The organism is Mycobacterium sp. NGS59 (assembly GCF_059812345.1).
The window spans coordinates 171,726-402,411 of sequence record NZ_JCALCN010000001.1 but is presented as its reverse complement, the minus strand read 5'-3'; the positions used below and the strand labels follow the sequence as shown (position 1 = coordinate 402,411).

Annotated in this window: 179 protein-coding genes and 7 pseudogenes (1 of these 186 running past the window's edge); 63 read left to right on the top strand and 123 right to left on the bottom strand. The window is 66.4% G+C overall.

Annotated features, from left to right (window positions below; genetic code table 11):
• Positions 1-38 precede the first annotated feature (38 nt).
• From pks2 (AC5Y46_RS01700) to AC5Y46_RS01680, 5 genes are all read left to right on the top strand, one after another.
• Positions 39-6,350 (top strand): sulfolipid-1 biosynthesis phthioceranic/hydroxyphthioceranic acid synthase, encoded by a 6,312-nt coding sequence (gene pks2, locus AC5Y46_RS01700; protein WP_499944123.1) that lies wholly within the window; start codon positions 39-41, stop codon positions 6,348-6,350.
• A 569-nt stretch (positions 6,351-6,919) separates the two neighbouring features.
• A complete protein-coding gene (gene pks2 / locus AC5Y46_RS01695) occupies positions 6,920-13,189 on the top strand; it encodes a sulfolipid-1 biosynthesis phthioceranic/hydroxyphthioceranic acid synthase (RefSeq protein ID WP_499944122.1) in 6,270 nt (2,089 codons plus the stop codon).
• A gap of 55 nt (positions 13,190-13,244) precedes the next feature.
• Positions 13,245-14,690: a condensation domain-containing protein gene (locus AC5Y46_RS01690; RefSeq protein WP_499944121.1), complete on the top strand. Its 1,446-nt coding sequence runs from the start codon at positions 13,245-13,247 to the stop codon at positions 14,688-14,690.
• A 533-nt stretch (positions 14,691-15,223) separates the two neighbouring features.
• Positions 15,224-21,517, top strand: a complete 6,294-nt coding sequence (pks2, locus tag AC5Y46_RS01685; RefSeq protein WP_499989860.1) for a sulfolipid-1 biosynthesis phthioceranic/hydroxyphthioceranic acid synthase — start codon at positions 15,224-15,226, stop codon at positions 21,515-21,517.
• Positions 21,518-21,521: 4 nt separating this feature from the next.
• Positions 21,522-22,757: a glycosyltransferase gene (locus AC5Y46_RS01680; protein ID WP_499989859.1), complete on the top strand. Its 1,236-nt coding sequence runs from the start codon at positions 21,522-21,524 to the stop codon at positions 22,755-22,757.
• Here the strand turns inward: AC5Y46_RS01680 and AC5Y46_RS01675 are convergent.
• From AC5Y46_RS01675 to AC5Y46_RS01665, 3 genes and pseudogenes are all read right to left on the bottom strand, one after another.
• Positions 22,754-23,509, bottom strand: a complete 756-nt coding sequence (locus AC5Y46_RS01675) for a glycosyltransferase family protein (RefSeq protein WP_499989858.1) — start codon at positions 23,507-23,509, stop codon at positions 22,754-22,756. The genes AC5Y46_RS01680 and AC5Y46_RS01675 overlap by 4 nt on opposite strands.
• Before the next feature lie 9 nt (positions 23,510-23,518).
• A complete protein-coding gene (locus tag AC5Y46_RS01670; RefSeq protein ID WP_499989857.1) occupies positions 23,519-24,769 on the bottom strand; it encodes a glycosyltransferase in 1,251 nt (416 codons plus the stop codon).
• A gap of 13 nt (positions 24,770-24,782) precedes the next feature.
• Positions 24,783-25,641, bottom strand: a pseudogene (locus tag AC5Y46_RS01665) (phthiotriol/phenolphthiotriol dimycocerosates methyltransferase).
• Between the two features lie 192 nt (positions 25,642-25,833).
• Between AC5Y46_RS01665 and AC5Y46_RS01660 the strand changes: the two are divergent.
• Entirely contained in the window at positions 25,834-29,280 is a 3,447-nt protein-coding gene (locus AC5Y46_RS01660; protein WP_499989856.1) for an MMPL/RND family transporter, read from the top strand.
• Positions 29,281-29,367: 87 nt separating this feature from the next.
• Complete coding sequence (locus AC5Y46_RS01655) at positions 29,368-31,629, top strand: acyltransferase family protein (RefSeq protein ID WP_499989855.1); 2,262 nt, start codon at positions 29,368-29,370, stop codon at positions 31,627-31,629.
• Between the two features lie 24 nt (positions 31,630-31,653).
• On the opposite strand, the gene AC5Y46_RS01650 is transcribed toward AC5Y46_RS01655, so the two are convergent.
• The gene (locus AC5Y46_RS01650) at positions 31,654-33,408 is read right to left on the bottom strand and encodes an AMP-binding protein (protein WP_499989854.1); all 1,755 of its coding nucleotides are present in this window, start codon (positions 33,406-33,408) and stop codon (positions 31,654-31,656) included.
• A 103-nt stretch (positions 33,409-33,511) separates the two neighbouring features.
• On the opposite strand from AC5Y46_RS01650, the gene AC5Y46_RS01645 reads away from it, so the two are divergent.
• Entirely contained in the window at positions 33,512-34,849 is a 1,338-nt protein-coding gene (locus tag AC5Y46_RS01645; RefSeq protein WP_499989853.1) for a hypothetical protein, read from the top strand.
• On the opposite strand, the gene AC5Y46_RS01640 is transcribed toward AC5Y46_RS01645, so the two are convergent.
• Together AC5Y46_RS01640 and AC5Y46_RS01635 are read right to left on the bottom strand one after the other, a co-directional pair.
• Positions 34,846-35,814, bottom strand: coding sequence for a glycosyltransferase family 2 protein (locus AC5Y46_RS01640; RefSeq protein ID WP_499989852.1), 969 nt, complete (start codon positions 35,812-35,814; stop codon positions 34,846-34,848). The two genes, AC5Y46_RS01645 and AC5Y46_RS01640, sit on opposite strands and share 4 nt — an antisense overlap.
• A gap of 36 nt (positions 35,815-35,850) precedes the next feature.
• Positions 35,851-36,606 (bottom strand): GAP family protein, encoded by a 756-nt coding sequence (locus AC5Y46_RS01635; protein WP_499989851.1) that lies wholly within the window; start codon positions 36,604-36,606, stop codon positions 35,851-35,853.
• A gap of 345 nt (positions 36,607-36,951) precedes the next feature.
• On the opposite strand from AC5Y46_RS01635, the gene AC5Y46_RS01630 reads away from it, so the two are divergent.
• The 3 genes from AC5Y46_RS01630 (at position 36,952) to AC5Y46_RS01620 (ending at position 39,729) form a co-directional block, all read left to right on the top strand.
• Entirely contained in the window at positions 36,952-37,980 is a 1,029-nt protein-coding gene (locus AC5Y46_RS01630) for a glycosyltransferase (protein ID WP_499989850.1), read from the top strand.
• 94 nt (positions 37,981-38,074) lie between these two features.
• Positions 38,075-38,926: a class I SAM-dependent methyltransferase gene (locus tag AC5Y46_RS01625; protein ID WP_499989849.1), complete on the top strand. Its 852-nt coding sequence runs from the start codon at positions 38,075-38,077 to the stop codon at positions 38,924-38,926.
• Positions 38,926-39,729, top strand: a complete 804-nt coding sequence (locus AC5Y46_RS01620; RefSeq protein ID WP_499989848.1) for a glycosyltransferase family 2 protein — start codon at positions 38,926-38,928, stop codon at positions 39,727-39,729. The genes AC5Y46_RS01625 and AC5Y46_RS01620 overlap by 1 nt, the downstream gene beginning before the upstream one ends.
• On the opposite strand, the gene AC5Y46_RS01615 is transcribed toward AC5Y46_RS01620, so the two are convergent.
• From AC5Y46_RS01615 to AC5Y46_RS01575, 9 genes are all read right to left on the bottom strand, one after another.
• Positions 39,726-40,460, bottom strand: a complete 735-nt coding sequence (locus tag AC5Y46_RS01615) for an FkbM family methyltransferase (protein ID WP_499989847.1) — start codon at positions 40,458-40,460, stop codon at positions 39,726-39,728. The two genes, AC5Y46_RS01620 and AC5Y46_RS01615, sit on opposite strands and share 4 nt — an antisense overlap.
• On the bottom strand, positions 40,457-41,425 hold the full coding sequence (locus tag AC5Y46_RS01610; RefSeq protein ID WP_499989846.1) for a GDP-L-fucose synthase family protein: 969 nt from the start codon (positions 41,423-41,425) through the stop codon (positions 40,457-40,459). The genes AC5Y46_RS01615 and AC5Y46_RS01610 overlap by 4 nt, the downstream gene beginning before the upstream one ends.
• Complete coding sequence (gene gmd, locus AC5Y46_RS01605) at positions 41,422-42,444, bottom strand: GDP-mannose 4,6-dehydratase (protein ID WP_499989845.1); 1,023 nt, start codon at positions 42,442-42,444, stop codon at positions 41,422-41,424. Before gmd ends, AC5Y46_RS01610 begins: the two co-directional genes overlap by 4 nt.
• Before the next feature lie 297 nt (positions 42,445-42,741).
• Positions 42,742-43,356: a class I SAM-dependent methyltransferase gene (locus AC5Y46_RS01600; protein ID WP_499989844.1), complete on the bottom strand. Its 615-nt coding sequence runs from the start codon at positions 43,354-43,356 to the stop codon at positions 42,742-42,744.
• Between the two features lie 3 nt (positions 43,357-43,359).
• Entirely contained in the window at positions 43,360-44,190 is an 831-nt protein-coding gene (locus tag AC5Y46_RS01595) for a class I SAM-dependent methyltransferase (protein ID WP_499989843.1), read from the bottom strand.
• On the bottom strand, positions 44,187-45,356 hold the full coding sequence (rffA, locus tag AC5Y46_RS01590) for a dTDP-4-amino-4,6-dideoxygalactose transaminase (protein ID WP_499989842.1): 1,170 nt from the start codon (positions 45,354-45,356) through the stop codon (positions 44,187-44,189). The genes AC5Y46_RS01595 and rffA overlap by 4 nt, the downstream gene beginning before the upstream one ends.
• Positions 45,357-45,591: 235 nt before the next feature.
• A complete protein-coding gene (locus AC5Y46_RS01585; protein ID WP_499989841.1) occupies positions 45,592-46,293 on the bottom strand; it encodes a WbqC family protein in 702 nt (233 codons plus the stop codon).
• A gap of 2 nt (positions 46,294-46,295) precedes the next feature.
• Positions 46,296-47,171 carry a methionyl-tRNA formyltransferase gene (locus tag AC5Y46_RS01580; protein WP_499989840.1) on the bottom strand — a complete coding sequence of 292 codons (876 nt, stop codon included), beginning with the start codon at positions 47,169-47,171 and terminating at the stop codon, positions 46,296-46,298.
• 42 nt (positions 47,172-47,213) lie between these two features.
• A complete protein-coding gene (locus AC5Y46_RS01575; RefSeq protein ID WP_499989839.1) occupies positions 47,214-48,155 on the bottom strand; it encodes a glycosyltransferase family 2 protein in 942 nt (313 codons plus the stop codon).
• 631 nt (positions 48,156-48,786) lie between these two features.
• On the opposite strand from AC5Y46_RS01575, the gene AC5Y46_RS01570 reads away from it, so the two are divergent.
• From AC5Y46_RS01570 to AC5Y46_RS01550, 5 genes are all read left to right on the top strand, one after another.
• On the top strand, positions 48,787-49,749 hold the full coding sequence (locus AC5Y46_RS01570) for a glycosyltransferase family 2 protein (protein WP_499989838.1): 963 nt from the start codon (positions 48,787-48,789) through the stop codon (positions 49,747-49,749).
• Between the two features lie 7 nt (positions 49,750-49,756).
• Positions 49,757-50,953 carry an ATP-grasp domain-containing protein gene (locus AC5Y46_RS01565; protein WP_499989837.1) on the top strand — a complete coding sequence of 399 codons (1,197 nt, stop codon included), beginning with the start codon at positions 49,757-49,759 and terminating at the stop codon, positions 50,951-50,953.
• Positions 50,954-50,974: 21 nt separating this feature from the next.
• On the top strand, positions 50,975-52,180 hold the full coding sequence (locus tag AC5Y46_RS01560; protein ID WP_499989836.1) for a DegT/DnrJ/EryC1/StrS family aminotransferase: 1,206 nt from the start codon (positions 50,975-50,977) through the stop codon (positions 52,178-52,180).
• Positions 52,174-52,920 carry a class I SAM-dependent methyltransferase gene (locus tag AC5Y46_RS01555; RefSeq protein ID WP_499989835.1) on the top strand — a complete coding sequence of 249 codons (747 nt, stop codon included), beginning with the start codon at positions 52,174-52,176 and terminating at the stop codon, positions 52,918-52,920. Before AC5Y46_RS01560 ends, AC5Y46_RS01555 begins: the two co-directional genes overlap by 7 nt.
• A 243-nt stretch (positions 52,921-53,163) precedes the next feature.
• Positions 53,164-54,429: a polysaccharide biosynthesis protein gene (locus tag AC5Y46_RS01550; protein WP_499989834.1), complete on the top strand. Its 1,266-nt coding sequence runs from the start codon at positions 53,164-53,166 to the stop codon at positions 54,427-54,429.
• Positions 54,430-54,476: 47 nt separating this feature from the next.
• Here the strand turns inward: AC5Y46_RS01550 and AC5Y46_RS01545 are convergent, their stop codons facing one another.
• Positions 54,477-55,979 carry a glycosyltransferase family 87 protein gene (locus AC5Y46_RS01545; RefSeq protein ID WP_499989833.1) on the bottom strand — a complete coding sequence of 501 codons (1,503 nt, stop codon included), beginning with the start codon at positions 55,977-55,979 and terminating at the stop codon, positions 54,477-54,479.
• Positions 55,980-56,060: 81 nt separating this feature from the next.
• On the opposite strand from AC5Y46_RS01545, the gene AC5Y46_RS01540 reads away from it, so the two are divergent.
• Positions 56,061-58,166, top strand: coding sequence for an acyltransferase family protein (locus tag AC5Y46_RS01540; RefSeq protein ID WP_499989832.1), 2,106 nt, complete (start codon positions 56,061-56,063; stop codon positions 58,164-58,166).
• A 23-nt stretch (positions 58,167-58,189) separates the two neighbouring features.
• Here the strand turns inward: AC5Y46_RS01540 and AC5Y46_RS01535 are convergent, their stop codons facing one another.
• The 4 genes from AC5Y46_RS01535 to AC5Y46_RS01520 form a co-directional block, all read right to left on the bottom strand.
• On the bottom strand, positions 58,190-59,731 hold the full coding sequence (locus AC5Y46_RS01535) for a hypothetical protein (RefSeq protein WP_499989831.1): 1,542 nt from the start codon (positions 59,729-59,731) through the stop codon (positions 58,190-58,192).
• A 141-nt stretch (positions 59,732-59,872) separates the two neighbouring features.
• Positions 59,873-61,345, bottom strand: coding sequence for a glycosyltransferase (locus tag AC5Y46_RS01530; protein ID WP_499989830.1), 1,473 nt, complete (start codon positions 61,343-61,345; stop codon positions 59,873-59,875).
• 24 nt (positions 61,346-61,369) lie between these two features.
• The gene (locus AC5Y46_RS01525) at positions 61,370-62,389 is read right to left on the bottom strand and encodes an NAD-dependent epimerase/dehydratase family protein (RefSeq protein ID WP_499989829.1); all 1,020 of its coding nucleotides are present in this window, start codon (positions 62,387-62,389) and stop codon (positions 61,370-61,372) included.
• The gene (locus AC5Y46_RS01520; protein WP_499989828.1) at positions 62,386-63,642 is read right to left on the bottom strand and encodes a nucleotide sugar dehydrogenase; all 1,257 of its coding nucleotides are present in this window, start codon (positions 63,640-63,642) and stop codon (positions 62,386-62,388) included. Before AC5Y46_RS01520 ends, AC5Y46_RS01525 begins: the two co-directional genes overlap by 4 nt.
• Positions 63,643-63,908: 266 nt before the next feature.
• Here AC5Y46_RS01520 and rfbG point away from each other — a divergent pair, with 266 nt between their 5' ends.
• Together rfbG and AC5Y46_RS01510 are read left to right on the top strand one after the other, a co-directional pair.
• Complete coding sequence (gene rfbG / locus AC5Y46_RS01515; RefSeq protein ID WP_499989827.1) at positions 63,909-64,922, top strand: CDP-glucose 4,6-dehydratase; 1,014 nt, start codon at positions 63,909-63,911, stop codon at positions 64,920-64,922.
• 41 nt (positions 64,923-64,963) lie between these two features.
• The gene (locus AC5Y46_RS01510) at positions 64,964-65,788 is read left to right on the top strand and encodes a phthiotriol/phenolphthiotriol dimycocerosates methyltransferase (RefSeq protein ID WP_499944584.1); all 825 of its coding nucleotides are present in this window, start codon (positions 64,964-64,966) and stop codon (positions 65,786-65,788) included.
• A gap of 87 nt (positions 65,789-65,875) precedes the next feature.
• Here AC5Y46_RS01510 and lipL read toward each other — a convergent pair whose 3' ends face one another.
• The 5 genes and pseudogenes from lipL to mutA all read right to left on the bottom strand — a co-directional run bounded on the left by lipL (position 65,876) and on the right by mutA (position 73,635).
• Complete coding sequence (gene lipL, locus AC5Y46_RS01505) at positions 65,876-67,162, bottom strand: esterase/beta-lactamase LipL (RefSeq protein WP_499989826.1); 1,287 nt, start codon at positions 67,160-67,162, stop codon at positions 65,876-65,878.
• A gap of 53 nt (positions 67,163-67,215) precedes the next feature.
• Positions 67,216-68,216 (bottom strand): annotated as a pseudogene (gene meaB / locus AC5Y46_RS01500) (methylmalonyl Co-A mutase-associated GTPase MeaB).
• Entirely contained in the window at positions 68,217-69,500 is a 1,284-nt protein-coding gene (locus tag AC5Y46_RS01495) for an Rv1490 family membrane protein (RefSeq protein WP_499989825.1), read from the bottom strand.
• A gap of 12 nt (positions 69,501-69,512) precedes the next feature.
• Positions 69,513-71,822, bottom strand: a complete 2,310-nt coding sequence (scpA, locus tag AC5Y46_RS01490; RefSeq protein ID WP_499989824.1) for a methylmalonyl-CoA mutase — start codon at positions 71,820-71,822, stop codon at positions 69,513-69,515.
• Positions 71,776-73,635, bottom strand: a complete 1,860-nt coding sequence (gene mutA, locus AC5Y46_RS01485; protein ID WP_499989823.1) for a methylmalonyl-CoA mutase small subunit — start codon at positions 73,633-73,635, stop codon at positions 71,776-71,778. The genes scpA and mutA overlap by 47 nt, the downstream gene beginning before the upstream one ends.
• A 180-nt stretch (positions 73,636-73,815) precedes the next feature.
• Between mutA and AC5Y46_RS01480 the strand changes: the two genes are divergently transcribed.
• From AC5Y46_RS01480 to AC5Y46_RS01465, 4 genes are all read left to right on the top strand, one after another.
• Entirely contained in the window at positions 73,816-74,571 is a 756-nt protein-coding gene (locus AC5Y46_RS01480) for a TVP38/TMEM64 family protein (RefSeq protein WP_499989822.1), read from the top strand.
• Between the two features lie 32 nt (positions 74,572-74,603).
• Positions 74,604-75,473, top strand: a complete 870-nt coding sequence (locus tag AC5Y46_RS01475; RefSeq protein WP_499989821.1) for a S1 family peptidase — start codon at positions 74,604-74,606, stop codon at positions 75,471-75,473.
• Positions 75,474-75,536: 63 nt separating this feature from the next.
• A complete protein-coding gene (locus AC5Y46_RS01470; RefSeq protein WP_499989820.1) occupies positions 75,537-75,734 on the top strand; it encodes a hypothetical protein in 198 nt (65 codons plus the stop codon).
• On the top strand, positions 75,731-76,114 hold the full coding sequence (locus tag AC5Y46_RS01465; RefSeq protein ID WP_499989819.1) for a type II toxin-antitoxin system death-on-curing family toxin: 384 nt from the start codon (positions 75,731-75,733) through the stop codon (positions 76,112-76,114). Before AC5Y46_RS01470 ends, AC5Y46_RS01465 begins: the two co-directional genes overlap by 4 nt.
• Positions 76,115-76,117: 3 nt before the next feature.
• Here AC5Y46_RS01465 and AC5Y46_RS01460 read toward each other — a convergent pair whose 3' ends face one another.
• Together AC5Y46_RS01460 and AC5Y46_RS01455 are read right to left on the bottom strand one after the other, a co-directional pair.
• Positions 76,118-77,566 carry an ATP-binding protein gene (locus AC5Y46_RS01460; RefSeq protein WP_499989818.1) on the bottom strand — a complete coding sequence of 483 codons (1,449 nt, stop codon included), beginning with the start codon at positions 77,564-77,566 and terminating at the stop codon, positions 76,118-76,120.
• Positions 77,563-78,294: a response regulator transcription factor gene (locus tag AC5Y46_RS01455; protein WP_499989817.1), complete on the bottom strand. Its 732-nt coding sequence runs from the start codon at positions 78,292-78,294 to the stop codon at positions 77,563-77,565. The genes AC5Y46_RS01460 and AC5Y46_RS01455 overlap by 4 nt, the downstream gene beginning before the upstream one ends.
• A gap of 87 nt (positions 78,295-78,381) precedes the next feature.
• On the opposite strand from AC5Y46_RS01455, the gene AC5Y46_RS01450 reads away from it, so the two are divergent.
• Both AC5Y46_RS01450 and AC5Y46_RS01445 read left to right on the top strand, forming a co-directional pair.
• Complete coding sequence (locus AC5Y46_RS01450) at positions 78,382-78,672, top strand: hypothetical protein (protein WP_499989816.1); 291 nt, start codon at positions 78,382-78,384, stop codon at positions 78,670-78,672.
• Positions 78,673-78,744: 72 nt separating this feature from the next.
• A complete protein-coding gene (locus AC5Y46_RS01445; protein ID WP_499989815.1) occupies positions 78,745-79,164 on the top strand; it encodes a hypothetical protein in 420 nt (139 codons plus the stop codon).
• 135 nt (positions 79,165-79,299) lie between these two features.
• Here the strand turns inward: AC5Y46_RS01445 and AC5Y46_RS01440 are convergent, their stop codons facing one another.
• The 3 genes from AC5Y46_RS01440 to AC5Y46_RS01430 are packed head-to-tail and all read right to left on the bottom strand — an operon-like array spanning position 79,300 to position 81,261.
• On the bottom strand, positions 79,300-79,665 hold the full coding sequence (locus tag AC5Y46_RS01440) for a DoxX family protein (RefSeq protein ID WP_499989814.1): 366 nt from the start codon (positions 79,663-79,665) through the stop codon (positions 79,300-79,302).
• 9 nt (positions 79,666-79,674) lie between these two features.
• Positions 79,675-80,805: an SPFH domain-containing protein gene (locus AC5Y46_RS01435; RefSeq protein ID WP_499989813.1), complete on the bottom strand. Its 1,131-nt coding sequence runs from the start codon at positions 80,803-80,805 to the stop codon at positions 79,675-79,677.
• Positions 80,806-80,826: 21 nt separating this feature from the next.
• Positions 80,827-81,261: an NfeD family protein gene (locus AC5Y46_RS01430; protein WP_499944570.1), complete on the bottom strand. Its 435-nt coding sequence runs from the start codon at positions 81,259-81,261 to the stop codon at positions 80,827-80,829.
• A 67-nt stretch (positions 81,262-81,328) separates the two neighbouring features.
• Between AC5Y46_RS01430 and AC5Y46_RS01425 the strand changes: the two genes are divergently transcribed.
• Positions 81,329-82,207, top strand: a complete 879-nt coding sequence (locus AC5Y46_RS01425; RefSeq protein WP_499989812.1) for an Rv1486c family protein — start codon at positions 81,329-81,331, stop codon at positions 82,205-82,207.
• A gap of 230 nt (positions 82,208-82,437) precedes the next feature.
• On the opposite strand, the gene AC5Y46_RS01420 is transcribed toward AC5Y46_RS01425, so the two are convergent.
• Genes AC5Y46_RS01420 through fabG1 form a run of 3 tightly spaced genes read right to left on the bottom strand, consistent with a single transcriptional unit; the run spans position 82,438 to position 85,046 of the window.
• Complete coding sequence (locus AC5Y46_RS01420) at positions 82,438-83,439, bottom strand: ferrochelatase (RefSeq protein ID WP_499989811.1); 1,002 nt, start codon at positions 83,437-83,439, stop codon at positions 82,438-82,440.
• 6 nt (positions 83,440-83,445) lie between these two features.
• On the bottom strand, positions 83,446-84,255 hold the full coding sequence (gene inhA / locus AC5Y46_RS01415) for an NADH-dependent enoyl-ACP reductase InhA (RefSeq protein WP_499944567.1): 810 nt from the start codon (positions 84,253-84,255) through the stop codon (positions 83,446-83,448).
• A 23-nt stretch (positions 84,256-84,278) separates the two neighbouring features.
• The gene (gene fabG1 / locus AC5Y46_RS01410; protein ID WP_499989810.1) at positions 84,279-85,046 is read right to left on the bottom strand and encodes a 3-oxoacyl-ACP reductase FabG1; all 768 of its coding nucleotides are present in this window, start codon (positions 85,044-85,046) and stop codon (positions 84,279-84,281) included.
• A 66-nt stretch (positions 85,047-85,112) separates the two neighbouring features.
• Between fabG1 and AC5Y46_RS01405 the strand changes: the two genes are divergently transcribed.
• On the top strand, positions 85,113-86,630 hold the full coding sequence (locus AC5Y46_RS01405) for a hypothetical protein (protein ID WP_499989809.1): 1,518 nt from the start codon (positions 85,113-85,115) through the stop codon (positions 86,628-86,630).
• Positions 86,631-86,650: 20 nt separating this feature from the next.
• Here AC5Y46_RS01405 and AC5Y46_RS01400 read toward each other — a convergent pair whose 3' ends face one another.
• From AC5Y46_RS01400 to AC5Y46_RS01375, 6 genes are all read right to left on the bottom strand, one after another.
• Positions 86,651-87,658 carry a VWA domain-containing protein gene (locus AC5Y46_RS01400; protein WP_499944564.1) on the bottom strand — a complete coding sequence of 336 codons (1,008 nt, stop codon included), beginning with the start codon at positions 87,656-87,658 and terminating at the stop codon, positions 86,651-86,653.
• A 28-nt stretch (positions 87,659-87,686) separates the two neighbouring features.
• The gene (locus AC5Y46_RS01395; RefSeq protein ID WP_499944610.1) at positions 87,687-88,598 is read right to left on the bottom strand and encodes a DUF58 domain-containing protein; all 912 of its coding nucleotides are present in this window, start codon (positions 88,596-88,598) and stop codon (positions 87,687-87,689) included.
• A gap of 53 nt (positions 88,599-88,651) precedes the next feature.
• Positions 88,652-89,770 carry a chaperone MoxR1 gene (gene moxR1 / locus AC5Y46_RS01390; RefSeq protein ID WP_499944563.1) on the bottom strand — a complete coding sequence of 373 codons (1,119 nt, stop codon included), beginning with the start codon at positions 89,768-89,770 and terminating at the stop codon, positions 88,652-88,654.
• Between the two features lie 150 nt (positions 89,771-89,920).
• Entirely contained in the window at positions 89,921-90,646 is a 726-nt protein-coding gene (gene ripB, locus AC5Y46_RS01385; protein ID WP_499989808.1) for an NlpC/P60 family peptidoglycan endopeptidase RipB, read from the bottom strand.
• Between the two features lie 9 nt (positions 90,647-90,655).
• Positions 90,656-92,080 (bottom strand): NlpC/P60 family peptidoglycan endopeptidase RipA, encoded by a 1,425-nt coding sequence (gene ripA, locus AC5Y46_RS01380; RefSeq protein ID WP_499989807.1) that lies wholly within the window; start codon positions 92,078-92,080, stop codon positions 90,656-90,658.
• Between the two features lie 242 nt (positions 92,081-92,322).
• The gene (locus AC5Y46_RS01375; protein ID WP_499989806.1) at positions 92,323-92,892 is read right to left on the bottom strand and encodes an Rv1476 family membrane protein; all 570 of its coding nucleotides are present in this window, start codon (positions 92,890-92,892) and stop codon (positions 92,323-92,325) included.
• A 237-nt stretch (positions 92,893-93,129) separates the two neighbouring features.
• Between AC5Y46_RS01375 and AC5Y46_RS01370 the strand changes: the two genes are divergently transcribed.
• Together AC5Y46_RS01370 and AC5Y46_RS01365 are read left to right on the top strand one after the other, a co-directional pair.
• Positions 93,130-95,949 carry an aconitate hydratase gene (locus AC5Y46_RS01370; protein WP_499989805.1) on the top strand — a complete coding sequence of 940 codons (2,820 nt, stop codon included), beginning with the start codon at positions 93,130-93,132 and terminating at the stop codon, positions 95,947-95,949.
• 20 nt (positions 95,950-95,969) lie between these two features.
• Positions 95,970-96,548 (top strand): TetR/AcrR family transcriptional regulator, encoded by a 579-nt coding sequence (locus tag AC5Y46_RS01365; protein ID WP_499989804.1) that lies wholly within the window; start codon positions 95,970-95,972, stop codon positions 96,546-96,548.
• A 6-nt stretch (positions 96,549-96,554) separates the two neighbouring features.
• Here the strand turns inward: AC5Y46_RS01365 and AC5Y46_RS01360 are convergent, their stop codons facing one another.
• The 4 genes from AC5Y46_RS01360 to AC5Y46_RS01345 are packed head-to-tail and all read right to left on the bottom strand — an operon-like array spanning position 96,555 to position 99,820.
• Positions 96,555-98,183, bottom strand: a complete 1,629-nt coding sequence (locus AC5Y46_RS01360) for an ABC-F family ATP-binding cassette domain-containing protein (protein ID WP_499989803.1) — start codon at positions 98,181-98,183, stop codon at positions 96,555-96,557.
• Between the two features lie 30 nt (positions 98,184-98,213).
• Positions 98,214-99,053, bottom strand: coding sequence for an enoyl-CoA hydratase (locus AC5Y46_RS01355; RefSeq protein WP_499944609.1), 840 nt, complete (start codon positions 99,051-99,053; stop codon positions 98,214-98,216).
• Positions 99,054-99,063: 10 nt separating this feature from the next.
• Positions 99,064-99,405, bottom strand: a complete 342-nt coding sequence (gene trxA / locus AC5Y46_RS01350; protein ID WP_499989802.1) for a thioredoxin — start codon at positions 99,403-99,405, stop codon at positions 99,064-99,066.
• Between the two features lie 49 nt (positions 99,406-99,454).
• Positions 99,455-99,820, bottom strand: a complete 366-nt coding sequence (locus AC5Y46_RS01345) for a thioredoxin family protein (RefSeq protein WP_499989801.1) — start codon at positions 99,818-99,820, stop codon at positions 99,455-99,457.
• A 174-nt stretch (positions 99,821-99,994) separates the two neighbouring features.
• Between AC5Y46_RS01345 and AC5Y46_RS01340 the strand changes: the two genes are divergently transcribed.
• A complete protein-coding gene (locus AC5Y46_RS01340; protein WP_499944554.1) occupies positions 99,995-101,116 on the top strand; it encodes a PE family protein in 1,122 nt (373 codons plus the stop codon).
• Between the two features lie 101 nt (positions 101,117-101,217).
• A complete protein-coding gene (locus AC5Y46_RS01335; protein ID WP_499989800.1) occupies positions 101,218-103,047 on the top strand; it encodes an acyl-CoA dehydrogenase in 1,830 nt (609 codons plus the stop codon).
• A gap of 2 nt (positions 103,048-103,049) precedes the next feature.
• On the opposite strand, the gene AC5Y46_RS01330 is transcribed toward AC5Y46_RS01335, so the two are convergent.
• The 7 genes and pseudogenes from AC5Y46_RS01330 to AC5Y46_RS01300 all read right to left on the bottom strand — a co-directional run bounded on the left by AC5Y46_RS01330 (position 103,050) and on the right by AC5Y46_RS01300 (position 110,346).
• Positions 103,050-103,418, bottom strand: a complete 369-nt coding sequence (locus AC5Y46_RS01330) for a metal-sulfur cluster assembly factor (RefSeq protein WP_499944551.1) — start codon at positions 103,416-103,418, stop codon at positions 103,050-103,052.
• A pseudogene (sufU, locus tag AC5Y46_RS01325) lies at positions 103,372-103,861 on the bottom strand (Fe-S cluster assembly sulfur transfer protein SufU). The gene AC5Y46_RS01330 and the pseudogene sufU overlap by 47 nt, the downstream one beginning before the upstream one ends.
• A gap of 16 nt (positions 103,862-103,877) precedes the next feature.
• Positions 103,878-105,113, bottom strand: coding sequence for a cysteine desulfurase (locus tag AC5Y46_RS01320; protein ID WP_499989799.1), 1,236 nt, complete (start codon positions 105,111-105,113; stop codon positions 103,878-103,880).
• Position 105,114: 1 nt separating this feature from the next.
• Positions 105,115-105,897 (bottom strand): Fe-S cluster assembly ATPase SufC, encoded by a 783-nt coding sequence (sufC, locus tag AC5Y46_RS01315; RefSeq protein ID WP_499944549.1) that lies wholly within the window; start codon positions 105,895-105,897, stop codon positions 105,115-105,117.
• Entirely contained in the window at positions 105,894-107,048 is a 1,155-nt protein-coding gene (gene sufD, locus AC5Y46_RS01310; RefSeq protein ID WP_499989798.1) for a Fe-S cluster assembly protein SufD, read from the bottom strand. The genes sufC and sufD overlap by 4 nt, the downstream gene beginning before the upstream one ends.
• Positions 107,045-109,603, bottom strand: a complete 2,559-nt coding sequence (gene sufB, locus AC5Y46_RS01305) for a Fe-S cluster assembly protein SufB (RefSeq protein WP_499989797.1) — start codon at positions 109,601-109,603, stop codon at positions 107,045-107,047. The genes sufD and sufB overlap by 4 nt, the downstream gene beginning before the upstream one ends.
• Positions 109,600-110,346, bottom strand: a complete 747-nt coding sequence (locus AC5Y46_RS01300) for a helix-turn-helix transcriptional regulator (protein ID WP_499989796.1) — start codon at positions 110,344-110,346, stop codon at positions 109,600-109,602. Before AC5Y46_RS01300 ends, sufB begins: the two co-directional genes overlap by 4 nt.
• A gap of 158 nt (positions 110,347-110,504) precedes the next feature.
• On the opposite strand from AC5Y46_RS01300, the gene mptB reads away from it, so the two are divergent.
• The 4 genes from mptB (at position 110,505) to AC5Y46_RS01280 (ending at position 115,026) form a co-directional block, all read left to right on the top strand.
• On the top strand, positions 110,505-112,214 hold the full coding sequence (mptB, locus tag AC5Y46_RS01295) for a polyprenol phosphomannose-dependent alpha 1,6 mannosyltransferase MptB (RefSeq protein WP_499944544.1): 1,710 nt from the start codon (positions 110,505-110,507) through the stop codon (positions 112,212-112,214).
• The gene (locus tag AC5Y46_RS01290) at positions 112,211-113,152 is read left to right on the top strand and encodes an ABC transporter ATP-binding protein (RefSeq protein ID WP_499944543.1); all 942 of its coding nucleotides are present in this window, start codon (positions 112,211-112,213) and stop codon (positions 113,150-113,152) included. Before mptB ends, AC5Y46_RS01290 begins: the two co-directional genes overlap by 4 nt.
• Positions 113,149-113,925 (top strand): ABC transporter permease, encoded by a 777-nt coding sequence (locus AC5Y46_RS01285; protein ID WP_499944542.1) that lies wholly within the window; start codon positions 113,149-113,151, stop codon positions 113,923-113,925. Before AC5Y46_RS01290 ends, AC5Y46_RS01285 begins: the two co-directional genes overlap by 4 nt.
• 87 nt (positions 113,926-114,012) lie before the next feature.
• Positions 114,013-115,026, top strand: a complete 1,014-nt coding sequence (locus AC5Y46_RS01280; RefSeq protein WP_499944608.1) for a COX15/CtaA family protein — start codon at positions 114,013-114,015, stop codon at positions 115,024-115,026.
• Between the two features lie 486 nt (positions 115,027-115,512).
• On the opposite strand, the pseudogene AC5Y46_RS01275 reads toward AC5Y46_RS01280, so the two are convergent.
• Positions 115,513-115,692 (bottom strand): annotated as a pseudogene (locus tag AC5Y46_RS01275) (DcsG N-terminal domain-containing protein); the annotation flags it as partial.
• 20 nt (positions 115,693-115,712) lie between these two features.
• Between AC5Y46_RS01275 and AC5Y46_RS01270 the strand changes: the two are divergent.
• Entirely contained in the window at positions 115,713-116,690 is a 978-nt protein-coding gene (locus AC5Y46_RS01270; RefSeq protein WP_499944541.1) for a quinone oxidoreductase family protein, read from the top strand.
• A 73-nt stretch (positions 116,691-116,763) separates the two neighbouring features.
• On the opposite strand, the gene AC5Y46_RS01265 is transcribed toward AC5Y46_RS01270, so the two are convergent.
• Positions 116,764-117,702 carry a heme o synthase gene (locus AC5Y46_RS01265; protein WP_499944540.1) on the bottom strand — a complete coding sequence of 313 codons (939 nt, stop codon included), beginning with the start codon at positions 117,700-117,702 and terminating at the stop codon, positions 116,764-116,766.
• Between the two features lie 243 nt (positions 117,703-117,945).
• On the opposite strand from AC5Y46_RS01265, the gene tkt reads away from it, so the two are divergent.
• From tkt to AC5Y46_RS01230, 7 genes are all read left to right on the top strand, one after another.
• On the top strand, positions 117,946-120,036 hold the full coding sequence (gene tkt, locus AC5Y46_RS01260) for a transketolase (RefSeq protein WP_499944539.1): 2,091 nt from the start codon (positions 117,946-117,948) through the stop codon (positions 120,034-120,036).
• A gap of 16 nt (positions 120,037-120,052) precedes the next feature.
• Entirely contained in the window at positions 120,053-121,171 is a 1,119-nt protein-coding gene (gene tal / locus AC5Y46_RS01255) for a transaldolase (protein ID WP_499944538.1), read from the top strand.
• Complete coding sequence (gene zwf, locus AC5Y46_RS01250) at positions 121,168-122,709, top strand: glucose-6-phosphate dehydrogenase (RefSeq protein WP_499944537.1); 1,542 nt, start codon at positions 121,168-121,170, stop codon at positions 122,707-122,709. Before tal ends, zwf begins: the two co-directional genes overlap by 4 nt.
• Before the next feature lie 52 nt (positions 122,710-122,761).
• Positions 122,762-123,673, top strand: coding sequence for a glucose-6-phosphate dehydrogenase assembly protein OpcA (opcA, locus tag AC5Y46_RS01245; RefSeq protein WP_499944536.1), 912 nt, complete (start codon positions 122,762-122,764; stop codon positions 123,671-123,673).
• Entirely contained in the window at positions 123,670-124,416 is a 747-nt protein-coding gene (gene pgl, locus AC5Y46_RS01240) for a 6-phosphogluconolactonase (protein WP_499944535.1), read from the top strand. Before opcA ends, pgl begins: the two co-directional genes overlap by 4 nt.
• A 25-nt stretch (positions 124,417-124,441) precedes the next feature.
• Entirely contained in the window at positions 124,442-124,840 is a 399-nt protein-coding gene (locus tag AC5Y46_RS01235; RefSeq protein WP_499944534.1) for a plant Invertase/pectin methylesterase inhibitor family protein, read from the top strand.
• A 93-nt stretch (positions 124,841-124,933) separates the two neighbouring features.
• Entirely contained in the window at positions 124,934-125,602 is a 669-nt protein-coding gene (locus AC5Y46_RS01230; protein WP_499944533.1) for a TetR/AcrR family transcriptional regulator, read from the top strand.
• Between the two features lie 40 nt (positions 125,603-125,642).
• On the opposite strand, the gene ppc is transcribed toward AC5Y46_RS01230, so the two are convergent.
• A complete protein-coding gene (gene ppc, locus AC5Y46_RS01225; protein WP_499944532.1) occupies positions 125,643-128,450 on the bottom strand; it encodes a phosphoenolpyruvate carboxylase in 2,808 nt (935 codons plus the stop codon).
• A 117-nt stretch (positions 128,451-128,567) separates the two neighbouring features.
• On the opposite strand from ppc, the gene AC5Y46_RS01220 reads away from it, so the two are divergent.
• On the top strand, positions 128,568-129,656 hold the full coding sequence (locus tag AC5Y46_RS01220) for a S1C family serine protease (RefSeq protein ID WP_499944531.1): 1,089 nt from the start codon (positions 128,568-128,570) through the stop codon (positions 129,654-129,656).
• Positions 129,657-129,703: 47 nt separating this feature from the next.
• Complete coding sequence (secG, locus tag AC5Y46_RS01215) at positions 129,704-129,937, top strand: preprotein translocase subunit SecG (RefSeq protein WP_499944530.1); 234 nt, start codon at positions 129,704-129,706, stop codon at positions 129,935-129,937.
• A 244-nt stretch (positions 129,938-130,181) separates the two neighbouring features.
• Here secG and AC5Y46_RS01210 read toward each other — a convergent pair whose 3' ends face one another.
• The 3 genes and pseudogenes from AC5Y46_RS01210 to AC5Y46_RS01200 all read right to left on the bottom strand — a co-directional run bounded on the left by AC5Y46_RS01210 (position 130,182) and on the right by AC5Y46_RS01200 (position 131,941).
• A complete protein-coding gene (locus AC5Y46_RS01210) occupies positions 130,182-131,039 on the bottom strand; it encodes a putative bifunctional diguanylate cyclase/phosphodiesterase (protein ID WP_499944607.1) in 858 nt (285 codons plus the stop codon).
• Positions 131,022-131,489, bottom strand: a pseudogene (locus AC5Y46_RS01205) (diguanylate cyclase domain-containing protein); the annotation flags it as partial. The gene AC5Y46_RS01210 and the pseudogene AC5Y46_RS01205, both read right to left, overlap by 18 nt.
• Positions 131,417-131,941 (bottom strand): PAS domain S-box protein, encoded by a 525-nt coding sequence (locus AC5Y46_RS01200; RefSeq protein WP_499944606.1) that lies wholly within the window; start codon positions 131,939-131,941, stop codon positions 131,417-131,419. The gene AC5Y46_RS01200 and the pseudogene AC5Y46_RS01205, both read right to left, overlap by 73 nt.
• 282 nt (positions 131,942-132,223) lie before the next feature.
• On the opposite strand from AC5Y46_RS01200, the gene AC5Y46_RS01195 reads away from it, so the two are divergent.
• Positions 132,224-133,717: a hypothetical protein gene (locus tag AC5Y46_RS01195; protein ID WP_499989795.1), complete on the top strand. Its 1,494-nt coding sequence runs from the start codon at positions 132,224-132,226 to the stop codon at positions 133,715-133,717.
• A gap of 31 nt (positions 133,718-133,748) precedes the next feature.
• On the opposite strand, the gene tpiA is transcribed toward AC5Y46_RS01195, so the two are convergent.
• From tpiA to gap, 3 genes are read right to left on the bottom strand one after another with little or no spacing between them, the layout of a single operon-like run.
• Positions 133,749-134,534, bottom strand: coding sequence for a triose-phosphate isomerase (tpiA, locus tag AC5Y46_RS01190; protein WP_499944528.1), 786 nt, complete (start codon positions 134,532-134,534; stop codon positions 133,749-133,751).
• 15 nt (positions 134,535-134,549) lie between these two features.
• The gene (locus tag AC5Y46_RS01185; RefSeq protein WP_499944527.1) at positions 134,550-135,782 is read right to left on the bottom strand and encodes a phosphoglycerate kinase; all 1,233 of its coding nucleotides are present in this window, start codon (positions 135,780-135,782) and stop codon (positions 134,550-134,552) included.
• 2 nt (positions 135,783-135,784) lie between these two features.
• The gene (gene gap, locus AC5Y46_RS01180) at positions 135,785-136,804 is read right to left on the bottom strand and encodes a type I glyceraldehyde-3-phosphate dehydrogenase (RefSeq protein ID WP_499944526.1); all 1,020 of its coding nucleotides are present in this window, start codon (positions 136,802-136,804) and stop codon (positions 135,785-135,787) included.
• Positions 136,805-137,191: 387 nt separating this feature from the next.
• On the opposite strand from gap, the gene AC5Y46_RS01175 reads away from it, so the two are divergent.
• Entirely contained in the window at positions 137,192-137,926 is a 735-nt protein-coding gene (locus AC5Y46_RS01175) for a beta-xylosidase (protein WP_499944525.1), read from the top strand.
• A gap of 247 nt (positions 137,927-138,173) precedes the next feature.
• On the opposite strand, the gene AC5Y46_RS01170 is transcribed toward AC5Y46_RS01175, so the two are convergent.
• From AC5Y46_RS01170 to AC5Y46_RS01155, 4 genes are all read right to left on the bottom strand, one after another.
• Positions 138,174-139,595: a phytoene desaturase family protein gene (locus tag AC5Y46_RS01170; RefSeq protein WP_499944524.1), complete on the bottom strand. Its 1,422-nt coding sequence runs from the start codon at positions 139,593-139,595 to the stop codon at positions 138,174-138,176.
• Positions 139,592-141,340: a DUF3556 domain-containing protein gene (locus tag AC5Y46_RS01165; RefSeq protein WP_499944523.1), complete on the bottom strand. Its 1,749-nt coding sequence runs from the start codon at positions 141,338-141,340 to the stop codon at positions 139,592-139,594. The genes AC5Y46_RS01170 and AC5Y46_RS01165 overlap by 4 nt, the downstream gene beginning before the upstream one ends.
• 112 nt (positions 141,341-141,452) lie before the next feature.
• Positions 141,453-141,872 (bottom strand): hypothetical protein, encoded by a 420-nt coding sequence (locus tag AC5Y46_RS01160; RefSeq protein ID WP_499944522.1) that lies wholly within the window; start codon positions 141,870-141,872, stop codon positions 141,453-141,455.
• Positions 141,873-141,962: 90 nt separating this feature from the next.
• Positions 141,963-143,240 carry a PucR family transcriptional regulator gene (locus AC5Y46_RS01155; RefSeq protein WP_499944521.1) on the bottom strand — a complete coding sequence of 426 codons (1,278 nt, stop codon included), beginning with the start codon at positions 143,238-143,240 and terminating at the stop codon, positions 141,963-141,965.
• Positions 143,241-143,469: 229 nt separating this feature from the next.
• Between AC5Y46_RS01155 and AC5Y46_RS01150 the strand changes: the two genes are divergently transcribed.
• From AC5Y46_RS01150 to AC5Y46_RS01140, 3 genes are read left to right on the top strand one after another with little or no spacing between them, the layout of a single operon-like run.
• Positions 143,470-144,225: a 1-acyl-sn-glycerol-3-phosphate acyltransferase gene (locus AC5Y46_RS01150; protein WP_499944605.1), complete on the top strand. Its 756-nt coding sequence runs from the start codon at positions 143,470-143,472 to the stop codon at positions 144,223-144,225.
• Positions 144,226-144,228: 3 nt separating this feature from the next.
• The gene (gene fadD12 / locus AC5Y46_RS01145) at positions 144,229-145,851 is read left to right on the top strand and encodes an acyl-CoA ligase FadD12 (protein ID WP_499944520.1); all 1,623 of its coding nucleotides are present in this window, start codon (positions 144,229-144,231) and stop codon (positions 145,849-145,851) included.
• The gene (locus AC5Y46_RS01140) at positions 145,848-147,128 is read left to right on the top strand and encodes an alpha/beta hydrolase fold domain-containing protein (RefSeq protein WP_499944519.1); all 1,281 of its coding nucleotides are present in this window, start codon (positions 145,848-145,850) and stop codon (positions 147,126-147,128) included. Before fadD12 ends, AC5Y46_RS01140 begins: the two co-directional genes overlap by 4 nt.
• 8 nt (positions 147,129-147,136) lie before the next feature.
• Here the strand turns inward: AC5Y46_RS01140 and AC5Y46_RS01135 are convergent, their stop codons facing one another.
• The 9 genes and pseudogenes from AC5Y46_RS01135 to AC5Y46_RS01095 all read right to left on the bottom strand — a co-directional run bounded on the left by AC5Y46_RS01135 (position 147,137) and on the right by AC5Y46_RS01095 (position 156,700).
• Positions 147,137-148,519 carry a WS/DGAT/MGAT family O-acyltransferase gene (locus tag AC5Y46_RS01135; RefSeq protein WP_499944518.1) on the bottom strand — a complete coding sequence of 461 codons (1,383 nt, stop codon included), beginning with the start codon at positions 148,517-148,519 and terminating at the stop codon, positions 147,137-147,139.
• Between the two features lie 234 nt (positions 148,520-148,753).
• Entirely contained in the window at positions 148,754-149,731 is a 978-nt protein-coding gene (whiA, locus tag AC5Y46_RS01130) for a DNA-binding protein WhiA (protein ID WP_499944604.1), read from the bottom strand.
• Positions 149,728-150,778 (bottom strand): annotated as a pseudogene (yvcK, locus tag AC5Y46_RS01125) (uridine diphosphate-N-acetylglucosamine-binding protein YvcK). Before yvcK ends, whiA begins: the two are co-directional and overlap by 4 nt.
• 8 nt (positions 150,779-150,786) lie before the next feature.
• Positions 150,787-151,671: an RNase adapter RapZ gene (rapZ, locus tag AC5Y46_RS01120; RefSeq protein ID WP_499944517.1), complete on the bottom strand. Its 885-nt coding sequence runs from the start codon at positions 151,669-151,671 to the stop codon at positions 150,787-150,789.
• Positions 151,668-153,644, bottom strand: coding sequence for an excinuclease ABC subunit UvrC (uvrC, locus tag AC5Y46_RS01115; RefSeq protein WP_499944516.1), 1,977 nt, complete (start codon positions 153,642-153,644; stop codon positions 151,668-151,670). Before uvrC ends, rapZ begins: the two co-directional genes overlap by 4 nt.
• A gap of 61 nt (positions 153,645-153,705) precedes the next feature.
• Entirely contained in the window at positions 153,706-154,179 is a 474-nt protein-coding gene (locus AC5Y46_RS01110; RefSeq protein ID WP_499944603.1) for a PH domain-containing protein, read from the bottom strand.
• Positions 154,179-154,661, bottom strand: a complete 483-nt coding sequence (gene ribH, locus AC5Y46_RS01105) for a 6,7-dimethyl-8-ribityllumazine synthase (protein WP_499944515.1) — start codon at positions 154,659-154,661, stop codon at positions 154,179-154,181. Before ribH ends, AC5Y46_RS01110 begins: the two co-directional genes overlap by 1 nt.
• Positions 154,662-154,733: 72 nt before the next feature.
• Positions 154,734-156,011 (bottom strand): bifunctional 3,4-dihydroxy-2-butanone-4-phosphate synthase/GTP cyclohydrolase II, encoded by a 1,278-nt coding sequence (locus tag AC5Y46_RS01100; RefSeq protein ID WP_499944514.1) that lies wholly within the window; start codon positions 156,009-156,011, stop codon positions 154,734-154,736.
• An 89-nt stretch (positions 156,012-156,100) separates the two neighbouring features.
• Positions 156,101-156,700, bottom strand: a complete 600-nt coding sequence (locus tag AC5Y46_RS01095; RefSeq protein ID WP_499944513.1) for a riboflavin synthase — start codon at positions 156,698-156,700, stop codon at positions 156,101-156,103.
• Positions 156,701-156,784: 84 nt separating this feature from the next.
• Here AC5Y46_RS01095 and AC5Y46_RS01090 point away from each other — a divergent pair, with 84 nt between their 5' ends.
• Positions 156,785-157,492 carry an LppX_LprAFG lipoprotein gene (locus AC5Y46_RS01090; RefSeq protein WP_499944512.1) on the top strand — a complete coding sequence of 236 codons (708 nt, stop codon included), beginning with the start codon at positions 156,785-156,787 and terminating at the stop codon, positions 157,490-157,492.
• Positions 157,493-157,505: 13 nt separating this feature from the next.
• Positions 157,506-159,092: an MFS transporter gene (locus AC5Y46_RS01085; RefSeq protein WP_499944602.1), complete on the top strand. Its 1,587-nt coding sequence runs from the start codon at positions 157,506-157,508 to the stop codon at positions 159,090-159,092.
• Here the strand turns inward: AC5Y46_RS01085 and ribD are convergent.
• The 7 genes from ribD to AC5Y46_RS01050 all read right to left on the bottom strand — a co-directional run bounded on the left by ribD (position 159,073) and on the right by AC5Y46_RS01050 (position 166,557).
• Positions 159,073-160,104 (bottom strand): bifunctional diaminohydroxyphosphoribosylaminopyrimidine deaminase/5-amino-6-(5-phosphoribosylamino)uracil reductase RibD, encoded by a 1,032-nt coding sequence (gene ribD / locus AC5Y46_RS01080; protein ID WP_499944511.1) that lies wholly within the window; start codon positions 160,102-160,104, stop codon positions 159,073-159,075. The genes AC5Y46_RS01085 and ribD overlap by 20 nt on opposite strands.
• The gene (gene rpe, locus AC5Y46_RS01075) at positions 160,101-160,799 is read right to left on the bottom strand and encodes a ribulose-phosphate 3-epimerase (RefSeq protein ID WP_499944510.1); all 699 of its coding nucleotides are present in this window, start codon (positions 160,797-160,799) and stop codon (positions 160,101-160,103) included. The genes ribD and rpe overlap by 4 nt, the downstream gene beginning before the upstream one ends.
• A gap of 1 nt (position 160,800) precedes the next feature.
• Complete coding sequence (locus AC5Y46_RS01070) at positions 160,801-162,225, bottom strand: RsmB/NOP family class I SAM-dependent RNA methyltransferase (RefSeq protein WP_499944509.1); 1,425 nt, start codon at positions 162,223-162,225, stop codon at positions 160,801-160,803.
• Positions 162,222-163,157, bottom strand: a complete 936-nt coding sequence (gene fmt, locus AC5Y46_RS01065) for a methionyl-tRNA formyltransferase (protein ID WP_499944508.1) — start codon at positions 163,155-163,157, stop codon at positions 162,222-162,224. The genes AC5Y46_RS01070 and fmt overlap by 4 nt, the downstream gene beginning before the upstream one ends.
• Before the next feature lie 36 nt (positions 163,158-163,193).
• A complete protein-coding gene (locus AC5Y46_RS01060; protein ID WP_499944601.1) occupies positions 163,194-163,637 on the bottom strand; it encodes a MarR family winged helix-turn-helix transcriptional regulator in 444 nt (147 codons plus the stop codon).
• 142 nt (positions 163,638-163,779) lie between these two features.
• Entirely contained in the window at positions 163,780-165,723 is a 1,944-nt protein-coding gene (locus AC5Y46_RS01055; RefSeq protein WP_499944600.1) for a primosomal protein N', read from the bottom strand.
• Positions 165,724-165,813: 90 nt separating this feature from the next.
• Positions 165,814-166,557: a lysoplasmalogenase gene (locus AC5Y46_RS01050; protein ID WP_499944599.1), complete on the bottom strand. Its 744-nt coding sequence runs from the start codon at positions 166,555-166,557 to the stop codon at positions 165,814-165,816.
• Between AC5Y46_RS01050 and lipI the strand changes: the two genes are divergently transcribed.
• From lipI to AC5Y46_RS01035, 3 genes are all read left to right on the top strand, one after another.
• A complete protein-coding gene (gene lipI / locus AC5Y46_RS01045) occupies positions 166,556-167,512 on the top strand; it encodes an esterase LipI (protein ID WP_499944507.1) in 957 nt (318 codons plus the stop codon). The two genes, AC5Y46_RS01050 and lipI, sit on opposite strands and share 2 nt — an antisense overlap.
• Before the next feature lie 24 nt (positions 167,513-167,536).
• Entirely contained in the window at positions 167,537-168,502 is a 966-nt protein-coding gene (locus AC5Y46_RS01040) for an alpha/beta hydrolase (protein WP_499944506.1), read from the top strand.
• 104 nt (positions 168,503-168,606) lie between these two features.
• The gene (locus tag AC5Y46_RS01035) at positions 168,607-170,091 is read left to right on the top strand and encodes a flavin-containing monooxygenase (protein WP_499944505.1); all 1,485 of its coding nucleotides are present in this window, start codon (positions 168,607-168,609) and stop codon (positions 170,089-170,091) included.
• Between the two features lies 1 nt (position 170,092).
• Here the strand turns inward: AC5Y46_RS01035 and AC5Y46_RS01030 are convergent, their stop codons facing one another.
• The gene (locus AC5Y46_RS01030) at positions 170,093-171,739 is read right to left on the bottom strand and encodes a GMC oxidoreductase (RefSeq protein ID WP_499944504.1); all 1,647 of its coding nucleotides are present in this window, start codon (positions 171,737-171,739) and stop codon (positions 170,093-170,095) included.
• Between the two features lie 182 nt (positions 171,740-171,921).
• On the opposite strand from AC5Y46_RS01030, the gene AC5Y46_RS01025 reads away from it, so the two are divergent.
• Both AC5Y46_RS01025 and AC5Y46_RS01020 read left to right on the top strand, forming a co-directional pair.
• Positions 171,922-173,079, top strand: coding sequence for an alkane 1-monooxygenase (locus tag AC5Y46_RS01025; protein ID WP_499944598.1), 1,158 nt, complete (start codon positions 171,922-171,924; stop codon positions 173,077-173,079).
• Positions 173,031-173,594: a pyridoxamine 5'-phosphate oxidase family protein gene (locus AC5Y46_RS01020; protein WP_499944503.1), complete on the top strand. Its 564-nt coding sequence runs from the start codon at positions 173,031-173,033 to the stop codon at positions 173,592-173,594. Before AC5Y46_RS01025 ends, AC5Y46_RS01020 begins: the two co-directional genes overlap by 49 nt.
• A gap of 77 nt (positions 173,595-173,671) precedes the next feature.
• Here AC5Y46_RS01020 and metK read toward each other — a convergent pair whose 3' ends face one another.
• From metK to AC5Y46_RS00930, 18 genes are all read right to left on the bottom strand, one after another.
• Complete coding sequence (gene metK, locus AC5Y46_RS01015) at positions 173,672-174,883, bottom strand: methionine adenosyltransferase (protein WP_499944502.1); 1,212 nt, start codon at positions 174,881-174,883, stop codon at positions 173,672-173,674.
• A gap of 130 nt (positions 174,884-175,013) precedes the next feature.
• Positions 175,014-176,288 carry a bifunctional phosphopantothenoylcysteine decarboxylase/phosphopantothenate--cysteine ligase CoaBC gene (gene coaBC / locus AC5Y46_RS01010; protein WP_499944501.1) on the bottom strand — a complete coding sequence of 425 codons (1,275 nt, stop codon included), beginning with the start codon at positions 176,286-176,288 and terminating at the stop codon, positions 175,014-175,016.
• A gap of 17 nt (positions 176,289-176,305) precedes the next feature.
• Complete coding sequence (rpoZ, locus tag AC5Y46_RS01005; protein ID WP_499944500.1) at positions 176,306-176,632, bottom strand: DNA-directed RNA polymerase subunit omega; 327 nt, start codon at positions 176,630-176,632, stop codon at positions 176,306-176,308.
• A gap of 69 nt (positions 176,633-176,701) precedes the next feature.
• Complete coding sequence (gmk, locus tag AC5Y46_RS01000) at positions 176,702-177,292, bottom strand: guanylate kinase (protein WP_499944499.1); 591 nt, start codon at positions 177,290-177,292, stop codon at positions 176,702-176,704.
• 82 nt (positions 177,293-177,374) lie between these two features.
• Positions 177,375-177,689, bottom strand: coding sequence for an integration host factor, actinobacterial type (mihF, locus tag AC5Y46_RS00995; RefSeq protein WP_007171927.1), 315 nt, complete (start codon positions 177,687-177,689; stop codon positions 177,375-177,377).
• A gap of 360 nt (positions 177,690-178,049) precedes the next feature.
• Entirely contained in the window at positions 178,050-178,865 is an 816-nt protein-coding gene (pyrF, locus tag AC5Y46_RS00990; protein WP_499944498.1) for an orotidine-5'-phosphate decarboxylase, read from the bottom strand.
• Entirely contained in the window at positions 178,858-182,217 is a 3,360-nt protein-coding gene (gene carB, locus AC5Y46_RS00985) for a carbamoyl-phosphate synthase large subunit (protein WP_499944497.1), read from the bottom strand. The genes pyrF and carB overlap by 8 nt, the downstream gene beginning before the upstream one ends.
• Positions 182,218-182,308: 91 nt before the next feature.
• Complete coding sequence (carA, locus tag AC5Y46_RS00980; protein WP_499944496.1) at positions 182,309-183,427, bottom strand: glutamine-hydrolyzing carbamoyl-phosphate synthase small subunit; 1,119 nt, start codon at positions 183,425-183,427, stop codon at positions 182,309-182,311.
• A complete protein-coding gene (locus AC5Y46_RS00975; RefSeq protein WP_499944495.1) occupies positions 183,420-183,926 on the bottom strand; it encodes a PH-like domain-containing protein in 507 nt (168 codons plus the stop codon). Before AC5Y46_RS00975 ends, carA begins: the two co-directional genes overlap by 8 nt.
• A complete protein-coding gene (locus tag AC5Y46_RS00970) occupies positions 183,923-185,215 on the bottom strand; it encodes a dihydroorotase (RefSeq protein ID WP_499989794.1) in 1,293 nt (430 codons plus the stop codon). The genes AC5Y46_RS00975 and AC5Y46_RS00970 overlap by 4 nt, the downstream gene beginning before the upstream one ends.
• Positions 185,212-186,156: an aspartate carbamoyltransferase catalytic subunit gene (locus AC5Y46_RS00965; RefSeq protein WP_499989793.1), complete on the bottom strand. Its 945-nt coding sequence runs from the start codon at positions 186,154-186,156 to the stop codon at positions 185,212-185,214. Before AC5Y46_RS00965 ends, AC5Y46_RS00970 begins: the two co-directional genes overlap by 4 nt.
• Positions 186,153-186,707 (bottom strand): bifunctional pyr operon transcriptional regulator/uracil phosphoribosyltransferase PyrR, encoded by a 555-nt coding sequence (pyrR, locus tag AC5Y46_RS00960; RefSeq protein WP_499944492.1) that lies wholly within the window; start codon positions 186,705-186,707, stop codon positions 186,153-186,155. The genes AC5Y46_RS00965 and pyrR overlap by 4 nt, the downstream gene beginning before the upstream one ends.
• A 161-nt stretch (positions 186,708-186,868) precedes the next feature.
• Complete coding sequence (locus AC5Y46_RS00955) at positions 186,869-187,297, bottom strand: cellulose-binding domain-containing protein (RefSeq protein WP_499989792.1); 429 nt, start codon at positions 187,295-187,297, stop codon at positions 186,869-186,871.
• Positions 187,298-187,398: 101 nt separating this feature from the next.
• Positions 187,399-189,174, bottom strand: a complete 1,776-nt coding sequence (locus tag AC5Y46_RS00950; protein ID WP_499944490.1) for a PPE family protein — start codon at positions 189,172-189,174, stop codon at positions 187,399-187,401.
• Between the two features lie 364 nt (positions 189,175-189,538).
• Positions 189,539-190,516 (bottom strand): sulfotransferase domain-containing protein, encoded by a 978-nt coding sequence (locus AC5Y46_RS00945; protein WP_499944489.1) that lies wholly within the window; start codon positions 190,514-190,516, stop codon positions 189,539-189,541.
• Between the two features lie 6 nt (positions 190,517-190,522).
• Positions 190,523-191,710 (bottom strand): type III polyketide synthase, encoded by a 1,188-nt coding sequence (locus AC5Y46_RS00940; protein ID WP_499944487.1) that lies wholly within the window; start codon positions 191,708-191,710, stop codon positions 190,523-190,525.
• Positions 191,707-193,179, bottom strand: coding sequence for a fatty acid desaturase (locus AC5Y46_RS00935; protein WP_499944486.1), 1,473 nt, complete (start codon positions 193,177-193,179; stop codon positions 191,707-191,709). Before AC5Y46_RS00935 ends, AC5Y46_RS00940 begins: the two co-directional genes overlap by 4 nt.
• A gap of 209 nt (positions 193,180-193,388) precedes the next feature.
• The gene (locus AC5Y46_RS00930; protein WP_499944485.1) at positions 193,389-194,255 is read right to left on the bottom strand and encodes an LppX_LprAFG lipoprotein; all 867 of its coding nucleotides are present in this window, start codon (positions 194,253-194,255) and stop codon (positions 193,389-193,391) included.
• Between the two features lie 405 nt (positions 194,256-194,660).
• Between AC5Y46_RS00930 and AC5Y46_RS00925 the strand changes: the two genes are divergently transcribed.
• Positions 194,661-195,866, top strand: a complete 1,206-nt coding sequence (locus AC5Y46_RS00925) for a serine hydrolase domain-containing protein (RefSeq protein WP_499944484.1) — start codon at positions 194,661-194,663, stop codon at positions 195,864-195,866.
• Positions 195,867-195,890: 24 nt separating this feature from the next.
• Here the strand turns inward: AC5Y46_RS00925 and AC5Y46_RS00920 are convergent, their stop codons facing one another.
• From AC5Y46_RS00920 to AC5Y46_RS00870, 11 genes and pseudogenes are all read right to left on the bottom strand, one after another.
• Entirely contained in the window at positions 195,891-198,566 is a 2,676-nt protein-coding gene (locus AC5Y46_RS00920) for a fumarate reductase/succinate dehydrogenase flavoprotein subunit (RefSeq protein WP_499989971.1), read from the bottom strand.
• Complete coding sequence (locus tag AC5Y46_RS00915; protein ID WP_499944483.1) at positions 198,566-199,315, bottom strand: ABC transporter ATP-binding protein; 750 nt, start codon at positions 199,313-199,315, stop codon at positions 198,566-198,568. The genes AC5Y46_RS00920 and AC5Y46_RS00915 overlap by 1 nt, the downstream gene beginning before the upstream one ends.
• The gene (locus tag AC5Y46_RS00910) at positions 199,312-200,142 is read right to left on the bottom strand and encodes an ABC transporter permease (protein WP_499944596.1); all 831 of its coding nucleotides are present in this window, start codon (positions 200,140-200,142) and stop codon (positions 199,312-199,314) included. Before AC5Y46_RS00910 ends, AC5Y46_RS00915 begins: the two co-directional genes overlap by 4 nt.
• A 20-nt stretch (positions 200,143-200,162) precedes the next feature.
• Positions 200,163-201,551 carry an ABC transporter substrate-binding protein gene (locus AC5Y46_RS00905; RefSeq protein ID WP_499944482.1) on the bottom strand — a complete coding sequence of 463 codons (1,389 nt, stop codon included), beginning with the start codon at positions 201,549-201,551 and terminating at the stop codon, positions 200,163-200,165.
• A 23-nt stretch (positions 201,552-201,574) separates the two neighbouring features.
• On the bottom strand, positions 201,575-201,805 hold the full coding sequence (locus AC5Y46_RS00900) for a 4Fe-4S dicluster domain-containing protein (protein WP_499944481.1): 231 nt from the start codon (positions 201,803-201,805) through the stop codon (positions 201,575-201,577).
• Positions 201,805-202,539: a GntR family transcriptional regulator gene (locus AC5Y46_RS00895; RefSeq protein WP_499944480.1), complete on the bottom strand. Its 735-nt coding sequence runs from the start codon at positions 202,537-202,539 to the stop codon at positions 201,805-201,807. Before AC5Y46_RS00895 ends, AC5Y46_RS00900 begins: the two co-directional genes overlap by 1 nt.
• A 265-nt stretch (positions 202,540-202,804) precedes the next feature.
• A pseudogene (locus AC5Y46_RS00890) lies at positions 202,805-205,561 on the bottom strand (aminotransferase class I/II-fold pyridoxal phosphate-dependent enzyme); the annotation flags it as partial.
• A gap of 174 nt (positions 205,562-205,735) precedes the next feature.
• The gene (locus tag AC5Y46_RS00885) at positions 205,736-206,152 is read right to left on the bottom strand and encodes an antitermination protein NusB (RefSeq protein WP_499944479.1); all 417 of its coding nucleotides are present in this window, start codon (positions 206,150-206,152) and stop codon (positions 205,736-205,738) included.
• Complete coding sequence (gene nusB, locus AC5Y46_RS00880; RefSeq protein ID WP_499944478.1) at positions 206,149-206,643, bottom strand: transcription antitermination factor NusB; 495 nt, start codon at positions 206,641-206,643, stop codon at positions 206,149-206,151. Before nusB ends, AC5Y46_RS00885 begins: the two co-directional genes overlap by 4 nt.
• 2 nt (positions 206,644-206,645) lie before the next feature.
• Positions 206,646-207,209: an elongation factor P gene (efp, locus tag AC5Y46_RS00875; protein WP_499944477.1), complete on the bottom strand. Its 564-nt coding sequence runs from the start codon at positions 207,207-207,209 to the stop codon at positions 206,646-206,648.
• Between the two features lie 14 nt (positions 207,210-207,223).
• A complete protein-coding gene (locus AC5Y46_RS00870; RefSeq protein WP_499944476.1) occupies positions 207,224-208,342 on the bottom strand; it encodes a M24 family metallopeptidase in 1,119 nt (372 codons plus the stop codon).
• Between the two features lie 33 nt (positions 208,343-208,375).
• On the opposite strand from AC5Y46_RS00870, the gene AC5Y46_RS00865 reads away from it, so the two are divergent.
• Positions 208,376-209,146: a B-4DMT family transporter gene (locus AC5Y46_RS00865; protein WP_499944475.1), complete on the top strand. Its 771-nt coding sequence runs from the start codon at positions 208,376-208,378 to the stop codon at positions 209,144-209,146.
• A 154-nt stretch (positions 209,147-209,300) separates the two neighbouring features.
• Here AC5Y46_RS00865 and aroQ read toward each other — a convergent pair whose 3' ends face one another.
• The 10 genes from aroQ to AC5Y46_RS00815 all read right to left on the bottom strand — a co-directional run bounded on the left by aroQ (position 209,301) and on the right by AC5Y46_RS00815 (position 218,873).
• On the bottom strand, positions 209,301-209,732 hold the full coding sequence (aroQ, locus tag AC5Y46_RS00860; RefSeq protein WP_499944474.1) for a type II 3-dehydroquinate dehydratase: 432 nt from the start codon (positions 209,730-209,732) through the stop codon (positions 209,301-209,303).
• The gene (aroB, locus tag AC5Y46_RS00855) at positions 209,729-210,817 is read right to left on the bottom strand and encodes a 3-dehydroquinate synthase (RefSeq protein WP_499944473.1); all 1,089 of its coding nucleotides are present in this window, start codon (positions 210,815-210,817) and stop codon (positions 209,729-209,731) included. Before aroB ends, aroQ begins: the two co-directional genes overlap by 4 nt.
• Positions 210,814-211,338, bottom strand: a complete 525-nt coding sequence (locus tag AC5Y46_RS00850) for a shikimate kinase (protein WP_499944472.1) — start codon at positions 211,336-211,338, stop codon at positions 210,814-210,816. The genes aroB and AC5Y46_RS00850 overlap by 4 nt, the downstream gene beginning before the upstream one ends.
• Before the next feature lie 6 nt (positions 211,339-211,344).
• Positions 211,345-212,553: a chorismate synthase gene (gene aroC / locus AC5Y46_RS00845; protein WP_499944471.1), complete on the bottom strand. Its 1,209-nt coding sequence runs from the start codon at positions 212,551-212,553 to the stop codon at positions 211,345-211,347.
• 56 nt (positions 212,554-212,609) lie between these two features.
• Complete coding sequence (locus AC5Y46_RS00840; RefSeq protein ID WP_499944470.1) at positions 212,610-213,029, bottom strand: prepilin peptidase; 420 nt, start codon at positions 213,027-213,029, stop codon at positions 212,610-212,612.
• A 125-nt stretch (positions 213,030-213,154) separates the two neighbouring features.
• The gene (locus AC5Y46_RS00835; RefSeq protein WP_499944469.1) at positions 213,155-213,955 is read right to left on the bottom strand and encodes a shikimate dehydrogenase; all 801 of its coding nucleotides are present in this window, start codon (positions 213,953-213,955) and stop codon (positions 213,155-213,157) included.
• A complete protein-coding gene (gene mltG, locus AC5Y46_RS00830) occupies positions 213,939-215,192 on the bottom strand; it encodes an endolytic transglycosylase MltG (RefSeq protein ID WP_499944468.1) in 1,254 nt (417 codons plus the stop codon). The genes AC5Y46_RS00835 and mltG overlap by 17 nt, the downstream gene beginning before the upstream one ends.
• Complete coding sequence (gene ruvX / locus AC5Y46_RS00825) at positions 215,185-215,682, bottom strand: Holliday junction resolvase RuvX (RefSeq protein ID WP_499944467.1); 498 nt, start codon at positions 215,680-215,682, stop codon at positions 215,185-215,187. Before ruvX ends, mltG begins: the two co-directional genes overlap by 8 nt.
• Positions 215,683-218,379 carry an alanine--tRNA ligase gene (alaS, locus tag AC5Y46_RS00820; protein WP_499944466.1) on the bottom strand — a complete coding sequence of 899 codons (2,697 nt, stop codon included), beginning with the start codon at positions 218,377-218,379 and terminating at the stop codon, positions 215,683-215,685.
• A 104-nt stretch (positions 218,380-218,483) separates the two neighbouring features.
• Positions 218,484-218,873, bottom strand: a complete 390-nt coding sequence (locus tag AC5Y46_RS00815) for a secondary thiamine-phosphate synthase enzyme YjbQ (protein ID WP_499944595.1) — start codon at positions 218,871-218,873, stop codon at positions 218,484-218,486.
• A gap of 142 nt (positions 218,874-219,015) precedes the next feature.
• On the opposite strand from AC5Y46_RS00815, the gene AC5Y46_RS00810 reads away from it, so the two are divergent.
• Positions 219,016-219,636: an antibiotic biosynthesis monooxygenase gene (locus AC5Y46_RS00810; protein ID WP_499944465.1), complete on the top strand. Its 621-nt coding sequence runs from the start codon at positions 219,016-219,018 to the stop codon at positions 219,634-219,636.
• Positions 219,637-219,713: 77 nt separating this feature from the next.
• On the opposite strand, the gene AC5Y46_RS00805 is transcribed toward AC5Y46_RS00810, so the two are convergent.
• Positions 219,714-220,049 (bottom strand): YciI family protein, encoded by a 336-nt coding sequence (locus tag AC5Y46_RS00805; RefSeq protein WP_499944464.1) that lies wholly within the window; start codon positions 220,047-220,049, stop codon positions 219,714-219,716.
• Entirely contained in the window at positions 220,046-221,395 is a 1,350-nt protein-coding gene (locus AC5Y46_RS00800) for a replication-associated recombination protein A (RefSeq protein ID WP_499944463.1), read from the bottom strand. Before AC5Y46_RS00800 ends, AC5Y46_RS00805 begins: the two co-directional genes overlap by 4 nt.
• A 133-nt stretch (positions 221,396-221,528) precedes the next feature.
• On the opposite strand from AC5Y46_RS00800, the gene AC5Y46_RS00795 reads away from it, so the two are divergent.
• From AC5Y46_RS00795 to AC5Y46_RS00785, 3 genes are all read left to right on the top strand, one after another.
• The gene (locus AC5Y46_RS00795) at positions 221,529-222,671 is read left to right on the top strand and encodes a DUF2189 domain-containing protein (RefSeq protein ID WP_499944462.1); all 1,143 of its coding nucleotides are present in this window, start codon (positions 221,529-221,531) and stop codon (positions 222,669-222,671) included.
• Between the two features lie 121 nt (positions 222,672-222,792).
• A complete protein-coding gene (locus tag AC5Y46_RS00790) occupies positions 222,793-226,122 on the top strand; it encodes a transglutaminase family protein (RefSeq protein ID WP_499944461.1) in 3,330 nt (1,109 codons plus the stop codon).
• 11 nt (positions 226,123-226,133) lie between these two features.
• The gene (locus AC5Y46_RS00785; RefSeq protein WP_499944460.1) at positions 226,134-228,791 is read left to right on the top strand and encodes a circularly permuted type 2 ATP-grasp protein; all 2,658 of its coding nucleotides are present in this window, start codon (positions 226,134-226,136) and stop codon (positions 228,789-228,791) included.
• A gap of 67 nt (positions 228,792-228,858) precedes the next feature.
• Here AC5Y46_RS00785 and AC5Y46_RS00780 read toward each other — a convergent pair whose 3' ends face one another.
• Both AC5Y46_RS00780 and AC5Y46_RS00775 read right to left on the bottom strand, forming a co-directional pair.
• Positions 228,859-229,887 carry a zinc-binding metallopeptidase family protein gene (locus AC5Y46_RS00780; protein WP_499944459.1) on the bottom strand — a complete coding sequence of 343 codons (1,029 nt, stop codon included), beginning with the start codon at positions 229,885-229,887 and terminating at the stop codon, positions 228,859-228,861.
• Positions 229,880-230,686, bottom strand: the 3' portion of a protein-coding gene (locus AC5Y46_RS00775; RefSeq protein ID WP_499944458.1) for a transglutaminase family protein. Its footprint extends 117 nt past the window's final position; 807 of the gene's 924 nt are visible here — the last part of the coding sequence; the start codon falls outside the window, past its right edge; it ends in the stop codon at positions 229,880-229,882. Before AC5Y46_RS00775 ends, AC5Y46_RS00780 begins: the two co-directional genes overlap by 8 nt.

The window sequence follows — 230,686 nt, the reverse complement described above, 5'->3', positions numbered from 1 at the left end:
GCGGGCTCGACGCGGTGTTGAGGAGTTGAAGAAGAACCGTGGATAAGACGCGCGTGACGCCGGTTGCTGTGATTGGGATGGCATGCCGCCTGCCGGGGGGCATCGATTCACCGACGCAGCTGTGGGAGGCGTTGCTGCGTGGCGAGGATTTCGTCACCGAGGTTCCCCCCGACCGCTGGGACATCGACGAATACTACGACCCCGAGCCTGGTGTGCCGGGACGTTCCCACTGCAAGTGGGGCGCCTTCATGGACAACCTCGGTGACTTCGATCCCGAATTCTTCAACCTTCCGGAAAACGAAGCCGTCGCCATGGACCCCCAGCACCGTTTGCTGCTGGAGACGTCCTGGGAGGCCATGGAGCACGCCGGTCTGACCCCCGCTCAGCTGGCCGATTCGCTGACCGGCGTCTACGTCGGGTTCACGCACGCCGACTACCAATTCGTGCAGGCCGAGACCGGCACCTTGGAAGGCCCCTACGGCAACACCGGGACCAACTCCTGCATGGCCTCTGGACGGGTCTCCTATGCGCTGGGTCTGCGCGGCCCGGCCGTGACCGTGGACACCGCGTGCTCGTCCGGCCTGTTCGCCGCCCACCTGGCCGCCCGCAGCCTCAATGAGGGGGAAACCGACCTGGCGTTCGCCGGCGGCGTCTACGCGATGCTGGAACCGCGCCGGTTCGCCTCGGGTTCGGCCAACGGCATGCTGTCGCGCACCGGCCGCTGCCACGCCTTCGACGTCGAAGCCGACGGCTTCGTCTCCGGCGAGGGCGTGGTCGTGCTGCTGCTCAAGCGCCTGCCGGACGCGCAGCGTGACGGCGACCGGATCTGGGCCGTCATCCGCGGCACCGCCGCCAACCAGGACGGTCACACGGTCAACATCGTGACACCGTCGGCCGACGCGCAGGAAGCCGTCTACCGTGCGGCGCTGACCGCCGGCGACGTGGACCCCGCCACCGTCGGCATGGTCGAAGCGCACGGCACCGGTACGCCCGTCGGCGACCCGTTGGAATATTCCAGCCTGGCCGCGGTCTACGGCATCGAGGAACCTTGCGCCCTCGGCTCGGTGAAGACCAACTTCGGCCACACCCAGTCCACCGCGGGTGCGCTGGGATTGCTGAAGGCGGTTCTGGCGGTACAGCACGGCGTGGTCCCGCAGAACCTGCACTTCAACACGATGCCCGAGCAAATGGCCGAGATCGAGACCAATCTCTTTGTGGCGCAGGATGTTACGCCGTGGCCGTCGCGTCAGGAGGGCACCCCGCGGCGGGCCGCGGTGTCGTCGTACGGCATGTCGGGCACCAATGTGCACGCCATCGTGGAACAAGCACCCGAGCCGGGCGCCACGCAAGCAACCGGCGCGGTCACCGGCCTGGACGGCGTCCTGGTCTTCCCGCTTTCGGCGAGTTCGGAGGACGCACTGCGCGTCACCGCGGCGCGGTTGGCCGACTGGGTGGACGCACAGCAGGACCTGAACATCTCGGATCTGGCCTACACGCTGGCGCGCCGGCGCGGACACCGGTCGGTGCGCACCGCCGTGCTGGCCGGCACCGCCACCGAGCTGCGCGATGCGTTGCGGGAAATCGCCGACGGTGAGGTCCCCTACCCGGCCGCGGTCGGTTCGGACAAGGGACCGGTCTGGGTGTTCTCCGGGCAGGGTTCGCAATGGGCGGAGATGGGCAAGGACCTGCTGGCCAGCGAGCCGGTGTTCGCCACCAAGATCGCCGAGATCGAGCCGCTGATCGCCGCCGAGTCGGGATTCTCGGTGACCGAGGCGATGACCTCGCCGGAGAAGGTGAGCGGCATCGACCGCGTCCAGCCGACCCTGTTCGCCATGCAGGTCGCGCTGGCCGCCGCGATGAAGGAGTACGGGGCGCAACCCGGTGCGGTGATCGGGCACTCGCTCGGCGAATCCGCAGCCGCCGTCGTCGCCGGGGCGCTGTCGCTGGAAGACGGCGTCAAGGTGATCTGCCGGCGCTCCAAGCTGATGACCCGCATCGCCGGTGCCGGGGCCATGGCGTCGGTGGAACTGCCTGCCCAGCAAGTGTTTTCGGAGTTGTTGGGTAGCGGCATCGACGATGTGACCGTCGCCGTCGTGGCCTCGCCGCAGTCCACCGTGATCGGCGGTGCCACCGAGCGGGTGCGCGAGCTGATCGCCTCCTGGGAGGAGCGCGACGTGATGGCCCGCGAGGTGGCCGTCGACGTGGCCTCGCACTCCCCGCAGGTCGAACCGATCCTGGACGACCTGACCGAGGCGCTGGCCGACATCGAAGCGCTCGAACCCGAGGTGCCCTACTACTCGGCGACGTTGTTCGATCCGCGGGAAGAGCCCTACTGCGACGCCTACTACTGGGCCGACAACCTGCGCCACACCGTGCGGTTCTCGGCCGCGGTGCAGGCCGCGCTGGAAGACGGCTTCCGGGTCTTCGCCGAGCTGTCGCCGCACCCGCTGCTCACCCACGCGGTCGACCAGACCGCCCGCGGCCTGGACATGTCGGCCGCCGCCCTGGCCGCGATGCGTCGACGCGAACTGGGGGCACCTCCCGCTTGCGGGGGACCGCTGCCGCACGGGCTGCGCGGACTCATCGGCGACCTCTATGCCGCCGGCGCGGCCCTGGACTTCGCCGCGCTCTACCCCGCCGGGAACCTGGTCGACGCGACCCTGCCGGTCTGGAACCATCGCCGCCTGATGCTGCTGGAAAGCACCGACCGCCTGGCCCACACCCACGCCGTCGCTGTCCACCCGCTGCTGGGCTCGCACGTGCGGCTGCCCGAGGAACCCGAGCGCCACGTCTGGCAGGGTGACGTCGGCACCGAGGCGCTGCCCTGGCTGGGTGACCACCAAATCCACGGCGCCCCAGCACTTCCCGGCGCTGCCTACTGCGAGATGGCGCTGTCCGCGGCCCACACGGTGCTGGGCGAAAACGCCGAAGTCCGCGACGTCCGCTTCGAGCGACTGCTGCTGCTCGACGAGCAGAGCCCGGTCGGGGCGACCGCGACCGTCGAGGCACCTGACGTCGTGCCGTTCGTGGTGGAGACGAACGAGGGCGGGGAACGTTCGCGGCGCGCGTCGGCGACGCTGCATGCAGCCGACGACGAGGAACCGGCAGTCCACGACATCGAGGCGCTGCTGGCGACGCACGCCAGCGCGGCCGAGGGCGACGACCTGCGCGACGAGTTCGACGAGCGCGGCATCCAGTACGGACCGGCCTTCGGCGGGCTGGTCTCGGCGCACACCGCCGAAGCCGGCGGGGACACCGTGCTCGCCGAGGTGGCCGTGCCCAGCTCGATCCGCTCCCAGCAACGCGCCTACGGCGTGCATCCGGCCCTCCTGGACGCCTGCTTCCAGTCGGTGGCCGCGCACCCCAGCGTCCGCTCAGCCGGCGGCGGCCTGTTGTTGCCGCTGGGTGTCGGCCGGCTGCGCGCCTACGGCCCGGCCCGCAACGCCCGCTACTGCCTGACGACGGTGACCCGCGGCGAAGCCGGCGTCAACGAGCTGGTCGCCGACATCGACATCCTCGACGAGCACGGCACGGTGCTGCTCGCGGTGCGCGGCCTGCAGATGGGCACCGGCGCCTCGGCGAGCAGCGAACGCGACCGCGTCCTGAGCGAGCGGCTGCTCACCATCGAGTGGCAGCAGCGCGACCTACCCGACAAGGCCGTGACCGAGCCCGGCACGTGGCTGCTGATCAGCACGTCGGAAGCCGCCGACATGACGGCCACTCAGCTGACCGACGCGTTGAAGGTGCACGACGCCGACACCACGACATTGTTCTGGCCGCTGCGAGCCGCCGACCACGAGACCCAGGCCGGTCGCCTGCGCGAGCACCTCAACGCGAGCGCCTGCCACGGCGTCGTCGTCGTCACCGCACCCGACCACGGCGACCCGGAACCCGGATCCGGTACGCGCGGCAGCGAGTACGTCGAGCACCTGGTGCGGATCGCGCGCGAGCTGCCCGAAATCATGGGTTACACCCCCCGGCTGTACGTGCTGACCCGAAACGCGCAGCCGGTGCTCAGCGACGACCGCGTCAACCTCGAGCAGGGCGGCCTGCGCGGTCTGCTGCGGGTCATCAGTGCCGAGCACCCGCATCTGAAGGTCACCCAGATCGACGTCGACGAGCAGACCGCCGCCGACCAGGTGGCCCGGCAACTGCTGCAGGCCGAGTCCGAAGAAGACGAGACGGCCTGGCGGCACGACGAGTGGTACACCGCGCGGCTCAACGCCACCCCGCTGGGACCCGACGAACGCCACACCACCGTCGTCGATCACCAGCACCACGGCATGCGCCTGCAGATCCGCACCCCCGGCGACCTGCAGACCTTGGAGTTCGCCGCGTTCGACCGGGTACCGCCCGGCCGCGGTGAGGTCGAGGTCGCCGTCAGCGCGTCCAGCATCAACTTCGCCGACGTCCTGGTCACCTTCGGGCGCTATCAGACGGTCGACGGACGGCAGCCGCAGCTGGGCACCGACTTCGCCGGCGTGGTGACCGCGGTCGGACCCGACGTCACCGACCTCAAGATCGGCGACCGGGTCGGCGGCACGTCCCCCAACGGGTGCTGGGCCACCTTCGTCACCTGCGACGCGCGCCTGGCCACGCCCATTCCCGACGGCCTGACCGACGTCGAGGCGGCCGCGGTCACCACTGCCTCGGCCACCGCCTGGTATGGCCTGCAGGACTTGGCCCGGATAAGGTCGGGCGACAAGGTGCTGATCCATTCCGCGACCGGCGGGGTGGGCCAGGCGGCCATTGCGATCGCGCGTGCCGCCGGGGCCGAGATCTACGCCACCGCGGGCAACGAGAAGCGTCGACAACTGTTGCGCGACATGGGAATCGAGCATGTCTACGACTCCCGCAGCGTCGAGTTCGCCGAGCAGATCCGCCGCGACACCGACGGCTACGGCGTGGACATCGTGCTCAACTCCGTCACCGGCGCCGCCCAGCTGGCCGGGATCAAGCTGCTGGCCCGCGGTGGACAGTTCGTCGAGATCGGCAAGCGCGACATCTACGCCGACACCAAGCTGGGGTTGTTCCCGTTCCGGCAGAACCTCTCGTTCCACGGTTTGGACCTGGGGTTGCTCTCGATCACCGACCCCGCCGCCCTGCGCGACCTGCTCAGCACGGTGTACAACGCGACCGCCGAGGGTGTGTTGCCGGTGCCCGAGTGCACCCGCTACCCGCTGGCCGACGCGGCCACCGCCATCCGGGTGATGGGTGCGGCCGAACACACCGGCAAGCTCATCCTGGAGATCCCCCATGCAGGCCGCAGCAGTGTGGTGCTGCCTCCGGAGCACTCCCAGGTCTTCCGCAGCGACGGCGCCTACATCATCACCGGCGGTCTGGGTGGTCTGGGGTTGTTCCTGGCCGAGAAGATGGCGGGAGCCGGTGCCGGCCGGATCGTGTTGAGCTCGCGATCCCAGCCGAGCCAGAAGGCGCTGGAAACCGTCGAATTGATCCGCGGCATCGGTTCGGACGTCGTGGTGGAGTGCGGCGACATCGCCGAACCGGACACCGCCGAGCGGCTGGTGATCGCTGCCACCGCCACCGGGCTGCCCCTGCGCGGGGTGCTGCACGGCGCCGCCGTCGTCGAGGACGCCGTCCTGTCCAACATCACCGACGAACTCGTCCGGCGCGACTGGGCACCGAAGGTTCACGGCGCGTGGCATCTGCACGAGGCAACCGCGGGCCATCAGCTGGACTGGTTCTGCTCGTTCTCGTCCGCGGCCGCCCTGGTGGGCTCGCCGGGTCAGGGCGCCTACGCGGCGGCCAACAGCTGGCTGGACGCGTTCACCCACTGGCGACGTGCCCAGGGGTTGCCGGCGACGTCGATCGCCTGGGGCGCCTGGGCCGAGATCGGGCGCGGCAGCACGTTCGCCGCGGAATCCGGTGAAGGTGACGCGATCGACCCGGACGAAGGCGCCTACGCGTTCGAGGCGTTGCTGCGCCACAACCGCGCCTACACCGGGTACGCCCCGGTGATCGGGTCGCCGTGGCTGACCGCCTTCGCGCAACGCAGCCCGTTCGCCGAATCGTTCAAGTCGGCAAGGGGCAAGTCCGGCGGTAGCAAGCTGCTGTCCAAGCTGATGGAGCTGCCTCGCGAAGAGTGGCCCGGTCAGCTGCGACGGCTGGTGTCCGAGCAGGTGAGCCTGATCCTGCGCCGCGCGGTCGACCCGGACTGGGCCCTGGCGGAGTACGGCCTGGATTCGCTGGGCAACCTCGAGTTGCGGACCCGCATCGAATCGGAGACGGGGGTACGGCTGCGCTCGTCGGATATCAGCACGGTGCGCGTCCTGGCCGACCACCTGACCGAGAAACTGGCTCCGGCACAGGACAATCCGGACTCGATCTGAAGGCGTGCCCGTGGCCGGGCGAACGCCGGGCAAACCTCGGGCAATCGGGGGCGGAAATTTTTTCGTTTTGACCGTGCCGACCAGCCGAAACGCCTAGCCTGATCAGTGCAGATCGGGCCGGCGCGGGCACGTTTCGCCGGTTCGGCGACGGTCGCCAGCAACCACGATCGCTGGTGACCGAATCGCCGTTCACCATCACGTTATGACTTCAAAACAGCAGCAGACAGTACGGCGGCGAGGTGCGTAGCGCCCACCGGGACCGGCCGTCCTAGCGGTCTGTCGCGCTTCCGAGCTGCTGTTTTAGGATCGAACACGGAGCTCTCCAGGTCACCGGGGAGCAATGTGATTGCAGTCACCTTCGCCGGAAAATTTTTGTACGTTCGCACGATTTTTCTACATGTGACGAACCGACCGGCTACGCTTCTGAATCGCGCTCGACGAAGTGGGCGTCGAAGTACGGGGGTCGGTGGGCGCGTTCACGGCTGCGGAACGACAGCAGCGCGGCGCGAAGTTCGACCAGGACTTTCCGAAGAGGTCTTGCAGCGCGGGTTAAGGAGTGACGTACGACCGTGGAGAAATCACACGCCACACCGGTTGCCGTCATTGGTCTGGCGTGCCGGTTGCCGGGCGGCATCAACTCACCCGACCTGCTGTGGCAGGCCCTCCTCCAAGGCGAGGACTTCGTCACCGAGGTACCTCTCGAGCGCTGGGACGTCGACGAGTACTACGACCCCGAACCCGGTGTGCCGGGGCGTTCGCACTGCAAATGGGGCGCGTTCCTGGACAACATCGGCGACTTCGACGCCGAGTTCTTCAACATCACCGAAAAAGAAGCGACGGCCATGGACCCGCAGCACCGGTTGCTGCTGGAAACCTCCTGGGAGGCCATGGAGCACGCCGGCCTGACCCCGCAGCAAATGCTCGACACCGCCACCGGGGTATTCATCGGCCTGAACCACGGCGACTACCAGTTCGTGCAGGCCGAGACCGGCACTCTGGAAGGGCCCTACGGCAACACCGGAACCAACTCGTGCATGGCTTCCGGACGGGTCTCCTATGCGCTGGGCCTGCGCGGCCCGTCGGTCACCGTCGACACCGCGTGCTCCTCGGGTTTGTTCGCCGCGCACCTCGCGTTCCGCAGCCTCAACGACGGCGAGAGCGACCTGGCGTTCGCCGGCGGGGTGTACGCGATGCTGGAACCGCGCCGGTTCGCCTCGGGTTCGGCCAACGGCATGCTCTCCCGGACCGGACGCTGCCACGCCTTCGACGTCGAGGCCGACGGCTTCGTCTCCGGCGAGGGCGCGGTCGTCCTGTTGCTCAAGCGTCTCGAAGACGCCCAGCGGGACGGTGACCGGATTCTGGCCGTGATGCGGGGTACCTCCGCAAACCAGGACGGTCACACCGTCAACATCGTGACCCCGTCGGTGGACGCCCAGGAGGCGGCCTACCGCGCCGCACTCGCAGCCGCCGACATCGATCCCAACACCGTCGGCATGGTCGAGGCGCACGGCACCGGCACACCGGTCGGCGACCCGGTCGAGTTCGCCAGCCTCGCTGCGGTCTACGGCACCGAGCGCCCCTGTGCGCTCGGGTCGGTGAAGACCAACTTCGGCCACACCCAGTCCACCGCGGGTGCGTTGGGGCTGATGAAAGCGGTCCTGTCCGTGCAGCACGGGGTGGTCCCGCAGAACCTGCACTTCAACACCATGCCGGACAAGATCGCCGAGATCGCAACCAATCTTTTTGTGGTGCAAGAGAACACGCCGTGGCCGTTGCGCGACGAGGGCGCCCCACGGCGGGCCGCGGTGTCGTCGTACGGCATGTCCGGCACCAACGTGCACGCGGTACTGGAACAAGCGCCCGAAACCCCGGCGCCCGATGCCGCGACCACCGCAACCGAGACGCACGGCGCCCTGGTGTTCCCGATCTCGGCCAGCTCCGAAGAAGCCCTGCGCAAGACCGCCGGGCAGCTCGCCGACTGGGTCGACGCGCAGCAGGACCTGAACATCTCGGACCTGGCCTACACCCTGGCCCGCCGGCGCGGGCACCGACCGGTGCGCACCGCCGCGGTAGCCGCAACCGCCACCGAGCTGCGGGACGCGTTGCGCGAGATCGCCGACTCGGAAACCCCATACCCGCCCGCGGTCGGGCAGGACGACAAGGGTCCGGTCTGGGTGTTCTCCGGCCAGGGTTCGCAGTGGGCCGAGATGGGCCGCGACCTGCTGGCAGCAGAGCCGGTGTTCGCGGCCAAGATCGCCGAGATCGAGCCGCTGATCGCCGCGGAGTCCGGCTTCTCGGTGACTGAGGCGATGACCGCACCGGAGAAGGTGAGCGGCATCGACCGGGTACAGCCGACCCTGTTCGCCATGCAGGTCGCCCTGGCCGCCACCATGAAGGACTACGGCGTGAGCCCGGGTGCGGTGATCGGGCACTCGCTCGGCGAGTCCGCTGCCGCCGTCGTCGCCGGTGCGTTGGCGCTGGAAGACGGCGTGAAGGTGATCTGCCGGCGCTCCAAGCTGATGACCCGCATCTCCGGTGCCGGGGCCATGGCGTCGGTGGAACTGCCCGCCCAACAGGTGCTGTCCGAACTGATGGCCCGCGGCGTCAACGATGCCGTCGTCGCGGTGGTCGCCTCCCCGCAGTCCACCGTGGTCGGCGGCGCCACCGAGACCGTGCGCGAGCTGGTCGCCGCGTGGGAAGAGCGCGACGTGATGGCCCGCGAGGTGGCTGTCGACGTCGCCTCGCACTCCCCGCAGGTCGATCCGATCCTCGACGACCTGACCGAGGCGCTGGCCGACATCGAAGCCCTGCAACCCGAGGTGCCCTACTACTCCGCGACGTCCTTCGACCCGCGCGAAGAGCCGTACTGCGACGCCTACTACTGGGCCGACAACCTGCGCCACACCGTCCGGTTCGCCGCGGCGGTGCAGGCCGCGCTGGAAGACGGTTTCCGGGTCTTCACCGAACTGTCCCCGCACCCGCTGCTCACCCACGCCGTCGATCAGACCGCCCGCGGCCTGGACATGTCGGCCGCCGCGCTGGCGGCGATGCGCCGCGAGCAACCGCTGCCGCACGGGCTGCGCGGGCTGGTCGGCGACCTGTACGCCGCGGGCGCCGCGGTCGACTTCGCGGTCCTCTACCCCGGCGGGCGTCTGGTGGACGCGACGCTGCCGGCCTGGAACCACCGCCGCCTGATGCTGCTGGAAAGCACCGACCGCCTGGCCCACACCCACGCCGTCGCCGTCCACCCGCTGCTGGGCTCGCACGTGCGGCTGCCCGAGGAACCCGAACGCCACGTCTGGCAGAGCGACATCGGCACCGAGGCGCTGCCCTGGCTGGACGACCACCAGATCCACGGCGCCCCAGCGCTTCCCGGCGCCGCCTACTGCGAAATGGCCCTGACCGCCGCCCGCACCGTGCTGGGCGACGCGTCGGAAGTCCGCGACGTCCGCTTCGAGCAGCTGCTGCTGCTCGACGAGGAAACACTCGTCGGCACCACCGCGACCGTCGACTCGCCCGGCGTGGTCCCGTTCGTGGTGGAGACGACCCACGAGGGGCAACGCACCCGGCGGGCATCGGCCGTGCTGCACGCGGTCGGGGAGGCCGACGCCGACGTGCCTCCGTCCTACGACATCCAGGCCCTGCTGGCCACCCACCAGACTTCGACCGACGGCGACGACCTGCGCCAGGACGCCGACCTGCGCGGCATTCAGTTCGGTCCGGCGTTTTGCGGCTTGGCCAGCGCCTCCACCTCGGACGCGGAAGACTCCGTGCTCGCCGAGGTGGGATTGCCGGTCGCGATCCGCTCCCAGCAGGGCGGCTATGGGATACATCCGGCGCTGCTGGACGCCTGCTTCCAGTCGGTGGCGGCGCACCCGGCCGTCCGCAACCTCGGGGGTCTGCTGCTGCCGTTGGGTGTCAGCCGGATTCGGGCCTGCGGCCCGGCCCGCAACGCGAGGTACTGCCACACCACGGTGACCCCGTCCGGAACCGGCGTGCAGGCCGACATCGACATCCTCGACGAGCACGGCGCCGTGCTGCTCGCGGTGCGCGGCCTGGAGATGGGCACCGGCACCTCGGCGAGCAGTGAAAGCGACCGCGTGCTGAGCGAGCGGCTGCTCACCATCGAATGGCAAGAACGTGAGTTGCCCGACAAGACCGTTACCGAACCGGGCAGCTGGTTGCTGGTCAGCACCTCCGAGGGTGCCGACATGCTGACTACCCAGCTGACCGATGCGCTCAAGATGCACGACGCGCAGAGCACGACGATGTCGTGGCCGCTGCACGGTGACCACGAAACCGAGGCGCAACGCCTGCGCGAACAATTCGAATCCGCTGCCTTCTCGGGATTGGTGGTGCTCACCGAACGGCAGAGCGGCACCGATGACTCCTCGATCGTCCGCGGTGCCGAGTACGTCAAACTCGCGGTTCGCATCGCCCGGGAACTGCCGGAGATAGTCGGGCAGTCACCCCGGCTCTACGTCCTGACCCGCAACGCTCAGACCGTGCTGAACCACGACGTGCCCAACCTCGAACAGGGTGGGCTGCGGGGACTGCTGCGGGTGATCGCCGCCGAGCACCCGCATCTCAAGGTCAGCTACATCGACCTCGACGACCAGACCGGTGCCGACAACGTGGCGCGTCAGCTGCTGCTGGGCACCGACGAGGACGAGACCGCCTGGCGCGACGACCAGTGGTACACCGCACGCCTGTACCCGAGTCCACTGCGACCGGAGGAACGTCACACCACCGTCGTCGACCACCGGGAACAGGGCATGCGGCTGCAGGTCCGCACGCCCGGTGACCTGCAGACGATGGAGTTCACCGCGTTCGACCGGGTCCCGCCGGGCCCGACCGAGATCGAGGTCTCGGTCACCGCATCGAGCATCAACTTCGCCGACGTGCTGGCGGCCTACGGCCGCTGCCCCACCTTCGACGGCAAGCAACCCCCGCTCGGCCTGGATTTCGCGGGCGTGGTGACCGCTGTCGGCTCGGACGTCACCGATCACAAAGTCGGCGACCACGTCGGCGGCCTGTCGCCGGACGGATGCTGGTCCACTTTCGTCACGTGTGACGCTCGTCTTGCCGTCACGCTGCCGGAGGGACTGACCGACGCGCAGGCTGCCGCGGTCACCACCGCCTCGGCCACCGCGTGGTACGGCCTGGAGGAACTGGCCCGGATCAGGGCCGGTGACAAGGTGCTGATCCACTCCGGTACCGGTGGGGTGGGCCAGGCGGCCATCGCGATCGCCCGCGCCGCCGGGGCCGAGATCTACGCCACCGCCGGCAGCGAGAAGCGTCGACAACTGTTGCGCGACATGGGAATCGAGCATGTGTACGACTCCCGCAGCGTCGAGTTCGCCGAGCAGATCCGCCGCGACACCGACGGCTACGGCGTGGACATCGTGCTCAACTCGGTCACCGGCGCCGCCCAGCTGGCCGGAATCAGACTGCTGGCCATGGGCGGGCGGTTCGTCGAGATCGGCAAGCGCGACATCTACGGCGACACCAAGGTCGGGCTGTTCCCGTTCCGGCAGAACCTCGCGTTCTTCGGCGTCGACCTGGCATTGATGTCGCGGACGCATCCCGCGCAGGTCCGTGGCCTGCTGAACACGGTGTACCGGCTGACCGCCGACGGAAAACTACCGTCGCCCGAGGCCACCAACTACCCGCTGGCCGAGGCCGCCACCGCGGTCCGGGTGATGGGTGCGGCCGAGCACACCGGCAAGTTGATCCTCGACGTGCCGCACACCGGTCGCAGCAGCGTGGTCATGCCGCCGGAGCAGGCCCACGTCTTCCGCGCCGACAGCTCCTACATCATCACCGGTGGTCTCGGTGGCCTCGGTCTGTTCCTGGCCGAGAAGATGGCGAACGCCGGTGCGGGCCGCATCGTGCTCAGTTCCCGGTCGCAGCCCAGCAAGCAGGCGCAGGAGACCATCGAGCTGATCCGCGCCATCGGCTGCGACGTGGTGGTGGAGTGCGGTGACATCGCCGAGGCGGGTACCGCCGACCGGTTGGTGGCCGCCGCCACCGCCACCGGGCTGCCGTTGCGCGGGGTGCTGCACGGGGCCGCGGTGGTCGAAGACGCCACGCTGCCCAACATCACCGACGAACTCGTCGAGCGGGACTGGACACCCAAGGTGTACGGCGCCTGGCACCTGCACCGGGCGACCACCGACCACGCACTGGACTGGTTCTGCTCGTTCTCCTCAGCCGCCGCGCTGGCCGGTTCACCCGGTCAAGGCGCCTACGCCGCGGCCAACAGCTGGCTGGATGCCTTCACCCTGTGGCGGCGCGCCCAGGGGCTGCCGGCCAGCTCGATCGCTTGGGGCGCATGGGGTGAGATCGGGCGCGGCAGCACGTTCGCCGAAACCTCCGGGGACGCGATCGACCCCGACGAAGGCGCCTACGCCTTCGAGGCACTGCTGCGGCACAACCGCCCGTACACCGGCTACGCTCCGGTCGTCGGATCGGCGTGGCTCACGGCGTTCGCGCAGCGCAGCCCGTTCGCCGAAGCGTTCAAGTCCGCCGGCAAGGGCCGCTCGGGCACCAGCCGGTTCCTTGCCGAGCTCGCGGAGTTGGACCAGGAAGAATGGCCCGCCCGGTTGCGCCGCATGATCTCCGAGCAAGTGAGCCTCATCTTGCGTCGCGCGGTCGACGTGGACCGACCGATCTCCGAGTTCGGGATGGACTCGCTGGGGAACCTGGAACTGCGCACTCACATCGAGTCCGAGGTCAAGATCCGGGTCACCACCACCGACATCACCACCATCCGCGGGCTGGCCGATCTGCTTTACGACGAATTGATGTCAAAAGGCGACATAGCAACACCCGCATGAGGTAAAACAGATCAAGCGCCGCTGTTCGACAGCTGGCTGATACGAGGAGGAACGTGTGATCATAGGTGGGGGATCCGCTGACGTCACGCTCGGCGTGGGAATTGTCTACGACTGGGAACCTGGTCCGGGTACCGTCGTGACCTGGAAGCCGACACCTGCGTCGATCGCAAAGGCCAAGCAAGCGCCGGTCGTCGACGCGCCGCCGAGTTTCATGCAGGCCGGCCACATGCGCGGTTACGTGGAATTCGGCGAGCGCGGGCTCGACTATTCCCGGCTGGTGATGGGCTCGTGGGAGATCCCCGGCAAGTGCGATATCCGCACTATGACGCACGTCATCAATGCCCACGTGCGCCGGCACGAAACTTATCGGAGCTGGTTCGAGTACAACGGCCCGAACGATATCGTCCGGCACAAAATTCAAAACCCGCGCGACATTCAACTCGCCCCGGTTCAGCACGGCGAGTTGACGCAGCCCGAATGGCGCAATCTCGTCGTCTCCACTCCGCCTCCGCTGGAATGGGACTGCTTCCGTTTCGGTCTGATTCAGCACGAAAATCACTGCTCGTTGTTCGCCATTGTGGACCACCTGCACTGCGACCCGGCCGTCGTTTCCTCGCTGTACGTCGAGATTCTGACGAATTACCGCGCGCTGCTCGAGGGCAAACCCCCACTGGTCATGCCCGAGCCCGGCAGCCACGACAACTTCTGCATCCGCGAGGCGAAGATGTCGGCCGAGATGACCTTGGACTCCCCCGATGTCCGCAAATGGATCGACTTCGCCGAGAACAACAACGGCGGACTGCCGGAGTTCCCATTGCCGCTGGGTGAGCAGACGTTGACCTGCGGTGGCGACATCCTGATTGAGAAGCTGCTGACCCCCGAGCAAACCGCGAAGTTCGAAGCTCGGTGCATGGCCGCCCAGGCCCGGTTCAGCGGTGGGCTGTTCGGCTGTGTCGCGCTGGCGCACTACGAACTGACCGGCCAGGAAACCTATTACGGAATGACTCCGGTCGACAAGCGCAATTCGCCCGAGGAATACCTTTCCATGGGCTGGTTCACCGGCGCGGTGCCTTATACCGTCGCCATCGACCCGAATTCCTTCGAGGAAACCGCCCGCTCTACCCAGGCGTCGTTCGACGACAACATGAGCATGGCGAATGTGCCCTACGAGCGCGTCCTGGAATTGGCGCCGTGGTTGAAGCGGAATTCGTCGCAGTTCTTCATGACGAATTACATGGACGCTGGTCTGCCGCCGCTTTCCGCGGTTGTCGCTACCGCGCTGAAAGGTGCGAATGCCACGGCCTACAACGACGGCAGAAACCCGGCTTACCTGTATTTCTCGGTAATCCGTCTGTTCGACGAGGTCTCCGTGATGGTGAACTTCCCGAACAACCCGGTCGCCCGCGAATCCGTCACCCGTTATCTCGAGGTGCTGAAGTCGGTGTTCGAGCGTGCCGCCGAGGGCCAGTTCGCGAACGCCGCAGTTCAGGTCGCTCAATAACGATCCGTTTACCCGGGTTCACGCTCCCGTCCTAGAAAGAATGCGGGAGCGTGAAACCGGAAAATGGTGGGCAAAAAGGTTTCGGATCGTACGTCGAGTATGAATTCGGAATTGCGCAAGGACGAATTGCCGCGCCAGCGAGCAAACTGGCGACAATTCCCCGTCCAGCGCCGGCCACCGGCCTGAGCCGGGACCTGAGAGCGCAAGCATATGTCGTCGGCAGCGCTGGCGTGGGCGTTTCGCAAAATTCGCGCACACCCGGTCGGCGGTCCCGCGGAAGGCGCGATCCGGCGCGCCGGGCCCCCGGGTGACAGGCTGGGACGGCCTTCGAATTTTTTGGTACGTTCGCACGAATTTTCCTCCTGCCCAGGACAAACCCGATACGCTGCTGAACGAACTGGGGGTGGCCCGGCGCGGGGCCCGACGGTCGCAGCGCCGCGGGCGACCCACCCCATGCCCTGAACAAATCCGCCGCCGAACGCCGCTGCGGGTCACTCGATTGGGCAGGGATATGGAAGGACGGGTAGACGACCATGGACAGGACGGGTGTCACCCCGGTTGCCGTCATCGGTATGGCGTGCCGGCTGCCGGGCGGCATCGACTCCCCTGAGCTGCTGTGGGAGGCGTTGCTCCGGGGCGACGACTTCGTCACCGAGGTCCCGTCGCACCGCTGGGACGTCGAGGAGTTCTACGACCCCGAACCCGGTGTCCCCGGCCGCACGGTCTGCAAGTGGGGCTCGTTTCTGGACGACGTCGCCGACTTCGACCCGGAGTTCTTCGGGATCACCGAGCGAGAAGCCACCGAGATGGACCCGCAGCACCGCTTGCTGCTGCAAACCGCCTGGGAGGCAATGGAACACGGCGGCCTGACCAGGAGCGCACTGACCAGCGTGCAGACCGGGGTGTTCGTCGGCCTGATGCACGACGACTACCTGTTCATGCACGCCGACGCCGACACCTTGAGCGGCCCCTACGGATACATGGGTAACAGTTTCGCAATGGGGTCCGGCCGGGTCTCCTACGCGATGGGACTGACCGGCCCGGCGATGACGGTCGACACCGCATGCTCGTCGGGGTTGTCCGCCGTCCACCTGGCCTGCCAGAGCCTGCACGACGGCGAGAGCGACATCGCCCTGGCCGGCGGCGCTTCGGTGACGCTGGAACCGCGCAAGGCCGCTTCGGGTTCGGCCATCGGGATGCTGTCGGCCACCGGGCACTGCCACGCGTTCGACGTGAAGGCCGACGGCTTCGTGTCCGGTGAGGGCGCGGTGATGCTGTTGCTCAAGCGTCTGGACGACGCCCAGCGCGACGGCGACCGGATTCTGGCCGTGGTGCGCGGTACCGCCGCCAACCAGGACGGTCGCACCGTCAACATCGTGACGCCGTCGCAGCCCGCGCAGGTCGCGGCGTACCGGGCGGCGCTGGCGGCGGGCGGTGTGGACCCCAGCACGGTCGGCATGGTCGAAGCCCACGGCACCGGCACCCCGATCGGTGACCCGATCGAGTACGCCAGCCTGGCCGAGGTCTACGGCGCCGACGGTCCGTGCGCGCTTGCCTCGGTCAAGACCAACTTCGGGCACACCCAGTCGGCCGCCGGAGCGCTGGGGCTGATGAAAGCGGTGCTGTCGGTGCAGCACGGCGTGATCCCGCAGAACCTGCACTTCACCAAGATGCCGGACAAGTTCGCCGATATCGAAACCAATCTGTTTGTGCCACAAGAGAACACGTTGTGGCCGATCGACGACTCGAAGACGCCACGACGGGCCGCGGTGTCCTCGTACGGCTTCTCCGGCACCAACGTGCATGCGGTGATCGAGCAGGCTCCCGCGCAAAAGGCGACCAAAGTCGTTGAGTCCGAGGCAGACACCCCCCTGCAGGGCGCGCTGGTCTTTCCGTTGTCGGCGACCTCGGAGGACGGACTCCGCCAGACCGCGGCCAGGCTCGCCGACTGGATCGACGACCAAGACGAACTCGACATCTCCGATCTGGCCTACACCCTGGCCCGGCGGCGTACTCCGCGTTCGGTGCGCACCGCGGTCATCGCCGAGGATCGCGCGCAGTTGTCCGAGGCGCTACGTGCGGTTGCCACCGGCGACGCACCCTACCCGCCGGCGACCGGGCAGGACGACAAGGGTCCGGTCTGGGTGTTCTCCGGGCAGGGTTCGCAGTGGGCCGAGATGGGGCGCGACCTGCTGATCACCGAGCCGGTGTTCGCGGCGAAGGTCGCCGAGATCGAACCGCTGATCGCCGCGGAGTCCGGCTTCTCGGTGACCGAGGCGATGACCGCACCGGAAAAGGTGACCGGCATCGACCGCGTCCAACCGACTTTGTTCGCCATGCAGGTCGCCCTGGCGGCGACGATGAAAGCCCACGGCGCCATCCCGGGCGCGGTCATCGGACACTCGCTGGGCGAATCCGCCGCCGCCGTCGTCTCCGGCGCACTGTCGCTGCAGGACGGCGTCAAGGTCATCTGCCGGCGTTCCAAACTGATGACCCGCATCTCCGGTGCCGGCGCCATGGCCTCGGTGGAACTGCCCGCCGAGGAAGTGATCACCCAACTGGTGGCCCGCGGCATCAGTGACGTGGTGGTTGCCGTCGTCGCCTCTCCGCAGTCCACCGTGATCGGCGGGGCGACGCAGTCGGTGCGCGAACTGGTCGCCGCGTGGGAGGAGCGCGACGTGATGGCCCGCGAAGTGGCCGTCGACGTGGCCTCACACTCACCGCAGGTCGATCCGATCCTGGACGAACTCTACGAAGTGCTGGCCGATATCGAGCCGCTGCAGCCCGAGGTCCCGTACTACTCGGCGACCTCCTTCGATCCGCGCGAGGAGCCGTACTGCGACGCCGGCTACTGGGCCGACAACCTGCGCCACACCGTGCGTTTCGCGGCCGCGGTGCAGGCGGCGCTGGAAGACGGCTTCCGGGTATACACCGAGCTTTCCCCGCACCCGCTGCTCACCAATGCGGTCGACCAGACCGCCCGCGGCCTGGACAAGTCGGCCGCAGCGCTGGCGGGCATGCGGCGCGAGCAACCGCTGCCGCACGGCCTGCGGGGACTGCTGGGTGACCTGTACTCGGCCGGCGCCGCGGTGGACTTCTCGGTGCTCTATCCCGACGGCCGGCTGCTGGATGCGCCGTTGCCCGCCTGGAGCCAGCGTTCGCTGTTCCTGGCCACCAGCGGCTTGGATTCGGTCGCACGTCGCAGCGCCCTCGTTCCCGCGCATCCGCTGATGGGCGTGCATGTCCGGCTACCCGAAGAGCCCGAGCGGCACGTCTGGCAGGGCGAGGTCGGCACCGCGGCGCTGCCTTGGCTGGCCGATCACGAAATCCGCAACGCGGCAGCCCTGCCGGGCGCCGCCTACTGCGAGATGGCGCTGGTCGCGGCCCGCACCGTGCTGGGCGACGAGTCCGAAGTCCACGACCTGCGCTTCGAGCGCTCGCTGCGCCTCGACGACGTCACCCCCGTCGGCATCACCGCGACCTTCGAGGCACCCGACGTCGCCTCCTTCACGGTCGAAAGCAGCCAGGAAGGACGCTACGAGCGCCAGGCCACCGCCGTCCTGCACGCGGCCGACCCCGCCGACGAGCCGCAGGTGCACGACCTGACGGCGTTGCTGGCCAACCACCCGCGCGCGGTCGACAGCGACGAGATCCGTAGTTGGATGGGCAAGCGGGGTCACCGGCTGGGAGCGGCGTTCGCCGGGCTCGGCGGTGCCCACATCGCCGAGAACGCCGGCAACACAGTGCTCGCCGAGGTTTCGTTACCGGGTCCGCTGCGCCCCCAACAGGGCACTTACGGGCTGGTGCATCCGGCGCTGCTGGATGCCTGTTTCCAGGCGGTGGCCGCCCATCCCAGTGTGGGCAGCGCGGTGAACGGCGGACTGCTGTTGCCGTTGAGCATCCGCCGGCTGCGGGCCTACGGTTCGGCCCGGCACGCCCGGTACTGCTATGCGACGGTGACGGCGTGTGGTGCCAATGGCGCCGCCAACACCATCGAGGCCGACCTGGACATCGTCGACGAGAGCGGCACCGTGCTGATGGCGGTGCGCGGACTGCAGCTGGGCACCGGCGCCTCCCCGGACAGCGAACGAAGCCGCGTCCTGGGTGAGCGGTTGCTGTCCGTCGAGTGGCAACCACGCGAGCTGCCCGACAAGCCGCTGACCGATCCCGGTTCCTGGCTGTTGGTCAGCATGTGTGAGGCCGCCGACCTGACGGCGACAGCGCTCACCGACTCGTTGAAGGTGCACGACGCGCAGGCCACCACGTTGTCGTGGCCGTTCGCCGGCGACCATGGCGTGCACGCCCAACAGCTGCGCAGCAAGTTGGAGGAAGGCGCATTCCATGGCGTGGTGCTGCTGACCGCCCCGCAGCACGATTCCGATCAGCAGTCCGCCGACCGGGGCATGCGGTACGTCGAGCATGTGGTGCGCATTGCCCGCGAGCTTCCGGAGCTGTTGGGTTCGCCGCCGCGGCTGTATGTGTTGACGCGCAACGCGCAAACGGTGGTGGCCGAGGACCGGGCGAATCTCGAGCAGGGTGGCCTGCGGGGTCTGCTGCGGGTGATCAGCTCGGAGAACCCGCAGTTGAAGGTCACTTACGTCGACGTCGACGAGGCGACCGGCGCCGAGCAGGTGGCGCGTCAGTTGTTGCTGGCCACCGACGAGGACGAGACGGCGTGGCGCGACGACCAGTGGTACACGGCCCGGTTGCTGCCCACCCCCCTGCAACCCGAGGAACGCCACCGGACGGTCATCGACCACGAGCAAGCGGGGATGCGCCTGCAGATCCGCACCCCGGGCGACCTGGAGACGTTGGAGCTGGCCGCATTCGACCGGGTGCCTCCCGGCCCCGGCGAGATCGAGGTCGCGGTCAGCGCGTCCAGCGTCAACTTCGCCGACGTGCTGGCCACCTTCGGCCGCTACCAGACCTTCGACGGGCGGTTGCCCGAACTGGGTCTGGACTTCAGCGGCGTGGTGACCGCTATCGGCCCGGACGTGACCGCCCACCAAGTGGGCGACCGGGTGGCCGGCCTGTCCAACAACGGTTGCTGGGCAACGTTCGTCACCTGCGATGCGCGGCTGGCCGCCGCCGTGCCGGACGGCATGACCGATGCCCAGGCGGCCGCGGCCACCACCGCCTACGCCACCGCCTGGTACGCGCTGCAGGACCTGGCGCGGATCCGGTCCGGGGACAAGGTGTTGATCCACTCGGCGACTGGCGGGGTGGGTCAGGCGGCAATCGCCATCGCACGCGCGGCCGGGGCGCAGATCTTCGCCACCGCCGGCAGCCCCGAGCGTCGAGAGATGTTGCGCGGCATGGGAATAGAGCACGTCTATGATTCCCGGAGCACCGAGTTCGCCGAGTCGATCCGGCGCGACACCGATGGCTACGGCGTGGACATCGTGCTCAATTCCCTGACCGGCGCCGCCCAACAGGCCGGCATCAAACTGCTGGCGCTGGGCGGGCGGTTCATCGAGATCGGCAAACGCGACATCTACTCCAACACCCGGATGGAGTTGTTCCCGTTCCGGCAGAACCTGGCGTTCTACGGCGTCGATCTGGCGCTGATGGCCGAGAGCCACCCCGCGCAAGTACACGACTTGTTGAGCGCGGTGTACCGCCAACTCGCCGACGGCACCCTGCCGTCACCGGAGATCACCCATTACCCGATGGCCGACGCGGCCACCGCGATCCGGGTGATGGGCGCCGCGGAGCACACCGGCAAGTTGGTGCTCGACGTCCCGCATGTCGGGCGCAGCAGCGTGGTGATGCCGCCCGAGCAGGCCCCGGCGTTCCGAAGCGACGGCTCCTACATCATCACCGGCGGTCTCGGTGGCCTCGGGTTGTTCCTGGCCGAGAAGATGGCAGCAGCCGGCGCCGGCCGCATCGTGCTCACCTCCCGGTCGGCGCCCACCCAAAAGGCCTTGGAGACAATCGAATTGGTCCGCGCGATCGGCTCCGACGTGGTGGTGGAATGCGGCGACATCGCCGAGCCGGGTACCGCCGAAAGGCTGGTCGCCACCGCCACCGCCACCGGCCTGCCGTTGCGCGGGGTGCTGCATGCGGCGGCCGTGGTGGAAGACGCCACGCTGCCCAACATCACCGAGGAACTGATTCGCCGCGACTGGGCACCGAAGGTGCACGGGGCGTGGAATCTGCATGAGGCGATACAGGATCTGGAAGCGGATCGGCCGCTGGACTGGTTCTGCTCGTTTTCCTCGGCGGCGGCCCTGGTCGGCTCACCCGGTCAGGGGGCGTACGCGGCCGCCAACAGCTGGCTGGACGCGTTCACGCACTGGCGGCGGGCCCAGGGACTACCGGCCACTTCGATCGCCTGGGGTCCCTGGGGTGAGATCGGTCGCGCGACGTCCTTCGCGGAAGCGGCCGGGGATGCCATCGGGCCCGAGGAAGGCGCGTACGCGTTCGAGGCGCTGTTGCGGCACAATCGCGCTTACAGTGGCTACGCCCCCATCATCGGATCGCCCTGGCTGGACGTCTTCGCCCAGCACAGCCCGTTCGCCGAGGCCTTCAAAGCCACCTCCAAGCACGCCGGCAACAGCAAGTTCCTGCTCGAACTGGACAAGCTGCCCCAGGAGGAGTGGCCGGCGCGCCTGCGGCGCATGGTCTCCGAGCAGATCGGACTGATTCTGCGCCGAACCATCGACGTCGACCGGATGCTGACCGAGTACGGTCTGGACTCGCTCAGCAGTCAGGAACTGCGCACCCGCATCGAGTCCGAAACCGGCATCCGTATCACGGCGACCAACATCAACACGACGGTCCGGAGCCTGGCCGACCTGTTGTACGACGAGCTGACGTCCGCCTGACACGATGAAATTCGTCTTGGCGGTGCACGGCACGCGCGGCGACGTCGAACCTTGTGCCGCAGTCGGTATGGAGTTACTTCGTCGCGGCCACCAGGTCACCATGGCGGTCCCGCCCAACCTGATCGGGTTCGTCGAGTCCGGAGGGCTGACCGGTGTCGCCTACGGGCCGGACTCGGGCATACAGATCAACCAGGTCGCGGCGTTCGTGCACAACCTGACCAAAGCGCAGAACCCGTTCAACCTCGCCCGGGCGGGCAAGGAACTGTTCGTCGAGGGCTGGGCCGAGATGGGCAGGACGCTGACGCATCTGGCCGACGGCGCCGACCTGCTGATGACGGGCCAGACCTATCACGGGGTCGTCGCGAATGTCGCGGAGTACCACAAGGTTCCGATCGCGGCACTGCATCACTTCCCGATGCACGTCAACGGCCAGGTCGGGCTGCCGTCGGTGCCGATGCCACCGCAGCTGGCGCGTACCGTCGGCCGAACCTCCTGGCGGCTGTACTCCTACGTCACCAAGGACGCCGACCGCGCCCAGCGGCGGGAGCTCGGGTTGCCAGCGGCTTCGACCGCCGCGCTGGATCGCATCGTGGCCGGCGACGCACCGGAGATCCAGGCCTACGACCCGGTCTTGTTCCCCGGGATCACCGAGGAGTGGAACGGGCGGCGGCCGTTCGTCGGTGCGCTGTCGATGAATCTGCACACCGAACCCGACGAGGAGCTACAGGCATGGGTCGCCGACGGTGCCCCGCCGATCTACTTCGGGTTCGGCAGCACGCCGGTGCAATCGCCCACCGAGACCGTCGCGATGATCGCCGACGTGTGTGCCGAGCTGGGCGAACGGGCGTTGATCTACTCCCCCGGCCTGGATGCCGCGGTTCCTGATCACGTGAAACTCGTTGGGCTGATCGACTATTCGGTGTTCCTGCCGCGCTGCCGCGCGGTGGTGCACCACGGCGGGGCGGGTACCACCGCCGCGGGCCTGCGCGCCGGGATGCCCACGTTGGTCCTGTGGGACGTCGCCGACCAACCCATCTGGGGCGCCGCCGTGCAACGGTTGAAAGTGGGCACTACGCGGCGACTTTCGCGGATCAACCGGAAATCTCTGGTGAAAGAGATCCGGACGATCCTGGCACCGGATTACGCGGCACGCGCCCAGGAGATCTCAAAGCGGATGGCCAACCCCGCGGATGCCGTGGCGCAGGCGGCGAACCTGTTGGAAAAGGCGGCGCGAACCTAATCCAGCGGGAACGACCTGTACCACTTGCGTCGATGAGCTGCCCCCATCTCGCGCAGGATGCCCATTGCAGCCAGCGGGCCGTGCGTCCGGCTCAACCCGCGGATCATCGCCCCGCTGGATCCCCAATGGTATTGGCGGCCACCGAAATGCGCGTTGGCGGTCTTGCGGCCGAAGTGGTTGATGTAGGCCATTTCCGTTGTGTACAAGCCGAATCCGGACTTACGCGCGCGCAGCGCCAGATCGAGGTCCAGACCCCACCCGTAGCGCCCGAACGTGGACAGGTCCATACCCCCGACGGCATCCCAGCATTCGCGGGACATCACCAGTGCCGTCCCCTCCACGGCAGGCACCACCCGGTAGCGCGCTCGGGGAATGTAGTCCGCGGCGTCCGGCTTTTCCTCTGCCACCGCGTACGGAAATCCCGCGTCGAACATCGGCCCGACGATGCCCGCGTTGTCCGGCAGCCGCGTGTCGAGCAGAGCGGACACGAAGCCTTTCGAGATGCGGGTGTCGTTGTTGAGCGTCATCGCGTGCGAATAGCCCTCGGTGAACGCAGTCCGGAACCCGAGCTCACTGCCGCCGGCCCAACCCAGGTTCTCCCCCGGGGCAGTCACCCGCTCATTGCTGATCTTCGGGTAGTCCCCACGGTTGTCGACGATCAGATAATCCGCGCCCTCCCGCTCGAGGTCGGCCACCAGCGCATGCGTGTATTCGTGCTGACCGAACACCGGCACCGTAATCAGCAGGGACACAAGCGAATCCTATCCTCGGCGCCCACTGCGGGCGGCTTCTTCCAGCAGATCCGCCGTGGCGGCAATGCTTTCGGCCGGTTTGGTCATCTGCGCGGCAATCGTGCGGGCTCTCCCGACGTAATCTGGCGCCAGGATCGCCTCGAGGTCAGCCGCCAGGGTAACGGCGGTACTGCTGGAAAACCGCCGTCCCCGACCGACTTTCAGCTGCTTCACCTGGGCCGCCCAGAACGGCTGATCGGAGGTGATCCACAGGATCAGGCTGGGGACCCCGGCACGAAGCCCCGCGGCCGTCGTGCCGGCGCCGCCGTGATGGACGACGGCGCGGCAGGCGGGAAAGACCGCCGCGTGGCTGACCGCGCGGACCACCTTGACGTGGTCGAAGTGCGGAATCTGCGTCGAGTCGCTCGGACCCGAGCAGATCAACGCCCGCTCGCCCAACTGCGAGCACGCCGCGGCGATCATGTCGACCCGGTCGGCGAGCGGGCCCACCGGCATGCTGCCGAAACCGAAATAGACCGGCGGCGTGCCGGCAGCGATCCACGACATCACCTCGTCGTCGGCAGCCGTCGGCAAACCCATCGTCAACGCACCCACGAACGGCCGACGACCGCCCCACTCCGCGGCCAGGCCTGGGAAGCAAACCTGGTCGTAGGCTTGGATTTCCAGGGCGGAGTGGTCGGCCATGCGGGTGGGCGCCGGACTCGACGCCTTCGGCAGGCCGAGTTCGCGACGCTGGGCGTCCTCGACCCCTTTCGTCATCCGCCAGTACAGCCAGTCGGTGGTGTGGATCGTCGAGCGGACCACCGGGCCAGGTAGGCGGGCGGGGAAGGCGAGCTGGCCGTTGGCCCGCATCGGGTAGAAGTGCAGCGCGGCCAGCGGGACGTCGTAGTGCTCGGCCACATTGGCCACCACTTCCTGGTAGATCTGTCCGGTCAGGATCAGATCGGCGCCGGCGGCCACCGGTGTCAGCATGGTGCCGAGCTCCAGCCAGCCCTCGGTCACCGGCGCCATGGCCTCCCGCGCCAGCTTGACCGGATTCCGGATCTTCCAACCGTTGTGCAGGAACTGTTCGTCCAGTTGCAGTTGCGAGTCACGGGTCCCGTAGGCCACAGCTTCGAGGCCGACGGATTCGACGAAGCCAATCAGGTTGGGCGGCACGGCAAGACACACGTCGTGCCCGCGGCGCTGCAACTCCTGCCCGACGGCGGCACACGGCTCGATATCGCCGCGCGTGCCGTAACTGGCCACGACAAATTTCATGAGCGGTGAAGCTTCAGTCCTTGACGAACAGATAGATCCGGTAGGTGAATCCGCCGCCGCGCTTGAGGTCTCGGTCCAAGACGTTGACGGCGTAGCGGGTCAGCCCGGTCAGGAATGCCGGAGCACGCCGACCGATGATCTCCTGCGTGCGCCGGGTATTGGCGTCCAGCCCGCGCTTGGCCTCTTCCTGGATGTCACGCTGGGCTGTCTTGCGCAGCGGGATGTCGGCAAGTGCGGCTTCCCATTCGGCCACAACGGGATTGCGCCGGGAGTCGGTGTACAGGAAGTGTCCGCCCGGTCGCAGCACGCGGGCCACCTCGGCGAGGAAGCCCGGGAAGTCCGGGTACTGGTGTGACGCCTCGACATTGACCACCGCGTCGAAGGACTCGTCGGGGAACGGCAGATTCTGTGCGTCGCCCTGCACGAAATCCAGTCCCGGGAGTTGGTGGCGCTCGCGGCACTTCTCGATGCTGGCCGGGTTCAGGTCAAGACCCGTGTAGGACGCCGGGCCCAGGTTGCGCGTGATGTACGAAGCGCCTCCGCCAGCGCCGCAACTGACCTCCAGCACATTCTTACCGGTGAGATCCACCTGGCTTGCCGTCTGGTGATAGAGCTGGATGCAATACCGGTTCGGCTCGTCGGACGGGTCCAACGGCAAGGCCATCGGCGGGTCCTCTTCGTAACCGAAGTTGAAGAACACCACGTCGTCGCCGACCTGGCGGGTACCCAGCGGCAGCAGGTACTTGGTGGTGATCTTGCCGACCAAGGGATTGGATTGCAGGCGGTATCTCAAAGCCACGGGGAAGAGTGTCGCATGACCGGCCCGCGCGGCGTGCCGAAAAGGCCAACCTCGATGACGACCAGATCAGCACGCCCGTCCAACTTTGCCTTCGGCGAGCTACCGATCGCGCGCCCCGATTCCGCGCCGCGACGAACTTCATCGGAATCAGTAAACCGCCTTGACCTGCGCTTATTCCAGGCTATGGATAATGCGCGGGGTCCCGCAGTCGGCGCTCGTCGGTTAATAAGGAAATTTCCATTCCCCCACTTCGTCAGCGCAGTCCTTGTACCTTTATTGGGTGGCTGGGCAGGCGCGATCGCATGACGAAGCAAAAGTTGGTGGCATCTTCGACCGCGTCGGCGACTTCGTGGTCAAGTGGCCCTGGCTGGTCATCGGCGGCTGGATCGCGGTCGTCGCAATCCTGGCTCTGACCTTTCCCCCGCTTCAGGTGCAGGCGGCCAAGCACGAACAGAAACCGCTACCCGACGACTCGGCGACGGTGATCGCGCAGAAGGAGATGGACAAGGCTTTCAGCGGGGGCCAGGCCGCTGACCCCAAGGCCGCCGGCTCCATGTTGTTGATCATCCTGACCGACGAGCGCGGGCTCGGTCCCGAAGACGAGGCGACCTACCGCAAGCTGCTGGACAACCTGCGCCAGGACACGCAGGACAAGATCGCGGTGCAGGACTTCATGGGCACGCCGGAACTGCGGCAGATGCTGGAGAGCAAAGACAAGAAAGCGTGGAACCTGCCGGTCAACCTGCCGGGTGAGGCGGCGTCGCCGGAGACCCAGGCGGCGCTGATCAACATCAGAGCGATCGTCAAGAAGACGGTCGCGGGAACCACGCTGGAGGCCAACCTCAGCGGTCCGGTTGCGACCGCGGCCGACCTGCAAAAGCTCGGCGAAGAAGACGTGCAGGTGATCGAGATGGGCACGATCATCAGCGTCCTGGTCATCCTGATCCTGGTGTATCGCAACCTGGTCACCATGCTGGTGCCGCTGGCCACCATCGGGCTGTCGGTGGGAGGCGCACAGGGCGTGTTGTCGGTGCTGGCCGAACTCGGCCTGGCCGTGAACATGCAGTGCATCGTGTTCATGAGCGCGGTGATGATCGGCGCCGGCACCGACTACGCCGTCTTCCTGATCAGTCGATATCACGACTACGTGCGGCACGGTGAAACGTCCGATCGGGCGGTCAAGAAGGCGTTGATGTCGATCGGGAAGGTCATCGCCGCCTCGGCAGCGACCGTGGCGGTGACCTTCCTGGCGATGGTGTTCACCAAGCTGGAAGTGTTCTCGGCGGTCGGTCCGGCGATCACCGTCTCCATCATCGTGTCGCTGTTGACCGCGACGACCTTTCTGCCGGCGATCCTGGTGCTCACCGGGCGCCGTGGCTGGATCAAGCCGCGGCGTGACCTGACCACTCGCTTCTGGCGGATTTCGGGGACGCGCATTGTCCGGCGTCCGAAGGTCCATCTGGTCGGCAGCCTGGTGGTGCTCGCGATGCTCGCCGGCAGTGCGGCGCTGATCCGATTCAATTACGACGACCTCAAGACCATGCCCCAGGACATGGAGAGCGTGCGGGGGCTCAATGCGCTGAACCGGCATTTCCCGATGAACTCGATGACGCCGATGGTCCTGTTCGTCAGCTCCCCCCGGGACCTCCGCACGCCGGCCGCCCTCGGTGACCTGGAGATGATGTCGCGGCGCATCACCGACCTGCCCGACGTCGTGATGGTGCGGGGCCTGACGCGGCCCAACGGTGAACCGCTAAAAGAAACCAAGGTGTCGTGGCAGGCCGGTGAGGTCGGCGGCAAGCTCAACGAGGCGTCCACCGCGATCTCCGAGCACGGCAGCGACCTGGACCACCTGGTGGGCGGTTCCAGGCAGTTGGCCGAGGCCCTGGCCGGGGTGCGATCGCAGGTCAACGGGGCGGTGGCCAGCTCCGCCGGTCTGGTCAGCATGCTGCAGAACATGCTGCAGCTGATGGGCGGGAACAAGACCATCCAGGAGCTCGACAACGCGTCGCAGTACGTCTCCCGGATGAGGGCGCTCGGCAACAATCTCAGCGGAACTGTGACGGAGGGCGAGAACATCGCCGTGTGGGCCACCCCCATGGTGGCCTCGCTCAATGCAAGCCCGAGCTGCAACGCCGACCCCGCTTGCGTGCGCTCACGTTCGCAGTTGTCGGCGATGGTCGAAGCCAACAACAGCGGACTCTTGCGGGCGATGGGCAGGATGGCCGTCACCTTGCAGCAGACCGAGGGTTATCAGAACCTGGCCAAGACGGTCGGTGAGCTCGACGACCAACTGAAGCAGATCGTGGCGTTCCTCAAGCAGGTTGACGGTCTCCCCAGCACCTTGTCGCAGCTGCAAATGGGTGCCGGTGCCCTCGCCGACGGCAGTGCCGCCGTGGCTGACGGCGTCCAGGCCCTGGTGGATCAGGTCAGAAAGATGGGCGGTGGCCTCAACGAAGCTTCGGACTTCCTGCTCGGGATGAAGCGCGATGCGGAACGCCCCAACATGGCCGGCTTCAACATTCCTCCGCAGATCATGACCCGCGAGGAGTACAAGAAGGGCGCGCAGTTCTTCCTTTCGCCCGACGGTCACGCGGCGCGGTACTTCGTGCAAAGCGCCCTCGGCGGGTCCAGCAAGGAGGGCATGGATCAGGTCAACAAGATCCTGGAGGCCGCCCGTTCGGCGCAACCGAATACCGAACTGGCCGACGCCAAAGTGGCTTTGCTCGGGGTTCCCACGGGGCTTCGCGACACTCGTGAGTTCTACAACCAAGACATCGTTTTCATCGTCTTCGCGACCACGATCATCGTCTTCTTGATCCTGGTGATGTTGCTGCGCGCGATCGTCGCGCCGCTGTACCTCATTGCGTCCGTGTTGGTCTCGTTCTGCTCGGCGCTAGGGCTTGCCGTCATCGTGTTCAACTGGATACTCGGCCAGGGAATTCACTGGAGCCTGCCCGGATTGTCGTTCATCCTGTTGGTCGCCGTCGGGGCCGACTACAACATGCTGCTGATATCGCGGATTCGCGACGAGTCACCGCACGGGGTGCGGGTCGGCGTCATCCGCACGGTGGGCTCCACCGGTGGCGTCATCACCTCGGCGGGCCTGATTTTCGCCGCGTCGATGTTCGGCCTGTTAGGCGCCAGCGTCAGCACCATGGCCCAGGCCGGTTTCACCATCGGCATCGGGATTCTCATCGACACGTTCCTGGTACGCACCATCACGGTGCCCGCGCTGGCCGCGATGATCGGCCAGGCCAACTGGTGGCCGTCCCAGATGGGCCGCAAGAATGCTTCGAAAGGCAAGCAGCACAAGCGATCTGACCAAGCACAACTCTGGCTCAACCGGGCGCGGCATTTCATCACCGGAAAGGCTCCCGGGGTGGCGGCCGCGCCGGTACCCAAACCCAGGGCGGTCCGCAAAGCACCGGCGAAGCCCGCCGTCAGCACCATCGACGTACTGCCCGGCCACGCGCTGCCACTGTTCGGTCTGAGTACCATGCCCGCCTATGACCTGGCGAAATGCGCGTCGAGATCCAAGCGCAAGACCAGGAGCAGAGGCAGCGGGAAAGTACCGGTCGATCACCTTCTCACCGACTCCCTACCGTTGTTCGGGTTGGGATATGAACTGCTGGAACGTGATTCGAACGGCAACGGCCACCGCGCCGTCGACTCGGGGACGTCGAAACCCGACACGTCGGTGATCACGTGATGCGGGCACACACCGCGGTGTCGTAGTCGTGACGAAAATGCCCGTTACACGGCAGCATTCGCCCTCCCGTCTTTATAGTGGGTGACCATGCGCCAGTCCGACAGCCTCACCCCGTCCGACAGCGCTAGCCCGTCCGACAGCGCCAGTCCGCTCGAAGCGGTGGTAGGACCGCCGCCGAAAAAGGCACAATTCCGCGACGACATCGAGGGGTTGCGCGGCTTCACGCTGTTGGCGATCGTCGGCTGGCATATTTCCATGCCCGGCGTCAGCGGCGGCTTCGTCGGACCGGACATCTTCTTCGAGATCTCGGGCTTCGTCATCACCGGACAGCTCTGGAAGCAGGTGAGCACCACCGGCACCGTCGGACTGCGCAAGTTCTATGGAGCACGGTCACGCCGACTGCTGCCGGTATCGGCGACGGTGGGCGTGGTCACCGCGATCGCCGCGGCGTTATTGCTGCCCGTGGTGCAGGCTCAAAGCGCGCTGAAGGACGCCATTGCTTGCGCGCTCTACGTCCCCAACTTCTGGTTCATCGTCCAACAGGTCGACTATTTCGCCGGCGGCGCACCGTCGCCGTTCCAGCACTACTGGACGTTGGGCGTGGAGGAACAGTTCTACCTGTTGTGGCCGCCGCTGATCGTCGGCACGGCGTGGCTCGTCCGGCGGCTGCATCGGCGAGCAAAGACCGGCGCACCGTCCTCGCAGCCTCCGTCGAAGACGCCGTACCTGGTGCTGGTGACGCTGATCGCGGTGATTTCGTTCGTGCTGTCGCTGCTGGTCACCTACGTGATGCCGCTCGCGGCGTACTTCTCGCTGTTCACCAGGGCCTGGCAGTTGGCTCTCGGCGCGCTGGTGGCTCTCACGGCCGAATACTGGAGCCGGCTGCCGGCGCGGGCGGCAGTGGTCATCGGCTGGATCGGCATGGGCATGGTCCTGTGGGCCTGCGTCGATTTCACCTCCGACATACCGTATCCGGGTACCGCCGCACTGCTGCCCGTGCTGGGTACGGCGTTGCTGCTCGGGGCGGGCTGCTCGACACCGTCCCAAGGCGCCGGACGCGTGCTGGGATGGTCACCGATGCGGGCCATCGGACGGCTGTCGTATTCCTGGTATCTGTGGCACTGGCCGGTGTTGGTGTTTGCCCCGATCGTGGTGGGACATCCGCTGGGGTTGTTCGGCAAGTTCGTCGCGGCGGTCGTTGTCTCCGGTGGACTGGGTGTGCTCACCCTGCGTTTCATCGAGAACCCGTTGCGTTATGCCACGCCGCTAGCCCGGTCTCCGCTGAAAAGCCTTGCGGTTGGCGGTTTCGCCACGTCGCTCGCGGCCTGTGTGGGAGTGGCGTTGCTGATGTGGGTGTCGTCGATACCGATGCCCGTCGCGGTCGCACACGGCGCGGCGGCTCCGGCGGTGACCATCAAACCCCCGCCGGTGCCGACGGGTGACGACACAGCGGCCTACGACGCGGCGGTGCAGAACGTGTTCGCGCAGGTGCAAGCGGCGGTGGCGGCATCTGCCGAGCTGAAGGCGGTACCGTCGAACCTCGACCCGTCAATCGCCGACGCGGCCGGTGAACTCGGCGCGATGATGTTCGACGGCTGCCTGCGCCTGCCCATCCAGGCCGGCCAGCCCGAATGCGCCATGGGCGACAAGTCCTCGAAGACGACGGTGGCGGTGGTGGGTGACTCGCACGCGTCGATGTGGATTCCGGCCTTCCAGCAGATCGGCACGCAACGGCCCTGGCGTATCGAAACCATGGCCAAGGCCGCCTGCCCGATGATGGATCTGCCGATCGCCAACCGCTGGGTGGCCCCCATCGTCGAATACCTGCAGCACTGCGAGCAGTGGCGCGGCCAGGTCATGGACCGGCTCCGCGCCGAGCACCCGAAACTGGTCGTGGTCAGCGTGTTTCGCGGCTACACCGCGACCCACAGCAACGGTTTCCTGTCCGGTTTCTCGTCGTACGACGCGGCGTGGAATGACGGCCTCAGACGTCTGGTGCAGCAGTTGCGCGGTACCGGCGCCAAGGTGCTGGTGCTCGGGCCGCTCCCCCATTTGAATGCCGCGGTTCCGGGCTGCCTGTCCGAGCACCTCGACGATGCCACCGTTTGCTCGCCACCCATGTCGACGGCGTTCAATCGACCCGGCATCGAAGCCGAAGCGGCTGCCGTGAAAGCCGGTGGCGGACAATACGCCGAACTCGACGCGCTGTTCTGCACGAAGACCCGCTGCCCGGTCATCGTCGGCAACACCCTGGTGTATGTCGACGCGGGTCACCTGACGCTCGAATACTCGCGGTTGTTGGCCCCGGCGATGGCGGCGCTGGCCGACCGCGCGATGGCCGGCAGCTGACCTCTCCCGCCGGCCGACCCCAGGCTAGGCGTCCAAGCGGGCGAACTGGTCCCGTCGATACAGCTCGACGCAATGTGCGCGACGCGGTTTGCCGCTCGTGGTGATCGGTATCGAACCCTGGGGCACCAGCACGAGATCGGATGCGCTCAGCCCGTGCCCCTTCGAAATCGCCGATGTCACTTCACGTTTCACGACGCCGTAGCGTTCGGCCGCTTCCTCCGCCGACTCGTCCTTCTTCTTGAGTTCGATGATGGCGACCAGTTTCTCGACGCCGTCCTGCGGAACCGCGATCGCCACACACCGGCCGGGACTGATCTGCTGGATGGTGGCCTCGATGTCGTCGGGAGAATGGTTGCGCCCGTACACGATCAGCAGGTCCTTGATGCGTCCCAGGATGAAAAGCTCACCCTCGGAATAGAACCCGGAATCTCCCGTTCGCAGCCATGGACTTTCCGGGGTGCCCTCGGAGGGGTTGACGATAGCGGCCCCAAATGTCGCCGCCGTAGTTTCGGGTTTCTGCCAATAGCCGGAGGCGACGTTGCCACCGTGCACCCAGATTTCGCCGACGGTGCCCTCTGGGCACTCCGTCCCGGTGTCCGGGTCGACGATGCGGACCAGCTGAGTGTCGACGATCCCGTAGCTGACAAGCGGTGTGCTGCCGTCATTTTCGGTATCGGACCGTTCGGCTTTGCCGTCCGGCAACTTGCTGGCGTCGAAGTTGACGATCTTGGGTGGCTGGCCGGCTTGCCGCGTCGCGACGAAGACGGTGGTTTCGGCCATCCCGTAGGACGGGCGGATCACCTGCGGGTCGAGGCCGAAGGGAGCGAAACGGTCGATGAAACGCTTCAGCGTGACCGGTTGTACGCGCTCGCTCCCGTTGAGGATGTTGTGGATCCCACTGAGATCGAGACCTTCCAGATCCTCGTCTTTGGTCTTGCGCGACGCGAGGTCGAACGCGAAGTTAGGAGCGGCCGTGAATGCCAAGGTGTTGGTGGCCAACAGCTGCATCCACCGGGCCGGCCGCTGCAGGAAGCCGATCGGGCTGGTCAGCTTGGCCGGCATACCGGTGAGAATGGGCATGATCAGCCCGAGAATGAAGCCCATGTCGTGGTAGAACGGCAGCCACGACACCACGGTCGACCCGGGCGGGGCCAGCTTGCCGTAGACGCCGTAGTAGGCGGTCATGATCTGTTCGAAATTGGCCATCAGGTTCTTGTTCGAAACCATGACCCCGGCCGGGGTGCGCGTGGAACCCGAGGTGTACTGCAGGTAGATGGTGTCCGGCTGTTCGTACTTCGCGCGGGACGCGGCACCGGGCCGACCGTCCAGCTCCAACCGGTCGAGCTCGATGATTTGAGTCTTATGGTCACCGGGCTGCGCTCGCACGTACTCGGCCACGTTGTCGACGACCCCGGATGCCGTCAGGACCAGGGCGGGAGCCGTGTCGGCCAGCACCGAAGACGTGCGTTCGTCATGCGCGCCGCCTCCCGGAACCGACAGCGGCACCGCGGTGATCCCGGCGTGCAATGACGCAAGGAACCCCACGATATAGTCCAGGCTCTGCGGGGCCAGGATCAAGGCCCGGTCACCCGTCGTGCCGTGTTCGCTCATCAAGGCGGCGAGATTGAGCATCCGGCGATAGAGCTGCGCCCAGGTCAGGGTGTGCTCGACACCGTCCCACGAGTGGTCGTAGTCGATGTAGGTCAGCGCAATGTCGTTGGGCTGCAAACTCGCACGCTCTCGCACGACATTGGGAAGGGAGGATTCAACCACGGACAACAGATTACCTTTGCCGGACACGCTTCTGTTCAAAACCAGAGATCGCCGCACAGCAGCATGAAGCCGGTTTCCCGGTGGCCGGTGTCGGTATATTCGCGGTGTTGTGGACAATCGCCTCGCGCACATGGATCAGGTGTCGTTTCTTGCGCTGCGCGCCCTTGGCTACGGAACGCTGACGCAGGTCACCTGGACCTACAACCGCGCGGTGGACCTCAAGGGGCTCAAGCGTTTTCACCGAAACCTCGGATTCGGGTTGTTGGGGCGGCGCATCGAACGTTCGCCGCTGCCGTTCGCGCGGGATCGGTGGGTGTCGTCGCGGGGTGCTGCCGACGTCGAGATCGAACCGACGCCCCGCCGGAGGGCCGAACTGAACGCGTGGGCCTACGAGCGAGCGTGTCTGCCCATCGATCCGCAGTTCGGCCCCGGCTGGCACCTCGGTGTGCTGCCGCTGCAGGACGGCGGGACGGTTGTCAGCCTGGTCGCCTCCCACACCTTGGTCGACGGACTCGGCCTGTGCGAAGCGATCGCCGATGCCGCTGCCGGCCGAACCCGCGAGCTGGGCTATCCCCTGCCCGGTTTCCGCACCCGGCGGCAGGCTCTGCTCGAAGACAGCCGCCAGACCCTGGCCTCCGTCCCGGAATTGGGGCGAGCGCTGGCCGCGATGACCCGACTGGCCCGGCAGGGCCGCCAGGAACTCGCGTCCTCGATCGCGGCGGCACCCCCTGCCCCGCGGACGTCCCGCGCTGACGAACCTTTCATGGTGCCGACGTTGGCGGCGTACGTGGACGTGCAGCAGTGGGACGCCTGCGCGCGGCGCCTCGGCGGCACCAGCAACTCGTTGTTCGCCGGCTTCGCGGCCAGGCTGGGCGTGCGAATGGGGCGCCGGCTCGACGACGGAACCGTCACACTGGCGTTTCCGGTGGGCGAACGCGTCCCCGGCGACACCCGCGGCAATGCGCTCACGTTTGCCTCCATCACCGTCGACCCCGCCGACGCGGCGTCGAATCTGTGGGAGATCCGCACCGAACTCAAGCGTGCGCTCACCGAGCTGACGGCGAACGCCAACGAGATGCTGGCGCCACTCCCCCTGGCCTCGATGACCCCGAAGTGGTTGGCCCGGCGGCTGGTTGGCGTCGGTCTCGGCGCTTCGGGACGACCGATCGGTTGCTCCAACCTCGGACAGTTGGACCCGGCCCTGAACCGTCCCGACGGCACCGACGCGGATTACGCCTGCGGGCGACTGATCGAACCCGGCATCGGCAGGCGCGCGCTGGACGGCATCGGCGGCCAGCTTTTCGTGGCGTCGGGACGTCTTCCGGAGAAAGTCTTCATCACCGTGGTGGCCTATCGTCCGGATGCCACGAACTCCACCGACGAACTGCGAGACCTGGTGGCCGACACGTTCGCGGAGTTCGGGCTGACCGCCGAAATCGACTGTTAGTGCTGCCCAGTCACATTCAGCCTGTCCCGAAACCGACGGGCGCGACGGAATTCGCCGAACAACGCCGAAGCCATGGCCTTGACGTGCAACCACCGTTGCGGGCCGAGGGCGGCCACCTCGATCAGCATTGCCAGCCATGCGGGTAGCCACCAGGCCGCCGCGGTGATACGGATGCCGGCCGGTGCGGCCGGATCCACCATCATCCAGGTCAGAATGCGGTGCTGGTCGAGCAAGTTGCGGCGGGTTGCCATCACCCGCGTCGTGGCGGTGGCGGTGGTGTGGCTGCGGACCGAAAGTTCGCGCGGGACAAAGCAGACCGCCGATCGCAGCATCAGCCGCGCCCAGAAGTCGACATCGACGAGCTGGTAGATGTCATCGCGAAATCCACCGGCATCGAGTGCGAGCCGGCGCCGGAACATGACGCAGGTCGGTTCGCCGACCCAGTTCTCCTTGCCGCCGCGCAGCAGCATCTGCTGAACCAGCACCGATCCTTTGTTGTGTTCGCGCAGATTACGAAAGCGGCTGTGAATCTTGCCGTATCGCTGTTTCCAGCTCAGGTCGTCGCTGTCGATCTGGCGGGGAGCGAAGGCCAGCCCGACCGCGGGATCGTCGAAGCACGGGACCAGGGTCTGTAGCGCGCCGGGCAGCAACCAGTCGTCGCCGTGCACGAACTGAATCAACTCGCCGCGGGCGAGTTCCAGGCACCGGCCGTGATTGCCGTTCAGTCCCAGCCGGGGCTGGTTGCGTACCAGCCGGTCGCCGGGCCGCAGCATCGCCTCGGCGCGGGTGGCGCAGTCGTCGCTGGATTCGTCGTCGACCACCAGGATCTCGAAATCCACGCCTTGCTGGTCCAGGATGCTGCGCAGACAACGCTCGATGGTCGCGCTGTTGTTGTACATCGGGATGCACACCGAGACAGTCGGTGGCACAGGCGATTCGTCGCTGCGGTCGGGATTCGGAGACATTGTTCGTCGATGCGCCGCGGCGCACCTAGGGATTACTCAGAGAGCCGCCACGCCCTGGGCCAGAAAGAGCATCCCCACGCCGAACAGGATCGTCAGCGACATCTGGCGACGGTACGTCCGCACCCAATTCTGGATCCGCGTCATCACCTGCTCGGTCCGTTGCGGCACGGCGAGGTAGGCCACCAGCGGGATTTCGATGACCGCGAGGACGATCAGGGTGAAGACGAGGAAGGCACTGAGCTGCGTACCGATACCAGCGCCGGACGCCATGATGAACGTCAAAGCGATGAGAGTCTCGACGGGCGGTACCGAGGTCGCGATTCCGACGACGAACGCGGGCCAGACCACGTCACAGTTCAGCATTTCGTGGGCTCGGGCTGCGGCCCGGGCCATCAGCCCCGGCGAACGCGGCTCCAGAACCATCGTCGACATGCCGCCCCCGCCCACCGGTACGGGTGTCAGAGCCTGCGCCCGCGCACGCATGACCATGCGCGACGCCAACAACAGCAGCAGCACTCCGATAGTGAGTTGCAGCCGTCCGCCCGAGAGGACCACGGTGGCTTCCCGGATCTGGTTGGCCGTCGCGGCTGCGCTCTGGATGGCGCCGATCGCAACCTCGCGGATGAGCACGATCACTGCCACCGCAACGCCCGCGGCCGCCAGCATGCCGCCCAGCCAGAAGGCGAACAAATTAACCATCGGCCGCTTGCGCGACAGCAGCACGGCGGCCAGCCCCAGGCGGGCAGGCTCGATCGCCATCCCAAGCCCCATATACAGCACCATCCACCACATCATCGAGGACGTTACTATGCCGGCGCGCGACCCGCGGGCGAACTGAGAAATTGCTGAAAAATGTGTCTGAGCAGTGACGATGGCCCTGCAGGACGGTGGCGGGAGCCGAGCGTGCCACGCTGGTCCCACGCTGCCGGCAACGGTCGGTTCGCATCCGCCGATGAGGCCCGAGGCCGGTCGCGGCTGGCTATACTTCGCCAGCGTGTGCCGTACGCTTGCCGTCCCGCAGACGGCGGCGATGACCTCTTTGTACAGACGGCTGACTCTGCCTTCAGAGCTCGGCGTGGACCCCGAATCAGTAGGCACTTCGACGAGCACTACTGCAGCGCACGAAAGGCCCTCGCGGTGACTACGACGGCAGCGAACTCACCCAAGGTGAGCGTCGTGACCACCACCCACAATCAGGAAGCCTACGTACGCCAGGCCTTCGACAGCTTCGTCGCCCAGGAAACCGACTTCCCGGTGGAGATCGTCGTCGCCGACGACGCCTCGACCGACAGCACGCCGTCGATCATTCGGGAGTACACCGAGCGGTACCCGCAGCTGTTCCGGCCGATCTTCAGGCCGCAGAACCTGGGCCTCAACAAGAACCTGACCGGCGCGCTGTCGGCTGCGCGCGGTGAGTACGTCGCGCTCTGCGAAGGCGACGACTACTGGATCGACCCGCTGAAGCTGAGCAAACAGGTCGCGTACCTCGATCAGCATCCCGAGACCGCGGTGTGCTTCCATCCCGTGCGAGTGGTCTGGGAGGACGGACACGCCAAGGACTCGACCTTCCCGCCGGTCCACATACGCGGCAACTTGAGCCTCGACGCCCTGATCCTGATCAACTTCATCCAGACCAATTCGGTGGTCTATCGCCGACTTTCGCGCTACGACGACATCCCACCCGACGTCATGCCGCTGGACTGGTATCTGCACGTCCGGCATGCGGCACACGGCGAGATCGCCATGCTGCCGGAGACGATGGCCGTCTACCGTCGCCATGCCGAGGGCATGTGGCACAACCAGGTGATGGACCCGCCGAAGTTCTGGTTGGCGCAGGGACCCGGGCACGCGGCGACGTTCGACGCCATGCTCGATCTGTTTCCGGGCGATGGACGGCGCGAGGAACTCATCGGTCTGATGGCCGACGGGATTCTGCACGAGATCGCGAAGGTGCCGGGCCCGGACGGCCGTGCCGCGCTGCAGAACACCATCGCCCAACACCCCCGGTTCGCGATGATGGCACTGCAGCACCGGTGGGCGACTCCCAGGAAACGACTGAAAACGTTGTGGCGCAGGCAGGTCGCCGCTACGCCGAGCCGACGGGGGCTGGTCGACGTCTGGCCCAACCGTCGCAAACGCCCGGCCGCGAACTCAGAAGTGCGATAGCGTGCGGACCGCCCTGGGCCGGGTTCGGCGTCCCAATCCTGAACTTTGCACGGCACATCCACGAGACGACGACGAGAGGGTCTGAGCAAGAATGGTGGCACAGAATTCGGACAACGCGGTGCAGTTCACCGCACACAACGTCCGTCTCGACGACGGGAGCTTCACGATACCCGGGTCGTCGAATTCGGTAGACGAATACTCCTGGTTCAAGTCATCTCGCGGGATCCTCGATACCGTGTTTCCCGGGGACAAAAGTCAACTACGCCTCGCCGATATCGGTTGCCTGGAAGGTGGCTATGCCACCGAGTTCGCACGCCTTGGCTTTCAAGTTCTCGGCATCGAAGTCCGCGAACTGAACATCGCGGCATGCAACTACATCAAGTCCAAGACCGATCTGCCGAATTTGCAGTTCGTGCAGGACAACGCGTTGAACATCGCGGACCACGGGGTGTTCGACGCCGTCTTCTGCTGCGGGCTGTTCTATCACCTGGAGAATCCGAAGCAGTATCTGGAGACGTTGTCAGCGGTCACCAACAAGCTGTTGATCCTGCAAACGCATTTCTCGATCATCAATCAGGCCGACAGACTTTTCCGGATGCCCACTACGGTGCGCCAATCAGCCAGCCGGCTGTTCCGACGGCCGGAGCCGGTGAAGTTCATGCTCTCGGCGCCCACCGAACATGAGGGACTTCCCGGTCGGTGGTTCACCGAGTTCTCGAACGATCGGGCATTCAGTCGACGCGAAACCGACAAATGGGCGTCCTGGGACAACCGGAAGTCGTTCTGGATTCAGCGTGAATATCTGCTGCAGACGATCAAAGATGTCGGATTCGATCTGGTGCTGGAGGAGTACGCCAACCTGGAGCCCAGTATCGCCGACTCGCTGCTCGGCGGTTCCTATGCGGCCAATCTCCGCGGGACCTTCATCGGCATCAAGACCCAGTGATGGTCACGTCGACTCCGACGGTCTCGGTGATCACGATCTCCTATAAAGACCTCGACGGCCTCAAACTCACTGTCCAAAGCGTGCGCGCTCAGCGCTACGCGGGACGTATCGAGCACATCGTGATCGATGGTGGATCCGGTGACGACGTCGTGGAATACCTGTCCGGACTCGAACCGGGCCTCGCGTATTGGCAGTCCGAGCCCGATGGCGGACGGTATGACGCGATGAACCAGGGTATTGCGCACGCGTCCGGGGACCTGCTGTGGTTCCTGCACTCCGCTGATCGCTTTTCCGGACCCGACGTGGTGGCCCAAGCCGTGCAGGCGATGGACGGCAAAGGTGAGGCTAGTGAGTTGTGGGGATTCGGCATGGATCGGTTGATCGGCATGGATCGGGTGCGCGGTCCAATTCCCTTCAGCCTGCGCAAGTTTCTCGCGGGCAAGCAGGTCGTTCCGCATCAAGCATCCTTCTTCGGTTCCTCGCTGGTGGACCAGATCGGCGGCTACGACCTCGATTTCGGTCTCGCAGCCGACCAGGAATTCATTCTGCGCGCCGCGCTGGTACGTGAACCCGTCACGATTCAGCGGGTGTTCTGCGAATTCGACACCACCGGGGTGGGTTCGCACCGGGAACCGAGCGCGGTGTTCGGTGACCTGCGCCGCATGGGCGAGCTGCATCACCGTTACCCCTATGCGGGACGGGCGATCTCGCGTGCCTATCTGCGGGGCCGGGAACTCTACGCCTACAACAGCAGGTTCTGGGAGAACGCCTTCGGACGCTTGGGACGGCTCCGGCGCGACTAATCGCTGCCGCGGAAGAAGATGCCGTCGGCCTGCAACATCCGGCCGTTGCGCGGGTCGGTGAAACCCGGCTCCAGTCCGGCCAGGGTGAATCCGAGAGAATCGGCGAGTTCGAGTGCTTCACGAATGAGCATGCCGCCGTCATACAAAGGCTGAAACGACAATTCAAGCTGCAAGCCGACACAGCGCTGAGCTATCGTCGCGGCTCCGCCTTCGAGGACCTGTCGCTCGAACCCCTGTACATCGATCTTCAGGAAAGCGATATCACTGGGGCGCAGTACTTCTGGAGCCAGGGAATCGAGCCGGAATATCGGTACCTGTTCGGTGTCGACGTAGTTCGCCGGCGGAAAGGCATCTTGATGCCTTTTCAGCATCGGCAACACCGAGCTGCTGGCACCCTCGTTGCCTGCGACGTTGATCGAGATCGTGCCGTCGACGTCGCCCAGCGCGCAGCGCCGACATTGCCACTGCGGATCGGCTGAAACCTTTCGCTGCAGAGCGGAGAACGCACCGGACAAGGGCTCGAACGACACGATGCGCTCGGTAAACCCGGCGGCACGCAATCCCGTCGCGTACTGTCCCGAATTCGCCCCGACGTCGAGCACGACGTTCACGTGGTGGAGCTCGAGCTGACGCAGGAAGTTGCGTTCCCGGTCCAGTTCTGGAAAATAGTGGGTTACGTCGATGCCGTTGCGACGCAGAATGTTTCGGCCGAGACGCGACAGCCGGCTCACTGCCGGACCGTTCCCGCGTGATCGCGGTACCAGGCCACCGTCGCCTCGATTCCCTCGCGCAGTGCGATCGACGGGCGCCACCCGGCGTCCCGCAGAACCGAGACATCGAGCAGCTTTCGCGGTGTCCCGTCTGGTTTGCTTGTATCCCAACATGTTTCGCCCGTGTAGCCCACCGCCGTCGCGACCATCTCCGCGATCTCGCTGATGGTGTGGTCGACACCGGTACCCACGTTCACTTGCGTTGGGCCATCGAAGTGTTCCAGGAGATAAAGGCACGCGCTGGCCATGTCGTCGACGTGGAGCAACTCGCGCCGCGGAGTCCCGGTGCCCCAGTTCACGACCTGTGATGCGCCACCGGCTTTGGCCTCCTCGTAGCGACGGATGAGCGCCGGCAGCAGATGGGAGCCGGACGGGGAAAAGTTGTCACCGGGCCCGTAGAGGTTGGTGGGCATCGCTGAGATCCACGGCAGGCCGTGCTGCCGCCGGACCGACTGGACCTGCAGGATCCCGGCGATCTTGGCGATGGCGTAGGCGTCGTTCGTCGGCTCCAGCGGACCGGTGAGCAGTGCGCTCTCCGGGATGGGTTGCGGGCTCAACTTCGGGTAGATGCAAGAAGATCCGAGGAAGAGGAGCCGTGGCACCTGAGCGGCGACCGCGGCGTCGAGCAGATTGACCTGGATCTGCAGGTTCTCCGACAGGAAATCGGCAGGGTAGGTGTTGTTGGCCATGATGCCGCCCACGCGGGCCGCCGCGTCGATGACGACCTGCGGTTTCGCGTCGAGGACGAAGGCGAATGTCGCTGCCCGATCGGTCAGGTCGAGTTCTATGCGGGTCCGCACCAGCAGGTTGGTGAACCCCGCGGACTCAAACGCGCGCAGCAGCGCGGACCCGACCAGCCCGCGGTGTCCGGCGATGTAGACGGGCGCGGCGCGGTCCAGTTCGCCAAATCGGTTGTCCGCGCTCATTTGCGACCGGCGAGCATCGGCTTGTCGATCCAGGGCTTGCCTTCGCATTCCAGCGCGGCGATGTCGGCGTCGACCATGATCCGGGCCAGTTCGCCGGTGTGGACAGATGCCGCCCAGCCCAACGACTCCGAGGCTTTGGTCGCGTCGCCGATCAGCGAATCCACTTCGGTCGGCCGCAGATAGCGCTCGTCGAATTTTATGTACTTCTGCCAGTCGAGCCCGGCATGGCCGAATGCGGCTTCGGCGAACTCCCGCACGGTGTAACCGCGCCCGGTCGCCAGCACGTAGTCATCGGGCTCGGGCGCTTGCAGCATTCGCCACATGCCTTCGACGTACTCGGGCGCGTATCCCCAGTCGCGGACTGCGTCCAGGTTTCCCATGAACAGGTCTGATTGGACGCCGGCTTTGATGCGCGCTACGGCGCGGGTGATTTTGCGGGTCACGAATGTCTCACCGCGGCGGGGGGATTCGTGATTGAACAAGATCCCGTTGACCGCGAACAAACCATACGCCTCACGATAATTCCGTGTCGCCCAATAGGAGTACACCTTGGCCGCGCCGTAGGGCGAGCGCGGATAGAACGGGGTCAGCTCGTTCTGCGGCGGCGGCGACGCGCCGAACATCTCCGACGAAGAAGCCTGGTAGAACCGGCACTGCACCCGGGAGAGCCGCACGGCTTCGAGGAGTCGCATCGAACCCATGCCGGTGGTGTCGCCGGTATGAACCGGTTCGTCGAAACTGACCCGTACATGCGATTGTGCGGCAAGGTTGTACACCTCGTCCGGCTCGATGGTGCTGAGCAGGGTGACCAGGCGGGTGCCGTCGATCAGGTCGCCGTAGTGCAGGAACAATCGCGCCTCGGGCTGGTGCGGATCGACGTAGAGGTGATCGATGCGCGACGTGTTGAACGTCGAGGCGCGGCGGATGAGTCCGTGGACCTCGTATCCCTTGCTCAGCAGCAGTTCGGCGAGGTACGAGCCGTCCTGCCCGGTGATTCCGGTGATGAGCGCTCGCTTCACTGATATCCCGTCTCTGTCGGTGCTTGGTCGCCGGCAACGAGGTCGATTTCGTTGTCGACGGCAGCACTTCTCGTAGTGGTCACCGCCCCACGGCTGTCGCTACATAGTAGTTGTCGACGGTGACCGGACACTCAGCAATGCGTACTAGTTGTTCAGCGGGGTGAGGCCTGCTGGATCTCTCGCACGGGGCCCGCACAGCAAGTAGCTCGCCTGGAATCGAGTGGATTCGGCCACCGCGAGGAGCACCCATGCCGCGCGGCTCAACAGTGCGGACTCAGTGCTAGCTCGCATCGATTGCTACTGCGCGGTCATGAAGAAATAGGTATAGGGCGGAAAGCTCTGCGGGACCACCGTCCCATTCACCTGTTCGAATGTGCCGCGCGCCAAGGCTTCGTAACCGTCAGGCGAGCGCACATGCCGACCGCGATCGAGACTGATCAAGAAGCGCGCGAGCGGGTTCTGTCGCTTGATGTAGACGTTGTCGAGGGTGACTACCCGGCCGCCGGCTTTGAGCACCTGTCGCAATAGTTTGAACAATTCGTCCGCTTGCGCGTCGCTCATGTGGTGCAGTACCGCCGAGACGATGGCGATATCGACGGGCTCGAGCGAGCTTGCCTCCTCGGATCCGAAATAACCAGCATGAAATGTTCCGCGGTCGCCGTAGGTTTGGCGAGCTTGCTCCACGTAGGCGGGATTGGGTTCCCACCCCACATATTCCACGTCCGGTAGATGCGCTAGCAGATGAGCCGGTCCACAACCGATGTCTAGGACGCGATCGCCTGGCTTGGCACGGACGAACCGCTGCACGAACTGTCGTCGGTGACTATCCGCCCCCATCAGGCGCTGTAGAGCTTCGTACAATCTGGGATTTCGGAGAGCTGCGTACAAGCCCCGTTTGCGTTCGGTTTCCATGGCTTACTCCTTCATGCCGACGGCTAGGCAGCTGGTGCCGAACGGAATAGTGCCGCCCGACTCGATACGCCGCGCTTCGACGTCCAGCAATCTGTCGATTACGCGCGCCGAAAACCCTTCACGCGCATGCTCAGCAGCCTGTTGCTCATCATTTCCTTGTCGCCTGAGCCGCAGTAGACTCGGCAATGTTCTGAGCAGAAGCACCGGCGGCGGCAGCGGCGAGAACAGATATGTTCCGTAGAGCGGTCTGAATCCATTGTCTCGCAAGGCACTATTCAATCTTCGCAGTGTGTACCGGCGGAAATGTCCTGCCGCAATGTCATCGACGGAGTGGAGGAATGCGTAAGCCGGAACCGTCAGGAACAACAGACCGCCCTCACCCAAGAACCCATGAACCTGCTGTAGGGCACCCGCCTCGTCCTCAATATGTTCCAGCACGTCAAACATTCCAGCGGCGCTGATGCTGCCCGGTTTCAGGCCGATATCCTCCAGCCTGCTACAGATGACTGGATCAACACCGCGGGCGCGAGCCGCAAGGGCGCCGTCGATTCCTGGCTCCACCAGAGCGCAATCGAAACCTTCCTCCGACAACCCCTTCGAGACGTATCCATTGCCCCCGCCGATATCGAAGAGCACGCCGTGTGGATCGAAGCGGCGCACCACGCTGGCAATACAGCGATTCCGGTGGCGAAACCAGAATGAACGGTCTTCGATCTGCAGACAGGCCGCGTTCCCGTCCTCGGGATAGGACACCTGAGTGTTTTGACGTGCGAACCAGATACCGTCCGCGCGGCATTCCAAGCCCGGGGCCGCCGTGGCGATATCAAACGTCATGCGCCCAGTGCCCCGTGGGTAGGACGTGACTGATAGAAGTCCAGCACCGCACTGGCGACTTCCTCGACTTCCTGATCAGTGAGGTCAAAATACATTGGCAACCTCAACAATCGAGCACTTGATTCTTCAGTGACCGGCAAACGCCTCTGGGGCACGCCAAGTGATTGCGCGAACGGGGACGAATGCAACGGGACATAGTGAAAGACGGCCAGGACTCCTGCCGCCCTGAGGTGGCCAATGAGAGCCGTACGCTCCTCGATATCGGCGGTCAGCAAGTAGAACATATGATAGTTCGTCGAGCAATGAGACGGCACAACCGGTATTCGGACGAGACCGCGTTTCACCAGCGGTGCCAGAATGGTGGAATATTGTTCGAATATCTCGCCTCGCCGCTGGGTAATCTTCTCCATGTTCTCGATTTGGCCCACTAGAAAGGCTGCGAGCATATCCGAAGGGAGGTATGAGGAGCCGACGTCTACCCAGGTGTACTTGTCCGATTGGCCACGTAGGAATTGACTTCTGTTCGTCCCCTTCTCACGGATGATTTCGGCACGTTGCTCCAACATCGGGTCGTTGATGACCAATGCGCCGCCCTCACCACAGGAGAGGTTCTTCGTCTCGTGAAAGCTGTAGCAACCGAGATGCCCGATTGTGCCTAACCACCGATCCTCGTAACGGGCAAAAACACCTTGGGCGGCATCTTCCACCACCCACAATCGATGGCGTGCGGCAATGTCCATGATCGCGTTCATCTCGCAGGCAACACCCGCGTAGTGGACGGGGAATATGGCACGAGTACGCGGTGTGATCGCTTCCTCGATCAGCCTTTCGTCGACGTTGAGCGTGTCGGGGCGGACATCCACAAATACAGGTACCGCGCCTCGCAGCACAAAGGCGTTGGCCGTGGAAACGAAGGTGTAGGAAGGGACGATCACCTCGTCACCGGGCTGAAGATCACAAAGGAGTGCGGCCAGTTCGAGGGCTGATGTGCACGAAGTGGTCAGCAAGACGCGATTGGCATGGAACTTTTGTTCCAACATAGCCTGGGCGCGCTTGGTAAACGGACCGTCGCCGCTGGCATGCCCGCCGGCGACCGCTTGACCTACATAAGTCAGTTCCGACCCGACGACCGCGGGCTTATTGAAGGGAATGCGAATGTCTGTCACGTGGCTCTCGTTGCGATCCGTGCGCGGTTCCCATTGACCGCTGCGGGAATTCGATGATTCTGCTCTACCAGAACAAGAATCGAGGAGCACATGTATCGGGCAGTCCTGACGGTTACAAACTCGACCGCTTGCGCCGCCGAATGCAGCCCGCTACCCAATATAATCGGGTCTATGCGTTCGACCGCCGTCGACGCGGAAACCGAACGAAGTTTGCCCTTTTGAACGATTCGCTTTGTCACGCTCCCCCGTTCTCCCAGATCAATCGTGGCGCCTCTGGCCCCGTCATCATCAGCAGGTCGACGATCGACACGTGTGGGTCGAAAGGCGGATAGAGTTGCGGGTAGGATGCGTACTTGTAATCCATGTATTCCAGTGAAATCCCCGCCGTGGCAAGTTTTTGCTCGTCCAGGTAGTCGCGAGCCGAGGGCCCACTAATATAGTGTGTGGCTCCAACTTGAAGCAGTATCGAGATCAGCCGATCAGTCCTACCCCCATCCACATCTAGCTGTGACGAGCGGAGAAACCGCTTGTTTGTGATGCCCAGAATTCGTGCGATCTCCAGCGTGGTCTCGATCGTAAAGTCGGCCAGTAGCTCGGGCTTCTGTGCGTAGAAAGATTCAAGCAACTCGCGGTACGTTTCAAAGAAGGGTGCTTTCTTGTAGGTGTGCTGAATCGTGGACCAGTGTGATTTCGTCCACTGGCGGCCCCAATCGATTCGAATAGTGTTGATCGGCGCCCCAGTCTCGACGGACCCCTTCTTTGCCACAGGTATAGTGAGCCATTTCGACCCGTTCACTGTCTTCACACGATTGCGGTTGCGCCAGCCACCGCGGTCGTATTGAACATCATCGTAAAAGACAAAAACGTCAGCTTTCTGCATTTGATGAAAATAACCGCGCCAAGGAATATACGAGGGCTGCAGGATAACGCACTTCATTACTATGCCGGCTCTCCTTGACTACCGCTCGGACCAAGTGTGAGCACCAACCGCACGTCGTTCCTTTCCCAAACGATCTGATGTTCTGTAGCCGGGCGGGAGTCGTCTTTGTCATTGCAAGGGTCCCGCTCGATCAATGTGAAGCTTTGAACGGCGCGGTCCACGCCCTCGACACGAACGCTGGCGCCAGGGTATGGCTCCACCGCCCGCAAGATTTTATGCAGCTCGTGTAGGTCGAGGGTCTGATCAAGCCGTACCCGTTCCGCGAAGCGCCGAATCGCGGCGGTCGGTGAGCCTTGTTGCGGTTTGCCGACAGGCCGGATCCCGGTGTCAAACAGTTCGATCAACGGCGGTAGGTGACGCGCTGCCAGTTTGGCGAGCCCTAGTCTCAGCGAGGCGTTGGTCTCATCAGGGGCGATGGCGTACCTGGCCTGAACAAGAATGTTGCCCGCGTCCACTTCCGGGACGGCGTAGTGGTACGTCACGCCCGTTTCATCCAGCCCTTCGAGTACGGCGGCCTGGATCGGATCCGCTCCGCGCAAGCGCGGCAAGAGCGAGGGATGCATGTTCACTACGCCCAGTCGCGGCAGAGCCAGAACTGGCGGTTTAAGAATCTGGTCGAACCCCGTCATGAGGATCAGGTCAGGGTCATAATCACACAGCAGGTCGAAGCCAGTTCCAGAGCTAACGCGAAGATTTGTGTGGCATTGAATCCCGAGTGCCGCACAAACCTCATGAATCTGTGGGAGCGGATAGTACGGAAAGGGACCTTCGTATTGCCGCGTGAAGACAGCTGCGACTTCGACTCGGTCGTGGGCTTGAAGCGCCGGCAGGATCTCGTTCGTGTAGCCGGTCAGACCCAACAGGACAATTCGCATTTACGCTCCGAGAAGGGGTACGTCATACGGAATATGCTGCCATCAGAAGGCATGGTCGCCGTCACGTTCGACTGTGTCGCGCACCACATAAGTGGGTCGGTCCATGCTACGGAAGTGCATGCGAGCGAGGTACTCACCGATGATCCCAAGCGCAAATAGTTGCGCGCCCGAAAAAATTGCGATAATCGAAGCTAGGAAGGCGAATCCCGGCACTCCGCTGCCATAGATCAGATAGTTAGCGCCGACCCAAGCAAAAATCGAAACCCCAAACAGCACCAACGCGAACCCGATGAAGCTGGAGATTTGAAGGGGAAGCGTACTGAACCCGGTCATCAGATCGACGGCATGACGGATGAGTCGGGTTATCTTGTAGCCACTGACGCCGGCTGCGCGAGGTGCATGCCGCACCTTTATCGTGGTAAATCGCGAAGTACTCCATGTCAGAAGTACATCGACGGAGACGGTCGGACTGCGATAGTCCTCAAACCCATCCCTCAAGCGAGTCCGGAAGGCACGGAATGCGCTCACATTTCGCGCTGTCTCGGCACCCATGGCGCTGGCCAGGGCCAATTTCGTCAGGCGGGAAGCAGCGTCGCGGAGGAAGCCGTGCTGCTCGTTCTGCGGCGCTCCGTACACGACGTCGACATCGGGCCGAAGCGCTGCTAGAAGTGGTTCAATCTCACTGACTGGATGCTGTAGATCATCATCCATGGTCACGATCACTTCGTGCCGCGCTGCGCGGATACCGCACAGTAAGGCGTTGTGCTGACCATAGTTGCGGCTCATGCGTATCCCGCGTATCCGATCATCCGCTGCAGCCAGGTCGGTGATGATCTGCCACGACTCATCGCCGCCGCAATCTTCCACGAAGAGTATCTCGAAGGTCGAACCGATTTGCTCCATCGCGGTTGTCAACTGCGCATACAGGTCACGCAACGTCAGCGCTGCGCGGTAGACGGGTATTACGACGCTGACTGTCCGCATTGCCCCTCCCGATTGCAGCTTGCAAGTCTGCCATAGCCCCAAAACCCTTTAGGGGTGAGACGCATTCTCCTCAACAGGAGGCGTCTCACCAGTAGTAAGCCGGTCCGCCGCATTTGCGGTGCGATGGTCGAGTCGCGGCTGTCAGTGGTGGGCCGTGAGCAGCGGAGGTGGCGGCCACTTGGTCAGTGGGTGAGCGACTCCTCGCGATCGCAGCCCCACCATTTGACACTCACATACCTGTCGGATCCGGCTCTGATCCTCGCAGATAAGGCGTGTCCGCCGCCCCCGGGACTCGTGCCGGAAGAGCGTTTAGTGCACCTACGGACGCCCGCGTCGTGCGTCTGTTCTGGCGGAGTTCCCATCAGCGCGCACGGTCTCATCGGGAAGAGAAGCGTATTTTACCAGATTGCGCACGAAGGCCGACCAGTTGTCCTAGCCTACAGGGGCGCGGGGGGCAAGGTGCCGAACAACGCTCATCCGGTCCGTCGCGTTGTCACGACTTGAAGCAACGAGGGACCCGATGTCACATGACAGTGAACTGCTCTTGCTGTGAGCTGTGGTGCCGAGAACCGACGGGATCGCCGGTCGGATTGATTGTTGGTGGACTTCTGTACGCATCACCGAAGCAGTCATGACCACCTCATCCGCTCCGTCTCGTCCCGTGACAGCACAGCGCAAAGTCAGCATTGTTATTCCGGCATATAAATCCGCGGAGTCGCTTCCGGTGCTGTTGAAACAGTTGTTCGATATGGAGACGGCGAACAACTGGGATCTGCAGGTAGTCGTTGTCGACGATGCCAGTCCCGACACCACTTGGGCAGCCCTGAAAGTTGCGAAAGAAACATACGGAAGTAAGCTTCGCATCGCCCGCGCACTCACAAATGGCGGACAACATCGCGCTATCCAGGCTGGCTTGTCTCTTATAACCGGCGACATCGTTGTGACAATGGACGATGATCTTCAGCACCGGGCTGAAGACGTTGCTGGCTTAGTTGAGGAAGTTGGCTCCGGTTACGATCTCGTCATAGCGAGTTACCATCACAAAAACCACAATGCAGTTCGCAATACTGCCGGGTCGTTCATCGACAGGCTTATCAAACGCCTTTTCGATTTGCCGCGTTCGTTTGAGCTTACCAGTTTTCGTGCAATGAAACGCTCAGTCGCCGAAGGAGCCATCTCTCAGGTCAGCGAACGTCCATACATCACCGCCATGCTGCTGGCCAACTCATCGAACAGAGTCAATGTCCCTGTAGTCCACGCACCCCGAACTCATGGCAGTTCGAATTATACGCTGGGCAAAAGTCTGTCCCTGGCCATGAGCCTTATATTCTCCTATTCTGCCTATCCTATCGCATTTATTGCGGCACTCTGCGCATTCGCATTCGGGATTTCGATAGTCCTGGGTGTATACACCCTCTGGCAGGCAACTACGCATAACACAAATGTGCCCGGGTGGGCGAGTCTGATCATGGTCACGACGTTTTTCAACGGTCTTATTCTGCTCGCACTGGTAGTGTTCGGAGTTTATCTATCCCGCATCTACCTCACTGTTGTCTCAGGTCGACTGAGCAATCGGCTTGCGGAGATTGAGTGAGGGAAAGATGACCAAACGTCAGACGCTGTTGGTGCTGGGCGCCTCCAACTACCAATGTCACGTCATACGGCGCGCAAAGCAACGAGGCATACGAGTCGTCGTTGTGGATTGGTCTGCCCAGAACCCCGGCCACGCGATGGCCGACGAGTCGCACGTGGTCAGCACAACGGAAATCGATGCGGTGTTGAGTATCGCCAAGCAATCGCGAATTGACGGGATCATCTCACCGGCAACGGATGTCGCGGTCCTGACTCGAGCGGTGGTAGCCGAGAAGCTCGGGTTGTTCGGACCGCCCTCGTCCGCGGTGCGAACACTCACCAGCAAATCTGCGTTTTTCGATTATCTACGACATGTCGGTTTTCCGGCCCTGCCGTACCAACTTTTTACCTATGACCGAGTTCCCGAAAAGTTCGACCTGATGTGGAGACAATGCATAGTCAAACCGGACGACTCCTCGGGCGGAAAAGGTGTCACGTTGGTGAGCGATCCAGCCCAGCTCGCCCCGGCCATCGAGCGAGCACTGGAGTTCTCCCGCTCCGGCCGCGCTCTGGCACAGCAGTACGAAGCCGGATTCCAAGGAACGATCGAAGGCTGCTTACTCGACGGAGAAGTTGCCTTTTCATTGGTGACAGAACGGTACCTTCCTCCGCCGCCGGTGGTTGCGACGGCCGGCCACACAACCCCATGTGGACTGTCCTCGTCACAAACGCAGCGGGTCCTTGACGATGTAAAAAGTCTCTTTACCTCTCTGTCGATTTTCAATACAGCTTTTGATGCCGATTTTGTCTGGAGCGGTGATCAACCAAAGTTTTTGGAACTGTGTCCGCGATTGGGCGGAAACTCACTCAGCCAGCTTGCCCTGCACCACTGCGGTGTGTCCTTGGCAGATATGGCGATCGACATAGCACTGACGGGCACAACATCTCTCACCGAACAGCAACATTATTCGGGCACCTCCAAGGTCATTATTCTGCACTCGAACGAGGGCGGGCGGCTCGAATACGATCCGACTCTGTTACCAGCTGCTCGCGGCATCGAAGGCATCAAACGCATCGTCCTTGACTGGCATCCCGGAACGGTAATTTCTCCTTTTGTAAACGGCCGTCACCGGTTCGGTGAGATCATTGCCCAGGGGATGACTTCAGAAACTGTTGATGCAGCAATCGAGCAGGTACGAGAAAAGCTGGCATTGCGGGTCGTATGACTGTCGAGCGGAGGTAGCACAGTGATCCCGCGCGCGCGTCCGGCGTTCAGCATGAGAGAACTAACTGCTGCGTTGCGCGTCCGTAGGGACGGGCGCGAACTCCTGAAGCTCTCTCGCGACCTTGCTGAGTTTCTCGACGTAAAGGATGTCGTACTTACCGGCTCCGGTCGATCGGGACTGTACGCGACCCTGGTGGCCATGGGCCGAAGACGGGTGGTCCTACCCGCGTACACGTGCAATGCCGTGGTCGAGGCCGCGTTGCTCGCGGGATACGAAATCTCCTATGTCGACTGCGCCCACGATTCTTTCCAGACCGATCCGCGTGATTTGGTACCGGCTCTGGGCGACGACGCTGTCTACATCGCCACGCATCAGTTTGGCTTGCCCTGTGCTGTTGAAGAGACGGTACAGATCTGTCATGACCACGGGACGTTGGTGATCGAGGACTGCGCGGCATCGCTCGGCACGCGAGTATCAGGCCGCCTTGCAGGTACTTTCGGCGACGCCGCATTCTTTAGCTTCGACATGTCGAAGCTCATCACAGTGCCCCTCAAGGGAGGCGCCGTGACCGCGTCGGATCCGACTTTGCTCGCGGCTATTCGACGCGCCCACTCGGACAGGACAATAGTGCCGCCAAGGCTGCTCGAGGCGCGTTGGCTCGCTATGGGCGCCGCACTGTTGTCCCTGCAACGTCCAGGGCTTTATCGAGCCTTCCATAGCAGGCAATTCCCCGAAGGTGGAGCCTTCACAGCAGAGGCTCCCCTCGATGTGGTCGAATACGGCCCCTACTACCGCTACACAATGGGTAATGCCCAAGCGCGGATCGTGCGGAACCAACTCGGTCGCATAGAGGCACTCGTGGAAGAACGGCGCGCGTTGTATAGCTTCTATCTTGATGCTTTGGCATCGGCGACTTGCTTCTTGTTGCCGCCCGCCGACAAGGACGGCGCGTGGGCACCGATTCGATTTCCCATTCGGGTTCTCGGCGACAAGCTGGCGTTCTACCGAGCGTCTGTTCGTCGTGGGGTTGATTTCGCATTCAGTTTTACATTTATCGAAGCCCCGTCGACGTGCAACGAAGCGCATATGCGTGCGCGCGAAGTGCTTGATCTTCCGTTCTATAGCGGGCTCACCGAATCGGCGCGGCGCCAGGTGGTTGACGTTGTGCTAGCAGTGGACCGCGACCTATCACGCTCAGCAAGCAACAAGGAGTGCCAGGGATGCTGAAGAAGATCACACAGCGCATCGCTTTCGGTAGCGATGGATTTGACCCCGTGGCCTATTGGCGACAGCGCGCCGACGATCCCGGAACGATGAGCGTGATGTGGCAGAACCGCACCTTCAACGATCTTGTCGATCGGGACGAATGGTCGGTAATCGAGTCAACATTGCCGGAGCAACGAGACGCGGTTCTGGATCTCGGCTGCGGCACGGGCCGTGTCGCAGAACGGCTCGCGGCGCGCTTCGACAGCTACACCGGCGTCGATCTCGATACCATGGTCGCCGAGGCCGGCCGTAGGCATCCTGAGCTTGCCTCGTCCTTCGTGGCTTCGACGGTTGCTGACTATGACTATCCTCCCGAACGATTCGACTTCATCCTCTCGCTTGGCTGCTTAGCCACCGCGTGCACCGCCGCATCCCTGCCCGACGTCGCAGACAGGATCGCTCAAGCACTCAAGCCACGTGGCCGTCTCACCCTCATCGAGCCATTCCACACGGGGCCGCTGCTCACACGTGGTTGCAGGATGAAGCCGGGAGAAGTATCCGCACTTTTCGCCTCTCTTGGTCTGCGAGAGTTGCAACGCGGGGGCATCCTCTGCTTTCCGGCGCGGATGTTGCTATCCGAGCCTGTCTTCGAGCGGTCGCCCGGTGTTACGCGCGCGATCTATGAATCAACCGATCGACTCGCCCGGAGGTTTCCTGCCATGCTTGCCGATTACGCCGTGCTATCGCTCGAGAAGCGCTGACCATCAAGATTGACTGCGTATGCGGCGCCCCAGGTGGTGCATCGAGTTCGACCGACGACTGTAGCTGTTGTCTCCCAACGAATTTCAAGATGGGACCGTCTGCACCATGCTGGCTGCCGAACGTCGGCCACGGAACGAGTCGTCCCGATCCCGCCTCACTGCAGGCCACATATCGGCACGTTGCGAATGTCCGGTTGATAGCGTCTCCGATCCGGAAGACGTTGCCTACGCCATCTGTTCGAAATGACTGAAGCAGGCGGTCCCGTTGCATCCACCGGGCCGGTCGCGCGGAGCAGCGTCGCCCGCGTCGGCGCGGCGACCGTGCTGACAGTTGTCTGCATTTATGCGGTCATCTACTTGGCTGCCCGCGACCTGACACCGGCTCAGTTCTCGGTATTCGGCGTCTTCTGGGGAGCGCTAGGTATGGCCACCGGCGCTGCTAACGGCCTCATGCAAGAAACCGCGCGGGAGGTTCGCTCGTCGAACCCCGACGTTGCCCCCAGTAGGACGGTCCGCCCGCTGCTGGTGGCCGGCATTGTCGGTGTCGTGGCGGCCGTCGTGATTGCAGGCAGTTCACCGCTGTGGAGCGGACAGATGTTTGTCGAGCTACGGTGGCTGTCCGTAACGCTACTGAGCGTTGGTCTGGCGGGATTTTGCATGCAGGCGGCACTGTCAGGAGCGCTCGCTGGCACTGATCGCTGGACACATTACGGGGCCCTGATGGTGACGGACGGAGGCATCCGGATGTCCGTCGCGACGGCGGCAGTCGTGGCCGGCTGGGGCCTTGCGGGCTTCCTGTCGGCTAGCGCCGCAGGGGCCGTGGCGTGGTTGCTGATGCTGACGGTCTCGTCCACGGCGCGGGAGGCGGCCCGCCGGCTGACGCCCGGAGGACTACTCGGGTTCCTACGCCGCGCTGTTCACTCCATCACGGCCTCCGGGGCCAGCGCGATCCTGTTGATGGGCTTCCCGGTGCTGCTCAGGGCGACCTCCGACCAACTGGGAGCAACGGGTGGAGTGGTCATCTTGGCTGTCACTTTGACTCGCGCACCACTACTGGTCCCGCTAACGGCTATGCAAGGCAACCTGATTGCTCATTTCGTCGATGAGCGCACTCGACGGCTCCGAGCTTTGATTTCTCCAGCAATGGTCATTGGCGGAATAGGCGCAGTCGGAGTGCCGAGCGCAGCGATTCTAGGACCCTGGTTGCTGCGTGTCGGATTCGGCTCTGAGTACGAAGTCAGTGGGACGTTGTTAGCCTGGCTGACTGCGGGGGCCGTATCTATCGCCATGCTGATGCTCACCGGTACAGCGACCGTCGCCGCTGCTTTGCATCGTGCGTATTCACTCGGCTGGGTCGGGGCGACGGTGATGTCGACATTGTTGCTTTTGTTGCCTACCGAGTTGGAGACGCGCACAGTGATCGCGTTGCTATGTGGTCCGGTGGTGGGCATCATCATCCATGTTGTCGCGCTCGCGCGATCACCATCTCGAAAGACATTTGCCGCCTGAAATCGGCCGATGAACATAAGCGAAACCACGCGCCGATCCGGCGTGCGTCAGGGTGCCGGCGACTCGGCTTCTTCCTCTCGGGCGACCGTGACGTCACGAGCCGACATATCGTCAGGTTCACTGAGGTCGGCCGGTTTTCGAGCATAGGAGACGATTATCGCTATGCAGGCGACCAACCATAGGAAAGCTGCATACATGACAGTGGTTTGTACAAGTCGCACGCTACCAACTACGCCTCTGGTTCCCATCTGTCCGTAAATCGGCGCCTCGAATGGCTGACCAGGGACGGCGATATTCACAATGCTCAGCACGGTGGCCAAAACGACGCAAATGCCGACCGCACGACGGCGGTCGCCTTGATCAGCGAACCTGTCGAATATTCCTTGGCCAGGTTTCCCGTTTGGATCCCGCACAACGAGTGCCGCCACAGGCAGAGCAAACACCAGGTAGTAGAAAGCGGCATACGAGGGCGCGAGGGTGGCGGTGGCCAGGACCACAATGCCCACCATGACGGGCGGGATGCGCCGCCCGAGCACAATCAGAGAAATGACAACGAGCAGCAGAAAGACAAACCCGATCATCGTTCGCGGACCAATAAGGAAGTCTTCCGGGACCCGGCCGCCCACCTGATAGCTTTTTATGCTGTCCGGGATGAATAGCAGCGCTCGGCCGAACGACGCATTTCGTGTATCGAAGAGCCCGCCGAATGAATTGTTGAATTTTATAATGTCCTTGACCGATTGCGCGATTGTCCCCGGAAAGCCTCGTGGCCACAGAAGAAAAGCGGCGACATAGGAGACCACGATTCCAACTAGCGTTAACCCACCCCATCGCCATTGCCGTGCCGCCAACAACGCCACCACGAGCACGGCGAACTGTGGTTTGATCAGCGCGGCCAAGATCACCATCAATGCGACGAGGCCCCAACGGTGTCGGGACAACGCCACAAAGAAGACCAACGCGATTGGTACTACGAAACCCGTCGAGTTCCCCCGATCGATCGCCCCCCAGGCCGGGATGGCAGCAGCACCCAGCGCCACAAGAACTACTACGCGTTCCAGTCCACGGGCCCCCCGAGCGGCCCACACTGCGGGCGATAGAACGGCCATCGTCAACGCCAGTAGGTAAAGGACTAAGCCAATCTGAGGGGCGCCCAGCCAATGAGCAGGAATAGCAAATAAAGCATATGGTACGCGCGCAGGAGCCCAGGTTCCGATTGGAAACGGCTGATAGTCAGGTGGCAGGGAAATTAAATAATTCCCTGGATCGGGTTGAATCCCGGCGGTGGCCACCATCGCGTAATCGCTGAAACAGTGCCGGCCTATACGCACGCCCCAATCGAGCCAACAGTCCTCCGGAACCAACAGCAATGTAGAAAGGACATCAACGGAGTAGAACTGGGTAAGGGCATAAAACATCACTGCAGACGCCGCCGACGCTAACAGGATTGTTCCGAGCAAGAGGGTGCGCTCGGATTCGGAGGTGACGGCCGAGATCCGCTGGTGGGTGGCGGCGACGCCATCGCGCAGCAACTCGACGGGTCGTTTCATCTGGTCCCTCCCTCGGTTCTGCGCGAAACGCTAGCAGGAGCACCGTTGCCTACTGGCCCGTACGGCAGGTAAGCCGGTCGTGTGGCGCAGACTGTCGGCCTGGTCGTCTGTTCCGTTCCGTCCACGCAATTTCGTCCAGGTGCCTTAAGTAAGATCGCGATGTTGCGGGCGTTGGGTACGGGTCAGGAGGTTGCCCTGGAGGGAAGTGTCCGGGCCGACGGGCCGCCTGCTGTCAGCGATGGCCGCCGATTTGACATTCAAGGGCTTCGAGCAATCGCAGTGCTGCTCGTTGTGGCGTTTCATGCCGGCCTGCCCGTCCCCGGGGGGTTCGCGGGAGTCGACGTCTTCTTCGTCATCTCCGGCTTCGTCATCACCGGCATGATTTATCGTGAGCGGTCGATTACCGGGCGCTTCAAACTGGGTCGGTTCTACTTCCGCCGCTTCAAACGTCTGACGCCTGCTCTGGCGTTGACGACCGCCGTGACAATGGTCTTGACCAGCTGCTTGTTGTCTCCATTCGAGGCGCAGCAAAAAGCGGCGCTGACTGGAGCGGCCGCCATGCTTTTAATGGCGAATTTTGAGATTGCTCAGCACGTCGGTGGCTATTTCGACCTGCCAGCAAGATCGAACCCGATGCTGCACACGTGGTCGCTTTCCGTTGAGGAGCAATTCTACCTCGTCTTTCCTGCAATATTGCTGCTCGGATGGAAGCTTTCCCGGCATCAAGGGCGTCGCCTCCGGCGGGTCATCCTCATGGTGAGCATAGTGTCCCTGCTGTCCTTCGCGCTTGCTATAACCGCACCGGGCGGACCGGTTGCAATGCAGAGGAACATCACGGGCTTTTACAGTCCTTTCACCCGTGCGTGGGAATTCGCGGTCGGTGCGCTCCTCGCCCTTGCGGTGACGAATCGCGCTCTCCGCTCGAAAAAACAAGCAGAAATCCTCGCCTGGCTGGGCCTGATACTACTGATTGCATCAGCACAGCTGATCAACGAAGCTACTCCATTTCCTGGACCATGGACCTTACTGCCGATCGGCGGGACTCTTCTATTGATCGCGGCCGGCACGCGCCACCTGACATCGGTGGGCCGCTTTTTGACAATCCCGCCGATGATCAAACTGGGTGACTGGTCATATTCGATCTACTTATGGCACTGGCCACTCGATGTATTCGCCCTCCAGCTATGGCCAGAGGTTCCCTACGTACGCGTCGCAGCTTCGGTGTTGGCCATCGCAATCGCCGCTGCCTCCTACCGGTGGATCGAGCAACCGTTGCGACGACTGCCTCAAATGACCCGGGTGCGAAGTGCCGGTCTGGTTGGCGCTGTAGTTTCACCACCCCTGATCGCGGCGGTTGTTGTCCTTCTCACGGCGAACCAATATTGGTTGCCTGCATACAAATCCGGTCGGATACCTATCGCTCACCAGGGCAGCACGGATTGGGATGAGTTCTATCAGTTCCTAGGGCGAACGTCCTATCCCTGCTTTGATCAGACATTGCGAGATGCGGCCGTGCACTGGAAAGGCATTGTCCACTGTCGGCAATCCAAGTCTGATTCACATATCGATGTAGCGATTGTTGGCGACAGCCACTCGGAGCATCTCTTTCTGGGCCTAGCAGAGGCTTTGTCGACCAAAAACGTGCTGTACTTCATGGCAGACGGGGCGCCGTGGAAGTCGGCTAGTGGTATGAGCAACGTCATCAACCGACTTGCATCAGATTCGGCAACCGAGACAGTTGTCATCAATGCATTGTGGTCGGTCCGAGGCGTGGACGGTCTATCCCAGGCAATAGAGACCTTCCGTAGGAACGGAAAGTCGGTGTTTGTCACCGACGACGTTCCGTTGTTCCCTTTCGATGCGGTGGCTTGCAAGTATCGCATTGCCCCGGTCCTGGCTTCGGTGAAATGTAACCAGGATCGTCAATCATTCGACACGTACTACACGGCATATTATCCAGCGCTCAAGTCGGTGGTCGAAAAGTTACCGGGTGTCGTGCTTCTCCACACGGCACATGAATTTTGCGACCCATCTGTCTGCCGCATGAACGACGGCGGAGAGCTCTTATACCGCGATACAAACCATTTGAACGAAACGGGAAGTAGATTTCTTGCCAAGCGGATGCTCAATGACTCCCCTGAATTCAGGGCCGCGCTTGCCCGCCCACCCAAGAATCCCGCACCCTGATGTCTGCGTTCCCGGCGCGGCCCTCACGAGTCAGTGCTGTCGGACCCGGTCAGGTTGCGCACAGTCGCAACGCCGAAGAACAGACCAATACCGAGCGCCAAAAATGCAGGACCGCCCCCAAGAGCGAGGTGAACCGCCCCGTCGGTAACGCCGGCAAAACTCCCATGCAGCGCCATGCGACCCCGGGCAGCAGCATTGTCGGCACCGGCAGGCCGGATTTCTGGAGGAAGGATCGACCTGACACCGGGATCGTTCAGGGCCCAAGCCTGCCACTGCGGATTCGGGTGGACGAGCGTTACCCCATGACTGGGCTTGCCCCGATCCTTCAGGCGATCCATGTTCCCGGTCGCCAGATAAGCCCGTATGTCGTCGATCTGCTGATCTGCGGCCTGCCGCCAATAGCTCGAGGCGAGCACTGACATGTAACCCAGTCCCACCACGACTGCCACTACCGCGAACACCCATGCCGCACGTCCTCTTTGAGCCCGTCGGCTGACCTGCTCGACACGAACTGGATCCCCCTTGGCCAGCAATGCCACCAAAGCCATTGGGTAGACGAGCAGCACGACGTCCAAATAGCGTGGCGCAACCAGGATTCCGCGGCCGTAGGCGAACAGAACGAGTTGGATGGCGACCCAGCCGGAAATCCCGACCAACACCCACGCGCGGTCGGAGACCTTCGGTCGCCGGGACAGCGTGCGCCGACAGAACAACACGATCGGAATCACACCCGCGATCGTCAGGACCGCGTAAATGCCGAGTCCCTGGACGAAGGTCCACGGCGTGGACATCGGATTCTTGCTCCTCGACCCCGCCAAGACGATCGCCAGAGCGATGGACACGATCACGGCGACGGCGGCTACCTCCCGGCCACGTCGCTCCCGGGACTTCGTCGCAATCTGCAGACCCACAAGCAGCGCGGCGGCGGGGAGAATGGCCACCCCGGTCGCGAAGGTCAGATATCCCAGGATCGCGGCGGCCAGTCCGCCGAACCAGCGCACCGAGAACGGGCGCGCGGCGGCGAACGCAACCAGCGACGCCACTCCGAACAACAACGAGCAGTACACCTGAGACTGAAATCCCCACAAGGTGTTCTCGAAGTCGATCGGAAACGCGAATATCAGGGCGATGAAGCAGGACAGAAGCATCCGATGTTGCGGCGCGACCAGCGGCAGCAGCAAGGCCGTGAACCACGTGACGAGGGCGGTCAGCGCGACCGCGCCGAAAATCATCTCCAGACGTGTGTTCCATTCGCCGGCTAGTTCGAGGTGCACCAGCGAAAGCACGCGGGTCAGTACGATCCGGTGCTCGTTGTGCGGAGCGAACAGACTGGCGAAAGACAACGTCCCTTTCAGGTACGGCGCATAGAGTGCCGCCGCTTCGGCGTCCCATTGGTCGAGCACGGGCACGGGCGAACCAAACGCGGAGATGATCGTCAGTCGCGACCCGAAGACAGTCAGGGCGACCGCGGTCAGCAAGCCGTACAAGCCTCTTCGCCCCGCCTGTGCATCCTTGTCTGTCGCGCTGTCCTGAGTGTCGTCGTCACTGGCAGCGCCGTCGTCCAACGCCAAATCATGTTGTTCGCGCATTCAGCAGTTGCCCTACTCGTGGATAAGCCGTCACAGCGCGTCACTTGATGGTCTGCGCACGCCGAGTATTTCATCTGGCCGGAACCCGTACCGACAGCTATACCCTAAAGCCGCAGATCAGCTGTGCGACATGTTCTTTCGTCTTTTGTACTGGCGTAGGGCGTTCACCGCCCCTAATCCGGCCACGCCACCGCCCGCCCAACGCATTACGGGCCCCCGCATGGCAAGTCCGTACCAGTGCAGGTAGGCCGGCAACCAACCGGCCAGGTCGAACTTGCTTGTCCCGGCGGTCCGGTCCTCCCAGCTGCTCGGGACCTCGTCGACTCGATAGCCGAGCAGATGAGCTTTGGTGGTCAGTTCCAATCCCACTTCGAAGCCCCGCACACTTTCCACTGCGACATCGCGAAGAAAGCGGCGACTGTAACCGCGAAAGTTGGTCGTGGCGTCATGTGTCGGCACGCCACCGACATAGTGCAAGCTGAGCCCCGCGGTCCGAGACATCAGCGTTTTCAACCGTGGCCCGCCCTGCTGCGAACCTCCGGGCATATATCGCGACCCGCTGACTACGTCTGCTCCTTCGTCGCGAATCTTGGCTGCCATCAAGGGGATAACGTCCGGAGGGTCCGACAGGTCGGCCATGCTGGTGACGATCACATCGCCGGTTGCCGCGGCGAAGCCGGCGATCAGCGCGTTGGCGACGCCCTTGCCCAGCGAGTTCCGGATCAGCCGCACAGTGGCCGGCCGGTCGGGCATGGCCTCGATCGCCGGCAGCGTGGAGTCCCCGTCGAAGTCGTAGCAAACGAGAAGTTCGTGCGGAACCTCCGACAATGCCCCGGTGAGCCTGCGGAGGCAGACCTGAATGTTCTCACCCTCGTTATAGACCGGGATGACAACGCTGATCAGGCGCTGCTCCCCTGCCGGAACCGGCTTGCGTGCCCGGATCAGGAACTGCTTGCCCAGCAGCGGCCACGCCAATCGCGAACGCAGATACAACTGAACCAGAACAGGGGCCTTGGGCAGTTTCGAGTCAGTCGAGTACGGCAGAAAGCGCTCGCAGGTGTCTGTGATGTCGAATTGGTGAGCCCGCAACAGCTCGCCCAACGATCTGTCGCTGATCGGGATCACATGGTCCCAGAAGTCCCAGTACTCGCCGGCCAGGAAGCGGATGTTCGGCCCCAGGGCGATGAAATGTCCCCCCGGTTTCAGTACCCGGCGTACCTCGGCGACGGTGCGTTCGACGTCGGCTTTGCTCTGCAGGTGCTCGAGCAGATTGCTCGTGAAGACGACGTCGACCGAGTCGTCGGCAATGAAATCCAGGTCGTCCGCGCGACTTTGGTGGAACTCGACCGTCGGGTCCAACATCTCGGCACTGTCCGGATTCAGGTCCACCCCAATTCGATGGTCGGCCTTCACGTGATTGAGAAACTCGCCGTAACCGCAGCCGAGGTCGAGCACGGTGTCACTGCGTCGGATCCACGCTTGGAAGAAGTCCCGGACGAGAATGCCCCAGATGGCCGTTCGATAGTCGGCGTCATCACCGAATCGGTTGCGATACAGCCGCTGCAGGTCGGATTCACCCGCATTGCGCATGGTGCCTAACACTAGCAACCGACGTCAGATGGATCCGGCTGCTACGGCGTTCGCCACCCACGGTATGACTTCATCGAGCATCGCGTCGAGCCGCGTCGTCGCCGAATAGCCGAGCATCTCAGACGCTTTCTGCACGTCCGGCGAGCGCAGTTGCACGTCGTGCTCGAACGGCGGATCGCTTTCGTAGCGGAACGGCGCGTCCGGGCGCATCTTGCGCCAAATCACTTCCGCCAGTTCCAGCACAGTCGTGGCTTCCGGGGTAGACAGGTTGAAATCCCCGTTCAGCGCGGCTGGGTGCTCCATGCAGGTTCGGATGCCGCGGGCCAGGTCGCCGCCGTAGGTGTAGTGCCGCACCTGCGTGCCATCACCGAGAATGCGCAGCGGGTCTTGACCTTTGGCGACCTTCTGAATCAAGTCCGGGACAACGTGGCTCATCGCGAGTTTGACATTGCCGCTGGGGATTTCGCGGCCACCGAGTGCGCGCTGCTCGCCGGTGCCCACACAGTTGAAGGGCCGGATGATCGTGTAGGGAAGACCGTATTGCTCGTAGGCGCCGTGGGCAAAATATTCGCACGCCAGCTTCTGGAAACCATAAGTGCTTGTGGGAGGCGGACATTCGGTGATGTGCTTCTCCGGCGTCGGGAAAACCGTCGCGTTTTCGAACACCATCGACGAGCTGATCACGTTGATCTTGTTCAGCCACCCCTTTTTGTAGGCGTAGATGGCGGTGTCGAAATGTGCGGCCGCGATGCGTTCGTTCTCGGCGAGGAGGTCGTAGGCGTACTCGTGGAAGTAGGTGATGCCGCCGATGCGCGCCGCGCTGGCGATGATCTGCTCGCAACCCTCGACGAGTTGGAACATCAAGTCGACGTCTTTGACGTCACCTTCGACGAAGTGGTAGTTGGGGTGGTCGTCATAGGACTTCTTGACGTGCCCGTACTTCGAATAATTGTCGATGCCTACGACTTCGTGACCGGCCCGAAGCAACTCGTCGACGACGTAACCGTTGATGAATCCCGCACTGCCCGTTACGAGTACCTTCACCGAGCCGCCGCCCCGACGGGAATCGGCATGATCTCGGAGCCGTTCACCACGTCTTCGTGGTCGTCAGGGGCGAGGCAGCCCCAGACGTCCTCGACGACCTTGCCAGGCGGGATTCGTAGGCCACGATACTGCGAATGCGGCACTCCCACGACGATCACGTCGGCCCGGTCGACGACCGTCTCCAGCGGGAAATAATCCGAGCCGTCCAGGAACGGATCGTGCCGGATCACTTCCTTGGCTTCGAGCAGTAGCAGATGCCTGAGCTTGAAGCTGAGCGAGTCACGCGTGTCGTCGCAGTCCGCCTTGAACGTCATGCCCAGGATCCCAACTACCTTGTCGCGCAGGTCAACCCGACGCTTGAGCATGTTGACGATGAATTGCGGCTGACCCTCGTTGACGAGCATGGCCGAGTGCCCGAGCATGAAATTGTTGTTGCTGAAGGCGGCCAGCTGCATGGTGTCCTTGAGCAGGCACGGACCTGCGGCAAGTCCCGCTCGTGGCAGGCTGTCCACCCGGTTGTTCTTATAGGTCGCGGCGTGGTGGACGCGGTGGTGGTCGAGGCCGGCCTCACGGCTGAGCAGATAGAACTGGTTGGCGACCGCAAACTGTATGTAGCGGTAGCTGTTACAGAACAGCTTGGCCAGTTCGGCTTCCTGGGGTTCCACCTCGATGATCTCGTCGGTGATATGCGAGAACAGTTCTCGGACCACCCGAAGACCCTCGCCGTCGAAGCCGCTGATGATCTGCGGAATCAGGCGCAGTTCTCGGATGGAATGTCCTTGGGCGATGCGCTCGGGACAGAACGTGACGTGCACGCCGATTCCCCGTTCCTGGAACAACTTGTGCACGCGTTCGGTGAGACCGGGATAGACCGTGCTCCTGAGCACGAGAGTCTGCTCGTCGTGGAAGTAAGGGCTGATCTCGTTGATGATGCGAAAGAACGTGTGCGCCTGCGGAGTCAGGAACTCGTCCACGGGTGTCCCCACGACACAGATGACGATGTCGGCGTTGCGGACGATCCAGGAATCGGTACTCGCTGCGATCCGCCCCGTCGGCAGTAGCCGCTTCAGCAGTTCCTCTGCGCCGCTTTCGATGAACGGCATCTTGCCGGCCATAATGGTCTTCAACGCGACGGCGTTGGTGTCGAGGATATCGACGTAGTAGCCCTCGTCCGCCAACACCAGCGCCAGTGGCAAACCGACGTGCCCGGCGCCCCCGACGATGCAGATTCGTTTATTCGGTTGATCCGCCACGCGAATCGCGCCTCCCCTCATTCTCAAACCCGCCCAGCTTCGAGCGGACCGACTGTTCCCCGGCAGCCTGTTGAGATGTGCTGGCAAAAGCGTACGAAATTAGCTGCAGCCGAGGTGGCGTTTTGCATTCATACCGTGGGTATGTCCGACAAGCTGTTTTGATGCCGATCGCATGTCATCGTTTGAGCTCCCCTTACGATGTGGGATCAACGATGTGCGCGAGGAGATCCCATTTCAAGCTTCGCAACCGCAGGGGCTGAGCGACCATGCATTACCTGATCACCGGTCACACCGGGTTCAAGGGCCCCTGGCTGATCCTGCTGCTGCTCACGCGCGGACACCAGGTCTCCGGCCTGGGGTTGGATCCTGCCGCAGACGGGCTCTTCGACCGGGCCGGATTGGCCGAGGAGTTGGTGCATGACTTGCGGGTCGACATCCGTGACGCCGGGGCCACCACTGCCGCCGTCCGGGCCGTAGCTCCCGACGTCGTGGTGCACATGGCCGCGCAGTCGCAGGTCCGCGAGTCCTACCGCGAACCGCGCTACACCTACGAGACCAACGCGATGGGCACACTCAACGTGCTCGAAGCCGTCGCCACGACGCCGTCGGTACGCGCCCACGTCGTCGTCACCACCGACAAGGTCTACCGCAACGTCGACCAGGAGGCCGGCTACGTCGAGACCGACCCCCTCGGCGGTGACGATCCTTACAGCGCGTCCAAAGCCATGGCCGACCTACTCACCCAGTCCTGGGTCCGCAGCTATCCGGGCTGCCCCACCGCAATTGCCCGGGGCGGCAACGTGATCGGCGGCGGCGACGTCAGCCCGGAGCGGCTGATGCCAGATCTGGTGCGCGCCTACGCAAGTCGACGGCCGCCATTGTTGCGCTTCCCTCGCGCGGTACGGCCCTGGCAGCACGTACTGGACTGCCTCAACGGCTATGTGACGATCGCCGACGCTTTGCTGTCCGGTTCCGGGCTGGGCCAGTGGAACATCGGACCAGGCCGGGACAGCTTCGTCGAGGTCGGTCAGGTCGCCTCGCTGGCCGCCGAACTGTGGGGCGGCGGAGCGCACTGGGAACCTCAGCCCGGTGACCACCCGCACGAAGCCAACCTGCTGGCCCTGGATGCCACCAAGGTGCAGCGCGAGCTGGGCTGGCGCAATCGTCTCGGTTTCCGTGACGCGGTGACCTGGACCATCGACTGGGAACGTCGCGTGCACGAAGGTGCGGACCCGCTCGCGATCACCCGGGAACAGATCGCGGCATTCGAAAGTCTCTAAGCGCGGTCGCCGGGGTACCGAGCTCATGCATACTATGCCCCATGTCTGCACCACTCACGCGTACCGAGAAGTTCGTCAACCGGCTGGCCCGCAATCCTGTGCTGGAGAAGGTCGTCTACTGGGGCACCACCAAGAGTGGTTACCGGTTGCTCAGTAGGGCGGTTGCCAGGGACGACGTGCTGTTCCTCAACCTCGGCTACGAAGAGAACCCGCCGATGGGGGTGCCGCTGGACCCTTCCGACGAGCCCGACCGGCTCCCCATCCAGCTGTATCACGCCACCGCGAGCCAGGTGGACATCAGCGGTAAAGACGTGCTGGAAGTCAGTTGCGGGCACGGCGGAGGCGCGTCGTATCTGGTGCGGACCATGCACCCGGCGAATTACACCGGACTGGATCTGAACAACGTCGGCGTCAACTTCTGCCAGAAGCGGCACGTCTTGCCCGGCCTGAAGTTCGTGCAGGGCAATGCCCAGGACCTCCCGTTTCCGGATCAGTCCTTCGATGTCGTGATCAACATCGAGGCCGGACTGCACTACCTCGACTTTCCGAAGTTCCTCAGCGAGGTGACGCGCGTGCTGCGTCCGGGCGGTCACTTCTTGTACGCGGATCTGCGCGACGCCCATGCGGTACCCGAATGGGAAGCGACGCTGGACAACACCCCGCTGCGCAAACTGTCGCAACGGGACATCAACAAAGAGGTTCTGCGGGGACTGGAGCACAATCGGCTGCTCGACCAGATCGCTCGCCGTTTGCCGTTCATGCGCCGCCTGGCAGGGCACATCGTCGGCGGGCCGGGCTCGACGGGCTACCAGCGACTGGAAAGAAACGAGCTGGTGTACCGGTTGTTCAGCTTCACCAAGGATTGATCGGCCAACGGCGGTGCGCTCGCCGCGACCTCCTCTGAGCTGAGAGGACCGCGGCAGCGCCTTTGGTTCCGCCGGGCGGCAGCCGAGCTACCCCGCGACCGCCCCCGGCTCCGAGTACGGCGCCCCCAGTCCGTGCACCGGCCGGTAGCCGCGCTTGCGCGCCTTGGCCGCGCCCTGACGGATCAGCGCGTACAGACCGACGAAGGCGGCGTGGTCGGTGAGCACCAGCGGCGTGAGCAGCCGGTTGTGCACGACGGCGATCGCCAGTCCCGTCTCCGGGTCGGCCCATCCGACTGAGCCGCCGAGGCCCACGTGGCCGAACCCCGGCATCACGTTCCCGATGGGCAGCGCGTGGTAGCCGAGGTGGAAGGCCATCGGCACGAAGATGTTGCGGTCGCGTTGCCTGATCCGCTCCCCGGTCAACCCGGCGACCAGGCGCCGCGACAGGAACCGGGTGCCGTCGACCTCGCCGCCGTTGGCGATCGCACCGTACATCCGCGCCAGCGCCCGCGCGGTCACCACGCCGTTGGCAGCGGGGATCTCGGCGTCCAGCATCGCCATGTTCCCCGACACCGAGGCGATGACACCCGGGAAGTACATGGAGCGGTAGCCGCCGGAGAAGCTATTGGCGATCTTCTGGATCGCGTAGTTGACGACCGGGGTGCCGGCGATGTCCTGCGGCATGATGATCTCGGCGGCGCGGGTCGGCGAGTCGGCCGGCGGCCGGCCGAGGTGGAACCCGTCGGTGCCCAGCGGTTTGGCGAGTTCCTCGCGGAAAAGCACCCGCATGTCCTTGCCGGTGACCGCGCGGGCCAGGCCAGACATCAACCAGCCGAACGTCAGCGCGTGATAGGCGGGTTGACCCAGCAGGCGTCCCGGCGACGCCGCTGCCAGCCGCTCCTCCATCTCGACGTGGTCGAAGATGTTCGCCTGCGTGGCCCCGCGCAGACCCGATAGGCCGGCGGTGTGCTTCATGACGTCGCGGACCGTCATGTCGGCTTTGCCGTTGGCGCCGAAGGCGTGCCAGTACTCGGCGACGGGTGCGTCGTAGTCGATCAGGCCGCGATCGGCCAGGCGGTGGATGACCGTGGCGGCCATGCCCTTGGTTGCCGAGAACACCATGGGAGCGGTGTCGGCCGACCACGGCACGTCGCCGTCCCGGTCGGCCCAGCCCTTCCAGACATCGACGACGGGTTGCCCGTCGAGATAGACGGCCAACGCGCCGCCGCCGAAGCGGTGACCGGGCCACATGGTGGAAAACGCACGAACAACGCAGCCGAAGTGGGAGTCCGCGGCGCCGAACACACCATGCCCTGCGTCAGGGGCATCGTGGGCAGGAACAGCGCGGCGATTGACTCCGATGTCTACCGTCACGAATCCGAATTTACTTCACCCGTCTAACTGCTTGCGGGCAAACCCCGACATATTTACCGATCCGTTAACTCGTCGCTATCCCAAGTATTTGCTGGGCGGCTAACGCGGGAGTCAGCTCGCCCTCGCGAACCCGACGTTCGACGTCGCGGCGGATCTTGCGCACGTCGGGGTTGGACAACACCCGGTCTAGCACGGCGTCACGGACCATCTGCCAGGTCCAGTCGACCTGCTGGTCACGGCGGCGCTCCTCGAACCTCCCGGCTTCGGTAAGTACCGCGCGGTGCTTTTCGACGGTCTCCCACAGCTCGGCCAATCCGGTCGCCTCGAGTGCGCTCATGGTGAGAACCGGTGGCCGCCAAAGCGTTTCGCGCGGATAGATCAATCTGATCGCCCCGGACAGTTCGCGGGCGGCCATCTTGGCGTCCTTGAGGTGCGCACCGTCGGCCTTGTTGACCACCACGATGTCGGCCAGCTCCAGCACGCCTTTCTTGATGCCCTGCAACTGATCTCCGGTCCGCGCCAGGGTCAGCAACACGAACGTGTCGACCATGTTGGCGACCGCCACCTCGGACTGGCCGACGCCCACGGTCTCGATCAGGATCACGTCGAAACCCGCGGCCTCCAACAGCACGACCGTTTCCCGGGTCGCCTTTGCCACGCCACCCAAGGTCCCCGAGGTCGGGGACGGCCGGATGTAGGCGTCGGGGTGCACCGCCAGGCGTGCCATCCGGGTCTTGTCCCCCAGAATCGAGCCGCCGGTACGCGTCGAGGACGGGTCGACCGCCAGCACGGCGACCTTGTGGCCGCGGTCGATCACGTGCATGCCGAGGGCTTCGATGCTGGTGGACTTGCCCACGCCGGGCACTCCGGTGATACCGACCCGGTGAGCGTTGCCTGAATGAGGTAATAGCTCCAGGAGCAGCTGCTGGGCCCGTTCCCGGTGGTCGGCGCGGGTGGACTCGAGCAACGTGATGGCCCGGGGCAGAGCCGCGCGGTCACCGCCGCGGACGGCGTCGGCGAGCGCCTCGACGGTCTCGTTGGATCGCGATGCCATCTAGGGTCTCGCGCCGACGGTGTGTGCGCCCGCAGCGTTGGGCACCCCGAGCGCCGGACCTCCGACGTGGGCGGTATGGCCAATCGGTATGGCAAGCAGAATGACGGCCGCGACGAATATCCGGAACGTTCTTGTCGACGGCGGTTGTTCGAGCTCTGGCCGGTCGATCGCGTACAGGAGGTACACAACGACGACGTCGAAGGTGATCAACACCCACCAGCGCGTCCAGTCACAACCCGTCATGAACAACGGAACAAACGCTGCGAGCGCCAGAACGGGCAGCGCTATCTTGCCGCGCAGCTCACCGAAGAACACCTTCAACGGCACGCCCGAGAAGAATCGGAGCACCCCGATGACGGCGACGAAGATCACCAACCCGAGCAGGAAGGACGCGACGAGTGAGGCGGCGCCGAGTTGCGTCGTACTGCGAACGGCGTCAACGAAATCGAGATCGACCTGCTTGATCACGTTGCAGACGAAATCGTGGTAGTCGGACTTGCTCTCCTCGTGACCCAGGATGAAATTCGCTGTCTTCTCCGGCGAGGCCGAGATCGCAAAGGGGTCGTCGATCATCCGGTGCGGAAGTTGAGCACACAACTGCGGTGCGATGTTTCGTCGTCCCAGCGCTGCGACCAGCAGCGTCGCGAGGAAACCAGGTCCCACCGCCAGACCCGCGTAGATCCACTGCCGCAGCGGCGTTACATCCTTGACCAGCACCAGTATTGCCAGCACAGCCCCGAGCGCGAAGACGATGGGAATCCCTTCGTGCATCAACGCCAGCACCGCGAGTGCGAGCCCATACAGTGCACAAGCGATCGAAGTCGACCGGACGTTTCGGGATGAGCTGAGGTAAATCGCCAACGCCACCAACGCGGCCATTCCCCACAATTCCGGACGCGGCGAAAACAGGTAAAAGGCAAGGGAGAACGGCAAAATCGGGACAAGCAGCGCAAGCATTACCCGACGCTCCGACCGGGTTCCGCTGAAAAGAATCACCCAGACAAGCCCACCGACGGCAATCGCCCATATCACCGCGGGTGCCCACATCACCGCGTAGGCGGCGGTGAAATAGTCGTCGCGGGGAAAGAACTCAATCAGTTGGCCGGCGAGTCCGCGGCGCACGAACCCGAAGCGGTAGTTGACGCCGTAATACGACAACGAATAGATCGCCGTCGAGTACACGGCCACCACGAAGTACAGGCAAACGAGGGTCCACAGACCCAGGCCGACCGCCAATAGGGCATAGACCCGACCGCGCTTGTCAGCGACGGGCGTGTATCTCACCGGAATCGATCCTCAGCCCAGCTCGTACCCCAGGCGCTCGGCGAGCTTGCCTAGCAAGCCGATCGCCGCGTCGGCAATCACCGTCCCCGGCGGGAAGATCGCGGCCGCCCCCGCCTCGTACAGCTCCTCGAAGTCGCCGGGGGGTATGACGCCGCCGACCACCACCATGATGTCGGGCCGGCCGACCTCGGCCAGCGCGTCGCGCAACGCTGGCACCAGGGTCAGGTGGCCGGCCGCCAGCGACGACACCCCGACGACGTGCACGTCGTTGTCGGCGGCCTGGCGGGCCACCTCTTCGGGGGTGGAGAACAGCGACCCGACGTCGACGTCGAAACCGATGTCGGCGAACGCGGTCGCAATCACCTTCTGGCCGCGGTCGTGGCCGTCCTGTCCCATCTTGGCGATCAGGATCCTGGGCCGGCGGCCGTCGGCCTCGGCGAACTTCTCGACTAGTTCAGTGGCTTTGGAAAGCGGGGTGATGTTGTCGCCTCCCTGGATTTCATCACGGTAAACGCCTGCGATGGTGCGGATCTCGGCCTGGTGCCGACCGTAGACCTGCTCCAGCGAATCGGAGATCTCCCCGACGGTGGCCTTGGCCCGGGCCGCGTTGATCGCCAGCGCCATCAGGTTGTTGCCGAGTCCGTCCTCACCGGCCGGACCCTGCGCGCCGGCCGCACGGGTCAGCTCGGCCAGTGCGGCCTCGACGGCGTCGGAGTCCCGATTCGCCCGCAGCTCTTGCAGTTTCGCGAGTTGTTCGGCGCGCACCCGGCTGTTCTCGACCTTGAGCACCTCGATCTCTTGGTCCTCGACCACCTGGTATTTGTTCACCCCGATCACCGGTTGCTGGCCGGAGTCGATGCGGGCCTGGGTGCGGGCGGCGGCTTCCTCGATGCGCAGCTTGGGAATACCTTCGCTGATCGCCTGGGCCATGCCGCCGTGTTCGGCGACCTCTTCGATGTGGGCGCGGGCCTGCTGGGCGAGCTGATGAGTCAGCCACTCCACGTAATACGAGCCCGCCCACGGGTCGATGGGCCTGGTGGTGCCGGACTCCTGCTGTAGCACCAGCTGGGTGTTGCGTGCGATGCGGGCCGAGAAGTCGGTGGGCAGCGCCAGTGCCTCGTCGAGCGCGTTGGTGTGCAGCGACTGGGTGTGGCCCTGGGTCGCGGCCATGGCCTCGATGCAGGTGCGGGCGACGTTGTTGAACACGTCCTGAGCGGTCAGCGACCAGCCCGAGGTCTGCGAATGAGTGCGCAGCGACAGCGATTTGGCGTTCTTTGGGTCGAACTTGGCGACCAGCTCGCTCCACAGCAGTCGCCCGGCCCGCAGCTTGGCGACCTCCATGAAGAAGTTCATCCCGATGCCCCAGAAGAAGGACAGCCGCGGGGCGAACTTGTCGATGTCCAGGCCGGCGTCCAAGCCGGCCTTGATGTACTCCACCCCGTCGGCCAGCGTGTACGCCAGCTCCAAATCCGCTGTGGCGCCGGCCTCTTGGATGTGATAGCCGGAGATCGAGATGGAGTTGAACTTCGGCATTTTGGCGCTGGTGTAGGCGAAGATGTCGGAGATGATCCGCATGGACGGCTTGGGCGGATAAATGTAGGTGTTGCGCACCATGAACTCTTTGAGGATGTCGTTCTGGATGGTGCCGGCCAGCTTCTCCGGCGGCACCCCCTGCTCCTCGGCTGCAACGACATACAGTGCCAGGATCGGCAGCACCGCACCGTTCATCGTCATCGACACCGACACCGCCGACAGGTCGATGCCGTCGAACAACTGCCGCATGTCCAAGATGGAATCGATTGCCACACCGGCCATCCCGACGTCACCCTGCACGCGCGGGTGGTCGGAGTCGTAGCCACGGTGGGTGGCCAGGTCGAAGGCCACCGACAGGCCCTTCTGGCCGGCGGCAAGGTTGCGGCGGTAGAACGCGTTGGATTCCGCGGCGGTGGAGAAGCCCGCGTACTGGCGGATCGTCCACGGCTGGTTGACATACATCGTCGGGTAGGGCCCGCGCACGAACGGTGGCTCGCCGGGAAAGCTGTTGAGCGGATAGCCCGCTTCTCCGGCATCGCGGCGGTCTTCGGCGATGTAGACGGGCTTGACGTCGATGCCTTCCGGCGTCTGCCACTGCAACTGGTCAGGGGTGTACCAGTGGGCCTTCGCGGCCGCCTCGACGTACGTCTCGACCGCCTCCGCGGTGGGCTTGGGCACGGTCCGGTCGCCGGTGAGCGGGATCTCGGCGAAGTTGCCGATTGTGGGGACTGTGGCAGTCACATCAGGCTCCCAACCGGTTGAGCAGATCCGAAAGCGCTTGCACCGCATTGATTTTCATGGTCAGGAACTCGTCGGGCCGATGCTGGGCCTCCCCGACGGCCCTTTCCGGGCCGGCCAGGTACACCCGCTCGATCCCCGCGTCGCGCGCCGCCTTGACGACATCGGACGCCTCCTCGGCGTAGCGCTTGTCGGTGCCGCAGATCACCGCGACACCGGGCGACCCAGCCGCCTCTACGGCTTTGCCGACCCCGGCGGCATCGACGGGTCCCGGGTTGACGGCCTCGATGCCGCCCGAGGCCAGCAGGTTGGTCGCGAACGTGGTCCGGATGTTGTGCTCGGCCAACGGCCCCAGCGGCAGCAGCAGCACTTGCGGCCGGATCTCGTGTTCGGCGAAGTAGGCATCCGAACGGTCGCGCAGCGCCTCGAATTCAGCGGCGTAACGCACGACGTGCCCGGCCCGACCCAACGAATCACCCTGCGGGAGCGGCGCTTCACCGAGGTTGGGAAATTCGTTGACACCGGTGATCGCGACCCGCCGGTGCGCGACGTCGTCGGCTCGTTTAGCGGCCAGCTCGTTCAGCTGATCCTTCAGGTAATCCTGGGCGTCGACGAAGCCGCCTTCGGACTCGATGGACTGGAAGTGCTTCCAGGCTTGCTCGGCCAGCTGTTTGGTGAGGTCCTCGACGAACCACGACCCGCCGGCCGGGTCGAGCACCCGCCCCACGTGGGACTCTTCGAGCAGCAGCAACTGGGTGTTGCGGGCGATGCGCCGCGCGAAACTGGTTGCCGTGCCGGGCCAGCCGCCGGGGATGGCCACGTCGAATGCGTAGACCAGCACCGTGTCGGCGCCACCGACGCCTGCCCCGAAGGCCGCCAGGGTGCAGCGCAGCATGTTCACCCACGGGTCACGCTGGGTCATCATCGGCAACGATGTCTCGGCGTGTACCACCGCGGCGCCGCCGTCCGGGTCACCCGCGACCTCGGCGACGCGCGCCCACAGCTGCCGCACCGCGCGCACCTTAGCCAGCGTCATGAACTGGTCGTCGTCGGCGGCGAGCCGGAAACTGATCTGGCGCAACGCATCCGGAACCGACAACCCAGCTTCGGTAAGCACCCGCAGGTAGGCCACCGCCGCCGCGATCGTGCCGGCAAGTTCCCACGCAGCGGTGGCACCCAAATTGTGGAATGCCGGTCCGTCGACGGCGATGGCCCGCACCCCGTGTTTGCCAGCGGCGCGGGCAGCAACGGCGCACACGTCATCGAGCGGCGCGGCGTTGCGGTCGCTCAGCGACGCGGTCAGCGGGTCGGCTCCCAAATCGACCGACACGGTCGCGCGCTGGTCTTCGGCGACCGCGTCCACCAGCGACAGCATCGCGTCGGCGGCCGCGGCGAAGTCAGCGCCCGCATCCAGAATCACCGGCGCCATGCTCAAGTGCACCCCGTCGAGGAGGGCTCCGAGTTGGGCGGGAGCTACCCCCGACTCCCCCACCCGGATCAGCAGCGCGCTGACCCCTTCCCCGAGCGCGGCGAGCAGAGCCGAGTTCGCCTCGTCGACGGCGAGGCCGGGCAGCGGGAACGCCTCTGCGACCTTCCAACCGGACTTGACGTCGCGCAACGGGTCGGCGCCACGCAGGAACGGCCATTGGCCGGGCAGCGGCGGCTCCGGCAGCTCGTCGAACGCGGTGTAGAGCGGCCTGATCGCGAAACCGTCGTAGGTCGGCGTGTCCAGCCGATGCTCGGGTTCGTCACCCAGCTCGGCCGGGTCGCTGCGGGTGCTCTTGGACAGCACACCGGCGACGGCGTGGCGCCAACGCCCGCGAACCTGTTCTAGGTCCGCCAGCTCGGGTACGTCAATGGACACCGATTGCTCCTGTTTTCCCAGCACCATCGAGTTTGCTTGAGGGATGCAACTCGCAAATCAGGCTAGTTGATCGGGCCCGCAAATCAGGAATCGAGATGCGATTATCGGCGCCAGACTGTGACGCGAAACGCCAGCCGAGGGAAACTCGGTATTCACCTGCACCCCGTACCCTTGGGACCCGTGACAGCTCCCGCCATCTGCAAAAGCACCGATACGGTGCGCGGGTTTGCAGCCGCCGTGCGCGCCGCGGTGCGCGGCACGTCGCTGCCGCGGCTGGTGGCCACCGTGTTGGGAATCACAGTCCTGGTGGCGGTAGCTGTGTGGGTCCCGCTGCCCACCGCGATCGAAATGCGCGATTGGGCGCAATCACTGGGTCCCTGGTTCCCGCTGGCGTTCTGGCTGGTGCACACCCTGGTCACGGTGCCGCCCTTCCCCCGCACCGCGTTCACGATTGCGGCGGGACTGTTGTTCGGGCCGGTGATCGGGATAGCCATCGCGGTGACGGCCAGCACCGCCAGCGCGGTGCTGGCATTGCTGGTGGTCCGCGGGACCGGGTGGCGGTTGTCCCGGCTTGAACACCGGCGCGCGATCATGCGGCTGGACGAGCGACTCGGCGAACGGGGCTGGCCGGCGATTCTGTCGTTGCGCTTCATTCCGGCCGTGCCGTTCGCCGCGATCAACTACGCCGCGGGTGCCTCGGCCGTGCGGGTGATGCCCTACACGTGGGCCACTGTTGTGGGGTTGCTGCCCGGTACCGCCGCCGTGGTGATCCTGGGCAATGCCGTCGTCGGGGACGGCAACCCGTTGCTGATTGCGGTATCGGTGTGCACGGGCGCGCTGGGGCTGGGCGGGCTGGTCTACGAGGTCCGCAAATACCGGCGGGAGCACGCGAAGCCGCACCAGGCGGTCGAGCCGGAGCCCGCGCGCTCGGTTTGAGCGCATCCACCGTTCCCTGAAAGATCGACGTCATGTCGCAGGCGTCCCTGGTGCGCTCGGTCATGTTCGGCGTCGGGGCGTTGGTGTGTCTGATGGTGGCAGCCTGGCCGTTGGCCGCACGTGGTCTCGGTCGCACCTACAGTTGGCGGCTTTCGTTCTTCGCGCTGCTCAGTGCCGCGTCGTTCGTGTTCGCGATGTTCCTGCCCGTCCCGAACAGAGCTTTCCTGCAGCCCGGCCAGCCTCCCATCGTGATCCCGTTCCCGTTGCCGCCGGCCAGCACGATCGGTCCGGGCACCGCGATCGCGGTCAGCTACACCGACGGCAGCGGCGGAATGGCATGTACGGCAGGATTTTTGGTGCGCACCGCGGACGGCCGGACCGGGGTGCTCACCGCCGGTCACTGCAACAAGCCCGGCCAGGCGAGCAAGGTGAGCATCAACTCCGCAGCCGAGTCCTATGTCACCGTGGGCACGTTCGATCAGACCGTCAGCGAAGGAACCCGCGGCGAGGCACACGACATCGGGCTGATCATGCTCGATGCGGACGTGGTTCCGCAGACATCGGCGATACGCGCCTCGATGCCGGTCAGCGGGGTCGCCGAGGAACTCCAGATCGGCCAGCAGTTGTGCAAATTCGGCATGAAGACGGCCCGGGTCGAGTGCGGGCAGGTTACCGACGTCACCGAGAGCAAGGTGGTGTTCCTGGCGGCCAGCCAATGCGGAGACTCGGGCGGCCCGGTCTACCTCATTCGCAAGGAGGGCGCGGTAGCCGTCGGCATCCACATCCGCGGCGGGCGTCCCGACGACCCCAACCCGAGTTGCTCAACTGCCGCAACGTTTTCGGTGGCTGAGCTGGTGCAGCCGTGGCTAGATAGGTGGGGACTGAGCGTGGTGACGGGCTAGCCTGGCACCACATTGGTACCACTGACTGGTACCATAACAGTACTCAATTTTCAGGAGGTTTAGGTGCCGGCGTTGAATGTGGAGTTCTCCGCGGATGAACTGGCGACGGTTCGGGCGGCCGCGAGTGGTGCCGGGACATCGATGCGGTCCTTCGCCAAACAAGCGATCCTCGACAAAGCCCTCGATCGGGAGGGTCGGGTGCGCGCGTTGAGTCAGGAGATAGCGCAGCGATCGGCTGAGCTGAATCGCCGCCTGGCGTGACGGATTATCCGACCACTGACGAGGTTCTGATCGCCGCAGAGTACGCCTGTGGTTTCCGGCCCCTGGTTCGGGATCCCGGTTTGTTCGAATCAGGTTTGATGCGTTCCTCGGCAACGGTTTTCGGATCTGACGCCTACCCCACGATCTGGGATAAGGCGGCAGCCCTACTGCATTCGCTGGTCACGACACAATCGTTGGCGGACGGGAACAAGCGAACAGGTTGGGCGGCATGCTGGTTGTTTCTCGGTCTGAACGGCTATCAATTGTCAACCGACCTCGACGTCGATGCCGCTGAGGAATTCGTGCTTGCAATCGCCGCTAATGAGTTGACTTGGGAACGGATTGCTGCGCGGTTACCCGATTTCGCGGACCCTGCCTGACTGTCAGTCCGGCAGGCTGAGCCGGAACTGCGCACCCCCGTCGTGCGGCACGCACACCACATCGCCGCCGTGGGCTCGCGCCAGCGCGCGGGCGATGGACAGTCCCAGCCCGGCGCCACCGTGATCGCGGCCACGGTGGGCGTCCAGACGGACCAGGCGCTCGAAGATGCGGAAGCGCTCGTCGTCGGGAATGCCCGGACCGGTGTCGGTGACGGTGACGACGGCGGCCGCGCCGTCGGTGCCCAAGTCGACGGTGATCGACCCGCCGTCGGGGGTGTGCCGGCGCGCGTTGTCGAGCAGGTTGGACAGGATCTGCGCCACCCGGACGGGGTCAGCGGCCACCTCGCGCTCCGGCAGACCCGTGCGAAGGATCGAGAGCTGCGGAGCCAGCATGGCGGCCCGCTGCACCTCGGCGTCCACGACCGCGCCCAGGTCGGCGTCCCGCAGATCCAGCGACAATCCGGCGTCGATACGACTCAGGTCCAACATGTCGGCAACCAGACGCCCCGCCCGTCGGGCATCGGATTGCAGGAGAATGGCCCGCCGGTGCTGCGCGCTGGACTCCGGGTCGTTCTCGTGGGCCGCGAGTTGCTCGGCGGCCGCCTGGATGCCCGCGATCGGAGTGCGCAGCTCGTGTGCGGCGTCGACGAGGAACTGCCGGGTGGCGGCTTCGGCGCGTTGCGCGGCGTCGGCCGCCTGCTGAGCACGCGACTCCGAATCCTCCAGCGCATCCAGCATCGTGTCGAAAGCGGTTGCGGCGCGCCCTAATTCGGTGTCGGTTCGGGACGGCCGGAGTCGCTTGCCGCGGTCACCGGTGGTGATGCCCTTGGCCAGCGCGGTCAGCCGGTCCAATGGCCGCAATGCCGTGCGGCTGACCGCGACCAGCAGCAGCGCGGCCAACAGCAGCGTCGCCACACCCGCACCGATCATCAGCTGCCGCAGCTGCCGGGTCACCTGCGTGGTCTGGGTGGTGTCGGCGATCAAGATGAGCCGGGCGCCGTCGGGCAGCGGGTGCACCACCACGGTCGCCGTCGCGTCCGGCAGCGGACCGGGCGGCGGGGGCGGCGGCCTGGGCGGCGCACCCGACGGCATCGGCCCGGGTCGGCGGCCCGGGGGCGGCGGAAAGGGCGGCGGGACCGTGGAACCGGCTTTGGTGTCGGCGCTGATCCCGGGATCGCCGTAGGTGACCCCGTCGGCCATCACCACCAGGGCCCGCACGCTGCCGCCGTTGAGTTGCGCGGCCAGCAGATCCGGGGAGGTGTGCGCGGCGACCAGCGCGTCGGCGCGCGATGTGGCGGCCAGCAGTCGGTCGTGCAGATTGCGCCGCGCCTGGATGCCCAGGCTGACGTCGACCGTCACCCCCAGCACCCCCAACAGCACCGCCAGCAATGCCACGACCAGCAGGATCACCCGTCGCTGCAGGGACGGGGTGGCAGTGACCGCGTCCGTCACGAGCGCTGCTGGGGCTGCAACCGGTAGCCGATGCCGCGCACGGTGTGCAATATCCGGGGTCCGTGCGCCTCGAGCTTGCGTCGCAACCCGCTGACATGCACCTGCACCAGATTCGGGTCATAGGCGTCGTAGCCCCATACCGCATTGAGGATCTGGTTCGCGCTGACGATCCGGCCCCGCTGTTCCATCAGGAATCCCAACAACCTCAGCTCGGTGGCGGTCAGGTCCAGCGGGTGGCCGTTGCGTGCCGCCACGCCCGCATCGTCGTCGAGGATCACGTCGCCCAACTGCACCACCTTGGGCAGCCGTCCCCGGCGTCGTAACACCGCACCTACCCGCGACACGAGTTCGGCGAGCTCGAACGGTTTGACAACGTAGTCGTCGGCACCCCCGTCGAGCCCGCGCAGCCGGTCCGGCAGTCCGTCGCGGGCGGTGATCAACACGATCCCGATGTCGCCCCATTCGCGGACCACATCGATGAGCTCGAAGCCGTCCCGGCCGGGCAACATCACGTCGAGCACCACGAGGTCCGGCCGCAGACCTTCCAGCACCTCTTCCAATCCGTTTCCGTCGCAACGGGTGTCGGTGTGATAGCCGACGTCGGCGAGCGCCTCGCTGACCATCTCCCGAATCGTTTCGGAGTCCTCGACCACGAGCACCCGTGGTGTGCCGACGCTGAACTGGTCGGTCACTCTGCCGGTGCGATCCGCGCGAGTCATGGCCTCCATTGTTCACGCGCTGCTGTTCAGTCGGTTCTCGCCGCACCGGGAGCGGGTTACGCTCAGCGCGCACGAACCGATCAGAGGGGAAGCGAAATGGTCTCGGACGCCTCCAACAAGACCGCTGTCGGACGGCACTCCACGACGGTGGTGGTCGGCGCGGGGCTCGCGGGTGCGGTGCTGGGCGCAGCGGCCGCCTTCGCCGTGACCGGGCTCGTCTTCACGGTTCGCGTTGAACTGCCGCCGCCTCCCTACCCGCAGCTGTCTTCGACACCGACGGTGAGTTTGCCGTCTCCCCCGCCGCCGAGCTCCAGCGCCGTGCCGACCGTCCCGTCCGCTCCGGCGCCGAGCATCGTGCCGGTACCGCCGCTACCCGGGCCACGCTGACTTCTTCAGCTTCGTTTCAAGTTCGACTCCTACCGTCGCGCTCGGCAACAATCCAACGACGCGAGGAGTCACATGACCTCCGACGACACATCCGACCAGACGCCTGTCGTGCCTGCGCCGGTCGTATCTGAGAAACGGCGCTATCCCGGCCGAGCGGTCCTGGGCGCCGGGGTACTCGGCGGCCTGATCGGTTCGGTATTCACCGCGGGCGCGGCCGTGCTGGCGATCACTTTCTTCGGTCCTCCCCCGCCGCCACCGGGCCACGGGCCGCCTCCGGCGGCATCGCACTTCGGCTTCCCGGGACCTGGCGGACCCGGAGCACACGGCCCGCACGGCATGATGCCGCCGCCGCCGTTCCCCGGCGGACCTCCTCCGATGGGGCCGGGTGGACCCGGTGCGCCGGGCTCGCCGGGTGCGCAGCAGGCGCCTGGGCAGGGTCAGTCGCCGTCGCCCTCGGCAGGGCCCAGCGCTTCGCCGACTCCGCCGCGGTAGTGGGCCGTCGCGAGGGTGCGCAAAATGCCGGCCGCACCGGCGTGTCGGTGTACATCTGCGCACCCTCGCGACGCGAGACCAAACTCCCGCCGATACGAGCCGAGCCGCCGCCCGACGCCAGCCGAGCGAGGGGTCTTACGCGAAGCGCGAGGTGTCCGGCCCCTTCACCGTCATCGCGGCGAACACCGTCAGAAACGTCGCCGCCGGCAGTGTGTTGACCACCTTGTCACGTACCCGGATATGTGCGCCGACCGCCAAGATGAAGTACAGCGTCAACAGAGCTGTCGTCAGCCTGGCCAAGCCCGGAAACCGGTTCACCGACGCCAGACCGACCGCGGCGGCAACCTTCACCACCGGAAACACCGGGCGGATGCTTTCCGGGCATTCGACGGTGTCCAACGCCTTCTTGATGGGCGGCACCTGAACCGCACACAACACCGCGTCGACGGCATGGAACGCGGCCAGCCCGGCGTAGGTTTTCGGAGACGTCAAAGTGCTCATCACGCAATCCTATTGGCGCAGTTCCGGCGGCCCGGTCAGCGGGTTGCGAGACAAAACCTCCGTCGCCGGGGTCGGTGCGATCGCCGGACCGTTCTCGGTGGCGAACCAGTCCGCGACCTCGGCGTCGTCGTCATCCGCGGAGTGCTTGGGCGCGTCGTCCACCGGGGACGGCTCGAAGCGGAACACGCCGTCCTCCCCCGGTTTGCCGAGCAGTCTCGTGAAACCCTGTAATGCCGCGTTGAAGTCGCTGGGCACCACCCACACCTTGTTCGCGTCGCCGCGCGCCATCTGCGGCAGCGTCTGCAGGTACTGGTAGGCCAGCATCTCCGGGGTCGGCCGGCCGGCCTTGATCGCGGCGAACGTCTTCTCGATGGCCTTGGCCTCACCCTGCGCCCGCAGGTACGCGGCCGCTCGCTCGCCCTGGGCGCGCAGCACCCGGGACTGCCGGTCGGCTTCGGCGCTCAGGATCGCGGCCTGCTTGGCGCCCTCGGCGGCCAGGATCTGCGAGGTCTTCTGACCTTCGGCCTGCATGATGGCCGCCTGCCGAGTGCCTTCGGCGGTCAGGATCATCGCGCGCTTCTCCCGATCGGCCTTCATCTGCTTTTCCATCGACGCCTGGATCGACGGCGGCGGATCGATGCTGCGCAGCTCGACCCGCGCCACCCGCAGGCCCCAGCGGCCGGTCGCCTCGTCGAGCACGCCGCGCAGCTGCGCGTTGATCTGATCGCGCGAGGTCAACGTCTGCTCCAGGGTCATGCCGCCGACCACGTTGCGCAGCGTGGTGGTGGTCAACTGCTCGACGCCGACGATGTAGTTGCTGATCTCGTAGACCGCCGCCTGCGGAACGGTGACCTGGAAATAGACGACCGTGTCGATGTTCAGCGTCAGGTTGTCCTCGGTGATCACCGGCTGCGGCGGGAACGACACCACCCGCTCCCGCAGGTCCACCCGGGCGCGGATGCGGTCGATGAACGGCACCAGGAGGGTCAGCTGCCCACTGACTGTGCGGCTGTACCGACCCAGCCGCTCGATCACCGCGGCTTCGGCCTGCGGTATCAACGCCACGGACTTGGCCACCACGATGATGGCGAACACCACCAGAACGACCAGCAGGACCAAACCGGCTACCGCACCGTCCACCGGAACTCCTCTCTCGAAACGCTATGCGTTTTTGAACACCACGGCGGTGGCACCGTCGATGTGCACGACGGTGACCGACTGGCCGGGCTCATAGACGTCGCCGTCGTTGAGCGGGCGGGCCGTCCACACCTGACCGTCCAATTTGACCTGACCGGCATCGCTGGCCACCCGGTCGAGCACCAGTGCGCTCTTGCCCTCCAGCGCCTTGACGCCGATCTTCAACCCGGTGTGCGGGGTCAGCCGGCGACGCAGCGGCGGCCGAACCAGCGTCAGCAGCAGTACCGAGACGATCAGAAACACCACACCGTCGACCCAGATCGGCCAGTCCGTCAACCAACTGGCACCGGAGGCGGCCAGCGCGCCGCCGCCGAGCATCAGCAGGAACATGTCGCCGGTCAGGGCCTCCGCCCCGATGAGCACCAAGGCCCCGATGAGCCAGATCAGCGCGACGGGCATGGGCACAGAATACGCGCGATCGGTGACAAACCGCGTCCAAGGCGGCGAGCCATTACACTGCGAGACCATGTGGTGCCCGAGTGTTTCGCTGTCGATGTGGGCCAACGCCTGGCTCGCTGGCAAGGCCGCGCCCGACGACGTCCTTGATGCGTTATCGCTTTGGGCGCCAAGGCAATCCGTTGCCGCATACGACGCCGTCGCCGCGGGCCACACCGGTCTGCCGTGGCCGGATGTGGACGACGCCGGGACGGTTTCGTTGCTGCAGACGTTGCGGGGTGCGGTCGGCCGCGAGGGCCGGGGAACGATCAACGTGGTGCTGCCGGTGCCCGGCGACGTCCGGGGTCTGACCGCGGGGACCCAGTTCGAGCGCGACGCGCTCGCCGCCGGCGAGGCGGTGATCGTCACGAAGGCCGACGACCCCGGCACCGCGATCGGACTCGTCCCCGAATACTCCTACAGCGACGACGACGAGACCGAAGAGCCCGAACTGTGCGCGCTGACCTGGATGGTCTACTCGTTGCCGGGCGCGCCGATGTTCGACCATCACGAACTGGGAGATGCCGAATACACGCTGCGGTCAGCGGTGCGCTCGGCCGCCGACGCGCTGAGCTCCATGGGCCTGGAATCGGCCAGCGGCGTTGACAATCCGCGCGGACTGGTCGAGCAGATGCTGGAATCTGCACGGCAGCACCGGATTCCCGATCATGCGCCGACCCGCGCGCTGCGGGTGCTGGAGAACGCGGCACACGTCGATGCGATCATCGCGGTCAGCGCCGGACTGAGCCGTCTGCCTGATCGCGGGACTGCCGCACCGGAAATGACGGGGACGCAATCATCTTCGGAAGGACAGATCGCCAACGATGCGCTGCGCCCGCTGAGCGCCGTGGTCCGCTCGGCACGGATGGCCGCGGTCACCGCGATTCTGCAGTCCGCCTGGACGGACTGAGCGGCGTCCGCGAAGTCGCCCGTGGGCAACGTATGGGTGCTTTACGTCTGCACGGTGAATCCTTGGCTTTGAGTGTGAATCAACGGCTTTCGTTGTGAGCTCAGGGCGGGAAACCGGGCGCAATCCCACCCAGGCTTCACGCGCAAGACCTAGGCTTCACACTCAAAACCCAGGCTTCACACTCAAAACCCAGGGCTCACGCCCAAAGCCCAGGCCTCGCGCTTGAGCGGCTAGGTCGCCGCGCAGTGCGGTGGCCGGCACGGCTGGCCGTCTCGACTGCCCAGGCATCCCGGGACCGGGTCGGCGCCGGTGACGCGCGCGGGTTCGCGGCCATCGCGTAGTTCGTCGATCAAATCCGCTGCCAGCCGGGCGAATCGGCGGTCTGCGTTGGGCGTGGCGGCGCGGGCGAACGTGACACCGAGAGCGTCGGCCTCCAGGCGTAGTTCGTGGTCGAGATCCCACACCACTTCGATGTGGTCCGCGACGAAGCCGATGGGACACACGATTACGGACTTGACACCGGAAGCGGACAGCGCAGCGAGGTGATCGGCGACGTCGGGCTCGAGCCACGGAACCTGCGGCGGGCCCGACCGGGACTGCCACACTACGTCGTAATCCCTGAAGCCCGCTGCCGCCGCTACAAGCCTTGCGGCATATCCGATTTGGCGGCTGTAGAGATTCGGCCCGCACCGCTGGTCGGCGGCGATCGGGATGGAATGCGCGGTGAAGATCAGCCGGGCATCCGGTGGCACGGTGTCGGCGGCGGCGACGACGGCGTCGGCGAACATCTCCACGAACAGCGGATGGTCGAAGTACGTTCTCAGCTTGACCAACTCGGGCGCCTGCGGACCGGCCGCCTCCCGCGCCCGCGCGATGTCCTCGACATACTGCGTGCAGCTGGAGTAGCCACTCCACGCCGACGTGGTGAACACCGCCGCCCGACGAACGCCGTTGTCTCGCATGAGTTTTACTGTGTCTTCGACGTACGGCTGCCAGTTGCGGTTGCCGAAGTAAACGGGCAGCGGCTGCACGGTTTCCAATTCGGCGATCAACGCGCGGTTGATGCCGTTGATCGGGGACACACCGCCGAAATGGTAGTAGTGCTCGGCGACGTCATCGAGCCGCTCCGGCGGCACGTTACGTCCGCGGGTGACGTTCTCCAGAAATGGGCGAACCTGTTCGGGCGCTTCCGGCCCACCGAAAGACAGCAGCAGGACGGCGTCGAAGTTCATTGTGTCCTAGAGCAATTGGGTATGAGCGCCGCCGTCGGCGAAGATGATGTCACCCGTGGTGGCCGGCAGCCAATCGGACAGCAGCGCGCACACCGTCTTGGCGACCGGCGTCGGGTCTTTCATGTTCCAGCCGACCGGAGCGCGCTGATCCCAACCGTCTTCGAGCAACTGGATCTGGGCGCCTGCCTCTTCGCCCAGCGCGCCGCCGACGATCGCGGCCATCGCCAGCGTCCGGATCGGGCCGGCCGCAACCAGATTCGACCGCACGCCGTGCTTGCCGGCCTCGCGCGCCACGAACCGGTTCACCGATTCCAGGGCACTCTTGGCGACCGTCATCCAGTTGTATGCCGGCATGGCCCGGCTCGGGTCGAAGTCCATCCCGACAATCGAGCCGCCCTGGTTCATGATCGGCAGCACCGCTTTGGCCAGCGAGGCATACGAGTACGCCGAGATGTGGATGCCTTTGGAGACGTCCTCATAAGGTGCGTCGAAGAACGGGTTGATCCCCATGCCGGACTGCGGCATGAAGCCGATCGAGTGCACCACGCCGTCGAGTTTGTTGCCCTCGCCGATCACCTCGACGACCCGGTCGGCGAGGGTGTCCAGGTGCTTTTCGTTCTGGACGTCGAGTTCGATCAACGGCGCCTTCTCCGGCAACCGGTCCGCGATGCGCTGAATCAGCCGGAGTCGGTCGAATCCCGTCAGCACCAGTTGCGCGCCCTGCTCCTGGGCGACCCGGGCGATGTGGAACGCGATCGACGCGTCGGTGATGATCCCGCTGACCAGGATTCGTTTGCCTTCGAGCAGTCCTGTCATGTTTGTCCTTTTCCCTCTGACCCTCAGTGCCCCATACCCATGCCGCCGTCGACAGGAATGACCGCGCCGGCGATGTAACTCGCATCCTCGGAGGCGAGGAAGCTGACCACCCCGGCGACTTCCTCGGCGGTGCCGACCCGTTTCGCCGGAATGAAGTCCAGCGCGCCGGCCTGGATCCGCTCGTCCAGCGCCCGGGTCATCTCGGTGTCGATGTAACCGGGTGCGACCACGTTCGCCGTCACCCCGGCCTTGGACAGTTCCCGCGAGATCGAGCGGGCCATGCCGATCAGACCGGCCTTGGAGGCGGCGTAGTTGGCCTGGTTGCCGATCCCCCAGCTGCCCGAGACCGAGCCCACGTAGATGATCCGGCCGAACCGCTTCTTCTGCATGCTGCGCGAGGCGCGCTGGGTCACCCGGAACGCCCCGGTGAGGTTCGCGTCGATGACCTTCTGGAACCGCTCCTCGGTCATCCGGATCAGGAAGGCGTCCGCGGAGATCCCGGCGTTGGATACCAGCACCTCGACCGCACCCTGATGCTCCTCGACCTCTTTGAAGGCGCGGTCGACGGCGTCGGTGTCGGTGACGTCACAGACGACCCCGAACAAGCCCTCGGGCACCCCCGATCCGCGGTGCGTGACGGCGACCTTGTGTCCATCGGCGGCCAGTCGCTGCGCGATGGCCAGCCCGATCCCCCGGTTTCCGCCGGTGACCAGCACCGATCGGGACACGAAAGGGGGTTTGCCCCCGTTAGCCGCGGGCTCGGATGCGAGTTCGGTGGCTGCTCCTGTCACCCCGCCAACTTATCGCCCCGCCACGATTTCTCTGCAATCGGCTCGGCTGCTTACGATCGGGGCTGCATGGCCGACCCGTCGACCCCTACCAACGCACCGTCCGCCCGAGCGATCTTCGCCGCTTGCGGCGGCGGTTTGCTGATTCTGCTGTTGTTGCGCAACTCAGACCTGTTCACCCGCGCCATCTACGAGGCCGGGGATCCCGCGTCGAACTCGATGCTCACCATTCAGGCCAAGCACTTCTCCCTGTTGACCGGCCACTACTCGAGGGTCGGTTTTCACCATCCGGGACCGGCGTACTTCTACCTGCAGGCCGCCGGCGAATGGCTGCTGCACGACGTGCTGCACGTGGTCCCGGCGGCTTACAACGGCCAGGTCGTCGCGGTCATGGTGCTCAACGCGGCGTTGCTGGGACTGGCGCTGACGATTCTGTACACCTGGCTCGGCTCGTCGTGGGGCGTGCTCGCCGCGGCCGGCGTCGCGCTGATCTTCCTGGCTGAGCACAAGCAACTGGTCTGCTCGACCTGGATCCCGCATGCCTGCTTCGCGCCGTTCGTGTTGCTCCTGTTCGCGGCCGCTTCCGTGTCGGCCGGGCGGCTGCGTCATCTGTGGATCATGGTGCTGGCCGGCGGCCTGCTGGTGCACGGGCACGCGGAGTTCCTGGTGCTGGTTCCGCTGCTCGCGGTGGTCGCGCTGATCCCGCAGTGGCGCAATTTGTCCACCCACCGGCGTGAGGTTTTCATTGCCGCGGGCGTGCTGGGGATCTTCTTGCTGCCGATCGTGCTGAATTGGCCCGGGGAGATCCCGAAGTACATCGAGTACGGGCATCGTGCGCCGAACCCGCCGCTGGACGCGGCCAAGTTCCTTGTGCAGTTCTGGGGTCCCAATCCCGCGCTGGGCACGCTGTTCTTGATCGTGTTGTTCGTCGGGAATTTCTTCCTGGTCCGCGCTTTGGCGCGCCTCGACAGTGACGATCCCCACGAATTCTCCCGGCACCTGTTGCGGGTGGCCGCCGCGGCCACCGTGCTGTTCGGGTTGTACTGCTGGTACGGGGTGGATCAGCTCTTCGCGTCCTACATCGGGATCTTCTCCTACGCGCTGCCGCTGACGTTGCTGATGCTCGGATCGTCGGCACTGGTGGTGCTGACTACCGCGCGGCGTCACTCCTGGATACGACGACTGCCGGTCGGTGTCGTAGCGGTGGGCCTGGTGCTGGCCCTGACCACCCCCGGATTGCGCAGGGATCACGACGATCTGGCCGGGGTGCCCGCCGCCCTGAGCTACATCGACGCCCACGCCCACGGCCGACCGGTGCTGCTGGAGACACGCACCGACGAATCGTGGGCGGACGCGCTCGCGTTGGCGTTGGCGGTCAGCCGGGACGGCAAGCGCGCCTGCCTGACTCAGGACCGCTGGCGGTTGCGGACCACCACCGAGTTCATGTGCACGCCACAGGAATTGGCGGATGGGGCACGGTTCACGCTCAGTCGCGTGCTACCGCCGCCGCCGGGCACGCCGATCGTGCCGAATCTCAATCCGATCCCGGCGTCGTATCCGCCTTCGGCGGTCATTGCCGCCGATTAGCCGGTCGCCGAGTGGCCTGACTAGGTCGGCAGGCGGCGGTTGATCAGCAACGCCGCCAGCGCCGCCACCGCCAGCACCAGCGCGCCGAGCCGCAGCCAGCCCACGCTCGCGTCGCCCTTGATGGTCTCGTAGCCGATCTGCTGCTGCAGCGAGGAGTAGACCGCCTTCAGCTCAGCCAAAGTGGCTGCGTTGTAAGCGTTTCCACCCGAGAGCTGCGCGACCTTCTTCAGGGTCTCGTCGTCCACCGGCACCGGCTGACGCTGGTCGTTGATCTCGACGAACCCGTACGGGGTGCCGAACGAGATCGTCGAGATCGGCACACCCTGGTCCTTGGCGGTCCGCGCGGCGGTGAAGGCGCCCTTGGGGTTGTCCGGGTTGGTCGGCATCGTCTCTTTGCCGTCTGAGAACAACACGATGCGCGCCGGCGGCGGCGTGTCACCGCCACCGATCACCGCACCGACGGTGGCGATGGCCTGCAGGGCGGTGAAGATGCCCTCCCCGGTGGCGGTGCGGTCGGCGAACTGCAGCTTGTCCAGCGCGGCCTTGGTCGCCTCGCGGTTGGTGGTCGGCGACACCAGCACCGTCGCGGTACCCGCGTAGGCGATCAGTCCGAGGTTGATCCCGGGGGTCAACTCGTCGGCGAACTGCTTGGCGGCCACCTGCGCGGCGACCATCCGGTTGGGTTCGACGTCGGTGGCGCGCATCGACTGCGACACGTCGATCACCAGCATCACCACCGCGCGGTTACGCGGGATACGGACATCGTTGGTCGGCCCTGCCATCGCGATCGTCAACAGCACCAGCGCGCCCACCAGCAGGATCGCCGGGACGTGCCGCAACGGCGAAGGACGTTTGGGCGCAACGCTTTCCAGCAATTCCATGTTGGCGAATCGCAGCATGCGCCGCTGCCGCGCCAGCTGCAGCACCACATACAGCGCGACCAGGCCGGCCACGACAAACAGGAACAGGAAGAACCACGAATGTTCGAAGCCCGTCAGCGACATCGGGCCCAGCAACGGCAACTTCATCACAAACCCGTCATAGTCAGTCTGTCCGTCACCGACGCCCCGCCATCGCGCCGCGGCGGCGGTTGGAGACGAAACGGACGATGTCGGCGATCCAGTCACGGTCGGTGCGAAGCGTCATCACCGGCGCACCGCAACCGCGGATGGTGCGGGCCACGTCGGCGCGATGCGACGCCGCGGCCCGGGAGAAATCGGTCTGCAACTGCGCGTCGATGGTGAACTCGCGAACCGCACCCGACTCGGCGTCCTGCAACACCACGTCCCCGATGTCGGGCAGTTCCACATCGCGGGGGTCGAGCACCTCGATGGCCAGCACCTCGTGCCGGGCCGCGATCGCCCGCAACGGACGCATCCAGTTGATCGGTCCCAGAAAGTCGCTGATGATCACGGCCATGCCGCGACGGCGTTCCGGTCGGCGCAATGCGTCGATGGCTGCGGCCAGGTCGCCGCGCACACCCACTGGCGCCTTGGGGGTGGTGGCGATGGTGCGCAACAAGGTCTGCACGTGCTCGCGGCCGGCCCGGGCCGGCACCCGAATTGTGTTCTGGCCGTTGGAGACCAGCGCACCGATCCGGTTGCCGCCGCCGACGTTGAGATAACAGATGGCCGCCGCGGCGGCCACGGCCAGATCGCGCTTCTCGCAGACCGAGGTTCCGAAATCCAGGCTGGCCGACATGTCGACTACCAGCCAGGTCTCCAGTTCGCGGTCGGCGATCATCTGCCGGACGTGCGGATGGGTGGTGCGGGCGGTGACAGCCCAATCCATCCGGCGCACGTCGTCACCGGGTTGGTAGATCCGCGACTCACCCGGTTCGCTACCCGGTCCCGGGATCAGGCCCAGGTGATCACCGTGCAGAATGCCGTCCAGCTTGCGGCTGACGGTCAACTCCAGGGTGCGTAGCGCCGCCGACAACTTCGGGTCGTCGATGGTGCCACGCATCATCGAGGGCGGATGACGCACCGCGGATTTCTTGTCCGCGGCGGGTTTCGGGTCGGTCACCGACCGCCAGCCGCCACGGTGGCACCCTGCATCACCGGTGCGACCGAATGTCCTTGTTGCGGAACGGCATTAACCTGCGGCAGCGCGACCGTCTGCAGCACGCGGTTGATGACGGTCTCCGCGGTGATCTCGTCGGCGAGGGCGTCGTAGGTGAGCACCAGACGGTGGCGCAGCACGTCGGGAATGACGTCGATGATGTCCTGCGGAATCACGTAGTCGCGCCCGCGCACCAGACCCAGTGCCCGCGACGCGGCGATGATGCCCAGCGAGGCACGCGGGGAGGCGCCGAACGCGATCCAGGTCTTGACGTCGTTCATCCCCAACTGCTCGGGGTGACGGGTGGCCATCACCACGCGGACCACGTAGTCGACCAGCGCGTGGTGCACGAAGCTGTTGGCCGCGACGTTCTGCAGCCGCAGCAGGTCGCCGGTGTTGAGGATCTGCTTGGGCTGCGGCGGGGTGACACCCATCCGGTAGATGATCTCGCGTTCCTCTTCGGGCGTCGGGTAGCCGACGTTGATCTTGAACAGGAAGCGGTCGCGCTGCGCCTCGGGCAGCGGGTAGACACCTTCCTGCTCGATCGGGTTCTGCGTCGCCATGACCAGGAACGGGTTGGGCAGCGGGAACGTCTTACCGCCGATGGACACGTGGCGCTCGGCCATCACCTCGAGCAGCGCCGACTGGACCTTCGCCGGCGCACGGTTGATCTCGTCGGCCAGCAGGAAGTTGACCACCACCGGGCCGAGTTCGGTGTCGAACTCCTCTTTGCCCTGGCGGTAGATGCGGGTACCGACGATGTCGGTGGGCACCAGGTCGGGGGTGAACTGGATACGCGCGAAGGTCCCGCCGACCACCCGGGCGAAGGTCTCGACCGCCAGCGTCTTGGCGACCCCGGGAACACCTTCCAGCAATACGTGACCTTTGGCGAGCAGACCGACCAGCATGCGCTCCACGAGCTGGTCCTGGCCGACGATGATCCGCTTGACCTCGAAGATGGCCCGCTCCAGCGTGTGTACCTCGGCGGCCAGCCCGTCGGCCCCGCCGCCGTGCGCCTCCTGGGTGGGTGGGCCCGAAGGGGCACCCTGGCCCGGGAAACCGCCACCTGCTGTTGTCATCAATAACCCTCCAGCTCATTCGGACACGACTGCCGTCACGACCAATGTCGCGGGGCAGCGACGTGCCCGCGTTCAACTATTCCAGGCGTCCTGGGATCCGTCGACGTCACCGGGTTCGCTGGCGGGCTGGGGTTGCCCCGCCTGTTCGGCTCAGTACTCGATGATCCTAGTCAGATAAGGGGTCATGCCGGGCTTGCGCACCGGGCTGATGGTGACTTTGCCGGCCAGGCTGGACGCCTCCAGCATTTGGCCGTTGCCCAGATACATGGTGACGTGCTGGCTGCCGTTGGGACCGTAGAAGATGAGGTCGCCGCGCCTGGCTTCGTTCTGCGGAATGTGGCGTCCGGCGTTGTACTGGTCGCCGGAAAAGCGCGGAATCAGCACCCCGACGCCGGCGAAGGCGTAGCGCATCAGACCCGAACAGTCGAAGCCGTTGGTGCCGGCACCGGAATCAACGCCCTTGCTGGGGCCCTCCAGCGACCCGCCTCCCCATGAGTAGGGCACGCCCATCTGCGATCCGGCGCGGCGAATCACGTGTTCGATGGCCTGACGACCGTTTGCCCGCGGAATGCGGCTACCGCTGGTGTTGCCGGCGGCGGGCGCGGCCGGGCCGCCCAGGTTGATGCCCAGCCCGCTGAGAAATTGCTGACCCAGGTTCAGGGTGGTCTGGGTGGCTTGCGCGGTGGCCTGCAGCGAGGCGTTGGCGACGGCCAGCGGATCGCCGGGAGCACCGGCGCTGATCGCGGCCGGCAGGGTCGGATCCCACTCGCCCTCAGCTGCGGCGGGCGGCGCCACAGCGATCACGAGCCCGCTCACCAACCCCAGAATCAACGGGGTGATCCAGGCTAGGGACAGATGAAATCGCTTGTGGCGCATGTGACCTCGTTAATACTCGATATAGCGGACCACGAAGGGCGTCATGCCGCTGGTGCGAACCGGTGCGGTACGCACCTTCAAACCGATGTCGGGCGCCTCGAGCATCTGGCCGTTGCCGAGGTAGATCGTCACGTGCTGGCTGCCGCCGGGGCCGTAGAAGATGACGTCGCCGCGCCGCATCTGGGCGGTAGGGATCTTGCGGCCCTGGTTGTACTGCGAACCCGAGTAGTGCGGCAGTTTGATGCCGACCCCGGCGAACGAGTAGAGCACCAGCCCCGAACAGTCGAACCCGGTGATGCCGGCCCCGGAATCGATCCCTTTGCTGGGCCCGGCGGCGTTTCCCCCGCCCCAGGAGTAGGGCACGCCGATCTGTGCCATGCCGCGGCGGATCACGTACTCGGAAGCCTGCCGCCCGTAGACCCGCGGAATCCGTCCCGACGTCGCGCCGGTCGGCACATTGGTGATTCCCGTGTCGTCGGGCTTGAGGATGCCCAACCCCTGCAGGAACTGTTTGCCCATCTGAGCGGTGACCTGTGCCGAGGTCGCCGAGTAACCCAGCACCTGATTGACCACCGCGATCGGGTCGCCGGGAACATTGGCACTGGGGATCTGCGGCAGCGAAGGGTCCCACCCGTCCCAGCGACGGCCGCCGTTCGCGCCGGGTGCGGTGTCCCACATGTTCGGCGGCGTGCCCTGCCCGCCCGCCTGGGTCCAGGCGACGAACCGCGCCTGCTGCAACTTGTTCTCGGCCTCGTCGCGCTCGGCGGCCAGGCGATTGACTTCCTCGCGTTGCTCATCGAACTTGCGGCGGGTGTCGGCCAGCGCGTTCACGGCCGCGTCCTGGCTGGACTTGGCGTCGGCCGCGGCCTGGTCGGCCTTCTGCTTGGCCAGTCGCGACGCCGATTCCTTGTTCACCTGTTCGGTGCGGGCGCGCTGCAGCTTCGTCATCACCGATTGCGAGCTGGCGGCCATGGTTCGGGCAGCGGTAGCGGCGGCGATCATGTCTTCGGGACTGCGCGCGGTCAGGTAACCGTCCGACGGACCATTCATATAGGTGGCGGCCGCGAAGGTGTCGAACCGATGCTGGGCCGCGGCGATGGCCGCGGTGGCATCCTTGACGGCCTGCTGGCTGGCTTCGAGTTCGCGGCCGGCGGTGTCGGCGTGCTCACGCGCTTCCTCTACCGCGACCAGAGCCTTGTTGACGCTTTCCTGTTCGATTTCGACGGTGTTGCTCAGGTCCTCGAGGCGCTGGTTGGCCCTGGCGACGTTGGCGATCAGCACTGCCATGGAGTCCGCGGCGGGCTCGGCGTGGGCTATTCCGCCCGCCAGCTCGGGGGTGCAGAACAACATCGCCACACTCAGCATCGCCGGCACGGCGGGGCGTACCAGCCGTGCGGTGGTTCGGGAAGCGGAGCCAGGGCGTGTCCGTCTCATTCGACTTGGATCTCCTAGGGCTTAAATCGGACGGACGGCGCCGGTTTTCGGGAAAAGCGCCAAAAGCATCACAAGCATCATTCGCACCGTACGTCACACTTGTTCCGGACGAAACGCACGCCACAAATCGCACTCGGGAAGTGCGTTTACTGTGACCGAACGGTGACCTGCAGGGTTTGCCGAATACGGCGCGTCAGCGCCGGCTATCGCCTCGACGCGAGGTGAAGACCTGGGAAGATAGGTCAGACGTCTTCGCCGGACACTGTTTCGGCGAGCGGGGCGGACGTTGCTGCCGACCGACGGCGAAGCTGCAGGAACCGGGTGCCGGCGGCCGCGGCGAATACCCCGATCAAGACCGCGATGGTGAATGCGGTCCAGGGGAACTCCGGAGTACTCAGTTCGTTGAGAAAGTTCTGTGCGGAGTGCACCGGATTACCGGTCTTGGAATGGTCTTCACCCGCCTCCAGCGTCACCCGCGGAAAGTGTGAGCTGTAGCTGCCGACGTAGCTGGGGCTCAGCACCAGGACGGTGGAGTCGGGGTAGTCGGCGCCCACGACGGTCGCGATGTCGCGCAGCGGGGTGTCGTTGGGCGGATTGTGGTCGAGCAGGACGATCTTGAGGCTGATGCCGTGGCTGCGGGCCTGGTTGACGATGTCGAGCAGACCCGGTTCGGGACCCGGCGCCGACGCGACACCGTCCGCTTTGACCTCAGCCTTGATCGTGGTCATGTCGACGTCCTGCGGAATGTATGCGGGCAGGAACGGGATGGTCTGCGGCAACGGCAGTTCGGTCAACTGTTCCCGACCGGTCATGGTGTCGCTCCTCCCGAAGTGCTAGCAGCACCGTACCTGTCGCACGATTGCGCACCTGCAGACGCGTGCACGGGGCATCTCGACACCCACCTCCCTTGGGGGTTTCGTCATCGGCCTCACCGGACAAGACTGGAGAGTGCGTGTGCCGTGCTAATGCAGGACAAGCGTACTGTTAAAGTGGCACGACTCCGTCGGCACGGCCCGTCGGCGGAAAGAACTTAATTCCTGGGAGTTGATGTGACTAGCAAAGGTTCGGTGAACTCGTTCGAAGCCCGCGACACCCTCGAGATCGGTGACAAGAGTTACGAGATCTACCGACTCGATGCCGTCCCGGAAACCAAGAAACTCCCCTACAGCCTCAAGGTGCTGGCCGAGAATCTGCTGCGCAACGAGGACGGCAGCAACATCACCAAAGAGCACATCGAGGCCATCGCCAATTGGGACCCCGAGGCCGAGCCCAGCATCGAAATCCAGTACACCCCCGCACGCGTGGTGATGCAGGACTTCACCGGCGTGCCCTGCATCGTCGACCTGGCCACCATGCGTGAGGCCATCGGCGACCTGGGCGGCGACGCCGAGAAGGTCAACCCGCTGGCGCCGGCCGACCTCGTCATCGACCACTCCGTCATCGCCGATCTCTTCGGCACCGCCAACGCCTTCGAGCGCAACGTCGAGATCGAGTACGAACGCAACGGCGAGCGTTACCAGTTCTTGCGCTGGGGCCAGGGCGCTTTCGACGATTTCAAGGTGGTGCCGCCGGGAACCGGCATCGTGCACCAGGTCAACATCGAATACCTGGCCAGTGTGGTGATGGAGCGCGACGGGCAGGCCTACCCCGACACCTGTGTGGGCACCGACTCGCACACCACGATGGTCAACGGCCTCGGCGTCCTGGGCTGGGGCGTGGGCGGCATCGAGGCCGAGGCCGCGATGCTCGGCCAGCCGGTATCGATGCTGATCCCGCGGGTCGTCGGCTTCAAACTGACCGGTGAAATCCAATCGGCCGTGACCGCGACCGACGTGGTGCTGACCGTGACCGAGATGCTGCGCGAGCACGGCGTCGTCGGCAAGTTCGTCGAGTTCTACGGCGAGGGCGTGGCCGAGGTGCCGTTGGCCAACCGGGCCACGCTGGGCAACATGAGTCCTGAATTCGGTTCCACCGCAGCGATTTTCCCGATCGACGACGAGACCATCTCGTACCTGAAGTTCACCGGGCGCAGCGAGGAGCAACTCGCGTTGGTCGAGACCTACGCCAAGGAACAGGGTTTGTGGCATGACCCGGAGAACGAGCCGAAGTTCTCCGAATACCTCGAACTCGACCTGTCCACGGTGGTGCCCTCGATCGCCGGGCCCAAGCGACCGCAGGACCGCATCGCGCTCTCCGACGCCAAATCGACCTTCCGCGAACAGATCCCGAACTACGTCGGCGACGGCGACGGCGACAAGAACTACTCGAAGCTGGACGAGACCGTAGAAGACTCATTCCCGGCCAGCGATCCTGGTTCACCGGAGAACGGCAGCGTCGACGACAGGCCGAACGTGGAGTCCGCCGCGGTACATGCCAACGGTCGGGTGAGCAACCCCGTCGAAGTGAAATCCGAGGAGTACGGCGAGTTCGTGCTGGATCACGGCGCGGTGGTGATCGCCGCGATCACCTCGTGCACCAACACCTCCAACCCCGAGGTGATGCTGGGGGCCGCCCTGCTGGCGCGCAACGCCGTCGACAAGGGACTCGCGTCCAAGCCCTGGGTGAAGACGACTATGGCGCCCGGCTCGCAGGTGGTCAGCGACTACTACGACAAAGCCGGTCTGTGGCCGTACCTGGAGAAGCTCGGTTTCTACCTGGTCGGCTACGGCTGCACCACTTGCATCGGCAACTCCGGACCACTGCCCGAGGAAATCTCGAAAGCGGTGAACGACAACGACCTTGCCGTCGCGGCGGTGCTGTCGGGCAACCGTAACTTCGAGGGACGCATCAACCCCGACGTCAAGATGAACTACCTGGCGTCGCCGCCGCTGGTGGTCGCCTACGCACTGGCCGGGTCGATGGACTTCGACTTCGACGAGGACCCGCTGGGCAAGGATGAGGACGGCAACGACGTCTACTTGAAGGACATCTGGCCGTCGCAGAAAGAGGTCTCCGACACCATCGCTTCGGCGATCAACCAGGAGATGTTCACCAAGAACTACGCCGACGTGTTCAAGGGCGACGAGCGTTGGCAGAACCTGCCGACCCCCGAGGGCAACACCTTCGAGTGGGACGAGGAATCCACCTACGTGCGCAAGCCACCGTACTTCGACGGCATGTCCGAGGAGCCGGAGCCGGTGACCGACATCAAGGGCGCCAGAGTGCTTGCGCTGCTTGGAGATTCGGTGACCACGGACCACATCTCCCCCGCCGGCGCGATCAAGCCCGACACCCCGGCGGCGAAGTACCTCGACGAGCACGGCGTGGAACGCAAGGACTACAACTCCTTCGGCTCGCGCCGCGGCAACCACGAGGTGATGATCCGGGGCACGTTCGCCAACATCCGGTTGCGCAACCAGTTGCTCGACGACGTGTCGGGTGGTTACACCCGCGACTTCACCCAAGACGATGCGTCGCAGGCCTTCATCTACGACGCCGCACAGAACTATGCGGAGCAGGACATCCCGCTGGTGGTGCTCGGCGGCAAGGAATACGGCTCCGGCTCGTCGCGGGACTGGGCCGCCAAGGGCACCCGACTGCTGGGTGTGCGGGCGGTGATCACCGAGTCGTTCGAGCGCATCCACCGCTCCAACCTGATCGGTATGGGCGTGATTCCGCTGCAGTTCCCGGACGGGGAGTCGGCGGAGTCACTGGGCCTGGACGGCACCGAGACGTTCGACATCACCGGCATCGAGGAGCTCAACGACGGCAAGACGCCCAAGACGGTGAAGGTCAAGGCCAGCAAGGATTCCGGGGATCCGGTCGAGTTCGACGCGAAGGTGCGCATCGACACGCCCGGGGAAGCCGACTACTACCGCAACGGCGGCATCCTGCAGTACGTGCTGCGCAACATGCTCAAGTCTGGCTAACTGACGACTCAAGCCCGTCGATGCCAAAGGTCAGCGAGGACCATCTGGAGGCCCGCCGTCGTCAGATCCTCGACGGCGCCCGCCGCTGTTTCGCCGAATACGGCTACGACCAGGCGACCGTGCGTCGGCTCGAGAAAGAGATCGGGATGTCGCGCGGTGCGATCTTCCATCATTTCCGGGACAAGGACGCCCTGTTCTTCGCTCTCGCGCGCGAAGACACCCAGCGCATGGCGGAGGTCGCCTCGCGCGAGGGGCTCATCCAGGTGATGCGCAACATGCTGGCCGCGCCGGAGCAGTTCGACTGGTTGGCCACCCGGCTGGAGATCGCCCGCAAGCTGCGCCACGACCCGGAGTTCAGCCGCGGCTGGGCCGAGCGTTCGGCCGAGCTGGCGGCGGCGACCACCGAGCGGCTGCAGCGCCAGAAGCAGGCCGGGCGGGTCCGTGACGACGTGCCCACCGACGCGCTGCACTGCTATCTGGACCTGGTGCTCGACGGTTTGGTGGCACGACTGGCGTCGGGCGAGGATCCGCAGCGGCTGGCCGCCGTGCTGGACCTGGTGGAGAACTCGGTGCGCAGGCCGGCTTCGACCCGCAGCTGACCGGCGTCAGGCCAGTTCGATGAGGTCGCGATATTCCTCGGACCAGTAGTCCTCGGTGCCGTCGGGCAACAGCAGCACCCGCTGGGGGTCGAGCGCCTCGGCCGCGCCGGGGTCGTGGGTCACCAGCACCACCGCGCCCTGGTAGCTGCGCAGCGCGTCGAGCACCTGCTCACGCGAGGCCGGGTCGAGGTTGTTGGTCGGTTCGTCGAGCAGCAGCACGTTCGCCGTCGACGCCACCAGACCGGCCAGTGCCAGCCGCGTCTTCTCCCCACCGGACAGGGTGCCCGCGGGTTGCTCGAGCTGCGGACCGCTGAACATGAACGCACCGAGCAGGCCGCGCAGATCCTGTTCACCGGTTTCGGGCGCGGCGTGCCGGATGTTCTCCCAGACCGTCGCGTCGTCGTCGAGGGTGTCGTGCTCCTGCGCGAAATACCCGATCCGCATCCCGTGACCGGGTTCCAGGCCGCCGGTGTCGGGGGTCTCGACCCCGGCCAGCAACCGCAGCAGGGTGGTCTTGCCGGCGCCGTTGAGCCCGAGCACCACCACGCGGGAACCGCGGTCGATGGCCAGGTCGAGGCCGGTGAAAACCTCGAGGGAGCCGTAGGTCTTGCTCAGACCCTTGGCCACCAACGGGGTACGCCCGCACGGGGCGGGGGTCGGGAACTTGATGCGGGCCACCTTGTCGGCCACGCGTTCCTCGTCCAGCGCAGCCATCATCCGGTCGGCGCGACGCAACATGTTCTGCGCCGCAACAGCTTTGGTGGCTTTGGCGCCCAACTTGGCGGCCTGGGTGCGCAATGCCGCGGCCTTGCGTTCGGCGTTGGCGCGTTCCCGACGGCGCCGTTGCTCGTCGGTGGCGCGGGCATCGAGGTATTTCTGCCAGCCCATGTTGTAGACGTCGACCTCGCCGCGGACGGCGTCGAGGAACCACACCCTGTTGACGACGTCGGCGAGCAGGTCGACGTTGTGGCTGATGATGACCAGCCCGCCGGTATGGGCGCGTAGGAAATCCCGAAGCCAGCCAACCGAATCCGCGTCCAGGTGGTTGGTCGGCTCGTCCAGCAGCAAGGTGGTGGACGACCCGGCTCCGCTGTCCGATGCGGCGAACAGGATGCGGGCCAGCTCCACCCGTCGGCGCTGACCGCCGGACAGGGTGCGCAACTGCTGAGTCAATACCCGATCGGGCAGGCCCAGGCTGGCGCAGATGCGGCCCGCCTCGCTTTCGGCGCCGTATCCGCCGAGCGCGACGAAGCGCTCCTCGAGTTGGCCGTAGCGGCGGATGGCGCGATCCCGGGCGTCGTCGTCGGCCACTTCGGCCATCAGCGCCTGCTGTTTCTCCAGATCGGTCAGCAGCACGTCCAACCCGCGGGCGGACAGCACCCGGTCGCGCGCCAGCACGTCGAGGTCGCCTTCTTTGGGATCCTGTGGCAGATAACCGATTTCCCCCTTGCGCACCACCGAACCCGCATAGGGCTGGCCCTCCCCCGCCAGGATGCGCAGCGTGGTCGTCTTACCGGCGCCGTTGCGCCCGACCAGCCCGATCCGGTCCCCGGGCTGAACCCGCAGATCGGGACCGTCCGGTGAGAGCAGGATGCGCGCACCAGCGCGGACCTCCAGGTCCGTAGCCGTGATCACATTCGCTCCTAGCTCGCATCGTCGTCGGACCTACTTGTCGTCGGTGAACACCGCCGGGCGTCTCTCCGCACGTGCGGCAACCGCTTCTTCGAAGTTGGAGGTGAGAAGACGGACGAAAAGCTGTCCCAGGCCCTCGGCCTGCATGTGCCCTTCCAGACTACCGGCGTCGAGTCCACTCCACAGTGTGCGTTTGGTCAACTCGATGCCGGGGCGGGAGAACGCGGCCATGCGCGCGGCGATCGCATAACAGGTGTCCAGCAACTGCGCGCCCGGCACCTGACAGGACACCAGCCCGATCCGCTCGGCTTCCTCGGCGCTGACGTCGCGGCCGGTCAGCATGATCTCGAACGCCCGCGACGACCCGATGGCCCTGGGCAGCAGGTAACTGAGGCCCAGTTCGCTGGCGGTCAGACCGTTGTTGATGCCGGCCGCCCGGAAATAGGCGCTGGTGGAGGCCACCCGGATGTCGGCGGCCAGCGCGAGGCACAGCCCGCCGCCGATCGCCGCGCCGTTCACCGCGGCGATCACCGGCTGATGCAACCTACGCAGCTTGAGGATGACGTCGTCGAGGATTTCCATCGAGCGCAGCGCGTATGTCGGCCGGGTCAGCCCGTCGACGTGCGGGACGGTGCCCGCGGACTTGTGGTCCGCCCCCGAAGAGAAACCGCGCCCCGCGCCGGTGAGCACCACCACCCGCACCGAGTTGTCCGACCCGACCTGTTCGAGGGTCTCGCGCAACGGAACCATGACGTCGAAGGCCATGGAGTTCATCCGCTCGGGACGGTTGAGGGTGATCAGGGCGATCTCGGGTCGCGGATGTTCGAGGAGGACCAGACTCACCAGTGAACGGTATCGCAGACGGCCGGCGATCCGTCGGGGCTCAGACTTCGGTGGCCTCGATCTCGTAGTCCTTGAGCTGCTGGACCAGGTCCTCCAACGCCGCCGGCGGCAACGCACCGGCCTGGTTGAACAGCAGCTGGCCCTTCTTGAACGCCATCAGGGTCGGGATGGACCGGATCTGAGCGGCCGCCGCCAACTCCTGCTCGGCTTCGGTGTCCACCTTGGCGAAGACGACATCGGGGTGTTTCTCCGAGGCCGCCTTGAAGGTCGGTGCGAACGCCCGGCACGGGCCGCACCAGGACGCCCAGAAGTCGACGAGCACCATGTCGTTTTCGGCGATTGTGTCGTTGAACTGTGCAGCAGTGAGGTCTTGGGTAGTCACGTCTGCGGTAACGCCACCGCCGGCACCTTTGTTCCCGGCCCGCGGGGATTCACGCCCGGTCCAGCAAACTGCCGCTGGGCGCCAACCGGTAGGCCCTGAGGTGGGTGACCAGGTCCAGCATCACCCTGGGATTGGCGATACCGGCCTGCTTGAACACCAACTTGCCCTTCTTGAAGGCCATCAGGGTGGGCAACAGCTTCACCCCGGCGGTCTCGACCAGCTCCTTCTCGGTTTCGAAGTTGACCTTGCCGTGCACGATGTCCGGGCAGGTTTCGGCGGATTTCTCGTACGTCGGGGTGAACACGTCGCACGGTTGGCACAGCGGCGCCCAGAAGTAGACCAGCACGTTGTCGTTGCCCAGGACCGCCTGCCGGAAGTCGGCGGCGGTGAGGTCTCGCGTCGGCGCGTTGTCCATCGAGCCGAGATTACGTCCAGTGCGACCAGACCCGCACGACATTGTGCGGGCCCGCCGAATCGATGTCGGCACGTCCGGACTGGTCGGCTGCGAAATTGGTGGTCCGTCGATGGATTCATCCGTGCGAAATGGGGATAGGATTCTTGGGTCGCTGTCTCAGTGTGGAGGTGCGAGATGTCGTTCGTGGTCGCCAACACAGACTTCGTTTCGCAAGCCGCCGGGAATCTGGCCCGGGTCGGCTCGCTCATCAGTGAAGCCAATTCCGCGGCAGCGGCACAGACCACCGGCGTGCTGGCCGCCGGTGCCGACGAAGTTTCCAGAGCGGTCGCAGCGGTATTCGGCGCGCACGCGCAGGGCTATCAGAACCTCAGCGCACAGGCCAGCGCGTTCCACGAGCAGTTCGTGCGGGCTTTGGCCGGTGGCGCGCAGTCGTACGCCCTTGCCGAGGCCACCAACTTCGGCCCCTTACAGCCGGTGTTCGACCTGATCAACGCACCTACCAACCTTCTGCTGGGGCGCCCACTGATCGGCAGCGGTGCCGACGGCACGGCGGCGAGCCCGAACGGTCAGGCCGGCGGAATCCTGTGGGGCAACGGCGGCAACGGGTTCTCGCCAGGTATGGCCGGCGTGGCGGGCGGTAACGGCGGGGCCGCCGGACTACTCGGGAATGGCGGGGTCGGCGGTGTCGGCGGGGCTGGAGCGAACGGCGGAGCCGGCGGCGGCGGCGGGTGGCTGTTCGGCAACGGCGGCGCCGGTGGCGCCAGCGGCGGCGGCGGCGGTGCCGGCGGTCTTGGTGGCTCCGCTCTTCTGTTCGGGGCCGGTGGCGCGGGCGGTATCAGCCCCAACGGCTCGGGAGCCGGCGGCGGCGGAGGCAACGGCGGGTTGTTCTTCGGCAACGGCGGCGCAGGGAACAGCAGTTTCCTCGGCGGCGGCGGCGCGGGCGGCAGGGCCTTCCTATTCGGCGACGGCGGCGCAGGCGGGGCTGCGCTTTCCGCCGGAACCGCCGGCGCAGGCGGCAGCGCCGGATTCTTCTACGGCAACGGCGGCGCCGGCGGCAGCGGCGCGGGCCTGCTGTCGGGCGCCAACGGCGGGGCAGGCGGCCAGTCCGGGTTGATCGGCAACGGCGGCGAAGGTGGCGACGGCGGGACGCTGAACGGCAACGGCGGCGGTGGGGGCAACGCCCAGCTGATCGGCAACGGCGGCGCGGGCGGCGACGGCGGTGGCTTGACCGGCGTCAGTGGACTCGGCGGCAGGGGCGGGTTGTTGTTCGGCGCACCAGGGGCGAACGGAACATAGCGGGCGGTCAGCTGCCGCACCGAGCCCCTTACTTACGGTTGCGTACGTTTTCCGACGTCGGAGACACTTAGGACCCACCGGTCTGAGTGGAAGGAACCGCTGTGGGGCACTATATCGCCAATGTCCGCGATCTCGAGTTCAACTTGTTCGAGGTGCTCGACGTAGGCGCTGTCCTGGGAACCGGGCGCTACGCCGATCTCGACGTCGACACCGCGCGCACGATCTTGTCCGAGGCGGCGCGGCTGGCCGAAGGGCCGATCGCCGAGACTTTCGCGTTCGCCGACCGCAACCCCCCGGTCTTCGACCCGAGCACGCACACCATCAGCGTCGCGCCGGAATTGGTCAAGACGGTGCAGGCGATCAAAGACGCCGAATGGTGGCGCCTGGGCATGGCCGAGGATATCGGCGGCATGGCCGCTCCCGCGCCGCTCACGTGGGCGGTCAACGAGATGATCTACTGCGCCAACCCGTCGGTCTGCTTCTTCAACCTGGGGCCGGTGTTCGCGCAGTCCTTGTACGTAGAGGGCAACGACGAGCAAAAACGTTGGGCGGCAATGGGAGTCGAGCGCGGGTGGCAGGCCACCATGGTGCTGACCGAACCGGACGCCGGATCCGATGTGGGCGCGGGACGCACCAAAGCGATCGAACAACCCGACGGCACTTGGCATATCGAAGGGGTGAAACGGTTCATCTCCGGAGGCGACGTCGGCGACACTGCGGAAAACATCTTCCATCTCGTGCTGGCCCGCCCGGAAGGCGCCGGACCCGGGACCAAGGGCCTGAGCCTGTTCTACGTGCCCAACTTCCTGTTCGACCCCGACACCGGCGAACTCGGCGACCGGAACGGAGTGTATGTCACCGGGCTGGAACACAAGATGGGCCTGAAGTCCTCCCCCACGTGCGAAGTCACTTTCGGCGCCACCGACACACCCGCCGTCGGGTACCTGGTCGGCGGCGTGCACGACGGGATCGCGCAGATGTTCACCGTGATCGAAAACGCCCGCATGACAATCGGTGTCAAGGCTGCGGGCACCCTGTCCACCGGCTATCTCAATGCGCTGGCGTACGCCAAGGAACGCGTGCAGGGCGCCGACCTGACCCAGATGACGGACAAGACGGCCCCGCGGGTCACGATCATGCACCATCCGGATGTGCGCCGCAGCCTGATGACCCAGAAGGCCTACGCCGAGGGACTGCGGGCGTTGTATCTGTACGCCGCCGCCCATCAGGACGATGCTGTCGCACAACATGTTTCGGGTGCAGATCACGACTTGGCGCACCGCATCGACGACTTGCTGCTGCCACTCGTCAAAGGCGTGGGCTCCGAGCGCGCCTACGAGGTCCTGACCGAATCACTGCAGACGCTGGGCGGTTCGGGCTTCTTGCAGGACTATCCCATCGAGCAGTACATCCGTGATTCCAAGATCGACTCGCTCTATGAGGGCACCACGGCCATCCAGGCGCTGGACCTCTTCTTCCGCAAAATCGTGCGTGACCATGGCCAGGCTCTGCAGCATGTGACGACTCAGATCAACAAGACGATCGAGAGTGTCGACGAGTCACTCAAGGACCAGGCGGAGCTGCTGCAGGCCGCGTTGGACGACGTCACGGGCATGACCGCCGCGTTGATGGGCTACCTGATGTCGGCCGCGCAACACCCGGGCGACATCTACAAGGTCGGACTCGGCTCGGTGCGCTTCCTGCTTGCCGTCGGCGACCTGCTCATCGGGTGGCGGCTGCTCGCGCAGGCGGACGTGGCCCAGGCGGCGTTGGCCAGTGAGCCGTCCCAAGCGGACCGGGCGTTCTATCAGGGCAAGGTCGCGGTATCGGGTTTCTTCGCCAAGAACATGCTGCCCAAGCTGGCCGGCTTACGAGCCGTCCTGGAGCACCTCGACGACGAGGTCATGCGGATCCCCGAAGACGCCTTCTGACCTCAGACGGTGAAACCGAGGGCACGCAGCTGCTCGCGGCCGTCCTCGGTGATCTTGTCCGGACCCCACGGCGGGTTCCAGACCCAGTTGATCTTGATCTCGTCGACCAGGCCACTGCCGACCAGCGCCGAACGCGACTGATCCTCGATGACGTCGGTCAGCGGGCAGGCCGCAGACGTCAGGGTCATATCGACCACGGCGACAGTGCCCGCGTCGCCCTCTTCCAGGTTCAACCCGTAGACGAGACCGAGGTCGACGACGTTGATTCCCAGTTCCGGGTCCACGACATCGCGCATCGCCTCTTCGATGTCGGCGAGAAACTCCTCATCCGAAGCGCTCTGTCCGCTGCCGGGCACCGTGGTTTCGCTCATCTGTCGACCTCCTCGAGAGCTGCGTGGGCCTGCGCGAGTGCATCTTTGAACGCCATCCAGCCGAGCAACGCACATTTCACCCGCGCCGGATACTTGGCCACTCCTGCAAACGCTACTCCGTCGCCCAGGACATCCTCGTCGCCGTGGACCTTTCCGCGCGACGACACCATTTCGCTGAATGCGTCGACGGTCCGCAGCGCTTGCGGCACACTCTGCCCGATCACCTGATCGGTCAGTACCGATGTCGCGGCCTGACTGATCGAACAGCCCTGGCCGTCATAGGAGATGTCGGCGACGGTCTCACCGTCGGCGGACAACGCCACCCGCAACGTCACTTCGTCGCCGCACACCGGGTTGACGTGGAACACCTCGGCACCGAAGGGCTCCCGTAGCCCGCGGTGATGCGGGTGCTTGTAGTGGTCCAGGATCACATCCTGGTACATCTGCTCGAGCCGCAACTCAGGATCTCCCGAAGAAATCCACGGCCCGTCGCACGCCACGCACCAGCCGGTCGACTTCCTCGTCGGTGTTGTACACCGCGAACGACGCGCGTGCGGTGGCCGCGAGGCCGAACCGACGGTGCAGGGGCAGTGCGCAATGATGACCGACCCGCACCGCCACACCCTCGTCGTCGAGCACCTGGCCGACGTCGTGGGCGTGCACGCTCTCGACGACGAACGACACCGGCGATCCGCGGTTCTCCATCGACGTGGGACCGACGATGCGGACACCCTCGATGCCGGACAAGCCGTCGATGGTCTTGGCGACCAGCTCCCGCTCGTGCGCCTCGACGGCGTCCATGCCGATCGCTTCGAGATAGCGTGCGGCGGCGGCCAATCCGACCACCTGGGAGGTCATCGGGGTGCCGGCTTCGAAGCGCTGGGGCGCCGGCGCGTAGGTGGCCGATTCCATGGTGACCGTTTCGATCATCGACCCGCCCGTAAGAAAAGGCGGCATGGAGTTCAACAGGTCCCGCCGGCCGTACAACACTCCGATCCCATTGGGTCCCAGCATTTTGTGACCGGAGAACGCGGCGAAGTCGACGTCGAGCTCATGGAAGTCGACCGGGTGGTGGGGTACCGACTGGCAGGCATCCAGAATGGTCAGCGCGCCGACGGCGCGGGCGCGAGCGACCAGCTCGCCCACCGGTGCCAGCGCGCCGGTGACATTCGAATGATGGCTGAAGGCAACGACTTTGACGTTGTCGTCGAGCTGGAGCGAGTCCAGATCGATACGGCCGTCCTCGGTCACGCCATACCACTTCACGGTGGCACCGGTGCGGCGCGCCAGTTCCTGCCACGGGATCAGGTTGGCGTGGTGCTCGAGTTCGGTGGTGACGATGACGTCGCCGGGTCCGACGGCGCGCTCGAACCGGTTGTCCCCCAACACATACGACACCAGGTTGAGCGCTTCGGTGGCGTTCTTGGTGAATACCAGTTCCTCGGCGTCGGCACCGACGAACTCGGCGATGTCCGCCCGGCCCTGCTCGTAGGCATCGGTGGCTTCTTCCATCAACTGGTGCGCGCCGCGGTGCACCCCGCCGTTAGAGGTCAGGATGAACTCGCGCTCGGCGTCGAGCACCTGCAGCGGACGTTGCGACGTCGCACCGGAATCGAGGTACGCCAACTGGTTTCCGCCGCGCATGGTGCGCTTGAGGATCGGAAAATCGGCCCGGACAGCCGTCAGGTCCAGCATGCTAGGCACCGGTGGTGGCGGCCTGAGTGAAGCGCACGTAACCGTTCTGCTCGAGCTCGTCGGCCAACTCCGGGCCGCCGGATTCCGCGATCCGGCCGCCGACGAACACGTGCACGTGTTCGGGGTGGATGTAGCGCAGGATCCGGGTGTAGTGGGTGATGAGCAGCAGCCCGCCATGCTCGGCCTGTGCGTAACGGTTCACGCCCTCGCTCACCACGCGCAGCGCGTCGACGTCCAGGCCGGAGTCGGTTTCGTCGAGGACGGCGATCTTGGGTTTGAGCAGTTCCAGCTGCAGGATCTCGTGGCGCTTCTTCTCACCGCCGGAGAAGCCCTCGTTGACGCTGCGCTCGGCGAAAGCGGGGTCGATGTCCAGCGCGGCCATGGCGGCCTTGACCTCTTTGACCCAGTGCCGCAGCTTGGGTGCCTCGCCGCGGATGGCCGTCGCGGCCGAACGCAGGAAGTTCGACACCGACACGCCGGGCACCTCGACGGGGTACTGCATGGCCAGGAACAGCCCGGCCCGGGCCCGTTCGTCGACGCTCATCGCCAGCACGTCCTCGCCGTCCAGGGTGATGGACCCGGACGTGACCACGTATTTGGGGTGGCCCGCGATGGCGTAGGACAGCGTCGACTTCCCGGAGCCGTTGGGGCCCATCAGGGCATGCGTCTCACCGGATTTCACGGTCAGGTCGACGCCGTTGAGGATGGGGATCTCGCGTTCACCGTCGGCGGCGTTCGGGTTGGCGACGCTGACGTGCAGATCCTTGATTTCCAGAGTTGTCATGAGATCTTTTCCGTGATTTCCAGTTCGTGTTCGATGGCTGCGGTGAGGCGTTCCCGGATCTCGGGCACTGCGATCTTGGCGATGATCTCGCCGAAGAAGCCGCGGATCACCAGCCGGCGGGCCTGTTCTTCGGGGATGCCGCGGGAGCGCAGGTAGAACAGTTGCTCGTCGTCGAATCGTCCGGTGGCACTGGCGTGTCCGGCGCCGGCGATCTCCCCCGTCTCGATCTCCAGGTTGGGCACCGAGTCCGCGCGTGCCCCGTCGGTGAGCACCAGGTTGCGGTTCATCTCAAAGGTGTCGGTGCCGGTGGCTTCGGCACGGATCAGCACGTCGCCGATCCAGACCGTGTGCGCGTCGGGCAACTTCGACGTCGGATCCCCTTGCAGCGCACCCTTGTACAGCACATTGGACTTGCAGTCCGGCTGGGCGTGGTCGACGAGAAGCCGCGACTCGAGATGCTGACCGTCGTCGGCGAAGTACAGACCCAGCAGGTCCGCGTCGCCGCCGGGTCCGGCGAAGCGCACGTTGGTCGACGTCCGCACCACCTCGCCGCCCAACGTGACGGCGACATGGCGCAGCACCGCGTCCTTGCCCAGCCGCGCGTGGTGCGCGCTGAGATGCACGGTGTCGTCGGACCAGTCGGCGAGCCAGATGACCGTGAGCCGGGCAGCGTCCCCGACAACGAATTCGACGTTGTCGGCGTAGGTTCCGCTGCCATCGTGATCGATGACGACGACGGCCTCGCCGAGTTCTTCGACCCGGATCTGCAGGTGCCCGTAGGCGACCGCGCCGGCGCCGGGCCCGGTGACGGTGATGTTGACCGGTTCGGCGATCTGCGTGTCGCGTCCGACGGTCACCAGCGTGGCCGCGTTGTACGACGAAAACGCCTGCGCCGCAACGCGATCCGTGGGAACACCGCCCTCACCGAGTCGTTCGTCGCCGCGGCGCACGGTCTCGGTTCGGATGCCGGGCTGCTCGCTGACGGTGATCTTTGCACTGCCGGTGGCCTTCGCCGAACCGTCGTGCAGGCCGCGCAGCCGCTTCAGCGGGGTGAACCGCCAGAGTTCGTCGCGGCCGTGCGGTACCTCGAACGCGTCGACGTCGAAGGACGCGAACAGCTCGCCTTTGTTGAGTGCTGCAGGTGCGGTCATCCGACCGCGCCCTCCATCTGCAACTCGATCAGCCGGTTGAGCTCCAGCGCGTACTCCATCGGGAGTTCCTTGGCGATCGGCTCGACGAACCCGCGCACCACCATCGCCATCGCCTCGTCCTCGGTCATCCCGCGGCTCATCAGGTAGAAAAGCTGGTTCTCGCTGACCTTGGACACGGTGGCCTCGTGGCCCATCGTGACGTCGTCCTCGCGGATGTCGACGTAGGGGTAGGTGTCGCTGCGGCTGATCGTATCGACCAGCAGTGCATCGCATTTCACGCTCGACTTGGAGCCGTGTGCACCCTTGTTCACCTGGACCAGGCCGCGGTAGGACGTGCGGCCGCCGCCGCGCGCCACCGACTTGGACACGATGTTGCTCGACGTGTTGGGCGCCAGGTGCAGCATCTTGGCGCCGGTGTCCTGGTGCTGGTCCTCGCCGGCGAACGCCACCGACAACACCTCGCCCTTGGCGTGCTCACCGGTCATCCAGACCGCCGGGTACTTCATGGTCACCTTGGAGCCGATGTTGCCGTCGACCCATTCCATGGTGGCGCCGGCCTCGGCCCGCGCGCGCTTGGTCACCAAGTTGTACACGTTGTTCGACCAGTTCTGGATTGTCGTGTAACGGCAACGGCCACCGCGCTTTACGATGATCTCGACCACCGCCGAGTGCAGCGAATCCGACTTGTAAACGGGAGCAGTGCAGCCCTCCACGTAGTGAACGTAAGCGTTCTCTCCGACGATGATCAGGGTTCGCTCGAACTGGCCCATGTTTTCAGTGTTGATCCGGAAGTAGGCCTGCAGCGGGATGTCGACGTGCACGCCCGGCGGCACGTAGATGAAGCTGCCGCCCGACCATACGGCGGTGTTGAGCGCCGAGAACTTGTTGTCCCCGGCCGGAATCACGGTACCGAAGTACTGCTGGAAGATTTCCGGGTGCTCACGCAGGCCGGTGTCGGTGTCGAGGAAAATGACGCCCTGGGCTTCGAGGTCCTCCCGAATCTGGTGGTAAACCACCTCGGAGTTGTGCACGACGAGGCCTGCAGCGACGAAGTTGTGCGGTCCGTCCACCTCGATGTCGTAGACGGGCTCGACGGCGTAGGGCTCGACCGATTTGACCCGCTCGAAACCGAGCCACTCGTTGACGTGCGCCCGGATCGTGGTGCCGTGGGAGCTGTTCGACGAGTGCATGTAACGACGGCGCCCGAAGCGGCTGGTGCGCTTGATATTACGGCAGCCCAGGCGCTCGAAGTCACCGGAAATACCGAGCCGCCAAGCGGTTTGGATGCGGTCGGGCGCATGCCGGTACGGCTGAGTGAACGACCACGGCCCGGCGGCGCGCAGTCCGGACAGTTCGGCCAGCTCCCGCGCCTGACCAATCAGGGGTTCATTGGCGCTGGTCAGCAGGATCGAACCGCTCTTGTCCGGGTTCACGTACCCGTCGGCGTCCACCCATCCGCCCAAGAAGGCTAGTCGCTGGTCGACCGGCAGCCCGTAGACCCAGTCAGGCACCCGCTTGGTCAACGACAGCCCGTTGAATCCCAGCGCGACGATCCACTCCGTCAACGCCTTCGAGTTGACGACGATCCGGTACTCGTCGGCCTCGATGCACCGCAGCCCGAACAACTCCTTGACTACGCGCGTCACCTCGGCTCGCAACTCGACATCGGTTGCGGGAATGGCCAATTGGACCCGATAAGTCTTCGTCGACAGATGCAGATTGCCGTCACCGATGTACAGGCCCAACAGCCACATCAGGTCGACAGAACTCGAGGCCGGAGTCTTCAGCCCCGCCACGGTCGGAAGCTCGGCGGCGACGCCGAACTCGGGCACCCGCCGCGGCACCGCGATGAAGTCGCCCGCCTTGATCTCGCCGACAGTGACCCAACGACGAGCGAAGCGGGCGCGCTGGCGCCCTTGCTTGCGCTCATCGCGCAACACCAACATCGGGTGGTTGTCGGTAGCCCGGATAGCGCGCCGGGTGGTCTTGATCTCGTGCGTCAACCTCGTGTCGGTCTGAGCGGAGGCTCTGACCGGTGCGACGACGAACCGCTCGGCGTCCTCGTCATAGGCGAAAATTCGGTCGCCGTACTCGATTTCCTTGATCGGGACCTGGCCTCGGTTGGCCGTCCACACCAAGGTGTCCCCCGCCAAGCATTCGTACTGCGCGGCCACACCGGCAACCAGGCGCTGCTTCTCCGCCTCCGGGATGCCCAACCGGTCGTAAGTGTTTTTGATATCCTCTGGCAACTCTTCCCATGACGCCGCCTGCTTCTCCGTCGACCGCACGAAATACTTGATGTTGTCGAAGTCGATGCCTTCGAGATTGGACCCCCAGTTGGGCATCGGCTTCTTGTCGAAGATGCCAAGCGCCTTCAGGCGGGTCTTCAGCATCCACTCGGGCTCGTTCTTCTTCGCCGAGATGTCGCGGACCACGGCCTCGGACAGCCCGCGCCGGGCGCTGGCGCCCGCGACGTCGGAGTCGGCCCAGCCGTAGCCGTACCGGCCCAGCGACTCGATCGTCTGTTCCTGGGTCAGCGGCGCTTCGAGTGTCATCGGGACGCTCCTCTGGTGTTGGTGATCGGCGGGCGCGGGCTGGGCGCCGGGGCGAGTGGTACATGGGTGGTGCAGGCGCAGTCACCGTTGACGATCGTCGCCAACAACTGCACATGCGTGCCGAGCACCTGCGACATGGCCTGCTGCTCGGCTTCGCACAGCTCCGGGAATTCCTCGGCCACGTGCGAGACCGGGCAGTGATGCTGGCAGATTTGCACACCGTGGATGGGCCCGCCCACCCGGGTGGTGGTGGCGACGTAGCCGGCATCGGTGAGCGCGTCGGCTATCCGCCCGGCCGCGGCTTCGACGGACGCTTCGTCGGAACCGTCGGCGGGTGCGACATCGGACAGCAGCGAGTCGATGCGGCGGCGCGCGAATGTCCGCACCGCGTCGTCGCCGCCGATCTCGCGCAGTTGTCGCATTGCGGCAGAGGCCAAGTCGTCGTAGGCGTGGTCGAGCTTGCCGCGTCCGGCAGCGGTCAACCGGTAGCGCTTGGCGGGCCGGCCGCGGCCCACCTGCTGCCAGGACGCGGCAGCCACGGATTCGGCGTCCCCGGCGTCGATGAGTGCGTCGAGATGGCGTCGCACCCCGGCGGCCGACAAACCGAGCCGTTCACTGATATCCGTGGCGGTGATTGATCCCGATTCCAGCAGCAGTCGCACGATCGCGCGCCTCGTGTGACCGTCCGACCCGGCAGCACCGGCCGTAGGCACGGCAAGGCCAAGCTCGGATCGGATTTTCACAACACCAGTGTGTCGCAATTCCGAGCCTCGGTCCAGCAAGGGTCCCCTTACGTGACGAGGCCAACAGCCCGCGTCGTCGCCGGGGCTACAGCAATGGCCCCGCTCCTCCACGGGCCGCATCCAACAGCCCGCGTCGTCGCCGGGGCTACGCTGCTCGCATGGCAGGCCGCCACCACACGTTGAGCTCGTCGATCGCCGCGCTGCACGGCGACGAGCAGACCGTGGGCAAGCCACTCAACGCCACCGAACTGTCCGCACTCAAACGCACCCGGCTGTTCGGTGCCACGGGCACCGTCCTGATGGCGATCGGAGCGCTGGGTGACGGCGCCAGACCGGTCGTGCAGGACCCCACTTTCGGGGTTCGGCTGCTCAATCTGCCTTCCCGCATCCAGACGGTCTCGCTGACGATGACCACCACCGGTGCGGTGATGATGGCACTCGCCTGGCTGATGCTGGGCCGGTTCGCCTCCGGTAAGCGGCGAATGTCGCGTGGCGAGTTGGACCGCACCCTGGTGTTGTGGATGCTGCCGCTGCTCATCGCTCCGCCGATGTACAGCAAGGACGTCTACTCCTACCTGGCGCAGAGCCAGATCTCGTTGGAAGGACTGGACCCATACCGGGTGGGGCCTGCCTCCGGGCTGGGCCTGGGCCACGTGTTCACCCTGTCGGTGCCCAGCCTGTGGCGCGAGACGCCGGCGCCCTACGGTCCGTTGTTCCTGTGGATCGGACGCGGCATCTCCTCGCTGACCGGGGAGAACATCGTCGCAGCCGTGCTCTGCCACCGGCTGGTGGTGCTGCTGGGTGTGGCCTTGATCGTGTGGGCGACGCCACGGCTGGCGCGTCGCTGCGGGGTGGCCGAAGTCAGCGCGCTCTGGCTGGGCGCGGCCAACCCGCTGCTGTTCATGCACCTGGTCGCCGGCATCCACAACGAGGCCCTGATGCTGGGGCTGATGCTGACCGGCGCCGAATTCGCGCTGCGTGGCCTGGACGCCGACCGCCTCAAACCCGCGTCGTGGCGGCTAGGACCGGACTGGGAGCCGCTGGGGATGCTGGTCGGCGGGTCGATCCTGATCGTGCTGTCCTCCCAGGTGAAATTGCCGTCGCTGCTGGCGCTGGGTTTCGTCACCGGGGCGCTGGCCTATCGGTGGGGCGGCACCCTCAAGGCGCTGCTGGTGGCGAGCTCTGCGATGGCGGGGTTGGCGCTGGCCGTGATGGGGCTCGTCGGCTCGGCCAGCGGGCTCGGATTCGGTTGGATCTACACCCTGGGCACCGCGAACGTGGTGCGCAGCTGGATGTCGCCGCCCACGCTGCTGGCGCTGGGCACCGGGCAGGTCGGCATCCTGTTGGGCCTGGGCGATCACACCACCGCGATCCTGTCGTTGACCCGTGGGATCGGCGTGTTGCTGATCATGGTGATCGTCTGCTGGCTGCTGCTGGCCGTCTTCCGCGGCAGGTTGCACCCGATCGGCGGACTGGGCGTGGCGCTGGGCCTGACGGTGCTGCTGTTTCCCGTCGTGCAGCCGTGGTATCTGCTGTGGGCGATCATCCCGCTGGCTGCCTGGGCTACCCGCACCGGCTTTCGCGCCGCCGCGATCGCCATCACGTTGGTCGTCGGCATCTTCGGACCCACCGCCAACGGCGACCGTTTCGCGCTGTTCCAGATCGTCGACGCGACGCTGGCCAGCGCTTTCATCGTGGTGTTGCTCATTTCGCTGACCTATCACCGGCTGCCGTGGCGACCGCTGCCGGATGAGGACGAAGACCGCGCGCCCCCGCCCGAAGTCGCCGAGACTGTGGGGAGTCCAACCACCTCAAACCGGCCCTCGGAAGCAGCCACGACGCCCGACGCCTACGCTGATTCCACGTGAGCTCAGTCCCCCAAGACCGCGAAATCGTTTTGCGGCTACGCGGGGTGTCCAAGAGGTACGGGTCCGTCCAGGCGGTGTCAGGTCTCGATCTGGACGTGCATGCCGCCGAGGTGTTCGCGCTGTTGGGGCCCAATGGCGCCGGTAAGACGACCACCGTCGAGATGTGCGAGGGCTTCGTGCGCTCAGATGGCGGCACCATCGAGGTGTTGGGACTGGACCCGATCGCCGACAACGCGCGGCTGCGGCCCCGCATCGGGGTGATGTTGCAGGGCGGCGGCGGCTACCCGGCAGCGCGGGCCGGCGAGATGCTGGAACTGGTGGCTTCCTACGCCGCCAACCCGCTGGACCCGGCCTGGCTGCTGGACATCCTGGGCCTGACCGAAGCCGCCCGCACCACCTACAAGCGGCTTTCCGGCGGGCAGCAGCAACGACTCGCGCTGGCCTGCGCCCTGGTCGGCCGCCCCGAATTGGTGTTTCTCGACGAACCCACCGCCGGGATGGACGCGCACGCGCGGCTGCTGGTGTGGGAATTGATCGACGCACTGCGCCGCGACGGGGTCACCGTGGTGTTGACCACCCATCAGCTCAAGGAGGCCGAGGAACTGGCCGACCGGCTGGTGATCATCGACCACGGCGAAACTGTCGCATCCGGTACCCCGGCCGAACTGATGCGCAGCGGCGCGAAGAACCAGCTGCGGTTCAGCGCGCCGCCGCGACTCGACCTCTCGTTGCTGTCCTCGGCGCTGCCCGAAGACTACGAGGCCAGCGAACTGTCCCCCGGCGAGTACCTGGTGGCCGGCCCGGTCGGACCCCAGGTGCTGGCGACGGTCACGTCCTGGTGTGCCCAGATCGACGTGCTGGCCACCGACATGCGCGTCGAACAACGCAGCCTCGAGGACGTTTTCCTGGACCTGACCGGCAGGAGGTTGCGGTCATGAGTGCTGACGCGTTCCCGGTCGGCACCTTCACCCCGGACCCGCGGCCCAGCCCCGTGTCCCGGATGCTGGCCGCGCAGTCGAAGCTGGAAACCAAGCTGCTGTTGCGCAACGGCGAGCAGTTGTTGTTGACGATGTTCATCCCGATCACGCTGCTCGTCGGGCTCACGCTGCTGCCGTTGGGTTCCTTCGGTCCGCGCCGCGCCGACGTGTTCGTGCCGGCCATCATGGCGCTCGCCGTCATCTCCACTGCGTTCACCGGGCAGGCGATCGCGGTCGGCTTCGACCGCCGTTACGGCGCGCTGAAGCGGCTCGGAGCGACCCCGCTGCCGGTGTGGGGCATCATCGCCGGCAAGTCGCTGGCCGTGGTCTTCACCGTGCTCTTGCAGTCAATCATCCTGGGCGGCATAGGTTTTGCGGTCGGATGGCGACCGGCACCGGCGGCGCTGGCACTGGGCGCGGTGGTGATCGGGCTGGGCACCTCCGCCTTCGCCGCATTGGGCCTGCTGCTCGGCGGAACGTTGCGGGCCGAGATCGTGCTGGCGCTGGCGAACCTGTTGTGGTTCGTCTTCGCCGGGTTCGGCGCGCTGACCCTCGAGACGGACGTCGTCCCGACGGCGATCAAGTTTGCGGCGCGGGTGACACCGTCCGGGGCATTGACCGAGGCGCTGTCGCAGGCGATGAGCCTGCGGGTGGACTGGTTCGGTATCGCGGTACTGGCCGCCTGGGGCGCAATGGCCGCGGTGGCGGCGCGGCGGTGGTTCCGCTTCACCTGAGCGGGCCTGCAACCCGGAGCCGCTTCTACTACATGACGTAGTTGTCGATACGATCGGGCGGTGGCTGTCGGACAAGCGTTGCTCCGGGTGGTGGACAAGCTGCCCGAGCCCAGTCTGCGTGTCCAGCGGCTGATCGCGGCCGCGGTGATCTTGACCCAGGGCGGCATCGCCGTCACGGGAGCGATCGTTCGGGTCACCGCGTCGGGCCTGGGCTGCCCCACCTGGCCGCAGTGCTTCCCGGGCAGCTTCACCCCCGTCGCGCACGCCGAGGTCCCCCGCATCCACCAGGCCGTCGAATTCGGCAACCGAATGGTCACCTTTGCCGTGGTCGTCACCGCCGCGCTGGCCGTGCTGGCCGTCACCAGGGCTCGTCGGCGGCGTGAGGTGCTGTTCTACGCCTGGCTGATGCCGGCCTCGACGGTCGTGCAGGCCGTCATCGGCGGCATCACCGTACGGACCGGATTGCTGTGGTGGACGGTGGCGATCCACCTGCTGGCGTCGATGACGATGGTGTGGTTGTCGGTGCTGCTCTTCGTCAAGGTCGGCGAACCCGACGACGGCGAGGCGCATCACACGGTCGCCGCACCGCTGCGCATGCTCACCGTGCTCAGCGCTGTGAATCTGGCCGCGGTGCTGGTCACCGGCACGCTGGTGACCGCGGCCGGCCCGCACGCCGGCGACAAGAGCCCCAGCCGCACCGTGCCGCGACTCGAGATCGAGATCACCACTCTGGTGCACCTGCACTCGTCGTTGCTGGTGTCCTACCTGTCGCTGTTGGTGGGCCTGGGTTTCGGGCTGGCGGCGCTACACGCGGGCCGGGCCACCATGCGGCGGCTCGGCGTGCTGCTGGCGCTGGTCTTCGCCCAAGCCGCCGTGGGTACCGCCCAGTTCTACAACGGAGTGCCCGCGGTGCTGGTCGCTATCCACGTCGCCGGTGCGGCGGCATGCACCGCGGCCACCGCGGCGCTATGGGCGTCGATGCGAGAACGGGCCCAGACCGAGGCGCTCGCAGGCCGATTCGACGGCCAGCGCGAATTCCCGTTGGGCCAGGTCGCGGGTGCGGGCGTCCAGCCGCAGCCAGCCCAGCGGCGGGTCGATTAGCTGCAATTCCAAGACCCGGTCACCGACCAGATGGACCCGCCCGTAGAGCAAGTCCCCCGGCGCGACGTCCAGAGCGGCGGCACCGACGTCCCAGAGTCCGAAGTCGGCCTCCCCGTGGTGTAGGCCGTTGTCCCTGGTGATGAACGCATGCGAGGGTTCGCCGCCGACGAAGATCAGCACTGTTTCCGGCCCCGAAGCGGACTGCACGAAGACGGTCTCGGGTTGCTCGGCGAGGTAGGTGGTCGCCTCGGCGGGATCGCTGAATCGCCGCGTCCCGCTGCCGACGGCGGGGCCGACGAACACGTGGCCGTCGCTGGGCACGGTCGCGCCGGGCGCCCATTGCGAACCCGGCACGGTCGGCACGCCATGGCGCGCCAGATCGTCCAGGTAGCGTCGGTCGGCGTTCCAGGCGACGACGGCGGGCGGGTTGAGCAGGTTCTGCACGCGGACCGTCCAGGCCAGAAACTCGTCCAGGCGCTCCGCGTAGTCCGGGGTGTCGCGCAGGATCACCAGATGCGCATCGGCGACGTCCGGGTCGTCCCAGGACAACCACCGGGCGTGCAAGCCGCGGTGTCGGAGCGCGGCCACCAGACCCGCGTCGTCACCGTGCCGACGACCCGCCAGCACGATGCGCGGATGGAAGACGTCCGGTCGGGCTAGTTTCATGCCCGGGCATGATATCTCTCATGCGCGCGATCGAAGTCGGCGAAACCGGTGGCCCCGAAGTTCTGAACTACACCGAACTGCCCCAGCCCGAGCCCGGTCAGGGTGAGCTGCTGATCGAGTCCGAAATTATCGGCGTCAACTTCATCGACACCTACTTCCGCTCCGGCCAGTACCCGCGTCCACTGCCCTTCGTGCTCGGGTCTGAGGTGTGCGGGACGGTGGTCGCCCTGGGCCCGGACGCGGGAGACAGCATCGCGGTGGGCGACCGGGTGGTGAGCGCGTCGGCCAACGATGGTTACGCCGAATTCTGTACTGCGCCAGCCTCTTTGACGGCAAAGGTGCCCGACGGGATCGCCTCTGACGTCGCCGCGTCGGTCTTGCTCAAGGGGCTGACCGCGCAGTACCTGGTGAAGTCGGTGTACCCGGTGCAAAGCGGAGACACCGTGCTGGTACATGCCGGCGCGGGGGGTGTGGGGCTGATCCTGACCCAGTGGGCCACCGCGCTGGGCGCCCGGGTGATCACTACGGTGTCGACCCCGGAAAAGGAGCGGTTGTCGCGGGAGGCGGGCGCGGCCGAAGTGCTCCCCTACCCCGAGGACGCCGACGCATTCGGCCGCCAAGTGCGCGAACTCACCGACGGCGCGGGCGCGGCCGCGGTGTACGACGGCGTGGGCGCGAGCACCTTCGACGCGAGCCTGGCCAGCTTGGCCGTGCGCGGGACGCTGGCATTGTTCGGGGGCGCCAGCGGTCCCGTCCCGCCGTTCAACCCTCAGCGCCTCAACTACGCCGGGTCGGTGTATCTGACTCGGCCGTCGCTGGCCCATTTCATCCGCACCGGGCCGGAGTTCAGTCGGCGCGCCGCCGAACTGTTCGACGTGATCGGCAGCGGTGCGGTCCGGGTCACGGTCGGCGGGAGCTATCCGCTGGCCGAGGCCGCGCGGGCGCACACCGACCTAGAGGGCCGCAAGACCAGCGGCTCGATCGTGCTGCTGCCCTGAGCGTCGAGCGTCCCCAAAATGCCAGGATTGTCGGGTTTCGGCGTACATTTGGGCGCCCTCGCGGAAGGGAACGTCAGAACAGCGTGGGCAGCGCGATCACCGAGTCGACGGCAAGCGCACAGAACACCAGCGCAAGGTAGTTGTTCGACTGCAGGAACAGCCGCAGCGGCTTGATCTCGTCGCCGCCGCGCACCCCCGAGTACAACTGGTGGGCCATCGCCAGGAACCACACCCCGGCCACCACGGCGACCCCCGCGTACAGCCAGCCGGCGGCCAGCGCCAGCGCCAGCGTCGCCAGCACCGTCAGCCAGGTGTAGATCAAGATCTGCTTGGTGACCTGACGCTCGGTCGCCACGGCCGGCAACATCGGCACCCCGGCGACTTTGTAGTCCTCCTTGTACCGCATCGCCAGCGCCCAGGTGTGCGGCGGCGTCCAGAAGAAGATCACCGCGAACATCGCCAGCGCCGGCCAACCGATGGTGCCGGTGACGGCCGACCAGCCGATCATCACCGGCATGCAGCCGGCCGCCCCGCCCCACACCACGTTTTGCGAGGTGCGCCGCTTGAGCAGCAGCGTGTAGACGAACACGTAGAACGCGATGGTGGCCACGGCCAGCAGACCCGAAAGCAGGTTGGTGGTCCACCAGAGCCAGAAGAACGAGCCCACGCTCAGCGCCAACCCGAAGATCAGCGCATGAAGGGTCGGCACCGCGGCCCGGGCCAGCGGCCGTCGCGCGGTCCGCTTCATCACCTTGTCGATGTCGGCGTCGGCCACGCAGTTCAGCGTGTTGGCGCCGCCGGCGGCCATGATCCCGCCGACCAGCGTGTTGAGGATCAGCAGCGGGTCGACGGTGCCGCGGTGCGCCAGCAGCATCGCCGGTATCGCGGTGACCAGCAGCAACTCGATCACACGCGGCTTGGTCAACGCCAGATAAGCCAGCATGGTGCCGGTTACCCGTCCCCGTAACCGGCTTGATGTCCGGCCGGGCGCGACATGCCCGCGAACGCTCACGCATTAACTCCTCGGTGAAATCGCAGCCGCGCGCAGCTTCTACTACGCACGATGGTAGACCGCGCACGCCCGACCACTGGCCCGCAGGGTCGGTTCGGCCGCTTTTGCCCCCGACGCGATATTTTCACAGAGGTCCCACCCGGGTACACCCAAATCTGGGACCTGCAACGACCCACGATCCCGCACTAGGGTGGGATTGATCAGTTTGACCACACCGGCCTGTGCACTGAACTGAGGAATGAATTGACCACTACCGAAGAGATCTCCGCCCTTACCCAAGCGCACCACCCCGACGATTGGACCGAGATCGATTCGGCCGCGGTCGACACGATCCGCGTGCTGGCCGCCGATGCCGTTCAGAAGGTCGGTAACGGGCATCCCGGGACGGCGATGAGCCTGGCTCCGCTGGCCTACACGCTGTTTCAGCGGGCCATGCGGCACGATCCCAGCGACGTCCACTGGCTGGGCCGCGATCGGTTCGTGTTGTCGGCCGGACACAGCAGCCTGACCCTCTACCTGCAGCTTTACCTGGGCGGATTCGGTCTGGAACTCGACGACATCGAGGCGCTGCGCACCTGGAAGTCCAAGACACCGGGGCACCCGGAGTTCCGGCACACCAAGGGCGTGGAGATCACCACCGGCCCCCTCGGCCAGGGGTTGGCCTCCGCGGTCGGCATGGCGATGGCAGCGCGCTACGAGCGCGGCCTGTTCGACCCGGATGCCGAGCCGGGCACCAGCCCGTTCGACCACTTCATCTACGTGATCGCCTCCGACGGCGACATCGAAGAAGGGGTGACCTCGGAAGCCTCGTCGCTGGCCGGAGTCCAGCAGCTGGGCAACCTGATCGTCTTCTACGACCGCAATGAGATCTCCATTGAAGACGACACCAACATCGCGCTCAGCGAGGACACCGCCGCCCGCTACCGCGCCTACGGCTGGCACGTGCAGGAAGTCGAGGGAGGCGAGAACGTCGTCGGCATCGAAGAAGCCATCGCCAACGCCAAGGCCGAGACCGGCCGGCCCTCGTTCATCTCGCTGCGCACCATCATCGGCTTCCCGGCACCCAACCTGATGAACACCGGCAAGGCGCACGGCGCGGCGCTCGGCGACGACGAAGTGGCCGAGGTCAAGAAGATCCTCGGTTTCGACCCGGAGAAGAACTTCGAGGTCCGCGACGAGGTGATCGCCCACACCCGCAAGCTGGTGGACCGCGGCAAGGAAGCCCACGAGAAGTGGCAGACCGACTTCGATTCTTGGGCGGAGCGCGAACCCGAGCGCAAGGCACTCCTGGACCGGCTCACCGCGCAGGAGATGCCCGACGGCTGGGACGACGATCTGCCGCACTGGGATGCCGGTGACGACGAGATCGCCACCCGCAAGGCCTCCAACGAGGTGCTGAACAAGGTCGGACCGAAGCTGCCGGAGTTGTGGGGCGGTTCGGCCGACCTGGCGGGCAGCAACAACACCACCATTGATGGCGCCAAATCGTTTGGGCCGCCGTCGATCTCGACCAAGGACTACGACGCGGACTGGTACGGCCGGACGCTGCACTTCGGTGTCCGCGAGCACGCGATGGGATCGATCCTGTCCGGCATCGTGCTGCACGGGCCGACCCGGGCGTACGGCGGCACGTTCCTGCAGTTCTCCGACTACATGCGCCCGGCGGTGCGACTGGCGTCGCTGATGGACATCGACACCATCTACGTGTGGACGCACGACTCGGTCGGACTGGGTGAGGACGGCCCGACCCACCAGCCGATCGAGCACCTGTCGGCGCTGCGCGCGATCCCGAACCTGTCGGTGGTGCGCCCCGCCGACGCCAACGAGACCGCGTATGCGTGGCGCACCGTGTTGGCTCGGGGCAACGGCAGCGGCCCGGTTGGATTGATACTGACCCGGCAGAACGTCCCGATCCTGGAAGGCACCAGCGCCGACGGGGTCGCCCGGGGCGGTTATGTGGTCGGCGACCCGGGCGACGAGGAACCGGACGTCGTCCTCATCGGCACCGGTTCGGAGGTGCAGCTCGCCGTGGCTGCCCAGAAATTGTTGGCGGACAAGGACATTCTCGCCCGGGTGGTGTCGATGCCGTGTGTGGAGTGGTTCGAGTCCCAGCCGCAGGACTACCGCGACAGCGTGCTGCCGCCGACGGTCTCGGCCCGGGTGGCGGTCGAAGCCGGAGTCGCGCAGTCCTGGCACAAGCTGGTCGGTGACACCGGCAAGATCGTGTCGATCGAGCACTACGGCGAGTCCGCTGACTACAAGACGTTGTTCCGTGAGTACGGCTTCACAGCGGAAGCCGTCGCTGCCGCCGCGGAAGAAGCGCTCGATAACTGAGAAAAGGTGATTGAAGATGACCCAGAATCCAAACCTCGCCGCACTGAGCGACGCAGGGGTGTCGGTGTGGCTGGACGATCTGTCGCGGGACCGGATCAAGTCCGGGAACCTGCAGGAACTGATCGACACCAAGAGTGTCGTCGGGGTGACGACCAACCCGTCCATCTTCCAGAAGGCATTGGCGGACAGCGACACCTACAACGACCAGATCTCCGAACTGGCCGAGCGTGGCGCCGACGTCGACGCCACCATCCGCACCGTGACCACCGACGACGTGCGCAACGCCTGTGACGTGCTGAGGCCGCAGTGGGAGGCCTCTGACGGTGTCGACGGGCGGGTGTCCATCGAGGTGGACCCGAGGCTGGCGCACGAAACCGACAAGACCACCCAGCAGGCGATCGAGTTGTGGAAGATCGTCGACCGGCCCAACCTGCTGATCAAGATTCCGGCCACCGAAGCGGGCATTCCCGCGATCGCCGCGACGCTGGCCGAAGGCATCTCGGTCAACGTGACGCTGATCTTCTCGGTCGAACGCTACCGCGCGGTGATGGGCGCCTACCTGGACGGACTGGAGAAGGCCAGACAGGCCGGCCACGACCTGTCCAAGATCCACTCTGTCGCATCGTTTTTCGTGTCCCGGGTGGACACCGAGGTGGACAAGCGGCTGGAGAAGATCGACTCCGAAGACGCGCGCAAGCTGCTCGGTCAGGCCGCGGTTGCCAACGCGCGGTTGGCCTACGCGGCGTATCAGGAGGTGTTCGAGGGCGGTGACCGGTTCGAGGCACTCAAGTCCGACGGCGCCCGGGTGCAGCGCCCGCTGTGGGCATCGACCGGGGTCAAGAACGAGGACTACTCCGACACGCTTTACGTGACCGAGCTGGTCGCCCCCAAGACGGTGAACACCATGCCGGAGAAGACGATTGACGCCGTCGCCGACCACGGGGAGGTGAAGGGCGACACGGTCACCGGCACCGCCTCCGAAGCGCAGCAGGTGTTCGACAAGCTCGACGAGATCGGGATCGACCTCGACGACGTCTTCGTCGTGCTGGAGAACGAAGGTGTGGAGAAGTTCGAGGATTCCTGGAAGGAACTGCTCGAGGAGACGCAGAAGCAGCTGGACTCCGCCGACAAATGACCCGCTCCGAAGCCGCGCAATGGCAGAACCCGTTGCGCGACAAGCGGGACAAACGGCTCCCCCGCATCGCCGGTCCGTGCGGCATGGTGATCTTCGGGGTCACCGGCGACCTGGCCCGCAAGAAGGTGATGCCGGCGATCTACGACCTGGCCAACCGCGGCCTGCTGCCGCCGACCTTCTCTCTGGTCGGTTTCGCGCGCCGCGAATGGAGCCACCAGGATTTCGGTGACGTCGTGTACAAGGCCGTCAAGGAACACTGTCGCACCCCCTTTCGGCAGGAGAACTGGGACCGCCTTTCCGAGGGATTCCGGTTCGTCCCTGGGACTTTCGACGACGACGACGCCTTCGCCCGCCTGGCCGAGACGCTGGAGAAGCTGGACGCCGATCGGGGCACCGGCGGCAATCACGCGTTCTACCTGGCGATCCCGCCCAAGTCCTTTCCGGTGGTGTGCGATCAACTGCACAAGTCCGGACTGGCCCGCCCGCACGGCGACCAGTGGAGCCGGGTGGTAATCGAGAAGCCGTTCGGCCACGACCTGCAAAGCGCGCAGGACCTCAACAAGTCGGTCAACGCGGTCTTCCCCGAGGAGGCGGTCTTCCGCATCGACCATTACCTCGGCAAGGAGACGGTGCAGAACATCCTGGCGCTGCGCTTCGCCAACCAGTTGTTCGACCCGATCTGGAATGCGCACTATGTCGACCACGTGCAGATCACGATGGCCGAAGACATCGGATTGGGCGGTCGCGCAGGCTATTACGACGGCATCGGCGCGGCCCGCGACGTGATCCAGAATCACCTGATGCAACTGCTCGCGCTGACCGCGATGGAAGAGCCGGTCAGCTTCACCCCGCAGTCGTTGCAGACGGAGAAGATCAAGGTGCTCTCGGCGGTACGGCTGGCCGAACCCCTCGACGAGACCACCAGCCGCGGCCAGTACACCGCCGGGTGGCAGGGCGGGGAACGGGTGGTCGGCCTGCTCGAGGAGGAGGGGTTCGCCAAAGACTCCACCACCGAGACCTTCGCCGCGATCACCCTCGAGGTCGATACCCGCCGCTGGGCGGGGGTGCCGTTCTACCTACGCACCGGAAAGCGCCTGGGCCGCAGAGTCACCGAGATAGCCCTGGTGTTCAAGCGCGCCCCGCATCTGCCGTTCGACGCCACCATGACCGACGAGCTCGGCGCCAACGCCATGGTCATCAGGGTGCAGCCCGACGAGGGCATCACCTTGCGGTTCGGGTCCAAAGTCCCTGACACCGCAATGGAAGTCCGCGACGTCAACATGGACTTCTCCTACGGTTCGGCTTTCGCCGAAGAGTCACCAGAGGCCTACGAGCGGCTCATCCTCGACGTGCTGCTCGGTGAGCCGTCGCTGTTCCCGGTCAACGAAGAGGTCGAATTGGCCTGGCAGATACTCGATCCGGTGCTCGACAACTGGGCAGCCCACGGCAAACCCGATCCTTATGAGGCCGGCACCTGGGGTCCGGAGTCGGCGTTCGAGATGCTGCGCCGCACCGGCCGGGAATGGCGGCGGCCGTGATCCGCGCCGCGACGATGCAGGCACCACCGGCTCGCGGAGGGAAGCGGCGCAGATGATCGTCGACGTACCGGAAACCACCACGACCGCGATCAACAAGAAGCTGGACCAGCTTCGCGAAGAGGCCGGCATCGTCACGATGGGCCGGGTTCTGACACTGATCATCGCGCCCGACAGCGACGCCGTACTGGAAGAGTCCATCCAGGCCGCCAACGACGCCAGCCACGAACACCCGAGCCGGATCATCGTGGCCATGCGCGGAGACCCGTACGCGGACAAGCCACGACTGGACGCCGAGATCCGGGTGGGTCGCGACGCGGGTGCCGGTGAGGTGTTGATCCTGCGTCTGTCCGGTGCGTTGTCCGGTCACGCCGACAGCGTCGTCGTCCCCTTCCTGTTGCCCGACATCCCGGTGGTGGCCTGGTGGCCCGACATCGCCCCGGCAGTGCCGGCTCGAGACCCGTTGGGCAAGTTGGCGATTCGTCGCATCACCGACGCCACCAACGGTGCCGACCCGTTGTCGGCGATCAGGAGCCGGCTGGCCGGATACACCGCCGGGGACACCGATCTGGCGTGGAGCCGCATCACCTACTGGCGAGCGCTGCTGACCTCGGCCGTCGATCTGCCGCCGCACGAACCGATCGAATCGGCGCTGATCTCCGGGTTACGTACCGAACCCGCGCTCGATGTGCTGGCCGGCTGGCTCGCCAGCCGCATCGACGGTCCGGTGCGCCGTGAGGTCGGCGACCTCAAGGTGGAACTGGTGCGTGACAGCGAGACGATCTCGCTCAGCCGCCCGCAGGACGGAACGACCGCAACCCTGAGCCGCACCGCCAAGCCCGACGCACTGGTCCCGTTGCCGCGCAGGGTGACCGGCGAATGTCTGGCCGAAGACCTGCGTCGACTCGACGCCGACGAGATCTATCTGTCGGCACTGGAGGGCATCAAGAAAGTGCAGTACGCATGAGCACCGAAATCCAGACGTTTGCCGACGGCGACAAGCTCGTCGAAGCCGCCGGCGAGCGGCTGATCAAAGTCGTGCAGGACTCGGTAGCGGCGCGCGGTCAGGCCCTGATCGTGCTGACCGGCGGCGGCAACGGGATCGGGCTGCTGCGCTATCTGGCGACCCGGGACGGACAGATCGACTGGTCGAAGGTGCACGTCTTCTGGGGCGACGAGCGCTACGTCGCCGAGGACGACGACGAACGCAACGAGAAACAGGCCCGCGAGGCGCTCCTCGACCACGTCGGGATCCCGGCCAGCCAGGTGCACCCGATGGCCGCCGGCGACGGCGAATTCGGCTCCGACATCGACGCCGCCGCCCTGGCCTACGAGCAGATCCTGGCCGCCAACGCCACCGACGGCGAACCGGCACCCACCTTCGACGTCCACCTGCTGGGAATGGGACCCGAGGGCCACGTCAACTCGCTGTTCCCGGACACTCCGGCGGTGCGCGAGGCCAACCGCATGGTGGTCGCGGTCGAAGACTGCCCCAAGCCGCCGCCGCTGCGAATCACGTTGACGTTGCCCGCAATTCAGCGTTCCCGCGAGGTCTGGCTGATGGTGTCGGGGGAAGGCAAAGCCGACGCGGTGGCGACGGCGATCGGAGGTGCCGAACCGGTGTCGCTGCCGGCCGCCGGGGCCGTCGGTCGCGAGGCCACGCTGTGGCTACTCGACGAGGGCGCCGCGAGCAAACTCTCCCGAGGGTAGGAAGCTGACTGGCCAGCTGGTAATAATGACCAACATGGCAGACAGAAGCGGTGGCCGCCCGCCCGCTAGGCAAAGGGTGAAGACGCTCACCCAAGCGGCGTTGAATGCCGACAAGACTGTAGAGCAGGTGGAGGATGTCCTCGACGGGCTCAGCAGTTCCCTCGAGCAACTCAACACGTCGCTGGAGGCGCTCAACACCACCGTGGAGCGGATGGAAGACGCCCTCAACCATCTGGACCGCACCCTGTCCAGCCTCGACGATCTGGCGAAACGCCTGCTGGGAGTGCTGCAGCCGGTAGAAGCCATTCTCGAGCGGATGGACAACATCGTCAGCTGGGGCGAGACGATGATGACGCCGATCAACGCGACCGAGCACGTGATGCGCGGGGTGCTGGACCGGCTGCGGAATCGAACCGTCCACTAGAACGTGATGATTCTGCGCTGAGTCAACGACTCAAGTCGCAGGCGACAGCACCCTTTATGATCCGGATATGTCTGCAGAAGCGGCTGGGTAGCGATGCGTAGCCACGGGTGGTCAGGCGATACCCCGGCATCTGACGAAGAAGCGATCAGCCGAATCCTCGACGCAGCCGAACAATTGCTCGTCGAACGCGGTCCTTCGCTGCGCATCGCCGATGTGGCGCGAAAACTCGGCGTGACGCGCCAGACCGTGTATCGCTATTTCCCCAATGCCGAACAGCTCATCCTGACCACGTCCATGCGCTCCGGCGACGGATTCCTGGAGCGACTCGCCGCGCGCGTGCGCGGATTGACCGAACCGGTCGACGCGATCGTCGAAGGCATGGCATTCGCCGTGGAGACGCTGGCCGACGACCAGCGGATCAACTTCATCCTGACGAACCGGCCGGGCGGCAAGGTCACCACCTCACTGGCCTCCGACACCGCGTTGACGTTCAGTCGCTCCATGCTGCATAGGTTCGACGTCGATTGGGAGGCACACGGTTTCGACGAAGCGGCGCTGGACGAACTTTCCGAGTTCAGCATCCGCGTGTTGTATTCGTTTCTCACCGAACGTGATTCGCGCGGTCCGGCTGAATTGCGCCGCTTCCTGGCCCGCTGGGTCGGGCCGGCGATCGCCTATCCGCGCCTGGCCGCGGCCGTCGAACCGATCAACACCAAAATGGAAGCTACTGCGCGCCGGGCGCGCCGCCGCACCGCGTCGTGAGCACCTTGTTCAGTCTGACGCGCCGGCTTGAGCCGCCGTTTCAGCCGCTGTTCCGTAGCGCGCTGGCCAAACCGTTCATCGTCAGCAGGATTCCGCGCTGCACGAACTCGTTGTCCTCACCGGAGCGGTAGCGCCGGAGCAATTCCACCTGAAGGTGATTGAGCGGCTCGAGATACGGAAACCGGTTGAACACCGAACGCGCCAGCGCGGCGTTGTCGGCCAACAGGTCGTCCTGGCCGGTGATGCGCTTGTACATCGCGATGGTCCGGCGATGCTCGTCGACGATTTTGTCGAACACCCTGCGCCGCAACGCTTCGTCGTCCACCAACTCCGAATACCGAGCGGCCAGCCCGAGATCGCTCTTGGCCAGCACCTGCGCCATGTTGGACAGCACACTGCTGAAGAACGGCCACCGCTCATACAGTTCGTGCAGCACCGCAAGCCGGTCCTCTTCACTTTCCGGCCCGGCGCCGATCCACTGCTCGAAGGCCGTGCCGGTGCCGTACCAGCCGGGCAGCATCACCCGCGACTGACTCCAGGCCAGTACCCACGGGATGGCGCGGAGGTCGGCGATGGACTCGGTGGGTTTGCGCGAGCTGGGCCGGCTCCCGATGTTCAGCGAACCGATCTCCCCGACCGGCGTGGACGCCTTGAAGTATTCGACGAAACCCTCTGTGTCGTGCACCAATTCGGCGTAGGCCCGCTTCGCCAGGTCGGCTATCTCGTCCATCACCGCGTAGGCGGGCTCGGCGCGGTCACCGAGGCCCTCGACGTCGAGCAGCGTCGACTCCAGGGTCGCGGCCACCAAGCTCTCCAGGTTGCGCCGGGCGGTACGGGGTTCGGCGTATTTTGCCGCGATAACCTCGCCCTGCTCGGTGAGCCGAAGCGACCCGTTCACCGCCCCCGGCGGCTGCGCCAGGATGGCCTGGTAGCTCGGGCCGCCACCGCGGCCCACCGTGCCGCCGCGACCGTGGAAGAGCCGCAACCGGATTCCGTTGTCGCGGGCGGTTTCGACCAACGCCAGCTCGGCACGGTAGACGGCCCAGTTGGCGGCCATGTATCCGCCGTCCTTGTTGGAGTCGGAGTAGCCCAGCATCACCTCCTGCTCGTCGCCGCGGGCCGCCACCATGGCCCGGTAGAGCGGGAGTTCCAGCATCGACTGCAGCACCGACGCGCCGTTGTGCAGGTCGTCGATCGTCTCGAACAGCGGGGAGATACCCACCGGGCAGTACGGTTCGTCACCCGAAGCGTCCAGCAGGCCAACTTCTTTGAGCAGGATCGCCGGCTCCAGCATGTCCGACACCGACCGGCACATGGAGATGACGTAATTGGGAACCGATGCGGGGCCGTAGGTTTGGACGGCGTGCCTGGCGGCGCCGACGATCTCCAGTTCGCTGCGCGCGAGATCGGACAGTTGCGTCCGGTCCCCCACCAAAGGACGCCGGGTGCCCAGTTCGGTCACCAGCAATTCCACCCGCTCTTCTTCCGGGAGCGAGGCGTAGTCGGGGTGCACTCCGGCCCAGGCCAGCAGTTCGGCCACCACCTCCTCGTGCACGTCTGAGTTCTGCCGCAGGTCCAATCCGCTGAGGTGAAATCCGAACACGTGCACGGCTTCTCGCAACAGCGCCAGCCGGTCGTCGGCCAGCACCGCACTGCCGTGGCTGCGCAGCGAAGCATCGACGGTGTCCAGATCGGCACGCAACTCGGCAGGCGCGTCGTAGGCCGGCAGGCCCAGGTCGAGCAGGTGCGGTGGCTCCCGGTCCAAGATCTGGACGGCGGTGGTGCTCAACCGGGAGCGGATCACCCGCAATGCACGCCGGTACGGCTCGTCGTCGCGGGCCTTGTCCTCGCACCCGCCGGCGAGTTCGGCGAGTTCGGGTGTCACCGTGAGCAATCGCGAGGACATCGACAGTTCCTGCTCGAGGTGGTCGAGCTCGGCCAGGTAATGAGCCAGTGCGGTGTAAGCGGCGCTGCCGGTGGCAAGCCGCACCACCTCGCCGGTGACGTTGGGGTTGCCGTCGCGGTCACCGCCGATCCAGGAGCCCGGCCGCAGGATCGGCCCGGACAACAGCTCGGCGTCCGGCCAGCGGGCCCGCAGCGCCGCCCTGACCTCGGCGTTCACCTTCGGGATGACCTCGAAGAACGAGGCCGGGTAGTACCGCAAACCCACGGCGATCTCGTCGCTGATCTGCAACCGGGACAACCGGATGATGGCGGTCTGCCACAGCGTGAGGATCTCGCGGCGCAATTCGAGTTCGATGCTGCGCCCGCTGTCGGTCTCGGTGTGCCCTTCCGCGTGTAGCCGCATCAGCTCGGTGATCCGGTGTTGGGTGACGAAGACGGTGCGCCGGCGGGTCTCGGTGGGATGGGCGGTGATCACCGGAGCCACCAGCGCCCCCCGCAGCGCATCGGCCACCGTCTGCGAATCGAGTTGAGCCTCTTCGAGTTTCAGATAGGTCGCGGCCAGGCTGCTGTCCTGCGGCGGCTCCCCGGCGGCGACGTGGACGCTACGGCGACGTTCGCGGTGGATGTCTTCGGCCACGTTGGCCAACAACGCGAAGTGGGTGAACGCGCGGATCACGGGCAGGGCCTGGTGAATGTCGATGCCGTCGAACATTTGCGACACCTCGGCGCGGTCGATTTCCGAGCGTCGCACCCGGAAGGATTCCACGCGGGCCCGCTCCACGAGGTCGAAGATCTCTTCGCCGTTCTGCTCGCGCACGGTGTCACCGAGGATGGCGCCCAACAGCCTGATGTCGGCGCGCATCGGCTCGGTCGCCTCCCGACCCAACGCGGTCCGATGGACGTCGCCGATCGGCTCTAAAGCGGTGTCTGAGACCTCGACCATGCGTCCAAGTATCGGTGCCGGCTGTCGACTCGGCCATTTGGCGCCGAGTTTAGCCAGCTCGGGCCTGGGTAAAGGACGCCAACCGTCGCTTTGACCCAGTAACCAAAGGAACCAGACATGCTTTCGACCAATGGGCGTCACCCAGCAGGGGCGCTGCGCGCGCGGATCAGCCGCTACCTGCTGATGCTCGTCCTGGTTCTCACCACCGCCGGACTCACTACCGCCACACCCGAGGCTTCCGCCGACGTGTCGTCGGGCGGGCGACCGCACGACGGCATCAAGACGGCACCGAGCCTCGTCGTCGACACCACCCGCGTCGAGCCGGGCGTCGTGCGGATCGATACCAACATCCCGTTCGAACGGGCGACCGGCACCGGCACCGGGATCGTGCTGAGCCCGGACGGCGTCGTGCTGACCAACAACCACGTCATCCGGGGCGCCACGGACATCACGGTGACCAACGTGGGCAACGGGCAGGCCTACGCGGCCGACGTGCTCGGGTACGACCGCAAGAGTGACATCGCCGTCCTGCAACTACGCGGTGCGGCCGGCCTGCCCGTCGCTCCCACCACGGATTCCTCGAGCGTGCGAGTCGGCGACCCGGTGACCGCGGTCGGATTCCCCGAGGGCGGCGGATTGACCCCGGCGGGCGGGGCTGTCCGGGCGCTCGGCCAGAGCATCGTCGCCAACGATCGAACCACCGGCAGCAGCGAGCAACTCAGCGACCTCATCGAGTTCGGCGCCAACGTCCGGCCCGGCAATTCCGGCGGCCCCCTGGTCGACCGGAACGGCCAGGTCGTCGGAATCGTCACCGCCGCCTCGGAGACCTACCAGATGGTCAGCACCGGCGGCTTTGCCATCCCGCTCAATCGCGCGCTGGGGATCGCCGACGCCGTCCGCTCCGGCACCCCTGCCGGGTCGATCCATGTCGGCCCGACGGCCATCCTCGGTGTGGCGGTCAGCAACAGCCGCGGCGGGGGCGTCCCCGTCGAAGGCGTCCTGCGCGGCTCACCCGCCGAGGCGGCGGGCCTGGACGGCGGCGACGTCATCACGGCGATCGACGGCACGCAGGTGCCCGACGCAACCGTCCTCACCGACGTGCTGGACCGGCGTCGTCCCGACGAAACCGTGATGGTCACCTACCTGGACGGCGGGCAGGTCAGTCGCACCGTGCCGGTGACGCTGGTGGTTGGTCCGCCCAACTGAGCCTGGCGGTCGCGGCCCGTCCGGCCACGTTCGGTAGGCTGCCCGTTATGGAGTTGGCCCTGCAGATCACCCTGGTGGTCACCAGCGTGCTGGTCGTGTTGCTGGTGCTGCTGCACCGCGCCAAGGGCGGCGGCCTGTCGACACTGTTCGGTGGCGGAGTGCAGTCCAGTCTGTCCGGGTCGACCGTCGTCGAGAAGAACCTGGACCGGTTGACGCTGTTCATCACCGGAATCTGGCTGGTGTCGATCATCGGCATGGCACTGCTGATCAAATACAAGTGAGCTAGCGGCAGCCTCTCGCCGAGTGTGTTGCCGCTGCGAAAATCAGGCCCCCATTGTCAAGTGGTCAAGACAACATGGCGTGGTGGTGAGCGCCGAGCGTGTCGCTGTTGCGAAATTTCGGCCTGGATTTGGCAGCGGTTACACGTTCGGCGAAGGGGGCCACAGGCAGGTTCGCCGAGTGTGTTGCCGCTGCGAAAATCAGGGCCGGGTATTCGCAGTAGCGGCACGTTCGCGGCGCGGCCGCTCAGCGTCCGAACAATTCGTCGGCGGGCATCGGCCTGGCGAAGTGCCAGCCTTGCGCGGCGTCGCAGCCGAAGGCCCGCAACCGGGCGGCCTGACTGGCGGTCTCGACTTGCTCTGCGGTGACGCTGAGGCCCAGCGTGTGAGCCAGGTCGATCATCGCCCGGGTGATCTGCTCGTCGGCCAGCCTGCCGTGGATGTTGCCACCGATGTTCTTGATGAACTCACCGGCCAGCTTGACCACGTCCACGGGCAGGTTGCGCAGGTAGGCCAGGCTGGAGAAGCCGGTGCCGAAGTCGTCGATGGCGATCGCCACGCCCATCGCCGACAGCTGCTGCAACCGCGTCACCGACGTCTCGTCTTTGCCGAGGATCGCATTCTCGGTCAGTTCCAGCTGCAACGCGTGTGACGGCAGCCCGCTGTCCTGCACGGCATTCTTGACGACCGAGATGAAGCCGGCAGCGCAGATGCTGCGGACGGAGACGTTGACACTGACGAACGGCAACGGGTCGGCGGTGACGCCCGCATGCCAGGCACGCAGGTCGCGGCAGGCTTGTTCGACGACGAACGTGGTGAGCGGCACGATCATCCCGTTCCGCTCGGCCAGATTGATGAATCGCTCGGGAAGCAGCGTGCCCAACGTGGGGTGCGCCCACCGCAGCAGGGCCTCGGCGCCGATGATGGAGTTGTCGGACAGCCGCACGATCGGCTGGTACAGGAGGAAGAACTCACCGCGGTCCAGCGCCTTGTAGATCGGGGTGTTGTCGTGGTCGCGGTCATACAGCGCCCATCGGTTGCGGCCGGCTTGCTTGGCCCGCGCCAGCGTGATGTCGGCTCCCTTCATCAGGTCGACCTGGGACATCTCGGAGACTTCCTGCTCCATGACGCCCACGCTGGCGGAGATGTTGATCAGGTGCCCGTCGATGTCGAAGGGCGACTCCAGGACCCGCAGCACCGAGTCGGCCAGCTCGGTGACCTCGTTGGTGCCACTGGGTTCTGGTACGAAGAACACGAATTCGTCGCCGCCCAGCCGCGCGACCATCTGTTCAGATCGCTGCAGGCACAACGAAAGTCGGTCGGCGACCTTGACCAGGACCTTGTCGCCGATGTCGTGGCCCAGGGTGTCGTTGACATCCTTGAAACAGTCCAGGTCGATATAGCAGATCCCGACCCGCGAATGCGGATTGTCGAACGCCGCACCGAGACGCTCGAAGAACTGCACCCGGTTCGGCAGGCCGGTCAGCGGATCGAAGAGAGCCTGGTGGCGCAGTTGCTGTTCGAGCTGGTGACGATCGGTGACGTCCTCGAACATCGCCACGGTGTGGATGGGGACGCCGTTGGCGTCCCGGACCAGCGAGACGTTGACGCTGTTCCATATGGTGTGTCGTCGCGATGCAGGTGCGGTTTCTCCAGGCTGACCCGGTCGACGTCACCGCGCATCAACGCCGCGTACTGCTGCCAGGTCTCCGAGGTGTCGTCCGGGTGGTTGAGGTCGGTGATGTGCAGTTTGACGAATTCTTCGACCTCGTAACCGAACATGCGGGCAAATGCGGTGTTGACCACCAGGATCTTGCCGGCCATGTCGGAGAGGCCGACCCCGATTCCGGTCTGCGCGAACACGGCGCGCAGCAGCTCGGCATCGCGGCCACTCGCGCGTCCGGTGAGCATCGACTCGAGCGCGCAGTTTTCGTCAGGCGTCGGCTGGCTGGTTTCGGCGGGCACATCGCCCGCGGAATCTTCGCGCCTGTCGTCGTGGTCGATCATTACCACCGACTCCACCTCCTCCCCCGGGTTGCTACCGAGAAAGCCAGATCAACGCTGCCCGCTGCACAGCTACTTTCTCATGCAACACATAGAAATGGGCGGATTGGGGTAAACAGAATCGACGAGTTCCCGCCACGTTCGCGGGTGACTCCTGTCCGACGTTCGGCTCGCGTTGCGCAGACGTACAATTGCCGCACCTTTTGCGAAAGGTCCGTGGCGCGTAGCGGTTCAACAATCGGTGGATGAAGTCAGCGAAGGAATGACCTCGCAATGAAACATGTGATGCGTCTGCGGGATGCAGGGCAACAAGCTGTCAGAGGACACGCGTTCTTCGACTGGCTGACCAGCGATCGGGTCCCAGCCCAGGACCGGTTGTCCATCGGTCCAGCGGGCGCACTGTTCATCATGCAGTTCCGGGACATGAACCGGTGGGTGCTGCGGTTCCCCGAGCCGCACACCGAATACGAATGGGTGATCAATCTCGGCACCCTGGAAGACGAGAAGCATTCCAAGATGTTTCTCGAGGATTGGCGCAAGCTCGAATTGGACGCACGCTTGGGCTGGCGCACCAGCGACACGCTGTGGTGGTTGTTTCTGTCTCCGGATCAGGAACCGTTCCGCCGCAGTGGAATCGAGTTCATCAGGCTGGTCGTCGACGACGGTGACGATGCGTTGATCCGGTTCGGGCACTCCGAGGCCGGAGAAGCGACGGGTCACGTCATGCTCAGCAATACGGCCCGGGTCGCGGCCACGCTGTCGAGCAAAACCGGACTGGAATACCGCTATTTCGGCCCGTACCACCTGGATTTGGAGTCGGGGCACGTCGGGAATACCGAAGGCATCTTCGAAACGGTCTCGCTGGACCCTGCACGCCGCGAGCGTGCGGCCGAGGCCTGCCAGCGCATGTTCGGCATCTTCGACGACATCTTCGACGGATTCCTGCATTACGCGAACGCCTACCTCGACAACGGCACCGTCCCGCGTCGTCCGGAACTGCCCGCACTGGCCCGCGACGACTGGACAGCACCCGCGCTGGTCGTCGCCCCCCGTGACGACCGCGACGCCGAGCTGGTGTCCTACATCGAAGAGCACAAGAACAAATTGCGCGCGCACCCGTTCTACGACTGGCTGCGCAGCGACCAACACGGTCCCGCGGACAAACTTCGTCAATTCATCCCGATGTGGGTGATGGACATCCTCGGCTACCGCGACTTGACCAAATACGCGATGACGTTCGACGAACCGTCGTCCGCCGCGCAGCATGAGGTCAACGCGTGGGCTTCGCGACTTTCCGAGCACAGCCAGCTCTTCTTGTCGGACTGGGATGCGCTCGGACTCGACGACCTACTCGACCACACCGCCAGTGACGCGCTGGAGTGGCTGTTCTTCGATCCGGACATGGACGTGCACCGGCAGAACATGATCGAGTTCGCCAAAATCGCTCTGCAACAAGAAGATCCGGTACTGCGTTGGTGGATGCTGGTGGCGCTGGAATCGACCGGCGAAGAATTCTTCGCCCAGACGCGCCCGCTGGCGTTGGCGGCGGAAAGCGAGACCGGCGGCCGGTTGGACTATCTGGCCGGCCGGCATGACCCGCCGACCGGATCGGACGGGGACAGTGTCGTCATCAGCGCGCCCGGGCCGCTCACCAGCGAGCAGTTGCAGCTCGCGAAATCCATTGCGGACCACGTGTTCGACTCGATGCAGCGCCAATTGTGGCGATCGCACGCCATAGTCCGGGCCGGGAAATACGGCAGGCTGACCGCGCACCGGTAGGGCGGGTCCCGCTGCCGTCAGGGCAGCGGGGTCAGGGCAGCGGGCCCCCGGCCGCGATCGCCGCCAGCGTGGCGAACTGCTCGCCGTCCAGCGACGCCCCACCCACCAGGCCGCCGTCGATGTCCTGTTGCGCGACAAGGTCACCCACGTTCTTGGCGTTCACCGAACCGCCGTAGAGCACCCGCACCACCTCGGCGATCTCCGGTGAAGCGATCTTTCCCAGCTCCTCGCGGATCGCCGCACACACCTCTTGGGCGTCGGCCGAGCTGGCCACCCGCCCGGTGCCGATCGCCCAGACCGGCTCGTAGGCGATCACGACCTTCTCGATCTGCTCGTTCGACAACCCGGCCAACGAGCCGCGGAGCTGTTCGACGTTGTGCGACACGTGATTTCCGGCCTCGCGGACCTCGAGGTGCTCGCCGATGCAGACGATCGGGGTCAGTTCGTGCTTGAGCGCGGCGGCGGCCTTGGCGGCCACCAACGCGTCGTCTTCGTCGTGATAGGTGCGCCGCTCGGAGTGTCCGACGACGACGAACGTGCAGCCCAGCTTGGCCAGGAAGGCCCCGCTGATCTCCCCGGTGTAGGCACCGGAGTCGTGTTGCGACAAGTCCTGCGCCCCGTAGGTGAGGCGTAGTTTGTCGCCGTCGACCAGGGTCTGCACACTGCGCAGATCGGTGAACGGTGGGATCACGGTGACGTCGACCTTGTCGAAGTACTTGTCCGGCAACGCGAATGCGATCTTCTGGACCAGCGCGATCGCCTCGAAGTGATTGAGGTTCATCTTCCAGTTGCCGGCGATCAGCGGCTTGCGACTCACTACTGTTTGCCCTTCTTAGTCTTGCTCGGGCTGGGCCTGACCCAGCACCTCGATGCCCGGAAGTGTCTTGCCCTCGAGATATTCCAGCGACGCGCCCCCGCCGGTGGAGATGTGCGAGAAGTCGTCCTCGGCAATGCCCAGCGCGCGGACCGCCGCTGCGGAGTCGCCGCCGCCGACGACGCTGAACGCGCCTTTGCCGGTCGCCGCGACGATCGCTTCGGCAACTCCGCGCGTGCCTTCCGCGTAGGCCGGGAACTCGAACACCCCCATCGGGCCGTTCCAGAAGACGGTCTGCGCGTTGGACAGTAGCGTGGTGAACCTCTTCACCGAACCGGGTCCGATGTCCAGGCCGATCAGGTCGTCGGGAATTTCGTTGGCGGCCACGGTCTGCGGCGGCGAATCGGCGTCGAACTTCTCGGTGGCCACGATGTCCACCGGCAGTCGCAGCACGTCGTGGTAGGTCTCCAACAACTTGCTGCAGGTGTCGACCATCTCCTCTTCGAGCAGCGATTTGCCGACCGAATAACCTTGTGCGGCAAGGAATGTGAAGCACATCCCGCCGCCGATGACGATGCTGTCGGCTTTGGTCGCCAGCGACTCGATGACACCGAGCTTGTCGGACACCTTCGAGCCGCCCAACACCACGGCGTAGGGCCGCTCAGTGGAACTGGTCAGCTGCTCGAGCACCTTGATCTCGTCGGCGACGAGTTTGCCCGCGTAGTGCGGCAGCAGGGTGGCGACGTCGTACACCGAGGCTTGCTTGCGGTGCACCACACCGAACCCGTCGGAGACGAAAGCCCCTCCGGGACTGACCAATTCGGCGAGTTGTTTAGCCAGCGCCAGGCGTTCGTCGTCGTCCTTGCTGGTCTCACGTTTGTCGAAGCGGATGTTCTCCAGCAGCAGGATGTCGCCGTCGGTCAGACCCTCGGCCCGGGCCAGCGCGTCGGTACCGACGACATCCCCGGCCAGCTGGACGTGCCGACCGAGTTGTTCGCCCAGCGCCTTGGCGACCGGCGCCAGCGAGTATTTGGGGTCCGGCCCGTCCTTGGGCCGGCCGAGGTGCGCGGTGACCACCAGTTTGGCGCCGGCGTCGAGCAACGCCTGCAGCGTGGGCACCGAAGCGGTGATGCGGCCGGGGTCGGTGATGTTGCCGTCATCGTCGAGAGGCACGTTCAGATCGGAGCGCACCAGCACACCGCGACCTGAAACACCTTCGGCGAGAAGGTCTTCGAGGGTCGGGATGCTCACGGCTAGAGCGACTTGCCGACGAGCTCGACCAGGTCGACGAGGCGGTTGGAGTAGCCCCACTCGTTGTCGTACCAGGACACGACCTTGGCTTGGTTGTCGATGACCTTGGTCAGGCCGGAGTCGAAGATCGAGCTGTGCGGGTCGGTGACGATGTCGGAGGACACGATCGGGGCGTCGTAGTACTTCAGGATGCCCTTGAGCGGTCCGTCGGCCGCGGCCTTGAACGCGGCGTTGATCTCGTCGGCGCTGGCCGACTTCGACAGCTCCGCGGTCAGGTCGGTGACCGATCCGGTCGGGATCGGCACCCGCAGTGCATACCCGTCCAGCTTGCCCTTCAACTCCGGCAGCACCAGGCCGATGGCCTTAGCCGCTCCGGTGGAGGTGGGCACGATGTTGAGCGCGGCGGCCCGGGCGCGGCGCAGGTCCTTGTGCGGGCCGTCCTGCAGGTTCTGGTCCTGGGTGTAGGCGTGGATGGTGGTCATCAGGCCCTTGACGATGCCGAATTCGTCGTTGAGCACCTTGGCCACCGGTCCCAGGCAGTTGGTGGTGCACGAGGCGTTGGAGATGATGTTCTGGCTGCCGTCGTATTTGTCGTCGTTGACGCCCAGAACGATGGTGATGTCCTCATCGGTGGCCGGCGCGGAGATGATCACCTTCTTGGCCCCGGCGTCCAGGTGACCCTTGGCCTTGGCGGCGTTGGTGAAAATACCGGTGGACTCGACGACGACGTCGACACCCAGGTCACCCCACGGCAGCGCGGACGGACCCTCCTTGACGGCCAGGGCCTTGATCTTGTGGTCGCCGACGACGATGGTGTCGTCGCCGTCGAGGCTGACGTCGGCAGGCAGGCGGCCCAGGATCGAGTCGAACTTCAGCAGATGCGCCAGCGTGGCGTTGTCGGTGAGGTCGTTGACGGCCACCACCTCGACGTCGGCTTTGCCCTGCTCCTGCTGGGTCAAAAGGGCGCGGTAGAAGTTGCGTCCGATTCGACCAAACCCATTGATGCCTACTCGGACCGTCACGGTGTCTCTCCTCGTCTTCTTTCGTGTCCGCTGATAAGCGCTCGTGGCCAGCCTAGATCAGTGCAACCGGGGTCGCTGGGGCCGGTAAGACTGCCGGCTCACCTACCCGGCGCGCGACTGGCGCCGTTTCGGCGGCATTCATCTCCAATCCTGGCGATGCTGTCGGTGGGAGGCGGCGCGGATTTGACGGCGTCCGCGCCATTCTCTTTGCAGACTGTCCCGGGGCTGAATCCGAGCGAACGTCACCATTTGGAAACGGCGCGGCGCGGTGTGTCATGTGTTGAACAACGGCGGCTGACAATTGGGCCGGTCGTTCGGAGACTTCGGCTATGCGGTTCTGCGGGACCACGAGGAAATATGTGAGCACGGATAAAGGAGTTGGCGTTGATGACGATCTTTGATCGATTCAACATCAAAGTTATTGCTGTCGGCGCCGGGTTGTGCGGGGCCGCCCTCTCGCTGAGCCCGGCCGCGGCCGCGGTCCCGCTGAAAACAGGCGGCTACGGATGCATCCAGGGCATGGCGGGCACAGCCGACGGCGCGGCGCTTGCCGGTGCCGGCGGGGCCGCGGCGTGCTGTGCATACGGCGGTGCGGGAGCAGCGGGTGGGCCCGCAGCCGCAGGCGGCCCGGCCGCGGGTGGCGCGGTTCCCGGTGGTGCACCAGCACCGGCCGGCGGCCCGGCACCGGGTGGCGGCCCGGCACCGGCCGGCGCCACGCCCACCGGTGTGTGCGGTCCTGCCAGTGCTCCCATCACCGGCATGGCCGGTGTTCCGGTGGTCGTGCCTGGTCCCGGCGGTGCGGTGGTGCCCATAGGTGGCCCCATCCCGGTGGGCGCACCCGTCCCGGTCGGCGCACCCGTGCCGGTCGGCGCACCCGTGCCCGTGGGCGCCCCGGTTCCGGTGGGCGCACCCGTCCCGGTGGGCGCCCCGGTTCCGGTGGGCGCACCTGTCGCCCCGGTTATCCCGGCGGGTACCCCGTTGATCGCCCTGGGTCCGGAGGGTGGAGCGGCAACCGCGCCGATCACCGACATGTCCAGGACCGGCAAGGGCGACCCGAGCCGTCCGGCGCCGACTGGTGGACCGGTGCCCGGTCAGCCTTTATCGCCCGGACCTAACGGCTGACATAAATCCGCCGTTTTTGCACCAGGCGCAGAAATTGCCGTCGCGGCATATTCGCGCGCCGAAGCGTGCGCTGAAGAAATGCGCATCCGGAAATGCAGCGCAATACCGCGATTGATCACATTACCGTCGCAATTGCGCGTCAATTCGGCGGGCTTACAATAGCGATGCTGGTTGGCCGAACCGTTCGAAAAGCGCGCACCCCGTGTTTTTCGACCGAAGATTAGTTACAATTCGGCCACCGCGAACGTCAGTGTCGCTGCCGCAACCACCGCAGCGCCGATTCGGCGGCGTGATAGCCGCACAATCCGTGTATGCCGGCGCCCGGTGGGCCGGATTGTGAACACAGGTAGATGCCCGGGACACCGATCGCATACGGGTCGAGGGCGATCCGCGGCCGGAAGATGATCTGCAGCCGGTCGTTGGCGCCGCCGATGATGTCGCCGCCGATGAAACTGGGGTTGTGCGCCTGCAGCTCGGCGGTGCCGGTGCTGACGGTGGCGACGATGCGCTCCCGGAATCCGGGCGCGAATCGTTCGATCTGGTCGACGATCGCCGCGGTGGCGTCTCCGGTGTAGCCGAACGGCACGTGGGCGTAGGCGTAGATCGGGTTGATGTTGCCCGCCGATCGGGACGGGTCGGCCAGGTACTGCTGGCCGAGCAGGACGAACGGTCGCGGCACCATGGTGCCCTGCGCGCGTTGCAGTTCGGTGTCGGCGATCTCGTCGAAGCTGCCACCCAGATGGACCGTGCCGGCCCGCCCGCAGTCGGGGTTCGTCCAGGGGATGTCGCCTTCGATCGCGAAGTCGACTTTGAACGCCGACGACCCTTCCCGATACCGCCGATACGACCGCTTGATCCGAGTGGGCATCGCATCGCCGTAGAGCTGCAGCACCTGCGCGGGGCTCAGGTCGAGCATTACGACGTCGGCGTTGGGGATGTCGCGGCGGCTGGTCACCGTCACGCCGGTGGTCACCCGACCGCCGTGCGCCTGCAGCGCCGCCCCCAGCGCGCGGGTGATCGAACCGGACCCGCCTTCGGCGACCGGCCAGCCGTACCGGTGGCCGCTGGCCAGGATCATCAGCCCCAGCGAAGCGGTCAGCGGGCGGTTCAACCGGGTGTAGGCGTGCGCGGCCGCGCCGCCGTAGAGGGCGCGCGCCTGCTCGGTGCGAAACCAGCCGGCCACCGCCGTCGCGGGCAGCACCGCCCGCGGACCGAACAGCGCCAGGCGCAGCGGATGGCGCGGCACGTGCAGCACCGGGCGCAGCAGGTCCTCGGCCAGGCTGTCGAAACCTTTCGCCAGACCGCCGATCGCGGCCCGCCACCGTCTGCGGTCGGGTCCAAGTCCCTTGGCGGTCTTGGTGATCGACTGGTACAACACACCGGCCGTGCCGTCGTCGAGCGGATGGGCGCAGTCGGCCTCCGGCCATTTCCACGTCAAGCCGTAACTCTGCAGGTCGATCTCTTGCCAGAACGGTGAACCGACGCCGAGCGGGTGAAACGCCGAGCAGTGATCGTGGATGACCCCAGGCACCGTCAACTCACCAGAGCGCGCTCCCCCGCCGATGGTGTCGTCGGCCTCGAGCACCTGCACGTCCACGCCCTGACGGGCCAGCTGTATCGCGGCGGCCAGCCCATTGGGCCCGGCGCCGACGACGACCGCGGAAGTCATGCGGGAGAGGATGTTTGGGTGGTGACGTGGACGGGGAACTCGTCGCCGGGCTCCGGCCACGGCTGGCGGGTGAGCATGTCCGCGACGTTGACGTAACCCGCCTCGATCAGACCGGTCTTGGCGTCGAAGATCCGATACCACTGCTTCTGATGCTGGATCGGTTGACCTTCGAGGACGACGACGCGGACCTCGCCCTCCTCGAAGTTGCACCGACGCTGGACCGCCTCGAGCAGTTGCTCGTTGTGCAGGTGGCCCTCGCCGAAGTTCCAGCCGACCAGCGGGCCGGCCACGATCTCACCTTCGCGGATCTTGTAGTCGGCCTCGTTGTCGATCGCGCGGGGCAGCAGCCCGTTGAGCGCCCGACCGTGGGTGTGCATGGCACGGAACGCGGCGGTTTTGTCCGCCATGATCTCAGCGGTCGCCGGGTCGTAGAGCCTGGCCAACTGATTCACCACCAGCGCAGAGCTTTTCACGACTTCGGCGTCGATCTTTTCCTCCGCGCCGGGGCCGAAACACCACACACTGGTGGCCCAGTTCCCGGCGTAGTAGCGCATGCCGGGCAGGAAGGAAATCTTGGCCGGGAACAGATTTCCCGCCACCGCGACCGCGGCCGCGGTCAGCACCAGCGCCAGCAGCAGCGGCGAGTGGAGGTCGGTGGCCCGGACCGAGCCGTAGTGACCGAACAGGTAGAACAGCGAGAAGATGAAGAACACGTTCCATTCCAACGGAACTCCCATCGGGAGGTTGGACAGGATGTTGAGGTGAAAGATCACCATGAACCCGATCAGGAACCAGCGCCAGGGCTGATCACCGGCGACGAAAACCAGAATCGTCGGGACCACGAATTCCGCGGTGGTGCCGCCGACATGGGCCATCAGTTTCGGTATCACGGTGGGCCGCAGGTCGTTGACAGGGTCGAGGTAGAGCCGATGCTTGAGCGGGGTGAACAGTTTGCTGCGCAGCAGGGCGTTGTTGCTCGTCATCACCGACACGACGTAGGGAAAGTGGTGATTGAGCTTCGAGGTCGCCGCTCCCCACCACAGCAACAGCATGATGAGCTTGTACGCCGCGATCTGGTCGGTGAACGGAAAGAAGAACACGAACAACTTCAGCCAGTAGTGCTCGCCGCGCGCGGCCAGGAAAATGGTCTTGTCGCGCAGCCCTAACAGTGCCAGCGCGACGATGATCGGAATCACCAGGACGGGGTTGAGCAGACCCACATCACCGTCGTTGCCGATCGGCCCGTCTCCGGGTGCCAGCATCGCCCACACCCCGCTGGCCAGTACGACAACGTAGAGCACGATGTCGGCGATGGAACGGGAGTCACCGCGGGTGAACGGGACCTTGTCGCCCCACGGTGGGAGACGAATTGTGTTGGGACGCAACCAATACAGGAATCCACCGATGGGTGGCATGAAGCGACCGGTGAGTGGCCCGGACCCGCAACCGAAACCCAGCACCTCGAAGAGCAGGGTGAACACGATGAACTTCTGGTAGACGATGGGCTGCGTCCACCACTGGGCGATGTTGCCCAGGCCGCCCAGGCCGGGAGTCAGGGAGATGACGGCGGCGGGCACGGCGACGTACAGGATGATCTTCAGCAGGTAGATCAGGTACACGGCATACGGTGTGCCGAAGCCGTTCTCGGCCCAGTGCCGGGTCACCACCTGCAGGCGTTCGGCCCGCGGCAGGCTTGGCCAGGTGTCGCGATCGACGTCTGGAAGGTCTGGTGACATGAATCCCATGACGGCTCCAATTCCGAGGTAGCACGCAGTGGGTCCAAATGTATCGGGCCGGGCAATGCCTACTCGGACCGGCGGCGGCCCGATCGGCGGAACTACCGGCCGGCCGGGCAGATCACGGAGCTTCGGAGTGTGGGCCGGGGAAGCGTCGCTGCAGATTCACGATCATCGCTTCGACCGCCCGCCGCTCCTGCTGCTCGAGCCGCAGCAGGTCGCGGAATCCGATGACGTTCTCGATGTCGCCGGCGGCCTGTGAATAGGTGATCGCGGCGCGGCATTTCTCGATCCGGTAGTCGATGCGTCGCAGGTTCAGCCTGAACAGGGCGAGAAAATACTCGCCTTGACGCCGATCCCCCACGAGCGGCTCGGCGGCATATCGGGGGGCGGCCGGCCCGGGCGGTTGCGGCGGCGGTGACGGCACGAAATTCTCTGCATGGTAATTGTTTTCGTCACCGACCCGGCGTTGATGGACGCCCACGTTCCGCGAGAACAGCGCACCGGGCTGGTGCGCGCGCAGGAGAGCCGAGACGTCCACGAAGGAACGATAACGTCCATTATCGTGCCGATACCATGTGTCGCGACGCCGAAGCTCACCACCTCTTTTGTGCGCGCAGCACGAACGTGCTCACGACGTGGACCCGCGCAACACCGTCGGACCCATCCACCGGCAGACCTCGAGCGCCATCTGCACCCTGAACACGGCAACGGGGTCGTCGAAGTCCTGTCCGCAGCGCTTCATCGCCTGGCTGACCCGATACTGGATTGTGTTGCGGTGCAGGGTCATTGCCTCAGCGGTGGCCACATAGCTGCGGTTGCGGACCAGGAATTCGCGCAGCGTCTCGCGCAACCAGCGGTTGCGTTCGTCGTCGGTGTCGAGGGCGCCCAGCGCGTCGGCGACAAACCGTTGCAGCTCTTCTGGGTCGCTGGCCATCAACGCGATCGGCGCGACGTCGCCGTAGCAGACGACCCGTTGGCGGGGATGGTCACCACGGGCAAGCGCCACCGTCTTGGCACGTTCGGCTTGCCGCAACGAGGTCCGAAAGCCGTCCAGTCCGTGCTCGACCCGCCCGCACGCGAGGTTCGCATCGATGCGGGCCGACTCGAACGCCGCACGCAGCCGCACCGGGTCGGCCGGGACGGTTTCCCCGGTGGGCAGCGGCGAAAACCACAGGCGGGCCTCGCGCTCGTCGGTCGGCACCATCAGGTAGCGTCCCGCGGCACCCATTTCACCCGCCATCATCGACCCGGCCTTGTCGAACATCGCCGCCACGTCGTGGGCGGTCACGGTGGCGTCCGCCCACAGCACCGCCGCAAGGTGCGCGCCGTGCAACGGGTACCCCAAGACCATCTCGGCGCGCTGGACGTCGATCGGGGTGCCGGACAGCACGTCGGTCACCCACTGCTGCTGCAGTCCGCTACGGCGGCTCACCCAGCGGTCGTGTTCCTGCTCGTAGGCCACGATCAGCTGGTCACCGACCACATCCACGAAGCGCGAGCAGCGGTTGACCAGCTCGATCACCGCCGGCATCCGCTGGGCGGGTTCCATCAGGGCAGCGAACTGCATCGCCTGCTGTAGGAACTGTGCGTGCCCGATGCGGTGCGCTCGAACCAGAGCCGACAGCGGGGCATCGCGTTGTGCCGCGGCCCGCGCGTAGGCCAGAGCGGCCGCCGGAGCTTCCAGGAACGGTTCGGGCGGATCTCGCTCCAGGTAGTGGATGCCCGCAACCATGTTCTCGGTCAGGCTCCCCCGCCACAACGCCAGCATTCGGCTGTCGTAGTCCAGGCCGGGGATCTCTTTTTTCATCGTGGCGAACAACTCGGTGACGAACTCGTCGCGAATCATCTCCATCTGCCGCGCGATCACCGACAGCTGACCGTGGGATTCGGTGTCCGGATCAGCCATCTCTGGGCCCCTTCCGCAGAACCGTCACCACCACTGTGCCCGCACCGGGCGCACGACGGGAAGGTTTTCGCCGCTCGCAGCTCCGCCCGCTGCGGTGACCAGCGCGCCGCGCTCGTCGGGATGCCGGTGACGTGGCTGCCGGTGCCTCGGGGCGCTCGCTACGATCTAGGAACTCGTCGGCAAAGGAGCCTCAGTGAGCGAAGACGACATCGGCAAATTCGACCCTGGCATGACCCAGCGGATGATCTCGGTCATGCGCCCGATGTTGAAGACGTACTTCCGTAGCGAGGTGCATGGCCTGGATTCGTTCCCCCCCGGTGGCGGCCTGGTGGTGGCGAATCATTCCGGCGGTCAGTTCCCGATGGACGTGCCGATCTTCAGCGTCGATTTCTACGACAAGTTCGGCTACGACCGTCCGGTGTTGACATTGAGCCACGACATCCTGTTCACCGGCCCGACCGGCGACTTCTTCCGCAAGGTCGGCTACATCCGGGCCAACCGGGAGAATGCCGCCAAGGCGTTGCGTTCGGGCGGCGTGGTGGTGGTGTTCCCCGGTGGCGACTACGACGCCTACCGGCCGACGGCTGCCGAGAACGTCATCGACTTCAACGGCCGCAAGGGATACGTCAGCACCGCCATCGAAGCCGGAGTCCCGATCATCCCGATGGTCTCCATCGGGGGCCAGGAGACCCAGCTGTATCTGACCCGTGGCACCTGGCTGGCCCAGCGACTCGGGTTAAAGCGCCTGCTGCGCAGCGACATCCTGCCGCTGTCCATCGGCTTTCCGTTCGGCCTGACCAGTCCGATCCCGCCCAACCTGCCACTACCGTCCAAGATCGTGACGCAGGTGCTGGCACCGATCGACATCACCAAGGAGTTCGGCGAAGACCCCGACATCGAGGCCGTCGACGAGCACGTGCGGTCGGTGATGCAAGCGGGTCTCAACGAGCTCGCCGCCAAGCGTCGATTCCCGATCCTGGGCTGAGCCATGGCATCTCGAATCGAAGAGGTCCTCGGAGTCGTCCGCACCATGACGCGCGCGGGAATGATCGCGCCGATCCGCCCCGACCGCTACGTGAAGATGATTCTTGCCATGCGTCGCGAGGGCATGGGCATGACGACGGGTTTCGCCGGCGCACCGCAGCGCTGTCCGGACCGTCCCGCCCTGATCGACGAGCTGGGCACGCTGACGTGGCGGCAACTGGACGAGCGGATCAACGCGCTGGCCGCGGCCCTGCAGCAGCTGCCGTCGGGCCGGCCCAAGGTCGTCGGCGTCATGTGCCGCAACCATCGCGGGTTCGTCGAAGCGGTCGTGGGCGCCAACCGGATCGGCGCCGACGTGCTGTTGCTCAACACGTCTTTCGCCGGACCGGCACTCGCCGAAGTGGTGAACCGCGAGGGCGTCGACGCGGTGATCTACGACGAGGAGTTCACCGAGACGGTCGACCGCGCGGTGGCCGACCGGCCGGACACCGTCCGCATCCTGGCGTGGACCGACTCCGAGCACGACGTGACTGTCGAGAAACTGATCACAGCGCACATCGGCCAACAACCACGGCGCGACGGCGGCAAGGGCCAGATCATCCTGCTCACCTCGGGCACCACCGGAACACCGAAGGGCGCCAAGCAATCTGGCGGTAATGCCGGAGTAGGCACGCTCAAGGCGATTCTGGACCGCACCCCGTGGCGGGCTGAGGAGACGATCGTGATCGTCGCCCCGATGTTCCACGCATGGGGCTTCTCGCAGTTGATCTTCGCCGCGTCGCTGGCCTGCACGATCGTCACCCGTCGCAAGTTCGACCCGGAAGCGACGCTGGATCTCATCGACCGCCACCAGGCCACCGGCCTGGCGGTGGTGCCGGTGATGTTCGACCGCATCATGGAGCTGCCCGACGAGGTCCGCAACCGGTACAGCGGGCGCTCGTTGCGGTTCGCCGCGGCGTCGGGTTCCCGGATGCGACCCGACGTCGTCATCTCGTTCATGGACCAGTTCGGCGACGTGATCTACAACAACTACAACGCCACCGAGGCCGGCATGATCGCCACCGCGACGCCGGAGGACCTGCGCGCCGCCCCCGACACCGCGGGCAAACCGGCCGGCGGAACCACAATTCGTATCCTGGACAACGACTTTCAGGAATTGCCCACCGGCGAGACCGGCACCATCTATGTACACAACGACACCCAGTTCGACGGGTACACATCCGGCAAGACCAAAGATTTCCACGCCGGGTTCATGTCGTCGGGCGACGTCGGTTACCTCGACGAGAACGGCCGGCTGTTCGTCGTCGGCCGTGACGACGAGATGATCGTCTCGGGTGGCGAGAACATCTATCCCATCGAGGTGGAGAAGACGCTGGCCACCCATCCCGAGGTGGCCGAAGCATCGGTGATCGGCGTGGACGACGAAAAGTACGGCCAGCGGTTGGCGGCCTTCGTGGTCCTGGAGCCGGGCGCCAACGCCGACGTCGAAACCCTCAAACAGCACGTGCGGGACAACCTGGCCAACTACAAGGTGCCCCGCGAGATCACCGTGCTCGACGAACTGCCACGCGGCAGCACCGGCAAGATCCTGCGCAACGAACTCAAGGAGAAAGCGAGCGGCTCGTGAACCTCCGTCCGTTGCTGACCCAACTGCGCCGCCCGCGGCCGCTGACCCGCGGCGCGGTCGAATTCGTCAACGCCGCCAACGGTTTACGGCCGATCACCCGCAACCCCTGGGCCGCCCCGACGGTGTTCTGGTTCGGCTGGCCGACCTCGGAGGTGCCGGCGCTGTACGGCGCAGTGTCGGCATTGGACGCGGTGCGTCGCGGCCGTCGCGGTGATTTCGCCGGACCGAAAGGGAAGCTGGCGTTGGCGCTGACGGCCGCGTCCTGGGTGATGCTGGGCGTGATCGGCTACCGCGGCGTCAAGACTCCCGGACCGGTGCTGGAGTCCGCGCTGACCGAAGAACTCGGAGCCGATTACGCCGACGAACTTCGCGACCTGCCCACCGAGATCGCCGAGCGATCCGGCCGCCGCAATCCGCCGCTTCGGTCCACCGGTGCCCGGCGACGCTATGTGGACAAAGAGAACATCGTGCGTTACGGGCCGCACGGGCGGGCCAACCTGGCCGACATCTGGCGTCGCCGCGACCTGCCCAAGGACGGCAAGGCCCCGGTGCTGCTACAGGTGCCCGGCGGCGCCTGGATGATCGGGTGGCGCCGTCCGCAGGCGTATCCCTTGATGGGACACCTGGTTTCGCGCGGCTGGGTGTGTGTGTCGATGAACTACCGCGTCTCGCCGTTGCACACCTGGCCGGACCACATCGTCGACGTCAAGCGGGCGCTGACGTGGGTGAAGGAGAACATCGCCGACTACGGTGGCGACCCCAATTTCGTTGCGATCAGCGGTGGTTCGGCCGGCGGGCATCTGTCGGCGCTGGCCGCCCTGACGCCCAACGATCCGAAGTTCCAGCCCGGGTTCGAAGACGCAGACACCTCCGTGGTGGCGGCGGTCCCGTTCTACGGCCGTTACGACTGGTTCTCCATCGACGAGCCGGGACGGGGCGAATTCCTGGAAGTGCTGGCGCGACTGGTCGTCAAGAAGAAACTCAGCACGCACCGGCAGATCTACGTCGACGCGTCCCCGATCACCTACGTGGGTCCGGACGCGCCGCCGTTCTTCGTGTTGCACGGAACCGACGACTCGCTGATCCCGGTGGAAGAGGCCCGCGAGTTCGTCGAGGAGTTGCGTGCGGTGTCCAAGTCGCCGGTCGCCTACGCGGAGTTACCCAACGCACAACACGCCTTCGACATCTTCGAGTCCCCGCGGGCGAACAAGTCCGCCGAGGCGGTCGCCCGGTTCCTGTCCTGGGTGTACGTGACGAAGAACTCGGCGAAGGATTAGCTGGGCAGCTACAGGCCCGCGGCCCGCTCCAGTTCGGCCAGCGCCGGTTCGATGGCGTCGGCCATCTCGTCGATGTCGTTGGCCACCTCCGGCGTCGTGACGAACCCGAAGTCCAGGCAGTCCTGGTAGGAGAAGCAGGTGATGTTGAGCGCGACGTCCATCACCGGAGGCCCGAGCGGGACCAGCGAGTCGAGCTTGGCGCCGGCCATGTAGAGCGGGATCGGCGGACCGGGCACGTTCGACACGACCAGGTTGATCGGCGCCAGATTGCGCGACAGGCCCGAAGCCGTGTACGTGCGCGCGGCCAACTGCAGCAGGCCCGGCGGCGTGGTCTCGGTCAGCCCCATGATCTGGTGCGCGGACAGCGCTTTGGCCATTTCCTTGGCGCTGCGGGTGCTTTCGTGGATCGCCAGGAGCCGCTCACCCGGGTCGTCGATGTCGGTGGCCAGCGACGCCGTCATCGAGCTGATCTGGTTGCCGACGTCGGACTTGTTCTCCTCGGTGCGGGTGGACACCGGGATCTGGGCGATCAACGGTTTGTAGGGCAGCTCGTCACGCTTCTGCAGGTATTCCCGCGCCGCCCCGGCCACCAGCGCGAGCACGACGTCGTTCAGCTTGACGCCGAACGCATCCTTGACCTTCTTGGCCCGCTCCAGCTCGACGCGGCAGCCGGTGATACGCCGATGCGGTGACACCGCCGCGTTGAACCTGGTCTTGGGCGCGTCAAAATAGCGGGGCGGTCGGGTGCTGACACCGAGCGCGGCGATCTGCTGACGCACCGTCTGCTCCACCAACCGGGCGATGCGGAACGGGGTCATGACGCCGACGTTGACCAGGGCGCCGAGCGCGCGGCGCTCCAGACCGGGGATGGTGAACCCGACGAAGCCGACCGTCTCCTTCTGCGGCGGGCGCGGTTCCGGCGAGACGTCCAACAGGATCTCGCCGAGCCCGGCTCCCGAGACCCCGTCGACGATGGCGTGATGCATCTTGGTCAACGTCGCGATGCGGCCGCCCTCGACGCCTTCGATGACCCACAGTTCCCACAGCGGCCGGGAGCGGTCCAGCTTGTAGGACATCAGCCGGCCGACAAGCTCCTCGACCTCGCGCCGCCCGCCGGGCGCCGGGACACCGATACGGCGGACATGGAAGTCGATGTCGAGTTCCTCGTCCTCGACGAACCACGGCCGGTCCAGACCCAGCGGTGCACCCTCGACCCGCCAGCGCAGCTGCGGGATCTCCGGCAATCGCTCGATGAGCAGTTCCCGCAGACGCTGGAAACTGTAGTCAGGCGCTTTTCTTGGGTCGCAGATCGCCAGCGCACCGACGTGCATGTGCCAGCCGGCGGTCTCTGCCGACCAGAACGCCGCGTCAACACTCGAGAGCCGTTTCATCCAACGACCGTAGCCCGCAGCCACCCGCCGAAGCCAGCAACCTCGGCAAATCTCACAGCGCGTCGGACTTTATCTCTCGCGTGAGTCCGTGGGCTTCCGGTGTCAGTCCGAGGGCTTCCGGTGTCACGCACCGAAGGCGTGGAGCACGCCGATACCCGCGAGGGGCCCCAAAATGTACGGCAAAGCACCGGTTTTCTGGCATTTTGGGGACGCTCGCGCGACGCGAACCGTCGGTCAGGCGTCCTCGAGCAGGTCCGGCGTCACCGCCGCCTCGGTGTCGGGGATGCCGTCCACTTTCGCCTTGCGGTCAGCCATCGACAGCAGCCGCCGAATACGGCCCGCCACAGCATCTTTGGTCATCGGCGGGTCGGCCAGCCGGCCGAGTTCCTCCAGCGAGGCCTGCCGGTGCTCGACACGCAGCCGCCCGGCAGTGGCCAGGTGGTCGGGAACGGTGTCGCCCAGGATCTCCAGGGCGCGTTCCACCCGGGCGGCCGCCGCCACCGCCGCACGCGCCGAACGGCGCAGGTTGGCGTCGTCGAAGTTGGCCAGCCGGTTGGCCGTGGCCCGGACCTCGCGGCGCAGCCGGCGTTCCTCCCAGACCAGCCGCGTGTCCTGAGCCCCCATCCGGGTCAACAGCGCGCCGATCGCTTCGCCGTCGCGGACCACCACCCGGTCGGCGCCGCGCACCTCCCGCGCCTTGGCGCTGACCCCTAGCCGGCGCGCCGCACCGACCAGCGCCAGCGCCGCCTCCGGCCCCGGGCAGCTGACCTCCAGCGCCGAGGACCGACCCGGCTCGGTCAGCGACCCGTGCGCCAAGAACGCTCCCCGCCAAGCTGCTTCGGCGTCGGCGACGCTGCCGCCGACCACCTGCGCCGGCAGCCCGCGTACCGGACGCCCGCGCATGTCCAGCAGACCGGTCTGGCGCGCCAACGCCTCGCCGTCACTGGCGACCCGCAGCACGTATCGGGTGTTCTTGCGAATCCCGCTGGCCGACAACACATGCACGACGGCGTTGTAGCCGTAGAGGTCGAAGATGTCCTTGCGCAGCCGGCGCGCGATGCTGCCCAGGTCGACCTCGGCTTCGACGACCACACGCCCGGCCACGATGTGCAACCCGCCCGCGAACCGCAGCAGCGACGTGACTTCGGCACGGCGCGCGCTGACCGACTTGACCACCAGACGGCTCAGCTCGTCCTTGACTTCGGTCGTCATCGCCACGCGTCGTCACCCCTTGGTTCGTTCCCGACGGTCACCGTCAATCGGCAGCTCTGTCGTGGCCGCCACTCCGAGCCCCGTGGGGTCCTCGAGACGAGCCTTGCCGCGCACCCGCACCCCGTCCAGGACTGCCGCCAGCTTGCCCGGGTCATGTAAAGGTGTACCAGGTCTGGCGACGTCGACGAAGTGGACCTCCGCCTGTAGCAGCGTCGCGGTGCGGCGCAGTTGGTCGCGCTCCCGATCGCTCGGCACCCGTTCGGCATCGATGATGATGTCGTCCACGGTGAACTCCGGGGCGTGCTGGACGAGCACATGAAGATGGCGTTCCACCGAGAACCCGGCGGTCTCCCCCGGTTCGGCCACCAGATTGAGCACCAGGGCCTTGCGGGCGGCGGTGGCCCGCAACGCCTCCCGCAGACCGGGGACCAGCACGTGCGGGATCACGCTGGTGAACCAGGAACCGGGTCCCAGGACCACCTGCTCGGCGGCCATGATGGCGTCGACGGCCTGCCGGGTGGCCGGCGGATCTGCGGGCAGCAACCGCACCCGGCGCACCTTGCCCGGGGTCGTCGCGATCGCCACCTGGCCGCGGATCGACCGGAACATGCGCGGGTCGGACTCCAGGCCGGACACGTCGGCCTCGATCTGCAGCGCGATCGGGCACATCGGCAGCACCCGGCCCTTGACGCCGAGGATGTGTCCGATCTCGTCGAGCGCCGCCACCGGATCGGCCAGCACCTCGGACAGCCCGGCCAGCAGCAGATTGCCGATCGGATGCCCGGCCAGCGCGCCGCTGCCGCCGAAGCGGTGCTGCATGATGGTCGCCCACAGCCGTCCGTGCGGACTGTCGGAAGCCAACGCCGCCAACGCCATTCGCAGATCACCCGGCGGCACCACGTCCAGCTCGCTGCGCAGGCGGCCCGACGAGCCGCCGTCGTCGGCGACGGTCACGATGGCGGTGACGTACGGGGTCAGCCGGCGGGCCGCCGACAAGGTCGCATACAAGCCGTGCCCGCCGCCCAGCGCGACGATGCTCTGCGCTATCGGGGCGCTCACTCGCGGCCCAGATCCCGGTGCAGCACCCGCACCGCCAGCTGTGGATCCGACCGCAGCAATCCCATCAGCGCCTCGGCGATCGCCACGCTGCGGTGCTTGCCGCCCGTGCAACCGACCGCGACCGTCATGTAGCGCTTACCCTCCCGCCGATAGCCGCCGACCACCAGCGACAGCAACTGATGGTAGGTCCGCAGGAACTCCGCCGCGCCGGGTTGGCGCAAGACGTAGTCGCGGACCGCCTCGTGCTGGCCGGTCAGCGGGCGCAGTTCGTCCACCCAGTGCGGGTTCGGCAGGAACCTGACATCCATCACCATGTCGGCGTCCATCGGCAGCCCGTATTTGAATCCGAAGGATTCCACGGTGACGCTGGTGGTCGCGGCCGTGGTGTTGCCGAACGCGCGCTCGATGCTTTCCCGCAGACCTCGCACCGACAGCGTCGAGGTGTCGATGATCAGGTCCGCGTTGGCGCGCACCGGAGCCAGCATCCTGCGTTCGGCGGCGATCCCTTCGGCCAGGGTCTGCTCCCCCTGCAGCGGATGACTGCGCCGGTTGTTCTCGTAGCGGCGGACCAACATGTCGTCGGAGGCCTCCATGAACACCACCCGCGGAGTGATGTTGCGGGTCGCCAGTTCGTTACGCACCTCGTCGAGGTCGCCGGTGAAGCCGCGGGACCGCACGTCCATCACCACCGCGAGTTGGGTGATGCGGGATCCGGCGGCCAGCCCGAAATCGACCATCCGGGTGATCAATTGGGGCGGCAGGTTGTCGGCCACGTACCAGCCGAGGTCCTCCAGCACCTTGGCCGCGGTGCCCCGCCCGGCGCCCGAGAGCCCGGTCACCAGCACGACGTCGATGCCGGCCGGCGCGTCGTCAGTGGTCAATTCGGGGGCCCCTCCTCGTCCGATCGGGATTCCGGCTGCGGTGCCGGCGGTGTCGGCGCCAGAGCTTCCAGGACCGCCGTGGCGGTCGCCACGCCGATACCGGGAACGGCGGTGATCTGGTCGACGGTGGCTTCTTTGAGGCGGGCCAGCGACCCGAAGTGGGTGACCAGCGCCTTGCGACGGTGCTCGCCGAGGCCGGGCACGGAGTCCAGTGCCGAGGCCGTCATCCGCTTGGATCGTTTGCTGCGATGGTAGGCGACGGCGAACCGGTGGGCTTCGTCGCGCACCCGCTGCAACAGGTAGAGGCCCTCGCTGTTGCGCGGCATGATGATCGGGTCCGGCTCCGCGGGCACCCAGATCTCTTCGAGCCGTTTGGCCAGCCCGATGACGGCGACGTCGGTGATGCCGAGTTCGTCGAGCACGGCTTTGGCGGCGTTGACCTGCGGGGCGCCGCCGTCGACGACGTAGAGGTTGGGCGGGTAGGCGAAGCGCCGCGACTTGCCCTCCGGGGACAGCAGATTCGGGTCCTTCTGCTCGCTGAGGTGCCGCCAGAACCGTCGCCGGGTGACCTCGGCGACGGACGCCACGTCGTCCGAGCGGCCCTCCCCCGCCGCTTCCCGGATCCCGAAGTGCCGGTAGTCCGATTTGCGGGGCAGGCCGTCCTCGAAGACCACCAGCGAGCCGACGACGTCGGTGCCCTGCACGTGGCTGATGTCGACGCATTCGATGCGCAGCGGGGCTTCGGCCAAGCCGAGGGCTTCCTGAATGTTCTGCAACGCAGCGGATCTGGCGGTGAAGTCGCCGGCCCGCTTCAACTTGTGTTGCTGCAGCGCATCTTTGGCGTTGCGGTGCACGGTTTCGGCCAGCGCCTTCTTGTCGCCGCGGCGCGGCACCCGCAACGAGACCTTGGCGCCGCGTAAGCCCGACAACCAGTCGGTCAGTTGGTCGTGGTTGGACGGCAGACAAGGCACCAGCACGTCGCGGGGCACCGGGTTGACGGATTCGTCTGCGGCACCACCTAATTCGGCCTGTTCGCCGTAGAACTGCGTCAGGAACTGCTCGACCAACTGCTCGGCGCCGGTGTCGCCGGGATCGGCCGACTTCTCCACGATCCAACCCCGCTGACCACGAACCCGCCCGCCGCGAACGTGGAACACCTGCACCGCCGCTTCCAGTTCGTCCTCGGCGAAGGCCACCACGTCGGCGTCGGTGCCGTCGCCGAACACCACCGCCTGCTTCTCCATGGCCCGCTTGAGGGCGCCCAGGTCGTCCCGGAGCCGGGCGGCGCGCTCGAAGTCCAACTCGTCAGAAGCCGCGTGCATCTGCTGTTCGAGTTCGCGGGCGTAGCGGTCGGTCTTGCCGGACAGGAAATCGCAGAAGTCCATCACGATCTGGCGGTGCTGCTCCGCGCTGACCCGGCCGATGCAGGGCGCCGAGCATTTGTCGATGTACCCGAGCAGGCACGGCCGGTCGATCTGGCTGTGTCGCTTGAAAACTCCGGCCGAGCAGGTTCGGGCCGGAAACACCCGGGTGAGCAGGTCCAGCGTTTCCCGGATCGCCCACGCGTGTGAGTACGGCCCGAAATAGCGCACACCCTTGCGCCGCGGGCCGCGGTAGACCATCAGACGCGGGAACTCCTCGTTGAGGGTGACGGCCAGCACCGGGTAGGACTTGTCGTCGCGGTAGCGGACGTTGAAGCGGGGATCGAACTCCTTGATCCAGTTGTATTCCAGCTGCAGCGCCTCGACCTCGGTGTTGACCACCGTCCACTCGACCTTGGCGGCGGTGGTCACCATCTGCCGGGTGCGCGGGTGCAGGCCGGCGACGTCGGCGAAGTACGAGGTAAGGCGGCTGCGCAGGCTCTTGGCCTTGCCGACGTAGATGACCCGGCCGTGCGTATCCCGGAACCGGTACACGCCGGGCTCGACCGGGATGGACCCGGGCGGGGGGCGATAGGTGGCGGGATCTGGCACCCATCCAGGCTAATAGGCGGGTCACCCGTGCTCGGCCGGGGCGTTCGGGCGGTTCGGCGCGTCAGTCCGGCGAGCGGACCAGGTCGGGACGGTATCGGGCCAGCAGCGCGCGGACGGCGTCCATCGAAGCGACTGCGCGCTCCTTGTCCACCGCCTGAATTGCCGTCACGGGAATGTACTCGTCGTCCGGAAGGTCGATGCGCGCCCACCGACTGCCGAGGGGAAACGACACGTCGACGACGTCGGACCACGGAACCAGCTTGTCGCCCAGCACATTACGAACCGAAAGGCCGGCAGCTCCCACACGTAGCCGGGGCCGTGTCAGCAACAACACCGCGCCCGCGAGCACCGTCCCGAGCAGCGCCATCGCCACCTGGTCGGCTGTCTGGAAGACCACCCCGCTGGTTCCCCGCTTCAGCATCAGACCGCCGCCGATGTGGGTCACCAGGATGACGAGCGCCGCGCCGTAGGCGAACAACGGCGTCAATCGGGGACGGCACACCAGTTCCCACTCGCCCGGTTCGGGTTTGGCCATCATGATCGGGCGCGCAAGTCGCGCAGGGTCAGTGCGGTGCTCAGCGCGGCCGCGGCGGCCTGGGCACCTTTGTCTTCGACGGACGAGGGAAGCCCGGCGCGATCCAGCGCCTGCGCTTCGGTGTTGGTGGTCAGCACCCCGTTGGCCACCGGGGTGGCGGCGTCCAGCGAGACCCGGGTCAGCCCCTGGGTGACGGCGTCGCAGACATAGTCGAAGTGCGGTGTCTGACCGCGTATCACGACGCCCAGTGCGACGACGGCATCGTGATTGCGGGCCAGTTCCTGTGCCACGACGGGGATTTCGATCGCACCGAGCACGCGTACCACCGTCGGGTCGTCGACGCCGGACTCGGTTGCGACCTTGCGCGCGCCGGCCAGCAGCGCGTCGCAAATGGTGCCGTGCCAGGTGCTGGCGACGATGCCCAACCGCACACCGGACGCATCCAGCACCGGAATGTCCGGGATGCCGGCCCCACCACTCATTTTGCGCCGCTCCTCAGCATCGCTGCGTCCCCCGCAAGTGGGCGGCGCACCCACTGCATAGGCGCCGGCGCGTCACAGCGCACCGCCGAATTCACCTGGCAGATGGACGGATTCGTGGAAATCGTCCAGACCCGCCAAGTCGTGGCCCATCTTGTCACGCTTGGTCATCAGGTAGCGGATGTTTTCGGCGTTCGCCCGTACCGGCAGCGCCACCCGCTCGATGATGTGCAGCCCGTAGCCGTCCAGACCGACCCGCTTGGCCGGGTTGTTGGTCAGCAGCCGCATCGAGCGCACACCCAGGTCGACCAGGATCTGCGCGCCGATCCCGTAATCGCGTGCGTCAGCGGGCAATCCGAGCTTGAGGTTGGCGTCCACGGTGTCTTCGCCGGCGTCCTGCAGCTGGTAGGCCTGCAGTTTGTGCATCAGGCCGATGCCGCGGCCCTCGTGGCCACGCATGTAGAGCACCACGCCGCGGCCCTCACGGGCCACCATCGCCATCGCCGCGTCCAGCTGCGGCCCGCAGTCACAACGGCGGGACCCGAACACGTCGCCGGTCAGGCACTCCGAGTGCACGCGCACCAGCACGTCGTCACCGTCACCGGTGGGTCCGGCGATGTCACCGCGCACCAGCGCGACGTGCTCGACGTCCTCGTAGATGCTGGCGTAGCCGATGGCCCGGAACTGACCGTGCCGCGTCGGGATCCGGGCTTCGGCGATCCGCTCAATGTGCTTCTCATGCTTGCGCCGCCACTCGATGAGGTCGGCGATGGTGATCAGCGCCAGGCCGTGTTCGTCGGCGAAGACCCGCAGTTCGTCGGTCTGGGCCATCGAGCCCTCGTCCTTCTGACTGACGATCTCGCAGATGGCGCCTGCGGGCTGCAGACCGGCCATCCGGGCCAAATCCACCGCCGCCTCGGTGTGGCCGGGACGGCGCAACACGCCACCGTCCTTGGCGCGCAACGGAACCACGTGCCCCGGGCGGGTGAAATCCTGGGCGATGCTGGCCGGGTCGGCCAGCAGCCGCATCGTGGTGGCCCGATCCGATGCCGAAATGCCGGTTCCCACACCGATTCTCGCATCCACGGTAACGGTGTAGGCGGTGCCGTGCTTGTCCTGGTTCACCGCGTACATCGGCAGCAGACCCAGCCGGTCGCAGACCTCGCCGTCCAACGGCACGCACAGGTAGCCGGAGGTGTAGCGGACCATGAACGCCACCAGCTCGGGGGTGGCCTTCTCCGCCGCGAAAATCAGGTCGCCCTCGTTCTCGCGGTCCTCGTCATCGATGACGACGACGGCCTTGCCCGCCGCAATGTCGGCAACCGCCCGTTCGACGGAGTCCAACCTCGTCATCGTTGTCACCTTGCTGATAGGAGCGTTCGCCTGCACTCAGTATGAACCACCGGCGGGTCCCCGTTATTCGCGACGGCAGTTGAGCCGCGTCACTTCGCGATGAGCCGCTCGACGTATTTGGCGATGACGTCGACCTCGAGGTTCACCTGGGTTCCGACCGGGGCGGACCCCAACGTCGTCAGCTCTCGGGTGGTGGGAATCAGCGACACCTCGAACCAGTCGCGGGGTTGCGCACCGAGGCCCGACACGGTCAGCGAGATCCCGTCCACGGTGATCGAGCCCTTCTCCACGACATACCGGGCCACCGTCGCCGGCATCTCCACCCGCACCACTTCCCAGTGCTCAGAGGGCGTGCGGCCGACGATCACCCCGGTGCCGTCCACGTGTCCCTGCACGATGTGCCCGCCCAGCCTGCTGTTGACCGCGGCCGCGCGTTCCAGGTTCACCCGGCTGCCGGGCTGCAGCTCGCCCAGATTCGAACGGTTCAGCGTCTCGGCCATCACGTCGGCGCTGAACTGCCCGTCGGGCAGTACCTCGACCACCGTCAGGCACACCCCGTTGACGGCGATCGAGTCGCCGTGCCCGGCGTCGGAGGTGACAACCGGGCCGCGAATGGTCAGTCGCGCGGCGTCGGCCAGGACATCCCGGCCGGTCACCTCCCCGAGTTCCTCGACAATTCCGGTGAACATCGCACCAGGTTAATGACTGTGAGCCGGCACCCGCACCCGCCTGGCTCCCCGGGCAGCCGATCGTCACCCTCTACGATGCACGTTATGCAAACCCCCCGACGACTGTTAGCCGTCCTCGCCGTCCTGAGCGTCGCCGTCACGCTCGTCTCGGGGTGCACGATCAGCAAGAAACCCAAGGGCGGTCCCCTTCCCGACGCGAAAACACTGGTCAACCAGTCCGTCGAAGTCACCAAAGGCGTCAAGAGCGCGCACCTGGTCCTGACGGTGAACGGCAAAATCGCCGAACTCCCCCTCAAGACGCTCAGCGGCGATCTCACCACCACACCCACGACGGCCGGTAAGGGCAACGCGCGGATCATCGTCTTCGGCAACGAGGTCGAGGCCGATTTCGTGATCCTGGACGGCGAGCTGTACACCACCGCCTTGTCGCCGGGTCAATGGACCAACTTCGGCAAGATCGACGACCTCCTGCATTACGACCCGTCGGCGATTCTGAGCCCGGATACCGGCGTCGCCAACCTGCTGGCGAACCTCAGCGACCCCAAGGCCGAGGGCCGCGACTCGATCAACGGGCAGACCGCGGTCCGCATCAGCGGCAAGGTGAGCCCCGAGGCCGTGAACAAGCTCGCACCGCTGAACGCGAAAGAACCGATCCCGACGACAGTCTGGATTCAGGAGGCCGGTGAGCACCATCTGGCGCAGGTACTGCTCGACAAGGGCTCGGGCAACTCGGTCCAGATGACCCTGTCGAACTGGAACCAGACCGTCCAGGTCACGAAGCCGGGGAGCTGACCCGATGATGCAAATGCGTACGGGACGACGAGTAGCGATCAGCGCGGGCAGTCTCGCAGTTCTGCTGGGTGCCCTCGACACCTACGTCGTGGTGACGATCATGCGCGACATCATGAACAGCGTCGGCATCCCGGTGAACCAGCTGCAACGGATCACCTGGATCGTCACGCTCTATTTGCTGGGCTACATCGCCGCCATGCCGCTGTTGGGCCGGGCTTCGGACCGGTTCGGACGCAAGTTCGTCCTGCAATCCAGCCTGGCCCTGTTCATCGTGGGTTCGGTGGTGACCGCGCTGTCGGTGAAGCTCGGCAACTGGAATCCGGAGTTCGGCGACTACATGGTCAATCCCGATCCGAACCGCGCGTTCCACATCCTCATCGCCGGCCGCACCATTCAGGGCGTCGCCAGCGGCGCCTTGCTGCCGGTCACGTTGGCGCTGGGCGCCGACTTGTGGGCAGAGCGGAACCGGGCCGGGGTGCTCGGCGGTATCGGTGCCGCGCAGGAACTCGGCAGCGTGCTGGGTCCGCTGTACGGGATCTTCATCGTGTGGTTGTTCCATGACTGGCGCGACGTGTTCTGGGTCAACGTGCCGCTGACCCTGATCGCCATGCTGATGATCCATTTCAGCCTGCCGTCGCACGATCGCGATGCGAAACCCGAACGCATCGACGTGGTGGGTGGTCTGCTGCTTGCCCTGTCGCTCGGGCTTGCGGTGATCGGCCTGTACAACCCCACTCCCGACGGCAAGCAGGTGTTGCCCAGCTACGGATTACCGCTGGTGATCGGCGCGGTGGTGGCCGCGGCGTTGTTCTTCGTGTGGGAGCGCTTCGCGCGCACCCGGCTCATCGAGCCTGCCGGGGTGCACTTCCGGCCGTTCCTGTCCGCGCTGGGTTCGTCGGTCTGCGCCGGCGCGGCGCTGATGGTGACGCTGGTCAACGTGGAGCTGTTCGGCCAGGGCGTGCTGGGGAAGACCCAGAACGAAGCCGCGGCGATGCTGTTGTGGTTCCTGATCGCCCTGCCGGTCGGGGCGCTGCTCGGCGGGTGGGTTGCCACCAGGGTCGGTGACCGCATTGTCGTGTTCGTCGGGTTGCTGATCGCCGGTGGCGGCTATTGGCTGATCTCGTATTGGCGAGCCGACCTGGCGACGCGTCACCACGACATTCTGGGACTGGTCAGTGTGCCGTCGGTGCACAGCGACCTGCTGGTGGCCGGGTTCGGGTTGGGCCTGGTGATCGGGCCGCTGTCCTCGGCCGCGCTGCGGGTGGTGCCGGCGGCTCAGCACGGCATCGCCTCGGCGGCGGTGGTGGTGGCCCGGATGACGGGCATGTTGATCGGGGTGGCCGCGCTCAGCGCGTGGGGTCTCTACCGGTTCAACCAGATCCTGGCCGGCCTGCCGCGCGAAGCCGGGTCCTACCTGCAGGCGTTCGCGCTGATGTACGGCGACATCTTCAAGGTCACCGTGGTGATCTGTGTGGTCGGGGCGTTGTTGGGGTTGCTGATCAGCGGCCGCCAGGAGCAGGCCGAGGAGCCGCCGGCCGCGCCCGAGCGCAAGACACTCGAACCCGAAGAAGCCCCGGCGGCTACCGAGCTACCAGGCTGAGCAGCAGATCGGGCCCTACCTGCTCGACGCTGTCGAACTGCCAGCGCAGCGCCTGGGCCATGCTGGACACTCCCACGTCGTCGACCGCGGTCACCGGGCCGCCGAGCAGGATCGGCGCCACGTAGGCCAGGATGCGGTTGATCGCGCCGGCCCGCAGGAACGCCCCGGCCAGGGTGGGACCGCCTTCGAGCAGCACGTCGGTGCGGTCGGTCAGTGCCCGTAGCACCTCGACGGGCTCGCGGGTGCGGATCACCATGGTGCGGGAGTCGTCGTTGAGCACCTTGGCTTCCGGCGGTATCTCGCGTCGTCCCACCACCACGCGCAGCGGCTGCTGCGGGGCCAGCGAGCCGTCGGGCAGCCGCGCGGTCAGCGCCGGGTCGTCGGCGAGGACGGTGCCGGTGCCGACCACGATCGCGTCGGCGATCGCGCGGCGACGATGCAGGTCCGCGCGGGCGGCCTCGCTGGAGATCCATTGACTGGACCCGTCCGCTGCGGCGCTGCGGCCGTCGATACTGGTGGCGTACTTCCACGTCACGTGGGGCAGCCCGGTGCGCTGCTTGAACAGCCATTCCCGCAACGGGCCGGCCGCGACCGCGTCGGCCAGGACGCCGGAGCGCACCTGCAGCCCGGCCGCCGTCAGCCGCCCGGCGCCGCCGCCCGCGATGCCGTTCGGGTCGTCGACGGCGTAGATCACCGTGCTGACCCGCGCCTCGATCAGCGCGTTGACGCACGGCGGTGTTTTGCCGTAGTGGTTGCACGGCTCCATCGTGATCACCGCGATGCCGCCGGCGGCCAGACCGCCGGCCCGGCGCAGCGCCATGATCTCGGCGTGGTCGCCGCCGGCCGGCTGGGTGGCGCCGACCCCGACGACGCGGCCTTCCTGGTCGACGATGACGGCTCCGACCGGCGGGTTCGGATACGTCGTGCCCTTGACCTGGTAGGAGTGCTCGATGGCCAGCCGCATGGCCTCGTCGATGCTTTTGACCTGCTCGGGGAGGTTCGGGCCGGTCATCGGCCGCTCAGATGAGGTGACTTGGCCGCGGCCTGCCGGCGCAGCTTTTCGACCGCTTCGGCCGGGTCCTCGGCGCCGTACACCGACGATCCGGCGACGAAACAGTCCACGCCGGCTTCGGCGGCCTCCTCGATGGTGTCTTCGTTGATGCCGCCGTCGATCTCGACCAGGATCGTCAACTCCCCGGCGTCGATCAGTTTGCGGACCATGCGTACCTTGCTCAGCACCTCGGGGATGAAGCTCTGCCCGCCGAAGCCGGGTTCGACGGACATGATCAGCAGGGTGTCGAAGTGCGGCAGGATGTCCAGGTAGGGCTCGAGCGCGGTCTTGGGTTTGACGCTGATGCCGGCCTTGGCTCCCGCGGCCCGGATGTCGCGGGCCACGCCGATGGGGTTGTCGGTGGCCTCGGCGTGGAAGGTGACGTTGTAGGCGCCGGCCTCGGCGTACGGCGGGGCCCACTTGTCCGGGTTGTCGATCATCAGATGGCAATCCATCGGGATCTCGGTGGCGGCCAGCAGGCTTTCCACCACCGGCAGGCCGATCGTGAGGTTCGGCACGAAATGGTTGTCCATCACGTCGACGTGCAGCCAGTCGGCGCCGTCCACGGCGGCGGCTTCCTTGGCGAGTCGGGCGAAGTCGGCGGCCAGGATCGACGGCGCGATCAGCGGCCCCCCCGTAGCAGGCATGAGCGACACCTTACTGGCGGCGCAGAGCAGCCGCGAACATCGCGTCGGTGCCGTGTCGGTGTGGCCACAGCTGCACGTAGGGCCCCTCGCCCAACTCGACGGGCTCGAACAACGCTCGGGTATCCATGGCTTGCACCGGGTGGCGGCGCAGCGCGTCGGCGACCACGCCGACCGTCTCGGCCAGGTGCGGGGAGCAGGTGGCATACAGCACCACGCCACCGCGCCGGGTCAGCGCGATCGCGGCGGCCAGCAGCTCCCGTTGCAGCCGGGCCAGCGCCGGAACGTCGGACGGCTGTCGCCGCCAGCGGGCCTCCGGCCGTCGGCGCAAGGCGCCGAGTCCGGTGCAGGGCACGTCGACCAGCACCCGGTCGAAGCCCGGTTGCAGGCCGGATTCGCGCCCGTCGGCCCGCACCACCTCCACCGGCAACCCGTGGGTGTTCTCCGCCACCAGGTCCGCCCGGTGCGGGGCGGGCTCCACCGCCGTCACCGTGACCCCCGTCTGCGCGCCCAGTGCGGCCAGCAGTGCGGTCTTGCCACCGGGTCCGGCGCACAGATCCAGCCAGCGGCCGGCGTCGTCGTCGACCGGCGCCAGGGTCAGCGCCCGCGCCACCAACTGGCTGCCCTCGTCCTGAACCAGGGCCTGACCGTCGCGGACCGACGGCAGCGCCGCGGGGTCCCCGCCCGGCAGATACACCGCGTACGGCGAAAACCGGCCGACCGTGCCGTTGACCTGTGCGGCGAGTTCGTCGGCGGTCAGCACCCCGGGGCGGGCGGCCAGATGGACCAGCGGACGTTCGTCGTCGGCGGCCAGTACCGCCTCGAGTTCACCGGCGTCGGCGCCCAGCGCGTCGGTGAAGGCCTGGGCGATCCAGCGCGGGTGCGCGTGCACGAACGCGGCCCGGCCCACCGGGTCGTTGCGCGGGGCCAGTTCGTCGACCCAGGACTTCTCGTCGCGGTCAGCGATCTTACGTAGCACCGCGTTGACGAAACCTGCTCGCGCCGAGTCGAATTCGATTCCGGCTTGTTCGACGGTGGTGGATACCGCGGCGTGCGCGTCGACCCGGGTGCGCAGCAGTTGATAGCTGCCCAATCGGAGCAATTCCAGCAGCACCGAGTTGATCGTGTCGGGGGGCCGGCCGGCGGCGGCGGCGATGACGGCGTCGAGCAGTCCCCGGGTCCGGCAGGTGCCGTAGGTCAGTTCGGTGGCGAAGGCGGCGTCGCGGCCGGTGATACCGCGTTCGCGTAACAGGGCGGGCAACACCAGGTTCGCGTAGGCGTTGCGTTCGCTGACCGCCCGCAGCGCGTCGAAAGCGGCTTGTCGCGCCGGGTCCAGGGGTTTGCGCCGGGGTCTGGGCGGCCGGCGCGAAGACGGTTGCGGCCGTTGGGGATTGCGGTCCGGTCGCTTCCGGTGCGGTTTGTCCTGGGCCGGGCTCATGAGGCCGTGACCGTGTCGTCGAGCCGCGCGCCACGCGCCCACGCCGCCGCATCCATCGGTTTCTTGCCCGGCGGCTGAATCTGGTTCAGCCGCACCGGTTCCGATGCCGTCCCGATCCAGACGGCCTTGCGGTCGACGTGAATCTTCCCGGGCTGCAGCAACTTCGGGGCTGTCGCCGGGTCGAGCTGCACCGGACCGAGTTTCACCCGCAGGTCGCCGATCAGGGTCCAGGCACCGGGATGTGGCGTCACCGCGCGGATGCGCCGTTCGATCACCGGCGCCGGCAGATCCCAGCGGACCCGGGCTTGTTCTACGCTGATCTTCGGCGCCAGGCTGACCCCGTCGGCCGGCTGCGGTTGCGGCGTCAGCGACCCGTCGGCGATACCGTCCAGGGTCGCCGACAGCAGCGCCGCCCCCGAAACCGCAAGTCGCGCAAGCAGATCGCCGGCGGTGTCGGTCGGGCGGATGGTTTCGGTGACGACGCCGTACACCGGTCCGGAGTCCAGACTCGGCTCGATCTGGAACGTGGTGGCCCCGGTGATGGTGTCCCCGGCGGCGATCGCCGCCTGTACCGGGGCGGCACCCCGCCAGGCCGGCAGCAGCGAGAAGTGCAGGTTGACCCAGCCGCGCGACGGCACCGCCAGCAGCCCGTCTTTCAGCAGTGCCCCGTACGCCACCACGGCGCAGCATTGCGGCGCCAGCTCCGACAGTTCGGCGACGAACTCGGCGGAGTTGGGTTGCGAGGGTCGCAGCACCGGAATGCCCCGATCGAGCGCCTCACGGGCGACCGGCGACGGCTCGGGCCTGCCCCGTCGCCCGGAGGCCGCATCCGGGCGGGTCAGCACGGCGACCACGTCGTGCTGGGGTGAGTCGATGAGCCGACGCAACGAGGGCAGCGCGGGTTCGGGGGTGCCGGCGAAGACGAGGCGCACCGGGTCAGTCTAGAAAGGGCCGACCCGACCGCCGCGCTAGATGCCTTCGATGTCGATGTGGGCGTCGGGTTCGCCGCCGGCAGCGGTGAAGGCCGTCAGCGCACGGACCAGGCCGTGCCGTTCCGCGGGCGGCATCTGCTCGACGATGCGCGCGATCTCCTTGCGCCGGTACGCGGTCACCTGGCGAACGACGTCCCGACCACGTTTGGTCAGCGCGGCGAGCAACTCCCGGCGCGAGGTCGGATGCGGCAGGCGATCGATCATCCCGGCACCGACCAGGCGGTCCACCATCCGGCCGGTTGCCGAGGGCTGCACGCCCAACAGCGTGGCCAGCGTGGCCAGGTTCACCGGGCCGCGGTGGGACAGGATCACCAGCGTGCGGAACTGCGCAATGGTGATGGTCTCGTCGACCTGCGCGATGGAACGTGCCGAGATCGCCACGAGCAAACGGGAGGCGGTCAGCAGCGAATCGGTGATCATGTCCAGCGATTCATCGACCACTGTCGAGTTTTCCGAAGTCACCGAATCCCCTTCCCCACACTCGACTACGGCAAAGAAAGCGTCGCAACTTCCTACCAGCGTAGGCATTCATTGTTTCCTATGTACACATTTTCGCGCAAGGCTATCCGATGTGCAGGGGATCGATCTGCACGCGGACGGGGTCGTGGGTCTGGCGGGCGCTGAGCACACCGAGCGCACCGCGCAGCGCCGCCGCCAGCGCGAGTCCGTGCTCACGCGGAACGCGCACCAACATCCGCGTGACGGGCGCGCCGGCGGCAGTCCCCGCCGGGCGACGCACGCCTGCCGGTAGGTCCACCGGTCCCAGCACTTCCGCGTAGCCGGGCAGTCTCGCCTCGGCGAGCAGAGCGGCCACCCCGTCGGCACTGCCGTCCAGTGCGGCGATGTGCACACAGGGCGGCAGCCCTACTTCGTTGCGGGCCGCGAATTCGGCGTCGGCGTGCCCAACCGGATCCCAGCGGATCAGCGATTGCACTGTCGGAAGGGAGGATTCGGCGACCACGGTCACCAGGCCGCCCATCGACCGGGCGCGCACCAGCGCGGCGGCGCTCATCCATCGCCACATTGCCTCCTCGGCCGCGCGCAGGTCCTGACGGCCGAGCAGCGCCCAGGTATCCAGCAGCAGTGCGGCCCCGTAACCGCCCGGTGCGCGCGGTTCGGCACCGGGAGTGGCGACGACCAGCGCTGGTTGGGCGGGCACCTCCGCCACGATGGCCTCCCCCGCCGACGTGATGACCGCCGTACCCGGAAACGCCCGCCCGAGTTCCTCGGCGGTGCGGCGGGCCCCGACGACCACCGCCCGCACCGCGTCCGATCCGCACCGCGCGCACCGCGGCGCCAGGTCGACCCGGGCGCACCATCGGCAGGTGGTGCCCGCACCCCGTTCCAGCAGCGATAACGGGCCCGTGCAGTGCCGGCAGCGGGCGATCGCCCGGCAGCGTCCACACGCCAGTGACGGCACATACCCCCGGCGGGGCACCTGAACCAGCACGGGCGCTCCGGCGGCCAGTGACGACCGGGCGGCGCGCAGCGCGATGGACGGCAGCCGCGCGGTGCGCGCCGCCGGGTCGCGTTCGTCGAGGAAGCCGCTGTCGTCGAGGGCAACCACGCGCGGTGTGCGGGCCCGCACCACCGGCCGGGACGCGACGATGTCGTGTGCCCAGCCACTGCGCACCAGTGCATGCGCTTCGGCGGTCCGGGAGTAACCACCGATCAACGCCGCGCAGCGGGCCTGATGGGCGCGCAGCATCGCCACTTCCCGGGCGTGCGGATAGGGCGCCCGCGGCTCGGCCAGGCTGTCGTCGGAGTCGGCCCACACCATGACCAGACCCAGGTCGGCCGTCGGTGCGAACACCGCGCTGCGGGTGCCGAGCACTACCCGCGCGGCGCCTCGCAGTGCCGCCAGCCACCTGCGGTAACGCGCGGCGGGTCCCAGCCCGGCCGACAACGCCACCACGCTGTTCTCCTCGACACGGGCGATGACCGCCTGCCACAGCGCATCCAAATCGCGTTGATCAGGCACGATCGCCAGGACGCTGCGGCCGGCTGCGACCGTCTGGGCCGCCGCCTCGGCAAACCGGTCGGCCCACGACTCCCCCGGCAGCACCTGCCACACCGCGCGGGCGGCGCGGGACTCGGCCAGCGCGGCCAGGAACTGGCCGCCGCGGCCATAGACGTCCCAACCCGACGCGTCGACCGGCGCGACCACCGGCCGTGACGGGGTTCCGGCGCCCTCTTTCTCCACCCTGGCGTGCCGGGCCGGTATCGCCAGTCGCAGCACGTCAGGCCGGGTGCCGGCGTAGCGCGCGGCGACCGCTTCGACCAGCCGCCGGACCTCGGGCGTCAGCACCGGTTCGGGCGATACGACGCGATCGATCCAGCCGAGTCTGCCCTGGTGATCGGTGTCGTTGCGGCGTTCCAGGACGAACCCGTCGACCAGGCGGCCGTGGAATCGCACCCGCACCCGCACGCCCGGCTGCGCGTCGTCGGACTGCTCGGGTGACACCAGATAGTCGAAATCGCGATCCAGGTGTGGCACCGTCAGCATCGGCAGCACCCGCGCGATCGGCTCCACCTCGGCAGGCGCAGAACTGCGAGATGCGTTGCTGGCCAAGATATCTCTCGCCGAGGTTGTTGATCAGTTCTCGACGGGCGCGTCGGTAACCGGGGCGTCCGCCAGGTCGTCGCGACCGAAGAAGAAACCGGCCGTGATCAGGATCTCCGCGGCCGCATAGGACCACCAGATCGGCACCGCCAGGGCCTCGTTGCCCAGAATGAACCGGCCGATCGCGATCATCGAATCCGACGCCGCGAAGCACACCGCCCCTACCGCCGTCCAGATGGTGGGCAGGCGCGCCAACAATGCCGTGCACACCATCGCGGTCAGCACGGTGATGTAGACCGCGACCGGGATGGTCAGGTTCTGCGTGCCCTCGTCCAGATGCGGCCAGAACCAGATCAGCATCGACACCGATGCCAGCACCATCACCGCGGCGGCCGCCATGCGCGCCCGCGTCGGTGCGACGTGCGGCCACAGCGCGCCCAGAAAGCATATGTGCGCCAACAGGAATGAGCCCAGGCCCAGCACGAACGAAAGCCCCCACCAGGGGATCGACAACAGCCAGTCACCAGCGGCGGAGAACACCAGGGCGGGCACCAGCCAGCGCCGCTCGCGGACCACCGGATGCCCGAGCGCCGCGACGGCCAACAACACGGCCATCGATGCTTTGAACGCCGGCTGGAACGTCCAGTGTCCGGTCAGTTCGCTACCGGGCGCCAGTCGCAGCGCGATCACCGTCAGGTAGATGCCGTAGGCGATACCGGCCCACCCCGCCGCCACCCAGCCGCCGAGCACCAGACGGGCTGCGTACGGTACATCCATGCCCAACTTGGACAACGCCGCCGACGCGAAACCCGGTGTGGACTCCATCCTGCTGAAGGTACTGGATGCCGTTCCCTTTCGGCTATCAACCGAGGACGGAATCGACGCGGTGCGACAGCGGCTGCGTGACCTGCCCCGCCGGGCGCTGCACCCCGAACTGCGCGTCGAGGACCGGACGATCGACGGACCCGGCGGCCCCATAGACATCCGGATCTATTGGCCGCCAGATAATTCCGAGAACGCTCCAGTGGTGCTGTTCTTCCACGGCGGCGGCTTCGTGATGGGCGACCTGGACACGCACGACGGCACGGCACGCCAGCATGCCGTCGGCGCGGGCGCGATGGTGGTGTCCGTCGCCTACCGGTTGGCACCCGAGCATCCCTACCCCGCAGCCATCGAGGACGCTTGGGCCGCAACACGATGGGTCGTCGAACACGGCGCGGAACTGGGCGCCGACACCGGTCGAGTCGCACTCGCCGGCGATTCGGCGGGCGGCACCATCGCGGCCGCCGTTGCCCAACGGGCCCGCGACGAGGGTGGACCACCGATCGCGTTTCAACTGCTGTGGTACCCGTCCACGATGTGGGACAACTCGCTGCCGTCGTTCACCGAGAATGCCGAAGCGCAGATCCTGGATACGAAGGCGATTTCGGACTTCTCCCGTTGGTATGCAGGCGATGTCGACATGTCCAACCCGCCGTCGGGCATGGCTCCGGGCCGGGCGCAGAACCTGTCCGGCCTGCCGGACGCCTACATCGCCGTCGCCGGCCACGACCCGCTGCGCGACGACGGCATCCGCTACGGCGAGCTGCTGGCCGACGCCGGCGTCGGGGTCGAGGTACACAACGCCGAGACGATGGTGCACGGCTATCTCGGCTACGCCGGCGTGGTGCCCGCCGCCACCGCCGCGATGGACCGCGGGTTGACCGCACTGTGCGCAGCGCTGCACGGATAGCCCGGGAGTTTGTACCGTCAAGGTATGACCGAGCCGCCGACGCAACCTGTCGACCCGATGCTGAAGATGCTGCTCGACGCCATCCCGATGACGTTCCGCGCGGCCGACGGGGTGCAGGTTGCCCGCGCGCAGATGGCGGCGCTGAAGGTCCCCCCGGAGCTGCTGCCTCAGCTTCGGATCGAGGAACGCACGATCGGTTACGGCGAGCTGACCGATATCCCGGTTCGGATCTACCGGCCGCCCACCGCAGCCCGGCGCGACCTGCCGGTGGTCGTGTTCTACCACGGCGGTGGCTGGGCACTGGGCGATCTGGACACCCACGACCACGTCGCGCGCGCCCACGCCGTCGGCGCGGAGGCCATCGTGGTGTCGGTGGACTACCGGCTGGCTCCCGAGCATCCGTTTCCCGCCGCGATCGACGACTCCTGGGCGGCGCTGCGCTGGGTGGCCGAGAATGCCCCTGAGCTGGGCGGCGACCCGAACCGGATCGCGGTGGCCGGCGACTCCGCCGGCGGCAACATCTCGGCGGTGATGGCCCAGCGCGCCCGCGACAACGCCCATCGAGGCGGCCCGACGCTGGTCTACCAGCTGTTGTGGTACCCGTCGTGCATCGGTGACCGGACGCTGCCGTCGTTCATCGAGTACGCCGACGACCCGATCCTGGACAGCGAAGTCATGGATGCGTTCCTGAGCTGGTACGTCCCGCATCTCGACCTCGCCGATCACACCGCGCTGCCGCCCGAACTGGCCCCCGGAAACGGCGAATTGTCCGGCCTGCCACCGGCTTTCATCGGCACCGCCCAGCATGACCCGCTGCGCGACGACGGAGCCCGCTACGCGGAACTACTCGCCGCCGCCGGGGTCGCGGTCGAGTTGTGCAACGAACCGTCCATGGTGCACGGCTACGCCAGCTTCGCCCCGGTGGTGCCCGCCGCGGCCGAGGCGACCAGTCGTGGGGTGGCGGCGCTGAAGCAGGCGCTGTATTCCTGACCGGCTTCGATAGCCGCTTTCCGGGCGCGCACGGATAGGCGCGGTTTCGCGGGCCGTAGGCTGAACCGGAAAGCCGAGAACCCGTCATCGGAGGAAATTTCGCCATGGTTGGCGCACCCGACTACCACACCGTCATCGTCGGCGCCGGTTTCTCCGGCATCGGCGCGGCCATCAAGCTCGACGAGGCGGGACTGTCGGACTATCTGATCATCGAAGCCGCCGACGGGGTCGGCGGCACCTGGTACTGGAACACCTATCCCGGTATCGCGGTGGACATTCCGTCGTTCTCCTACCAGTTCTCGTTCGAGCAGAGTCCGGACTGGTCACGCACCTATGCGCCCGGCCGGGAACTCAAGGCCTACGCCGACCACTGCGCCGACAAGTACGGCATCAGGTCCCGAATCCGGTTCAACACCAAGGTGATCTCCGCGGAGTTCGACGACGAGCGGGACCTGTGGCGGCTGCAGACGGATCCGGGCGGTGAGATCACCGCCCGGTTCGTGATCGGGGCCAGCGGCGTGCTGACGGTGCCCAAGCTGCCCGACATCGACGGCGTGGACTCCTTCGACGGCATCACCATGCACACCGCGCGCTGGGACCACACGCAGGACTTGACCGGCAAGCGCGTCGCCATCATCGGCACCGGCGCCTCGGCCGTGCAGATCATCCCCGAGATCGCACCGATCGTCAGCCAGCTCACCGTGTTTCAGCGCACCCCCATCTGGTGCTTCCCGAAGCTCGACGTGCCGCTGCCCGCGCCGGTCAAGTGGGCGATGCGGGTTCCCGGCGGCAAGGTGGTGCAGCGGGCGCTGAGTCAGGCCTACGTCGAAGCCACCTTCCCCATCGCCGCGCACTATTTCAAGGTCTTCCCGATGGCCCGGTGGATGGCCGCGGCGGGACGAAGTTATCTGCGCCAGCAGGTCCGCGACCCGGCGGTGCGGGACCAACTGACCCCGCGCTATGCCGTCGGTTGCAAGCGCCCCGGATTTCACAACACCTATCTGGCCACCTTCAACCGCGACAACGTGCGACTGGTCACCGATCCGATCAGCAAGATCACCCCGTCCGCGGTGGTCACGGCCGACGGCACCAGCCACGAAATCGACGTGCTGATCCTGGCCACCGGCTTCAAGGTGCTCGACACCGACGACGTGCTGACCTTCGCGGTCACCGGCGCCGGCGGTCAGTCCCTGAGCCGGTTCTGGGACGAGCACCGCACGCAGGCCTACGAAGGCGTCAGCATTCCGGGGTTCCCCAACTTCTTTGCCGTGTTCGGCCCGTACGGCTACGTCGGATCGTCCTACTTCGCGCTGATCGAGACCCAGACCCACCACATCCTGCGGTGCCTGAAACGCGCGCAGCGCGACGGCGCGACGCGGGTGGCGGTGACCCCGGAAGCCAACGACCGGTATTTCGCCGAGATGATGCGCCGGCGCTACCGGCAAGTTTTCTGGCAGGACAGTTGCCGACTGGCCAACAGCTACTACTTCGACAAGAACGGCGACGTGCCGTTGCGGCCCACGACCACCGTCGAAGCGTATTGGCGGAGTAGGCGTTTCGATCTGGACGACTACGAGTTCACGGCCTGACCTACTTTCGGCCCTGCAGGATCCCTTCGATGTTGCGTTCGGCCAGTGCGGTGATGGTCATGAACGGGTTGCAGCCCAGATAGCCGGGCAGCAGCGACGCGTCGTTGACATACAACTTGGGATAACCGTTGACCCGGCCGTAGGTGTCGGTGGCTTTGCCCCGCACCACCCCGCCCATCGGGTGAACGGTGTTGGGGGCGAGGGCTTTCCCTTCGAACAGGTCATCCCGGTAGTCGACCCCGTTGGCGTGGGTCACTTTGTCGAACACCAGTTTGGCTCTGCTGCGCAGGTTTTCGGTGTAGCCCTCGGGCCAGTCGATGCGGATCGCATCGGTTCCCCGGTCGTAGCGGATGTCGGCACGGTCGCCGGTGCGCACCATCGCGTAGTAACCCAACGCGAACGTCTCGACCGGTAGCGGAAGCGAGAACATACTGGCGTACACCGGATTCACCGGATCGTTTCGGCCGTCGAGGTTGATCATGCCCATCAGCGATTGCTGGGTGCCGGCGGGGTCTGCGGACGCCAGGTTGTGCGCGACCATGATGTCGCCGTTGTTGCCGTAGCCGCGGCCGATCTCCTCGCTGAGGTCCGGCAGCGCCCCGGTCTCCCTGGCCCGCAGCAACAGCTCGGTGGTCCCCAGCACCCCGGCATTGAGATGCAGTTCGTTGCAGCCGATTTCGTCCCGGCGTACCTCCTTGCCGAAGCGGTCTATCTCACGGGTCGAGACGACGTACTCACCGGAGCGCTCGCGCCGGATTCCGGTGACCTCGGTGAGCGGGCGCAGGGTGACCTTGCCGGTGGCCAGTGCGGCTGCGATGTAGGTCTGATCGACGCTGCCGAACCGGCCGTAGTTGTTGCCGTACTGCTGCTCGAAATCCAGCGAGGAACGCGGAACCTGGCCTGCCTCTTCGCGTCTCATATAGTCGAACGAGTAGGCGCTGCCGTTGTAATCGACTTTGTAGCCCGCCGCCGCGGCATATTGCCGGCCGACTCGCGCGTACTGGAACCAGGGCGTGTGCTCGAACCACTCCGGGTCGCGATAACTGATGTGCAGCATGGTCTTCGCGCGTTCGATGTAGGTTCCCAGGAAGACGGCGGGATCGATGTCCGGGAAAGCCGCACGCAACTGGTCCGGGGTGGGGATCGCCGCGATTGCGGCATTGATCATCGACCCACCGCCGACGCCAATGCCGCGGAACACGCTGTGCGCCCCGTGCACCACCTTGTCGCAGATCCCGGCCTGAACGGGCTGTGCGGACGGCGCGTTCCTGGCCACCTGTTCCATCGAGACACCGCGAAACGACGGCACCAGGCTGGGCGGGACCGACGTGAACCATCCCGCCCGGTTGTCGGCGGGCAGCATCCTGGAGAAACGCTTGCCGTCGGCGTCGGCGGCGTCCCAGTGGCGACCTTTCTCCAGGATCAGGGTGGTGACGCCGGCTTCACCGAGACGTAGCGCCGTCACCCCGCCGCCGTAACCGCTGCCGATCACGAGAGCCGGGTAATGGGGACGGGGACTCGCCGCCGGCTCCTCGCGGCGTGTTCCGAGTTCGACGACCCCGGCGCCCAGCGCCCCGACGGCAATGCCGGCCGCGGCTCCCAGGAACCGGCGGCGCGTGAAGGCGCTTCCGCGCGGTGCGCTGCTCATCTCTTAGCTCTCCTAGAAGCCAACCGAGTATCAGCTAATTACCGGTTTAAGCATACTCAAAGTATGGTACTACCGCTAGTATGAAGGTGTTGGTACGCCTCAAGGCAGAGTTACAACCCGGTGAATTCGGCTTCGGACAAGGCTCCCCCGGCACGTGGACGGATCCGAAAAGGTACCTGTGGATGCTCGGGGCGGGCGTCCCCGTGCTGGTCCTGGCGTCCTGGCTGCTGGTGCTGACGACCGGAGTGGCAGCGTTCTGGTGGACCGGTTCGGTGCTGGCCTTCGTGGTGGTTCCGGTTCTCGACCGTCTGGTGGGATCGGACTCGGACAATCCGCCGGACAGTGTTCTCGCGTCGCTGGAAAACAACCGGTTCTATCGCTGGGCGACCTATCTCTACCTGCCCCACCAGTACGGGATGCTGATCCTCGCGTGCTGGCTCTGGGCCGGCGGCGGTTGGGTGGTGATGGGTTTCGCCGACAAGGTGGGGCTGATGATGACGGTCGGTCTGATCGGCGGACTCGCGATCAACGCTGCGCACAACCTGGGTCACACCCGGGAGGACTTCGAGCGTCGGCTTTCCAAGATCGCGCTTGCGCAGACGTGCTACGGCCACTTCTTCGTCGAGCACAACCGCGGACACCATGTTCGGGTGGCGACACCCGAGGACCCTGCCAGCGCGCGCCTCGGCGAGAGTCTCTACGCGTTCCTGGCACGTTCGGTTGTCGGCAGTCTGCGGTCTGCCTGGCAGTTGGAGTCGCGAAGGTTGGCCAAGTCGAGCAAGTCGGCCTGGACGCTGCACAATCATGCCGTCAGCGCCTGGCTGCTCAGCATCCTGCTGTTCGCCGTGCTGGCGGTGTGGTTCCGGCCCGTCGTGCTGCCGTGGCTGATCGGGCAGGCCGTCGTCGGCTTCAGCCTGCTCGAGGCGGTCAACTACGTGGAGCATTACGGACTGCGACGACAGAAATTGCCCAGCGGCCGCTACGAACGGGTGCGGGCGTCGCACAGCTGGAACAGCAACTCGATTGTGTCCAACGTGCTGCTGTTCCATCTGCAGCGACATTCGGATCATCACGCCAACCCGCTGCGCGGCTATCAGGCGCTACGCCACGCGCAGGAGGCCCCGCAGCTGCCGACCGGCTACGCGGCGATGCTGGTGCTGGCGGTGTTCCCGCCGCTGTGGCGTAGGGTGATGGACCCCCGCGTGATCGGGTTCTACCAAGGAGACGTCCGGCGTGCCGCGCTGCGGCCTGCTGCTGATCGTGCTGGGGTTCATCGCGTTACGCTCAGCGGATGGCGAAGGAGTTCTCGCACCTCGATGCGTCGCTGCGTGAGTTCATAGCGGAACAGGCCATGTTCTTCGTCGCGACCGCCCCGTCGCAGGGCGGTCGGATCAACCTGTCGCCCAAGGGCTATGCCGACACATTCGCGGTACTCGACGACCACACCGTGGCCTACCTCGACCTGTTCGGCAGCGGCGTGGAAACCATTGCGCACCTGCGGGACAACGGCCGCATCACCATCATGTTCTGCTCGTTCACCCGCAATTCCCGGATCCTGCGGCTGTTCGGCACCGGCCGGGCGCTGCGCCCCGACGACGACGAATTCGCTCGTATCAGAACACATTTCGGGCACCGCCCGGGGATCCGGTCGGCCATCGTCGTCGACGTGGAACGCATCGCCGACGCCTGCGGGTTCTCGGTGCCCTACTACGAACTCGTCGACGAACGGCCCGTCCTGGACGACTTGCACGGCAAGCAGCCGACCGAGGCGTACTCGAAGGTCATCGGCCGCAACCAGCGCAGTATCGACGGGCTGGCCGGGCTGGATCCCGACCACCCGCTACCGCCCGATTAGCCTGCGCGAGCAGACGCAGAATCGCACTGGCGGCGGCCAGATCGTGCGATTCTGCGTCTGCTCGCGGTAGGAGGCGACTAGATGGCGCGCTTGAGGTCGTCGACCTTGTCCAGCTGCTCCCAGGGCAACTCGACATCGGTGCGGCCGAAGTGCCCGTACGCCGCGGTCTGGGCGTAGATCGGCCGCAGCAGGTTCAGGTCGCGGATGATCGCACCCGGACGCAGGTCGAACACCTCGGGGATGATCTTCTCGATCTTGACCGGGTCGACGGCCTCGGTGCCGAACGTCTCGATGAACAGCCCGACCGGCGCTGCCTTGCCGATGGCGTAGGCCACCTGCACCTCGACCCGCTCCGCCAATCCGGCGGCCACCACGTTCTTGGCCACCCAGCGCATCGCATACGCGGCCGAGCGGTCGACCTTGGACGGGTCCTTGCCGGAGAAGGCGCCACCGCCGTGCCGGGCCCAGCCGCCGTAGGTGTCGACGATGATCTTGCGCCCGGTCAGGCCCGCGTCGCCCATCGGGCCGCCCAGGACGAACTTGCCGGTCGGGTTGACCAGCACCCGCGTGTCCGAGGAGTCCAGGGTCGGGTGGTCCAGTTCCCTCAGCACGCTGGTCAGCACATGCTGGCGGATGTCGGGGTCCAGCTGCTTCTCCAGGTCGATCCCGTCGGCGTGCTGCGTGGAGATCACGACGGTGTCCAGCCGCACCGGCACATGGTCCTCGTAGGCGATGGTGACCTGGGTCTTGCCGTCCGGACGCAGGTAGGCCAGCGTCCCGTTCTTGCGGACCTCGGTCAGTCGCCGCGACAGCCGGTGGGCCAGCGCGATCGGCAGCGGCATCAGTTCCGGGGTGTCGTTGATCGCGTACCCGAACATCAGACCCTGGTCACCGGCGCCCTGCAGGTCCAACGGGTCCGCCGCGCCCTCCACGCGGGCCTCGTGCGCGGTGTCGACGCCTTGGGCGATGTCCGGTGACTGCGCCCCGATGCCGATGTTCACCCCGCACGTCTCGCCGTCGAACCCCTTGTCCGACGAGTCGTAACCGATGTCGAGGATGCGGCTGCGGACCGTGTTGGCGATGTCGGCGAACGCCTCCTTCGCCGAGGTCGTCACCTCTCCCACCACGTGAACCTGGCCGGTGGTCACCAGGGTTTCGACCGCGACACGGGAGCGGGGGTCCTGCGCGAGTAGCGCATCGAGGACCGAGTCACTGATTGCATCACAGATCTTGTCCGGATGCCCCTCGGTCACCGATTCGCTGGTGAATAGCCGGCCCTTCTCGCTCACCCTGTGTCCTTCCAGTCGCGCCCGCCCAAAGGTTAGTTAGGCGAATTATTATCTTGGCTCTTACTCAACCGGCTACGCCGGGTTTTTGGCAAATTCGGATGGGCCTCCGATGCTGCTGGCGCCCGACACGTTACTGGGATGTCTCCCTGTTCAGGAACGTGACAATCGCGTCCACAATACGGCTCGCCATCAGGGTTTTGGAGCCGTGCTGCAAAGCCGACTCGGTTCCGTCGGCCGTCAGCAGCCAGCCGTCGTTGCTGTCCACCTCAAACGCCTTGCCCTCGCCGACGGCGTTGACGACCAACAGGTCGCAGCCTTTGCGCTGCAACTTGGCGCGGGCGTGGAACAGCACGTCGCCGTTGGCGTCGCCGGTCTCGGCGGCGAACCCGACGATGGCGCGCATGTTGGGTAGCTGGCCGTGCGAGCGCGCCTGCACCGTCCCGGCCAACACGTCGTCGTTGCGCACCAGCTCGATCGGCGGTGGGCCGACTTGGGTGTCCACGTTCTTTTTGATCTTGGCGGTCGCCACCTCGGTCGGCCGGAAGTCGGCCACCGCGGCCGCCATCACCAGCACGTTCGCCTCCGGGGCGTGCTTGGACACCGCCTCGCCGAGCTGCGCTGCCGAGCTGACGTGCACCACGTTGACGCCGGCCGGGTCGACCAGCCCGGCGGTGTGCCCGGCGATCAGCGTGACCTCCGCCCCGCGCTGGGCGGCCACCCGCGCGACGGCGTAGCCCTGCTTGCCGGAGCTGCGGTTGCCGATGAAACGCACCGGGTCGATCGCCTCGCGGGTGCCGCCGGCGGTCACCAGCACTTTGCATCCTGCCAAGTCGTACGGCAGGGCATCGTGGCGTTCCAGCAGCAGGCGAGCCAGGGTGGTGATCTCCTCGGCCTCGGGCAGCCGTCCGGCGCCGCTGTCGGAGCCGGTCAGGCGCCCCGAGGCGGGCTCGAGCACGATCGCGCCGCGACGGCGCAGCGTGGCGACGTTGTCGACCGTGGCCGGGTGCAACCACATCTCGGTGTGCATCGCCGGCGCGAACAGCACCGGACACCGCGCGGTGAGCAGGGTTGCGGTCAGCAGGTCGTCGGCCCGCCCGGCCACGGCACGGGCCAGCAGGTCAGCGGTGGCCGGCGCGACCACCACCAGGTCGGCCTGCTGGCCGAGTCGCACATGCGGGACTTCGGAGACGTCGTCGAAGACGCCGGTGCGCACCGGCTCACCGGAAAGAGCCTCGAAGGTGGCGGCACCGACGAAGCGCAGCGCGGATTCGGTGGGGATGACGCGGACGTCGTGGCCGGCTTCGGCGAGCTGACGGACAACCGTGCAGGCCTTGTAGGCGGCGATACCGCCGGAGACCCCGACGATTACCCTTTTGGAGCTGCGCTCAGTGCGCTGTCCCTCCATGGCGCGCCGGACCCCTGTTACTCGCCCTCGGTGTGTTCGAGCAGGTCGGCGTGGATCTCACGCATAGCGATCGACAACGGCTTCTCCTGCAGACCGGGCTCGACCAGCGGGCCGACGTACTCGAGGATGCCCTCGCCGAGTTGGTTGTAGTAGTCGTTGATCTGTCGCGCCCGCTTGGCGGCGTAGATCACCAGCGCGTACTTGCTCGAGACGCGGTCCAGCAACTCGTCGATGGGTGGGTTGGTGATGCCCAGCGGGGTGTCGTAGGCACCGGCCCCACCGGCCGCCGGATCGAACTGATCGGGGACGGCGGACAACGACGCCTCGGACTGCGGAATGGTCACGTAGAAAATCTCCTGGCTGCACGAAGCTGCTCATGGGCAGCTTCAAAAGGTCTTCAAAAGGTCAAGTAGTCAAGAACTGGATGGGTTGCTAACCAGCAAGGATACCAATTCGGCGCACGCAGACTCTAATCGACCGTTGACCACCACCACGTCGAAGTCGCCCTGGGCTGCCAATTCGACGCGCGCGGTGTCCAGCCGGCGCCGGATCACATCGGGAGTCTCGGTGCCCCGGCCGACCAGCCTGGCCTCCAGATCCTCCCAGCTCGGGGGGGCCAGGAACACCGTGAGTGCCTCCGGCATGGCTTTCTTGACGGCCCGGGCACCGGCCAGGTCGACCTCGACGAGCACCGGAAACCCGGCCGCGGTGGCCTCGCGCACCGGCGCGGCCAGGGTGCCCGACCGGTGCAGTCCCCCGTGAATGTCCGCCCATTCCAGCAGCTCCCCCTGGTCGATCAGGCGCTGGAACCCGGCCGGGCTGACGAAGTGATAGTCGACGCCGTCGACTTCCCCGGGCCGCGGTGCTCGCGTCGTGGCGGAGACACTGAAGTGCAGGTCCGGGATCCGCTCGCGCAGACACCGAACCACCGTCGACTTGCCGACGGCGGAGGGACCGGACAGCACGACCACGCGGCCTGTGTCCGGTCCCCCGCCCACGCTCATCTGCGCTCCCGGGTCGGTCGCCGGGTTGGATCGCCCGCCTCCTGCTCAGGCCAGCTGGCCCGCATCGTCGGCGGCCGGCCGACTAGGAGCCGAACTTTTCCAGCAGCGCCTTGCGCTGACGGTCGCCGAGCCCACGCAGGCGGCGGGTCGGCGCGATCTCCAGCTCGGTCATGATCTCCTGCGCCTTGACCTTGCCCACCTTCGGCAACGCCTCCAGCAGCGCAGACACCTTCATCTTGCCCAGGACTTCGTCGGTCTCGGCGTCCTTGAGCACCTGGGTGAGGTTGGTGCCACCGCGCTTGAGCCGATCCTTGAGTTCTGCTCGTGCTCGACGTGCGGCAGCAGCCTTCTCCAACGCTGCCGCGCGCTGCTCGTCGGTCAACTGGGGAAGGGCCACGATTCCTCCGTCTCTCATGGATATCTGTTTGTGTCGGCCGGGTAGTTCAGCCAGCGCAGACGACCGTACTCACGGTTCCCGACGAAATCTAACCCGACCCCCCGGTTTGGGGGGCAAACGCCCAGCGTGTGACGACGAGCCAAGGTCGCCGTGGCAGTAACCGGAGTTGCTTGACCGGTTGCGGCCGGCACGACGGCCTTCGCCCATGGACGCTCGGGTAAATCGCCCCCACCAGCGGTTTCAGCCTAGCACCCCGGTTGTCCCGGCAGGGTGATGGTGCCGCGGCGCTCACCGTCGGAGCGTGGCCACGGTTTGCAGTGCCACGGATCACGGATTGGTGTGGCGTGTCCGCGCGTGTCGTCACACCTGAGCCAGGTACGCGACGGTGTCGCGCATGCGTTCGGCGGCCGCGCGCACCTTGGCGACGCTGGGTCCCGCCCGCAGCACCTCCCGGGACACCGCCGGCAGCAGAAACTGCGACGCCGCCCCGCCCAAGCCGGCCAGGGCCTCGGGACGTCCGCCCTGGGCGCCGACCCCGGGCACCAGTACCGGACCGTTCACGGCGCTCAGATCGGGCGCTTCCAGGGCGGTGGCACCGACCACCACCCCGACCGATCCGGTGCCGCCCTGATTGCACGCGGCCACGTGGTCCACGATCATCTGCGCCAGCGTGCGCCCGCCGACGTCGGCGCGCTGCACCGTCGCCCCTTCGGGGTTGGAGGTGGCCGCCAGCACGAACACCCCGCGTTGGTGCGCGGCCGCAACCTCCAGCAGCGGACGCAGCGAGCCGAAGCCGAGATACGGCGAGACCGTGACCGCGTCGGCGGCAAGCGGTGAGTCGCCGGCCCAGGCCGCGGCGTAGGCGGCCATCGTCGACCCGATGTCGCCGCGTTTGGCGTCGGCCAGCACCAGCACCCCGTCGGCCCGCAGCGCGGCGATGGTGCGTTCGAGCACCGCGAAGCCCGCCGACCCGTACGTCTCGAAAAACGCCACCTGCGGCTTCACCACGGCGAAATCGGCGAAGGCGGCCACGCAGATGTCACAGAACGCGGCCAGCCCGTCGGCCGTGACCGGCAGCTCCCAGGCCCGCAACAGGTCGGGATGGGCGTCGATGCCCAGACACAGCGGGCCGCGCTGTGCCTTCGCCTCGACCAGCCGAGCCCCGAAACTAGTCATGCCGGCCGTTGCGCGTGCTGAGGTCGCGATGCAGCTCCTGCAGGGACAGCACGCCGATGTCACCGCGGATGCCGGCCTCGATGCCCTGCACGGCAGCCGAGGCGCCCTGAACCGTTGTGATGCAAGGGATGTTGACCGCCACCGCCGCCGAGCGGATCTCGTAGCCGTCGATGCGCGGGCCGGAGTTGCCGAACGGCGTGTTGATCACCATGTCGACCTCACCGGCGCGGATCGCGTCGATGGCCGAGATCGCCGGACGGCCGTCCTGGGGCGCCTCGAAGTGTTTGCGGACCTCGTCGCACGGAATTCCGTTGCGGCGCAACATCTCCGCCGTGCCCTCGGTGGCCAGGACATGAAAACCCAGGTCGGCCAGGCGCTTTACCGGGAACACCAGCGACCGTTTGTCCCGGTTGGCGACCGACACGAACACGGTGCCCTGGGCGGGCAGTGAGCCGTAGGCGGCGGTCTGGCTCTTGGCGAAAGCGGTGCCGAAATCGCGGTCGATGCCCATGACCTCACCGGTCGACTTCATCTCCGGGCCGAGCAACGAGTCGATGGCGGCACCGTCGGCGCGGCGGAACCGGTGGAACGGCAGCACCGCTTCCTTGACCGCGATCGGGGCGTAGGGGTCCGCGCTGGCGCCGTCGCCGGACTCGGCCAGCAATCCCTCCTTGCGGAGCGCAGAAATGTTGGCGCCCAGCATGACTCGCGCACACGCCTTGGCCAGCGGAATCGCGGTGGCCTTGGAGACGAAGGGAACGGTGCGGCTCGCCCGCGGGTTGGCCTCCAACACGTAGAGGATGTCGTCCTTGAGCGCGTACTGCACGTTGAGCAGGCCGACCACGCCGATGCCGTGGGCGATCGCTTCGGTGGCCTTGCGGACCTTCTCGATGTCGCTGCGGCCCAACGTGACCGGCGGCAACGCGCACGCGGAGTCCCCGGAGTGGATGCCGGCCTCCTCGATGTGCTCCATGATCCCGCCGATGTAGACCTCGGTGCCGTCGCACAGCGCGTCGACGTCGATCTCCACCGCGTCTTCGAGGAAGCGGTCGACGAGCACCGGATGCTCGGGTGAGAGCTCGGTGGCGCGGGTGATGTAGCCCTTGAGTGTCTCTTCGTCGTAGACGATCTCCATGCCGCGGCCGCCCAGCACGTAGGAGGGCCGCACCAGCACCGGGTAACCGATGTCGGCGGCGATCCGGCGGGCTTGGTCGAAGGTGGTGGCGGTGCCGTACTTCGGTGCGGGCAGGCCCGCGGCGTTGAGCAGGTCGCCGAAGGCGCCGCGGTCCTCGGCGAGGTCGATGGCCTCCGGCGGGGTGCCGACGACCGGAACCCCGGCGTCGGCGAGGCGCTGCGCCAGACCCAGCGGGGTCTGGCCGCCGAGTTGGACGATCACGCCGGCCACCCCGGCACCCCCGGCGCCGGACTGCTCCTCGGCGTGGAACACCTCCAGGACGTCCTCGAACGTCAGCGGCTCGAAGTACAGCCGGTCGGCGGTGTCGTAGTCGGTGGACACCGTTTCCGGGTTGCAGTTGACCATCACCGTCTCAAAACCGGCTTGGCTCAACGTGGTTGCCGCGTGCACGCAGCTGTAGTCGAACTCGATGCCCTGTCCGATCCGGTTGGGACCCGAACCGAGGATCAGCACCTTGGGCTTCTCGGTCTGCGGGGCGACCTCGGTCTCGGCGGCCGGGTCGAGTTCGTAGCTGCTGTAGTGGTAGGGCGTCTTGGCCTCGAACTCGGCCGCGCAGGTGTCCACGGTCTTGTACACCGGGTGGATACCCAGTCGCCCGCGCAGCGAGCGCACCCCGTTCTCGCCGGCCAGCTCCGGTCGCAGCGCCGCGATCTGGCGGTCGGAGAGGCCACAGTGCTTGGCGTGCCGCAGCAAGTCGGCGTCGAGCACGGGGGCGTCGACCAGTTCGGCGCGCAGCGCCACCAGTTCGTCGATCTGCGCCACGAACCACGGGTCCACACCGCTGGCCCGGGCCACCTGCTCCACCGAACCGCCCAGCCGCAGCGCCAATTCGATGTCGTAGAGCCGACCTTCGGTAGGGCTCTGCAGCCGGGTCAGCACCTGGTCGAGGGACGAGTCCGGCGGATCGGGCTTGGTCCAGAACCCGGCGCGGGTGGTTTCCAGCGACCGCATCACTTTGCCGAGCGCCTCGACGAAGTTGCGGCCCAACGACATTGCCTCACCGACGGACTTCATCGTGGTGGTCAGCGTGGCGTCGGCGCCGGGGAACTTCTCGAACGCGAACCGCGGCGCCTTGACCACCACGTAGTCCAGGGTGGGTTCGAAGCAGGCCGGCGTCTCCTTGGTGATGTCGTTGACGATCTCGTCGAGGGTGTAGCCGATGGCCAGTTTCGCGGCGATCTTGGCGATCGGGAAGCCGGTGGCCTTGGAAGCCAATGCGCTGGAACGTGATACGCGCGGGTTCATCTCGATGACGATGAGCCGGCCGTCGCTGGGGTTGACGGCGAACTGGATGTTGCAGCCGCCGGTGTCCACGCCGACCTCGCGCAGGATCGCGATGCCCAGGTCGCGCATGCGCTGGTACTCCCGGTCGGTGAGCGTCATCGCGGGCGCCACGGTGACCGAGTCGCCGGTGTGCACACCCATCGGGTCGACGTTCTCGATCGAGCACACCACCACCACGTTGTCGTGGCCGTCGCGCATCAACTCGAGCTCGAATTCCTTCCACCCGTAGATCGATTCCTCGATCAGCACGTTGGCGCTGGGGCTGGCGGCCAGCCCGGCGCCGGCCATCCGGTCGACCTCGTCGATGGAACTGGCCATGCCCGAACCCAATCCGCCCATGGTGAAACTGGGGCGCACCACCACCGGCAGACCCAGCTCCTCGACCGTGTCCCGGACTTCCTCCATGGTGAAACACACTCGGCTGCGCGCGGATTCACCGCCGACCTTGGTGACGATGTCCTTGAACCGCTGCCTGTCCTCACCGCGCTGGATGGCGTCGATGTCGGCGCCGATGAGTTCGACCCCGTACCGTTCCAGGGCGCCGTTTTCGAACAGCGCGACCGCGGTGTTGAGCGCGGTCTGGCCGCCCAGGGTGGCCAGCAGGGCGTCGATCTTGTTGCCCCGCTCGGCTTGCTGGGCGATCACCTTCTCGACGAACGCCGGGGTGATGGGCTCGATGTAGGTGAAGTCGGCGTACTCGGGATCGGTCATGATGGTCGCCGGATTGGAGTTGATCAGGCTGACCTGCAACCCCTCGGCGCGCAGCACCCGGCAGGCCTGGGTGCCGGAGTAGTCGAATTCGGCAGCCTGTCCGATGACGATCGGGCCGGAGCCGATCACCAGCACATGGTTGAGGTCGCTCCGCCGCGGCACTAGCTGTTCCCTTCGTAGGCGCGAAGGTGCGCAAATGTACAAGCTTGACGGCGTGTCGCCGTACATGTGTGCACGCTCGGCAGCGTCGGCATCAGCGGTTCCCTTCCATCAGCTCGATGAACTGGTCGAACAGGTACTCCGCATCGTGCGGCCCGGCGGCCGACTCCGGATGGTATTGCACCGAAAATGCCTTGCCGTTCTTCAGTTTGACCCCTTCGACGACGCCGTCGTTGGCACAGGTGTGGCTGACTTCGGCCGCACCGAAGGGGGTGTCGAAGGACTGGCCGGCCTCCCCTTCGAGGGCGAACCCGTGGTTCTGCGCGGTCACCGCGACCCGTCCGGTGGCGTGGTCGATCACCGGAATGTTGATCCCGCGGTGGCCGAACACCATTTTGTACGTCGACAGCCCCAGCGCGCGGCCCAGGATCTGGTTGCCGAAACAGATTCCGAACAGCGGGATTCCGGCCCCGAGCACGTCACGGGTGAGCGCGACGGTGTGGTCGGCGGTGGCCGGGTCACCGGGGCCGTTGGAGAGAAAGACACCGTCGGGTTGCAGGTCGGTGATCTGCTCGAAGGTCACCGACGCCGGCAGCACGTGGCTGCGGATCCCGCGCTTGGCGAAGTTGCGCGGCGTGTTGGTCTTGATGCCCAGGTCCAGTGCCGCCACGGTAAACCGGTGCGGGCCTTCGGGTTCGACGAGGTAGGAGTCGGGCGTGCTGACCTCGCCGGCCAGGTCGGCGCCCAGCATCGCGTCCTGCCCGCGCACCCGTTCGATCAACTCGTCGGGGTCGGCCAGGGCCGCGCCGGAGAACACGCCCGCTTTCATCGAGCCGCGGCTGCGCAGGTGGCGCACCACCGCCCTGGTGTCGATGCCGGAGATCCCGACGATGCGCTGACGCACCAGCTCGTCCTCGAGAGTTCCGGTGGCGCGCCAGTTCGAGGCGCGCGGCGACGGGTCGCGCACGGCGTAGCCGGCCACCCAGATCTTGTCGCCACGGCTCTCGGCGTCCTCACCGTTCCACCCGGTGTTGCCGATCTGCGGTGCGGTGGCCACCACGATCTGACGGTGATAGCTGGGGTCGGTCAGGGTCTCCTGGTAACCGGACATGCCGGTGCTGAACACGGCCTCCCCCAGCGTCTGGCCGATCGCCCCGAACGGTGTGCCGGTGAAGACGCGACCGTCCTCGAGCACCAGCAACGCCTTACTCACAGGAGGCCTCCTCTTCCAGCCATTTCGCATACTCGTCGCGGTTGTTCGCGCGGAATCCGGTGTCGATCACGGTGCCCGACGGCAGCCGCCACCGGATCGCCAGGATCCCGTTGCGCGGGCCCACCTTGCCGACGATGCCACGTTCGCAACGGATGTCCTTGACCGACGACTGCGGAATCCAGATCGGTTGCGCGCGAATGCGTTCCACCAGGATCCCGGCCGGATAACGGATCAGCACCGCCTTGCTGCGGTAGCCCAGATCGCCGGCCGCGACCCGGTCGTTCCAGGCCGGCGACAACGAACAGCCGACGTAGAGCCCAGGTGTGGTGATCGACGCGGCACCGAACTCGACGGGCAACTCGGGCAGGTCGCCGACCAACTCCACCTGCCGTTCGGCGCGGCGCCGCCAGCCACGCACCATCAGCTGGATCACCACCGCCAGCACCACCACCAGGACCGCCGCGAAGATCAGCGATCCCACAAAGGTGCCTGAGTTCATGCCGGACTCTTCCCGTCCCGGGCGGTGACCTTGCCGCGCAACAGGGTCGCGGTCACCGTCGCCGGGAGCGTCATCGATTCGTAGGGGGTGTTGGCCGACCGACTGGCCAAACCGTCGCCGGTGACGGTCCAGGTGGCGTCGGGATCGACCACCGTCAGGTTGGCCGGCTCGCCGACCTCGAGCGGGCGGCCCTGATCGGGCAGGCCGACGATGCGCGCCGGGTTCTCGCTCATCACCCGGGCCACGTCGCGCCAACTCAACAGGCCCGGCTGCACCATCGTCTGCACCACCACCGACAGCGCGGTCTGCAGCCCCAGCATGCCGGGTCGCGCGGCGGAGAACTCGACACATTTCTCGTGCTCGGCGTGCGGGGCGTGATCGGTGGCCACACAGTCGATGATCCCGTCGGCCAGCGCCTGACGCAGTGCGACCGCGTCCGAAGCTTCCCGCAGCGGGGGGTTGACCCGGTTGCGGCCGTCGTAACTGGCAAGTCGGCTGTCGTCCAGCAGCAGGTGATGCGGGGTGACCTCGGCGGTGATCGAAATGCCTTGTTCCTTGGCCCATTTCAGGAGCTCCACGGTGCCCGCGGTAGAGGCGTGACAGATGTGCACCCGGGCGCCGGCGTCCCGGGCCAGCAAGGCGTCGCGGGCGACGATGGATTCTTCGGCGGCCCTCGGCCATCCGGATAGCCCGAGCCGCGCGGCCGCGGGCCCCTCGTGCGCGACGGCGCCGACGGTCAGTCGGGGTTCCTCGGCGTGCTGGGCGATCAGCACGCCCAGACCGGTGGCGTATTCCAGCGCGCGGCGCATCACCAGCGGGTCGTGCACGCAGATGCCGTCGTCGGAGAACATCCGTACCCCGGCGACGCCGGCGTTCATCATGCCCATCTCGGTGAGCTCTTTGCCGGCCAGCCCGACGGTGACCGCGCCGACCGGGTGCACGTCGACCAGACCGACCTGCTGGCCGCGATGCCACACGTGGTCGGTAACCACCGGGCTGTCGGCGACGGGGTTGGTGTTGGCCATCGCGAACACCGCGGTGTAACCGCCGAGAGCCGCTGCGGCCGAGCCGGTTTCGATGTCCTCGGCGTATTCGCGGCCGGGCTCGCGCAGGTGGGTGTGCAGGTCGACGAAGCCGGGCAGCAGGATCTGGCCGGTGGCGTCGATGACGTCGGCCAGGTCCGGAATGTCCAGGCCCGGACCGATTTCAGCGATCTGGGAGTCGTCGACCAGAACGTCGACGGGATCCCCTTCGCCGTAGCGCCGGACGCCTCGGATCAACACGCTCACGCCGCGACCTCCTCCGCCCCGACGAGCACATGGAACAGAACCGCCATCCGCACGTGCACACCATTGGAAACCTGTTGCAGCACAGCCGATTGCGAAGAGTCAGCCACCGACGACGAGATCTCCATGCCGCGCAGCATGGGACCGGGGTGCAGCACGACGGCGTGGCCGGGCAGCAGCGCCTGCCGCCGGGCGGACAACCCGTACAGGGTCGAGTATTCGCGCACCGACGGGAAGAACCCGCCGTTCATCCGTTCGGCCTGCACCCGCAGCATCAGCACCGCATCGGCGACGGGCAGTTCGGCGTCGAAGTCGTTGGACACGGTGACCGGCCAGTTCTCGACACCGCGCGGCAGCAGGGTCGGCGGGGCTACCAGCACCACCTCGGCACCCAGCGTGTGCAGCAGCATGACGTTGGAACGCGCCACCCGGCTGTGCAGGATGTCGCCGACGATCACGATGCGGCGGCCCTCGATGCCGCCGAGGCGTTGCCGCACGGTCAGCGCGTCCAGCAGCGCCTGGGTGGGATGCTCGTGGGTGCCGTCGCCGGCGTTGATCACCGACGGGCCGTCCTTGTGGCTGGTCCAGTCCGCCAGCAGGTGCGCCGCGCCGGACGCGGGATGCCGGATGATCAACGCGTCGGCGCCAGCCGCCCGCAGCGTCAGCGCGGTGTCGCGCAACGACTCGCCCTTGCCGACCGAGGATCCGGACGCGCTGACGTTGATCACGTCGGCGCTCATCCACTTGCCGGCCACCTCGAACGACACCCGGGTGCGGGTGGAGTTCTCGTAGAACATGGTGACGATGGTGCGGCCGCGCAGCGTCGGCAGCTTCTTGATGTCGCGGCCCACCAGCGCCTGCGCGAACCGGTCGGCGTCGTCGAGGATCGCGGTGGCCTCATCGCGGCTCAGGTCGCCCGCGGCCAACAGATGCCGCGGGGTCATCGGGTGATCACCACCGCGTCGTGACCGTCGTCTTCGCGTAGTTGGACGTGCACGCTCTCGCTGCGCGAGGTGGGCACGTTCTTGCCGACGTAGTCGGCGCGCACCGGTAGTTCGCGGTGGCCGCGGTCGACGAGTACGGCCAGCTGCACGGCGCGGGGGCGGCCCACGTCACGCAGGGCGTCCAGGGCGGAGCGGGTGGAGCGTCCGGAGTAGAGCACGTCGTCGACGAGGATGACCAGCGCGTCGTCGATGCCGCCGACCGGGATGGATGTCGCTTCCAGTGGCCGCGGCGGTTTGATCATCAGGTCGTCGCGGTAGAGGGTGATGTCCAGTGACCCGTGGCCGACCTTGACGCCGCTGTATTCGGCGATGTTAGCGGCCAGCCGGTCCGCGAGCGTCACGCCACGGGTCGGGATGCCGAGCAGCACCACCCGATTGGAGTCGGGGTTGTCCAGTGCGGTCTTCTCGATGATCTGATGGGCCATGCGCGAGATGGTGCGACCGACGTCGGCCGCTGACATCAACTCCCGCGGTTCTGCGGCAGCACCCATACGAGAAATTGACCTCCTTCTCCGCCTCTCTGGACGGTCCGTTAAAGGATGTCGGCTGCCGGGCAGCCTAACACGCGTGCTCGGCACCCGTGGCGAGCAGACGCAAAAGCCCCCATTTCCTGCGGAAATGAGGGGCTTTTGCGTCTGCTCGCCCTAGGTGCTCAGGTGCAGGGAACCTGCCGGTTCAGCTGACAGTTCGACGGGGGCGAGTAGGTACCACTCAGCACACCCCGGAAGCCGCCAGTGGCCGAGCCGCCCGGGGCAATGCTGCGATTCCAATTCGCGGGACTGACGACATAGTGCGTGCCCGCTTGGGAGACGGTGCTGTTCCACGCGTGCGAGATGGACTGACCGACCGGCATGTCGAACTCCAGCCTCCAGTCGGTCAACGGTGCCATGCTGGCATTGGTGATGCTGTAGCGGGCGATGAAACCGTCCTGCCACGTGTGCTCCACCACCAGCGTCGCCGACGCCGCCGCCGCCTGAGCGACGGGTGCCGCACCCAGGGCGGAAATGCCGATCACGAATACCGACAACACCACGTGAAGCGCTGTGCGCCAGAGCTTTACGCAACGGTTTAGTCCGGTCATAGGAGCCAACACTATAGCCGCACGACCGGTGGCGGCCCTGCCACCACGGGTGTGCTGCGGGAACTTTGCCCAACTGCAACCGTGACGAAATCTGCGTCCGGTCAACCGGGCAGACCTGGACTCCCGTTGGCGGTGTTGCCGAAACCACCGAAACCGCCGGCGCCGTCCGCGTCGCCGAAGCCGTTGCCCCCGTTGCCACCGTTGCCGCCGAATCCGTCGACGCCGCCGAAACCGTTGCCGCCGTTGCCGCCGTTGCCACCGGGCGCGACGATGCCGCCGTCGTTGCCGTCGCCGCCGCTACCGCCCCGGGCGACCCCACCGGCGTCGGCGTCTCCGCCGCCACCACCCACACCGCCGTTGCCGGTCAGTCCGCCGCTGCCACCGTCGCCGCCCTGGCCACCGTTCGCGTTGCCGTTGGTGGAGCGGGCGTCACCGCCGAGTCCGCCGAAGCCGCCGGTGCCGGATCCGGCTGAGCTGCCGCCGTTTCCACCGTTTCCGCCGTTGGCCGTCCCATTCACGGTCTGGGCGATGCCACCGTTGCCACCGGGGCCGGCGTTGCCGATCACCGACGCGCCGCCGTTGCCGCCGTTCCCGCCGGTCGCGCCGGTCACGCCGATCAGGTCGTTGCCACCGGCACCGCCCGCGCCTCCGCTGCCGAAATCGCCTGCGGCACCGCCATTGCCGCCGTCGCCGGCGCCGGCGGTGACGGTGGCCTGTCCGCCGTTTCCGCCGTTGCCGCCACTGCCCGCCAGCGAGGCCCCGGCTCCCCCGTCGCCCCCGTCGCCGCCGAACAACGAACTGCCGCCGCTACCGCCGTTGCCGAACATGACCGCCGCGGCCCCACCGTCACCGCCGTTGCCCGATTCGCTGGAGCCGCCGTCGCCGCCGCTGCCGGCGATCGCACCGCCGCTACCTCCGGCACCGCCGTTGCCCGACGCGCTGAAGCCACCACTGCCGCCGTTGCCGGCGATCGCGCCACCGCTGCCGCCGTTGCCGCCGGGTTGACCCAGTCCGGTGGCCGCACCTCCGGCTCCGCCGAAACCGAACAGGCCGGTGTTGCCGCCCTGGCCGCCGGCCGCGCCGGCACCGCCCGCGCCACCGCTGCCCAGCAGCAGGCCGCCGGTACCGCCGGCGCCCCCGAGACGGTCAACGCTGCTGCCCCCGTTTCCGCCGTTTCCGAGCAGCCCGGCCGCGCCGCCGGCGCCACCGCTCTCCCCCGGCGCGGTCGTCGAGAAACCGTTGCCGCCGCTGCCGAGCAGCAGCCCGCCGGCACCGCCTGCGGGGCGGCTCGCGGTGCCGTCCGCACCATTGCCGATCAGCGGGCGCCCCAACATGAACTGCGTGGGCGCATTGACGACGTCGAGGACGGCGGTCCACGGCGTCAGTTGGGCCGCGGCAGCCGAGACCCCGCCGTGGTAGCCGATCATCGCGCTCACGTCGCGTGCCCACATTTCCTCGTACACGGACTCCGCCGCGGCAATCGCGGGTGCGTTCTGCCCGAACAGGTTCGAGACGACCAGCGCCACCAGATTCTGCCGGTTGGCCGCCACCATCAGCGGACGCACCGTGGCCGCCTGTGCCACCTCGAACGCACTGATCACGGCTTGCGCTTGGGTTGCCGCCGATTCCGCTTGCGCCGCAGCCACATTCAAGAAGCTCGCATATCTGGCCGCGGTCGCGGCCATCGCGGTCGACGCACTACCCTGCCATGCTTGTCCCGCGAGATCGGAGATCACCGACGAGAACGAACCGGCCGAGGTGGTCAGCTCCGCGGCGAGTCCCTGCCAGGATGTCGCGGCGGCCACCATCGGCCCCACGCCGGCGCCGGAAAACATCAGCGCCGAATTGACCTCCGGCGGCAGCACGAAAAAACTCATTGCAGGTTCCCTCCCAAAACCGACACACGACCCCGTCAGATCATCAGTCGTGCTCGCTGTCGGCGTGGCCGAACCTGGCAAGTGTTCGTTCTCTGGACAGCGAGAGGACACGGACGGCCGGCGGATTCCTGTTCGGCGCAGGCGGTTCGGACGGGCTGGCGTGAAGCCTGGGCGTTGCGCGTGAAGCCTGGGCGTTGCGCGTGAAGCCTGGGCGTTGCGCGTGAAGCCTGGGCGGGATCCTGCCGAATTTCTCGCCCAGGCTTCACCCTCAAAGCCCTCAGTTCACAATCAACCCCAAGACTTCACAACCGAAGTCATGCCGCCGGCCCAAACGCCCGACCGCGTGAACCGTGCTCCGCGACGCCTAGATCTCGGGATCACACCCCCGGCGTCCTTCGTGCGCCCAGGCCAGCAGATCCGGCGCAGCCAACTGGTTGATCCGGTCGTTGTAGCGGCGGTACTCGGGAAAACCGAAGTACTGCTGCCACTCCCCACACCCGCCCCGGCGGAAGAACCGTTCGTCGCTGTGCCAGATGCCGTCGGTGGTGTTCGGCGCGATCTCGGTGGCACGCGAGCGCATCTCGTCCAGCGAGGCGTACCTGGCCAGCTGCTGCGCGCGGTCCCGCGTCAGGTCAATGCCGAGGGCCGCCGCGAGCCGGACGAACTCGGTGACCAGGTCGGTCTGAAAGTCGACGTAGTGAAACAGCGCGACGTTGGGTCTGTGGCGCAGTTCCCAGGACTTGCCGAACTGGTCGAGGATGTTCGCCAACGTGCCGATACCGCGCGGCGGGGCGAATCCCAGTCCCGGCGGCGGATGCGCCGGTCCCTCCATCCAGTCCCGAAACTCCTCGACCGGGTGCCGCATGGCCGGCCAGGGTTCCGGCGAGCGCGTCGAACCGTGCTGCTCGCCGGCCGGCAGCGCGGCTTCATACAGCGCACGGGCGCGGTCCCGGTCCATGTTGGCGGACTGATGCAGCATCGACACCGCGGCGTCGCGAGGATCACGACCGACGCAGATGTAGGTGATCCGGTCATCGAGGACCAGGCCGTCCAGCGGGGTGTGGGTCTTGATGAAGCGACGATGCTGCTGCGCTTCGAGAACGGCAACCACCTCGTCGAGGGGGCGGATCGTCTGGTCGAACCACGGCGACACCGTCGACAACGGCCCCGGCAGGTCCGGTCCGTCGAAAACCAGCAGCGAAACCAGCCGCTGCGTCCACGTCATGCCGCATTTCGACGGCGTCGTGATGATGACGTCGCCGGCGCGCGGCTCCAGCGCGTCCCACCGCGTGTTGTCGGTCATCAGCGACCGGTACAGAACCCGGTTCAATTCCCTACTCATTGCCACTCATTTCAAGGACCGCCGGACGATGTCGAACAACATGCCTTCTACGGTGACCCCGGGTGCGAACGAGAAAGCCATACCCGTGGAGATGGGTTTCGTCGACTCCGCTTGCCGCACCATCATTTCCAGCACGAAGATCAGCGAAACGCTGAGCATGTTGCCGAACCGCGCGAGCACGTCCCAGCTGTGCGCCGCGCTCTCGGCGGGCAGGCCCAGCGACCGCACCGACTGCTCGATGATCTTGGGTCCGCCGGGGTGGATCGCCCACAGATCGATGTCGGTTTGCTGCAAGCCGTTGTCCCGCAACACCTCTGCCACGACGGGTGCGACGCTGCGGAAGATGTAGTCGGGCAGGTTCTCCGACAACTCGCACGTGATGCCGTTGTGGTTGACGCCGAGCACGATGCCGTCTTCGGCGTCGTCGAGCAGTCGGGTGAAGGTGCTGCGAATCACCACGTTGCCTTGCGGGAGCGCCTTGTGCACTTGGCTGGCCCCGATGAGCAAGGCGCCGCACCCGTCGCCGAACAGGCTGTGGATGACCACATCGTTGACGTCGTCGGCGAAAACGGCATTGATCGAACACAATTCGATGCACACCACCAGCGACTTCATGCTGGGGTGGGCCCGGACAAAGGTTGCGGCGGTGCGGACGGCGTTCATCGCCGCCGCGCAACCCATGAAGTTGACCACGACCCGCGACACCGACCGCGACAGACCCAATTCCTTGACGATCGCGACATCCACACCCGGCGCGATGAACCCGGTGCTGGTGACGAACACCAACTGCCCGATCTCCTCGACCTGGTACGGAAGTCCCGCCAGCGCACGCCGACTGACCTCGACCGCCAGCGGAACGGCGTGTTCGAAGAACAGGTTCATCCGGTCCCGGATGGTGCCCGGTTCCTTGCGGAACGCGTCGAACTCGGGATCGAGTGGGTCAACCACCATGCGCCGGCTGTCCACCCGTGTCTTCTGGTACATCCGCGGAATGCGTTGCCGTTGTTGAGCATCGGCGAACAGTTCCGCGACCCGAAGGGCGGCGTCGGCCTGGTCGACCACCCGCTGCGGCGACCCGGTCGCAATCCCTTCGATGACCGCGACCGTGGTGGGCGGCGCCGGCGGCAGTTGGGCCAGCCGGACTTCGGTTCCTTCTGCGACGGGGAGCACGCCGCCGTCGGCCGGGGTGCTCATACCGACCCGATTCCGACGAAGCCGGCGACCACGTAGCCGGCGCTGTCCTTGAATGCACTCGGCGACAGATGTTCTCGCAACAGGCCCCAGTGCCGGTCCCTGGCCGGCCGCGACGGCGACAACAGATAAGTGCGGCACAGCTTGGGCAACCGGTCGGTGAGGAACCGCTTCGGCGGTAACCACTCGACACCGGACTTGGCCGACTCCTCGCGCAGCACATCCTCGGTGACGATGTTGGCGAATCCGCTGCGCTGGAACGGCAGCACGTGATGCACGCGGTGCGAACTCAGGCCGGCGGACAGGAAACAGTCGATGTAGCGGTTGCCGATCACACTCAGGTCGTTGGCGTGCTCGACCTGATCCACCGCCCAGTCTTCACCGGCAGGTTCGGGATCTGCGTCCTCGTTCTCGAACTCGTGGCTGGCCACCACCATGAAGGTGCTGACCCACAGTGTCGCGACGAATTGCAAAGCCCAGGCCCAGAAGTCGCCGGCCGCCAAGAACACAACCAGCTCGGTCACCAGCAGCAACCGTACCCCCGACGAACCGAGGAAGTGCGGCAGCGCATTGCGCCAACTTCCATAGCCCTCTTCGACGCCGACCTTGCGCGTCATGTTCCACACGTCGGCGATGCGGACGGCCATGCCGGTGACCAGGTGACCGAACTTGTGCAGGGTGTGCACCGGGACGCGGTACAGCCGGGGCAGCCGCATCATCATGGTGAAGACGTTCTTCTTGATGTCCACGTCGCTCTGGGTGTATGGGTGGTGCAGCAGCGTGTGGCCGTCGGCGACGACCAGCGCCAGTGCGATGTAATTCAGGTCGAAGGTGTTGGCAAAGACCCGATTCCAACCCCGTTGTGCCCGGTGCAACGCGTAATGGCCGTAGCCGACCAGCGAACTGCGCAGCAGGACCATCGCAATGACGAACGCCCACAACGGCATCCACCGCGGCTCGACCAGGCGCACCGCCTGAACGCCGAAATACGAGATCGCCAGCAGGACGGCAACGATGTTGAAAAGCCGGTCCATCCGCTTGATCCGGGCTGCCAGCACCGGCTCGCACAACCGTGCTTTGACGCGGTGCATCAGGTCATCTCGGTTGTCGAACCGGTACTCAGGTGTGTCGCGCCGGCTGTCGAAGTCATCTTTGAACAAGAACGGTGGCGCGTTGTGCTTGGGGTGAATGTCACGGGGTGTCGCCTCGCGGCCCAACGAGTAACGCCGCTCCAGAATGCGCTCGACGACCTTCGGGTCTCGGTGGTAGGAGGCGATAATCGCAGTGATGTCACGGTTTTTGGTTCGCCCGATGAAGAAGGCGCCACCGGGGTGCTTGGCGATCCAATCGCTCAGGTCGTATGCGCGTCCGTTGTATACCCATACGTCGGGCAGCACAGGAGGGCCGCCCGGCGGAGGCCCAGGGCGCGCGTCGGGGCCGCGCTCCTGAACTTCGGGTACGTCGTTGGTCATTCGTGGTCCTCCAGGTCTGGTCGAATGAGATCGGCTGCGCGCCGGGCTTTCCGGTGAGCTGGCCCAAATGGTGGGGGCACGGCCTTGGAAGAGCCTTGGAGGATTCTCAAAGAGTCGGTCTCGGACGAGAACCGACCCGGGGCCCGGCGGCCGCATAGGCGGTGCCGCACTCCCGGGTCGGTTCCCAATCCGGGACTCACCTGTGGCCGTTACCCCAAGGGGTTCGGGATGGTAACCGGCTCACCCCATTTGGAGAGGTTGATGGTGACCTTGCCCTTGTCCTTGTCGAGCACCATCCGCACCAGGTACGGGCTCGGCGGCGTGCCCGGCGCTCCCGGTGCCTTCACGTCGGCGATGTACAGCGTGACCGGGAGCGGCCCCTTGGCGTCCTTGCCGATCTGCGGCACCAGCGGGTCGATGATCGCCGGGTCGATGGTCCCGGAAACCTTCACGGTCGGTACACCGTCGATCGTTTCATTGCCACCGATCTGCGGGCTCTGCACCTTGCCGATCACCGCGCCGATTCCCTTTTCCTTGTCCAGCACCACGCCCGGGTCGTAGATCTTGCTCGCCTCGCCGACCGAGGTGTACTTACCCGAATCGTCCTTGGTGTACATCGTCTTCTTGGTGACGATGAACTGCTTGGGCACTGCCGGGGTGTTCGGCTGCAACCGGATCATGGCGTCGCCGACGGCCTGCCCGCCGAGGTCCTCGGGCTGGTTGGTCACGTCGGCGTTGACCATTTCCATCGGCAGCGTAGTGATGTCGGTGGTCTGCAGATTGACATGCAGATTGCGCAGGCCGGTCGTCGCCTTGGAAGCGTCCTGCAGCAGTTGTTGGGCCTCGGGCGATGCGGCGCCGGAGGTGGCGGATGACGCCCCGGAGGTCGCCGAGGTGGCGGCGGATCCGGATGTCTGAGATGTCGAGGAACTACCGGTGTTCGATTTGCCTCCGCATCCGGTGACGACCGTCGCGACAAGTGCTGCGACGAACAGAATCGCTACAGACACCGGGGTCGAGGGTCGACGGGAGACAGGTCGGTGGGAGATTTGCGCTTGTGAGATCAAGCCATTCATGGCCAGCCTTTGCTGAGTTTAACCAACCAGTGGTGATGAGCAGCGGGTCGCTACCCTCGTCGTACGGTGTGGATGGATGCTGACGTCCAGCAACCGCCCACCATCGCGGATCTCGGTGACTGCACACCCGCACCCTGGTTCACCAGCAACGACACCGTTCAACTGCGCGTCGCTGCCCTCACAGCGTGTTCCCCAGTTCACTTTGCCGGAGAGCGCGACAGTAACATGCGGCCCGCGTGCTGCAAACCATACTCACGGAATTAACTGTCGACGGATTCGACCAGCGCAGCATCCGCCGGATCGATCTTTGCGGCGAAGGCACGACGCACCAAACACTCAGGTGGCGCAATGACTCCCGGTCATTTCGGCGGGCACAGCGTGCTGTCAAGCGGCTACCCTACCCGAGTGAATCTGGACGGCAATCAGACGACCATCCGCGAGGTCTGCGACGCCGGCCTGCTCTCCGGAGCGGTCACGGTGGTCTGGCAGCGCGGAGAGTTGTTGCAGGTCAATGAAATCGGGTATCGGGATGTCGAGGCGGGCCTGCCGATGCAACGTGACACCCTGTTCCGCATCGCCTCGATGACCAAACCCGTCACGGTCGCGGCCGTCATGAGCCTGGTCGACGAAGGCAAGCTGGCCCTGAGCGATCCGGTCGCGCGGTGGGCCCCGGAGCTCGCCGAGGTGTGGGTGCTCGACGATCCGCGCAGTCCGCTGGAGCGCACGCATCCGCTGCGGCGTCCCATCCTGATCGAGGACCTGCTCACCCACACCAGTGGGTTGGCTTACGGATTCTCGGTGTCCGGGCCCATCTCCCGCGCGTACCTGCGGTTACCGTTCAACCAGGGTTCCGACGTCTGGCTCACCGAACTCGGCACGCTGCCACTGGTACACCAGCCGGGCGAGAAGGTGACCTACAGCCACGCCATCGACGTGTTGGGCGTCATCTTGTCCCGCGTCGAGGACAAGCCGTTGTACGAGGTCTTCGACGAGCGGGTGCTGGGCCCCGTCGGCATGCCCGACACCGGATTCTTCGTCACGCCCGAGGCCCGGTCGCGGGCGGCCACCATGTACCGACACGACGAGAACGACCGGTTGCAGCACGACGTGATGGGTCCCCCGCACGTCAAGCCACCCGCGTTCTGCAACGCCGGGGGCGGATTGTGGTCGACCGCCGACGATTACCTGCGGTTCGTGCGAATGCTGTTGAACCACGGCGTCATCGACGGTGTGCGGGTGTTGTCCGAGGAGTCGGTACGACTGATGCGCACCGACCGGCTGACCCCAGAACAGAAGCGGCACAACTTCCTCGGCGCGCCGTACTGGGTGGGTCGTGGGTTCGGCTTGAACCTGTCCATCGTCACCGACCCGGTCAAAGCCGCTCCGCTGTTCGGGCCGGGCGGGATCGGGACGTTCAGCTGGCCCGGCGCCTACGGGACGTGGTGGCAGGCCGACCCGAGCGCGGACCTGATCCTGATGTATCTGATCCAGTACTGCCCCGACCTGACGGTCAATGCCGCCGATGCGGTAGCGGGCAACCCGACCCTGGCGCGGTTGCGTACGGCGCAGCCGCGGTTCGTGCGCCATACCTATCGCGCGCTGGGGTTGTGAACCGACCGCGGCGCACCTCCTCGGCTACACACGTTCCAGTGCGCGGCGCGCGTAGGCACGGACGTCAGCGTCGTTGTCCTGCAGCGCCACCACCAGCGCGTCGTGAATCGTTGCCGCGGTAGGCAAACGAGTCAAACTGAGCACCGCGGCTTTGCGCACATCGAGGTGGGTGTCACGCAGCGCATCAGTCAACCGCGGCACCGCGAAGTCGCTTTGAGCGCCGCCCAGCGCCCGCGTCGCGCCTTCGCGGACCTGCCAGGCCGGTGCCCGCAACGCCTGCTCGATGTTGGCCCAATCGCTTTCCCGGCAACCGATTTCACCTAGCGCGCTGAGCGCGGCCGCGGACACCAACGGATCGGGATCGGCGACCAGAGCGCTCACCGTCTCGGCACCGCCACCCAGAGTCGCCAGGCCGGCGGCGGCAGCGATGCGAACTTCCCGGTTCTCGTCGGCCGTGGCGGCCACGACTCCGGCTACGTCGTCCACCGAGACCAGCGCACGGACGGCCTCGATGCGCACCCGGTGGTCCGGGTCGTCGATCGCGCGACGGAAATCCCCGGGTGCACCGGCCCGGCGCGAAGCAAGCAGATACACCGCAGCGGCGCGCACCGTGGAGTCCTTCGACGACAAGTGCGCGCGGGCGCCGGCGGGATCGGGCAGCATTTCGACCAGTTCCCGCGCCCCTTCCGCCGCGGCGCGCCGCACTGCTGCGTCCGGGTCGCCCAGGGCGGCCAACAGCGCCGAAGCATAACCGGGCGGGGTGTGTTCGGTCAGCGTGGCCACTGCGGTGCGCCGCACGCCGGCATCGGAGTCCGTCAGGTACGGGACCAGGTCGTCGATCGTCGGTTCGTCCAGTGCCAGCACCGCGGCGATGCGTGGTGACGGCGGATCGACCGCCACGGCGGCGACTCGGGACCGCGTGCTGGCCGGCGCCTGGCCACCGACGAGCGGAGGCTGCGCCACCTCCAGCACCCGCTGATCCGTCGGCGGCAGACCATCGAGTTCTGGAACTGACACGAAATACGGTGCCACCGGACGCTTCAGGAACAGCATTGCACCCTCGGGCCCTTTGCGCAGGTTCAAGTGATACCCCCATCGGCCGTCGTCACGGTCGGGCAGGTCGGCGCGGTTGTGATAGAGGCCCCAGCGCGATTCGGTTCGGGTAAGCGAAGACCGTGCCGCCATCTCCGCGCAGTCCCGGATGAACGAGACTTCCACCGCGCGCATCAGCTCATGCGGTGTGCGGGCTCCCATCGTGGCGATCTCGTCTCGCATCCGATCGAACGTGCGAACCGCGATCGACAACTTGGCTGCGGACTTCGGCGGCGCCACATAGTCATTGACGAAACGCCGCAGCTTGTATTCGACTTGCGGTTGGGGCGGGCCGTCCGGGTGCCGCAACGGACGGTAGATGAGCTCGTGCGCTGCGCGTAGTTGCTCCGCCGGGAGCGCCTGTGGGGCAGCGACTTCGGTGCACGACCTGGCTGCGTCCGCCCCGGCCAGATCACCGAAGACGAATGCGCCGATCATGTAGTTGTGCGGGACGCAGGCCATGTCGCCGGCGGCATACAGTCCCGGTACCGTCGTCCGGGCATGTTCGTCCACCCAGACTCCCGACGCGGAATGTCCACTGCACAAGCCGATTTCGGAGATATGCATTTCCACGTCGTGGGTTCGGTAGTCCTGCCCGCGGTTGGCGTGGAAGGTCCCGCGGGTGGGTCGCTCGGTGGTGTGCAGGATGTTTTCCAGCGCGGACAATGTCTCATCCGGTAGGTGGGACACCTTGAGATAAATGGGACCCCGTGCGGAGTCGATCTCGCTCTTGACTTCGGCCATCATCTGTCCCGACCAGTAATCGGAGTCGACGAACCGCTCACCGAGGGAGTTGACCTGATACCCGCCGAACGGGTTGGCCACATAGGCGCACGCGGGCCCGTTGTAGTCCTTGATCAACGGATTGACCTGGAAGCACTCGATTCCGGACAGCTCTGCCCCGGCGTGATAGGCCATGGAGTAGCCGTCGCCTGCGTTGGTCGGGTTCTCGTAGGTGCCGTACAGATAACCGGATGCGGGCAATCCGAGTCGCCCGCACGCGCCGGTAGCAAGGATCACCGTCTTGGCCCCGACAGCGACGAACTCGCCGGTGCGGGTGTGCAACGCCGCGGCGCCTACCGCCCGGCCACCCTGGGTCAGGACGCGCACCGGCATCAGCCGGTTCTCGATGCGGATCTTCGCCCGCATCGACTTCTGCCGCAGCATCCGGTAGAGCGCCTTCTTGACGTCCTTGCCCTCGGGCATCGGCAGCACATAGGAGCCGGACCGGTGCACGCGGCGAACCGCGTACTCCCCGTGCTCGTCCTTCTCAAATTTCACCCCATAACGCTCCAGCCGCTGCACCATGGCGAAGCCGCGGGTGGCGGTCTGATACACGGTGCGCTGGTTGACGATTCCGTCGTTGGCACGGGTGATCTCCGCGACGTAGTCCTCCGGTTCGGCACGTCCCGGGATGACGGCATTGTTCACGCCGTCCATCCCCATGGCCAGCGCACCGGAATGGCGTACGTGCGCCTTCTCCAGCAGCAGCACCTGGGCGCCATGCTCGGCGGCGGTGAGCGCAGCCATGGTGCCGGCGGTGCCGCCACCGATGACGAGCACGTCACAGTCAAGCCGGAGCTGCGGTTCAAGGGCCGGGATCTCCATCATGCCGCCACCCAATCCTGCAGAGCCGCAATGATTTCCGCGCGCTGGTCCGGCCACTGGCGAGCCATCCTGGGTTCCGGGATCTCGACCAGAGCGCGCAGCGGCCGGCCGGCCCGGCCCAGGACGGCGACTCGGTCACCGAGAGCCAGCGCCTCGTCGACGTCGTGGGTGACGAAGACGATCGTCGTCGGGTGGGCCCGCCAAGTGTCGATGAGCAGGCGCTGCATGGCCGCGCGAGTCTGGGTGTCCAGCGCACCGAACGGTTCGTCCATCATCACCGCGCGTGGCGCGCCGGCCAGGCCGCGGGCCAACTGCACGCGCTGGCGCATTCCACCGGACAAGTTCTTGGGCAGGTATCGGCCGAAACCGGTGAGCCCGACCTCACGGATCCAGCGTTCGGCCTCACTACGCCGGGTGGCCCGGGGCTCGCCCCGCAGTCGCAGTGCCAGTTCGATGTTGGACCGCACACTGCGCCACGGCAGTAGAGCGTTGTCCTGGAACACCATTCCGCGATCACCCGAGGTGCCGGTGACGTTGACGCCGTCGGCCAGGACGCGTCCGTCGTCGGGCATCATCAGACCGGCCAGTGCGCGCAACACCGTCGACTTGCCGCACCCGGACGGACCGGTGAGCACCAGGATCTCCCCCGGCCGCACCGTCAGGGTCACGTCATCGATCACCGGAGTTCCGCTGTAGGACAATCGCACTCGATCCAGTTCGAGACTCATGCCCTGGCTTGAAACAGTCATCGCTTCGTCTCCTCTCCGCGCGGCAACCATCGAGTGACGCGACGGCCCACCACTTCCACCGCCGCCGACGTGACGAAGCCGAGCACCCCGATCGTGATGATGCCGACGAACACCTGCGGATACGCCAGCACGGTGTAGTTCTGCCAGGTGCGGTAACCGACCCCGAGCCGACCGGAGATCATCTCCGCCGAGATCACGCAGATCCAGGCGACGCCCATGCCAACCGACAGACCGCCGAATACACCCGGCAGGATGCCGGGCAGCACCACCCGGATCAGCACCTCCCAGCGACCGCCGCCCAGGGTGCGCACCGAGTCCTCCCACAACGTGGGCAGTGCCCGCACCGCGTGCCGGGTGCTGACCATGATCGGGAAGTAGGCCGCCAGGAAGGTGATGAAGACGATGCCCGCCTCGTCGGTCGGGAACACCAGAATCGCCACCGGGACCACCGCGATCGCCGGGATCGGCCGGACCAGTTCGGTCAGCGGGCCGAACAGATCGCCGAAAAGCTCGGAGCGGCCTAGCAATACGCCGGTCGCGACGCCCACTGCGGCCGCCAGCCCGAAGCCGGTCAGGATGCGCAGCAACGACTGCGCCAGGTCGAGCCAGTATTCGAAGGCGCCTAACCGCCGGGTCAGGGCGTGCACGATCTCGGTGACGGTCGGCAAGGTGTCGAACCGCAACCAGAACCGCACCTTGGCTGCGGTCAGCGCCTGCCACATACCGATCGCGGCGCCCAGCGACACCAGGCGCAGCAGTCGCGACCGCCACGCGGCGTTGAGTCGATGCGGCACTGTGAAGGCGGGCACCGGCACTGCCGGCACCACCCGGTCGGTCAACTCGGTGGTCACAACGAACCTCCCAACGCCTGCTGATATGTCACGGTGACCGCGCCGGGGTGTGCCGCGGCGTAACGGCGCGCTGCGGCCGGGGTTCCGAACGGCCGGTAGGTGGCACCGTCGCGGATCCAGACGGCCTTGTCGGCGAACCATCGGGTGCCCAACTCCGCGTCGGGCACGTAGGCGGCCCGGACTCTGGCTCCACGGGCACCGGCGTCCCTAATCGCCCGCAGCAATGCGGTCGGGTCGGCGACGGTCTGAGTCTCAGTGGTCCCGTCCAGCCACAGTTCGCTGGCCTGTGCCGGATCGCCGGCCAGCGTCGAGGGGTTCGCGGTACGCGCCCGGGCCGCCCCGTAATCCAGTCCCCGGGCGCCGAACACGGCGCGCAGCGGCTCCTCCTGGACGAATTCGCTGACGTCCAGGGCCGCGAAGTCGCCGATCGACTCCAGGTAGGGCACGTCGCCCTTGAGTGCGTCGACAAGCGACGGCTTCAGGGTGGTGTCGAAGGACGTCCCGCCGGGGCCGTTGTAGAGATAGACGACCTCGGGCGGCAGTCCGCTCCCCTCGGCCACGATGCGCGCCGCCTCCAGCGGCTTGGTGTTGAGGAAGTCGGTGGCATCCAGTTGCGCCTGCAGGAACGCCGCCAGCACTTCCGGATGCGCCCCGGCATAGGACCGTCGCGCCACCACCCCGTGCAGGGTCGGCACGTTGAGTTCCGCGCCGTCGTAGAGCAACTTGCCTTTGTTCTGATAGACCAGCAACCCGGGCCAGGCGACGAACTGCGAAAGCGCCTGCACCTGGCCGGATTCGAGGGCAGAAGCACCGACCTGGGGTTGCTGGTTCAGCACGTCGACACCCGTCACGCGGGCTCGGTCCAGGGCACGCACCAAGGTGCCGTGGCCGGCCGAGCCGATACTGGCCGACACCCGCGTGCCGGCCAGGTCCGACAGCGTGGTGGCCGACGAATTCGGCGCCACCACAACCATGTTCAGCGCGCCTTTGGGGTTGTAACCGGTGACGGAGACGAGCTCGGTGCGGGCCAGCGGGTTCGCCTGGGTCTTGGAGCCGTTGATCAGCATGGGGTAGTCCCCCATCGAACCGATGTCGATCTTTTCGGCCAGCATCTGCGCGGTGATCGGCGCCCCGGTGTCGTAATCCTGCCACCGCACAGCGTATTTCGTGCCGGTACGGGTGGTGATGTCGGCGAGCCGGCGCTCCAGGTAGCCCTGGGCGCGCAGCAGAGTGCCCGCGGTGACGGTGTTGATGGTCTTGGACTGGTAGCCGATGACGACATCGACCACTCCGGAAGACTGCGCCAGCGACTCCAGCGAGCAACCGGAGGCCGCGACGGCGACAGCGGTCACCATCGACACTAGCGCAACGGCCTGTCTCACCATGAAAAATCCTGAGCTGTCGGGTTTCAGCGGAGCAGGTACGGCATGTTCACCGTCACGGCGCCGGTTGGGCAGCGCGCCGCGCACGGGCCGCAGTACCAGCACTCATCGACGTGCATGTACGCCTTGCCGGTTTCCGGATTGATCGCCAGCGCATCGAGCGGACACACTTCCACGCACAGCGTGCAGCCGTCGATGCAGAGTGACTCGTCGACCGTGACCGGCACATCGGCGCGGTTGTTGTGGACCAGGGTCACTACTCACTCCTTGTCAGGTTGCCGCGCATGGTGATTCGGTCGCCCCGCATCCTGATGTATTCCAGGTCCACCGGCGTCCCGTCGTCGAGGCTGGTGAGTCGCTCGAGCATCAGCAGTGGCGCGCCGTCGGGCACTTGTAGGGTCGCCGCCGAATGCGCGTCCGCCGGAATGGCTTCCAGCGCCAGCGATGCCGAGCCCAATCGTTGCCCGCTCACCTGCTCGATGAGCGCAAAAAGATCGTTCTCTTCCAGCGGTTGGCCCAGGATGGCGGCGCCGATGCCGGGGGTGAGATAGGTGAGGTCCAGGCTCAGCGGCAGGTCGCCCAGGTAACGCAACCGCTCGATGAACACGACGTCGGCACCGACGTTCAACCGCAACCGGCGAGCCACCGAGGGCGGTGCGGTCATCAGGGTTGCGGTCCGCACTTCGTTGCGGACTTCGCCCTGGTTCTTAAAGGTCTCCTTCAGACCCAGCAACGCCTCCAAACCGTGCTCGTATTTGCGTTGCGCGACATGGGTTCCGATCTTGGGCCCGCGGTCGATCAGACCCTCGTTCTTCAGCACACCGAGCGCCTCGCGGATGGTATTGCGCGAGACCGAGAATTCGGCGGCCAGATCGTTCTCCGTCGGCAGACCAGCGGCATAGGCACCGAGGTGAATCTGCTGGCGCAGCACGTCGGCGGTCCGGCGCGCCCGGTCGGCCCGGGTTTCCTGATTCGGCGCTGTCTCGCTCACGCCGTCACGCTAATGCAGGTCAGCGGGCCTTCGCCGGGCACGCATCAGGGTCGGTTACCCCGGTTGCAGCTATTGCGCCAGCGCCGTTCGCGTCGCGACCAGGCATGTTTTCGACGCAAATCGCCATTGCGCCACCCCGATGTCGCGGCCGCAATTCTGATCGTCCTGAAACAAATGACGCTGTCGGTCCTCAGTTCACCGGAACCGTGTGTTCGTTGGCCACCAATGTCTGTTCCGAACCCGTCGGCTCGGACCCGTTGCCGTTGGCGCTGGCTGTGCTGACCGCGCAGCGCTTGGCTTCCATCCGCTTCAGCGCCTCTTGGGTGAATACCGACAACCCGAGTTCGTGGTTGTAGCCGTGGATTTCCTTGACGTCGAGTTGCGCCATGAAGTAGACGATCTCCCTGGAGACCACCTGTCCTGGCACCAGCACCGGGAAGCCGGGGGGGTAGGGCACCACAAATGTGGTGGACACCAACGTCTTTCCCTCGGCCAGCCGCCGGCCGGCCGTGCCGAGCAGCACATACTCGCGGTCGGACTCCTCGTAGCCGGCGTAGAACGCCGACCGGGTGTCGCCGTACACGCTGTTCTCGTCCGGGCGGAAGGCGACGTCGAATTCGCTGAAGTCGGGCAGGTGCGGCAGATCCTCGGTGATCTCCTCGACACGCTGCCTATGCAATGCCCGGTCGGCAGCGCTGGCTGCCTTCTGAATCCGGTCGAAGTCGATGGCGACCCGGCGAAGTACATCGAGCAGGTGATGCACGCTCGACCAGGTGACGCCGATGGTGAAGATCAGCAGCACGCTGTTGATCGACGTCTTGTTGATCTGGATGCCGAACCGGTCCATCAGGATCTTCTCGCGGAAGTCGTACCCGTTCATGCCGGTGTTGCCGAGGAACAACGTGACCCGGGTCGGATCCAGCACGAACTGATCCGACCGCCAGGCCTCGTTCCACTCGTCCAGGGCGCCCTGCCGGACTTCGCGGTACGAGCTGACATGGGAGGCCCGGTACTCCTCGGGCACCAGGTCGGATTCGTCGAGAATGCGGAACCACTTGCTGATCAGCCGGTCCTTGCGGACCCGGTGGCGGAACACCAACGCCATGTCGTAGACCTGGCGCACCATGTCGAAACCCTCGATGTCGACCTGGCGGCGGGCCAAGTCCAGCGATGCGAGAAGTTGCTGGTTCGGCGATGTCGAGGTGTGAGTCAGAAACGCCTCACCGAAAGCGTCGCGCGCAAGTGCGTTGAAGTCCTGGTCGCGGATGTGGATCATCGACGCCTGCCGGAACGCCGACAACGACTTGTGCGTGGAGTGTGTGGCATAGACGCGCACCCGGGCCTGATCGGGATCCGGCAACAGTTGGCGCTCAACCCATTCCGAACGCGGCAAGTCCTGGATCGAGGCCCGCCAAGCGCGGTACTCCTCGCGGTATTCCGGCGATGACAGCATCTGCTCGAGACGCTCTGCGGCCACCATCGCGGTGCGCTGCCGGGCCCACGGCACGGCGGTGGCGAAGGCGTACCAGGCCTCGTCCCACAGGAAGACGATGTCCGGCTTGATCGCCAGCACCTCTTCCATCACCCTGCGGGGGTTGTATACGACGCCGTCGAAGATGCAGTTGGTGAGCAACAACATTCGCACCTTGTGCAGCTGCCCGGCCTCCTCGAGATCCAGCAGTGCCTTCTTGATCGTGCTGAGCGGCACCGCCCCGTAGATGGCGAACTGCGGAAGCGCGTAGGACTCCAGATACCGCGGGTAGGCGCCGGCCAGCACCAAGCCGTAATGGTGCGACTTGTGGCAGTTACGGTCGATGAGCACGATGTCACCCGGGCGGGTCAACGACTGCACGACGATCTTGTTCGCCGTGGATGTCCCGTTGGTGACGAAGTAGGTGTGGTCGGCGTTCCAGGTGACCGCGGCCTTGTCCATCGCCTTCTTGATGTTGCCGTGCGGATCCAGCAACGAGTCCAATCCGCCTGAGGTGGTGGATGTTTCGGCCATGAAGATATTGCGGCCGTAGAACTCGCCCATGTCTTGCAGCGTCTTCGAGTTGAAGATGCTGGCGCCGCGCGCGACGGGAAGGGCGTGGAATTGGCCGACCGGCGCGGCGGCGTAGGCCCGCAAGGCGTCGAAAAACGGTGTGGAGAACCGCTTTCGCAGACCCGCGATGACCGTGCTGTGCAGATCGGTCACGTCGTTGAGCCGGTAGAACGTGCGGTCGTAGATGTCGGGCTCGTCGTCGTTGCCCGCGGCAATCGACTCGTCGGTGAGCAGGTACAGGTCGATGTGGGGCCGCAGTTCGCGGATCCATTCGCCGCATTCGATCCAGTCGTGGGCGCTGTCGGATACCGATGCCTCGTTCTCCGTGTCGTTGAGCCCGAGCAGCGTGTTCATCAACGGCACCCGGTCCCGGGACCGCAGCGGCAGATCGTGGCGGATGATCGCGGCCTGGATCTCGCCGTTGAGTGCCACCGCGGTGATCGCGTCCTCGACGCTGGGCGCCACCAGGATCTCGAACTGGATGTCGTCGTACGGATTGCGCAGTGCGCGAAGGCATTCCACCAGGCTCTCCGGAGCCGTCGCCGGAGAATCGTCGGCGAGCAGCACGGTGTAGAACTGCTGCTGCTTGGCCTGGGCCACCAACTCCTGCTCGGCCAGCGGTGCCGTGATGTCGAAAAGCGCTGTGCGGTCCCCATATTCGGACAGCAGACGCACGGCCAGCGACACTTCCTCGGTGAGGCGCACCGTGGACAGGATGTCCAGGTGGGAGCGGAAGGTCGCCAGGTTGGCCGCCCCGGGATACAGCCAGTACCGCTCGTAGGCGGCGATGCGGTCCATCAACCGCTTGACCTTGGCCAGGTCGTGCGCCTTGTCCATCCCGGCCAGGTCCACCTCGGCGAGATGACGGCAGGCGTCGTCGAGCAAGTTCCAGGTATCGACGCGCGTGTAGGACGGATTTGCCACCGCCGCCAGCGCTGAGACGCGAAGCCGTCGCTTGCGGGCACTCGGTCGAGTCATGTCATCACCTTCTGTCGGCGTGCGCGGCCGACGGCATGAGCAGCATGGACGCAGCGGCCGTGCGTCGCATCGTCACTAGTGCAGTCAAGTCCTGAGCAGCTTTCCGTTGGTACCAGCCGCCATTGTGTCCCGCCGGTGGAAAAATCGCGATGATTTCGCGCGAGGTTTTCGGACTCAGGCCGACTCGTCGTCGGACGCGTCGTCGGCGTCCACGATCTGCTTACCGCCGCGACTGCCCAGCGGGTTCTCCATCCACTTCAGCAGCGGCAGCTGCGGCATCTCCCAGCGCTTACCAGGCAGGTCGGTGACATCGCTGAGCGAGCGCACCACACCCTGGGTCAGGCCCATGATGGCGGCCATCACCGGCAGCAGCGGCTGCAGCGGCTTGGCCGCGGTGCGTACCGTGCTGATGCGTTGGGCCAGGATCAGGCGCTCGACCGTGTGATAGACCCACGCCCCCACACCCAGCGCCAGGATCGCCAGCACCGAGGCCACGATCGTCCAACCGAACGCGGCGCTCACCACGGCGCCGACCACCACCGCCACCGCTGCGATCACTGACAGGACGACGCGCAACTCGAGCCGGGTCATGGCGCGTTCCCCTGCGCCACGCCCCGGACGGCCCGGGCGGCCGCCCGGATCTGCGGTGTCACCAGCATCACCTGACCGAGTACCCCGTTTACGAAACCCGGCGAATCGTCGGTGGACAGTTCCTTGGCCAGCTCGACGGCCTCGTCGACCGCCACCGGCTCGGGAACGTCGTCGGCATAGAGCAACTCCCACACCGCGACCCGCAGGATCGCCCGATCCACCGCCGGCAACCGATCCAGCGTCCAGGCCTGCAAGTGGGAGGTGATCAGCTCGTCGATGTGGGCGGCGTGCTCGGCGACACCGCGTGCCACCGTGGCGGTGTAGGGCGCCGGCGCGGCCACGTCGGGATTGGATGCGGCCAGCGCGGTGCGGCCGTCGACCAACTCGGCCGGGCTCAAGCCGCGCGCCTCGGCCTCGAACAGCAGGTCCACGGCGCGCTTTCGCGCCTGGTGCCGTCCTCGAACGGGTCGCGACGGTTTCCGGTCGGGCATGTTCAGGCGTTTACCCGGCCCAGGTAGCTGCCGTCGCGGGTGTCGACCTTGAGTTTGTCGCCGGTGTTGATGAACAGCGGCACCTGGATCTCCGCGCCGGTTTCCACCGTGGCCGGCTTGGTGCCCGCGCTGGACCGGTCGCCCTGCAGACCGGGCTCGGTGTGGGAGACCACGAGTTCGACGGACACCGGCAGCTCGATGTACAGCGGTGAGCCGTTGTGGAACGCCACCTGCACGGGCAGACCCTCCAGCAGGAACCGGGCCGCGTCACCCACCAGCGACTCGGGCAGCGGGTGCTGTTCGTAGTCCTCGCTGTCCATGAACACGAAGTCCGAGCCGTCGCGGTACAGGTAGGTGGTGTCGCGCCGGTCGACGGTGGCGGTGTCGACCTTGACCCCGGCGTTGTAGGTCTTGTCGACGACCTTGCCCGACAGCACGTTCTTGAGCTTGGTGCGCACGAAGGCCGGCCCCTTGCCGGGCTTTACGTGCTGGAACTCGGTAATGGTCCACAGCTGGCCGTCGATGACCAGGACAAGTCCGTTCTTGAAGTCAGCAGTGCTCGCCACGGTGGGTGAATCTCCTACAAAATGGCCAGTTCCTTGGGGAACCGGGTCAACAATTCCGGGGTCTGCCCAGCTTTGTGCGAGGAGGACTGGTGGTCGCTGGGCACCGCCAGAGTGTCCTCGATGCGGACACCGCCGCGGCCGGGTAGATAGACACCGGGCTCCACGGTGACGACGGAACCCGCAAGTAGTGTACCGGCGGACGTCGCGCCGATGCCCGGCGCTTCGTGTATCTGCAGGCCGACCCCATGTCCCAGGCCGTGGCCGAAGTGATCGCCGTAACCGGCGTCGGCGATGATCTGGCGCGCCGCGCCGTCGACGTCACGCAAGTCCGCGCCCGGATGCAGGGCCTCCCGCCCGGCCCGTTGCGCCTCGGCGACCAATTCGTAGATCTCCAGCTGCCACTGCGCGGCGTTGTCCAGCACGAAGGTGCGGGTCATGTCGGAGTGGTATCCGGCGACCAGTGCGCCGAAGTCGATCTTGACGAAGTCGCCCGAGGCCAGCACCGCATCGGTCGGTCGATGATGCGGAATCGCCGAGTTGGGTCCGGCCGCCACGATGGTCTCGAACGAGATCGTATCGGCGCCGTGGTCGAGCATCAGGCTCTCCAATTCGCGGGTCACCTCGCGTTCGGTGCGGCCCGGTCGCAGGCCACCGCGCTCTACCAGGTCGGTCAGCGCGGCGTCCGCCGCCTCGCAGGCCAAGCGCAGTAGGGCCAGCTCCCCGGCGTCCTTGACCTCACGCAGCGCCTCGACGGTGCCCGATGCACGCACCAACTGGGTGTCATGCCCTTCCAGCCCCCCGTTCAGCGCATCCATCCCGTCGACCGTGACCACGTGGCTCTCGTAGCCGAGTTTGCCTACCCCGTCCTGGCCGGCCCGCCCGGCCAGATAACGTCCGACGGCCCGCTCGATCGCCACTTCGAGATCCGGCGATTGCGCGGCGGCCTGGGTGCGGTAACGACCGTCGGTGGCCAGCACGGCTTCCCGATCGTCAGCAAACACCAGCAACGCGCCGTTGGATCCGCTGAAACCGGATAGATATCGGACGTTTATCAGGTCCGTGACCAGCATCGCATCTAGTCCGGCGGCACCGATTTTGGCTTTGAGGTTGTGTCGACGCTGGGAATGTGTCACGGGTCTTGACGGTACTCGCTACGCTGTTTGCCCATGAACAAGTGGATGGTGCGTGGTCTGGTCTTCGCCGCCGGGATGGTCGTGCTGCGTCTGATCCAAGGAGCGCTGATCAACGCCTGGCAGACGCAGTCCGCGCTGATCAGCATCGTGCTGTTGACGCTCTTCATCATCGCGGCCACAGTGTGGGGCCTCTTCGACGGTCGCGCCGACGCCAAATCCAACCCGGACCCGGACCGGCGCGATGACCTGGCGATGGTTTGGTTGCTCGCCGGCTTGGTCTCCGGACTGGTCAGCGGCCTGGTCGCCTGGCTCATCCACCTGTTCTACGAAGGTATCTACACCGGCGGACTGCTCAACGAGCTAACTACCTTCGCTGCGTTCACCGCGCTGCTGGTCTTCGTGTTCGGAATCCTCGGGGTGGCGGTCGGCCGGTGGCGTATCGACCGCAACGCTCCCCCGCCGGAGAAGCACGACGGTTCGCGTGACGGCTCGCGCGATCGCGACGAGAACACCGACGTGTTCTCCGCCGTCCGCGACGACGACAGCCCCACCGGGGAGATCCCGACCGGCGGTGGCCGCGCGCAGGAACGCACCGCGGTGGCCACGAAAGAGCGGGAAGACGGACGCACCGAGGTCATTCCGACCGACGACAGCGAAGCCAAGACCGAAGTCATCCGCACTCACGACAGTGACGCGAAAACCGAGGTGATCCGCACCCACGACAGTGACGCCAAGACCGAGGTGATCCGCACCGACGCGGACCGCACCCAGGCCGAGCGCAAGCCGGACCTGCGCAAGGACTAGGGCGTGTCGGGGGCTTTGCGCGTGAATCCTTGGCTTTGCGTGTGAATCCTGGGCGGGATCCTGCCGATTTTTCCGGCCAGGCTTCACACCGAAAGCCGTCCCTTCACACTCAACGCCGAGGCTTCACAACCGAAGTCAGGCGGCTGCCGAAACCCTAGTCGCGCAACCCCGCCAGGTAACGCAGGGCCAGCAGGTAACCCTGGATCCCCAGGCCGACGATCACCCCGGACGCGACCGGACTCAAGTAGGAGTGCCGCCGAAACTCTTCGCGCGCATGCACATTGGAGATGTGCACTTCGATCAGCGGTGCGCGCAGTTCGGCGCACGCGTCCCGCAACGCCACCGAGGTGTGGGTCAGACCGCCCGCGTTGAGAATCACCGGCTCTGACGTGTCGGCGGCCCGGTGAATCCAGTCCAGTAGCTCGGCTTCGCTGTCGCTTTGTCGCACAACGACTTCGAGGCCGAGTTCGGCGGCTTCGCGCTCGATCAAGGCGACCAGTTCGTCGTGTGTGGTGCTGCCGTAGACGGCGGGCTCGCGCTGTCCGAGCCGGCCCAGGTTCGGTCCGTTGATCACCTGTACCGTCATGGGGCGCACACTCCCGCGTAGGCCGTCACCAACAGACCCGGATCCGGGCCCACCAGGCGGCCCGGTTTGGCCAGCCCGTCCAGGACCACGAAACGCAGTACCCCGGCCCGGGTCTTCTTGTCTCCGGCCATGTATTCGATCAGCTGTGGCAGCGCGTCGGCCTCGTAACTGACCGGCAGGCCCAGCGATTCCAATATCGCGCGGTGGCGCTGCGCGGTCTCGTCGTCGAGGCGACCGGTCAGTCTGGCCAGCTCGGCCGCGAACACCAGTCCCACCGACACCGCGGCGCCGTGCCGCCACTGGTAGCGCTCCCGGCGTTCGATCGCGTGGCCCAAAGTGTGCCCGTAATTGAGGATTTCGCGCAGCTCGGATTCCTTCTCGTCGGCGGCCACCACTTCGGCCTTGACGGCGATGGCGCGCCGCACCAACTCCGGCAGCACGTCACCATCGGGGTCCAGCGCCGCCTGGGGGTCGGCTTCGATCAGGTCCAGGATCACCGGGTCGGCGATGAAGCCGGCCTTCACCACTTCGGCCATCCCGGCGACGATCTCGTTGCGCGGCAACGTCTTCAGCGTCGAGAGGTCCACCAGCACGGCCAGCGGCTGATGGAACGCGCCGACCAGGTTCTTGCCGGCGTCGGTGTTGATGCCGGTCTTGCCGCCGACGGCGGCGTCGACCATGCCCAGCAGCGTGGTGGGCACATGCACGATCGACACGCCGCGCAACCAGGTGGCCGCCGCGAAACCCGCGACGTCGGTGGCCGCCCCGCCGCCGAGACTGACCAACGCATCCTTGCGACCGATCCCGATGCGTCCCAACACTTCCCAGATGAAGCCGACGACGGGCAGGTCTTTGCCTGCTTCGGCGTCCGGGATTTCGATGCGGTGCGCATCAACTCCCTTGTCGGCCAACAGGGTTCGGATGTTCTCCGCGGTTTGCGCCAGCACCGGCTGATGCAGGATGGCGACCTTGTGCCGGCCGGCCAGCAGCTGCTCGAGTTCGTCGAGCAGCCCGGTGCCGATCACCACGGGGTACGGCGGGTCGACGGCCACCTGCACGGTCACCGGTGTGGGTTTGTCTGTCATTGGGAAGCCTCTACCTGAGTCTTGAGGCGCGACACGATGTAGCGGACCACGGCGCCCGGATTGCGCCGGTTGGTGTCCACCCGGATGGTCGCGACCTTTCGGTACAGCGGAATGCGCTTGGACATCAACTCCCGGAACTTCTCGGCACGGTCGGGTCCGGCGAGCAGCGGTCGTACCGTGTTGCCCCCGGTGCGCCGCACCCCTTCGGCCGCGCTGATCTCCAGGTAGACCACCGTGTGCCCGACCAGCGCTGCGCGCACCCCGGGGCTGGTCACCGCACCACCGCCGAGTGACAGCACGCCGTCGTGTTCGGTGAGCGCCGAGCGCACCACATCTTCCTCGATGCGGCGGAACTCCGCTTCGCCGTCGGTAGCGAAGATGTCGGCGATCGAGCGTCCAGTTCGCGCCTCGATGGCCGCGTCGGTGTCGAGCATGCTCACCCCGAGCGTCTTGGCGAGCCGACGTCCGATGGTCGACTTGCCGGAACCCGGTAAGCCCACGAGTACCGCTTTGGGTGCCATGTGCGGCTAGCTTCCGGAGGCCCGGGCCGCCGGCGCCTCCCGGTCGGCGACCGAGCGCTGGTAGGCCGCGATGTTGCGGCGGGTCTCGACCAGCGAGTCGCCGCCGAACTTCTCCAGGGCCGCGCGCGCGAGCACCAGCGCGACCATGGTCTCGACGACGACGCCGGCGGCCGGCACCGCGCACACGTCGGAGCGCTGGTGGATGGCCACGGCCTCGTCACCGGTGGCCAGGTCGACGGTGGCCAGCGCCCGCGGCACGGTGGAGATCGGCTTCATCGCGGCACGCACCCGCAGCGGCTGGCCGTTGGTCATCCCGCCTTCCAGCCCGCCGGCGCGGTTGGTGGAGCGCACCACGCCGTCCGGGCCGGGATACATCTCGTCGTGCGCGCGGCTGCCGCGGCGGCGTGCGGTTTCGAAGCCGTCGCCGATCTCGACTCCCTTGATGGCCTGGATGCCCATCACCGCGGCGGCCAGCTGGCTATCGAGGCGGTTGTCACCGCTGGTGAACGAGCCCAGCCCGACCGGCAGACCCAGCGCCACCACCTCGACGACACCGCCGAGGGTGTCGCCGTCCTTCTTGGCGGCCTCGATCTCGGAGATCATCGATTGCTCCGCCTGCTCGTCGTACGCGCGGACCGGGCTGGCGTCGATGGCGGGCAGGTCCTCGGCCCGCGGCGGCGGTCCGTCGTAGGGCGCCGACGCGCCGATCGAGATGACGTGGGAGATCACCTCCACACCCAGCGCCTGCCGCAGGAACGCGCGCGCGACGGTGCCGGCCGCGACCCGCGCGGCGGTCTCGCGGGCGCTGGCGCGCTCCAGCACCGGGCGGGCGTCGTCGAAGCCGTATTTGAGCATGCCCGCGTAGTCGGCGTGGCCGGGCCGCGGCCGGGTCAACGGTTCGTTGCGCGCGCTGTTCTCCAGTTCGGCGGGGTCGACGGGGTCCGCGGCCATCACGGTCTCCCACTTCGGCCATTCGGTGTTGCCGATCTCGATCGCGATGGGACCGCCCAGTGTGGTGCCGTGCCGAACCCCGGACAACAGGGTCACCGCGTCGCGCTCGAACTTCATCCGCGCACCCCGGCCATAGCCCAGCCGGCGGCGGGCCAGCTCGTCGGCGATTTCGGTCGAGGTGACTTCCACGCCGGCGACCATGCCTTCGACCAGGGCCACCAACGCGCGGCCATGGGACTCCCCAGCGGTGATCCAGCGCAACACCTGGATATCTTCCCACGCGCGCAGGCGTGGCCGACTCGAGACCGGACGACGTCGGGTCAGTTCAGCGCGGCCAGGGCCGTCGCGCCGGCCGTCGCCAGCACCATCGACGGACCGTGCGGAACGGCCCGCGCGCCGATCAGCACGGCGGCCAGCGCCGTCAGCAGCGGCGCGGTGATCGCCGCCAGGAACCACACTTGTGCGCCGAAGCAACCGGCCAGGCCGCCCAGGCCGAGCGCCAGCTTGACGTCACCGGCGCCCATCGCCGTCGGCGACAGCAGATGCAGCAGCAGATACGTCCCCGTCAGCGTCACCGCGCCGGCCAGCGCCCCGACGCCGTGGCCGGCGAGCGCGGCGCCGATCAGGATCGCCGCGGCGCCCGGCAAAGTCAGCAGGTTGGGCAGCCGCCGCTGCCGGACGTCGTAGCAGCTCAGGACCGCCATCCACGCCAGTGTCAGGCCGGTCAGCGCAATCCGCATGCGCGGCAGGCTAATTCACTCGGGGCGATGCGCAAGTCAGCCGCGGGCAAGCCCCGCGAGCGTCCCCAAAATGCCGAAAATTGCCGGGTCTGCCGTACATTTGAGCGCGCTCGGCGGCAGGAGAACTAATCCAACGCGCGGGCCATCGCCTCACGCGGGGCGGGCAGTCCGGTGAACTGTTCCACCTGCGCGAAGGCCTGGTGCAGCAGCATCTGCAAACCGCTGATCACCCGGCCGCCCGCCGCCTGCACCGCCGCGGCGAGCGGCGTGGGCCACGGGTGGTAGATCGCGTCCAGCAGGACCGGTACCGCCGCAAAAGCCGGGGCGTAGCGGGCTGCCACCTCGGCCGGAATGGTGCTGACCGCGGCCGCGGCGGCCGCGACCTCGTCGGCCAGCCCGTCATCGTCCAGGCCGCAGAACCGGACCGCCACCCCGACCCGGGCACCCAGGTCCACCAGCCGCGCCGCCTTCTCCGGATTGCGGGCCACCACCGTGATTTCCACGACGCCGAGCTGCGCCAACCCCACCACGGCGGCCGGCGCGGTGCCGCCCGATCCGACGACCAGCGCCCGCCCCGAGACCGGTCCCAGGGCGCCCGACACCCCGTCGACGTCGGTGTTGTCGGCCAGCCAGCCGCGCGGCGTGCGCACCAGCGTGTTAGCCGACCCGACCTGCTCGGCCCGCGGCGTGCGTTCGTCGGCGAACCGCAGCGCGGCGAACTTGCCCGGCATGGTCACCGACACGCCGACCCATTCCGGTCCCAAGCCGGCGACGAACCCGGGCAGCGCGTCGGCGTCGCATTCGATGCGGTCGTAGGTCCAGTCGGTCAGGCCCAGCGCGCGGTAGGCGGCCAGGTGCAGTTGCGGAGAGCGGGAATGGGCGATCGGCGAGCCCAGCACCCCGGCTTTTCTAGCGTGCGGAATCAAGGACACCGTTGCGTTTGGCCAGTTCGATGTTCGCCAGATGCTGCTGATAGTCCCGGGTGAACAGGGTGGTGCCCTGGGCGTCGATGGTGACGAAGTACAACCAGTCACCCGGCGCCGGACGCTCGGCGGCGCTCAGCGCCTCCACCCCCGGCGAACAGATCGCGGTGCGCGGCAACCCGTCGACCATGTAGGTGTTCCAGGGGGTGCGCTGCGCGCGGTCGGCGTCGGTGGTGGCCACCTCGCGGCGGTCCAGCGGATAGTTCACCGTCGAGTCGAACTCCAGCTTGCGGTGCTCGTGCAGCCGGTTGTAGATGACCTGCGCCACCTTCGCGAAGTCCTGCGCGTTGGCTTCCTGCTGCACCAGCGACGCGACGACGAGAATCTCGTAAGGCGACAGGTTCAACGACTTGGCGGTGTCGACCAACCCGGACGTCAGGTAGGACACGGCGCCGGCGCTGATCAGGTTGGACAGCGTTGTCTCCGCGGAAGCAGCCGGATCGATGTTGAAGGTGCCCGGCGCGATCAGACCCTCGAGCCGGCGATGGTCGTCGCCCTGTTCCTGCACCCGTTCCAGCGCCCAGTCCGGCACCAGCAGCGCGGCGGGGGTGCTCTTGCTGGCCGCGGTGCGCAGATCGGCCACCGCCAAACAACGTTGGTTGCCGTCCAAGTCGACGCAGGTGGCCCGTGAGATCAGCGTCAGGATGCCGGGGGTGGTCTTGTTGGTCTTCATGTCGGTGGTGTCGTCGAGTTGACGGCCCTCCGGGATGACCAGCCTGCCCACCCTGCTGCCCGGATCCGTAAGCCGCGCCACCGCGTTGGCCGCCGGGATCTCGGTGCGCATCCGGTAGTAACCGGGCTGAATGGACGTGATAGCTGCGTTGCCGTGGGCGGCGTCAACGAACGCGCGCACCGTGCGTACCACGCCGCGCTTGTGCAGCGTTTCCCCGACCGCCGTGGTGGAGTCGCCGGCCTGGATCTGGATGACGACGTCGCGCTTGCCGTTGCCGGTGAAGTCGTCGTCGTTGGAGGTCACCGCATGCCAGAGTTTCGAGCCGAGCAACACGGCCGCCACCACGACCACCACCAGCAGGCTGATGGCGAAACCGCCGGCGAAGCGACGCCGGCGGCGGCTGCGCTGCGCCCGTTTGCGTTCGGCGCGGCTCTTGCGGTGTCGGTTGGGCCCGACGGCGACGGGTTTGGCCCGGCTCGCGGCCTGGCCCTCTTCGAGGTCAGACATCGGTGGCCTGTTCGGCGGGCAGGGATCGGCGCTGGTCGAGCCAGCCCTGCAGGATCGCCACCGCGGCAGCCTGGTCGATCACCGCGCGTTGCTGCCTGGCGCGGACACCCGCCTCGCGCAGCGACCGCTGCGCGCTGACCGTGGTCAGCCGCTCGTCGGCGACGCGGACCGGGACCGGGGCCACCCGCTGCGCGAGCGCGTCGGCGACCTCGATGGCGTCCTGCGCGGATTGCCCGATCCGGTCAGCCAGCGTCCGCGGCAGGCCGACGATCACCTCCACGGCCTCCATCTCGGCGACCAACCCGGCCAGCCGGCGCAGATGCTTACCGGAACGGTCGCGACGTACGGTTTCCACCGGAGTGGCCAGGATGCCGTCCGGGTCGCTGACCGCCACCCCGATCCGCACGGTGCCCACGTCGACACCGATGCGCCGACCCCTCCCGGGATCTGATTCGCCCGGCCGATCCGGCTGGCGCTGCGGCGCGATCACTCAACCGACCCGCGCTATCTGTGCGCGCACCGCATCCAGGGCGGCATCGATACCGGCCGGGTTCTTCCCCGAGCCCTGCGCCAGGTCGGCCTTGCCGCCGCCACCGCCCTCGACCGCCACCGCCAGCTCCTTGACCAGCTCGTTGGCACTCAAACCGAGTTCCTGCGCAGCCGGGTTGGCCGCCACCGCATACGGCACTGTGGCGCCCTCGCCCTCGACGATCAGCACCACCACCGCCGGGTCGCTGCCCAGCTTGCCTCGGATGTCGCCGACCAGCGAGCGCAGATCAGCCGCCGTCGTTCCACTGGACATACGCTGCGCCACCAGACGGACGTTACCCACCCGCTCGGCTCCCGCGGCGGCATTTGCCGCAGCCGCTCGCGCAGTGGCCAGCCGGGCCCGTTCCAGTTCCTTCTCCGCAGCCTTGAGCCGCTCGACCAGGTTGGCCACCCGGGCCGGCACCTCCTCGGAGGGAACTTTCAGCGACGATGCCAGCCCGGCCATCAACGCGCGTTCCTTGGCCAGGTGCCGGAACGATTCCAGACCGACGTAGGCCTCCACCCGTCGCACGCCCGAGCCGATGGACGACTCACCCAAAATCGTCACCGGCCCGATCTGCGCCGAGTTGTGCACGTGGGTGCCGCCGCACAACTCCAGCGAGAACGGACCACCGATCTCCACCACCCGCACCTGCTCGGGATATGCCTCGCCGAACAGCGCCATCGCGCCCATCGCCTTGGCCTTGTCCAGCTGCTCGAGGAAGGTGTGCACTTCGAAATCGGCCTGGACGGCCTCGTTGGTGACCTCTTCGATCTGATTGCGCTGGTCCTCGGTGAGCGGGCCCTGCCAGTTGAAGTCGAAGCGCAGGTAGCCCGGGCGGTTCAGCGATCCGGCCTGAACGGCATTGGGACCCAACACTTGTCGCAGCGCGGCATGCACCATGTGGGTGCCGGAGTGGCCCTGGGTGGCGCCCTTGCGCCAGCCGGGATCGACGGCCGCGACGACGGTGTCGCCCTCGACGAACTCGCCCGATTCCACGTTGATCCGGTGCACGTGAACGGTTTTGGCGATCTTTTGCACGTCGGTGACGGCGGCTTTGGCGCTGCCGCCCGATCCGGTGCCGCTGATCGTTCCCGCATCGGCGATCTGTCCGCCCGATTCGGCGTAGAGCGGGGTGCGATCCAGAATCAGTTCGACGCGGTCCGCCTCGGCGCTGTCGGTGTGCGACACCACCGGGACCCGCTGGCCATCCACGAAGATGCCCAAAATCCTTGCCTGCGAGGTCAATTCGTCGAATCCGGTGAACTCGGTGGGACCGGCGTCGACCAGTTCGCGGTAGGCGCTCAGGTCGGCGTGCGCGTGCTTGCGGGCGGCCGCGTCGGCCTTCGCGCGCTGACGTTGCTCGGCCATCAACTCGCGGAAACCCGCCTCATCGACGCTCAACCCGGATTCCGCCGCCATCTCCAACGTGAGCTCGATCGGGAAGCCGTAGGTGTCGTGCAGCGTGAACGCATCCGAGCCCGAAACCAGGCCGGTGCCAGCGGATTTGGTGGCGCTGGCCACGTCGTCGAACAGTCGGGACCCCGACGCCAGCGTGCGGTTGAACGCGGTCTCCTCGGCGACCGCGATGCGGTTGATCCGGTCGAAGTCGCTGACCAACTCGGGGTAGGACGGGCCCATCGCGTCGCGCACGGTGGCCATCAGGTCTCCGACGATCGGGTCCTCGATACCGAGCAGCTTGGCCGAGCGGATCACCCGTCGCAGTAGGCGCCTCAGCACGTAACCGCGTCCGTCGTTGCCGGGGCTGACGCCGTCGCCGATCAGAATGGCTGCGGTGCGGCTGTGGTCGGCGATGATGCGGTAGCGCACGTCATCAGCGTGATTTCCGACGTCATAGGGTCGCGGCGCGCGGGCGGCCACCAGATCGATGACCGGGCGCAGCAGATCGGTCTCGTAGACGTTTGCCACGTTCTGCAGCACCAGCGCGATACGTTCCACACCCATGCCGGTGTCGATGTTCTTGCGCGGCAACGGCCCGAGGATCTCGTAGTCCTCCTTGGAGGTGCCCTCGCCGCGCTCGTTCTGCATGAAGACGAGGTTCCAGACCTCGAGGTAACGGTCCTCGTTGGCGATCGGGCCACCACCGACACCGAACTCCGGTCCTCGGTCGTAGTAGATCTCCGAGGACGGGCCGCACGGGCCGGGGATGCCCATCGACCAGTAGTTGTCGGCCATGCCACGGCGCTGGATCCGCTCGGGCGGCAGGTGCGCGATCTCCTGCCACAACCCGGCGGCCTCGTCGTCGTCCAGATAGACTGTGGCCCAGAGCTTTTCCGGGTCCAGGCCATAGCCACCCTCGACGACGTTGGTGGTCAGCAGGTCCCAGGCCAGCGCGATGGCCTCGCGCTTGAAGTAGTCACCGAAGCTGAAGTTGCCGGCCATCTGGAAGAACGTGTTGTGCCGGGTGGTGATGCCGACCTCGTCGATGTCCGGAGTGCGGATGCACTTCTGGATGCTGGTGGCCGTGGTGTATGGCGGCGTGCGCTGGCCCAGGAAGAACGGCACGAACTGCACCATGCCCGCGTTGACGAACAACAGGTTGGGGTCGTCAAGGATCACCGAGGCGCTGGGCACCTCGGTGTGTCCCGCCTTCACGAAATGATCAAGGAAACGCTTCCTGATCTCGTGTGTCTGCACTGTCGCTTCTTCCTTAAATCGGCACGGTTGCTTGACGTCAACACCAGCCTATTCGCCGAGGTTGGCCGCCGAACACGTATTTGCAGGCCCGCTCAGCCTGCCACTTACCCCTCGACGAAGCTCAACCGGACCGACCGCTTGGGGTTGTCGCGGTTGAGGTCGACCAGGACGACGCTCTGCCAGGTGCCCAGCAGCGGTTCGCCGCCGCTGACCGGCACGGTGACCGACGGCGAGACGATCGCCGGCAGCACATGGTCGGCGCCGTGGCCCGGGGAGCCGTGCGAGTGCCGGTAGCGCTCGTCGCGCGGCAGCAGCCGCTCCAGGGTGTCCACCAGGTCGTGATCGGAGCCGGCGCCGGTCTCGATGATCGCCACCCCGGCGGTGGCGTGCGGGACGAAGACGTTGCACAGACCGTCGGCGTGATTGCCGCAGAACGAGCGCACTTCGTCGGTCAGATCGACGATGCGGCGACGCGTGGTGTCGACCTCCAGCACATCGGTATCCATCCGACCAAGCCTACGGGCGAGGCTTGGGCGGCTGCCAATCCAGCATTGCCAGGGCTGTTGCGGAGGAGGAAGGTGAATGAGGGACCGGTGGCGCGCCGGGCGCCGCCCTGACAAGAGGGAGGGGCCGGCTGTGTACGCTCGCTCGACCACTATCCAGGCGCAACCTTCGTTGCTCACCATGGGCATCGCGCACATGCGCGAAGTCGTCCTGCCCACTGTTCAGGCGGTGGACGGCTGCCTGGGCATGTCGTTGTTGGTGGACCGGGAGACGGCCAGATGTGTGGCGACCACCGCGTGGGAATCGGAGGAGGCGTTGCGGGCCAGCGCCGAGCGGGTGTGGCCGGTGCGCAGTCGAGCCGTCAAGATTCTCGGGGGCAGCGCGGTGGTGGATCAGTGGCAGATCTCGGTGCTGCACCGCGCCCGCCGCTCGGGTCTGGGTGCCTGCGTGCGCGCCACCTGGCTCAAAGCCCGGCCCGAGCAGTTCGAGCACGCCGTCGATTTCTACAAGCTGGCCGTGTTGCCGGCCATCGAGGAGTTCGACGGCTTCTGCAGCGCCAGCGTGATGATCGACCGCGCCTCTGCGCGGGCGGTGGCGTCGGTGACCTATGACAGCCGCGAGGCGATGGAAAGGAGCAGCGACGCGGCCCGCTCGCTGCGCACGGCGATACTGCGCGACCTGAGCGTCGATCAGGACGACGTCGGCGAGTTCGAGCTGGCGATCGCGCGGCTGCGGGTGCCTGAGCTGGTCTAGGCCGCGAGAAGACGCAAAAGCCCCTCATTGTCGCGGGAAAAGGGTGCTTTTCCGTCTGCTCGGCGTCAAACACACACCTACGGCAGCGCGTCCCCGGGAAATCCCAGGCACGGGTGCACCTCGTAGGTGAACACCCCGGCGGCCACCCCCGGGTCGCCGGCCATGATCGCGTCGGTGTCCTCGACCGTCGCGGCGAAGACCCCGACTCCGCAGACGTCGGACTCATCGGTGGTCGGCAACACCACCGCCAGCACGCCCTCGTCGCGCAGCCCGAAGTTCCGGCGGCCGTGCTCCCAGATGAGCCCGGACGCTTCCTCGGTTCCGTACCCGGGTCCGCGTTTCAAGATGACGACGCTGTAGGCCTTGGCCGTTGCCAGCAGCGGTGCCATCTCCTCGTCGCTGAAGGTCTTCACGCCCGTCCCCGCCTCCCCCGAATGATGGCCCGCAACCGATCCAACCGTCCGGCGATCTCCCGCTCAGCACCCCGACCGGTGGGCCGATAGTAGTCCACCCCCGCCAACTCGTCCGGCGGATATTGTTGCGCCACAACGCCGTCCGGGTCGTCGTGGGAGTACTTGTAGCCCTGCGCGTTGCCCAGCGCGGCCGCACCGGAGTAGTGGCCGTCGCGCAGGTGAGCCGGCACCAGGCCCGCCTTGCCCGCCTTGATATCGCCCATCGCCGCCCCCAGTGCCGTCGTCACCGCGTTGGACTTCGGCGCCGTCGCCAGATGCACGGTGGCGTGCGCCAACGTCAACTGCGCCTCGGGCATACCGATCAGCGCGACCGTCTGCGCCGCCGCGACCGCCACCAGCAGGCCCGTCGAGTCCGCCATCCCGACGTCCTCGCTGGCCAGGATCATCAGCCGGCGGGCGATGAACCGCGGGTCCTCCCCCGCGACCAGCATGCGGGCCAGGTAGTGCAGCGCGGCGTCCACGTCCGAGCCACGTACCGACTTGATGAACGCGCTGACGACGTCGTAGTGCTGATCGCCGTCGCGGTCGTAGCGCACCGCGGCCCGATCCAGGGACTGTTCGACGGTTTCGACGGACACGTGATCCGAAGCCTCGGCAGCCACCTCCAGAGCGGTCAGCGCCCGGCGCGCATCGCCGGCGGCCAGCTGCACCAGCAGCTCGACGGCCTCGGGCGCGACCGTCACCTTGCCGCCCAGTCCGCGGGGGTCCTCGATCGCCCGCTGCACCACCGTGCGGATGTCGTCGGCGGTCAACGGCCGCAGTTGCAGGATCAACGATCGCGACAGCAGCGGCGCGACGACGGAGAACGACGGGTTTTCGGTGGTCGCCGCCACCAGCAGCACCACCCGGTTCTCCACCGCGGCCAGCAACGCGTCCTGTTGCGTTTTGGAGAACCGGTGCACCTCGTCGATGAACAGCACCGTCTGTTCGCCGGAAAGTGCACTCAGTCGCGCCTTCTCGATCACCGCCCGCACTTCTTTGACACCGGCCGACAACGCCGACAGAGCTTCGAAGCGGCGGCCGGTGGCCTGCGAGATCAGTGCCGCCAGCGTGGTCTTTCCGCTTCCCGGCGGACCGTAGAGGATCGCCGAGGCCATACCGGAGCCCTCGACCAGGCGACGCAACGGCGAACCCGCCGCCAGGAGGTGTTGCTGGCCGACCACTTCTTGCAACGACGCCGGACGCATCCGCACCGCGAGCGGCGAGGAGGCGCCGGTGGCGCTCAGGCCGGTCGATTCGGGTGCGCCGGGCAGGTCGAACAGACCGTCGGACACAAAATCAGGCATACCACGCAGCCCGGACAGGCCACCAATGCGCGCGATCCGGTCTCATATTTGCTAAGTTCCCGTTTGCTACGCCCGATGGACAGAGCCAGGCCCCGAACGAACAAGATCGAACTACGAGGCAACGAGGACAGCAATGAGCCAGCCGCCACCCTATCCAGGCAATCCGTCCGACCCTCAAGGCGGCAATCCTCCGGGCTACCCGCCGCCTCGCCACGGCGCGCCCCCGCCGCCACCCCCAGGCGGAGGCGGATATGGGCCACCCGGCGGCGGATACGGGGCGCCCGGTGGCGGATACGGGGCGCCCGGTGGCGGATACGGCGGGCCACCGCCAAGCTTCAGCCCGCCCCCGTCCGGGCCGGACTTCTCCAAGCCTCAAAGCCCCCCGTCCGGTGAGCCCGGTGGCTACCAAGCCCCCGGTTACAGCCCACCACCGCCTTCCTCGCCGCCCGGCGGTTACGGCGCTCCCCCGGCCGGTCTGGGCGGCGGTCCGGCCGGCCCGTACAGCGTCGGAGACGCCTTCAGCTGGGCGTGGGGCAAGTTCACCAAGAACGCCGCCGCGATGGCCGTGCCCGCCGCCATATTCGTCATCGGCATCGGCGTTGTCTTCGGCATCCTCTACGCGTCGTTCCTGGCAACGATGTTGAGTGGCGGTGAAACCACCTACGACCCGGAGACCGGGACGCGCATATGGCGCGCCAGTGACGCGAGTACCGGCGCGGGGTCGTTGATTTTCTTAGTGGTCCTGCTGATCCTGCTCGCCGCGGTCACCTTCTACATGCAGGCGTCTCTGACTTCCGGCAGCCTTGATGTCGCGGACGGACGGCCGGTCACGATCGGATCGTTCCTGAAGCCCCGCAATTTCGGCCCGGTCGTTCTCACCATGCTGCTGGTGGCGCTCGGCAATGCCATCGGCAGCCTCTTGTGTTACATACCCGGCCTCATTTTCGCGTTCCTCACGATGTTCGCGGTCCCATTCGCGATAGACAGATCCCTACCGCCGGTTGAGGCCATCAAAGCCAGCATCGCGACGACACGAGCCAACGTCGGACCCGCGTTACTGACCTGGCTCGTACAGGTTGCAGTGATGCTGGTCGGTGAATTCGCCTGCGGCATCGGTCTGATCGTCGCCGTCCCGGTCGCGATGCTGATCCAGGTCTACGCCTACCGCAAGCTGACCGGCGGCCAGGTGGCTCCGCTGGAGCAGGGCGGCCTGCCGCCGGGTCCGCCGCCCGGGCAATACCCCGGACAGCAGTATCCGGGTCAGCAATACTCGTAAAGGCGTCGATACGGGCCGTTCACACCGCAGCGGCCGAATGAACGAATGACTGCCGCCCGCAGCACAATCCGGAAACGGTGCGCGCTGCGGGCGGCTGTCTTGTGTGATGGGATCAGCACCTATGAGCATCAAAGTTGCACTGGAGCACCGCACCAGTTACACCTTTGACAAGCTGGTCCAGGTGTATCCGCACGTCGTGCGGTTGCGTCCGGCGCCTCATTCGCGCACGCCGATCGAGGCCTATTCGCTGCGGGTGGACCCCGGTGAGCACTTCATCAACTGGCAGCAGGACGCGCTGGGAAACTTCCTGGCGCGGCTGGTCTTCCCCAAACCGACCCAACGCCTCAGCATCACCGTCGGATTGATCGCCGACCTCAAGGTGATCAACCCGTTCGACTTCTTCATCGAGGACTGGGCCGAGACGTGGGACGCGGGCAGATCTTTGTACCCCAAGGCGCTGGCCCACGATCTGGAACCGTTCATGCGGCCGGTCGACGAAGACGGCGACGGGTCGGGTCCCGGCGACCTGGCCCGGGCCTGGGTCCGGAACTTCGCGGTGCCCGATGGCACCCGCACCATCGACTTCCTGGTCGCGCTCAACCACGCGATCAACGCCGACGTCAGCTACAGCCTGCGGATGGAACCCGGCGTTCAGACACCGGATTTCACGCTGCGCAGCGGCGTCGGTTCCTGTCGGGACTCGGCGTGGCTGCTGGTGTCGATCCTGCGGCAACTCGGGTTGGCCGCCCGGTTCGTGTCGGGTTATCTGGTGCAGTTGGCGTCCGACGTCGAAGCCTTGGACGGCCCGTCGGGACCGGCCGCCGACTTCACCGACCTGCATGCGTGGACCGAGGTGTACATCCCGGGCGCGGGCTGGATCGGACTGGACCCGACGTCCGGTCTGTTCGCCGGCGAAGGCCACATCCCGCTGGCAGCGACGCCGCATCCGTCGTCGGCGGCGCCGATCACCGGCAGCACCGATCCGTGTACTTCGATCCTGGAGTACTCCAACACCGTCACCCGGGTCCACGAAGACCCGCGCGTGACGCTGCCCTACACCGACGACGCCTGGGCCTCGATCTGCGCGGTGGGCCGCCAGGTCGACCAGCGGCTGGCCGCCGGCGATGTGCGGCTGACGGTCGGCGGTGAGCCGACGTTCGTGTCGGTGGACAACCAGGTCGACGAGGAGTGGCGTACCGCCGCCGACGGGCCCCACAAGCGGCGCCTGGCTTCGGAACTGGCCGCGCGGCTCAAGGCGCAGTGGGCGCCGCAGGGGCTGGTCCAGCGCAGCCAGGGCAAGTGGTACCCCGGCGAGCCGTTGCCGCGCTGGCAGATCGGGCTGTACTGGCGCGCCGACGGTCGCGCGCTGTGGACCGACGAGAGGCTGCTGGCCGACCCGTGGGCGGACGAACGGCCAGGACCGGTCGATGAGGGGACCGGGGGCGAGGTGTTGTCGACGATCGCCGAGGGTCTGGGCCTGCCGGGCACCCAGGTCCGCCCCGCCTATGAGGACCCGCTGGCGCGACTGGCGTCGGAGGTGCGGTTGCCGGACGGGGATCCGGTGGCGCCGACCGACGACCTGGTCCCGGGTCACGGCGACGAGTCGAGCCCTGGTGCGCTGGTGCTGGGCCTGGACGAATCCGTCACGACGCCAGCGGCTTACGTGCTTCCGTTGCACCGCCGCGAGGACGGCTCCGGTTGGGCCAGCGCGGACTGGCGACTGCGCCGCGGCCGTCTGGTGCTCACCGCGGGCGATTCGCCGGCCGGGCTGCGGCTGCCGCTGGATTCGATCAGCTGGCGCCCGCCACCCACGACGTTCGAGGTCGACCCCGGGACCGTCGGCAAGACGCTGACGCCGGAACCGCAGAGCGCGGATCGCGCGGTGGTGACCGACCCGGAGGGCGCGCCGACGACCGCGCTCGTCGCCGAGGTACGCGACGGGTTGTTGTACATCTTCCTGCCGCCCATCGCGGCATTGGAGGACTTCGTCGACCTGCTCAGCCGGGTGGAGACCGCAGTCGCCAAGGCCGACTGCCCGGTTGTGATCGAGGGTTACAGCCCGCCGACCGACCCGCGGCTGATCTCGACGACGGTCACCCCGGACCCCGGTGTGATCGAGGTGAACGTCGCGCCGACGGCCAGTTTCGACGAGCAGCGACAGCAGCTGGAAACGCTGTACGAAGAAGCGCGGCAGGCCCGGCTGTCCACCGAGTCGTTCGACATCGACGGCACCCACGGCGGCACCGGCGGAGGCAACCACATCACTCTCGGGGGTGTCACGCCCACCGACTCACCGCTGCTGCGCCGCCCGGACCTGCTGGTGTCGTTGCTGACCTACTGGCAGCGGCACCCGTCGCTGTCTTATGTGTTCGCCGGCCGGTTCGTCGGCACCACCTCCCAGGCGCCGCGCGTCGACGAGGGCCGGGCGGAATCGCTGTACGAGTTGGAGATTGCGTTCGCCGAGATCGCGCGGCTCTCGGCGGGCGGCGGGGCGAAACCATGGGTGACCGACCGGGCGCTGCGGCATCTGCTGACCGACATCACCGGCAACACCCATCGCGCCGAGTTCTGTATCGACAAGCTGTACAGCCCGGAGGGTCCCCGCGGCCGGCTCGGTCTGCTCGAGCTGCGCGGCTTCGAGATGCCGCCGCACCTGCGGATGGCGATGGTGCAGTCGCTGCTGGTGCGCTCGCTGGTGGTGTGGTTCTGGGAACAGCCGCTGCGTGCTCCCCTGATCCGCCACGGCGCCAATTTGCACGGCCGATACCTGTTGCCGCACTTCCTCATTCACGACATCGCTGACGTGGCCGCCGACCTGCGCGCCCAGGGCGTCCCGTTCGAGACCAGCTGGCTGGACCCGTTCACCGAGTTCCGCTTCCCGCGCATCGGCACCGCGGTGTTCGACGGCGTGGAGGTCGAGCTGCGCGGGGCCATCGAACCGTGGAACACCCTCGGTGAGGAGTCGACCGCCACTGGCACCGCCCGCTACGTGGACTCCTCGGTCGAGCGCGTTCAGGTCCGCGTCATCGGCGCCGATCGCCATCGCTATGCGGTGACCTGCAACGGCTACCCCGTCCCGTTGCTGGCCACCGACAATCCCGACATCCACGTCGGCGGGGTGCGGTTCAAGGCGTGGCAGCCGCCCAGCGCTCTGCACCCCACCATCTCCACCGACGTCCCGCTGCAGTTCGAGTTGATCGACCTGACCACCGGAACCTCGCGCGGCGGCTGCACCTACCACGTCGCACACCCCGGCGGTCGGGCCTACGACGAACCGCCGATCAACGCCGTGGAAGCCGAGTCGCGCCGGGCCCGCAGATTCGAGGCGACCGGTTTCACCCCCGGCAAGCTCGACCTCGCGGGCCTCCGGGAGAAACAGGCGCGTTTGTTCACCGATGTCGGCGCGCCGGGAATCCTCGATCTGCGACGCGTGCGTACCGTGCAGCAGTAGTGACAGTCGGCATGAGCGTGAGTGGGTCGGCGGTGGTCGCCGGGGACCGTCGCTACGACGTCGACCGCCTGTTGGCCGGGTACCGCACCGCCCGCACCCAGGAGGCGCTGTTCGAACTGCGCGACGGTCCCGGCGTGGGCTACGACGAGTTCGTCGACGCCGACGGCAACATCCGGCCCGGCTGGGACGAGCTGGCCGACGCGATCGGCGAGCGCGGCCGCAGTGGACTGGACCGGCTCCGTTCGGTGGTGCACAGCCTGATCGACCACGACGGCATCACCTACACCGGGGTCTCGGACGCCCAGGCCGCCCGCGAACTGCCCGTCGGGCACGGTCCCGAGCCCGGTCCGTGGCGGCTGGACACGCTGCCGCTGGTGGTTTCCGCCGCCGATTGGGACGTGCTGGAAGCCGGCCTGGTGCAGCGCTCCCGGCTCCTGGACGCCGTGCTGGCCGACCTGTACGGGCCGCGCAACCTGCTGACCGAGGGTTTGTTGCCGGCCCAGCTGGTGTTCGCCCACCCGGGTTACCTGCGGCCCGCCACCGGAATCAAGGTGCCCGGCCACCATCAGCTGTTCATGCACGGCTGCGATGTCAGCCGGCTCTCCGACGGCAGCTTCTGCGTCAACGCCGACTGGACCCAGGCACCGTCGGGCGCCGGCTACGCGTTGGCCGACCGGAGGGTGCTGGCACACGCGATCCCCGACCTCTACGAACGGATCGCGCCCCGGGCGACCACGCCGTTCGCCCAGGCGCTGCGGCTGGCGCTGATCGACGCCGCGCCCGACGTGGTGCAGGACCCGGTGGTGGTGGTGCTGAGCCCCGGGATCTATTCCGAGACCGCGTTCGACCAGGCGTATCTGGCCACGCTGCTGGGGTTCCCGTTGGTGGAGAGCGCGGATCTGGTGGTCCGCGAAGGCAAGTTGTGGATGCGCTCGCTGGGCACGCTGAAACAGGTCGATGTGGTGTTGCGCCGGGTCGACGCGGCCTACGTGGATCCTTTGGATCTTCGCGCTGATTCGCGGCTCGGGGTGGTCGGACTCGTCGAGGCGCTGCACCGGGGCGCGGTGACCGTGGTCAACACGCTGGGCAGCGGGTTCCTGGAAAGCCCTGGGCTGCTTCGATTTCTGCCCGAGTTGGCCGAGCGCCTACTGGGCGAAGAGCCGCTGCTGCAGACCACGCCGGTCTACTGGGGAGGCATCGCAGCCGAGCTCTCCCACGTGTTGGCGAATCTGTCGTCGCTGTTGATCAGGCCGGTAGACGGCGGGGAAACCGTTGTCGGGCCGACGCTTTCGTCCGCGCAGCTGAGCCGGCTGGCTGCCCGCATCGAGACCGCGCCGTGGCGCTGGGTCGGTCAGCAGTTGCCGACGTTCTCCACCGCGCCCACCGATCATGCTGGCGTGCTGTCCTCGGGGGGTGTCGGGATGCGGTTGTTCACCGTCGCCCAACGCGGCGGCTATGCGCCGATGATCGGCGGCCTGGGCTACGTGGTGGCCCCCGGGCCGGCCGGGTACACGATGAAAACCGTTGCAGCCAAGGATGTCTGGGTGCGCCCGACGGAGCGCGCGACCGCCGAGACGGTCAGCCTGCCGTCGGCGCCGCAACCGGTCAAGACCGGCGCGGGCACCTGGGGGGTCAGTTCGCCGCGGGTGTTGTCGGATCTGTTCTGGATGGGGCGCTACGGCGAACGTGCGGAGAACATGGCCCGGCTGCTGATCGTCGCGCGGGAGCGCTACCACGTCTACCGGCACCACCAGGACAGCGAGGAAAGCGAATGCGTCCCGGTGCTGATGGCGGCGCTGGGCCGCATCACCGGCACCGACACCGGGGCGGGCGGCGATCACGCCGAGATGATCGCGGTGACCCCGTCGACGCTGTGGTCGATGACCGTGGACCTGGCCCGTCCGGGATCGTTGATCCAATCGGTGGAAGGTCTGGCGTTGGCGGCCCGGGCGGTGCGCGACCAGCTGTCCAACGACACCTGGATGGTGCTGGCCAATGTCGAACGCGCCGTGGCGCTTCGCGCCGATCCGCCGCAGTCGCTGGCCGAAGCGGATGCCCTGCTCGCCGCCGCCCAGTCGCAGGCGCTGGCCGGCATGTTGACGCTGTCGGGAGTGGCCGGCGAGTCGATGGTCCGCGACGTCGGCTGGACGATGATGGACATCGGCAAACGCATCGAGCGCGGACTGTGGTTGACCGCGCTGCTGGCCGACACGCTGACCACCGTGCGCGGAACCGTCGCCGAACAGTCCATCGTCGAGGCGACGCTGATGGCCTGCGAGTCCTCGGTGATCTACCGACGCCGCACGCTGGGCAAGGTCAGCGTCGCCGCGGTCACCGATCTGATGCTGTTCGACCCGCAGAACCCGCGGTCGCTGCTTTATCAGCTGGAACGGTTGCGGGCCAACCTCAAAGACCTGCCCGGTTCGTCGGGATCGTCGCGCCCCGAACGCATCGTCGACGAGATCGGCACCCGGTTGCGCCGATCCGATCCCGCCGAACTGGAAGAGCTCGTCGACGGCCATCGCGAGGAGCTGGCCGAGTTGCTCACCTGGGTGCACGCCGCGCTGCGCGACCTGGCCGACGCGCTCGCCGCGACGCAGTTGGCGCTGCCCGGTGGCATGCAGCCCCTGTGGGGTGGCCCCGACGAGCGCCGCACGATGCCCGCCTAACGTTGCGCGAGCAGACGCAAAAGCCCCTCATTTCGGCACGAAATGGGGGCTTTTGCGTCTGCTCGCGCTAGAGCTGCGACGTCGTCTCGTCGATCACCGTGTGTACGAACTGCATCTTGTCCAGCACCGCCGGCGGCAGCACGAACGGGTACAGGTCGTCGTGACCCATCGACCGGTTCACCATGTTCAGCGACCACGACAGCGGCAGCCACATCTCGATGATGGTGGGAAAAGCGCTGGGCCCCAACGGCGGCCGGTCGAAGGTCGCCGCCGCCGGCGCCAGACCGCACGACGCCGAGGTGTCCAGCGTGTCGCGGATGTGCAGATAGTGGGCGAACGTCTCGGCCCAGTCCTCGGCGGCGTGCATGGTCGCATAAGACGAGACGAAGTTCTCCTGCCAACCCTCGGGCGCACCCTCGCTGTAATGCCGATTCAGCGCGGCCTGGTAGTCGGCGTCCGGGTCGCCGAACAACTCGTTGAACCGCTCCAGGTACTCCGGCGACCTGATCAGCCGATAGAAGTAGTAGTGGCCGACCTCGTGACGGAAATGGCCCAGCAGGGTGCGGTACGGCTCCTCCATCTCCACCCGCAACTGCTCGCGGTGCACGTCGTCGCCTTCGGCCAGATCCAGTGTGATGACACCGTTTTCGTGACCGGTGATGACGTTCTCGTGCGCACTGGACAGCAGCCGGAAGGCCAGCCCGTAGTCGGGATCCTCGTCGCGTCCGATGATCGGCAGCTTCAGTTCGCGCAGTTCCACCACCAGCCTGCGCTTGGCCGCCTCGGCGCGGGCGAATTCGGGCAGCCCCACCTGATCGTCGTCGTTCGGGCGCTCGATGGTCAGCGAGCACGATTCGCACAGACCGCCGGGATGATTCACCGGGACCAGCCAATTGCATTCGGCCACATACAGATTGGCGCACAACTGGTAGTCGGCGGCAGCGACGGCACCGGCGTGGTCGTCTTCGTCTTTCTTCGCGATCACCAGAAGTGCCATCTGGTCAAGGGAGAACCCAAGGGCGCTACCGCAATTCAGGCATTCGGAGTTCTCGAAAGCCAGCCGCTGGCCGCAGTTGGGGCAGTGGAAGTCACGCATCGAGCACATCCCCTTCGAACGGGACGACGTCGACCCCGACGTCGATCACACTGCGCTTGGAGTTGGTGTAGATGATGCCGCGCAACGGGGGCACGTCGGCATAGTCACGACCGCGGCCGACCACAATGTAACGCTGGTCGACCAGCGCGTCGTTGGTCGGGTCGAGTCCCATCCACTCGTGCTGGCCGGGCTGCTGGGGCGTCCACACCGAAGCCCAGGCGTGAGTGGCGTCAATGCCGATCATTCGGTCCTTTCCCGGGGGTGGGTCGGTGGCCAGATACCCGGATACGTAGCAGGCCGCCAACCCATTGGCGCGCAGGCAGGCGATCGCCAGCCTGGCGAAGTCTTGACATACCCCCTCGCGGGCAATCAGAACCTCCCTGACGCGAGTGGAAACGGTCGTCGATCCGGAGCGGTAGGCGAAGTCGTGGAAGATCCGTGAAGCGAGGTCGCGCAGCACGTCCACCAACGGCCGGCCGGGCTCGAAGCTGGGGGCGGCGTAGTCGCGCACCTCGTCGGTGATCTCGGCCGGGGTGAGGTCCAGCGTGAAGTCAGTTGCCAGGGCGCCCTGCGTCCCGACCGGCCGGGCGGCTTCCCACGGTTTCAGCGCCGGTCCGCTCGTGTACATCCCCGAGGTCGGCGGGCCCACGTCGACGATGGAATCGCTGGTGATCTTCAGGCTGCGGTGCGGCTCGGTGACGTGGAAGTAGCAGCTGAGGTTCCCGTAGGTGTCGCGGCTGGTGGAACTGTCGGCCGGGCCCGGGTCGATGACCAGCCGGTGCGCGACGCAGCGCTGCCG

What these genes read in the sequence shown, in the direction of transcription:
- AC5Y46_RS01440 (WP_499989814.1), bottom strand. Translation starts at nt 79,665, where the DNA reads ATGAGCACTTTGACGTCTCCGAAAACCTACGCCGGGCTGGCCGCGTTC.
- AC5Y46_RS01035 (WP_499944505.1), top strand. Translation starts at nt 168,607, where the DNA reads ATGGTTGGCGCACCCGACTACCACACCGTCATCGTCGGCGCCGGTTTC.
- AC5Y46_RS01235 (WP_499944534.1), top strand. Translation starts at nt 124,442, where the DNA reads ATGACCAACATGGCAGACAGAAGCGGTGGCCGCCCGCCCGCTAGGCAA.
- AC5Y46_RS01475 (WP_499989821.1), top strand. Translation starts at nt 74,604, where the DNA reads ATGTCGCAGGCGTCCCTGGTGCGCTCGGTCATGTTCGGCGTCGGGGCG.
- AC5Y46_RS01195 (WP_499989795.1), top strand. Translation starts at nt 132,224, where the DNA reads ATGCGTCTGCGGGATGCAGGGCAACAAGCTGTCAGAGGACACGCGTTC.
- AC5Y46_RS01510 (WP_499944584.1), top strand. Translation starts at nt 64,964, where the DNA reads ATGTCTGCACCACTCACGCGTACCGAGAAGTTCGTCAACCGGCTGGCC.
- AC5Y46_RS00800 (WP_499944463.1), bottom strand. Translation starts at nt 221,395, where the DNA reads ATGCCTGATTTTGTGTCCGACGGTCTGTTCGACCTGCCCGGCGCACCC.
- AC5Y46_RS00905 (WP_499944482.1), bottom strand. Translation starts at nt 201,551, where the DNA reads ATGGTGAGACAGGCCGTTGCGCTAGTGTCGATGGTGACCGCTGTCGCC.
- AC5Y46_RS01165 (WP_499944523.1), bottom strand. Translation starts at nt 141,340, where the DNA reads ATGGGATTCATGTCACCAGACCTTCCAGACGTCGATCGCGACACCTGG.
- AC5Y46_RS01340 (WP_499944554.1), top strand. Translation starts at nt 99,995, where the DNA reads ATGTCGTTCGTGGTCGCCAACACAGACTTCGTTTCGCAAGCCGCCGGG.
- AC5Y46_RS01670 (WP_499989857.1), bottom strand. Translation starts at nt 24,769, where the DNA reads ATGAAATTTGTCGTGGCCAGTTACGGCACGCGCGGCGATATCGAGCCG.
- AC5Y46_RS00945 (WP_499944489.1), bottom strand. Translation starts at nt 190,516, where the DNA reads ATGAGTAGGGAATTGAACCGGGTTCTGTACCGGTCGCTGATGACCGAC.
- AC5Y46_RS01270 (WP_499944541.1), top strand. Translation starts at nt 115,713, where the DNA reads ATGCGCGCGATCGAAGTCGGCGAAACCGGTGGCCCCGAAGTTCTGAAC.
- AC5Y46_RS00840 (WP_499944470.1), bottom strand. Translation starts at nt 213,029, where the DNA reads ATGCGGATTGCGCTGACCGGCCTGACACTGGCGTGGATGGCGGTCCTG.
- inhA (WP_499944567.1), bottom strand. Translation starts at nt 84,255, where the DNA reads ATGACAGGACTGCTCGAAGGCAAACGAATCCTGGTCAGCGGGATCATC.
- AC5Y46_RS00850 (WP_499944472.1), bottom strand. Translation starts at nt 211,338, where the DNA reads ATGGCACCCAAAGCGGTACTCGTGGGCTTACCGGGTTCCGGCAAGTCG.
- AC5Y46_RS01200 (WP_499944606.1), bottom strand. Translation starts at nt 131,941, where the DNA reads ATGATCGACCACGACGACAGGCGCGAAGATTCCGCGGGCGATGTGCCC.
- sufD (WP_499989798.1), bottom strand. Translation starts at nt 107,048, where the DNA reads ATGACCGCACCTGCAGCACTCAACAAAGGCGAGCTGTTCGCGTCCTTC.
- AC5Y46_RS01365 (WP_499989804.1), top strand. Translation starts at nt 95,970, where the DNA reads ATGCCAAAGGTCAGCGAGGACCATCTGGAGGCCCGCCGTCGTCAGATC.
- AC5Y46_RS01135 (WP_499944518.1), bottom strand. Translation starts at nt 148,519, where the DNA reads ATGAAACGGCTCTCGAGTGTTGACGCGGCGTTCTGGTCGGCAGAGACC.
- opcA (WP_499944536.1), top strand. Translation starts at nt 122,762, where the DNA reads ATGATCGTCGACGTACCGGAAACCACCACGACCGCGATCAACAAGAAG.
- AC5Y46_RS01285 (WP_499944542.1), top strand. Translation starts at nt 113,149, where the DNA reads ATGAGTGCTGACGCGTTCCCGGTCGGCACCTTCACCCCGGACCCGCGG.
- pks2 (WP_499989860.1), top strand. Translation starts at nt 15,224, where the DNA reads ATGGACAGGACGGGTGTCACCCCGGTTGCCGTCATCGGTATGGCGTGC.
- AC5Y46_RS01095 (WP_499944513.1), bottom strand. Translation starts at nt 156,700, where the DNA reads ATGTTCACCGGAATTGTCGAGGAACTCGGGGAGGTGACCGGCCGGGAT.
- pyrR (WP_499944492.1), bottom strand. Translation starts at nt 186,707, where the DNA reads ATGGGTGCTGCCGCAGAACCGCGGGAGTTGATGTCAGCGGCCGACGTC.
- AC5Y46_RS01420 (WP_499989811.1), bottom strand. Translation starts at nt 83,439, where the DNA reads ATGAACTTCGACGCCGTCCTGCTGCTGTCTTTCGGTGGGCCGGAAGCG.
- AC5Y46_RS01575 (WP_499989839.1), bottom strand. Translation starts at nt 48,155, where the DNA reads ATGCGGACAGTCAGCGTCGTAATACCCGTCTACCGCGCAGCGCTGACG.
- aroQ (WP_499944474.1), bottom strand. Translation starts at nt 209,732, where the DNA reads ATGACGGTACAGGTGATCAACGGACCGAACCTGGGCCGGCTCGGACAG.
- pgl (WP_499944535.1), top strand. Translation starts at nt 123,670, where the DNA reads ATGAGCACCGAAATCCAGACGTTTGCCGACGGCGACAAGCTCGTCGAA.
- sufC (WP_499944549.1), bottom strand. Translation starts at nt 105,897, where the DNA reads ATGACAACTCTGGAAATCAAGGATCTGCACGTCAGCGTCGCCAACCCG.
- AC5Y46_RS01635 (WP_499989851.1), bottom strand. Translation starts at nt 36,606, where the DNA reads ATGTGGTGGATGGTGCTGTATATGGGGCTTGGGATGGCGATCGAGCCT.
- AC5Y46_RS00965 (WP_499989793.1), bottom strand. Translation starts at nt 186,156, where the DNA reads ATGACCCCGCGGCATCTGTTGGCCGCGGGCGACCTGAGCCGCGATGAG.
- AC5Y46_RS01610 (WP_499989846.1), bottom strand. Translation starts at nt 41,425, where the DNA reads ATGAGCGCGGACAACCGATTTGGCGAACTGGACCGCGCCGCGCCCGTC.
- AC5Y46_RS01070 (WP_499944509.1), bottom strand. Translation starts at nt 162,225, where the DNA reads ATGAGCCCGGCCCAGGACAAACCGCACCGGAAGCGACCGGACCGCAAT.
- AC5Y46_RS01155 (WP_499944521.1), bottom strand. Translation starts at nt 143,240, where the DNA reads ATGGCTGATCCGGACACCGAATCCCACGGTCAGCTGTCGGTGATCGCG.
- AC5Y46_RS01570 (WP_499989838.1), top strand. Translation starts at nt 48,787, where the DNA reads ATGACCACCTCATCCGCTCCGTCTCGTCCCGTGACAGCACAGCGCAAA.
- ripA (WP_499989807.1), bottom strand. Translation starts at nt 92,080, where the DNA reads ATGAGACGGACACGCCCTGGCTCCGCTTCCCGAACCACCGCACGGCTG.
- AC5Y46_RS01220 (WP_499944531.1), top strand. Translation starts at nt 128,568, where the DNA reads ATGCTTTCGACCAATGGGCGTCACCCAGCAGGGGCGCTGCGCGCGCGG.
- AC5Y46_RS01405 (WP_499989809.1), top strand. Translation starts at nt 85,113, where the DNA reads ATGGCCGACCCGTCGACCCCTACCAACGCACCGTCCGCCCGAGCGATC.
- pyrF (WP_499944498.1), bottom strand. Translation starts at nt 178,865, where the DNA reads ATGACTAGTTTCGGGGCTCGGCTGGTCGAGGCGAAGGCACAGCGCGGC.
- AC5Y46_RS01090 (WP_499944512.1), top strand. Translation starts at nt 156,785, where the DNA reads ATGCAAACCCCCCGACGACTGTTAGCCGTCCTCGCCGTCCTGAGCGTC.
- sufB (WP_499989797.1), bottom strand. Translation starts at nt 109,603, where the DNA reads ATGACACTCGAAGCGCCGCTGACCCAGGAACAGACGATCGAGTCGCTG.
- AC5Y46_RS00795 (WP_499944462.1), top strand. Translation starts at nt 221,529, where the DNA reads ATGAGCCAGCCGCCACCCTATCCAGGCAATCCGTCCGACCCTCAAGGC.
- fadD12 (WP_499944520.1), top strand. Translation starts at nt 144,229, where the DNA reads ATGGCATCTCGAATCGAAGAGGTCCTCGGAGTCGTCCGCACCATGACG.
- AC5Y46_RS01020 (WP_499944503.1), top strand. Translation starts at nt 173,031, where the DNA reads ATGGCGAAGGAGTTCTCGCACCTCGATGCGTCGCTGCGTGAGTTCATA.
- AC5Y46_RS00955 (WP_499989792.1), bottom strand. Translation starts at nt 187,297, where the DNA reads ATGACCGGACTAAACCGTTGCGTAAAGCTCTGGCGCACAGCGCTTCAC.
- AC5Y46_RS01210 (WP_499944607.1), bottom strand. Translation starts at nt 131,039, where the DNA reads ATGTCCCAGGTCGACCTGATGAAGGGAGCCGACATCACGCTGGCGCGG.
- AC5Y46_RS01455 (WP_499989817.1), bottom strand. Translation starts at nt 78,294, where the DNA reads ATGGAGGCCATGACTCGCGCGGATCGCACCGGCAGAGTGACCGACCAG.
- coaBC (WP_499944501.1), bottom strand. Translation starts at nt 176,288, where the DNA reads ATGGAGGGACAGCGCACTGAGCGCAGCTCCAAAAGGGTAATCGTCGGG.
- AC5Y46_RS01110 (WP_499944603.1), bottom strand. Translation starts at nt 154,179, where the DNA reads ATGGCCAAACCCGAACCGGGCGAGTGGGAACTGGTGTGCCGTCCCCGA.
- AC5Y46_RS00930 (WP_499944485.1), bottom strand. Translation starts at nt 194,255, where the DNA reads ATGAATGGCTTGATCTCACAAGCGCAAATCTCCCACCGACCTGTCTCC.
- AC5Y46_RS01150 (WP_499944605.1), top strand. Translation starts at nt 143,470, where the DNA reads ATGACCCAGCGGATGATCTCGGTCATGCGCCCGATGTTGAAGACGTAC.
- AC5Y46_RS01600 (WP_499989844.1), bottom strand. Translation starts at nt 43,356, where the DNA reads ATGGAAACCGAACGCAAACGGGGCTTGTACGCAGCTCTCCGAAATCCC.
- AC5Y46_RS00935 (WP_499944486.1), bottom strand. Translation starts at nt 193,179, where the DNA reads ATGACCAACGACGTACCCGAAGTTCAGGAGCGCGGCCCCGACGCGCGC.
- AC5Y46_RS01620 (WP_499989848.1), top strand. Translation starts at nt 38,926, where the DNA reads ATGGTCACGTCGACTCCGACGGTCTCGGTGATCACGATCTCCTATAAA.
- AC5Y46_RS01030 (WP_499944504.1), bottom strand. Translation starts at nt 171,739, where the DNA reads ATGAGCAGCGCACCGCGCGGAAGCGCCTTCACGCGCCGCCGGTTCCTG.
- AC5Y46_RS01320 (WP_499989799.1), bottom strand. Translation starts at nt 105,113, where the DNA reads ATGCTGGACCTGACGGCTGTCCGGGCCGATTTTCCGATCCTCAAGCGC.
- AC5Y46_RS01175 (WP_499944525.1), top strand. Translation starts at nt 137,192, where the DNA reads ATGACGATCTTTGATCGATTCAACATCAAAGTTATTGCTGTCGGCGCC.
- AC5Y46_RS01100 (WP_499944514.1), bottom strand. Translation starts at nt 156,011, where the DNA reads ATGACGAGGTTGGACTCCGTCGAACGGGCGGTTGCCGACATTGCGGCG.
- AC5Y46_RS01050 (WP_499944599.1), bottom strand. Translation starts at nt 166,557, where the DNA reads ATGGATGTACCGTACGCAGCCCGTCTGGTGCTCGGCGGCTGGGTGGCG.
- tal (WP_499944538.1), top strand. Translation starts at nt 120,053, where the DNA reads ATGACCCAGAATCCAAACCTCGCCGCACTGAGCGACGCAGGGGTGTCG.
- AC5Y46_RS00915 (WP_499944483.1), bottom strand. Translation starts at nt 199,315, where the DNA reads ATGACTGTTTCAAGCCAGGGCATGAGTCTCGAACTGGATCGAGTGCGA.
- AC5Y46_RS01085 (WP_499944602.1), top strand. Translation starts at nt 157,506, where the DNA reads ATGCGTACGGGACGACGAGTAGCGATCAGCGCGGGCAGTCTCGCAGTT.
- ribH (WP_499944515.1), bottom strand. Translation starts at nt 154,661, where the DNA reads ATGAGTGGTGGGGCCGGCATCCCGGACATTCCGGTGCTGGATGCGTCC.
- AC5Y46_RS01555 (WP_499989835.1), top strand. Translation starts at nt 52,174, where the DNA reads ATGCTGAAGAAGATCACACAGCGCATCGCTTTCGGTAGCGATGGATTT.
- AC5Y46_RS01330 (WP_499944551.1), bottom strand. Translation starts at nt 103,418, where the DNA reads ATGAGCGAAACCACGGTGCCCGGCAGCGGACAGAGCGCTTCGGATGAG.
- AC5Y46_RS01025 (WP_499944598.1), top strand. Translation starts at nt 171,922, where the DNA reads ATGCTCGGGGCGGGCGTCCCCGTGCTGGTCCTGGCGTCCTGGCTGCTG.
- AC5Y46_RS01345 (WP_499989801.1), bottom strand. Translation starts at nt 99,820, where the DNA reads ATGGACAACGCGCCGACGCGAGACCTCACCGCCGCCGACTTCCGGCAG.
- ribD (WP_499944511.1), bottom strand. Translation starts at nt 160,104, where the DNA reads ATGACCGGCCCGAACCTCCCCGAGCAGGTCAAAAGCATCGACGAGGCC.
- AC5Y46_RS01545 (WP_499989833.1), bottom strand. Translation starts at nt 55,979, where the DNA reads ATGAAACGACCCGTCGAGTTGCTGCGCGATGGCGTCGCCGCCACCCAC.
- AC5Y46_RS01585 (WP_499989841.1), bottom strand. Translation starts at nt 46,293, where the DNA reads ATGAAGTGCGTTATCCTGCAGCCCTCGTATATTCCTTGGCGCGGTTAT.
- rfbG (WP_499989827.1), top strand. Translation starts at nt 63,909, where the DNA reads ATGCATTACCTGATCACCGGTCACACCGGGTTCAAGGGCCCCTGGCTG.
- AC5Y46_RS01375 (WP_499989806.1), bottom strand. Translation starts at nt 92,892, where the DNA reads ATGACCGGTCGGGAACAGTTGACCGAACTGCCGTTGCCGCAGACCATC.
- ppc (WP_499944532.1), bottom strand. Translation starts at nt 128,450, where the DNA reads ATGGTCGAGGTCTCAGACACCGCTTTAGAGCCGATCGGCGACGTCCAT.
- AC5Y46_RS00790 (WP_499944461.1), top strand. Translation starts at nt 222,793, where the DNA reads ATGAGCATCAAAGTTGCACTGGAGCACCGCACCAGTTACACCTTTGAC.
- aroB (WP_499944473.1), bottom strand. Translation starts at nt 210,817, where the DNA reads ATGACAGACAAACCCACACCGGTGACCGTGCAGGTGGCCGTCGACCCG.
- whiA (WP_499944604.1), bottom strand. Translation starts at nt 149,731, where the DNA reads ATGACGACCGAAGTCAAGGACGAGCTGAGCCGTCTGGTGGTCAAGTCG.
- AC5Y46_RS01640 (WP_499989852.1), bottom strand. Translation starts at nt 35,814, where the DNA reads ATGTCTCCGAATCCCGACCGCAGCGACGAATCGCCTGTGCCACCGACT.
- AC5Y46_RS01040 (WP_499944506.1), top strand. Translation starts at nt 167,537, where the DNA reads ATGACCGAGCCGCCGACGCAACCTGTCGACCCGATGCTGAAGATGCTG.
- gmk (WP_499944499.1), bottom strand. Translation starts at nt 177,292, where the DNA reads ATGAGCGTGGGCGGGGGACCGGACACAGGCCGCGTGGTCGTGCTGTCC.
- AC5Y46_RS01400 (WP_499944564.1), bottom strand. Translation starts at nt 87,658, where the DNA reads ATGAAGTTGCCGTTGCTGGGCCCGATGTCGCTGACGGGCTTCGAACAT.
- AC5Y46_RS01425 (WP_499989812.1), top strand. Translation starts at nt 81,329, where the DNA reads ATGTGGTGCCCGAGTGTTTCGCTGTCGATGTGGGCCAACGCCTGGCTC.
- AC5Y46_RS01395 (WP_499944610.1), bottom strand. Translation starts at nt 88,598, where the DNA reads ATGATGCGTGGCACCATCGACGACCCGAAGTTGTCGGCGGCGCTACGC.
- mptB (WP_499944544.1), top strand. Translation starts at nt 110,505, where the DNA reads ATGGCAGGCCGCCACCACACGTTGAGCTCGTCGATCGCCGCGCTGCAC.
- AC5Y46_RS00780 (WP_499944459.1), bottom strand. Translation starts at nt 229,887, where the DNA reads ATGCGTGACTTCCACTGCCCCAACTGCGGCCAGCGGCTGGCTTTCGAG.
- AC5Y46_RS01580 (WP_499989840.1), bottom strand. Translation starts at nt 47,171, where the DNA reads ATGCGAATTGTCCTGTTGGGTCTGACCGGCTACACGAACGAGATCCTG.
- AC5Y46_RS00785 (WP_499944460.1), top strand. Translation starts at nt 226,134, where the DNA reads ATGAGCGTGAGTGGGTCGGCGGTGGTCGCCGGGGACCGTCGCTACGAC.
- ripB (WP_499989808.1), bottom strand. Translation starts at nt 90,646, where the DNA reads ATGCGCCACAAGCGATTTCATCTGTCCCTAGCCTGGATCACCCCGTTG.
- AC5Y46_RS01055 (WP_499944600.1), bottom strand. Translation starts at nt 165,723, where the DNA reads ATGCTGACGGTGCCACACCTGGATCGCGATTTCGACTATCTGGTGTCA.
- AC5Y46_RS01450 (WP_499989816.1), top strand. Translation starts at nt 78,382, where the DNA reads ATGGTCTCGGACGCCTCCAACAAGACCGCTGTCGGACGGCACTCCACG.
- AC5Y46_RS01595 (WP_499989843.1), bottom strand. Translation starts at nt 44,190, where the DNA reads ATGACGTTTGATATCGCCACGGCGGCCCCGGGCTTGGAATGCCGCGCG.
- AC5Y46_RS00940 (WP_499944487.1), bottom strand. Translation starts at nt 191,710, where the DNA reads ATGAGCACCCCGGCCGACGGCGGCGTGCTCCCCGTCGCAGAAGGAACC.
- AC5Y46_RS01680 (WP_499989859.1), top strand. Translation starts at nt 21,522, where the DNA reads ATGAAATTCGTCTTGGCGGTGCACGGCACGCGCGGCGACGTCGAACCT.
- scpA (WP_499989824.1), bottom strand. Translation starts at nt 71,822, where the DNA reads ATGCGGTGCAAGCGCTTTCGGATCTGCTCAACCGGTTGGGAGCCTGAT.
- zwf (WP_499944537.1), top strand. Translation starts at nt 121,168, where the DNA reads ATGACCCGCTCCGAAGCCGCGCAATGGCAGAACCCGTTGCGCGACAAG.
- AC5Y46_RS00865 (WP_499944475.1), top strand. Translation starts at nt 208,376, where the DNA reads ATGAACAAGTGGATGGTGCGTGGTCTGGTCTTCGCCGCCGGGATGGTC.
- AC5Y46_RS01170 (WP_499944524.1), bottom strand. Translation starts at nt 139,595, where the DNA reads ATGACTTCCGCGGTCGTCGTCGGCGCCGGGCCCAATGGGCTGGCCGCC.
- AC5Y46_RS00975 (WP_499944495.1), bottom strand. Translation starts at nt 183,926, where the DNA reads ATGAACTCAGGCACCTTTGTGGGATCGCTGATCTTCGCGGCGGTCCTG.
- AC5Y46_RS01530 (WP_499989830.1), bottom strand. Translation starts at nt 61,345, where the DNA reads ATGCGCAATGCGGGTGAATCCGACCTGCAGCGGCTGTATCGCAACCGA.
- lipI (WP_499944507.1), top strand. Translation starts at nt 166,556, where the DNA reads ATGCCCAACTTGGACAACGCCGCCGACGCGAAACCCGGTGTGGACTCC.
- AC5Y46_RS01060 (WP_499944601.1), bottom strand. Translation starts at nt 163,637, where the DNA reads ATGATCACCGATTCGCTGCTGACCGCCTCCCGTTTGCTCGTGGCGATC.
- AC5Y46_RS00885 (WP_499944479.1), bottom strand. Translation starts at nt 206,152, where the DNA reads ATGACCCGGCTCGAGTTGCGCGTCGTCCTGTCAGTGATCGCAGCGGTG.
- AC5Y46_RS01565 (WP_499989837.1), top strand. Translation starts at nt 49,757, where the DNA reads ATGACCAAACGTCAGACGCTGTTGGTGCTGGGCGCCTCCAACTACCAA.
- nusB (WP_499944478.1), bottom strand. Translation starts at nt 206,643, where the DNA reads ATGCCCGACCGGAAACCGTCGCGACCCGTTCGAGGACGGCACCAGGCG.
- AC5Y46_RS00920 (WP_499989971.1), bottom strand. Translation starts at nt 198,566, where the DNA reads ATGGAGATCCCGGCCCTTGAACCGCAGCTCCGGCTTGACTGTGACGTG.
- AC5Y46_RS01655 (WP_499989855.1), top strand. Translation starts at nt 29,368, where the DNA reads ATGCGCCAGTCCGACAGCCTCACCCCGTCCGACAGCGCTAGCCCGTCC.
- AC5Y46_RS01550 (WP_499989834.1), top strand. Translation starts at nt 53,164, where the DNA reads ATGACTGAAGCAGGCGGTCCCGTTGCATCCACCGGGCCGGTCGCGCGG.
- AC5Y46_RS01230 (WP_499944533.1), top strand. Translation starts at nt 124,934, where the DNA reads ATGCGTAGCCACGGGTGGTCAGGCGATACCCCGGCATCTGACGAAGAA.
- moxR1 (WP_499944563.1), bottom strand. Translation starts at nt 89,770, where the DNA reads ATGACAACAGCAGGTGGCGGTTTCCCGGGCCAGGGTGCCCCTTCGGGC.
- AC5Y46_RS01445 (WP_499989815.1), top strand. Translation starts at nt 78,745, where the DNA reads ATGACCTCCGACGACACATCCGACCAGACGCCTGTCGTGCCTGCGCCG.
- secG (WP_499944530.1), top strand. Translation starts at nt 129,704, where the DNA reads ATGGAGTTGGCCCTGCAGATCACCCTGGTGGTCACCAGCGTGCTGGTC.
- mltG (WP_499944468.1), bottom strand. Translation starts at nt 215,192, where the DNA reads ATGTCTGACCTCGAAGAGGGCCAGGCCGCGAGCCGGGCCAAACCCGTC.
- AC5Y46_RS00950 (WP_499944490.1), bottom strand. Translation starts at nt 189,174, where the DNA reads ATGAGTTTTTTCGTGCTGCCGCCGGAGGTCAATTCGGCGCTGATGTTT.
- AC5Y46_RS01430 (WP_499944570.1), bottom strand. Translation starts at nt 81,261, where the DNA reads ATGCCCGTCGCGCTGATCTGGCTCATCGGGGCCTTGGTGCTCATCGGG.